Below are 226023 nucleotides of genomic sequence, written 5' to 3'. Positions count from 1 at the left end.
GGTAGCCGGTTGGCGTGCCAATCTCTACCGCGCAGCGAGCACCTCGACATCGCATTCGACATCTGACCAACACCCCGATGCCGGCACAGGTATCGCGGGTGAACCAGACTGCGAAATCGCTACAGCACAAGCCCGGAAGCCGACGCAGGTGTACGGCACAGCAAGGGGCACGTCTTCCCCTGCTCCTTACCAGTCGATCCCCTTGCGATCCCCCTTAGCCAGAAGGCGCTCACCGTTCACCGCAACGAACTTGCCGCAGACGAGCCCAAACGTCGCAGAAGCAGCGAAGGATTCACACAGCACCCGGATCCTCCGTCACATGCCCGATCGAGGTGGCGCCGGGAATCGGCAGAATTGCGCGGCCGTCGGGATCACTCCGCTGACGGCACCAAGGTGTTCTGCCGGGCCGCGGTCCACCACCGCCCGTCCTGCTTGACCAGGACGTAGAGCGCGACCATTGCCGGCTCGGGGTCGATCAGGCTGCCGTCGGCGGTGGTGGCGCGTGCCGTCTTGCGAGCGATAGCCACGTCTGGGCGCAAGAAAGTCACGTCGGCGATGTCGTATCGGACGTATTCATCCTTCAGGAATCCGGCCAACCCGCGCCTGTTCGCATCGAGCAGCGCGTCACGCCCGCTGATCAGCATGCCAACGGCATTGCCCACCACGGCATTCGCGGTGAACTGCGCGGTCATGAGTTCTGCGTCGTTGGTGTTGTACGCGGTCTGCGTGTCGGTGATGATCCGACGAATCGCGGCGATGTCGGCGGTGTGGTCCACGGTGTCGTCGTCGACGACCGGGGGCTGAATCATGTTCGTACTCATGAGAGAAACTCTCGACCCTCAACAATGGTTCAGGTCAAGAGCTGCGGTCAGGTCACTCCACGTCGAGGCCATCGAGTTGCTGTACTCCGATTTCGAGCACCCCACCGAAATGGAACCGTTCATCCCGTTCATGCCTGCACCAGCCGGTGCCACACCTGGCATGACGGGTCTCGAGGAGCGAGTATGTAAATACCTGACGCAGCGGTGGCAGTACTTCTGGGTCGATCGCGACCCGGAACGGCCGCGCGGGAACGAATAACCTGGTCGGACGGGTGGCTGCAGAGCTCCGCCAAAGTCGCGAGGGCACCACGCGATCGACGCTCAGCGGCTGTTCGTAATTCGCGTCCAGGCGGCTCGGACCGCGGACCGCGCTATCTCGGCGCTGATCGTCAGCCGAGTCTGGCCGGCCAGTTGTGCGTTCCAGTCGGCCTCGTCCGGTGCTCGATCGAACAACTGCGGGGCAGGCAGCCGGTTGGTCGGGCCGTGCCTGCGGTACAACACTCCCGCAGTGTCGTCGATCGCACCGATGCCGTTCAGCGCCCACAGGTCCCACAGGTCGCGTGATGCGCGCCGGTCATGCCATGTCACGGTCTTTCCCGCGACAAAAGCCGGCAGTGTGGGCACGAGAAGTTCGGACGGTGGCACGTCGGTGTAGCGCTGCTCGAGGTTGCGGAGCTCGGTCGGCCACACCGGTCTACCACGCGCCGACAGCAACTGGATCTTGACCGAAACACCGGACGCGGAGCGAAGGTGGGCGGCACCGGTATCCGGGACAGTGCTCAACGACGGCGCCCACTCCAGCCGACCATAGCTTCGCGCGACCGATCGCGGTAGAGCAGCGTCGAGTTCGGCTGCCAGCACTGTCCGGTTGTCCAAGGCAACCAGATCGATGTCTTCGCTGAGTCTGCCGCTTACCAGATGCGTACGGGCAAGGGCGGTTCCGCCGATGAAGTGCAGCCGCTCGCCGAACCTTCGACTGATTGCCGCCAGTAGATGGGAGATCAGATGGTCGCGTTCGACCTGCTCCGGCGAAACACCGAATTGAACTGCGACACTGTCGCGTTCGTCGATCCTCATGCCCCCACCCAGGTTTGCGCGCGCCGAAGGGCCGCACCCAGGCGCTGATCAGAAGCGAGCTCCGTGAGTCGTGCCGGATCGCTCCGACGGTAGAGGGTCTCGATCGCCGGACGAACCTCCGCCTCGGCATTGCCCAGCTCTGGACGTCGGGCCAGATCGAGCACGGTCTGTTCCGGCGTCGTGACCAGCGCAGGGCCCAGCGGCGTTTCGATACGCTCGGCGTCGAGTGCGTCTGTATCGCGACGAGTAAACCGGACTTGCGCCGAGCGATCGGTCAGTGCGATCGGCCGATGCTGGCGCGGAACAGCGACAATCGCGGTCGCCAGCGCACGCGGCACGGCTCCCAGTACGCGAGCCGCGCTGATTCCCATGACAATGGCCCGATCCGGCCCGTAAATCGAGGTCGCGATACCGGCGGCGACGGCCTCCAGGGCGGGCAGCCAGGTCCGGCCGACATGGTCCGGCGCGACGATCACGTAGTAGCCGTGAGCAACGCGATGCAGCACGCCCCGATCGACGAGCCGCGCCATCTCGGGGCGCGGCTGTGCGTAGATGTCGGCCAAATCCTGCGGCCGAAGGGTTCGAAGGGGCGCCCGCCAGAGTTCGCCGGGCAGCACGGTGCTGCGATGCTCCGCCATCAGCACCACACCTCCTGGTAATAGTATGCATTTAGTTGGCTATTACCCAACTAAATGCATACTACTGGATTGGTGACGGCCGCCCACTCCACCAGTGTCTATGCGTTGCTGTTGTACATGTTGCCGTGGTTCCGGGCTTTCCAGATGAGATGCGGCCTACCGACTGCTCAGTAGTGCTTTGCTGAGAACTGCTCGGATGTGGTCGGGGTCGGCCTCGTGGTCGTTGAGGAGGATGGCGGTGCACAGGCCGTCGGACAAAGCGACGACGGCTTCGATCAGATCGGGATCGTCAGTCTGTGTTCGGGCGAGTTCGGCGACGTTGTCGCGCCAGCGTCGCGCGACTGGTCGTAGGGCTGGTCGGCGTGCCGCGAGGGTCGACAGCTCCCGCTCGGCGAGAGCTCGCTCACGTCCAGGCCCGGCAGATTCGGCGATGAGCTCGGAGAGGCCGCCGAGTGGGTCGTCATCGGTGTCGATGAGCTGACGGATGCGGTGCGTGTATGCCTCCGTGACGCTGGTCAGGGCGGCTATCAACAGATCGTCCATGGTGGCGAAGTAGTAGAGGGTCAGGCTGGTGGTGATCCCGGCTTCCTTGGCGACGGTGCGGTGGGTGACGCCGGTCGCACCGTCGCGGCGGACGATCTCCAGCGTCGCCTCGATGATCTGAGCTCGTCGGCGTCGGCCGCGCAGTTTGCGCCCGTCGACAGTGTCTTGGTCAGTTGACATCGCTTTATCCGTCATCGCTTGCTCCCGGATGTCGAGGCTACCGGCTCGGCCTCATGATCTGCGGCGCCGAGGGGCTGGAGATGCCGCAGCATCACGAAGCAGGCCACAGAAGCGACCGAGATGGCAATACCTGCTGCGAGAGACGCGGCGTTGAGTCCGCTGGTGAACACGGTTCGCGCGTGGTCGAGAGCGTCGGCTGATATCTGGTTCTCCAGGGATGAGGCTCCGGAGAGGCTGTTGCCGTAGGCCTCGGCCGCCGGTGCCGATAGGCCGGAGGGAACCTCGATGCTTCTCCGGTATATCGCGGTGGTGAAGCTTCCCAGGAGCGCGACGCCGATGGCGATGCCGAGCTCTTGCACGGTCTCGGACAGTGCAGCCGCCGATCCTGCCCTTTCCGGTGGTGCCGCACCCACGACGATATCGGTGCCCAGCGCGGCGACGACCCCGAGCCCGAGGTAGACAAGGGTGAATCCAGCGACGACAGCATGCTTGCTGTCGGTTCCGGCCATCGCTAGCAGGGTGTATCCGGCCAGCGACAGCGCCAAAGTGGCCGCCATGACCACTCCCGGTGAGATGCGGCCGGCCACGAGCGGCGCCCCGATGGCCCCGATGAGCATGGCCACCGCGGGCGGGCCCATCCACAGCCCAGCCGTCGTTGGCGAGAGGTCTGCGACGAGCTGCAGGTACTGGGTGACCAGGAACATCACGCCACCGAACCCGACAAGGCCGATCAGCAATACGGACAATGCTGCGGAGAAGGCCCGACTGGTGAACAGCTTCATGTCGAGCAGCGGCTCGGCAAGGCGCAGCTGACGACGGACGAACACGACTGTGGCGCCGCCACCGACAAGGAAGACTCCCACAGCCTGGAGGTCCATGCCGTGGGCGGCGGCATGTTTGATCGCGTAGATGATCGACAGCATCGCCGCCAGCAACAGCCCGACACTGAGCAGGTCGAGCCGACCGGCACGCGTCCGGTGCTCCGGCAGGAGCACCGGTGCGCCGGCCAGCACCAGCAATGCGACCGGGACTGCGATGAGGAAGACCGCGCCCCACCAGAAGGCGGAGCTCAGGACCCCACCCACGACCGGGCCCGCGGCCATCCCCAAAGCGAACATTGTCGCCCAGATCCCGATGGCCAATGCCCGTTGCCGGACGTCGGTGAATGTGGTGCTGATCAGGGAAAGAGTCGAGGGCATCAGGGTTGCCCCGGCCACGCCGAGGAGCGAACGGGCCGCGATCAGCCACAGGGCCGTAGGAGCGAACGCCACCAAGACCGAGGCTGCGGCGAACGCCGTCACGCCGATCATCAGCAACCGGCGGCGTCCGATCCGGTCGCCCAACGTTCCCATCGTGATCAGTAGCCCGGCGATGAAGAAGCCGTAGGCATCCATGATCCACAGCGTCTCGGTCGCGGTCGGATCCAGGTCCACGGCCAAACCCGGGACAACCAGGTAAAGCGCCGTCACATCCAGCCCCAGCAGCATGGTTGGCAACGCCAACAGTGCCAGACCACCCCATTCTCTCCATCCAGCCGACTGTCCCGCGCTCATCTCGCCGCCTCCCAGCATAATTGAACTATCGTACTAGTTGTACCATCGTTCAAGAATAATGACCGCTGCGGTGCCGCCACTCCTCACTTCGCGGTACCAGCCTGATGGATATCGTTCGATTGGTTAACGAACGAGCGGAGCTTCCCCTATCAACCAACGGCCTGGTTTTCAGCCTGCATGGAGAGGAATACTGAAGGTGATGATGAGACGAGCGATAGCAGTTGCGGCAGCGGCAGTTCCGGCGACGTTCATGGTCCCGGCTATCAGTTCCGCACAGCTGCCGATCTGCTCGGCCGAGATGTTGACCGCGACCACCCAGCATGACCCGGCGCCCTCGACCCAGCAGAACTCGCTGCGGATCGTGCTCACCAACACGTCCCAGCAGAGTTGCCTGGTCCAGGGCTATCCGGGCGTCGACCTGGCCGGGCCAGACAACCCCACCTACGGGCCGATCTACTCACTGCCCCGCCAGGAAACCGGTTTCGCCCCCGTGACGGTCGCGCCGGGCGCCGCCGTGAGCAGCGAACTCACCTACCTCTCGGACGGAGCGCACGGGTGGACGCCGACCACGATCGTCCTGACACCGCCCGACACCACCACCCAGTTGCAGGTGCCGTGGCCGCAGGTCGGCAGCGTCTCCCGGCAGGACGGCGCCACCCACCCCGGCACCTTCATCGGTCCACTGCGATCGGCCTGATCACATGAAGAAGGGAACCCCTATGAATCGCCGAATCGGCTTCACCGTGCTGCTCGGTGCCGTGCCCGTCATGATGATGGCCGCGCCGAACGCCGCCGCGGCAGTGACCGGGCTGAGTGTGGAACAGCCGACCGAAGGTCTGCGGACCGGATGCGCCTACACGGTGACGGTCAACGTCGACGCTCCGGTTTCCGAGGCCGGTGAGGTGAGCATCGGCATCAGCGGTGGCTCGGTTCCCGGGAACGGCAAGCGGCTCGGGGTCGCTGTCTATCACCCGGAGAACAGCACCGCGACCTTCGACTGGACACCCGAGTACACCGGTCGGCAAAATCTCGTCGCCCAGCAGTTCAAGCCAGGGCAGTACACCTCCGCGCAGTACGTGACAGTCGACGTCGTCGGGCGCGGTGTGAACACCGGGAGCTCCTGCCTGCCGCTCCCGTAAGACCGCAGACCAGGCCGGCTTCGCCGAAATCCGACGCCTCGCGCGATTAGGCTCGCGACCGTGGGATTGGTGTTCGAGAGCCGGTTATCGGATTCGCCGTGGGTGGAGTCGGTCTGGAGCTGCCGGAGTGAGCAGGTCGCGGAGATGACTTCCGTGGCTACCGAGACCTGGGGATTGGTGTTCTGGGAGCAGCAGGGTGTGCCGCACGCGGCGGTCACCGGGCCGGAGGTCGCGACCGGCACCGCGCCGGTCCCTGAGGGCGCGGACTTCGTCGGCATCCAGTTCGCGGTCGGCACATCATTGCGGGCGGTGACCGCGACGAGCCTGGTCGACAGCGGGATCGTGCTGCCGGATGTGAGCACGCGGGGATTCTGGCTGGACGGCGAACGCTGGGAGACACCGGGCGCCGACGACGCGGAAGCGCTCGTCGAGCGGCTTGTCGGCCAGGGTGTCGTGGTCCGCGATGCCCTGGTCGCCGACACCCTGCGTGGTCTGACGCCCGCGATCACCGAGCGCACACTCGAACGTCGATTTCGGGCGGCAACCGGCCTCACCCAGGGCGCGGTCCGCCAGATCGAGCGTGCGCGTACCGCGGCGCTGTTGCTGAGCGCGGGGGAGGTGCCGGGCGATGTGATCGACAAGCTCGGCTACTACGACGAACCCCATCTCGCCCGCGCGCTGCGCCGGTTCGTCGGCCGGACGGCGCGGCAGCTGCGCGAGGGTAGCGAGGGCGCGATCGCACTGGATATCGGTCAGCGCACGACGTCGTAGACCATTTTCGCGATGCCGTTGGAGTAGGTCGCCGAGTCACGCAGGCGCAGTTGCTGTTTGGGGCGATCGGCCCGGCCGAACAGGCTCTTGCCCGCACCGAGCAGCACCGGGAACACCAGCAGGTTGTAGCGATCGATCAGGTCGACGTCCGAAAGTCGCTGGGCCAGTTCAGCACTGCCGTGGATGTAGATCGGGCCACCGTCGGTCTGCTTGAGCTTCTCGATGTCGGCGGTCGAGCGCAGGATGGTGATCTCGCCCCATCCGTCGATCAACGCATCATCGGTAAGTGTCTCGGAGACAACATATTTGGGCAGATCCTTGTAGGCGGCATGGTCCTCGGAATCACGCCAGATCGGAGCGAACGCCTCGTAGCTGCGACGGCCGAACATCAACGCGGTGGTGTCGGCGAGTTCCTCACCCTTGAGCGAATACGCCTCCGGCACGAACTCGGTCTCCATCACCCATCCGCCACTGCGGTGCCCCTCGGCCTTTCCGCCCGGTGAGTCCACCACGCCGTCGAGCGACATGAATCCCGTGTAAACCAGTTCGCGTGCCATCACAATCCTCCTGAATACGAGCGTCGAAAACTGCCTGCGGTCAGCCTAGGGAACTCGGTCCCACACTGTCTTGGACGAAACCGACACGTGCGATTCATCGGCGGCGGTCACATCAACAGCAAGGTCTTCCCGAGGGCGGTGCGGTTCTCGATCGCACGGTGCGCGTCCGCAGCGTGTTCCATCGGAAAGGTCTGTCCGATCACCGGCCGGACGACCCCGGCAACGGCATGGGCGAACATCTGCTCAGCCCATCGCACCGCATGCGGCCCGAACCCGAACAGCTGCTCGATGCCGAGCACTTCCACGCCTTCGCGCAGCGCTTCAGCGGGATCCACCACGGTGACATCGCCGCTGGAAGCACCGTGGATCGAGAACCGCCCGCCACGCGCTGTCACCCCGAACGCCGACCGCCCGATCCGGCCACCGACACCGTCGAACACCACATCCGCTCCCGCTCCACCGGTCACGTCGAGCACCTGCGCGGCCCAGCCCGGACGGGAGTAGTCGATGGCGGCGTCGGCCCCCAGCTCCCGAATCAGTTCGAGCTTGCGTTCGCCACGGGCGGCCCCGACGACCCGAGCACCCGCCAACCGGGCGAGCTGCACCAACAGGCTGCCGACACCACCGGCCGCCGCCTCGACGAGAACCCAGTCACCGGGGCGGATCCGAGCCTGCTCGACCAGCCCCTGCGCGGTGCTGCCATCACTGTGCAGCGCAATGGCATCCGATAGCTCCACACCGTCCGGCACCGCGAACAGGTCCTCAGCGTCGGCCACCGCGCGCTCGGCGAAGCCACCGGCCTCGGTTCCGGCGACAACCCGCCTCCCGAGCCAAGCCGGGTCCACTCCCGCCCCCACCGAACTCACCGTCCCGGCCACCAAACTGCCTGGCACATAGGGCAACGCGGGCTCGGCATGCCATTTGTCGACGCCCCGCCTGATCTGCGTTTCGACGAACGACATCCCCGCGACCGCCACATCGACCACAACCGAGCCCGCCTCCGCGCTCGGATCAGGCGCCTCCCCCAACACCATCACCTCGGGACCGCCGAACTCCACTACCCGAACGACTCGCATTACCGCCCACTCTCATCCGTGCTCCACTGATGAGACAGACGCTATTTCGTCAACCGTGGTTGAGGTAAAGCCGTCGCCGAGATGTTCGGTGTCAGCTCAGCGCTGACGCCAGCTCAGGGGGCCGGGGAGGTCGACGCTGTTCTTGCGGGTGCGGGAGTTCCAGGACCATGGGCCGATCTTGATGCCCCAGGACGACAGGCCCGATTGGGTGAAATTGAACTTCAGCGGTCCGAAGGATTTGCGCTGACGGAACTTGATGGGCATGAACAGCCTCCCTGATCACCACCAGGATAGCCGATCCGGTTATCTCCCACCGGTTTCCACAGGCGCCCCGGCCGCGCGGCCCGCGTCCGAGCTCCTGCGGTGGGCGATGGCGAACATGGTGAGGCCGGCGGTGGTCGCCAGGATTACGGCGAGGGTCAGCAGGATCAGGGGGACAGAGGCCATGGCGTCGGTTCGGCCCGCGCCGCTGCGACGGATCAGCAGGGCGGCGATCAGGGGACCGATCATTCCCAGTGCGACGGCGATCAACAGCAATCCGCCGGTGATCAATTCGACGGGACCGAGTCTGGCGTCGACCGACGACCGCACGGGCCTGACACTTACCGACATGACCTCCCCTTTCGCTGGTATCTGAAAGGTACCGCGCCGAGCGGAATAAACCGGCACCATGAGACCCGAACGTCGCGGAACCTGACATCAGCAAACGATTAGCGACCGAAAATGTCAGTCGGGTGCGATCGGCGGTGCTATTCGGCCGCGCGTCGCTCGGCGCGCGTGCGTGCCCGGTCGTGGGCCTCGCGCAGCAACTCGCGGACCGTCGCTTCGGTGGCGGCCCCCGGGTTCACCACCGCGAGCCAGTTCGCGGCAGCGTAGAGGGGGTGGGCGACGACGGTGTCCTCGATGCTCGCGTCGGTCGGGGCGGCCGCTTCGTCGAAAGTCGTTTTGCTCGCGGCGATGTTGACGCGGAAGCTGCCGGGGCGGTTCAGGTCGGATGTCTCGTCGCCGGGGTAATCCTTGATCACGATGGTGGCGAAGGGCTGACCTGCGGGGACGACGCCGTCGGGGGCGTAGTAGAAGAAGCTGTCACCCCAGCTGATCTCGGGAGCGTCGCTCCCTTCGGTCGGCCGCAGCACCAGCACGCCGCCGAGGGCGGTCACGTAGTCGGTGATTTCGTCGATCGTCATCCTTCGAGCGTCTCATCCCGAGACGACCGGCGCAGGCGCAGGGTCAGCGAGCGCCGACCAGTTCGCGGGCATCCAACGCGGCGATGGCATCGCTTGCCGAGGATGCCGGGTCCACCGTGTAGACCACCAGCAGCTGATCCTCGTCGCCGGGCAATGCCAATGTCTCGTAACCGAATTCGATCCGGCCGACCACGGGATGCTGAATCAGCCTGGTGCCGTGCGGATCGCCCGCCGGGGGCTGAATCGACCAAATGCGGTGGAACACCGGGTTACCCGCGGTGAGCTCGTCGATCAGGGCCGTCAGCCTGCGATCGCGCGGACAGCGGGTGACCTGGCGACGCAGGTAGGCGGCGGTTTCCGCGGCGACCGGTTCCCAGTCGGGATAGAAGACGCCCGCGTTTGGGTGCAGGACCGTGAAACGAGCCAGATTGCAGCCGGCAGTGAACCCGAACACCTTGTCGCCCATGGCATTCCAGGCCAGAACTTCCATGTGGCGGCCGAGCACGAACGCGGGCGTGGTGATCGAGTCGAGCAGTAGCCGGGTGCCGGGGCGAATCATCGGCGCGTAGTTGTAGTCGGGGTCGGCGGGGCGCACCAGCGTGTAGAAGTGGTCGCGTTCGGCGGCGTCGAGACGCAGGGCACGGGCGACGGAGTCGAGCACCGAATCGGGGAAGTTCTCACCACGCCCCCGCTCGAGGCGGGTATAGATATCCACACTCATCCCGGCCAGCTGGGCCACTTCCTCGCGGCGCAATCCGACCATCCTGCGACGACCGTATTCGCTCAGTCCGACGGCGGCGGGTTGGATGCGAGCGCGCCGGGTGCGAAGGAACTCGCCGAGAGCGGGTGACGACATGGCAGCCAGCGTAGAAGGTATAGCCCGCCCCCCTTGCATCGCACCGTGCGAAGGGTTCTGTTCGGCCGGTTAACAACGTGCGTCGGGGCGGCGAAATACCAGGTACAACACAGTCGAGGGAGGCGTCCTATGTTGCTTCGATCCACACTCACCGTCGCGTCCGGTGCCGCGCTGACCGCCGGGTTCCTGGCCGGGGGAACGGCCGCGGCCCAGTCGGGAATCGGCGATTACACGCCGGTCGACCCCTTCGACTACCACCTTCCCGACTACGAGAACCCCGGCAGCGTCTTCTTCACCACCCCCGACGGGCGGCACTGCGCCATCTACTGGAACAACGGCCCGGCCGGATGCGACGCCGTCTCGCTCGACGCGCCCGCGGGCACCGACCAGCTCCGGGTCGCGATCCTGGAAGCAGCGCATTTCGTCGACGCCGACCGCCCCGGCTTCACCCACCCGGCCGCGAAGGTGCTGCCCGAGGGGCACCGGGTCACCTCGGGGAACACCACCTGCGGCGTGGGCTACCAGGGCACGGTCAGCTGCGAGGTCGGGGCGCACGGCTTCACCCTGTCGGCCGTCTACAGCGTGCTGCGCTGACGCGTTGTCAACAGCTCGATCAGCGCGGTGATGCTCTGCGCGCCGCGTCCGTCGGCGACCGCACGGCTCAGCAGCTCGTGCATCGGCGCGTGCCAGGACAGGTCGACACCGGTTTCGGCGCCGAGCCGCTCGTCGTCTGTCACGGCGGCGTGGAAAAGCTCGACCGACGAACCCAGCCGGGTGTAGTCCCTGTCGTCGATCTCGCCCGCCAGGACCGGCAGCAGCGACTCGATCATCTGCAACCACTTCACCGAATGCGGCACCATCGACGATGCGGGCAGTCCGCGCGAGGCCAGGACCGCCGCGCCTTCCAGGAAACCGAGCAGCGCCGGGAGCAGGGTCGCGCCGACGGCGGATTCGTAGAGCGCGGCCAGGTCTGGCTCGGCACCGAGGAATTCGAGGTCCCCGCCGAGCACGCCCAGCGTGGCGGTGTGGGTGTCGAAGACATCGCGGTCACCACCGAAATACAACAGCGTGTCCGGATTGCCCACTGCCGCAGGCACATTCTTGATCGCACCACCCAGGAACCGCGCGCCCTCGCCGTTGGCGTACCGGGCGAATTCCCGTGCCTGGGCGGGTGTTCCGCTGTTGAGGGTGATGAGGTCCCGACCCGTCAGCCCCTCGGCGCCGCGCAGGCTGTCGCGGGTGGCGTCGAAGGTGGTGAGGCAGGAGATGATCACCGGGCTCGCGGTGATGGCATCGGCGATGTCGCGGTGCGCGGTCGCGCCCGCGGCCACCAGCGCGGCCGTTCGGTCGTGGCTGCGGTTCCAGATCTGGGTGCGGTAACCCGCGCCGAGAAAGGCGCCTGCCAGCGCGCTGCCCATCGACCCGGTGCCGAGCACCGTCACCGATTCCTTGATCATCCCGGCTCCTGTCCTCGTGGGCGATCCGACGATCGCTATGGACCGAGTGTCGGTTCGCCGCTCCGCCGCCGACAAGTACGCACTTTTGCCATCCCCTGCGCACGGGCGGGTAAGTGACCAGGTCACCGATATCGGGGCCGGGGTCGCTGTGCCAGGTGTCACCGTCGAGGCCGGCCGATTTATGACCCATGCCAAGGCGCGGACGAGGATGACCAACACTGGCGCGGCGCAGTCGTAGAGTTTGGGTATGTCGAAGGCCGAGATGACCGAGTTGGTGCAGCACAGCGTCGAGGAGGCGCTGCTCGGCGGGCCGCGGCGGTATACGCGCACGCAGGTGGCCGAGCAGTCGGGGGTGCCGGAGGCGCAGTCGCGGCGGTTGTGGACCGCGCTGGGGTTTCCGGCCAACGAGGACGCCGAGGTCGACTACACCCAGATCGATGTCACCGCCGTCACCAACTTTCGGAGCATGAAAGTCGTTGCCGCGTCCGATATTCGACAGCAGGCAGCGGCGGCACGGACGATCGGCCAGGGCATGGCGCGGCTGGCTGAGTGGCAGGCCGATCTGGTGCTGGCCGAGATCACGGCGCGCGTCGCGGCGGGCGACCCCGCTGTTGCCCTGGAGGAACGGGTCAGGGCCGCAACGGAATCCACCATGGCGAGCATCGATCAGTTGCAGTCGTATGTGTGGCGCAGGCATCTGGCGGCCGCGGTCGCTCGGTCCAGCGATGCCCAAGGCGGCGGTTCGATGCGAACGCTGGCGGTGGGATTCGCCGATATGGTCGGCTTCACCCGGCTCACCAGGCACCTGCACCCTGACGAATTGTCCACGCTGCTAGAGGCTTTCGAGTCCACCACCACCTCGGCGATCACCGACAACGGCGGCTGGGTGATCAAGAATGTCGGCGACGAGGTGATGTTCGCCGCCGAGACCGCCGAGGACGCCGCGTTCATCGCGCTGGCCATCCAGGAGTCGACCATGCTCGTCGGCGGCACCCCGGAGCTGCGCGTCGCCTTCGCCTACGGCGAGGTGTTGCAACGCTTCGGCGACCTCTACGGCTCGGTCGTCAATATCGCCGCCCGGCTCACCGGTGTGGCCAGGCCCGGCAATGTTCTCATCGACGACGCGGCCGCCGATGCCCTCGGCGAACATCCCGATTTCGCCATCCGCCATCTGCGCAGCGTCCGCGTCCGCGGGTTCAATCGCCTGCGCCCCCATCGCCTGCGGCAGGCATGAGCCGCCGGGTGACAACACCATTATCTAGGGTGTTGTAGTGGACTTGGATTGGCGCAGCGTGCGCGAGGATTACACCGTGTTCGCCGATGACGCGGTGCTCGCGTTGAACAAGCCGTCGGGAATCTCGGTGACCGGCGAGCGGCACGACACCGACCTGGTGGAGTTGGCGCAGGCGGCGGGGACGCAGTTGTATCCGGTGCACCGGATCGACAAGGTCACCTCCGGGCTGGTGCTGCTGGCTACCGATCTGGCCGCGCACGGACCGTTGACCAGGCAGTTCAACAATCAGACCGCGCGCAAGGTGTATCTGGCGATCGTGTCGGGCGCCGACCTGCCCGATCAAGGCGAGCTCGATCTGGCCTTGAGTGTGGGGCGCAAGAATCGGGTGCGCATCGCGGCGCCGCGGGAGGCGATCCAGCGCGAGGGCGATCGATGGTTCGTCGACGAGGCCGATCTGCTGCCCGCGAAGAACTATCCGTCGCGGACCTTGTTCAGCACCGTCGCCCGGCACGGCGAGCACGCGCTGCTCGCGCTGCGGCCGGTGACCGGGCGGCGTCATCAGATTCGCGTGCAGCTGGCCTGGATCGGCCACCCGATCCTGGGCGACCCACTGTTCGACCGCACCGCCGCGCTCCCCCGCACCCACCTGCACTCCTGGAAACTCGGCCTCAACGCCGCCTGGCTGACCCCACCGCGGCTCGACCTCGAGGCCACCCCAGGACCTGATTTCTGGGAACCGCTCACCCGTGACCCGGACGAAGGCGCGCGACTTCTGCACACCGCGGCACAGCTGATTTCCGGCTGACCGCGCTTACCTTCTCGGCATCCACTCGGGTGCGCGACCGAGAATTCGCAAGATGCGAGCCAGCGTCGCCGTCGTGTCCGTGACCTCGAGCGCGGGACCGAACGCGGCGCCGGGGCGAAGGCGAGCCGTGCCGGTGGGGACCGCTTCGGCGATCCGCAGGGCAGCGGGGGCCAGGTCGGCGTCCACTGCGATCGCACCGCCTACCGATCGGGCGACGTCCCAGGCATGAACGACGCTGTCGATGAGATGGAAGCCGAGCGCGGTCGCGGCGGGGAACTCGCCCGGTGGGATTTCGGGGAGCAGCACGGTGCGGGCCTCGCAGGTAGCGAAGGCTTCGACCACATCATGGGCGGACCGGACGTAGTCACCGATCGGATCGACGGCAGGGTGCACCGTCCACACCGCCGGGTCGTTCGCACCGCGAGCGGCGGCGGCGAAACCGCGATTCTGGGTACCCATATGGTCCAGCAGAGCGCGCAAATCCCAACCAGCACAGGGTGTTTCGATCGATAGCGAGGCATCGGAGGCCGCCTCGACAGCGTCGATACTCAGTCGCACCGCCCGCTCGTGCCTGGCCAGCTCTTCCGCCGCAATAGTACGCATACGCCGACCGTACGCTCATGCTTACAATCTGCCAAGGATTATCGACCGACCCGCCCGGCGGTAGATTTCGACCATGCCGAAAGCGACCCGCCCGGATCTCGCGGCCATGCTCGTCCCCCTCGGCCGTGCGCTCACCGAGGCGGAGCTGCCCGTCCTCGACCGGCACGGGCTCACCATGTGGGCCTACGTGGTGCTGCTCGGACTCGACGAACAGCCCGTCCATACCCAGGCCGCGCTCGCCAAGGCGATCCGGGCGGACAAGACCCGGATCATCCCCGTCCTCGACGATCTCCAGCAGCGCGGCCTGATCCTGCGCGAGCCCGATCCGGCCGACCGGCGCGTCAACCTGATCCGGCTCACCGCCGACGGCGCCGACCTACGCGACCGCGCCCAGCACGACATCCAGCAGCAGGAGCAGCGACTACTGGCCGACCTGCCCGCCGCCGATCGCCGCACCTTCCTCCGCGTACTACAACTGCTCGCCGACCGCACCGGATCCACGAGATCGCAGCGGTGACGAGTGACACAGACCACGGCTTGGGTTTCGGCCCGTGGTACGGCTCATGCAGACGAATAAACGCAGGTCATCTAGCCTGGAGAGGTGCCGATGAGTCATACCGGCGCACTCTGACGCAACGGAGCGATCCCAGAGAAGAAAGCGACTGCCGATGATCCTGGCGGCTCAGCTCAGCGATACCCACTTCGACCACAGCGCGCGCAACACCGAACGGGTGGAGGCGGTGATGGGCTATTTGGCGGAGCTGCCGCGCAGGCCCGACGTCATCCTCGTGACCGGCGACATCACCGATTCCGGCACGCCGGAACAGTACGCGCAAGCACGAACGGCCCTGCGGGCCGCGGAAATCCCCGTGTACCTACTGCCCGGCAACCATGACGACCGCGTGAACTTCCGTACCGCGCTGCTCGGCGAGCCCGCCGCGACGACTCCCATCAACAATGTCTACCGGGTCGGCGAGCTCACGGTCGTCATGCTCGATTCGAGTATCCCCGGCCAACCGGCGGGTCTGCTGGGCGAGGACACCTTCGACTGGCTGCGCGCCACGCTCGCCGAGGCGCCCGACGGGCCGATTCTGGTTGCCCTGCACCACCCACCCAAGCGGGTGTTCAGTCCCGTCGTCGATGTCATCGCGCTGGCCGACCCCGGCCGGCTGGCTGCCGTGGTCGCGGGCGACCCACGCATCGTCGGCATCCTCACCGGCCACGCCCACTCCCCCATCGCGACGACCTTCGCGGGCAAACCCATGATCAGCTGTCCCAGTACCGCTTCCGTTCTCGGCGGCGAATGGGAGGTGACGCCGCCGGACCGCGTCATGGACTACGCCCCCGACCCGGCCATCGCACTGCACGTGATCGACGAAAGCTTCGGGCTCACCACGCATTTCCGCTCGGTGGCGATGGGTGGCTGGCTGGCCCAGCCGCCCGTCTGATCGCCGGTGCCGCCGCGGCCCGCAGCAACTCCATCGTCCGGGTGACGACCGGGCTGTAGGACTCGGCGTCCTTGATGTGCGCGCAGATCGTGCGGCGCGGGGTCGGGTTGGTCAGCTCGAGCGCGCAGGCGCCGGGCGGCAGGTCCGTGGCGCCGAGACGCGGGACGACGGTGATGCCGACTCCCCGCGCCACGAATCGGAGCGCGGACGGGTAGTCGGTGGTTTCCACGACGAACCGCGGGGTGAAACCCGCTGCGGCGCAAGCGTTCAGCATGGCCTGCCGGCAGGGGCCGTGGCTGGTGTCGTTGTCGATCCAGCGGTACTGCTCCAGTTCGGCGACATCGACGGTGGTGCGTGCCGCGAGTTCGTGGTCGGCGGGGACCACCGCGACGTAGGGCTCGGTCATCAGGTCGTGGTGGGTGTAGCCGGCGACCTGGGCCGGTTTGCCGAGCCGGACCGTCAGGGCGATGTCGGGGCGGTTGTCCGACACCGCGGCCAGCTCGTCGACGATCCGCAGGCGAACCCTGGTGTCGGGGAACTCGTCGGTGAGGGTGGCGACCACGTCGGGCATCCAGTTGGTGCCCGCCGAGCTGAACGAGTTGATCGTGATCCGGGCGGCCTTGCCCGCGCGCAGGTCCGACACTGTCGACCCGAGCGCGGTCAACTCGTCGAGCACCTTCGCGGCCTCACCCGCGATCACTCGTCCCGCCGGGGTCGGCTCCACGCCACGGCCCACCCGCTCCAGTAGCCGCAAGCCGGTTTCGCGCTGGAGCGCGGCGAGGTGCTGGGAGATCGCCGACGGCGAGTAGCCGAGCGTCGATGCCGCCGCGGCCACCGAGCCCGTCGCGACCACGGCGCGGAAGATCATCAGGCGATGGGTGTCGATCATGCGAGTTCCTCAATTCAGTCTTACTGAATATTAGATGGCTGATAACCGCTTGTGCTTACTCCTCGACAGGGCCACCGTAGAGGAATGAAGTCACGCCTGCCCGCGCTCGCTCTCGTTGCCGTGATGCTGACCTGGGCATCGTCGTTCGTGATCATCCGCGGCATCGCGCCGTACGTCTCGCCCGCCGCGATGGCGTCGGGGCGGATCCTCGTCGGCGCGATCGTGTTGGGCGTGGTGCTCGCGGTCCGTGGTGGGCCGATGCCGCGCGGCCTGGCGCTGTGGCTGACGCTGGCGTACGGCGCGCTGTGGTTCGGGCTGTACACGGTGCTGGTGAACGCCGCCGAGCATCATCTCGACGCGGGCACCACGGCGCTGCTGGTGAATATCGCGCCCATCGTGGTGGCGGTGCTGGCCGGGTTGTTCCTGAACGAGGGCTTCCCGCCGCTGCTCGTCGTGGGGATCGCGGTCAGCTTCAGCGGTGCGGCGATCATCGCGTTCACCGGCCCCGGGCAGCGCGATCGCATCGGCGTACTGCTCGCGGTAGCCGCCGCGCTGCTCTACGGCGTGAGCGTGGTGGCACAGAAACTCGTGCTGCGCACGACCGATCCGGTGACCACGACGGCGTTGGGCGCGATCGCCGGAGCAGTCGTCCTGCTGCCGTGGGCGCCGCGGATGGCACACGAACTGGCCGAGGCGCCGCTGTCAGCCACCGTCGGCATCGTCTACATGGGCCTCGTCCCGACGGGCTTGGCCTTCCTCCTCTGGGCCTACGCCCTGTCGCACACCCCCGCAGGCGTCACCGCCTCCTCGAGCTACGCCGTCCCCGCCCTGGCCATCCTCATGTCCTGGATCTTCCTCGCGGAAATCCCGACGCCAACCGCCCTCCTCGGCGGCATCCTGTGCCTGACCGGCGTTGCCATAGCCCGCCTGAACCCGACCATGTTCCACCGCACACCCGTAAATCCCGAGCCCGCCATGACCGCACTCCCGACCCCCACCCGCGACCGATAGGGAGCGGCGGCCACCAACTGACCGGTCGCGGCCGGGTCGCCGGTACACAACCTCCACATCAGCCCCACACCCCCACTCCCAACCCCCTGGCAGACTGGACACGTGAGAGACAAGCCCGTGGACCTGCCCAGCGGTCCCCTGCGCCCGATCGAACTCGCAAGCGGCGCGGTGATGGCTGGGCTCACGGTCGGCCTCATCACCGTCGGCTCCCTGGTCCCCATGGCCGCCGCACTACAACTCGTCGCGGCAGTCCCGCTCGGCCTGCTCGCCCAGCGGTATCGAGCGCGCGCGCTGGTTACCGCCACTATCGCGGCGACGCTGGTCACCTTCGTAGCCGCGGGCGTCATGCCCGCGCTCGGCGTGATGGGCGCGGCCACCGTGGCGGGAATCATCGGAACGGTGAAACGCCGAGGCGGCGGGCTTCCCGCGGTGCTCGCCATCGGGATCGTCGCCTCGGCGGGCTGGGGTGTGTTCACCGTCGGCGGCCTCGTGGTCTTCGCGCGAACTCGTGAGCTGTTCTTCGAGGCGTTCCGAAATATCGCGAAGGGCATCGACGAACAGACCGCGAAAGTACCCGGGCTGGAACCAGTGGGCAGGATGGCCGCCGAGGCGGTCGAGGTGATCCTGCAGTGGTGGTGGATCTACATCGGCGCCACGGTGGCGCTCGGCGTGCTGGTCAGCACAGTGATCTCCTGGTTCGTGCTCGGCGCGGTACTCGATCGGCTGGCCTGGTTGCCGGGCAGCGACCGCCTCGACGCCCCGCTCGACGATCGCCCGGTCGGACCACTACCGGTATCCCTGCACGGCGTCGGCTACCGCTACGAGGGCACGAAGATCGACGCGCTCGCCGACATCGACCTCACCATCCGCCAGGGCGAATTCGTCGCCGTCGTCGGCCACAACGGCTCCGGCAAATCGACCCTGACCCGGGTCCTGGCAGGCAGACCACCGACCACGGGTGCGGTGGATCGTCCGGGTTCGGCGGGCTTGGGTGCCATCGGCGGAACCGCGCTGGTCCTGCAACGCCCCGAGAGCCAGACCCTCGGCGTCTCGGTCGCCGACGACGTGGTGTGGGGTCTGGCGGCGGAGTCGGCCGCCGAGGTCGACGTCGACGCCCTGCTCACCGAGGTCGGCCTGGCCGACATGGGCGCCCGCGAAACCGCCACCCTCTCCGGCGGCCAGCAACAGCGCCTCGCCGTGGCCGCCGCCCTCGCCCGCCGCCCGGCCTTGCTCATCGCCGACGAAGCCACCTCCATGATCGACCCCGACGGCCGCCGCGAACTCGTCGCCCTGCTGGCCGAACTCCCCCGCAGGCACGGCACCGCCGTCGTCCTCGTCACCCACCACGAAGCCGACGCGACCGCCGCCGACCGGGTGATCCACCTGGCCAACGGCCGCACCGTCGACCATCTCGCGAGCTGGCCGCACCCCGCCCGCGACCAGCGCCGCAGGCCGATGGGCGCCCCCGTCCTCGAACTCGCCGACGTGCGCCACACCTACAACCGCGGCACGCCGTGGGAGGCACCCGCCCTGCACGGCGTCGACCTCTCGGTCCGCAAGGGCGAGGCGCTGCTGATCGTCGGCGGCAACGGCTCCGGCAAATCGACGCTCGCCTGGATCATCGCGGGACTGATCGCGCCGAGCTCGGGCCGCTGCGAACTGCGCGGCACCGCGGTCGACAAGCAGGTCGGCGGAGTCGCGCTGGCTTTCCAGCATTCCCGGTTGCAACTACAGAAGCAGACCGTCGGCGCCGAGATCGCCGACTGGGGCGGGCGGGCGACCGGTTCCGGCGCGGTCGGGCAGGCGCTGGACGCGGTGGGGCTGGATCGCCGCCTCGCCGCCCGCTCGGTCGAGGAGCTCAGCGGCGGGCAGGCCAAGCGGGTAGTCCTCGCCGCCATGGTGGCCAGTCATCCGCAGGTGGTCGTCCTGGACGAACCGCTGGCGGGCCTCGATCCGCAGGGTCGCGCCGAGATCGTGGAACTGCTTGCCCGGCTGCGGGATTCGGGGCTGACGCTGATCATCATCTCCCACGATGTCGCCGAGATGTCCATGGTCTGCGACCGCACAGTGCACCTGGACGCGGGTGTGGTGGTCTCCGCGGACGGGCACGCGATCCCCCGCCCCGAGCACGCTCGCGAGAAGCCGTCGTTCGCACCGGGGCTCCCACTGGGGCGCCGGAGTGACGAGGGCGCGACGGCGAACCTACGCGTCGGCCCGGCGACCCATCCCAGCGCACCGAAAGGCACGACCCGATGAGCACCGTGCTGCTGCGTGAAGTACCGGTCGACAGCGTCGTGCACCGCCTGTGGGCCGGCACGAAGATGATCGCCGCGTTCCTGCTCAGCCTGCTGCTGATGTTCCTGCCGTCGTGGCCGGTCCTCGGCATCATCACGGCCTTCCTGGTCGCGATCTGGGTGCTCGCGCGGCTGCCGTTCGGCGCTGTCCCCCGGCTGCCGTGGTGGTTCTGGGGGCTTGTCGTGCTCGGCGGCCTGATCAACGCGCCGATCGGGATGAAAGCGGTGCTCGGCTACCTCCAGATCTTCGTGTTCGGACTGGTGTTGGTGGTGGCCTCGTTCCTGATCGCGTTCACCACCCCGATGGGCGAGATCGCCCCCGCTCTCGCGAAACTCGGTGCGCCGCTGCGCAAGTTGCGCCTTCCGGTCGACGAGTGGGCGGTCGTCGTCGCACTGACCCTGCGCGGGCTGCCGCTGCTGTTCGACGAGATCCGGGTGCTGCGCGCCGCGCGCAAACTGCGCCCGAAGGACGGCCTACTGCACCGTGCCGCCGACAATCCGCTCATCGACATCCTCACCGCGTGCATGGCGGTGTCGTCGCGACGCGCGGGCGAACTGGGCGAGGCGATCACCGCGCGTGGGGGCACCGGAATGCTGACGGCACACCCGAGCTCACCGCATCGTCGCGACGCGATCGCACTGGCGGTCGTGGTCGCGGTCTGCGCCGGCGCGGTGGTGCTGAGCAACGTCCTCGGCTGAATCCGGGCGCTCGACCTGTGCGGCGGGTCCGCGTGGGCACCGGCCACATCCTGAAGCAGATAGCAATACCCGGAATTCACTGTCCCGAAACCCTATGGCGGGCTATTGTTCGTCACAGAAATCGAGCTAGGCAGCTTCTCGCGCCGGTTACGAACTCTCGGGGGAAGTCACCACCACGGCGCATGTTCGGGCACGTCACACCTGATGAACTCCAGATGGGAAATGTTCATATGATCATCCGCAAAATCGCCGCGGCCGCCATTCCCGTGCTCGCGGCAGCACTGGTGGGTACCGGCGTGGCCGGCGCCGATCCGGTAACGCCGAATGTCGAGTATCGCACCGAGCTCGTCGGCAACACCGTCATCACCACCCTCACCCACGGCACCTTCGTGGTCACCGGCGGCGCCGTCGACATCCGCGACGAGGCGGGCGCGACCCTGGTCTCGCTGCCCCTCTCGGTCCGCGACGGCAGCTTCGAATACCCACTGCCGCACACCGTTCGCGAGGACAGCCGGGTGCTCGAGTTGACCGCGGTCAAGGATGTCGCGGCGGCACGGCCCAACCTGACGCCGGTCGCCTCGCCCGCGGAAAACTATGCGGCGCAAGCGAACTTCGCCTCCACCTTCGGCCTTGCCACCGCCGTCGGTAGCTTCGTCGGCATGGCCATCGGCGCCGTCATCGGGCTCGTGGTCGGCGCGGCGGCGGGTGGAGTTGGCGCGGTTCCCGGTCTCATCACCGGCGCCACCGTCGGCGGGATCATCGGCACCCTGGTCGCGGGCGGGCCGACGCTGATCATCGCGGGCATGGATCTGATCAACACGTGGAACGCGCCCGCGGGCACCACCCAGTGGGCCGCGAAATAGCCTGCGACACAGCGTGACCGACCGAGCCGCACCGGCACCTACGGGGATGCCGGTGCGGCTCGTCTCGACTGTCTGACCGCGAACCTCAGCGATGCGGCCGCACGCAGCCGCCCACGATGGTCGACACACCCGATCAGTTCGACGATACTGGCGCCGGTGCGACAAGGAAACGGACTCGACATACCCGATACCCTCGATGATCTGTGCGCGCCCGACCGGATGGCGCTGATCGTCTACGACATGCAAGTCGGTGTCCTCGGTCAATTGCCCGACGGGCAGGAGATCACCGAACGCGTCGTGCGGGTGGTCGAAGCGGCCCGCCGCGGCGGCTATCCGGTGATCTTCCTACGGCACTTCTTCCCGCCGCGGCGACTGACCGGCGTGTACGGGATGCGGCTGCTGATGAGCTGGCAGAACGCCGAATCCGTCGACGACGTGGCCTTCATCCTGCAACGCGATACGCCAGCGTTCGAGCTGGTACCGGAGCTGGTGCCGCGCGCGGACGAGCTGGTCTTCGACAAGATGTCGATGTCGGCGTTCGAGGGGACGCCACTGGCCACCCTGCTGCGCGATCTGCGGATCGGCTCCTACGCCATCGCCGGTGTCGCGCTCGAGATCGGGATCGCGCCGACCGTCAGCCATTCGACCGATCTGGGTTTCGTGCCCGTGGTGATCAGTGATGCCTGCGGCGGTCGCGACAAGGAAGCGATGGCGCGGGCCTACGCCGACTTCGCGTTCCAGGGCAACGCGCTGGTCACCGATGCCGACACGATCTCCGGCCTGATGACCGACAGCTGACAACCGGCAATCTTTCAGCACTGGATTTTCGGCCGCCTCGGATCCGAGGCACGAGACGGAACGCCGGATGCGCAGTACCGTGCCTCGGATTCGAGGCAATCAGAGCCGAAAATCCCGCGGCGCCAGCCGCAGAAAAGACTCAGCGCAGGGCGTTCTTGGCTGCGTCCTGTGCGGAGTCGACCTGGCCGCTGAACTTGCCGCCGGTCTTCTCGTCGACCACGTCACCGGCCTTGTCGATGACGCTGTCGACCTTGTCCGCATGCTGGGCAGCCAGGTCCATCGCCTTGCCCGCCAGGTTCTTGAAATCCACCGCGCACTCCTCGTTGATTCGACACCGGGTCTAGCGCGATTACCGTAGCAACATCGCAGCTTTCACGGTGCGCATCATCGTGGCTTACTCGTCACACCGTCCCATACGGGGTGCCAGAGCCGTCCGGTATCGGTCCACGCCTGGAAGCGGACCGTGCCGGTGAGTTCGGGGGTGACCCATTGCGCGTCGCGGCGTTCGTCGGCGGTTAGCTCATTGGTGAACGGTGACGTGTCGCGGTGGAGCTTCTGCAATTCGGCGGCGATCCGGCGGGACTGTTCCTCCCCGAAGCCGGTACCCACCCGGCCGACGTAGATGAGGCCGTCCTCGTGCGGCATCCCCAGCAGCAACGACTTGAACTGGCGTTTGTCGCTGCGCCGCCACCCGCCGACCACCACTTCACGCATTCGCCAATTGCGTTGTTTGAGCCAGGTCTGACTGCGCTTGCCCGGCTGATACACCGAACCAAGCCGCTTGGCGACCACCCCTTCCTGCCCCTGATCACGACTGACCTTCATCGCCTCGGCGCCCGAACCATCCAGCAGCGCACTGACATTCATCGACGGCGACAGCCTGCCCAGCGCTTCGAGCACCGTGCGGCGGTCGGTGTACTTCTTGCGCAGCAGGGAGGTGCCGTCGAGGTAGAGCACGTCGAAGGCGACGAAGACCGCGCGGGCCGAATCCGCTTGCAGCGCTGAGATATCCGAGAGTCCGGCGTCGTCGAGAACTACCGCCTCGCCGTCCAGTATCACCCGGTGCCCGGTCAGTTCCTCGCCGAGCACGGCCAGGCGCGGATATCGGTCGGTCACCGTGTTGCCCGCGCGGCTGCGGACCGTGACTGTGCCGTCATCGATCTCGACGATCACCCGGAAGCCGTCCCACTTGGTTTCGAAGGCCCAATCCGCGGCGGTCAGCGATTCGACCTCGCCCGCGGTGGCCAGCATGGGCGCGAGCCCGCGCGGGAAGCTGCTGTCCGCCATGGGCTCTCGGCGGGACTGGTCGCGCATGAAGTGCATCAGCCACTGGTCGCCCTTGGTCTGGATGAAGGCATAGCGGCCGGATACGCGCTCTCCCTCGAGTTCCACGATCACCTCGTCGGAGCGCCACTTCTCGGTGACATAGGTGCCCGAATCCCAGATCGTCATCTCCCCCGCGCCGTATTCGCCCTTCGGAATGCTGCCGTGGAAGTGCAGGTACTCGAGGGGGTGATCCTCGGTGCGCACCGCGAGGCGGTTGTGTTTCGGCTCGGTCGGTGGCCCCTTCGGCACCGCCCAGGAGGCCAGGACGCCGTCGTGCTCGAGGCGCACATCCCAGTGCAGGCGGCGGGCGTGATGCTCCTGGATGACGAATCGGTTGCCCGGGCCCGGTTCCGGCGTGGCCTCGGGGACGGGCTCGGGCGTGCGCTGCGGGTCGCGCATGCTGCGGTACTTGGTGAGGGAGTCAGGGCGGGCGGGCAGCGGCGGGTCGAGTTCGGCGAGCAGGTCGCCGTCGGCCTTCCAGCGAGCGAGCACCTCGTCGAAACGTAACTGGCGCAACGTATCCGAGTCTTCGATCTCGGACCAGGCGCGTGGGGCGGCCGCGTTCGGTTCGGCGCGACCGCGCAGCGAGTAGGGGGCGATGGTGGTCTTGGCGGCGTTGTTCTGGCTCCAGTCCAGGAACACCTTGCCTTTGCGGGCCGACTTCGCCATCGTCGCCGTCACCAGATCCGGGTGCAGCGCTTCGAGATTGGTGGCGACCTGCTTGGCGACGGTGGACGCGCCACGTGAACTCACCGGCCGATCCAGCGGTACGTAGACGTGAATCCCCTTGCTACCACTGGTAACCGGGAACGCCCGCATACCGATCTCGGCGACCAGCTCGCGCACGGCGAGTGCGACCCGGGCGCATTCGGCCAGTCCGGCACCGGGACCCGGGTCGAGATCGAACACGATCCTGGTGGCCGGGCCGCGCTCGGCACCGTCGAAACGCCATTGCGGCACATGGATTTCCAGCGCCGCCTGCTGCCCGAGCCAGGCCAGCCCGGCCTCGGAATCGATCACCGGGTACACCACACGGCGGCTGGAATGCTCGATCGCGGCGCGGTGGATCCACGCGGGCGCGTGCTCAGGGAGGTTCTTCTCGAAGAAGTCGGAGTGGTCGACCCCGTTCGGCCACCGTTTCCTGGTGACCGGCCGACCGACGAGGTGGGGCAGCGCGGCCTCGGTGATCGCCGAATAGTAGGCGATCACCTCGCCTTTCGTGGTGCCGGTCTGCGGGTACAGCACCTTGTCGAGGTTGCTGAGCTCAACCTCGATGTCCGGTTCACCCGGCGCGGCTCGAAATTCCCGGCGGACCATCGACGCGATCCGGCGGCGGGGACCGTCTGCCGGTCCCCGCGCACCGAATCAGGCCTTGGGTCCCGGATCTGTCGGAGCGGGGCCGCCGGGGGCAGTACCGGGACCTGCCTGCGGGGGCACGACCTTCTTGGCCGCGTCCTTGCCCTTCTCGATCTTGTCGCTGTACTTGCCCTTGGTCTTGTCATCGATGAAGGTGCCGGCCTTGTCGACCGCCTCATTGATCTTGTCGGCGTTCTGTTCGACCGTTTCCTTGCCCTTACCGAGCAAGCCCTTCAAGGTATCCACGAGACTCATCTGCCGATGTTCCTTTCGCGAGGAGGGTCACTCCACATCTTCCCACCACGAATCCCGTGGTGGGAGGTCATTCGGAACCACCCGCTGGCCCGGCTTGGGCACTACCACTGGAGTACCCGCGTCCCCGGCCGCCGACACCAGGCGCCGGACGGGTTCGGACCAGCCGTGGAAGGCCAGGTTGAAGGTGGCCCAGTGGATCGGGACCAGCAGGCCGTATCCGGCGTCGCCGAGGCACAGGTCGGCGTGGGCGCGCACCGCCTCTTCGGGATTCATGTGCACATCGGTCCAGCGCTCGTCGTAGGCGCCGATGGGCAGCAACGTGAGGTCGAAGGGGCCGAGCACCGCGCCCGCCTGGGCGAACGCCTTCGTGTAGCCGGTGTCGCCACCGAAGTAGACCCGCTTGGCCGGGCCCGACAGCGCCCACGACGCCCACAGCGTGGTGTTGCGGACCAGGCCGCGGCCGGAGAAGTGCCTGGCCTCGGCGCAGGTGATGGTGAGGCCGCGGTCGCCGGTGTCGTGGCCGAGCGAGACCGAGCCGCCCCAATCGAGTTCGATGATCCGGTACTCGGGCACACCCCACTGCCGCAGGTGCGCGCCGATGCCGGTGGGCACGACGAACGGCGCGAGCTGGGTGCGGACGAGCTCGTCGACGGTGGCTTTGTCGAGGTGGTCGTAGTGATCGTGGGAAATGATCACGGCGTCGACTTTGGGCACCTGCGACAGCTCGCCGGGGACCGGGTGCAGCCGGGCCGGACCGACGACCGGGGACGGGGAGACCCGTTCGCTCCACACCGGGTCGGCCAGCACTCGGTAGCCGTCGAGTTCCACCAGTGCGCTGGCGTGTCCGTACCAGGTGACCGCGAGGTCGGCGGCCTGCTCGGGAGCTGCCGGGGTAACCAGCGGGACGGGTTTGGCCGGGCGGCCGACGCGTCCTTTGGTGAGGCCCGACCAGAGCAGTGACGGCGCCGCACCGGCGGCGAGCATCGAGCTCGGCTCGGTGTTGTGGAACCGGCCGTCGCGGTAGGAGGACTTGCCGATCGCGGTCGGCGCGATGGCCGACGGGCCGGCGCCGATCGAGGTGGGCAGCCCCCACACCGCGCGCGCCATCCAGGCGAGACCGAGCGTGCTCGCCACCGAACCGGCCAGGCGTGTGATCCGCATCAGCGCCCCACGAACTTCGCTGGACGCTTCTCCTGCCGGGCCAGGCGGCCCTCTTTGGCGTCGTCGCTGCTCCACGCGGCGGCCAGCGCGGCCTCCTGCTGCGCGCTCGCCGGGGCGCCGGTGCCGTCGTCGTTGAGCATCAGTTTCATGGCCTGCAGCGACAGCGGCGCCAGCGCGGCGATGGTCTTGGCCCAGTCCTTCGCATCGGCGAGGGTGCCGAGCTTGTTGGCGAAGCCGTAGGCGTAAGCGTCTGCGGCGGAGACGGATTCGGCGCCGAGCAGGATGGTGCGCGCCGGGCCGCCGCCGATCAGGGCCGCCAGCCGCGACACCGTCCAGCGATCGACGGAGATCCCGAGCTTGGCCGCGGGCACCGCGATGTAGGCATCGGGCTCGATCACCCGCAAGTCCGAGGCCAGCGCCAGTTGCACACCCGCGCCGAGCGCGCCGCCGTTGATCGCCGAGATCACCGGCACCGGAACGGATTCGATGGTGTGCAGCATGTCGAGCAGGCCGTTCAGGAACGACTCGGAGTACACCCCCGACAGGTCGGCGCCCGCGCTGAAGATCGGCCCTCGGCCGGTGAGCACGATGGCGCGCGCACCTTGGGCCACCGCGTCGAGGACCGCGGCGCGCAATTGCCCGACCAGGTCCTCGTTGAGCGCGTTGCGCCGTTCCTCGCGCTGCAATTCGATGGTGATCACGTCACCATCGCGGGTCACGCCGAGCATGCGTCCTCCCCAGAATCGCCAGATTTCGTGGATGTTCACACTCTGCCACAGGCCGCCGACAACGCCACGGAAGGCGATAGCATCGACGACCGTGGCGACACACAACGCACCGCGTCCCGGCCCGATTCCGGCCGCCTGGTGACCGACTTCGACATTCTGGTGATCGGTGCGGGGCAGGCCGGGCTCTCCGCCGGTTACCACCTGCGCAAGCTCGGATTGGTGCCCGAACGTGATTTCCGGATCGTCGATCACGCGCCCGGTCCCGGTGGGGCCTGGCAGTTCCGGTGGCCCTCGCTGACGCTGACGACGGTGAACCGGGTGCACGATCTGCCGGGGATGTCCTTCGCCGAGACATTGCCGACGGGGTCGGAGTCAGCGCGCGCCGCCACTGCGGTGCCGCACTACTACGAGCTCTACGAAAAGCGCTTCGACCTGCAAGTTCAGCGGCAGGTGACGGTGAAAGTGGTGTGCGATCGGACGGCGGACGGCCAGAGCTGCGCGGGCCGCGGCGAGGTTTTGCAGGTCGAAACCGAGGGCGCTGGCACCATCCGCACGCGCGGTCTGATCAACGGCACCGGCACCTGGGAGCGCCCGTTCATCCCCCGGTATCCAGGTGCGGACACCTTCGCCGGCCGCCAACTGCACACTCGCGATTACCGCACCGCCGACGAGTTCGCCGGCAAACATGTGGTCGTCGTCGGTGGGGGTATCTCGGCGGTGCAGCTACTCGATGAAATCTCGCTCGTGACTTCCACCACATGGGTGACCAGATCGGAGCCGCGGTGGCGGGAGACGCCGTTCGCCGAGCAGGACGGGCGGGACGCGGTGGCCATGGTGGAAGACCGGGTGCGCGCCGGGCTGCCGCCAGGGTCGGTCGTGTCGGTGACCGGATTGCCGCTCGACGAGCGTCTGCGGGCCGCCCGCGAGCGGGGCGCGCTGCGTCGGTTGCCGATGTTCGAGCGGATCGAGCCCACCGGTGTGCGGTGGGCCGACGGGAGTTTCCAGGCCGCCGATGTCATCCTGTGGGCGACCGGTTTCCGCAGCTCACTGGACCATTTGGCACCACTGCGGCTGCGCGGACCCGGCGGCGGGATCACCATGACCGGGCGATTGGCGACCCAGGTGGCCGTCGACCCGCGCATCCATCTCATCGGCTACGGACCATCGGCCAGCACCATCGGCGCCAACCGGGCGGGCCGGGCCGCCGCCCGTGAACTGACCGACTACCTCGGGATCAGTCCAGACCGGCGCTGAACGTCGACGGATCGGCGCCGACCCGCTTGCCTGCGTCGAGGCGGCTGATCGACTCCATCGCCTCGGCGTCGAGTTCGAAGGTGAACACGTCGAAGTTCTCGGCGATCCGCGACGGCGTGACCGACTTCGGGATGACGATATTGCCCAGCTGCAGGTGCCACCGGATGATCACCTGCGCGGGGGTGCGGCCGAGATCCTTCGCGATGGCGGCGATGGTCGAGTTGTCGAGCAGCGTGCCCTGTCCCAGCGGACTCCACGCCTCGGTGGCGATCGCGTGATTGGCGCCGTATTGGCGCAGGTCACGTTGGGAAAGTGTGGGATGTAGCTCGATCTGGTTCACCGTGGGGATCTCGCCCGACTCGGCGATCAGGGTCTCCAGGTCGATCACCCGGAAGTTCGAGACACCGATCGAACCGATCCGGCCCTGCGACTTCAGCGCCTGGAACGCGCGGAAGGTGTCGACATAACGACCGGCCGACGGCACGGGCCAGTGGATCAGATACAGGTCGAGATAGTCCAAGCCGAGGCGCCCCATGCTGGTATCGAAGGCACGCAGGGTGCTGTCGTAGCCCTGATCGGAGTTCCACAGCTTGGTGGTGATGAACAGTTCGTCGCGGGGGATCCCCGATTCACGGATGGCGCGGCCTACGCCTTCCTCGTTTGCGTAGACCGCGGCCGTGTCGATACTGCGGTAGCCGACCTTCAACGCCTCGGCCACCACCCCGGTGACGTCTTCCGCGGGCACCTGGAACACACCGAAGCCGAGCTGTGGGATCACGTTCCCGTCATTGAGCACGATGCTGGGGACAGGGCTGCTCTCACTGCGGAAGGTCACCCTTCCGACCGTAGAAGCGGTTCGGGGTGCCGTCAACGACGGTGCGTCGCGTGTTTCCCCGGGCAGGCGAATGGGTACGAAGCGGGGCGCGAGTCAGGTGACGCGCCCAGATTCAGTACGCGGTGCCCGCAAGTCCGATTCGCCGGTATCTGGCCTGGCGCAGAATGCGCAGTGCGGCCGGATCGTGGGCACGCAGGTCGGCCAGTTCAGCGGCGATCGCCAGGACCGCGCGGCGGGCGAAGGCGACCGGTTCGTCGGCGGCGTCGGGGTACTCCTCGACGATCCGGTCCACCACACCGTCTTCGAGCAGGTCGGCCGATCTGATGCCTTGTGCCGCAGCCATTTCCGGCGCGTGGGCGGTATCGCGGAAGACGATCGCGCTCGCTCCTTCCGGTGGCAGCGGGGCCAGCCAGCCGTGCCTGGCGGCGAGCACGCGGTCGGCGGGCAGCAGCGCGAGCGCGCCGCCACCGGTCCCCTGACCGAGCAGCACGGAGACGGTCGGGGTGTCGAGGGTGACGAGATCAGCCAGGCAGCGGGCTATTTCGGGGGCGAGCCCGCGTTCCTCCGCCTCCTTGGACAGTGCCGCACCGACGGTGTCGATGACGAGCACCAGCGGCAACCGCAATTCCCGCGCCAGCACCATCGCGCGCCGTGCCTCGCGCAGGGCGGCCGGACCCATCGTGTGCTCGCCTTCCTGACCGGACCGGTCGTGGCCGAAGACGACGCACGGTTGACCGGCGAAGCGGGCGAGGGCGAGCAGGACAGTGCGATCCGAGTCGCCCCGGCCGGTGCCGCTGAGCGGAACTCGTTGTGTCGCATGGCGAAGCAGGTCCTGGATGCCAGGTCTGGCCGGCCGACGCGAGCTGCGCACCGAATCCCAAGCGCTCGCATCAGGATTCGCGGGCGTCGCCGGACTGCGGACGGGCACAGCCCAACCCGGTTCGGATGTCACCGGCTCGACCACGCCACTGGCGACACTCATCGCCCGGTGCGCGATCCGGCGAAACACCTCCACCGACACCACTCCGTCGATCACGCCGTTGCGATAGAGGTTCTCCGCGGTCTGCACGCCGGGCGGAAAAGGTCTGCCGTACAAGGCTTCGTACACCCGGGGCCCCAGGAACCCGATGAGCGCGCCCGGCGCGGCGAAGGTGATGTGCCCCAGCGAACCCCACGAGGCGAACACCCCACCCATCGTCGGATCGCGCAGGTACACCAGATACGGATGGCCCGCCGCCTTGTGCACGGCCACCGCTCCCGCGATCTTCACCATCTGCACGAAAGCGACTGTCCCCTCCTGCATTCGAGTGCCACCGGAGGTCGGCGAGGCGATCAACGGCAACCCGAGTTCGGTCGCGCGCTCGACCGCGCTCACAATCCGCTCGGCCGCGGCCACCCCGATCGACCCGGCCAGAAACGCGAACTCACAGGCGAGGACCGCGACTCGACGCCCGCGCAGCAACCCCTCCCCCGTCAACACGGCCTCATCGGTGCCCGCCCGATCGGCCGCCGCGATGAGGTCCTGGCGATAGCGCGGCGATACGGCAGGCTCGATCGGCGCCCGATCCCAGCTCACGAAAGAGCCGGCGTCGAGCAACTGGCCGAGCAAGTCATCCGCCGACATCCGCACGCTCCGAGCCTAGCCGGACAGGTTCGGCGACGGTGTCGAGATCACAACGGCACATTGGGACATCTTGACAATTCGTTGTGTTTTTACAACACTTCATTAGGTGAGCCCAGTCAGACGAGGGGAAACCCTACCGATCTTCAACCGCATCGCGGTGGTGCGCGCAGAGCATCGGATGAGCCGGGCGGCGCTTGCGGAGGCCGTCGACGTCAATGTCCAAACGATCGGCGCGCTCGAGCGTGGCGATCACTACCCGAGCCTCGATCTGGCGATGCGCATCTGCGATGTGTTCGCGCTACCGATCGAAGCCGTCTTCTCCCGCAAGGAATTCGGGCCGTTGTCGGCCGAGCTCTACCCACGCACGAAAGGCGAAGTGCCATGACCAGCACGCTCATCGACCGCTACCAGAACTATCGGGTCCGGCGCTGGCTCGTCCAGGAGCAACGGACAGCGGGGATGCTGAAGAGCTGGCGGCCGCTGCGTCGGCGACGGATTCTCGTCGTAGTCGTGACGATCGCGCTGGCCGGGATCGCGATCGCGGGAGTGATGCGCGCGCTCGATCTGTTCGGGGCGCCAGGGGTCGCGGTCGTCTCGGCACTGGTTTTCCTGCCGAGCTGGACGATGCTGCGGATCGTGTCGGGCGGCCAGGATCACGCACCCGACCAGATGCTCGACGAACTGGAGATCACCGAACGCAACAAGGCACGTTCGGCGGGACTCGCGCTCACCCAGTCGCTGACCATGGCGCCGTTGGCGTACTTGATCTTCGGCAGCGCGTTCTCACCGGAGGCCGACGCCTATCGCATCGCCTACGCGGGTGGATTGATGATGCTGGCCACGATCATGGCAGGCGGCTGTGCGCCTGCGATGATCCTCGGCTGGAACCGGCCCGATCCCGAACCCGAGTCCTGAACGAAGAGCGGGGCTGCGGCCTTCATCGCGACAGCCCCGTCCATCGTCACTCAGTAGCCCTGCATGACCTTGCGCAGTGCGTACTCGGTCAAGGCGACCAGGGCCTGCTTGGCCGGTTCCCGGCGACGGGCGTCGATCGACATGATCGGCACGTCGGCGGGAACCGCAAGGGCCTGGCGGATGTCCTCGAGCGGGTACTTGGGCGCGTCGTCGAACTCGTTGAGCGCCACCAGGAACGGCAGCCCGCGGGCCTCGAAGTAATCGACAGCGGCGAAGCTGTCTTCGAGCCTGCGGGTGTCGACCAGCACCACGGCGCCGATGGCACCGCGGATCAGGTCGTCCCACATGAACCAGAACCGGTACTGGCCCGGCGTACCGAACAGGTACAGGACCAGGTCGTCGGCGAGGCTGATACGGCCGAAGTCCATCGCCACCGTGGTGGTCGACTTCTGCGGAATACCGGTCAGGTTGTCGATTCCGGTACTGGCGTTGGTGACCAACGCCTCGGTGCGCAGCGGAACGATCTCCGACACCGCGCCGACCATCGTGGTCTTACCCACACCGAAGCCGCCGGCGACCACGATCTTCGCCGAAGTCGGCTTGGCCGTGCGGGTGTCGACCTGCGCCGTCGAATCAAATACGCCGGAGTCCACTGAGAACCCTTTCGATCAGCTCGCGACGTTCATCGTCGCTGGAATCGTCTTTCAAAGTTGCCGAGACCCGGACGTGGCCGGCCTCGATCAGATCGGCTACGAGTACCCGGGCCACCCCGATCGGGATGTACAGCTGGGCAGCTATCTCGGCAACGGACGGCGATTGCCTGCACAACTCCACGATGGACGTTTCGAGGTTGTTCAGTTCGTACTGCCGCTCCATGGCGACCGGATGCGATGCTACGAGTGCCTCCAGCGCCAACTCGACCGCCGGCCTGGTACGGCCGGCAGTCAAGGAGTACGGGCGGACGAGGCTGGGCTCGGCGCTCCCCATGCGGTGATCGTCTATGTCCATCCCACCATCAGGAACCCATCGTGACGCGAGGCGTGGCCTGGACTGTCTGGCCAACGCGCTCGACCAGAAGTGCCATTTCGTAGCCGACCTGACCGATGTCACACGAGGTGTTGGTCAGGACCGCGAGATACGAGCCGTCGCCGACTGCCATGAGCAGCAGGTAACCGTGCTCCATCTCGACGACGGACTGGAGTACCGTACCGCCTTCGAACAGATTCGACACGCCGACGGATAGGCTCGCCAGTCCGGCGGTCACGGCGGACAGCTGCTCGGCGCGGTCGACCGGGAGCTGAGCGCTCGCGGCCATCAGAAGTCCGTCAGCCGAGACCAGCACGGCATGGGCTACGCCAGGAACCTCGTTGGCGAAGTTCGAAACCAGCCAATCCAGCTGACGGTTCGTACCACCTAGATCGGGGTTCATCGGTCTCCTTTATCTCCGGTTAGGTTCATTGCCTTCATTGCGCGGCCATCCCGGACGCCCTGCTGGTGACGACTCAGGCTGTTGCGGATCGTGGCGGGATCGCGCGGGGGCGGGGTGCGATCGGCGGTGCCGCTCACACCACCCGGCACGAGCCTTCCGCCCGGACTGCGTTGTGGCAAGCCGGCGGCGGTACGCACCTCGGACTGGGCTTCGCTGGCCGCGCGAGCGGCCTGCCAACCCTCGTCACCGGGTGATTCGAAGGCGGCAGCCATCTGGTTCCGGTCGGAATTCTCGTCCGTGAGCCACGCCGACATCATCTCGGCGAAGATCGGCGTTCCGCCCATCACGGAATCACCCTCGGGTGCCGGCTGCAACCTGGTCTGGAAGAACGACGCAGCCTTGACCGGATTGGACCGGAAGCTGTGCCGACCCGGATCACGCCCTGCCGACGCAGCGTTATCCGGCCCCGCAGGGTCCCGATCCCGTTGCGGCAGAGCCACTCCTGGCCCGGCGTTCGCCTGCGGTACAACACTAGCCCCGGGATCGCGCTGCGGCAGCCCATTCGGCGCAGCCGCACGTCGAGGCAGTCCGTTGGGCGCGTCCTGCGGCGGTTGACCCGCGGCCGGGGCGCGCTGCGGCAGACCGTTGTCGGCCGAATCCTGCTGCGGCGCAGGGGTTGCGCGCTGCGGCAGGCCGTTGGCCGGACGGGCGGGCTGCGCACGCGGCGGAAGGCCGTTGGCCGGATCACGCTGGGGCAGACCACCGGTCTGCTCCCGCTGCGGCAGACCGTTCGCCGGATCACGCTGCGGCAGCCCACCGGACGGATCACGCTGCGGCAGCCCACCGGTCTGCTCACGTTGCGGGAGACCGCCGGTCGGATCGAGCCTGGGCAGGCCGCCCGACTGGTCCCGATGCGGCAGACGCGGCGTGGGTTCCCGCTGCGGCAGCCCACCGGCGGCGTTGCCGCGCTGCGGCAGACCGGTCGACGGATCACGCTGCACCGGTTCGGAATCGCGCTGCGGCGCGGGATCACGCTGCGGTGCGGCGCCGCCCGGCGCACGCTGCGGCAAGCCGGTCGACGGTGCCGAATCACGCGACGCGGCTTCACGCTGCGGCAGACCCGTTGCCGGGTCACGCTGCGGCAGGCCACCGGTCTGGTCACGCTGCGGTAGCCCGGTCGAGGGATCGCGCTGCGGGAGCCCGGCGGACGAATCGAGGCGGGGTAGCCCACCGGACTGATCACGCTGCGGTAGTCGCGGTGACGGGTCACGCTGGGGCAGACCGACGGACGGATCACGCTGCGGGGCACCGTTGGCGCCGGGCGAACGCTGGGGCAGACCACCGGGGGTGCTCGCCCGCTGCGCCGGTGGCGCCGAATCACGCTGGAGCGGTGCCGAATCACGCTGCGGCTGCGCAGGCGGCTGCGCGGAATCCCGCGACGGCGCGCCGTTGGCACCCGGCTGACGCTGCGGCAGCCCACCGGCCTGCGACGGCTGCTGCTCACCCGGACCCTGCGGCCCCGGCCCGGCGGGCGGACGCTGCGGCCCGCCCGGTGCCAGATTGCGCTTGGGCAGATTCGCCGCGGCGAGCTTGCCGCGCTGCGGCACGTTCGCCTGGCCCGGCGCGGGCGGACGCAACGACGGCGACGACTGCTCCGTCGCGTCCTGCGCCATCCCCGAAGCCATCGAGTTACCCGGCTGACGCTGCGGCAACCCGCCACCCGCACCCGCCGGAGCAGGCCCGCTGACGCCGGGATCCACGGTGACCATCATGTTGCCACCCGGGGTGCGGGTGATCGCGCGGGTCTGCATGGTGCTCGGCTGCTGCTGCGGGTTCGGCCGCTGCTGCTGTTCCGGCGCGGGCGCCTGCTGCTGCTTCTGCAGCTGATGCGGTGGCACCACCGCCCCACCGGCACCCGAGACGATCAGGCCGACCGGCACGTGCACGGTGACGGTGACGCCGGGATCGCGAGCGGTATCGAAGGTCGGGCGCAGGCGCACGGTGAGACCGTGCCGCTCGGCCAGTCGGCCGACCACGAACAGACCCATGTGGCGGGCGGTGTCGGGACCGGGCTCGGCGGTCTGCTCGAGCCGGTGGTTGATCTCCGACATCTCCACGGGCGGCATACCGATGCCGCGGTCGGCGACCTCGATCAGCAGACCCTGGTCGTGCGCCTGGGCGAAGGTGAACTTGACGTCGGTCTCCGGCGGGGAGGCGCGCAGCGCGTTGTCGAGCAGCTCTGCGAACAGGTGCGCCATATCGGAGGCGGCCGGTTCGACCAGCGAGCCACGCGGCGTGGCGCCGAGCTTGACCCGCTCGTAGTCCTCGACCTCGGAGATCGCGGCACGGAGGACGTCGGCGATCTCGACCGGTGCCGACTTGGTGCGGCGCTGCTTGGTACCCGCGAGAATCAGCAGGTTGTCACCGTTACGGCGCATGCGCGCGGCGAGGTGGTCGAGCCGGAAGAGGTTCTCGAGCAGGCGCGGGTCCTTCTCGTCGTACTCCATCGCCTCGATGAGGGTGAGCTGATGGTCGACGAGCGACTTGGACCGGCGGGCCAGGGTCTCGAACATGTCGTTGACCTGCGAACGCATCTGCGCCTGGTCGCTGGCCAGGCGCAGCGCCTGACCGTGGATATCGTCGACGGCGCGGGCGAGCTGGCCGATCTCCTCGTCGGAGCGCACCGGCATCGGCTCGAGCGGCACGTCCTCGGGCGCGGCGCCGTTGCGGAGCTGGGCGACCTCGTGCGGCAGATCGGACTCGGCGACGCGCAGCGCGGCCAGGCGAAGGCGGTGCAGCGGCACGATCATCGAGCGGGCGACGAACACCGCGAGCAACAGCGCGGCCAGGATCGTCGCGATCACGACCGCGGTGTAGGTCCAGGCGCCGGTGGCGGCCGAGCTGGTGAGCTCGTCCATCGAGACCTCGATGGCCTTGGTGGCCTCGTTCACGACGCCTTCATAGGTCTGCAGACTCGAGTAGAGCGAGGTTCGCAGATCGCCGACGGGCAGCTTGCCCGCAGCCACCTCGGGACCGTTGATCAGGTTCTGGCGGACGTCGGTCTGTGCCTTGAGGTCGGCGATCACTCGATCGCCGTCCGGGAAGCGGTTGGACAGTACGTCGAGCAGATGGCGCTCGGTCGCGACACCGGTGAGGAAGTTCTGCGTCCCCGTGTCGAGGCCACGCAGCAACTCGGACAGGCCCGCGAGCTCGTCGACGAGCACCGAACGCGTGTTGAGCGAGTCGACCAGGCGCAATTTGGCCGTGTCCATCACCGGATCGCTCACCTGAGCGATGGTGGCTTCCACAATGCTGACGCTGTCCTGCGTCAACTGCTCGACCCCGGCCAGCACCGGCTCGGCCGACGACGACAGCGCCTTGCCCTGCGCGCGCACATTCTTGGCCTGTTTGATCATCCGCTCGAGCGCGACATGCGCGGTCGGCAGCTCGGTCAGCCGCCCGAGCGACCCCTCGGCGACGCTGATCGCGGTGTCGAGATCGGTGAGGTCCTTGTCGGTGACCAGGGTGACCCCCGGACCGGCAGGCACCAATTGGCTGCCCGCCACCTTCGCCGTCGAAGCACTCAGCGAAGTGACCGTCGGAATCGTGTCTACCTGCTCGTTGATACTGGAGAGCCGGTTGGCCTCCGAGAACTCGGAGGTAATTCTCGACACGCCGAGCCCGACCGCGACCGCGAGGGGCACGGCAAGCACGGCCGTAACCTTCCAACGCAGGTCCCAGTTGCCGAGCGCCCAGCGTTTGCTGCCGGACCTAGCGGCGTCACGCATCTCCCACTCACTTTCCAAACTGGCCTCGTACCGTACGCCTGAGGCGAACCTCCACAGGCGCGATGGTGGCTCGCCAGTGGCTGCTGGCCGAGAACTACGGCTGGCCGAGAAATTGCGTCTACGACTGCCCGAATAAGTGACATCGGATTCTAACGGATCAATAACTTCTTGGCTGACTCCCGGTCGAGGTCCGCTCGATGACCAGCCTGTTGTAGGCAAAACCAAAGGTCGCGGCACCCCCTCGGGTGTCGCGTGAAGTCTGCCACAATCATCTGGATCTATCGAGCGGGCATCGAAGCGAGGCTAGGGAGTCACGGGGTTGGACACCGAACACGAGTACCGGCCGGTCTATCAGACCAGCCTGGTCGACCCAGCCGACTTCTGGTCCGCCGCAGCTCAGAGCATCGAGTGGGATGTCGAACCGCAGCAGATCGTGGATGCCGCCGACAAGCGGTCGGCCCGGTGGTTCCCGGACGCGCGCCTCAATACTTGTGTGAACGCACTGGACCGCCACGTTCGGGCGGGCACTGTCGACCAGGGTGGACACGCCGATCAACCCGCCCTCATATATGCCTCCGCTATGACGGACACCACCACGATTTACACCTACGCCGAATTGCTCGACATCGTGGCGGAGTTCGCCGGTGCCATGCGCGATCTCGGTGTGGTGGCCGGTGATCGGGTGGTGATCTATCTGCCGATGATCCCCGAAGCGGTGATCGCGATGCTGGCCTGTGCCCGCATCGGCGCGGTGCACTCGGTGGTGTTCGGCGGGTTCGCCGCGCCCGAACTGGCCGCCCGCATCGACGACGCCGAGCCGGTCCTGATCATCACCGCCTCGGGCGGGCTCGAACCCAACCGCCGCATCGAATACCCGCCGATCGTGATGGCCGCGCTCGATCTCGCCGAGACCGCGTCGGTGCGCACGGTGATCGTCAAGCAGCGACCCGAGTTCACGACGATCGAGTTCCCGGCCGCGCTGCCCGCCACCGACGTGCTGCCGTCCTCGGAACAGACCGTCGCGGCCCGCTGGGTCGACTGGGACGCCACGGTCGAGGGCACGGCGCCCGCCGATCCGGTCTCGGTCGCCGCCACCGATCCGCTCTATATCCTCTACACCTCCGGCACCACCGGGAAGCCGAAGGGCGTGGTGCGCGACAACGGCGGACACGCGGTGGCGCTGGCCTGGTCGATGCGCAATATCTACGACGTCGGCCCCGGTCAGGTGTTCTGGGCCGCCTCCGACGTGGGCTGGGTGGTCGGCCACTCCTATATCGTCTACGCGCCCTTGCTGGTCGGCGCGACGACGGTGCTCTACGAGGGCAAGCCCGTCGGCACCCCGGACGCCGGGGCGTTCTGGCGGATCGTCGACGAGCACAACGTGCGGGTGCTGTTCACCGCGCCGACGGCGTTGCGCGCGATCCGCCGCGCCGACCCCGAGGCCACCGCGGCCCATCGCTACGACCTGTCCCGCCTGCGCGCGCTGTTCTGCGCGGGCGAGCGCCTCGACCCGGCCACCTTCGACTGGGCCAGCGACATCCTGCTCGCCGACCACCCCGACACCCCGGTGGTCGATCACTGGTGGCAGACCGAGACCGGGTGGCCCATCTGCGCCGATCCGCTCGGCCTGCAGGAACTGCCGGTCAAGTCCGGTTCGGCGAGTGTGCCGGTGCCCGGTTACCGGCTGCGGGTGCTCGACGCGAACGGCAACGCGGTACCCGCGGGCACCGAGGGCAACATCGTCATCGGGCTACCACTGCCCCCCGGCTGCCTGACCGGGCTGTGGCGGGACCGGGACCGTTTCATCCGCTCGTACCTGTCGGCCTTCCCCGGCCACTACCTGACCGGCGACGCGGGCTACTTCGACGAGGACGGCTACCTCTACGTCCTCGGGCGCAGCGACGACGTGATCAACATCGCCGGGCACCGCCTGTCGGCGGGCAGCATCGAAGCCGCCATCGCCGGGCACGCCGCCGTCGCCGAATGTGCCGTGATCGGCATGCCCGACGAGCTCAAGGGCAGCCTCCCGCTGGCGTATGTGGTGCTCAAACAGGGTGTCGAGATCGACCAGCGGCAGTTGCGCGCCGAGCTCGACGAGCGGGTGCGCAGTCAGATCGGCGCGATCGCCACCCTGCACGACTCGATCATCGTCACCGGCCTGCCGAAGACCCGCTCCGGCAAGATCCTGCGCAAGACGATCCGCCAGCTCACCGCCGGTGAACACGTCGAAACCCCCGCCACCATCGAGGATCCCAACGTCCTCACCGCCCTCGCCGACCGCATCCTCGCCAACCCACCGCTCGGGAACCCGGCGCCGACCCCCGAGCCGAACGGCGACCCGGTCTCCCCTGCCCCGTGACCACCTAAGATCACCAGCGTGACTCCTTCTACCGTGCTCGTCGTCGATGACGACGAGGACGTTCTCGCCTCGGTCGAACGTGGCCTGCGACTGTCCGGGTTCCGCGTGCTCGTCGCGCGCGACGGTGGCGCCGCGCTGCGGGCCGTCGCCGAGCAGGCGCCCGACGCGGTGGTTCTCGACATGAACATGCCCGTCCTCGACGGCGCGGGCGTGGTCACCGCCTTGCGGGCGATGGGCAACGACGTGCCCATCTGCGTGCTGAGCGCCCGTGCCTCGGTAGACGACCGGATCGCGGGCCTGGAGTCGGGCGCCGACGACTATCTGGTGAAGCCGTTCGAGCTGGCCGAACTGGTGGCCAGGATCAAGGCCCTGCTGCGCCGCCGCACCGACACACCCGACCCGGTCGCCCCCGGCGCCCTGACCGTCGGGCCACTGCTTGTCGATGTCGCCGGCTATCGCGCACTACTGCACGGACGCGAAATCGAGCTCACCAAAAGGGAATTCGAATTGCTGTCCACTCTGGCCCGCAATGCCGGTGTGGTGTTGACGCGCGAACGGCTGCTGGAATTGGTGTGGGGTTACGATTTCATAGCCGACACGAATGTGGTGGATGTGTTCGTCGGATACCTGCGCCGGAAACTCGAAATAGATGACACGCCAAGGATTTTGCACACGATTCGCGGGGTGGGTTTCGTACTCCGGGAATCGAAATGATCTCCGCACCTTCCAAACGTCGTCGCAGACAATCGTTTTCGCTCCGGACAAGGGTGGCGGGGGCGGCCGCGGCGGGTGCCGTCATCATCGTCACGATCGCCGCTTTCGTGGGTTTCCAGGCAATCGAACGCAATAATGTCACCCAAACCGATCAGCAACTGGAAATCGCTTCGCGCATCGTGCTGATCGAGCCGGTGCTCGCCACCGGTTTCGTCAATCTGACCGGCCTGCAGAACACGATGGCACTCACGGTGCGCGACGACGGCCAGGTCACCGCGTCGAGCTCGACCCAGCTGCCGGATCTGCCGCCGGGATCGCAGACCGTCGTGCTGCACGACCAGCCCTACCGGGTGCTCACCACGACCGAGAACCAGCCGGCGGGTCGCACTGTCTCCCTGGCGATTCCGACCACCGAGGCGACCAAGGCGACCGACGACCAGCAGCGCTGGGTACTCGCGGGCGCGGCGATCGCGGTGGCGGCCGCGGCGGCGCTCGGCTGGTTGCTCGCCGGGCGCGCGGTCGGCCCGATCGTGAAGCTCACCAGGCAGGTGTCCGCGGTCGGCGAGCCGGGCGATCCCGCGCAACCGGTCGACGGTTCCGGTGTCGACGAGGCGGTGAAGCTGGCCGACGCGGTGAACACCATGCTGGCCCGTGTCGACCAGGCCCAGGCCGAGACCGCCGCCGCGCTCGAAACAGCCCGGGATTTCGCCGCCGTCTCCGCCCACGAACTACGCACGCCCCTCACCGCGCTTCGCACCGATCTCGAGGTCCTGCGCACCCTTGACCTCACCGACGATCAGCGCCGCGAGATCCTCGACGACCTCGCCCGCAACGAGACCAGGGTGGAGACCACCCTGTCCGCGCTGGAGCGCCTCGCCCGCGGCGATCTCACCGCCGAGGCCGACCACGTCCCCACCGATGTCGCCGACCTGTGCGACCAGGCCGCCCACGACGCCATGCGACACAACCCCGGCCTGTCGGTGCGCATCGACACCGACGCCGAACTGGTGACCCGCGGTCTGCCCGCAGGCCTGCGCCTCGCCGTCGACAACGCGCTCACCAATTCGGTCAGACACGGTGGCGCCACTACCGCGGTCGTCTCGGCGCACCGCACGCCGTACGGCCGGATCGTCATCGCCGTCGACGACAACGGCACCGGCGTCGCGCCCGAGGAACGCGAGGCCGTGTTCGCGCGGTTCGCGCGTGGCGCCAACGCCACCAAGGGCGGTTCGGGCCTCGGACTGGCGCTGGTCGCTCAGCAGGCCCAGCTGCACGGCGGGCTCGCGTACTTCGAACAGAGCCCGCTCGGTGGCGCCCGCCTGGTGATCGACCTACCGGTTCGGCCGCCCCGCCAGTAACACGAAAGCCCCGCACCCACGGTGATGGTGGGTGCGGGGCTGACCTCGCTACTACTTGTCGCTCTTGAATGCGTCCTTCACTCTGCCCGCCGCGCGCTCGGCAGCTTCCTTCACGTTGGCCGCTGCCTTCTTCGCTTCCGCCTCGATCTTCTCGGCCTCAGCTTTGGCCTTGGCTTTGACATCGTCGGTGTCAGACATCGAACCTCCACTCTCGTGAGTTCCGCGCCTGATCGGCACGGGGTGAAGACACTCGCGAGACTACCGCACAGTTAACGCCCAGCGACTGAAGCGGAAATCAGGGGAGAACCTGCGGGATCGACTCCGGGATGACCAGCCCGATCACCGCACCGAGCACCGCACCGGTGATCGCGAAGGACACGCCCGAGGTGAACGCGCACAGGAAGTAGCCGATGATGAACGCGGCCAGGCCCGGGATGCACAGGATCGCCGCGGTCAGGAAGCCGATGGTGGCACCGGCGGCCGCGCCGTTCTGGACGGGGTCGTGGTTGCCGGCCTCGGGGTTGGTGGCGATGCTCTTCAGCTCGGCGGTCGTGGCGGCGGAGAGCTGCGGCGCGATCTGCACCGTGCGACCGTCCTCGGAGATCACCGAGGCAAGCGCGATGTTGTTGCCGCCGACGGTGGCCATCGCCAGCGGGAACTCGCTGACCTTGGCGCCGGTGGCGGAGACGACATCGACCTTGGTGGAGTCGGGCGAGAGCACGAAGCGGCCGTTGTCGACGGTCGCGGAGATGGTGCGCAGGTCCGGCGAGACGACGGTCTTGTAGCCGATGCCGTCGGCGACGCCCTCGCCACCGAGCCCGGTCGCGATCTCGGCCTGACGTTCGGCGGTGACCTCGGCGGCCGCGGTGCCCGTGGTGACGAGCGAGGCGGCGACGACGAGCGGCAGTGCGGCGAAGACCGCCCGGCGACCCGCGCGAGTGATGTTGTGGCTGAACATGTTCGGTTCTCCCTCCCGATGCTTCCGAAGAATCCCCGAACCCCCCGGACGAATCGAAAAAATCTCGATGTCGATTGACTCGAGAGTTGTACCGAACCACCACGGGGTAGCGAAACATGTTGTGACACACGGCATAGTTTGAACTGCTAGCTATCAACCGGCGATCGTTCGCCTCCACCGGTCGGCATCCCTGCAGCTACCTGCGATCCGGCCTTCCTCAACGAACTCTCAGACATCTCCCACAGTCGGCGACCGAGTCTGCGGTTACCGTCGCCGATGTGATCGACAAACGCGCCCGTCTGCTCTGCCTTGCCACCGCCCTCGCGCTGGCGGGCGGTGCCGTCGCCTGCACGGGCAAGGATGCCGCACCGACCGGGATCGCGCTCGTCAACGCCGATTCCGGGCCCACCGGTGAACGGGTGGCCAAGGCGGTGCAGGACGCGGGCGGCTACGAATGGACGGTCGCGAAGCCCGGCGAGATCGAGGCGGGCGACTATGCCGCCGTGATCACCCTGCCCGCCGATCTCACCGCGTCGATGGCCACCCTGGCCACCCCGGAACCCAAGCGCGCCAAGGTCACCGTCACCACCCACGACGACGCCGATACGAACACGGTGAACGGCGCGGTCGACGCGGTGACCCACCGGATCGGCGCGTCCGGCGTCGACGCCGCACTCGCCGCCGTCTCGCAGGCGCGCAACCAGATGACCTCCGTCCAATTCACCGCCCAGCTACTCAGCGCGGGCGTGAACGCGGCAGCGGACGGCGCAGGCCAGTTCAGTGGCGGCGCACAGGAGATGCTCGGCTTCCTCGACTACGCGAAAGAGGGCGCGGGCCAACTCACTTCGGCCATCGAGCTGCTGAATCAGACGGTCGACGGCGCGGCCAAACAGGCCAACCAGCTGGCCGACGCGCTCGGCGCCACCGGCGTCACCATCGCGGGCGTGCAGAGCAGTGCGGCCGCCTTGGGCTCTGGCCTCGACCAGATCCTGCCGCTACTGCGAGCCCTCCCCTTCGCGGGCGACCCGCAGCTGGCCGACATCATCACCAAACTCGAAGCACTACGCGGGGTTTCGACTCAGGCAGGCACTCAACTCGACGGGCTCAGCGAATTGACCGGCGCCGCAGTCGATCCCAATACCGACCTCGGGACCCTCCTGCGCACCGTCGTCGCCCGCCTCAACAGCGCCCGCGACCAGCTCACGCAGGGCGCCGAACTGGCCAAGGGTCTGCCCACTCTCGCCGAAGAGGGTGGCGCCCAACTTGTTTCGGCCATCGAACAACTCACCGGTGGCGTAGGCGCTCTGCAGAACATCGTCGGCAACCTCAACACCCAAACCGCCAAGGCCCTCGAAGCCCTCCCCCCACGCGGCCAGTCGCAACAGTCCGCCCTCGCATTGGCACTCACCGACCCCGTGGAAGTCGTTCGGGAGTGAACGCACTGCGGCCCGGTCGATGCCGACCGGGCCGCAACGATTTTCGGAGATCAGGGCAGCACCTGCGGGATGATGTCCGGCGCGGCCACCCCGACCACCGCGCCGATCAACGCGCCGACCAACGCGTTCGGCAGACCCACCAAGCCGACGCACGGCAGGTAGAGGATCATCGTGGTGATCATCGGGATACACACGACGGCGGCGACGATCACGCCGATGCCCGCGCCGACGGCGGCGGCGTTCTGGACCGGGTCGGGGAATTGCGCGGTGGGCGAGGTCGCGATGCTCTTCAGTTCCTCGCTCGCCGCCGCGGTGGGCCGCGGGGTCACCGTCATGCTTCGCCCGTCGGCCGCGATCTCGGTCGCCATGGCGATCACATTGCCGCTGACCGTGGTGAACGAGGTGGGGATCTCGCCGATCGGATCGCCGGTCGCCGACTCGACGATCACCCGGCCCACATCGGGTGCGAGCAGGAACCTGCCCTCGTCGACCGACGCGGAAACGGTCCGCAGATCCGGGGCGACAGTGGTGCGGAACCCCTGCCCCGCGCTCGACAGTCCGGCCGCGTACTGCGTCTGCTGATCGGCCTCCGCCGAGCACACACCGGCCCCGGCGAGCCCCATCGCGACGGGTAGCGCCACCGCCAGCGCACGGCGAACAAGATGGTGTTGGAACATGATCGAGAATCTCCCTCCCGAAACTCCCGAAGAACCCGGCCCCGGGCGAATCGAACAAGTCACTGTCATGGACAACGCATTGGCAACGAATCACGCGGGAGCGCAAGCTCCGTCATACGCGGGGCACATTACCCCGCGCCGAGAGGCCGGGAGTCTTTACCCCTGAAACAGCGACGGCCCGTACCTCCGTGCGGAGGTACGGGCCGGGAAAGCTGAGATCAGCTCGCGTTGAGCAGGTCGATCACGAAGACCAGGGTCTTGCCCGACAGCGCGTGGCCCGAACCGGCGGAGCCGTAGGCGAGCTCCGGCGGGATGGTCAGCTGACGACGGCCGCCGACCTTCATGCCGGGAATGCCGTCCTGCCAGCCCTGGATCAGGCCGCGCAGCGGGAAGGTGATGGATTCGCCGCGATCCCAGGAGGAGTCGAACTGCTCACCGTTGTCGAACTCGACGCCGACGTAGTGCACCTCGACGGTGCCACCGGCCACCGCTTCCTTGCCTTCGCCCTCGATGAGGTCGGTGATGACGAGCTCGGTGGGCGCGGGGCCCTCCTGGAAATCGATCTCCGGCTTGGTCATGCGGGCTATCCCCTTCGATAGATTGCTTTACCCAACAAAAGTGTCCAACAACAGCCGATTGAAACTAGCGGTTGTCGATCGCACGATAGTCGCGTTCGCCGTAACCGGTGTAGATCTGGCGCGGGCGGCCGATCTTGAGCGGCTCGGAGTGCATCTCACGCCAGTGCGCGATCCAGCCCGGCAGCCGGCCCATCGCGAACAGCACGGTGAACATGCGGGTCGGGAAGCCCATGGCCCGGTAGATGACGCCGGTGTAGAAGTCGACGTTCGGGTACAGGCGACGCGACACGAAGTAGTCGTCGGTGAGGGCGGCCTCTTCGAGCTGCTTGGCGATGTCGAGCAGCTGGTCGTCGCCGCCGATCTTCGACAGGATCTTGTCGGCGGCCTGCTTGACCAGCGTCGCGCGCGGGTCGTAGTTGCGGTAGACGCGGTGCCCGAAGCCCATGAGCTTCACGCCGTCTTCCTTGTTCTTGACCTTGCGGATGAATTCCTTGACGTCGCCGCCGTTGGCCTTGATCTCGTCGAGCATCTCGAGCACGGCCTGGTTGGCGCCGCCGTGCAGCGGGCCCCACAGCGCGTTGATGCCACCGGATACCGAGGTGAACAGGTTGGCGTCGGAGGAGCCGACGAGGCGCACGGTCGAGGTGGAGCAGTTCTGCTCGTGGTCGGCGTGCAGGATCAGCAGCATGTCGAGCGCGGCGGCGACCTCGGGGTCGACCTCATACGGCTCGGCGGGGAACCCGAAGGTCATCCGCAGGAAGTTCTCGACCAGCGACAGCGAGTTGTCGGGGTAGAGGAACGGCTGGCCGACCGACTTCTTGTACGAGTAGGCCGCGATGGTCGGCAGCTTCGCCAGCAGGCGGATGGTCGACAGCTCGACCTGCTCGGGATCGCGCGGGTCCAGCGAGTCCTGGTAGTACGCCGACAGCGCGTTCACCGCGGACGACAGCACCGGCATGGGGTGCGCGTTGCGCGGGAAGCCGTCGAAGAACCGCTTCAGGTCCTCGTGCAGCAGGGTGTGGCGACGGATGCGATCGGTGAAATCGTCGAGCTGGGCCTGGGTCGGCAGCTCGCCGTAGATGAGCAGGTAGCTGACCTCGATGAAGGTCGAGCGGCCCGCCAGCTGGTCGATCGGGTAGCCGCGGTAGCGCAGGATGCCCGCTTCACCGTCGATGTAGGTGATCGCCGACTTGGTCGACGCGGTGTTCATGAAACCGGGGTCATAGGTGACGTAACCGGTGCTGGCCAGCAGCTTGCCCAAGTCGAGCCCGTCGTTACCCTCCGCGGCCTTGGTGACCGAGATCGGGAACTCGCCACCGGGGTACTGGAGTACCGCCTTGGCGTCTTCGGTGACGTTGGTGATGTTCTCAGCGGGCACGGAAGGATCCCTCTCAGGCTAGAACCGTAGGCACCGATGCGGTCGGCACAGGTGCACTTGCGCTAACGCTAGCTGTTGTTCGGACAGGGCAAGCAATCAGGGTTGTCCTGTCCGGTTCTCACACCGGCCGCGTGCGGCGGTGAGGTCGATGCGGGGCCGGGGACCTGCGCCGATCCCCTTTTCCGTACCTGTACCCAGCCTGCCCGCGACGGCGCTGTCGCGAACGGAATCGGTGCTCGAATCCGATTGCCGCACAACTCAATTCGCTGCCGGCGCGGAGTGTGCGCGAGCTACTCGGTAACGCACGAAGGCGGGGAAGGCCAGCGCGGCGAGCACCACGCCGAGCACCACCAGCACGCCGCCACCGGCGGCAGCTACAGCAGTACCCATGCTCGCCGCCGCGAAACCGTGGGCAACATCACCGATCCGCGGCCCACCTGCGACGACCACGATGAACACGCCCTGCAAACGCCCGCGCATCTCGTCGGTGGACACATTGAGCAACATAGCCGTGCGAAAGGCTGCCGAGACCATGTCGGCCGCGCCGCCGAGCGCCAGGAACACCACCGCGATCGCCAGCCACACGCCAAGCCCGAACCACCGCCCGGCCAACCCCACCGCCAGGCCGAACCCGACCATCGTCACGCCCCAGATCGCGATGCACACGAGCACCGCCAGCCCCTGCCTGCGCACGCGCGGAATCCACCCGGAGAACACCCCGCCCAGCACCGACCCGACCGCCATCGCCGCGAACAGCAGGCCGAGGGCCACGCCGCCTTCGGCCGGATCGTGGAAGGTCTCATGCGCGATCTGCGGATACAGCGCGCGGGCAAGGCCGAACACCATGGCGATCAGGTCGACGACGAACGAGGCGAGCAGGATGCGCTGCCCAGCGAGGTAGCGGAAGCCGTCGAGCACGGTGCGCAGCCCGGCCCGGCGCTGCGCACCGGTCGGCGGGAAGGCGGGCAACTGCCAGACCGCCCACAGCGTCGCGAGCAGGGCGATCGCGTCGATCAGATACAGCGTGGACAGCCCGATCACCGGAATGAGCAGCCCGGCCAGCACCGGTCCCGCGATCGCGCCGACGTGGAACACGGTCATGCTCAGCGAACTGGCCGAGGCCATCTGCTCCGGCGGCAGCAACCGGGCGACCAGGGCGCTACGGGTGGGCTGATTGACCGCGAAGAACGCCTGCTGAATCGCGAAAAGCCCGAGAACGACCCACACATTGTTCACCCCGAGCGCGGCCTGCACCCAGAACGCGACAGTGGTCAGACCCGTACCTGCCGTCGTGATGACGAGCAGGGTCCGCCGATCCATCACATCGGCGAGCGCGCCGCCCCACAGCCCGAACACCACCAGCGGAACCAGACCGAAGAGACCGGCCAAGCCGACGTAACCGGAACTGCCGGTGATCTGGAAGATCTGCTGCGGCACCGCGACCACCGAGAGCTGCGCGCCGATGACGGTGACGATATTGGTCGTCCAGAGTCTGCGATAGTCGCGATTGCGCAGTGGTTCGGTGTCGGCGAGCAGCTTCACTCACCGCAGATTAGCCACATCCGTGTGGTCATCCCATGTTTGGGCGCGGTGAGATAGCCCACCACCCGTTACGGCTGCAAGCGTTCGACCAGTGTGTTCGGCCCGTCGATCCGAACCACGATGCGGTTGTGCAGCCTGCCGTGCCTGCCCTGCCAGAACTCCACCTCGTCGGGGCGCAGCAAGTAGCCGCCCCAGAACGGGGGCACCGGAATGTCGTCGACATCGGCGAACCGGGCCGTCGTCTCGGCCAGCACGCGATCCAGTTCGGCCCGCGAGGCCACCGGCCGCGACTGCTGCGAAGCCCACGCGCCCAGCCGCGATTCCCGCGGCCGCGCCGCCCAGTAAGCCGCGGTCACGTCGGCGGACACCCGCTCGGTCACCCCGCGCACATGCACCTGTCTGGCGAGCGCGGGCCAGACGAAACTCGCCGCCGCGTACGGATCGGCGGCGAGCTGGGCGCCCTTGGCCGAGTCGTAGTTCGTATAGAAGGTGACGCCGTCGGGCGAGAGTCCCTTGCACAGGACCGTGCGCGCCACCGGTCGCGGCGCCGGGCCCGTGAGCGAGACGGTTGCCAGCACCATCGCGTTCGGTTCGGCGACTCCTCGGCTACGCGCGTGCTCGATCCAATTGCGCAGCAACGGTTCCCAGCCACCCGCCACCCAGGTCTCGTCGAGATCGGTTTCATCAGCGGGAACGGAGAGCGGATTGCCGTAATCGACGCGCATCGCGGCGAGGTCTGCCACGCGGTCTTGGTCACGCATAGGGCTGAGATTACCCGCTGGCAAGTTCGGGTCTAGGGTTGCGAAAGATCGCCATGCCCCTGCAAGGAGAGTCACCATGACTGCCAGCTCGGTACCACAGGATTTCGTCAGCGGATTGGAAGGCGTGGTGGCCTTCACCACCGACATCGCCGAGCCGGACAAGGACGGTGGCGCCCTGCGATATCGGGGCGTCGACATCCAGGATCTGGTCACCGACCAGGTGACTTTCGGCGACGTGTGGGCCCTGCTGGTCGACGGTGAGTTCGGTCGCGGGCTGCCACCGGCCGAGCCGTTCCCGCTGCCGGTGCACACCGGTGACGTGCGCGTCGACGTGCAGGCGGGCCTGGCCATGCTCGCCCCGATCTGGGGCTACGAGCCGCTGCTCGACATCGACGACGAGACCGCCCGCGAGAACCTCGCCCGCGCCTCGGTGATGGCGCTGTCGTACGTGGCGCAGTCCGCGCGCGGCATCTATCAGCCCGCCGTTCCACAGCGCAAGATCGACGAGTGCGACACCGTCACCGAGCGGTTCATGACCCGCTGGAAGGGTGACCCCGACCCGCGCCACACCGAGGCGATCGACGCCTACTGGGTGTCGGCGGCCGAGCACGGCATGAACGCCTCCACCTTCACCGCCCGCGTCATCGCCTCCACCGGCGCCGACGTGGCGGCCTCGCTGTCCGGCGCGATCGGCGCCATGTCCGGCCCGCTGCACGGTGGCGCGCCCGCCCGCGTGCTCCCGATGATCGAGGCCGTCGAAAAGTCCGGTGACGCACGGGCATTGGTCAAGGGCATCCTTGACCGCAAAGAGAAGCTGATGGGCTTCGGCCACCGCGTCTACCGCGCCGAGGACCCCCGCGCCCGCGTGCTCCGGGCCACCGCCCAGCGCCTCGACGCCCCCCGCTTCGAGGTGGCCGCCGCACTCGAGCAGGCCGCGCTGGCCGAGCTGCGCGAACGTCGTCCGGATCGCGCCATCGAGACCAACGTCGAGTTCTGGGCCGCGGTCATCCTCGACTTCGCCGAGGTCCCGGCCCACATGATGCCCGCGATGTTCACCTGCGGCCGGACCGCCGGTTGGTGTGCCCACATCCTCGAGCAGAAGCAGCTGGGCAAGCTCGTCCGCCCCGCCGCCATCTACACCGGCCCCGGCCCCCGTACACCGGCCGAGGTTCCGGGCTGGTCCACCATCACGCAGCACTGAGTCGTCGAACCGGGTGCCGGATCACCCGGCATCCGGTTCACTCTCAGCTAATTACCGCCTCTCATGATTGACCTGGTGGTACGCGTCCAGCGCGCTCATGGGCCGAATCCGCGATAGCATCCCAGCGAACATTTTCGCGAGGGGTGGCTTGTGGACAGCAATGGTTTGTCGCGGCGTCGTCTGCTCACTGTCGGTGCCGCTCTCACTGCCGGGCTGACAACGGGATGCGCTGTCGCACAAGGTGATTCGATCGGGACGGGTCACACCCTTGCGGAGCCCGTCGCCCCGGTGAACGCGCAGCCGCTCGCCACCGGGGAGGCGGTGTCGATACCGTTCCCCGCGCAGGTCGCTGCCCGGCACGCGGGCGCAGTGCCCCAGCAGTGGGGTGTCGATCTGGCGGGCATCACCAGCAGCTTCCCCGCCCATGGCAAACAGTTCGCGCTCACCTTCGACGCGTGCGGCGGGCACGGGAACAGCGCCATCGACCAGCCACTGATCGACTTCCTGATCGCCGAGCAGATCCCGGCCACCTTGTTCCTCAACAAGCGGTGGGTCGACGCCGATCCGGCTCGGGTGCAGCTACTCGGCGCGAATCCGCTGTTCGAGCTGGCCAACCACGGTTCCGCGCACAAGCCGCTCTCCGTATCCGGACGTTCCGCCTACCGGATCGCCGGCACGGGTTCGGCCGAGGAAGCCGCCTACGAGGTGTGGGACAACCATCAGCGCATCACCGAACTCACCGGCCGCGCACCGCGCTTCTTTCGTACCGGCACCGCCCACTACGACGAGGTGGCGGTCGCCATCGTCAACGAATTGGGCGAGACGCCACTGGGTTTCACCGTGAATGCCGACTTCGGCGCCACAGCTTCCCCGGGCCAGGTCCAGCGCGCGATGAGCGCCGCCGCCCCCGGTGGGATCGCCCTCGCGCACATGCACCGGCCCGGCTCCGGCACCGCCGCGGGCATGGCGGCCGCGCTGCCCGCGCTACGCGCCGCGGGCTACACCTTCGTTCACCTCTGACACCGGCCGACCGGGCAAGGACCTCGATCCGGCAGCAGCCGCTTCAGGACAGTGCGGCGAAATCGATCGCGACGGAATCTCCACGGTCGACGGTGAAGAAGGCTGCCGCGAGACGAGTGCCCAATTCGATCTGCCCGACCGCCGCCAACGGCACCGGCTGGATCAGGCGCACCCGCCACGGCGACGGCTCGTCCCAGGCCCGCAGTTCCAGGTCCAAGCGCAGCACCGGATCCTCGCGCCCCGTGTAATCGGCCGCGACCGGCGCCACCGCGAGGACCGTCGCCTCGGCCCGGCGCCCGTTGGCCAGGATCTTGGCGGCCGAGCGGCGGCCCGCTACCGGTGTCTCTGGCACGAATAATGCCACCCGTTCCCGATCTCCCGGATCGACACGACAGCCGACGAGGTCGCCGGGACACATGCATTCCAGATCCTGGCTACGCACCCGCTGCCGCACCCGCGCGTCATAGGCCAGCTCACCGGGCAGCTTCACCCGCACCGAGAACCGATATCCACCCTCTCCGCGCCGGGTTCGCACCGACAGCACGGTCGCGGTCGCGGACAACCCCCTGAGCAGCAATTCCCGCCGCCCACTTTCAGACAGCAATCCCGGCCGCCGCCCGAACGCCCACACCCACCGGTCGAGCATCGTCCGCCCGGTGTCGACCGCAACAAGGCTCATGGCGAGAGACTAATGCCAACCCTGTTCCCACAGGGGCAAATTCCCCGCACTCCGCGCCACACCCAGCCCACCCATCACCGCCGACCGTACAGATCCCACAACCCACCGACCGCTACCCAGCGCTGGTTCCCCATTTTCCCCACGCCACCACCGACCCCGAGTGTCCCGCCTCACACCGCCACCCACCCCGACGACCACGATCCCCGCACCACTAAACTCGCCCCCATGACCAGTGCGTTCCCGACCATTCCCGCCGACCTCTTGCCCGCCGACGGACGGTTCGGCTGCGGTCCGTCCAAGGTCCGTCCGGAGCAGCTGCAGTCCCTGGTGTCTGTCGGCGCCTCGGTCTTCGGCACCTCGCATCGCCAGAAGCCGGTCAAGGACGTGGTCGCCCGCGTTCGCAACGGCCTGCGTGCGCTGTTCTCCCTGCCCGACGGCTACGAGGTCGTGCTCGGCAACGGTGGCACTACCGCGTTCTGGGATGCCGCCGCCTTCGGCCTGATCCGCGAGCGTTCGCTGCACCTGACCAACGGCGAGTTCTCCTCGAAGTTCGCCTCGGTGGCCAAGGGCAACCCCTTCATCGGTGACCCGATCGTCGTCAAGGCCGAGCCGGGTAGCGCGCCCGAGCCCGTGTCGGACCCTTCGGTCGACCTCATCGGCTGGGCCCAGAACGAGACCTCCACCGGTGTGTCCATCCCCGTCTCGCGTCCGGTCGGTTCGGAGAACGCTCTCATCGCCATCGACGCCACCTCGGGTGCGGGCGGTCTGCCGGTGAACATCGCCGACTCCGACGTGTACTACTTCGCCCCGCAGAAGTGCTTCGCCGCCGACGGTGGCCTGTGGATCGCGATCATGAGCCCGGCCGCGCTGGCCCGTGTCGCCGAGATCAAGGAATCGGGTCGCTGGACCCCGGAGTTCCTTTCGCTGCCGATCGCGGTCGACAACTCCTCCAAGGACCAGACCTACAACACCCCGGCGCTGGCCACCCTGCTGCTGTTCGCCGACCAGATCGAGTGGATGAACGCCAACGGCGGCCTCGACTGGACCGTGAAGCGCACCCTGGATTCGTCCTCGCGGCTGTACTCGTGGGCCGAGTCGAGCTCCTTCGCCACCCCGTACGTCACCGATCCGGCGCACCGCTCGCAGGTCGTCGGCACCATCGACTTCGACGACGCGGTCGACGCGGCCCAGGTCGCCAAGATCCTGCGCGCCAACGGCATCGTCGACACCGAGCCCTACCGCAAGCTGGGCCGTAACCAGCTGCGTGTCGGCATGTTCCCGGCGATCGACCCGGAAGATGTTTCGCAGCTGACCCGTTCGATCGACTGGGTCGTCGGCCAGCTCTGAGATAAGACCGCGATAGGGCCGGTGCCCGGTGAACCCATTCGGTTCGCCGGGCACCGGCCCTTCTTGCTTTCAGTGCACACATTCGCAATATTCGCCGGGTTTCGGCAGATCTCGGTACCGAGATTTGATGTTGATCTATCACCAAAACGCCTGTACACAAGCGGAATTCGTGCGGTGAGCCGCTCAGATTAGCCCCCTGGGCAGCCCTGGCGTGCGATTTAAGTCGTGCGTGTCTGCTGCCGCGGCCAAGTAATGTGCACTACTGTCAAGGAAAGTGGGCGGTGTCGTAGCCGACGCGATAGGGAGGTAACGGTGCGTGAACTTCGAGTGATCGGGGTGACGCCCGACTCCACCCACATCGTGTGCAGCGACACCGAGTCCGGTACCAAGTTCCGGTTGCCCGCCGATGACAAGCTCCGCGCCGCGGCGCGCGGCGACCTCGCACGATTCGGCCAGATCGAGATCGAAACGGAGGCGACTATGCGTCCTCGCGATATCCAGGCCCGTATTCGCGCTGGAGCGTCCGTCGAGCAGGTCACGGCAGAGTCCGGTATGCCGGAATCCAAAGTCGAACGATTCGCCTATCCCGTCCTGCTCGAGCGTGCGCGCGCCGCCGAATTGGCGCAGAAGGCGCATCCGGTGCGCCCCGACGGCCCCTCGGTCGAAACGCTGCACGAGATCGTCACCGCGGCCTTCGCCGAGCGCGGACACACCATCGAGCAGGCCGAGTGGGACGCCTGGAAAGACGAAAAGGGTTTCTGGGTCGCCCAATTGCAGTGGCGGCACGGACACTCCGAGATCGCGGCGCACTGGCGCTACCAGCCCGACGCGCACGGCGGTTCGGTGTCTCCCCTCGACGATCCGGCCAACGACCTGATCGATCCCGACTTCGGCCGCGCGCTGCGTGGGCTGGCGACGATCCTGCCCACGCCGGTTCCGGCCGCCTCGCCGGTGCTCGAACCGCCGACCCCGGTGGAGCCGCGCCCGCGCGAGCAGATCGCCGCGCCCGCCGCCCGCCCGCAGAGCCGTCCGGCGCCCAATGTGGACGAGTACTACGAGCAGCGTCAGGTAGCGGCAGGCGGTGGGACGGCGGCGATTCCGGCCGCGCCCATCCCCGCGGCACCGATCCCCGCCGCCACTCCGAAGCCCGCTGCGCCGATTCCTGCTGCTCCCACTGCGCCTAGTCAGCCTGCGGCGCAACAAGAGAAGCCCGCTGAGGAGCCGGCGGTCGAGAAGCCCGCACCGAAACCAGCGCGCACGAAGCGCGGCAAGGCTCCCATGCCTTCGTGGGAAGACGTCCTGTTGGGCGTCCGCAGCTCCGGCAACTAGGCGCACCGAGATGGCGCGAGTACGCGGGTAACTCACCGGGTACGAGCTGGCACCTCGCCGCTGGAGACCGTCGGCCACCGACATGACGAAACTTCCGACTGGGCCTGGCCTTGATCCACGTAAGTGGCGGATCAGTTGCCCATGTTCTTGCGAGATCGGTTGATTCGGTCCGAATGGGAGGTGGTGACTCATGTCGGCAGCTTCAACGCTCTGGTATGTCGATACGGCCGATCCAGTTGCGGTGCTGCGGGGGAAGGTCGAGTCAGATCCCGTTGCGGCGGCCGCGCTGGCCGGGCAGTTGTACGAGGACCACGATGTTCGCCCGCACATGGTCGGGACGCTGGGTGGGTGCGCGGCGCCGGATCGGGATGAGGTCTATATCGGGTGTTATCCCGGGTTGACCGTGGTGTGCACGGCCGAGGCCGCGCTGGTCCACCCGACGAAGCTGCCCGATCTGCTGGTGCGCCCGCTCGCGTCCGAGCACACGTTTCTCGTGTCCTACGACCAGAAACCGCACTGGGGCGCGTTCGCGCATTGGGAGCGCGGCGAATTCCGGCGGTCGTTCAGTTCTACCCGGGCGGACATTCTCGAGAACGAGGGGCTCCCGATGGTGTGGGAGCGGACGTTCTGGGCCGGTGAACACCCCGTCCCGTGGCACGGCGAGGACCGTCCCGAACCGCAGTCGCTGCCGTTCGATCCTCCCGATTTCGCCGACGCCGCCAATGCCGAATGGCTCGGTTTCCGCTACCTGACTCCGGCCGGGCCCGGCCTGCTCGCCCCCGGTGATCTCGCGGTCTGCGGTTTCACGCTGTATCCGAAAGGCCAGGCGCCGGAACAGAAGCACGCGCTGATGGGGCGACCAGGTGCGGCGACGCGGCGCAAGCGTGGCCTCTTCGGCTGGCTGCGCGGCGCCGACCGGGTGCTGTGACCGCCTCAGCTGAGCACGTAGACGATCGCGGCGATCCAACCGAGCACCACCGCCGCGGCCGCACCCGCCAGCACCCACCGCACCACCGGCGTGAACCGCCAACGCCACGCCGTCGGGGCCACCCCGACCACGGCCACCACGTTCACCCCGATCGCGAGCAGCGGATTGACCGCGGCCAGCGCACATCCGAAGGCGAACACCGCGACCCCACCGAGCAGCGCGACCAGCACGACAACGGTGCCGCCCGCCGCCCACGGCACCGGATCCGCTTGCGCCCGATAGGGCCCCTCACATTCCTGACTCATGACATGCGCACACGTTCGTAGAAGGCCATCGCCGCGGCGGTCGCGACATTGAGCGAATCGGTTCCGGGTGACATCGGAATCCGCGCGCGAATATCGGTGGCGCGCATGGCTTCTTCGGTCAGGCCCGGCCCCTCGGCGCCGAGCAGCAGCGCCACCCGCTCCCCTGTCATCGCCGTCGCCAGATTCACCGCTTCGGGATTCGGCGTCAACGCGATGACCTGGAAACCCTTGTCCCGCAGACTATCCAGGCTGCGCGGCCAGTGCGGCAGTTGCGCGAACGGCACCCGCAGCACGTGGCCCATCGACACCCGCACGGCCCGCCGGTACAGCGGATCGGCACATCGGTCGCCGAACAGCACCGCGTCCGCGCCGAGCCCCGCGGCATTGCGGAACATCGAACCCAGGTTCTCGTGATCGTTGACGCCCTCGAGCACGGCCACCGTGCGCGCACCGTCGAGCACCTCGTCCACGGTGAGTTCAGCCGGGCGCGGCGCGACGGCGAGCACCCCGCGATTGAGATGGAAGCCGACCACCTCGGCCATCACCTCGGCGCTCGCGCGGTAGTACGGCAGCTCGTGATCGGCGAGGTCGCCGGCGAGGGTCTCGAAGCGTTTCCCGACACCGAGCAGGGCGCTCGGCACGAAACGCGAGTCGAGCATCCGCTGCACGACTACCACGCCCTCGGCGATGACCAGGCCTTTTCGCCCCGGCAGGTCCGGCCTGCGGTCGGCATTGGACAGGTCACGGAAGTCGTCGACGCGCGGGTCGGTGGGGTCGTCGATATCGATCACTTCGGCCACCGGCTAATCCTGGCATGCTGGAAGCATGAAGATTGTCCAGTTGATCTTGAACGTGCTCTGGGTGGTGCTCTGCGGGTTCTGGATGGCGCTGGGGTACCTGCTCGCGGCACTGATCTGTTTCATCCTGATCGTCACCATCCCGTTCGGGATCGCGTCACTACGGCTGGCCGGGTACGTGCTGTGGCCGTTCGGCCGCACGGTCGTCGACAAACCGAGCGCGGGCGCGGGCTCACTGATCGGCAATGTGATCTGGTTCGTCTTCGCGGGCTGGTGGCTGGCGCTCGGCCATGTGTTCACCAGCATCGCGCTGGCGGTGACGATCATCGGCCTGCCCTTCGCCTGGGCCAATCTCAAGCTGGTGCCGCTATCGCTGTTCCCGCTCGGCCACGACGTGGTCTCGGCCGACGACGCCAGGCAACCGCGCTGATCACTCCGATTCGGCGACGATCTGGTTCATGATGCCGACGGCTTCGCCGAGCACCGCGATCTGCTCGGAGCTCAGGCCGGCGAGCTGACCGGTCATCCACACCTCGCGGGCGTTGGTCTCGTCGGCGATCAGCGCGCGACCGGCGGACGAGAGCGAGACGATGATCTGTCTGCCGTCGGTCGGGTGCGGACGGCGCTGGACCAGGTCGAGGTCGGCGAGCGAGGCGATGACCCGGGTCATCGACGGCGGTTGCACACGTTCTTTGCCTGCCAGCGCGCCGGGCGTCATGGCGCCATCACGAGCCAGCGTCGCCAAAGCCGACAGCTGAGTGAGCGAGATCTGCGCGTCGGAACGGCGTCCGCGCAGGTGTCTCGTGAGCCGTACGACGGCCAGTGATAGGTCACCGGCCAGGGCACGGACGTCCGATGGCGTTGTCACAGTGCAGAACTCTACGGTAAGTCCGGCTGTGCTGATGGGTTTCACACGGCTACTGTTTGGGTATGGACGCCGGACCCGTCAGTCCCGAGATACCGCACCTGCCCCGATTCCTGGTCGATCCGCGCCCGGTCGTGCTGGGTGGCTTCGCCCTGTGGGCCATCGCGACGGTGGTCGTGTGGATGAACGCGAGCTGGGCCGATGCCCGCCCGGTGTGCCTGATGGGGCTCGTTGTGGGGGTGATGGGGTCCTCGATCTTCCTGGCGCAGCGACGTTCCGCCCGTCGCGGCGACAAGGGCGCGCAGGTGGGGCTCGACACCGACTAGGCGTATTTCAGGTCACCGCGAATTCGTCGCTGGTCCCGGTGACGGGGCGGAGCGTGCCGTCAGTGCCCAGCGCGTCGGCGTAGTGCACGAATCGGTGCACCCCGGGTTCGGCGGTCGCGGGGATGTCCCAGGTGAAGCGTGCGATCGACACCGCCGTGCCCTCTTTGCGCCAGTGGAAGCGAACGTCCCATTCGCCCTCGTTGGCTACCCGCGTCCAGCCCGCCGCGGTCTTTCGCTGCACGTCGAGGAAGGTGTCGCCGCGGCGTGGGTTGTGTTTCGGATGGGCCGAGACGAATTCGACGGCGACCTGTTCGCCGCGCCGACCGGGTGACGGCTGGATCAGCACATCACCGAAGCCGCGGCCCCGCGGTGTCTCGTCAGGCCCTGGCGCGGCGGCGAAGTTCGGTTGCAGCGCGGAGACATCACGCGGCGCCGGGCCGCGCCCGACCGGCTGCCCGGCGGCGAATGCCTCTGCCAGCCTGGTGAATTCCTGCACATACCCGCACAGCGTGTAGCGGCCGAACAGCGTCGAGGCGCCCTCGTACTGCTGTGAGTCGTATTCCTCAGGCGTGGTGACATATTCGTGGTAGCTGTTCGTATAGCCCTGTAGCAGCACTTGTTCCAGCTCGACGCCGAGCACCGCCGCCACCGCGCGTCGCACGCGCAGCCCGGCGACGATCGTGAATTCCGCGCCCGCGGCGGCCAGGTACAGGTCACCGAGGCGAATCAGCTGGATCGGCACCACATTCGGCACCCACGGCACCGGGGGCATCAGCCCGAGCGGGGCGAAGATCGCCTTGGGCGCCTGGGCGTCGGCGAGCCAGGCCGGGTGCGGATGGTCGATGCCGCCGAGGAAGTCGACCATCGGATTGCGCACGCCCTCGGGGATCGGGCCGCCGGGCAGGCCGGGGCCGTCCTCCACGCTGCCTGCCGCCAGGGACACGCCCGCCGCGGCCGGCGAGGTGCGTCGCGGGGCGCCGTCGGGGGTGAAGCGGCCGTCGATCGTCAGGGCGGCGAGGTCGATGTAGCAGAGGATCGAGGCGACTTCGGCCGGCTGCGTAGCGCCCTTGGCCGCGGCCGCTTTCGCCGCCGCGTGCTGGCGTTCGCCGAGAATCCTGGTGTTGTCGAATTCGTCGGTGGTCGGTCCGTTGCCGGGCGTGAGACCGAGGTTGGGCGACATGTCACCGGCGTTGGTCTGCGCGAAGGCGGCGATGAATTCGGCGCCGTCGAGGTGGCGAACACCGTGTTCGAGGTGTTCGGCGGCGTAGCTCGCGTAGCCCTTGTTGTCGGAGCTGATCAGGCGGTTCGCGTTGGTCATCGAGGTGTTGTGGGTAGCGAACCAGGTGAGCGAACCGACCGGACGGCCATTTCTGGCGAAGGTCAACGTGGTCACCGCCGGGTCGATCGCCTCGGGGAAGGCGGCGCGATCGGCGGCCGGATTGCGGTCGAAGGCCACGCGCGAGCGGTTCACGCTGGCATCGTGCAATTGCGCGCGGCCCAGGGTGATGGCGCCGGGCGCGAAATCCGCGTCGGCCGCGACGATCGCCTCGACGATGCCGTCGACCTCGGCGTCGAAGACCTGCCGCTGAAATCCCAGCGTCGCCAGCGTGTAGGCGTAGTCGTGTGCGGAACCGCCACAACTGGCGTGGGTGTGGGTGGAGGTGAGCACGACATTTCGCTCGGAATACCGGTCACCGAAACGGCGGGCGAGCGCGAGCAGCACCGCGCCGTGGACCGACCCGAACACCGCGCCGTTCTCCACCGCGACGAACGCGATCCGATTTCCACCCGCGCCGATCACGAACGCACGCGCACGGGGGCGCAGATGAATTCCCGCCGTGGTCTGTTCGAGTTGGGAGTAACCCATCATGCCGCATTCCGCGGCCGGGCCCGTGAGATCGGCGATGCCGAGCCCGAATTCGAATCCACCCGGATTTGCCTGTGCGACCGGCATTCCCAAGCTGGAGAGGACGGGCAGCGCAGTGGCACCCAGTGCCGAGGCGGCGAGAACGGTACGGCGGGACAGGGACATCGGGCGACTCCTTCGCAACTTCCATTTCGGAGACAACCACATCAACTGGTCAAATGTCCAGTATTTTCTGGCGGACCGGCGAATTGACTGTTCGTGGCGCGAGCGCTTAACTCGCACAGTGTCCTCCCGATTGAGTGTCGAAGAACGACGGGCCCACCTGATCGAGGCAGCGATCGGTCTCGCCGAGAAAAAGGGCGTGGCGGGCGTGACCACGCGTGATGTCGCCCAAGCGGCCGGCGTCTCGCTAGGTGTGGTGCATTACTGTTTCGAAAACAAGGACGCGCTGATGACCGAGCTGGTCAAAGCGCTCTCGATGGAATTGCGCGATTCCGTCGATGCCGATGAATCGGTATGGGAAGACGCCGGAACAGGAAAAGAAGCACTTCAGAAATTGGTGCGCCGCGGATTGGAACTGATGTGGCGCAACATCGAAGCCACTCCCGAACGGCAGTTGCTCACCTACGAGACCACCACCTACGCGCTGCGCGAGGGTGAGTCGACGCCGGCCAAACTGGCGATCGCCCGCGAACAGTACGGGTTCAACGACAACACCGTCGCCGATGTGATCGACCATTGCCGGGAAGCGACCGAAACGCAATGGAACACCCCGGTGACGACGCTGAGCCGGTTCATTCTCAACGTGATCGACGGGATCGTGCTGCGGTGGCTGGTCGATGACGACAGCGAGTCGGTGCAGGTTCAGCTCGATCTGCTCGCCGAGATGATCACCGCCCACGCCGGTTCTGCTAGCCGCGCGGCACCTGGACGTGCGTGACGTCGCCCTCGCACCACCACGGGACGCGGACGGTGCCCGAGAGCGCGCCGCGCAGGTGCACTTCGAGGGTTTCGTGCAGGACCAACTCGCCGGTGGTGTCCTGGGGCGACCACAGCTGACGCAACACTACGCCCAAAGGTGCTGCGGCCCACGTACTTCGGCTACCCGTGCCGAGCACCTCGGCGCTGACCTCCTCGGAGACCAGGGGTAGGTCGAGGAGGGTGGCCAGCGCTTCGGCGTGTTCGGTGTCGCCGACGACCAAGCGTTCCGGGGGAACGACGAGGCCGAAGCAGGGCTGGTCGAGGACCATGGCGGTGCTCGCGTCGACGACGTCACCGGACAGGGCCCGGATCTGTTCGGGGAGATCGAGTTCGCGCGGGTCGAGGGCGCCTGACGCGACCGCGGCGGCTAAGCGGGCGTTGGTGCGGGCGATCACCTCGGGCGCTGGGGATTTCGACGGATCGGCCAGTGCGTCGAGGAGTTCCTCGGCCAGCGCGGCTGACATCACATCGGGGCGGACCAGCACCGGGCGCAAAGTGTCGAGGTCGGTTCCCTCGATCCCCGCCACCGCGAAAGTCGGTAGGAGTCCGCCGAATTCGTTGTCGTCGGGGTGGTGCAGGCGGCCCAGCGGGATGCCGCCGATGTGGGCGTGGCGGTGCAGCCACCAGGTGGTGTAGCCGTCGCGATCGGCGAGCAGTGCGCGGGTGCGCGGCTCGGAGAGCAAGTGGCGCAGGGCTTCCGGCCAGCGGTCCTCGTCGACCAGGTCGAGGTCGCGGACCGCCGTGAGCGTGCGCGGGTCTTCGGAAAGACTGTTCCACCAGGACTGTTCGTCGTCGAGGTCGTGATCGGGGCCGATCGGCTCGGGGTCGGTGAGGACCGCGAAACCCCAGCCGACACCGATCGCCCGCAAGGCTTGCTCGCCGTACTCGGCGACGACCGCGTCGGCGATGGTGGCGAAGGGCGCGTCGTCGGCCAGGACATCGGCCAGCGGGGCTCCGGGGAGCAGTAGCTCGTCGGCCGGACGGAGTTCGCCTGTGTCGTCGGGTAATTCGAGGAGGCCGAGCCAGTCGGGCAACGCGTCCGGCGAGGCGAACGGCGCCAGCTGGAGTACCGCGGTGACGGTGTCCGGGTCGGCCGGATCCTGCTCGAGCAGATCGTGTAGGCCGGGGTCGGTGAGTAGGTCGTCCGCGTTCGCGCTGCGGGCGCCGAGGCGGCCGAGCAGCGGATGCGTGGCGTCCGGGTGGACCAGTCGAGCCCAGTGCACCGGCACGGCCACGGTGAGCTGATCATCGAGCACCACGGTCCTCGGCCCGGTGACCAAACGGCCGTCGGCCAGCGGCACTGCGAGCGCGCCGAACTCCTCGGCGGTCCTGGTATCGACGACGAACGGTTCCAGCGCGGCGTAAAACCGCCGCCACCACCGTGGTTCGCGTTCCAGTCCACTCGACAGCTCGGCCAGCGCGGCCGGGCCGAGCCGATGGACATCGAGGACCGCCAGCTTGTCCTGACCGGCGCGGCCGGACAGTTCCGGAATCACCAGCGGGCCGGTGATCTCGGCCAGCAGCGCAGCCGATTCCGGTGTGAGATCAGGGAATACGCTCGCGCGGGTCGGCATGGCGGACGGGTAGTCGACTCCGCTCGGGGCGGAACCATCAGCGGCGAACGGGTCAGGGAGGTTGTCACCTCCTGGCTCGGACTCAGCGGCCATGAGCAGGGCATCGAAGTCGGGAAGATAGCTACCCGAAGGGGTTTCGGTGAGGTCGACTTCCGGAGACGTGAAGGTCTGCGGTTCGAGCTCGCCGGGTTCCAGTGGATCCCAGGAGCTCGCTTGCGCGGTGTCGCGCGTCGCGCACACGGGCAGCCAAGGATTGGCGCGAAGTTCGGCGATGAGGGCTTCGCGGAGAATCGCGTCTGCCTCACTGCGCGCGAAACCGGGCGTGGGGACCAGGACGAGGCGGTCCTGAGGCGGGAGCGCGCGGGCGAAGTCGGCGTAACCCGTGGCCAATTCGGTGAGGCGGGCGCCGGGGAGGAGGCGGCGGCGGTCGGGTTGCATCGGGATGTCCGCGACCAGGACCGCGGGGAGCGAGAGTTCCTCGTCGGAGCGGGTGGGGGCGCGCAGGACATCCGGGGCGGTCGCGACGGGGCGGCCATGACGGAGCGGGAGAAGCCAGCGGGCTCTGGGCGTGCGGTATTGCCACCACGCTCGGCGGGTGCCGGACGGGAGGGTGATTGTCAGCTGGGAGAGCGTCCCGGGCGCGTCGACGTCGGCTCCAGCAGCGTGGGCGACATCGGCGGCAGCGGCAGCGTTAGTCGCGGCAGCTGCAGCGACATCGGCGGCAGCGGCGGTGGCGCCCGGCTGCGTGGCGTCCGCTCGAGGGGCATCCACAGGGTCAGCGCTGGTGGTGAGAACGCTGACCGTACTGGTGAATTCGTCGGATTCTATTCGGATGCGCTGGAGGGCCGGGAGTTCCAGGAGGAGGTCGGGGGCCTCGGCTCGCATGGCGTCGAGGAGGGCTTCGTGGTCGATGTCGTCGCGCAGGTGTACGACGATCTCGGTATCGGTGCCCGCGAGCGGGGTGGTCGGGACCGGCCAGGCCAGGCGCAGGACAGGGGGTGCGATCGACGCGAGGTCGTCGGGGATGGTGATGCCGATGTCGTGCAGGTCGTTCAGCGTCGCCGTGCGCGAGAAGCGGATGGAGCCGGTGGTCGAGCGGACCTCGATCTCGTCGCCGACCGACCGCACCGCGGTGAAGCCGACGCCGAAGCGGCCGACCTCGGTGGTGTCGGATTTGCCGGAGGCACGCAGTGCCGTCAGTGCGTGTACGCCGGAAACGCTCAGTGGCGCACCGGTATTCGCGACGTGCAACCGGCCGTCGAGCACCCGCACGATCAACTCACCCGCGACACCGGCTTTCGCCGCGGCGTCGGCCGCGTTCTGCGCGAGCTCGGTGAGCAGCCGATCCCGGTAGCCCGCGGCCACCAGATCCGCCTCACTGGCACTGTCCTCACGCAGCCTCGTCGGCGAATCCCGCCACGCCGCGAGCACTCCGGCCCGCAGCTGCGCGGTACCGAACGGATCCGGCACTCCGTTCAGCGCGACACCGACGATCCGTGCTCACTCAGGTCAGCCGATTCCGCCGTTTCGCCGGATCCCGCACCACCCGACGCCGCGGCATCGCCTTCCGCGGGCACATCGGCACTTACCTCTGCGGTCTCGGCGGGAGCTTCCGCGTCCGACGTGGCGTCGACGGCAGGTGCGGCTTCGGTCTTCGCGTCGCCTTCGGCCTCGACGGGCCGCACATCGCCGGCGGCGGGTTCGGCAGAGTCGGTGGATTCAGTAGCGACGGCAGGTTCGGCCAGGGCAGCAACCGTGGCGTCCGAAGCGATCTCGGCGGTGACGACCTCGTCGGCCGACTCCGGCAGCGTGCCCTCGGCGAGCGCCGCACGCTCGGCGTCGGCAGCGGCGACTGCTTCGGCCTCCGCGGTCTCCTGCTGGTCGCCCGCCCGCTCCGCCGCGGCCTCGCCGACCTCGGTCAACGAGTCAGCGGGATCAGCCACGGCCTCGACGTCCGAAGGTGCGGGCTCGGCGGCGATCGTTCCAGCCGCGACCTCCACGACCTCGATCGCGGGGTCGGAGGTCGTCTCGGCGACAACCTCCACAACCACCGTTGCGTGGTCGACGTCATCGGACACGGCCGCGACGTCGACCGCCGCCGGGGCGTCGGCTGCCTGCACGTCGGCCGATGCCGAAGCGTCAGCCGCAGCCTCACCGACTGGTACCGAAGCGTCGGGTGTGGCCTCATCGACCACTGCCGAAGCATCAGCCACGGCCTCGTCGACCGTTGCCGGTGCGGCGGCCTCGTCGATCGCGTTCTCGACCGCCGGTCGGACGATGTCGACGAAGTCAACCGCGTGGTCGTCGAAGGCCTCGTACAGGGGCGACCCGTTGCCGCTGGGGGCGACTACGTCGGAGTGGGCGCCGCAGCCGTATTCGCTGTGGACGACGTGGCCGTCGGCGCCCATCGCGTTGCCGCAGACGCCGAAGGATTCGCGCAGGGCGCCGGCGAGTGGCAGGTAGAAGCCGCACATGCCGCAGGTACCGGGGGCGGCCTTGGCCATCTCGGTGTCGGGGCCGAATTCGGTGAACCAGCGCTGGGCGGCGTCGGCGCGGCCTTCGACGCTGAGCACCTGGACGCGGCCGAGGCCGACCTCGCGGGCCACCTCGTCGATCACCGGGTCACCGGTGGCGACGTAGCCGGGGACAAGGCGGGGGTCGTCGGCGGGGGCGGCGAGCAGGTCGCCGGGGCCGAGGTCGCCGGGGCGGACTCGCTGGTCCCACGGGATGAAATCGGGGGCGATCAGGGCGTCGAGGGCAGGCAGCAACGCCGACTCGCTCACCGTCGCGTGGTCGGCGCCGGGGGGCGCGGCGACCACGACGGCCCACTGCCAGCCGCGGTAGCCGGGCAGGGTCGCCTCGAACCGGTGGGTGGCCGCGGTGTCGTCCTCGGCGCTCACCCCCAGATGGACTCCTACCCCGTCGGGTTCCAACGCGACGAGCGCACGACGTGCGACCTCGGCCGCGTCGGCCAGAACAGGACGCACGCCGGACTCCGAAACAGATACTGCGCTCACGACATACATTTTGCCGTATGAAGTGCAATCGCAGTTCGTTGGCCGTCGCAGTGCTGGTCAGTGTGCTCGGCGCGGGGGCCTGTAGCGGACCGGAGGAGCCAGGGCCGCCGCGGTTACGAGTGGAGGTGATCGGCTCGTCACCGCACGATCCGCAGGCCTTCACCCAGGGCCTGGAGGTGGTCGACGGCGTCCGCTACGAGAGCACCGGAATGTGGGGCGTGTCGACCGCGCGGGCCGCCGACCAGCGCACGGGCGCCGAAACGGCCCGCGTCGACCTACCCGGCCGGATCTTCGGCGAGGGGATGACCAAGGCGGGCGCGATCGTCTGGCAGCTGACGTGGCAGGACGGCTTCGCCATCGCCCGCGACCCGGTGACCCTCGCCGAAACCGGTCGCGCCGACTATCAGGGTGAGGGCTGGGGATTGTGCGCACAGCCACACCGGCTGGTGATGAGCGACGGCACCGGCACCCTCACCTTCCGCGACCCGGTGACGTTCGCGCAGACCGGTTCGGTGACCCTGTCCGGCTACCGCGATCCGAAGCCGAACGAACTCGACTGCGCCGAGGACGGCACCGTGTACGCCAACAACTACCCGTCGGACGAGATACTCCACATCGATCCACAGACCGGCCGGGTGCTCGCCGTCATCGAGGCGGGCGGCCTGCTCACCCCCGCCGAACGACAAGGCACCGACGTGCTCAACGGCATCGCGCACCTGCCCGGCACCGACCGGTTCCTGCTGACCGGAAAATATTGGCCGCGCATGTTCGAAGTGCGATTCGTCGGAAAATAACCGCCGGTGGCCGACATTGCTCCGGCGCGGGTGAACACGCACAGCCCGAGTGCGACAGAATTGGACCTGTGACTACGCCCCGCGATCCATCCGGTCCCGACCGTGGTCGCCGGGACGGTACTGCCGCCGACCCGCACCCCGGCTACGGGCAGTACCCGCCGCGCGCACCGCGCAAGGTCTTCCCCCGGCCCGAACGGCCGCTCCCCGCCGAGCCACCGACGGTCCGGTCGAGAAGCCTGTTCCATCGCAAACGCCCCGTCGACCCCGCCGCTCCGACCACTCCGGTCCCGAACGCGGACGAGCGGTCGAAGAGCCGGCAGGTTCCGCCGTTCGACGATCGGGGCCGTCCGCGCAGTGAACACGCCCGTGCCGAGCATCCGCAGAACCGCCCGATTCCGTCCACCGGTGATCGCCACGCGCCACGCGACGATCACCGGCACGGCGGGCTGTCGCGCGAGGAGCAATGGCGCGACGAGCCCGCACGGTCGAGCCCACCTCGTGACGACACCGGCCCGGATGGCACCCGCCCCTTCCCCCGCGGCGAAGATCCGTTCGACGATCAGATCCACCAGCGCGTCCCCCGCAAGCTCACCGTCACCCGGGTGGCCGCCATGCGCAGCCGCGAACTCACCGAACGCGGCATCGCCACCTTCCAGCGCGCCGCCAAGGCCGACGGCGCCGACCAGTCCGGCCTGACCGCGCTCACCTACGCCACGATGGCGAACTTCGCGCTCGACGCCGCGATCGCCGTCGCCCTGGCCAACACCCTGTTCTTCGCCAGCGCCACCGCCGAATCCAAAACCAAGGTGGCGCTGTACCTGCTGATCACCATCGCCCCGTTCGCGCTGATCGCGCCGCTGATCGGCCCGCTGCTCGACCGCCTGCAACGCGGTCGCAGGCTGGCACTGGCGACGACCTTCGGGCTGCGCGCGGGTTTCGCGCTGCTGTTGATCTTCAACATCGACACCTGGGGCCTGTATCCGCTGGCCCTGTGCATGATGGTCGGCTCGAAATCCTTCGCGGTGCTCAAGAGCGCGGTGACTCCGCGCGTGCTGCCACCGGATATCGACCTGGTTCGCACCAATTCCCGGCTGACCGTCTTCGGCCTGGTCGGCGGCACCATCGGCGCGGGCGCGCTGGCCGCGCTCGCCGCTCTGATCGCCGGTTCCACCGGCGCGTTGATCTTCGCGACCGGCATCGCCGTCGCCGGCGTGTTCCTCAGCTTGCGGATTCCGCGCTGGGTCGAGGTCACCGAAGGCGAGGTCCCCGCGACCCTCACCTATCACGGCCCTGACGCCCACACCGAGGTCATCCACCGCGGCCAGGAATCCTCAGTGCCGCCGCGGAAACGACGGCAGCCATTGGGCCGAGCCGTGGTCACCGGCCTGTGGGGCAACAGCGCGATCCGCGTGCTCACCGGCTTTCTCACCTTCTACATCGCCTTCGTCGCCAAGGGCTCGGGTGGCAGTCCCACCGAACAGGCGGCGATGCTCGGCCTGGTCGGCGCCGCGGCGGCCATCGGCAACTTCGGCGGCAACGCCACCGGTGCCCGGCTGCAATTGGGCAGGCCGTCGCCGGTGGTGCTCGGCTGCACCAGCGCGTGCGCGGTGGTCGCGCTGTTCGCGGCGTTCACCGGGAACCTGTTCGGCGCCGCCGTGGCCGCGCTGGTGGCCTCGGCGGCCAGCGCGCTCGCGAAGGTCTCGCTGGACGCCGCCATCCAGGACGACCTGCCGCCGGAGTCGATCGCGTCGGGCTTCGGCCGCTCGGAGACCGTGCTGCAATTGAGCTGGGTCGTCGGCGGGGCGGCCGGTGTGCTGATGCCGACCGACTACTGGAAGGGTTTCGCGTTGATCAGCGTGATCCTGCTGGTCGGTCTGCTCCAGACGTTCGTCAGCTACACCGGGCACTCGCTGCTACCGGGTATCGGCGGCAATCGCCCCCAGCATGTGGAGCAGGAAGTGCCCCACACCCACTCGAGAGGGACAGGAGACCCCACCTGGTGAGCAAGCTCAACGCTCGAACGATCGTCGCGCTGGTCGCGGCCGGACTGTTCGCGGTCGTCGCGGTGACCGCGGTGTGGGTGGGGGTGGCGGTATCGAAGGCGCCCGCGCACAGTCCGCAGCTCACCGCGTACGCGAACGGCACGGCCATCACCGTCGACCCGTTCATGTACTGCACGGTGCGGATGGAGGAATGCCGGTACGGCGAGACAGCGCCGCTGGAGGTCCCCGCCGGTGCACCCGTGCAGCTGTCGCTGCCCGACGCGGTCTCGCAGTCCCCCTGGCTCATCCAGCTGATCTACCAGCGCCCCAGCGGCGAACAGCTGGACCGGGTCCTCAGCTTCGCCGACTACCCGGACCGTGCGAGGGCACTCACCATCGAGTCGAAGCCGGAACCGGACCTGCGCCTGATCGGCATCGAAGTGCAGCTCCCGATCCTGGCCCGTGACATCGCCACCGGGCAGGAGAGCTACATCCCGCACGCCGCCTGGTCGATCGTCACGCCCGAGCCCGAGCCGCGCGAGTCCTGAGCCATAAACGAGACCGCCCCCGAACGAATGTTCGTTCGGGGGCCGGCTCAGCGTCCTTCCCCGCAAACCTCGAACACCTGAGCGCCGCTGTGTAAGTCCCTTTAGGGGCCCGCCCTGATCTGGACTGACCGAAGGGTGCGACGAAGGAGTGCCCGTAGGGAGGGAAGATCAGGGGCCCGAAGGGCCCCGCTCGAGCGCGCCAGCGCTCCAATAACTCAGTGATCGAGTTCGCGGGCCACGGCCCGCACGACCTCGGAAATACGCTGGGACATCTTGCGATCCGGGTACTTGCCCCGTCGCAGGTCCGGCTGCACGGTGCTCTCCAGCAGCGTGATCATGTCCTCGACCAGGCCGTGCAGCTCGTCAGGCGTCTTGCGCGGCCCGGCGTCCTTGCGCGCGGGCGCCTGCCCACGGTCACGATCGCGCACGACGGTCGGCGGCGCCTCGAGCACCGTCACGCTGAGCGCCTGCGGCCCTCGACGCCCGGCCGCCATGCCGAATTCGACGCGTTGTCCGGGCTTGAGCCCCTCGACACCGTCGGGCAGCGCGGACGAGCGCACATAGACGTCCTCGCCCTCGTCTTGAGACAGGAAGCCGAAGCCCTTCTCGACGTCGTACCACTTCACCCGGCCGGTCGGCACTGCGCTCACCCGTTCATCATTCGGCACCCGCGCCCTTGTGGCCCGGGTTACACAATCGTGCTTGTCGCGAAAAGAACGCGCCCCCCAACAAGGCGGGACGCGATGTGGTGCGAGTCTACCCCGGTGGCTATACCGCGAGCACATCAGTTTTACGGTTCACCCGTGACGAACTCATCCGAGCCGGCCTCGCCCGGTCCTCGACGCTCCGGCGATCGCCTCCTGCACGCGGCCCTGATCCTGTTCGGGATCGGGATTCTGGGGGTGATCGGAATCTTCGTGACGCCGATCGTGTCCGACAGCGATCCCGGGCTGTGGCTGTACGGCCTGGCGATGCTCGCGCCCGTCGGCTTCCTGCTCGCGCTGATATTCGCGCTGTGGTCGGGCCGACGCGCACGTTGATGCGTCAACCGATTACCCCTCGAAATCATCATCCCGCTAAACATGTGATCCTCATCACATAACAGCACGGTCACGAAGTGAGCGCACAGCCGTAGCGCACATTCGCCACGGCGACTACCTGCGCGGACACATCAGGGATCACCCTGAGACGACCCCGAGACCCACCGGGACCCGCCGGTTACCAAATAGTGACATTCGCCGCTGACCGTCGTACCGTTTCTCTCAGCCGGGGTAACCCCCGGAACCACCGGCCCGCCGCACCGAACCTCACCCCGCGGGTACCGGACCCCGATTGGAATCAAGGGATGAGGGCGGACCGGGAGACCTCTCAGTCCGGGCCACATGCAGGTGCGAACGAGAGGAAGAAACCCGATATGAGTGGACGCCACCGCAAGCCGACTTCCACCGGGCGCGCTGCTGCCAAGGTCGCCGTCACCGGCGCGATCTTCGGCACCGCAGCCGCAGCCCTCGCAGGAAACGCCAGCGCGGCCCCTGACTCCGACTGGGATCGCCTCGCACAGTGTGAAGCCGGCGGCAACTGGGGCATCAACACCGGCAACGGCTACCAGGGTGGGCTGCAGTTCTCGCCCTCCACCTGGACCGCACACGGTGGTGGCGAGTACGCCGCCTCCGCCAACCAGGCCACCCGCGAACAGCAGATCGTGGTCGCCGAAAAGGTTCTCGCTTCCCAGGGTTGGGGCGCTTGGCCCTCGTGCTCGTCCCAGCTGGGGCTGAGCAGTGGACCGTCCGAGCGTGTCGCCCCGTCGGCCCCGAGCTGGGCCCCGCAGGTCAACGTGCCGCAGGTGCAGGACCCGAGCGCCGAAGTGTTCTCGGCCGTCGACCGCGCACTCACCGTCGTGCAGCAGCAGGGCATCGCCGTGCCGCAGCAGGCTCTCGACTTCGTCAACTCCGCCAAGGGCGCTCCGCTCGACCCTGCCGTGATCGACTTCTTCCAGGCGAACAAGGGCCTCCTGCCCTCCTGATTCGCCCTCTGAATACAACAAGAGCCCGCATCCTCGAGGATGCGGGCTCTTGTCTTTCTCGTCCGAATTACACCCGGTTGATGGTGGTCTGGGGGTGCACGTACGGCAACGTTGCGGCCGGGACGGGAAACTCGGTGTCCTCACCGAAAGGCGAGAGATTACCGGCGCGGGTCGACGACAGTTCGGTCACGGCGTGCTCGCCGTCGGCCACCTCGGGCCAGCCGTTGTCGACGTAGGGTTTCTTCGATTTGTTCACCACGCGCTCATTCTGGCATATCGCGTTTATCGGCGGCTGGTGCCGCAAGTTCGAGGCGGCCGAGAACTGTAGGCTCGATCGGTGATCGCGACAGACTCTCTCGCCGATTGGCTCGGTGCGCGCACCGATGCCCAGCTGGTGAAATTGCTGCAGTTGCGGCCCGACCTGGCGGTGCCACTGCCCGCGTCGATGTCGGTGCTCGCGGTGCGCGCTCAGCAGCGCGCCTCGGTGTTGCGGGCCGCCGACGATCTGGACACGCTCGAGTTCGCGATCATCGAGGCGCTTACGGCCAATGAGGACGCCCGCACGATCGGCGCCGAACTCACGCCGCTGACTCGCAGCACCCTGCACGCGCAGCTCAAGGATCGCGTGACCAAGACCGCGTTCACCGCCGCGCTCACCCGTCTGCTCGATCGCGCCCTCGTCTGGCAGGTCGGCGACGACCTCGACCTGACACCCAGCGCCGCCGAGGCCCTGCCCTGGCCGCTCGGCGCGACGACAGCGCTCCCCGACGCCCTCACCGAGCCCGAAGTCACCGCCGCGCTGGCCACGGCGAGCCCGCCCGAACGCGCGCTGCTGGACAAACTCGCCACCACCGGCCCACGCGGTCGCACCAGGGACGCCGCGCCCGGCACCGACCCCGATCGGCCGGTACCGCGTCTGCTCGCCGCCCGGCTGCTGCACCGGATCGACGACGAGACGGTGGAATTGCCGGTCACCGTCGGCCAGATCCTGCGCGGCGAACCCGTCACCGACCCGCACGCCCTCGCCCCGCCCAAACCCGCGCTGGCGAAGAACTCCGCCACCGAGGTGAATGCCGTCGGCGCGGGCGAAGTCGGCGAGCTGCTGCGCGACGCGGGCGATCTGATCGACGCACTCGGCGCCCTGCCCGCCCCAGCCCTGCGCGCGGGCGGACTCGGCGTGCGCGAATTGCGCAGGCTGACCAAACAGACCGGCATCGACGAGCAGCGCACCGGCCTGCTGCTCGAATTGCTGGCCGCCGCGAAACTCGTCGAAAAGGGCCTGCCCGAACCGACACCCGACCTCGACTCCACCGACGACTTCTGGGCCCCGACGCCCGCCGCCGACGCCTGGCTCGACGCCCCGCCCGCTACCCGCTGGGTCACGCTCGCGCAGGCATGGCTGGAGCTGGACCGGATGCCGTGGATGATCGGGATGCGCGACGCCGCAGACAAGCCGATCGCGGCACTGTCGGCGGAGCTGCGCGTGCCGCACGCGGTGCGCGACCGCGCGTCGATCCTCGGCATGCTCGCCGAGTACCCGACCGGCACCGCGCTCACGCCAAGCGACATCGGCAAATTGCTCGCGTGGCGAATGCCGCGCCGCCGCAGGCACTTCCGCCTCGAAGCTGTCACCTCGACACTCGCCGAAGCCGCGGTCGTCGGCCTGCTCGGCCGTGGCGCGCTCGACTCCGCCGCCAGGGCCCTGCTGCACGGTTCCATCGCCGACGCCGAATCGGAAATGGCTGCGGCACTGCCGAAACCGGTCGACCACGTGCTGGTCCAGGCCGACCTGACCGTGATCGCCCCCGGCCCGCTGATCCCGGAACTGCGCGGCAAGATCGCCCTGGTGGCCGACGTCGAATCAGCGGGCGCCGCGACGGTGTACCGAGTCAGCGATGCCACCGTCCGCCGTGCGTTGGATGCCGGTCTCACCGCCGCCGAACTCCACGCCCTGTTCGCCACCCACTCGCGCACCCCCGTGCCGCAGTCGCTGACCTACCTGATCGACGACGTCGCCCGCCGCCACGGCCAACTCCGGGTAGGCATGGCCCAGTCCTTCCTCCGCAGCGACGACCCTGCCCTGCTGGCACAAGTCCTGGCCGCCCCCGTCGCCGAAACCCTGGCCCTGCGCGCCATCGCCCCCACCGTGGCGATCGCCCTCGCTCCGCTTGCCGAAATGCTCGACCAACTCCGCAAGGCAGGCTTCGCCCCCGCGGGCGAGGACTCCGGCGGCACGATCGTCGACCTGCGCCCCCGAGGCGCGCGGATCTCGGTCCGCCCCCTCGCCCGCAGGCCCTACCGCCCCACACCCCCGAACGACGACCAACTCTCCCAACTGGTCACCGAACTCCGCGCCGGCGAACGAGCCGCGGGCGCCCGCACCGGCCGCTCGGTCCGCACCGACGGCACCCGCACCGGCACCGCGGCCACCCTCGCCCTACTCCAACTGGCAGCGAGAGTAGGCCGCCCGGTGAACATCGGCTACGTAGACGCCCAGGGCGTAGCCACCCAACGGGTCGTGGAACCGCTGCGGGTGGGCAACGGCCAACTCGACGCCGTAGACCCGGTCAGCGGCGCGACCCGCCACTTCACCCTCCACCGAATCGCCTCGGTAGCCCTCCTCGATTAGGGCTTTGCCATGCAGAAGGTCGTCTTCGGATCGGGAACGGTCCGGAACTGCGTCGCGTCCGCCCCGCACAGCAGCTCGTCGGTCTCCCCGTCGATCCGCTTGACCACCTTGAACGAAGCCTCCGGCGCAGTGCAGGCAACAGACTCCGCGGGCCGCTTCCCCGCATCCGCGTAACAGCTGCCCTCGGCGAAGTTCGGAGCCAAGCACAGCGTGTTCTTCGCGTCCCCCACAGTCCCGGTGAACGCGGCATTGTCGGCAGCGCAGTCCGCGCCCAGCTTCACGATCCGGTAGTTCGACTTCGCCGACGAGCAGTCGCCCACCGTCGCCTTCATCGCGTCGGCAGCGTTGTCACTGACCTCCACACACGACCCCACCGCGACAGCATCGGCCGACGTCGCATCCGCCGACGAGCACGAAACCACCGCACCGACCAGCGCCATCGCGGCCACCGGCCCGAGCACGATCCGCGCCAACAGTCGCTTCTCTGGGAAAATCACTGAAAACCTCACTCACCGAACGGTTCAGGGCGAATACAACCGCCGGTGACGATACCCAAGTGCCCCGCGTCCGCGCTCCCCCGTTACGCAACCTGTCTACCATCACAAAGATGACCCTCGACGACGTCGCAGGCGAGCTGTACGCACTCGACCCCGGCGACTTCGTGTCGACCCGCGCCGAGCGCGCCGCCCAGGCCCGCGCCGACGGCGATCGCGACCTGGCCAAGGCCATCACGGCCCTGCGCAAACCCACGGTCGCCGCCTGGACGGTGAACCTCTTGTCCCGCCACGCACCGCAGGAGATCGCCGCCCTGCTCGATCTCGGCGACGCGCTGCGGTCGGCCCAGCGCCAGCTCTCCGGCGACAAGTTGCGCGCCCTCGGCACCCAGCGTCAGCAGGTCGTGAACGCGATGACCAAGCGCGCCGCCGAACTGGCCGCCGAACACGAGCGCCCGGCGAGCGAGCAGGTGCTCCGCGAGGTCGGGCAGACCCTGACCGCGGCGCTGGCCGACCCCGATGTCGCCGACCTTGTCCGCGCCGGAGTGCTGCCGACCACCGTCACCTATGACGGCTTCGGCCCGGCCGGCCTGGTCGCGATCACCGGTGGAAAGGCCATCCCCAAGCGCCCGAGCAAACCCCGGCCGTCCTCGAAAGACACCGAAGCCGAGCGCCGCGCCGCGGCTCGACAGGAACTCGACGACGCCGAATCCGGCCTGGCGGCAGCCACTACCGATCGCGATGAAGCCGAAGCCGCTGCCGCACAGGCCAAGTCGGAACTCGATGCGATCGAGAACCGGATCGCCGACCTGCGCACCGAACTCGAACACGCCGAACAGCAACGTCACTTCGCGCACACCGCAGAACACCGAGCGCGCGGCGAATTCACCGCAGCGCGTAGTCAATTCGATCGCATGCAGCGCTGGGTCGAGCGGGCGCGCGCTCGGCTCACCGACGATTAGGGGTGCAGCGTGCCCGGGTAGAGGAACGCGTCGCGCGGCGGCCTTGTCCCATCGAGCCATTCGGCCAGGAACTCGGTGAGCGGCATCGAGGTCCGGCTCTGCAAGAACGTCCGGAACTCCGGCATCGACGCGTGCCCGTCGCGGTGGGCGTTCACGAAATCCCTGATCGCCGTGAAGAACACATCCTCACCGATCAACTTGCGCAGCGCGTGCAGAAACAGCGGGCCGCGGTAGTAGACGGACGTGAACTCGTCGCCCACACCGGGGGCGGCCAGCGCGATCTTCCAGAACTTGGGCTCATCAAGGTATTTCGCGACGGTTTCGCGGTATTCGGCATCCACATCGGCGTGGTCGATCCGCTCGGGCCACAGGTAGTCGGCGGTGTAGCTGGCGAAGCACTCGTTGAGGCAGATGTCGGACCACTGGCGCACCGACATCGTGTCACCCCACCACTGGTGAGCCAGCTCGTGCACCACGGTGTTCAGATCGGCCCACGGCGCGTAGATCGGCCGGGTCTGGGTCTCCAGCGAGAACGGCAGCTTAGTGTCCACGTAGATCCCGCCCGCCACATCGAAGGGATAAGGGCCGTACAGGTTCTCGAGGAAGTCGAGGATCTCGGGCAGCCGCTGCTCGTCTTCGCGATTCTCGTCGGATTCCGGCGCGAACGCGCTCAGCACCGCGGTCCCGTTCGCGCGCCGCTGCTCGAGGAAGGTGAAGTGGTCCACGGCGACTGTGGTCAGGTAGCCGATCGTGGGCTGACGCGTTTCCCAGGTGGTGTGCAGCCGGCCGTCGCGCACCACGTGCTCGGTGCGATCACCGGTCGACATGACTTCCCAGTCGGCGGGGACCGTGGCGTGCAGCGTGAAGGTCGCCTTGTCCAAGGGGGTGTCGTTGAGCGGATACCAGGTGCTGGCGCTGTGCGGCTCGCCGACAGCGAACGCGCCACCGCTTGGCGCGTGGGTCCAGCCCTCGCCCTCGGTATCGGCGGCCTCGCCCGCGTAGTCGACGATGATCCGCATCGGCAGGCCGGGCGGCAGGGGTAGCAGCGGCGTGACGACCAGCTCGTGCTCGGCGTCGCGCGCGAACCCCGCAGGCAGGCCGTTCACCGTCACCATCAGCACCTCGGGACCGCTGTAGTCGAGGTTGAACCGGGCCAGCGGCTGGGTTACCCGGCCGTCGATGCGGGCGGTGCCGCGCAGGTGGTGATCGCCTGGTTCGTAGTCGATCGACACGTCGTAGTGGGTGACGTCGTAGCCACCGTTGCCATCGAGCGGATAGTACGGATCCCACAGCCCCGGAGCCCCGATCAACGCCGAATCCGCCGCTACCGGACGCACTCCCACCGCCAGCAACGCCACCACCACACACAACCCGGCCGACCATCGCATGTCGAAGACACCTTTCGCCGACCGGATCGCGCGGACCTGACCATCGTCGCAGGCGTATGCCGCGGACCCTAACAGGCCGAGCACGGCAAGCCTGTCCACCCGGTCGGCGCGACAGAGGTACGCCTAGCCCAGATCGGAGGGCAGGTGCTGTGGGTCGAGCAGAAGTCGTTTGGTCGCCGTGCGTTTCACCCGGGAAGCCAGCGCCAGATTCTCCGCGAGCAGCCGCCATTCGACCTCGTTGATGGCAGCACACGCCGCCTCGATCACCGCGTCGTCGCGGGTACCCCAGGCGATCGGCATGGCGGTGACCAGTTGCCAGCGTTCGCCGACCTGCCTAGGGGCGCTGTCGGTGCGCACCGCGACGGCGGGCACGCGCTCGCCCGGGCGCGGCGCGTGTCCCGGCAGCGTGCGGACCTTGCGGGTGATCAGCGCCCAACTTCGTACCGGCGCAGCGGGTTCGGCGATATCGACCAGGGCGAGCAAGACGATGGCGCCCGGCTCGGCATCGCTGACGACGGCGGGGATCAGCACGCCGTCGTGATAGAGCTTTTCGATACTGGAGCGGTGCGGGGTCCACAACGCCACCCACAGCGCGATGCCCGCGACCAGCACGCACACCACCGCGAGCAGAAACCCCCACGCCTGCCCACTCCACACCAGCGCCACCGTGGCCGCGACGGCGAGCCCGGCGACCAACAGTGCCACCAGGCGCAGCCTGCGCAACCCGGTGAACGTCTCGTTCACCGCATGAGCGTGTTCTCGGTCGACCACGAATTCGAAGCGGCGCACGCCTTCCTTCCTAGCACAAGTTGCGGAGGAGTTGCCTCCACTTATCTGCCGAGAGGTTCACACATCGCACGCTACCCCCCTTTGACCTGGCGAACAGTGCTACACGCCGTCTCCGATGGGCGGACCGAGCAGGTCGTCGGCGTCGACGATGCGGTAGGCATAGCCCTGCTCGGCGAGGAAGCGCTGGCGGTGCGCGGCGTATTCGGCGTCGAGGGTGTCGCGCGCGACCACCGAGTAGAAGTGCGCCTGTCCCCCATCCTGTTTCGGCCGCAGCAGGCGGCCGAGGCGCTGAGCCTCTTCCTGACGCGAACCGAAGGTGCCCGAAACCTGCACCGCCACAGACGCTTCCGGCAGGTCGATGGAGAAGTTGGCGACCTTGCTCACCACCAGCACCGGAATCTCGCCGGCCCGGAAGGCGTCGAACAGTGCCTCGCGCTCCCGGTTCTTGGTGGCGCCGGTGATGACCGGGGCGTTCAGGTCGGCGCCGAGTTCGTCGAGCTGGTCCAGGTAGGCGCCGATCACCAGGGTGGGGGCGCCCTCGTGGCGGGCAAGAATGGACTCGACCACCGGGATCTTGGTGCGCGCGGTGGAGCACAGCTTGTAGCGCTCCTCCGGCTCGGCGGTGGCGTAGGCCATCCGCTCGGCGTCGGTGAGCGTCACCCGCACCTCGACGCAGTCGGCGGGGGCGATCCAGCCCTGCGCCTCGATGTCCTTCCACGGCGCGTCGTAGCGCTTCGGGCCGATCAGCGAGAACACGTCGCCCTCGCGGCCGTCCTCACGGACGAGGGTGGCGGTGAGGCCGAGCCTGCGCCGCGACTGCAGGTCGGCGGTCATCCGGAAGACCGGCGCGGGCAGCAGGTGCACCTCGTCGTAGATCACCAGGCCCCAATCGCGGCTGTCGAACAGCTCGAGGTGCTTGTACTCGCCCTTCGTTTTCCGGGTGATCACCTGGTAGGTGGCGATGGTGACCGGACGGATCTCCTTGCGCTCGCCGGAGTATTCGCCGATCTCCTCCTCGGTGAGCGTGGTCCGCGCCAGCAACTCGCGCCGCCACTGCCTGCCCGCCACGGTATTCGTGACCAGGATCAGCGTCGTCGCCTTCGCCTTGGCCATCGCGGCCGCGCCGACCATCGTCTTGCCCGCGCCACACGGCAGCACGACCACCCCGGAACCGCCCGCCCAGAACGAGTCGGCGGCCATCTCCTGGTAGTCGCGCAGGTGCCATTTGCCCTCGGTGTAGTCGAGGCCGATGTCGTGCGCCTCGCCGTCGACATAGCCGGCGAGATCCTCCGCGGGCCAGCCGATCTTCAGCAGCATCTGCTTGATGTGGCCGCGCTCGGACGGATGCACGATCACGGTGTCGTCGTCGATGCGAGCGCCAAGCATCGGCGCGATCTTCTTGTGCCGCAGCACCTCCGCGAGCACCGCGCGGTCCAGGCTCACCAAGCAGAGGCCGTGCGCGGGATGTTTCACCAACTGCAATCGGCCGTAGCGGCCCATCGTGTCGACGATGTCGACGAGCAGCGGCTGCGGCACGGCATAGCGCGAGAAGTTCACCAGCGCGTCGACGACCTGCTCGGCATCGTGGCCCGCCGCGCGGGCATTCCAGAGCGCAAGCGGGGTGATCCGATAGGTGTGCATGTGCTCGGGCGCCCGCTCCAGCTCCGCGAACGGGGCAATGGCCTGGCGCGCGTTGCCTGCCAGCTCGTGGTCGATCTCGAGCAGCAGGGTCTTGTCGCTCTGCACGATCAAAGGACCGTCGGTCACACGTTGCTCCTGTGTTTGTCGGCGGCTGGCGCCGCGGGTTTTCGGCCTCGTCACCCCGGATCCGAGGGGCGATACTTCGGCTTCGCCGTTACGTCTCGCCCCTCGGATCCGGGGCGGCCGAAAACGTGGGGGTTGGGCTGGGAGTCCGTAGGTGGACTCGTCAGGTGCGACGTTTCACTCGCGACAGTTGGTTCTTTGTGGTCGGCGGCCCGGGATTCGGCCTCGTTGTCCCGTGCGGGGACGTGGGTCGTGGTGGGGGCCCTTGTCGATTGTACGGACCGATACCGACAGGGTCGGGGTGGTCTTCCCGGGTCCAGCGGGTGCTGACTGGACCGCGACAATCTTCTCCTGCCCGGGGAAACTCAGTGCATGCTTCAGACGACGGCGGTTCTCGGGGTCGCGGCGGCGGCGCTCGGCATGGTGCTGACGCCGGGGCCGAACATGATGTATCTGGTCTCGCGCACCGTCGCACAGGGGCGCCGGGCGGGGATGATCTCGCTGCTGGGGGTCGCGGCGGGGTTCGGGGTGTATCTGATGGCGGCCGCGGCGGGAATCACAGCGGTGTTCGCGGTCGTACCCGGTTTGTACATGGCGGTGAAGCTGGCGGGGGCGGCGTATCTGCTGTGGCTGGCGTGGCAGGCGATCCGCCCGGGCGGGGTCTCGGTGTTCGCACCCGCCGACCTACCGCACGATCCCGCGCGGCGCCTGTTCACGATGGGGTTGGCCACCAACCTGCTCAATCCGAAGATCGCGATCATGTACATGGCACTGATCCCCCAGTTCGTCGACCCTGATCGCGGTGCGCTCTGGTTGCAGAGCCTGTCGCTCGGCGCGGTCCAGATCTCCGTCGCCCTCACCGTCAACGCACTGATCGTGCTCGGCGCCGCGGGCCTGGCCACCTTCCTCGCCGCCCGCCCCCGGTGGCTGCGCATCCAGCGCTACCTCATGGGCACCGCACTGGGCACCATCGCCGTCCTCCTCGCCACCGACAAGGCCCGCCCCACCCCAGCCTGACGCCGCCGCCCGCTCACTTCCGGGGGCACGTGTCTTTCCCGCCCCAGATCACCGACCCCCGCACCCGCACATGTCACGCTGCTCCGGACAGTCGGAGCGAAAGGAGCGTGCCGTGAGCATGGGGATGCTGATAGAGGTCGTGGCGGCGGGCCCCTTGGCCACAGAGCTCGATTCAGCGGTGACAGCGGTGCACCGCAGCGGCGAGATGATGGGTGTGATCTCCTTCGCGGCCTCGGGCGCACTGGTCGCCGTGCGCAAACGCCTCGATCTGTTCGGGATGGTCGTCCTTGCGTGCGCGACCGCGCTCGGTGGCGGCATCGTGCGTGACCTGCTGATCGGGCGAACTCCCCCGGCCGCGTTCACCGACCTCACGTATCTGTCCGCATCGATGCTGACCGCGCTGGTCCTCTACTTCATCGCACCATCGCGCCGACTCACCAAAGGTCCCCTCGAAATCGCCGACGCGATCGGACTCGGGCTGTTCTGCGTCACCGGGACCGTGATCGCCGACTCGGCGGGGCTCGGAGCACCCACCGCCGCCCTGCTCGGCATGACGACCGCCATCGGTGGCGGGGTGATTCGCGATGTCCTCAGCGGCGAGGTACCCAGCGTCCTGCGCCCGGACCAGGACCTCTACGCGATCCCGGCCCTGTTCGGCGCGGCCGCGACCGCCGCACTGCTGTCGTTCGACCTGTACCAAGCGTGGACGGGACTGCTCGCCGCCGCGGGGGCGGTGGGGTTCCGGCTGCTGGCGCGGCATTATCAGTGGCACGCTCCGCTGGCCCGGCACGCGCGTGACTGATCGGCGGGCATGTCCCGCCCCATCGGATGTCACCGCACCGGGATACCGACCCGTAGGCGACGCACTCCTTCGTCGATCGTCTCGTCGCGTTTGCTGAAGGTGAAGCGCACCAGGTGTTTCCAGTCGCCGGGATGGTCGGCGAAGACGCTGACCGGCACTGCCACCACGCCGAGGCGCGCGGGGAGCTCGCGGCAGAACGTCAGCCCGTCCTCGGCGCCGAGCGGCCGGATATCGGCGCAGACGAAATAGCCGCCGTCACTGGATGACACCGTGAACCCGGTGTCGCGCAACGCCTGCGAGAGACGTACCCGCTTGGCCGCGAGTTCGTCGCGCTGCGCGTGCACCCAGTCGAGTTCTTCGTTGATCGCGTGGGCGACCGCGGGCTGGAACGGCCCGCCGCCGACGAAGGTGAGGAACTGCTTGGCCGCGAGCACACCGTCGAGCAGCGGCGCGGGCGCGCAGGCCCAGCCGATCTTCCAGCCGGTGACATTGAAAGTCTTCGCGGCACTGGACACCACGATGGTCCGCTCGCGCATTCCCGGGAGCGTGGCGAGGCTGATGTGTTCGGTGCCGTCGTAGACGAGGTGCTCGTAGACCTCGTCGGTCAGCACCAGCAGATCGTGCTCGACAGCCAACTCGGCGATCGCGGTGAGGTCGGCACGGTCGAGCACCGACCCGGTGGGGTTGTGTGGCGAATTGATCAGCAGCATGCGGGTTTTCGGTGTGATCGCGGCTCGAAGGCTGTCCAGGTCGAGCACGAATCGGTCGCCGTCGGGCACCAGGCGGGCCGTCCGCCGCCGCGCGCCGGCGAGGGCGATCGCGGCGGGGTAGGAGTCGTAGTACGGCTCGATCAGCACTACCTCCTGGCCCGGCTCCACCAGGCCGAGCACGGCGGCGCTGATCGCTTCGGTCGCGCCGACGGTCACCAGGATCTCGGTGGCCGGGTCGTAGGCGGTGCCGTAGCGGCGGGCCCGGTCGTCGGCGATCGCCTGGCGTAGCACCGGCATCCCGCGGCCGGGCGGGTACTGGTTCAGCCCGTCGGCGATGGCCGCGCGCGCCACCTCGAGCATGCCGGCGGGCCCGTCGGTATCGGGAAAGCCTTGGCCCAGATTCACGGCGTCGTGGCGGACGGCCAGCTCGGTCATCTCGGCGAAGATGGTCGATCCGAACGGGCGCAAACGGGCGACGGTGGGCGGCACAGGCGGCATCTTCGCAGCGTAGCCCACTGTTCAACGGCGTTGCCGAACGATAGCGAACACGCATGTTTCACAAACGTTTTCCCTTGTTGACCTGGGCTATTGTGCGTTTCCCCAACCTCAGCTAGCCTCGCCGTGTTCTACCTCACACACCACAGCGTGGTGGTATATCGAAAGGGGCTCACATGGCCTCACCTCTGCTCGACTTCATCCTGCAACCGGCTGCGTCGGAGGTAGCCGGTTCGGCCCTGCGATTCATCCGCGAACAGCTGTTCGCCGGCCAGATCGTCGACATGTTCACCGGTTCGGCGACGCCGGACAACAACATGGGTTCCTCGACCGGCGACCACAACCTCGGTTCGTCGACCGGCGATCACAACTGGGGATCCACCTACCCGTAAACCAGCGAACCGCTGACCCTCCGCGCGGGGGTCAGCGGCGGCGGGCGCCGGACAGTTTCGCTACGTTGGCGAAATCGTAAGTGGCCCAGATCTTTCCGTCTCGCACCACGAAGGCGAGGACCCGCACCGGTCGGCCGAACGGCGAGTTCGGGTCGATGATCACCAGTCCCGATTGCCCGTTCACCGTTGCGGCGCCCAATTCCAGGCCGGGTTCCTCCTGATGCTTGCGCCACAGACCGAGCGCCAAGCGGGCGACCTTGTCTTGTCCGGCAACAACGTTCAACGCCGTCTTGGTGGTACCGCCCGCATCGGCGGTGAATGTCGTGTCCGGGTGCAGTGTCGCGGCCACCGCGGCGACATCGCCGGTAGCGAGGGCAGCGAGAAATCTCCGCACGGCCAGATCGTGCACATCGTCGGCGACCGGTTCCGGCGCCCGAGCGGCCGCCCGGCGCGCACGCACCGCCAATTGCCTTGCCGCATCGGCGGAAACACCGAGGATGTCGGCGATCTCGTCGAACGGCACCCCCAGCCCTTCGTGCAGCACCAGTGCCACTCGCTGCTGCGGCGTCAACGCGTCGAGCACCACCATCGCCGCCAGCCGGCTGTCCTGATCGCGCACCACCACGTCCAAGGGATCCGGGGTGCGCGAGGACGACCCCACCGACACGATGGGTTCCGGAAGCCACTGCCCCACATAGGTTTCGCGGCGCACGGCGGCACTTCGCAAGTGATCGAGGCAGATTCGGGTGACCACCGTCGTCAGCCAGGCGCGCAGATCGTCGATCTCGGACTGGTGCACCCCGGCCATCCGCAGCCAGCTCTCCTGCACCGCGTCCTCGGCGTCGCCGACGCTGCCGGTGAGCCGGTAGGCGACCGAAAGTAAATGCGTTCGATGCGATTCGAACAAGTCGGCGAGAAACGGGGAGACCATCGATCCAGATCCTACGGAAGGCCCCGCCCGGCTCCGCCCCACGGGTCGGCACCGGTGATTCTCCGCACGCCACCTCGTCTGTACTACTACTGCCAACATCACGAAGGACGGCGTCACGTGAGTACATCCGAGGTTGTGCTGAAAGGAATCGTGTTCGGCGAGTCACCGCGCTGGCACGACGGTCGACTGTGGTTCGCGGACTGGGGCGCGAACCAGGTGATCGTCGTCGACGGCCACGATGCCGAGGTCGTCGCCCAGGTCCCGTCGTTTCCGATGTGCATCGACTTTCTGCCCGACGGGCGGTTGGTGATCGTCGACTCCGCGGCCCGGCGCCTGCTGCGTCGCGAACCCGACGGGTCGCTGGTGGCCTACGCCGACCTTTCGCCGGTGTCGGACAAGCCGTGGAACGACATCGTCATCGACGAGGGCGGCAACGCCTACGTCAACAGCATCGGCTTCGATTTCCCCGGTGGGGAGTTCGTCCCCGGATTCATCGTGCGGATCACCCCGGAAGGTGCGGTGCGCCGGGTCGCGGACGGGCTCGCCTTTCCCAACGGCATGGCGATCACCCCCGACGGTGCGACGCTGATCGTGGCCGAGTCGTACGCGAATCAACTCACCGCCTACGACATCGCGGCCGACGGCGAGCTGAGCAATCGGCGCGTGTGGGCGGCGACTCCCGGCGATCACCCCGACGGGATCTGCCTCGATACCGACGGTCAGGTCTGGTACGCGGATGTGGGCAATCAGCATTGTGTCCGGGTCCGTGCGGGCGGCGAGGTGACGGAGCGGGTCGAGCTCGACCGTGGAGCGTTCGCATGCACGCTCAGCCGGGACGGGGATCCGCGGTTGTATGTCGTCGGACAGAGCTGGGGCGAGGCCGAAGCCGCCGGACCGACCGGACAGGTCGTGGTCTTCCCCGCGCCCGCATCAGGTGCGGGAAGGCCGTGAAAATGCGGCGAGATTTTCGGCGCCGACTGTCAAGATGACCGGATGTACGAGCACACGCTCACCGACGGCACGGTCTGGCTCACCCGCCCGACCGCGGCCGATATCGACCGCATCGTCGAGTGCTGTCAGGACCCCGAAGTGCAGCGCTGGACCACGATCCCCGTCCCGTATCACCGCGGCGACGCCGAGGAATTCCTCGACCGTCTAGTCGCCCCCGGCTGGGCGGACAACGCGCCGGTCTGGGCGGTCCGCACCGCCGAGGACGGCCGGGTCGAGGGCATGATCGGCCTGCATACCCGCGGGCCAGGAGCGTGTGAGGTCGGCTTCTGGCTCACTGCCGGTCACCGCGGTCGCGGCCTGATGTCGCGCGCCATCACCCTGGTCTGCGAGTTCGGTTTCGCACCGGACGGCCTCGCGCTGGACCGGATCATGTGGCGCGCGATCGTCGGCAACATCCCCTCGGCCGCCGCCGCGCGCCGCAACGGCTTTCACTTCGAGGGCGTGGCCCGCTCGGGCGGGGTCCAGCGCGGCACCCGTGTCGACGAATGGGTCGCGGCGCGGCTGCCCGCCGATCCCGCCGGCGTCGGCGACGGTTGGCCGGCACTGGCCGGGCGCGCGCATGGCCGATGACGCGCGGTTCGACTGGTTCGCCGACACCATGGGGGTGCGGGCGGGTGAGCGTGTACTCGAGCTGGGGCCCGGGTCCGGTGCGTCGCTGACGCGGCTCGCGGCCCGGCTGGGGAACGGGCGGATCGTCGGGGTCGACCGCTCGGCGACCGCGCTCGCGCAAGCCGAACGCCGCTGCGCAGCGGAGATCGCCGCCGGACAGGTTCGCCTGGTCGAAGGCGAGATCGGCACGGTGCGGGCCGACCGATTGCTCGACGAACTCGAGCCTGGGCAGCGCTTCGACCTGGTCTTCGCGGTCAACGTCAACCTGTTCTGGACCGGCCCCGCCACAGCCGCCTGGTCGACGATCCGCGAATGCCTCGCCCCCGACGGCCGCATCTGGCTCTGCTACGGCTACGGCACGCCCAACAGCCCCACCCCGCGCACCGCGCAACTCGCCGACCGCTGCGCCGCCGCCGGCTACCACTGCTCAACAGTCACCACCGACAACCTCGTGGCCGCCCGAGCGACGCCGGTCACCTGACGATCGAGACCGTGTGGTGGGCAGTCAGTTCGGGCGGTTGGCGGCTCGGCGAGCTGTTCCCCGGTGGGCGGGGACAGTGGTGGGGTCCTCGGGCCAGGCGTGTTTGGGATAGCGGCCGCGGAGGTCGGCACGGACTTGGGGCCAGCCGGTTTTCCAGAAGGAGGCCAGGTCGGCGGTGACGGCGACAGGGCGTTGGGCCGGGGAGAGCAGGTGCAGCAGGATCCGGGCGCGGCCGTCGGCGAGGGTGGGTGGCTCGGTCCAGCCGAAGATCTCCTGGACCTTGACCGCGAGGATCGGCTGATCGGCGGAGTAGTCGAGGCGAACGCGACTACCGGAGGGGACTTCCAGCCGTTCCGGAGCCAGCTCGTCCAGGCGTGTGGCGGTGGGCCACGGGAGCAGCCGGCGCAGGGCCGCCCCTGCGTCGATGCGGGTGAGGTCGGAGCGGCGGCGGGCAGTGGACAGTTCGGGGCCGAGCCAGGTGCCGAGGTCGCCGAGGAGTGCCTCGTCGTCGACAGCGGGCCAAGGATCGCCCAGGGTGCGGTGCAGGAAGTCGAGACGTTGACGCAGGCCGCGAGCGTCATCGTTCCACCGCAGCAGATCCAGCCCCTCGTCTCGAAGGCCTTGTCGCACGGCCTGTTCCACCAGAGCCTGGTCGGGATGACGTAATGCCTTCTCCGACAAGATGATCGCGCCCAATCGTGCCACCCGTCGCGCCACCACATCACCCCCGTCCCACCGCACCTCGTCCGCCACGACCACCAACCCTGGCGCGGCTTCGCGAGCGAGATCCTCATCAGCGATGGCCGCCAACCGAATTCGCCCCTCGGCCCGGCCCGGATCACGATCAGCGACCGCCACCGCGAGCCATTCCGCCGCGGCCAGGCCCGACCCGGCAGGCAAGGTCACCGCGGTACCGCCCGCCATGAGATACGTGGACGACCCGCTCGACCGCCGTCGAGCCAACCGCTCCGGCTGCGCCAGCGCGATCAACAGCGCCGCGACATCCGTTCCACCGTCACCACTCGCGTTCCCGACCTCGCCGACGACACGATCCCGGCGACCCGGCCTGCCTGCCACCGAGCCGGTGATCGCCGAGTCCGGCAGGTCCGGCGAGACATCAGCCTTCGGGCCATCGACGCTCGACCGGTCGCGTCGCCCCACCCGCGACGGCGTATCAGCCTGCGCGCCGTCGACGGACTGGCGGTCGGGGTTGTCGCCGGTTGTCGTGCTGGTGACGAGTCGCGTCAGGCGTTGGACTTCGCGGGACCAGCGGGGTGGGCGTTCGGAACGGAGGGCGCGCAGGGCCGCGGTCGCGTCGACGGTGCCGGCGAGGGAGTCGTCGTCCATCAGGACCACCATTTCGGCGGCGGCTTTCGCGCCGACTCGGGCGGTGCCGTCGAGCAGCGCGCGGGCGAGGCGAGGGTGGAGGCCGAGGGCGGCCATGGCCTTGCCGCGCGGGGTGATGCGGTCGGCTTCGTCGAGGGCGCCGAGGGCTCGCAGGACGGTTCGGGCCGCGGCGAGGCCGCCCGCCGGTGGAGCGTCCCACCAGGCGAGGCCGGTGCCGTCGGGGGTGCCCCAACAGGCCAATTCCAGTGCGAGACGGGTGAGTTCGGCGGTGCGGATTTCGGGTTCGGGGTAGGCGGGCAGGGTTTGGTGTTCGTATTCGGGCCAGCAGCGCCAGGCGTGGCCGGGGGCTTCGCGGCCCGCGCGGCCTGCGCGCTGCTCGGCTACCGCGGCCGAAACACGCACTGTCGCAAGGCCGGACAGTCCGCGTCGGTGATCGACGCGGGAAACCCGGGACAGGCCGGAGTCGACCACCGCGCGCACACCGGGGACGGTGAGGCTGGATTCGGCTACGGCAGTGGACAATACGACTCGCCGTCGCGTTCCCGGCCGGAGCGCGAGATCCTGGGCCGCACCGGCGAGTCTGCCGTGCAACGGCACCACATCGACATCGAGGTCGCGCAGCAACCCGGCCGTGCGGTTGATCTCGCCGACACCGGGCAGGAAGACGAGCACATCACCGTCGATGGTGGCCAGCGCACTGCGAGTAGCCCGCGCGACCTGTGCTTCGATCCGTTCGCGGGGCTGGGCGGGCACGTAGTCGACCTCGACCGGATACGTCCGCCCGCGCACCTCCAGAACCGGTGCACGCGACCTGTCGACCAATAGCACCCGCTGCGCCGAACTCTCGTCAGCCCGGTCGGCTTCGGCACCGAGGACACCCGGCCCAGCCGGAGTTCCGGCTCCGTCCCCATCGATGACACCCTGCCCGGTCCCTCCGGTGCCGAGCAGGTGGGCCAGTCGATCCGCGGCCACTGTCGCCGAGGTCGCCAGCACCCGCAGGTCCGGCCGCAACCCCGACCGCGCGTCGAGCAACAGCGCCAGCAGCAGATCAGCGTCCAGGTGCCGCTCGTGGCATTCGTCGAGTATCACCGTGCCGACCCCGGCCAACTCCGGATCGCTCTGCAACCGCCGCACCAGCAACCCCGAGGTCACCACCTCGATCCGCGTCCCCGGCCCCACCTTCCGATCCCCCCGCACCGCATAGCCCACGGTCTCCCCGACCCGCTCCCCCAGCAACGCCGCCATCCGCGCCGCCGCCGCCCGCGCCGCCAACCGCCGAGGCTCAGCCACCACGATGCGCCCCGCCGACCCGGCCGCCAGCGCCAACGGCACCAACGTGGTCTTGCCGGTGCCCGGCGGCGCGACCAGCACCGCGACACCATGCTCGGCCAGCGTCGCGGTGATCCGCGCCAGCGCCGGTCGCACGGGAAGATCGGGAAGTTCGGGAAGCTTCATCGTCGACCAGTCTGCCGCGCCGTGGCCAGAACCCAGCTACCGGCCGAAGACCGTCGCACCCAAACTTCGTAGTTGACCTGCGCAAGAAGTATCTCTAGCATGTAGCTACCAACCCAGTCCTCACGTAGGGCTGGGTCTTTTTTTGCCCGATTGGCAGCCGGTCGGGCAGCGGAGCGCTCGTTCACACTGCAACTTCAGTGGGGGAATTATGCGGGTCGGCGTGTACATCGATGCTTTCAACTTGTACTACGGCATGCGGGGAATCTGCGGTCGTGGAACTTCTGGCTGGCGCTGGCTCGATGTGCGCGCCGTTGCAGAATCACTGTGCGGTTGGCAGGGGTCGACCGTTCACCGCGTGGTCTACTGCACGGCGCGAGTCGATCCGAAAGACAACCCGGACGCGCATCGCGATCAGAGTGTGTACCTGAACGCGATACAGGCCAACGGCTCCATCGACGTCCTCGAGTTGGGGCGCTATGTGGCGTGGCCGAAGTCAGCGCCACTCGCACGCGCGAACAAGTCCGGCCAGGCCGAGCTTGTCGTCGCGGACGGAAAGCAACAGTGGTCGTCAGATCTGCCGATCCGCCTCGCCACCAACCCGAATGGCGACGATGTGCTGATGGCGACGGTGCGAATGCGGGAAGAGAAGGGCTCCGACGTCAACGTGGCCACCCACTTGCTCACCGATGTGTTCTGCGGGCAGGTAGACGCTGCGATCGTGATCTCCAATGATTCCGATCTCGCATTGCCATTGCACACCGCTCGACAGCGGGTGCCGGTCGGGACTGTGAATCCCAGCTCACGGCAACTCGCTGGCGCATTGCGCGGCACCGCGACGGAAGGCGCAGGCAGGCACTGGTGGGCACGGCTGTCCGCCCAGCACTATTACGCGTCTCAGCTCGCAAATCCCGTCGATGGCCACTGGCGAAAACCGACTGGCTGGTAGTTGTGCGGGCCCCGGAATCCGGGGCCCGCACTGTCGATCGAACGAACTACCCGCGGCGTGCGGCCACGGCGTCGGCCAAACGGTCGAGCTGGGTGGCGGTGGTGTTCCAGTCGATGCACGCGTCGGTGATGGACTGGCCGTAGGTCAGGTCGTCGGCCTTGCCGAGGGTCAGGTCCTGGCGGCCCGCGACGAGGAACGACTCCAGCATCACGCCGACCACGCCCTGCTCGCCGGCGGCGATGCGGTCGGCGATGTCGGTGACGACGTCGACCTGCTTGTTGTGGTCCTTGTTGCTGTTGCCGTGGCTGGCGTCGACGACCAGGCGCTGGGCCAGCGACGACTTCTCCAGGCGCAGCTTGGCCTCGGCGCAGGACGCGGCGTCGAAATTGGTGCCGTTGCTGCCGCCGCGCAGGATGACGTGGCAGTCGGGGTTGCCCGAGGTGCGGATCAGCGCGGAGCGACCGTCGAGGTCGGTGCCGGGGAAGACGTGGCTGGCCGCCGCGGCGCGCACACCGTCGACCGCGACCTGCACGTCACCGTCGGTGCCGTTCTTGATGCCCACCGGCATCGACAGCGCCGAGGACAGCTGCCGGTGCACCTGGCTGGCGGCGGTGCGGGCACCGATCGCGCCGTAGGAGACCAGGTCGGCGATGTACTGCGGGGTGATGGGGTCGAGGAACTCGCACGCGACCGGCAGGCCGAGGGCGGTGATGTCGACGAGCACCTTGCGGCCGATGCCGAGGCCGGTGTTCACGTCGAACGAGCCGTCCAGGTGCGGATCGTTGATCAGACCCTTCCAGCCCAACGTGGTGCGCGGCTTCTCGAAGTACACGCGCATCACGATGTGCAGCCGGTCGCTCAGCTCGGCGGCCTTCTCGGCCAGCTTGCGGGCGTATTCCAGCGCGGCGGCTGGGTCGTGCACCGAGCACGGGCCGACGATCACCATGAGGCGGTCGTCGTCGCCGTTGAGCACGTCGACGGTGGCCTTGCGGCCCGAACGAACGGTGTCGGCGAGGGCGTCGGTGATCTGGTGGACCATGCGGACCTCGGCGGGCGAGCGCAGGGGGCTCACGCTGAGGGTGCGCTGGTCGTCGAGATCAGAATGCCGCGAGTCGACATCGGCTGCGGTGGTCATGATGTGGGTCCTTTGCGTTAAGAGGCCGACCCACGGAAATCGCTACCGTCGAGCCGGGCGTTATCCGGCTCGAGGTGGAGGAAGTCAGCGCGCAGGGTCGCAGACCGGCCCACCCAGGGCCGGATAGCTAAACCAGAAATATGCGCGCTGCATGCCGTGGACTGTACCACCGGTAAAACGCCGAAAGGTGAGCCATGGTTGCCCGAAGTGTGGACCGTCACATCCAGACGGCTCGAACCGAGGCCTTGACCTCAACCTTGCTCGAGCTCCTAGCGTCGGTGGTCGAGGAAAGGAAATCGACTGTGACAACACTTGTTTCGGGCGCGACCGCCGACTACGTGATCGGCTGGTACGCGGAGTCGAGTCCCGAGTCGTACACCGTCGACCCGACGGTGGAACAGGTGCTCGGCCGACCCGCGCGCACCTTCGCGCAGTGGGCGGCCGAGCACGGACACCGGTTCGGTTGATCAGCTCCACTGACCGGGAACGTAGTCGCCGGCGGGCGTGTGGGCGATGGCGTTGAGGCGGTTCCAGGCATTGATGATCGCGATGGCGCCGATCAGGGCCGCGATCTGGTCGTCGTCGTAGTGCTTGCGGACCTGGTCGAAGGTGTCGTCGGAGACGTGGCCGCCGTCGGCGGTGCGGGTCGCTTCCTCGGTGAGGGCGAGGGCGGCCCGTTCCGCCTCGGTGAAGACGTTCGCCTCTCGCCAGGCGGCGACCAGGTTGATCCGCACCGAGGTTTCGCCCGCGTGGGCGGCGTCCTTGGTGTGCATGTCGACGCAGTAGCTGCAGCCGTTGATCTGCGAAGCCCGGATCTTCACCAGTTCATGGGTGGCCTTGGGCAGTGGCGAATCGTCGATGACCTTGCCCACCATGATCATTCGCTTGCTGAAGCTCGCGGCGATGGCGTTGCCGTAGAGGTTGAAGCGCGCTTCCATGATGACTCCTTCGTCGTGGGTTCCACTCAGACGACGAGACAGCCGGGCACGGTGTGACATCGGCGCGTGTGACGCCGATCACCGAATCAGATCAGCCCGCAGAGCTTCTCGGAGAGCTCCCACAGTTCGGCGGCGACCTTGCGATCCTTCGCCGCGGGCGCACTGCCCGCGCGGGCCGGGTTGCCGCGCAGGCCGAGGAAACCGTCGGGGCCGTAGAACGCGCCGGGCACCACATCGGCGGTGGCGGCGAACAGCGTGGGCAACGCGCCCGCTTCGGCGGTGGGGGCGAGCAGGCGATTGCCCAGCCACATGATCGCGTCCTGGATGGACTCGGTGTGCGACATGAGCTCGGTCGCGGCGTAGCCCGGATGCGCGGCCACCGAGATCACCGCGGCGCCCTCACCCGCCAGGCGACGCTGGAGTTCATCGGCGAACATCAGGTTGGCCAGCTTGGACTGGCCGTAGGCGAGCCAGCGGTCGTAGCGGCGCTGCTCCCAGTTGGGGTCGGCCAGATCGATCTTGCCGATGCGGTGCGCGACGCTCGACACCGTCACCACGCGATCGGTGATGCGGTCCAGCAGCAGGTTGGTGAGCGCGAAGTGGCCGAGATGATTTGTGCCGAACTGCATTTCGAAACCATCGGCGGTGCGGTGCAGCGGTAGCGCCATCACACCGGCGTTGTTGATCAGCACGTCGACGCGCTCGATCGAGTCGGTGAAAGTCCGCACCGAATTCAGGTTCGCCAGATCGAGTTCGCGAACCTCGGTCTCGCCACGCATCCCCGCGGCCACCCGCTCGGCCTTGGCGATATCGCGACAGGCCAGGATCACCCGCGCCCCCGCCTCCGCCAGCGCACGCGCGGTGGCGGCGCCGATACCGCTGTTGGCACCGGTCACGATGACGGTGCGGCCGGTCTGGTCGGGCAGGTCAGCGATAGTCCACTTGCTCACTGCCGGAAGTGTAGCGACGCCGCGGCAAAGCGCGAATTGGCAAGAGCTGGTGCGTAGTTCGCCCGCGACACCCGATGCGAGCGGCGGCGTGTCGTCATTACGACTGCGCGAGAACCTCGTCGTCTGTCATCGCGGCCACCTCCAAGTACATCGTGGCGACCAGCTCCAGCCTGCCGGTATCGCCCGAGTCCCTTTCCCGATCGAGCATTCGGGCCGCCAGCGCGGCGACACTGCGGGCGGTGAACAGGTCGGCGACGACGGTGTCGGGGGCGTCGAGCCATTCGCGGATGCGGGCGACGGCGGTGGTGGCGAGGACCGAATCGCCGCCGAGGGCGAAGAAGTCGTCGGTGACGCCGATCCGCTCGGCCGCGAGCACCTCGGCGATGACCGCGGCGAGTGCGCGTTCCAGATCGGTGCTCGGCTCGACGAATTCCGCTGTGCTCTCGCCCTTTTCGAGGACGGCGCGGATGGCTTTGCGGTCCGGCTTGGCGTTCGGGGTGAGTGGGAGTTCGGGTAGCAGTTCCAGGCGGGTCGGCACCATGTAGGACGGGACCAGGTCGGCGGTCGCGGCGAGCACGGCGTCGACGTGCAGGGTGGCGTCGGGGGTCGGCACCACCAGGGCGACCAGCTTCGGCGCGGCCTTTCCGATCACCGCGGCTACCGCGTGGCGGACACCGGGGACGGCGCGCAGGGCACTCTCCACCTCGCCGAGTTCGACCCGGTAGCCCCGGATCTTGACCTGGTGATCGGCGCGGCCGAGGAATTCCAGGCCACCGTCGGGCAGGTAGCGGGCCAGGTCACCGGTGCGATACCAGCGCAGACCCTCGTGGGTGACGAAGCGGTCGGCGGTGCGCTCCGGGTCGTTGCGGTAGCCGGCGGCCACACCATCCCCACCGATCCACAGCTCGCCGCTGACCCAGTCTGGGCAGTCGTTGCCCGCCGGGCCGACGACGCGGCACCGCACATTGCGCAGCGGGGTGCCGTAGGGCACGGCGGTCCACTCGGCGGGGACCTGCGCGTCGACGACCTCGCAGATGGTGGAGTGGATCGCGGTTTCGGTGGCGCCACCGAGCCCGGCGAAGCGGCTGTTCGGGGCTACCGCGGCGAGGCGTGCGGGGAGCGCGATGTCGACCCAGTCGCCGCCGAGGATCACGGTGCGAAGTGAGGTCAGCGGCTCCGGCGGCGACGCCGGGTGGGAGTCGTCGGCGATGGCTTCGAGCTGCGCCGATCGAACGGCCGTGTGGGCGCTCGGCGCGGCGGTGAGCAACATGTCGAGCAGGCTCGGGACGCAGTTCAGCAGCGAGATCTGGTGGCGGCGAATGAGTTCCACCCAGGCGGCGGGGTCAGCGCGCTGAGCGTCGTCGACGGTGACCACCGCGCCACCCGCGGCGAGCAGGCCGAAGATGTCGTAGACGGAGAGGTCGAACTCGAGGGCCGAGAGGGCGAGCGCTCGGTCAGCGGGGCCGAGGCCGAAGCGTTCGTTGAGGTCGTCGATGGTGTTCATGGCGGCGCGGTGCGGCACCTCGACACCCTTGGGCTTGCCGGTGGAGCCGGAGGTGAACAGCACATAGGCGATGTTCTCCGGGTCGCCGAAGAGGGGGCGCGCCAACGGTTCCGCGTGGGTGCGAGCCTCGGCGAGGTCGATCGCGCGCACGTCGGGGATCTGCGCGCCGCCGACCGTGAGTACCGCGACCGCACCTGCGGTGCTGAGGATTTCGGCGCGACGAGCGTTGGGCTGATCGAACCCGATCGGCACATAGACCGCACCCGCCGCGAGCACACCGAGCACCGCGACGATCTGGTCGGGACCCTTCGGAAGCTGAACAGCCACCGAATCACCCGGCGCCACACCGGCTTCCCGCAACGCACCGGCCACCGCCAGCGCATCGGCGGCGAGCTCGCCGTAGGTCAGCTGCCCCGCGGGCTCCCACAGCACCGCGGGCGCAGCAGGATTCGTGGCGGCGTTCGCGAAGAACCCCGTATGCAGCAGCCCGCCGCTCACCGGCCCCGCGGTCGCATTGACCCGAGCCCGAGTGGCCGCCTGCTCCACCGGAATTCGCACGCCTGCCTCGGCCTGCCAGCCCGCGCCGCCGACCACGGCACGAGCGCGATCGTCGCCCGCCCGTGTTCGGGTCGCGCTGTCGAGGACCTCGACGGGCGCGCCATCGACGGTGACCTCGGCCTCGGTGCTGGTCTGCCCACCCAGGCGTTCGATCGCTTCGATGTAGCGGGCGAACATGGCGTCGACCATGCCTGCGGGGAAGGCGCTTTCGCGGATGTCCCAGTTCAGCAGCAGCCCGCCGCGGACCTCGGTGATCTGCGCGTCGAGCAGGACCTGGGGGCCCTGGGAGATGATCCAGACGGGGTCGCCGAAGGTGTCGGTGACGGTGCTGGGGAAGAGTTCGCCGAGGTTGAGGGCGCTGGTGTAGACGATGGGGGCCAGGACCGGTTCGCCGCGGTGGCGGCCGAGGTCGCGCAGGACTTCCAGGCCGGAATAGGCGGAGTGGGCGCCTGCTTCGTGGAGGCGTTGCTGGAGCGCACGCGCGCGGTCGGCGACGGTGGCGGGCTCGGTGACGTCGACTTCGAGCAGGACCGAGGAGGTGAAGTCGCCGACGACACCGTCGACCTGCGGGTGCACCGGCTCACGGTGGAACAGCGGCAGATTCAGCAGGAAGCGGCGCTGGGCCGACCAGCCGCCGATGGTCTCGGCGAACACCGAGGCCAGCGCCATCGCCGGGGTGATGCCACGCGCGTGGGCGGCGTCGAACACCTGCGCCTTGGCCTGCGGGGAGAGCCAGCGGTGCAGGCGGATCGTGCGATTCGGGTCCGAGATGTGCTGGGCCAGCGGCAGTTCCGGCGCGCCGGGCAGATCGCCGAGCCGGTCCTGCCACCAGGCGCGATCACGAGCCCGCTCGTCGCCGAGGGCGGCAATCGCACCTTGCTGAGGGCCGGCGGCCGTCTCGGGCCGTGGCGCGCCGGCGTTGTCCGAGCCGTGGCTGTTGCGCTGGTGCTCGGCCAGGTACTGGCGGAAGGTGTAGTCCTGGGGTGGAAGCTGTTGGCCGTGGTAGAGGCGGGCGAGGTCGGTGATGAGGATGCGGTAGCTCATCGCGTCGGCGGCGAGCATGTCGACGTCGAGGTGCAGGCGGGTGCGGCCGTCGGCGAGGCGGGTGAGGGCGATCTCGATCACCTGGCCGTCTTCCACCGCCATGCGCTGATGGGTGCGCGCATACCGCAATTCCTCGAGCCGCTGCTCGGCCTCCGCGGCGGAGGCCTCGCGCAGGTCGGTTACACCGAACACCGCTCGGCCCGGCCGGTCGAGGGTCTGCTGGGTGCCGTCGGGCAGGAACCGGGTGCGCAGCATGGGGTGGCGCGACAGCAGCTGTTCGACGGCCCGCTCGAGCCGCTCGGGATAGACGTCGGCCCCGTCGAATTCGACGTAGAGGTGGGCGGCCACACCACCGAGCTCCTGCGCATCGGAGCGTCCGATCCAGTACGCGTGCTGCATGGGCGCGAGCGCGAAGGGGCTGCCGTCATCGAGGACGATCGGGTATTCGCCTGCGGCATCACCGAACTCGCGATCCGGAGCTTCGACCGCGGCATCGGCACCCGGGCCGGTACCGGCCACGTCCGCGACAACCGGGTCAGCGGCCGCAGTCGGTGCGATGGCGCTCGGCGCGAGATCTTCGGGATCGGCGCCGTTGAGGAGGGCGTGCCAGGCGTCGACGGTGGGGTGGGCGGCCAAGAGGGCGAAGTTCACGGCGATGCCGCGTTTGCGCCAGGCGCCCGCGAGCTTCATCGTGCGGATGGAGTCGAGGCCGAGCTGGATCAGGTCGTCGGCGTCGGCGACGGCTTCGGCGGTGATGTCGAGGTGGCGGGCGATCGCGGCGCGGATCTCGGCGCGGTCGATCCCGGCGCCACCTGCGGGTGCTGTCTCCATCTGCCGATCACTCCTTGCTCGCCGCCCAATTCCCGGACGGATTCGGTACTGCCCGGCGGCAGCCTACTCCATTGAGATAGGGTTGCCTAACCTTTGCAAGAGTCTATGCGGTCCAGTAGCCATCGAGGTCGATAGGCCGAGAACCCGCGGCACCAGCCGCCGAAAATACAGTGAGGCAGTACGTGACGTCGACATCGGCAACCGGCCACCGCGAGGGCTACGTCCCGTTCCCCGAAGCCGCCGCGCAGCGATACCGGGCCGCGGGCTACTGGACCGGACGCACACTCGGCGACCTGCTGCGCGACACCGCGCGCACCCAGCCGCAGCGCCCGGCCGTGCTCAGTGCCACCGGTGCGCAGTCCTACGCCGAGCTCGATGCGGCGGCCGACCGGATGGCGCACGGCCTGCTCGCGCTCGGCATCAATCCCGGCGACCGCGTGATCATGCAATTGCCGAACATTCCCGAATTCGCGACGGCCCTGTTCGGCGTGCTGCGCGCGGGCATCATCCCCGTACTCACCCTGCCCGCGCACCGTCGCGCCGAGATCGAGCACCTGGCCGCGCTGTCCGAAGCGGTCGCCTACCTCATTCCCGACCGCCTCGGCGACTTCGACTATCGCGAGCTGGCCGCGACGGTGCGGCGTGCGGTGCCGAGCCTGCGCCACGTGCTGGTCGCCGGCGATCCGCGCATGGCGGCAGCGCAGCCGGTGGCGATTTCCCAGCACACGACGGCCGATGCCGACCTGGGCGGCGATGGTGCCGAGGCCACCACCGGGTTCGTCGCCCTTGATTCGATCTCCCGCGAAGGTGATTCGCTGCCCGCGATCGACCCCGCCGAGATCGCGGTAATGCTGGTCTCCGGTGGCACCACCGGACTGCCGAAGCTGATCGCCCGCACCCACGACGACTACGTCTACAACGCGACCGCCAGCGCGCGGGTCTGCGAACTCACCCCCGACGACGTCTACCTCACGACGCTGCCCGCGGCACACAACTTCCCGCTGGCCTGCCCCGGCATCCTGGGCACCGTCGCGACCGGCGGCGCCATCGCCTTCACACTCGACCCGAGCCCCGAAGCCGCGTTCGCCGCGATCGAGAAGCACCGGGTGACCGTCACCGGCGTCGTCCCGCCGCTGGCTCAATTGTGGAGCGCGGCAGTGGATTGGGAGGACGCCGACCTGAGTTCGTTGCGCTTGCTCCAGGTCGGTGGCGCGCGACTGGCCGAGGTGAACGCCCGCGATGTCGAGCCCGCGTTGCAGTGCACCTTGCAGCAGGTGTTCGGCATGGCCGAGGGGCTGCTCAACTACACCCGGCTCGACGATGACAAAGAACTCGTCTGCACCACCCAGGGCAGGCCGCTCTCCCCCGCCGACGAACTGCGCGTCGTCGACGCCGACGGCAACGACGTACCCCCGGGCGAGGAAGGCGAACTGCTCACCCGCGGCCCCTACACCCTGCGCGGATATTACCGTGCGCCCGAACACAATGCGCGCGCCTTCACCCCCGACGGCTTCTACCGCAGCGGCGACCTCGTTCGCCAGTTGCCCAGCGGCCACCTGATCGTGAGCGGCCGGATCAAGGACGTGATCAACCGCGGTGGCGAGAACATCTCCTGCGACGAACTCGAGGAGCACCTGCTCGCGCACCCCGCCGTCCGCCACGCCGCCGCCCTCGGCCTACCCGATGCCTCGCTCGGCGAAAAGGTCTGTGTCGTCCTGGTTGTCACCGGCGAGCTACCCACCCTCGGCGAGCTCAAGACCTTCCTCACCGAACGCGGCCTGGCCACCTACAAGCTCCCAGACCTTGTCCGACAGGCGGATTCACTGCCGATCACCGCCGTCGGCAAGATCGACAAGAAAGCCTTGCGTGCTCTCAACGGTTGACCGGCGGATCTTTCCGGGACAAGCGGTCACGGAGCGGCGGTAAAAGCCTTGACTACGTAAGGCGCTACGCTGCCGAGCTTTTCGCACGTCTCCTCGAACTCACGTTCCGGCCGCGACTGCCCGACGATCCCCGCGCCCGCGCGCAACCACGCACCCTCGCCGGTCTGATAGATCGCCCGCAACACCAGCGTCGCCTCGAGCGCGCCGGTCGGCGAAACGCACACCACCGCACCGGAATACAGTCCACGCGGCTCGTGGTCATTGCGGAACACTGAGTCGACCCCCTCGCGCTTGGGGATACCGGACGCGGTCACCGACGGGAACAGCACCTCGAGCGCGTCCCACGCGGTGCGGTCGGGAGCCAGCGTGCCACGCACCGTGGACGCGAGATGCTGGACACTGCCGCGCTCGCGCACCGCCATGAAATCGGAGACCGCGGGCGTGCCTGGCACAGCCACCGCGGCGATCTCGGCGAAGGATGTCTGCACCGAAATCGCGTGCTCCACGATCTCTTTCGGGTCGGCGAGTAGTTCGGCGCGGGCGGCGTCGTCGGCCTCGGCACCGAGTCCGAACGCGCGCGTACCCGCCAGCGGTTCGGTGGTGACGACGCGATCGTCGTCGACCGAGGCCACCAGCTCCGGACTGAACCCGGCCGCTTCGAGCCCGCCCAGCCGGAGCAGGAACGAGCGCGCGGGTGTGTTGTTAGCCCGGCCGAGGCGATAGGTCGCCGGCACGTCCACCGCGAACGGCAGCTCCACCTTGCGCGACAGAATCACCTTCTGGTACTTGCCGGAACGAATCTCGGCGACCGCGGCGGCGACGCGATCCTCATAACCGGTCGGGTCGGGCCGCACATCGACCGGCGCCGCGACCGGCAGCTCGACGCCCTGCGAACCGGCGATCAGATCGTGGATGTCACACGCCTCACTCGGGGTGGCGCCGCTGATCCGCACGCCCGTGGCGTCGACACGCACCTCGATCCGCGGAATCATCAGGTGCGCCAGCGAGGTCAGCGGATTGAGATAGCGGGTCGCCGCGAGCGAGTAGGCGCAGAATTCGAAGCCGATCCAGCCGTAGGCATTGCGGCCGTCGAGCGGCAGGCTCGCCAGGGCCGCGTCGATGACGGCGGCCGGACTGCCGGTCCACGCGCTGGTGCTGGTCTCCCCGCCCCAGACGGTGCGCAGCTCACCGGCATCGAGTTCCACGCTGCCGAGCGGATCGGCGGCGAACACCCAGACACCGGGCTGCTCGTACATCACGTACTCACCGAACCGGTCGGAGACGGCCAGACGTGACATCGCTGCCGCCGGGTCGGTCACATACTCCACCCGCACGGGCTGTTCCGTCGACGACAACGATCCTCCAAGGTAAAGCTGACCTAACTTAGCTTGGTTAGGTTAGCATTACCTCGCCGTTTAGCCAGAGCGCTGCTGGGTATTCTTCGCCACTCCCTGGCCGCGGCGACGCGCTGTAGCCGAAGTTCGGTGCGCCGAACCATAACTGCGGCTTCAATGGAGGAATGATCGACACAGGTGGGCGGCGCGGCCCGCAGGCAGACTCGGTGGTCGCCCTCGTCGACGCGGCCTCCGGCGTCGAACGTGCGGTGATCGGCGACTGGATCGCCCGGGGTGGGCTCAGCGACGAGATCGACTCCACGGCCCCGGTGACCCAGCTCGACCTCGACGCGAAAGCCATCACCAAACGACTGGTGGCCCGGCACGACGACCCGCTGGTCGTCCCGGTCCGGGTGCTGTGGCTGCCGCCCGAACGCGACGGCGTGCGCCGGGTGACCTTCGCCGACCTGGCGATGCTCACCAATCCGCGCAAACCCAACCGGCTCGTCCAGCGCAGGCTACTGCGCACCGAACCCGACCGGCACCGCGTCCTCGTCGGCGCACCCGCCCGGCTCAGCGCGCTGCGCACCAACAATCCCGAGGCCGCGGCGCTGCTGCGCGCGGGTTCGGCCGACCCGTTCGCGCGCGCGGTCGTGCGCGCCGCGGTGGTCGCGCTCGAACGCGCCGAACGCACCGTGATCGGCGACCGATACAAGGTGCCGCAGCTGGTGGCCGAGGAAATCCTGGATTCCCCCGAATTCCAGCGCAAACTCGACTACATCGCCGACGAGATCGGCTCCGAACCCGACCAGGTGTATCGCAACGCGGAGAAGGCGCTGCGCGAATTGGTCGCCGCGCAGAGCCGGTTGGTCTCGGACCTGTTCACCCAGGCGATGCGCCCGGTGCACGCCTCGACCTGGAAGGTCGACACCGATCTGCGCGGCCTCGACGCATTGCGCACGCTCAATCGCAAACACCCGCTGGTGTTCCTGCCCTCGCACCGCTCCTACGTCGACGCCTTCGTCCTCGGTGACGTGCTGGCGCGCAACGACTTTCCGCCCAATCACGTGATCGGCGGCGCGAACCTGAACTTCTGGCCGATGGGACCGATCGCCCGGCGCACGGGCACGGTGTTCATCCGGCGCAGCTTCGGCGACGACGAGGTCTACAAGGCGGTCGTCGAGGAGTACTTCGCCTACCTGCTGGCCAAGCGCTTCAATATGGAGTGGTATTTCGAGGGCGGGCGCACCAGGACCGGCAAGCTTCGGCCGCCCCGCTACGGACTGCTCAATTACCTTGCCGCCGCGGTCCGTTCGCGTCGGGTCGACGATGTGATGCTGGTGCCGGTCTCGATCACCTATGAGCGGCTCAACGAGCTCGGCGCGATCGCCAGCGAGCAGGCAGGCGGTACGAAGAAGGCCGAGGGCATCGGCTGGCTCGCGAAATACGTTCGGCTGCAGCAGCACTCGGCGGGGCGCGTGTATGTGCGCTTCGGCGAGGCCATTTCGGCGCGCGAGCGCCTCGGCGTGCACGGCGACCCCCTCGACCAGCGCCCGGTGACCATCCCGCTGCGCGATACCGAGACCGGCTCCGCCAGCGTTCCCGATGAGACGGCCGTCGCCGACGCCGAATACAAAGCGGTGCAGCGCTTGGCCTTCGACGTAGCGGTCGGCATCAACGCGGTCACCCCGATCACCGTCAACGCGCTGGTCACCCTGGCCCTGCTCGGCGTACACGAACGCGCGCTCACCCTCGGACAGGTGCGCACGGTGCTCGATCCGGTGCTCGGCTACATCACGGTACGCGGGCTGCCGAGCGGCGAATTGTCCACGCTGCGTGACGAACAGGGCCTGCGGGTGGTGCTCGAGCAACTCGCGCTCGCGGGTGTGGTCACCGTGTATCGCGGCGGGCTGGAGCCGGTGTACGCGATCGAACCCGGCGTGCACCTCGAGGCGGCGTTCTACCGCAACAGCGCGGTGCACTGGTTCGTCAACCGGGCCATTCTCGAATTGGCGGCGCTCACCGCGGTGGAACAGCCCGGTGACGATCCACTGCGGGCGGCGTGGAAGGCGGCGTTCGCGCTGCGCGACCTACTCAAGTTCGAGTTCTTCTTCCCCGAGCGGCAGGAGTTCGCCGAGCAGATCATCGAGGAAGTGCGTCTGATCGTGCCCGAGTGGGACGAGCACACCCCCGACGACCGGCTGGATCGCCAATTCCTCGGCGCTGTCACCGAATCCGGGTTCGTGATGGCCCATCGCGTGCTGCGTTCGTTCTTCGACGCCCAGTTGGTGGTAGCCGAGCGGCTGGTCGCCCGGCCCGCCGACGCGCCGATCGATCGCAAGGAATTCATCGACGAATGCGTGGCGGTCGGCAAGCAGATGCTGCTGCAGCAGCGGTTGCACAGCCCGGAATCGGTATCATCGGAATTGTTCACCAGCGCCTGGAAACTGGCCGACAACCACGCGCTGATCGCGCCCGCCGCGGTCGGCGCCGAAGCCGAATTGCGCGAGAAGCGACAGGAATTCGCTGATCAGCTGCGCGATCTCGGCGACCGCATCGCGCGGGCGGCCTCGCTCGATCCGTCGAACAGGAACACGAACTGATGAGCAGTCTCGCCGAAGCCGTTGCCGCGATCCGGTCCGGCCCGCAAGGTGCGCAGGTCGTCGCGGTCTTCGACTTCGGCGGCACGGTGGTCGACGGCCTGCCGCGACGTGGGCTGGCACGCAAGATATTCCGGCGTGGTGACGATCGCCTGGCCACCCTCCTCGGCGGCATTCAACGCGGCGGTGACGACGGCGACTACGGGCGGTTCCTGCACGCCGTCGAGCGCACCTGGGCGGGCGCCTCGGAATCCGAACTGGAACAGCTGGGCCGCAAGGCTTTCAGCAAGGAGATCTACGGGCGGCTGTTTCCTGAGGCATGGCAGCTCGTGCGCGCGCACCAATTGGCCGGTCACACAATCGTATTGGTCAGCGAGCTCACCCGATTCCAGGTGCGGCCCGCTGCCGAGCGACTCGGGATCGACACTGTGCTGTGCACCGAACTCGCCGTCCAGGACGACGTCCTGACCGGCCACCCGGCTGGCGCGCCCCGGTGGCGCACCGGAAAGTCCACCGCGGTCACCGAATTCGCCGCGGGCCGCGAGATCGGCTACGTGTACGCCGACAGTGTGACCGACCTGCCCCTGCTCGAACTGGCCGCGCGGCCCACCGTGATCGACCCAGACCCGGCGCTGGCCGAGATCGCCGCCGCCAATGACTGGCCCACACTGACTTTCCGGCTCCGCCGCGCCCCACGCCCCCTCGACTACCTGCGCACCATCGCCGGATTCACCGGCCTCATCGGCGGCGCGCTGGTCGGCGTCGCCCGCAAGTCCTACACCGGCAAGCGCCAGGCGATGGCCGACGCGCTCATGCACGACGCCACCACCGCCACCCTGCGCGCCATCGACGTGCGGCTACGCGTGGTCGGCGCCGAAAACGCCCGCGCGCCGAGGCCCGCGGTGTTCCTGTTCAATCACCAGAGCCAGTTCGACGTGATCATCGTCCCGAAGGTCCTCGACGGCGCGGTGACCGGCATCGGCAAGAAGGAACTCGCCAACCACCCCCTGTTCGGTCCACTGATGCGCTTCGTCGGCGTCACCTTCATCGACCGCACCGATACCGAGCGCGCGAAAGCCGCACTCGCCCCGGTGGTTTCGACCCTGCGCGACGGTCTCTCGATCGCGGTCGCACCCGAGGGCACGCGCTCGTTCACCCCGGGCGTCGGCCCGTTCAAGAAGGGCGCCTTCCACATCGCCATCCAGGCGGGCGTGCCGGTGATCCCGGTGGTGATCCGCAATGCGGGCGAGATCGCTTGGCGTGATTCGCCGATCGCCCGCCCCGGCATCGTCGACGTCGCGGCGCTGGCGCCGATCGACGTCTCCGGCTGGGACCCGGCCGATATGGACGCCGAGGTCGAGAGCGTTCGGCAGCTGTTCGACACCACCCTGCGGAACTGGCCGGACCCCGACTGAGGTCCGGCCGGGCGCGCTGGGGCGCCAGGCCGGACTCCCTCAGCTCTCGAACAACTGCTGCCCGAGATAGTTCCCGGGCCCGGGGACGCCGGGCGGAATCGCGAACACGGCCGAGCCGACCGGTGTCGTCCATTCGTTCAGCGCGTCGAACTCCGCCAGCCGCTGCTGCACCGGCAGGAACTGGGTGTCGACGTCGCGCTGGTAGGCGACGAACAGCAGTCCCGAATTCGACAGCTGCCCCGGGGCTGGCGCCTCGTCGTAGTTGAAGCCACGCCGCAGGAACCGTTCGCCGTCGTGGGTGTGCCTGGCGCGGGCGACATGCGAGGACGGCGGGATGATCGGGATGCCGTTGCGGTCGACCGCCGTCAGATCGGGTTCGTCGTGCTCGGCGGTGCCGGTGAGCGGGGCACCGGTGGTGACCTTTCTGCCGACGGTCAGTTCGCGACCGTCGGCGTCGAGTTCGTCCCAGCTGTCGAGGTTCATGGCGATCCGGCGCAGCACCAGCGAGGTGCCGCCCGCCAGCCACGGCGTCGACGCGCCGTCGTCCCACACCAGCCGATCGAAGTCGACCGTGCGCGGGGCGATATTGACGGTGCCGTCGACCTGGCCCATCAGGTTGCGCATGGTCTGGCCATGCGGCGCGTCCCGGAAGCCGCGCTGCACCCACCGCACTGTCACCAGCGATTTCACATGCTTGGACAGCACCCGAACCGCGTGTGCGACCGTGGTCGCCTCCTCCGCGCAGACCTGGAGTACCAGGTCGGCGCCGGTGTAGGCGGGTTCGAGCCGGTCGACCGGAAACGCCGGCAGCTGCCGCAACCAGCTCGGCCGTCGCGCGGTGAGACCGGCGACGGTGAACAGCTCGGGGCCGAACCCGACCGTGACCGTGAGACGGGCGGGCCTGGCCGCGAGTTCGGGTTCGGTGTCGGCCAGCGCGGGCAGACCCTGGGTGAGCCGCGACGCGTCGTCGGTCCAGATCCGGAGCAGCCCGATGACGTCCTCGCGGCCGACGCCGGGTGCGAGGTCGAAACCGGCGAAGGCCACGTGGCCGGGTGGTGTCGTCTCGATGCCTGCCTGGTGCGTGCCGTAGAACGGAACGACGTCGAGCGCGTCGTCCCGATCTCTTTCCCGGAGACCGGCTGCGCCCCAGCCGATTCCAGCCGCACCGACGACACCCGCTGCCGCCGCTCCCCCGCCGAGCAACCGGCGGCGGGAGAGCCCGGCGTGCGGATCAGCCACCGTGCGTGGGGTTCTCGGCACCCGGCGCGTAGTTCTCCTTGCCGCCGGCGAAATCGCGCACCTGGGCGCGGACGACGGTGCTCGAGCCGTCGGAGAAGGTGAGGGTGAGCGAGGTTTCCGCGCCGGTGCGCAGTGGCCGCAACAGGTCCATGAACATCAGATGCTCGGCGCCGGGCTTCAGCGTCACTTCGCCGTGCGCCGGGATGGTGATGCCGCCTTCCTTGGGGCGCATGGTCTTTGCCCCGGTGCCGTCGGGCACGACCTCGTGGATTTCGACCCGGTCCGATGCCGGGCTGGTCGCGGCGACCAGGGTCACCGGTGCGTCACCGGTGTTGCGCAGGATGCCGAAGGCGGCGGACATGCCGGAGTCGGCGGCCTTGATCCACTGGTCGCTCATGGTGATCCGGTCACCCGCCGACGCGGGGGCCGCGGGTTCGGAACCCGAGCAGGCGGTGGCGAAGAAGGCCAGGACGGACAGTGCGGTCGCGGCGCCGAGACGGCGGGCGGCACGGGGTGAACGCAAATGGGTACGCGCGTACGCGGACATGGAGAACTCCGATCATCGGGTGAGGTGAACCGAGGACCGGCCGGTCGGCACAGCGAATCATCCACCGGGGCGGCGGAATTCGGTGGCGTTGACCTACGCCGGTGCTTGGGTGAGTACGGTCGCGCCCACTCGGGGCGGACCTCGAAGCCCGATATCCGGTCGCAGGAGGAGTTGCCGCAGCACCGCGCGCTCGTCGGCGGCGGGTGGCCGGACCACCCGCGCGGGCGGGCACCCGACCCCGGCCAGCACGACGACCAGCTGTCGCACGCTGGTGATCGCCCGGCGCATCCCGACCTCGGCGGCGCGAATCGCGATCGTACCGACGGGGATCGCCACCAGGTGAGCGAGCACCATCGCGGCCGAAACGGTGTGGTGCTGAACATGTCCCAGCGACAGCGCGGTGTGCCCGACGCACTGGCCGACAGCCAGCACCGCCATGGTCGACACCGGGCCGTTCCCGCGTGGCAGCGCGGTGGCCACGACACCGATCAGAGCGCAGGCGGCGAACAACAGGGCCATCGACGATCCGGTGGGGAGTGCGGTGGCGCCACCGAGCCCGTGCGCGAGCACTGCGACCGCACCGGACGCGGCACCCACCGCGGCGCCGCGTAAGCGCGCGGTGTGATCCGTCGGTGAACGCACGCCGCCATGCTACGACCGCATGTCGTAGATGCCGGGATCGGCAGGTGTGACCGGCATCTCATCGACTCCGCGCGCGAATCCTGAACTAAGGCTTGACCTCAACTATCGTTTGGGTTTGATGATGGTCTCACCACCGAATGAGGGAGAACATCATGACCACCACCACCACCACCACCGCCCCCGCCACCTACACCGTCCCCGCACTGAACCGGCCCGTCGCCGTACTGGGCGCCGCTGCCGCCGCCCTGGTGCTGAATCTGATCGTCTGGGCCATCGGCGCCGCCGCGGGCGGGTCGTTCATGGTCACGATGGAAGGCAAGACCGAATCCGTCGCACCCGGCGGCGTGATCATGATGTCGACCGTGCCGCTGCTGATCGGACTGACTGTCGCCGTGCTGCTGTCCTACCTGTGGACCGGCGTGCTGCGGACCGCCGCTGTGGTCGGCTCGCTGCTGTCGCTCGCGACCATCGCAATGACGGTCGACGCCGACTTCGACACCGCCTCGACCGTCGCCCTGTCGGTGATGCACGTGGTGCTGGTGCCGGTCATGGTGATCGCGCTGGAAGGTGTGCGACGCAGCATCACCGCCAAGTGACAGACAGCGAAAGGCCCCGCCGAATTCATCGGCGGGGCCTTCTTCGCGTCAAAAATTACACCGAGCGGCCGAAAAGCAGCTTCCACGGCATCATCGCCGACTCGAGCTGGATCTTGAGGCTCATCTTCGACGCGCCGATGGTGCGCTCCTCGAAACGGATCGGCACCTCCGCGATCGTGTGACCCTTCTTGATCGCGCGGTAGTTCATCTCCACCTGGAACGAGTAACCGTTGCTACGGATCGACGCCACGTCGATGTCGCGCAGGGTTCCGGCTTTCCATGCCTTGAAACCGGCGGTCGCGTCCTTCACGCCGAGGCGCAGGATCAGGTTCACGTAGAAATTCGCCCACGCCGACAGCGCCTTGCGATACCACTTCCACTCCGCGGCGACCTCGCCACCGGGAACGTAGCGCGAGCCGAGCACGACGCCGACCTCAGGCGTTGCCAGCTTCTCCAACATCGACGGGATGACCTCGGCGGGGTGCGACAGATCGGCGTCCATCTGGATCACCACGTCGGCGCCCTCGTCGAGCGCGGCGGTGATGCCCGCGATGTAGGCGCGGCCGAGGCCGTCCTTCTCGGTGCGGTGCAGCACGCTCACCACGTTCGGCAGCTCAGCGGCCAATTTGTCAGCGACGTCACCCGTGCCGTCGGGTGAATTATCGTCTACGACCAGCACGTGCAGATCGGACACCGGCAGAGCCGTCAGCCGCTCCACCGCCACCGGCAGATTTTCCCGCTCGTTGTAGGTCGGCACAACAACGGTAACCCTCAAGGGTCGCCCTCCCTGCTCACCTGGATAGCCCCGCAGCCCAACATCCGGGCACGGAGCATGTCATCGATTCGTTATGACGGTACTCGATGGCCCTGACACTTTCCTGAGTGGCCGGGCCGGGCGCTCACCACAGCCGACCAGCGTGGACCAGCGCGTCGACGACCAATCCGATGCCGAACACGACGAAGAGCACGCGGATCGCGGGCGGTCCGTAGCGGGTGATGGCCCGCACGAGCAGGCGATATATCCGACGCGTGCGCGGCGTCCTTCGCATGGCCAATGCCAGCACGACCAGGGGCAGAACCAGCGCGATCGCGCAATAGGCCGCCACGATCAGCGGCCAGCCGACCGGCAGCGGGCGCTGTGCGGACAGCATCGCCAGCGCCGCGAGGTACGGCACCGAGGTCGGCACCTTCGCCAAGCCCAGAGTGAATCCGATCACGCCCATCAGCCACGGGTACTTGCGCACCGGCCCGACCCAGCGACCGCCGGTCGAGGCCGTGGTGTCGACCGGGAGCGCGGCGACCGCGATCAGCACCAGGCCGATCACCAGTTCGCCCCAGTAGCGCAGGGTCGGCGTCAGCTCGAAGTCGAGGAGCCGGACCAGGAAGTCGATGCCGAGCACCGTGCACACACCGAAGGCCACCGAGACCGCGAAGACACCGCCGAGAAAGCTGAGCACCCCCGTCATCGGCGAGCGCCGGGTGAGCCGGGCGTCGGCGACCACGGCCGTGGTGATCGCCACCAGCAGCACGTCGAGCGCGTCGAGCAGGGCGAATCCGAGTAGGGCGAACAGCAGGACAGACATGACGTGGCTGACCCTACTCGCCGGTCATGTTGGGATCGCCGACCCGTCAGTCACACCAGCACCACCCCGGCTTCGCGGCGAAAGTGCTTGACCTGCGCGGTCTCGAGATCGATCCCTCCATCTGGACTGGACTCCCCCGCAAACGGCGCGCGGTGGTTACGCTTTTCAGCACCGGCCGTGCCGGGATCCGCGATCGTGAAGGGGCAGACATCGTGGCAGAAATGTCATTCGACCCGTCAGCGCTCGACGCTTATCAGCGTGCGGCAGCTCGGGTTTCCGAACTTCTTGGCACAGCGGCCACCGATACGACGACCGCGGCCGGGGTCGACCTGTCCGGGCTCGGCGTGCTCGGACGTGAATTCGCCGCCGCCTGGTCACAGGCCGCGGGCGATCACGCGTCGACGTTGAGCACGGCGGGCAATCTGGTCACCGCCTATCAGGACATCCTGAATCGCTTCGGCGCCACCGTGACCGGGATCGATACCGGGCTGGCAGGCGATCTGCGCACAGCCGAGGGCGAGGTGGCGTGATGCGTTCCAAGTCGCTGGTCACCGAGACCACCGTGAGCACGATCACCCCCGCCGAGGCCGAGGCGAAGATCGCGCCGGTGATCGCGCTGCTGGAGGTGCCGTTGCTCGAGTTGCGTAATTCGCTGGGCAGTAATACTTCCGCCGATCCCGATGCCTCGGTGGTCGCCGCGCTGACCTCGGCCTCCGCCGCGACCACGGCGACCGAGGACCCGCATCGGCTCGGGTTGTACGCGCTCGAGTCGACCGAGACCGCGGCACCGGCGACACCCGCGCTGCGGCAGACCGCCACCGAGGTGTCGGCCGCGGCCGATCGCGGGACCAGGTTGAGCGCACTACTCGGCCAGGCGCATTCGACGCAGTCGACCGCCGCCGCCAAGGTCGACGCGATCATCGCGGACTTCCGGGCCAAGGCGAAGAAGGCCGCGCCCGCGGTGAACGAGAACAACCTGGACGCGATCGTCGCGCTCGCCGAAGAGGCGATTTCCGAAGCGGTCGGGGTGGTGGGTAACGCCAGCACCGAGATGGATCAGTACACCCGGGACACCAAGGGGCTCACCAGCGATCTCGGCGGGACCAACGGGGTGACCGTGCCCACCGGCGCCACGGAGGTGGCGCCCGGGGTCTATGTGCTCGGCACCGGCGGGTCCGATACGTCCTCGTGGAATAACGGCACCTCCTCATGGAATGACGACGATGACGAAGACCTTGACCCGGCGACAGCGGCGCAGATCGCGTTACAAGAGGCGCTGATCGACGGTGGGGTGTCGCTGGGGACGGCCGCGATCGATGCCGGTGTCACCTTCGGTACGCATCTGATCGACAAGATCGCCGAGGTCGCGATGCACGGGATCGACAAGGGTTCCGAACTGGCGACCACCGGGATCGACACACTCGCCGCGAACGCCACCGGAACCGAGGGCGGCACGTCGACGGCACCCGCGGGCACCACGCCCACCTCGCCGTCGACCAATGGTGGTGGGACTGGCACGAACACCTTGTTCGGCGGCCTTGGTGGCGGCACCAGCGGCGGCGGGACCACCGGTGGCGGAACCACTGGGGGCGGCGCGAACGACAACGGCGCATCGGCGAAGCCGGATACACCGGCCCCGGCCGCCCCGTTCCAGTCGAACCAAGCGCCGAAAACCGAACAGCCCCAACAGGCTCCGAGCACACCCGCGCCCGCCCAGCAGCCGATGCAAGGCGGGGTGGTTCCACCAGGCAGTCGTCCGCAGCAGGATCAGGAGACCGAAAAACCCTCTGCCGCACCCAAACACGGTCAACCGGGAGTCGTCCCGGCGCCGGCTTAGGACACCCGCATGGACAATCCGTTCGGCGCCTACTTCGCCTCGCCGGACGCCACACCGCCCGGCGGCCGTCGCCCGCAGGGCAAACGGCGGCGCAGGCGGCGGCGTGAGGCCGAGCCGCAAACGATCGGTACCAACCCGGAGACCTGGCCGCCGCCCGATCCGGAACCGTTCGACGACAACCCTTTCCATCCCCCGGCCGTCGAACCGGTGTACCGAAATCTGGCCGATGACGACGGCTTCACGGGTGACTGGAACGACTGGAACGACGGCGACGCGCCCGCCCAGACCCCACGCGGTGACGATGTGGACTGGAACGACTGGGCCACCACCACCGCCACCGAACAGAGCGGCGACCACGTCGAGATGCCGGTATTGCCACGCCTCAAGGACTTCGGCGGCGGCGGCCAGATCGCGCGGCGCCCCCGTAAGAACTTCGACGACGAACGCTACGACGAGAGCGGCGGCCGGGCGAAAGCCGCGGCCGCGATCAAGGGCGTCGTCGGCGCCCTCGCCTTCGTCGTCATCCTCGGCTTGGCCGCCACCATCTTCCTCGGCCCCGCCGACACACCGAAAACCACCACCCAAGCCGCCGTCTCCGGCACGCGCGCCACAGCGTCCACCCCGGTCCCCCCGCTGCCCGCCCATGCCCTGTCGGGCTGCGAATCCTTTCGCACGCCCTCGATCACCATCAGCGCCGAACGCGGCGACACCGCCACCCCCGAGGGCGCCATCCTCGGCTTCGAATACAGCTACTACGTCGACCGCGACGCCGCCAAGGCCCGCTCCTTCGTCACCGACAACGCCCACGTGGGCGACGCCTCCGCCCTGGCCGCCGGCATCGGCTCGCTGCCCCTCGACGTCAAATACTGCGTCCACATCACCAAGGCCGACGCCGCCGACCCCACCCTCTGGAACGTCACCATCCACCAGAAATGGCCGGGCGACGCCACCACCGAGAAAATCGACCAGGTCATGCGCACCACCGAGGTGGCCCCCGGCCGCCACCGCATCACCAGCATCGACCACCGCGCCTGAGGAGCAGCCCGCGTAGATTGAGCTCGTGTCGATCCAGATGAACAGCCCTCGGCTGTTCGGGCACGGCGCGCAGCCGGCGCTGGCCGTGGTCATGGCAGCGATGCTGCTGCCCGCGAGTCTGCAATCGGTGCGGGTGAGCGGTGTCTCGGCCCCGTGGGTGCTCGCTTTGACCATCGCGCTGCTCGCGCTGCACGTCTGCGTCGCGACGGCCCGCCGCTGGCCGATTCCGTCGTTCGCGATCGGCATCGGTGGATGTGCGGCGCTGCTGGTCGCGCCCGATATCGATGGGGTCACCGACTTCTCGGAGTCGAGCCGCTACAGCCCGATCCTGTTGCCGAGCATTCTGTGCTTCTTCGCCCTGTTGTACGCGGTGAGCGCGCACACGACGCCACCGTGGCCCACCGCCGCGCTCGGCGTCGGGCTGACGGGCAGCCTGCTGACCTTGGCCAGACTGTGGGAATTCACCGCGGCGCCCATCGAGGCATGGGCATGGTGGCTGTTGTTGTCCACCACGGCATTCGGTGGGACGACCGCCGCGTGGGCGCTCGGCCGCTACCGCGCGACCCGGGCCGCGTGGACGTCGCAACTGGCCGAACGGGCCGCGGCCGACGAACGCCGCCGGATCGCGCGCGAGATGCACGATGTCGTCGCGCATTCCTTGGCCGTGATGGTCAGCCATGCCGAGGCCGGTCGGCTGATCGTGCCGAACGCACCCGAACGCGCCACCGAAATCCTCACCACCATCGCCGATGCGGGTCGCGAGGCGCTCACCGAGATGCGCGGCCTGCTCGATGTGCTCCGCGACGAATCGGCGTCGACCGAGCCGCAGCCAGGCCTGCAGGATCTGCCCGCGCTCGTCGACCGTGTGCGGGAGTCGGGCGTCGACGTCGAACTGGCGATGGACCACCACCTGCGTGTGACCCCCGCCGTCGGCCTCACGCTGTACCGGGTCGTCCAGGAATCGCTCACCAATGTGACCCGCCACGCCGGCGACCGTCCGCGCGCTCGGGTCAGCCTGACGACGGTCGATGCCGCGATCGCGGTGCGGGTGACCAACACCGGGCCATCGACGGAGCCGGCCGGGCACGGAAAGGGGCTGGTCGGTATGCGGGAACGCGTCGACGCTGTCGGTGGCACGCTGTCCGCCGGGCCGACCGACGGTGGCTGGCTGGTGCAGGTGCGGGTGCCGTGCTGAGCGACACAACGCGCGTCCGGGTGCTGATCGCCGACGACCAAGAGCTGATGCGATCGGCCCTTCGGATGATGGTGCACAGCCAGGCCGATCTGGAACTGGTCGGCGAGGCGGCGAACGGCGACGAAGCGGTGGCGGCCGTGCGCACCCGTCCGGTCGATGTCGTGCTCATGGATCTGCGCATGCCCGAGCTCGACGGCATCGAGGCGACCGCGATCATCACCGCCGAACAACCGCGCTGCCGCGTGATCGCCCTGACTACCTTCGACCTCGATGACTACGTCTTCCCGGCCATCCGCGCCGGCGCGAGCGGCTTCCTGCTCAAGGACGCGCGCGGCGAGGAGATCGTCGACGCCATTCGCATGGTCCACGCCGGGCACGGGGTCGTCGCACCGTCGACAACGCGCCGCCTGATCTCGCATGTCGCCGCGACGCCGACCGCGAATACCGAAGCGGCGCTACGTATTCGGGCCACTCTCACGCCGCGCGAATTCGGCACCTTGCTCGAGATCGCCACCGGCGACACCAATCGCGACATCGCCGCGCGCCTGCACCTGTCCGAAGCCACCGTGAAGACCCATGTCGGCCACGTACTCGCCAAATTGGGTCTGCGCGACCGGGTTGAGGCCGTGGTGCTCGCCTACGAGACCGGCCTGGTCGGACCGTCCCGGCGCTGAACCGTCCTCATCCTGGAGGACGAGAACATCGAGACCAGCGGCCGACGAGCATCGCCGAGTCAACCGCGATCGTTGAAGCATGAACGCGATCGCGGGCACCACCGCCGCACTGCTGACCGGAGTCGGCCTGCTCCACGCCGTGTGGACCGTCTCACCGTGGCCATGGAAAACCCAGCTCGACCTCGCCCACGCCGCCATGGGCTGGACGAAAGACGAACCGCCGCCGGGCCGCTGGTTCATCCCCGCCTGTCTCGCCGTCACCGCCGCGCTCACCGCCGCGGGCTACGCGCTGCTGCTCCGCGCCGGAATCTGGACCTCGCCGTTCCCCGGCTGGATGGTCACCACCGCCACCTGGACGGTCGCGGGCGTGCTGCTCGCCCGGGCCGCGTGGGGCTTCGTCGACCCGAGCAGCGGTTCGGCGGATACCCCGGCGGTCTATCGGCGTCTCAACAGGCGCGTCTACGCGCCGCTGTGCCTGGTCCTGGGCGGCCTCACCACCGTGGTGGCGGCTTCATGATGCCCGGGACGGCGCTGCGGGCGGATCGCGTCGGGACGGGCCTAGACCACCGCGCCTGAACAGGTCGTCGAACACGAAAGTCCCCCGCACCGGAATCGGTGTGGGGGACTTTCGGTGTTGCGACCCTGACGGGACTCGAACCCGCGACCTCCGCCGTGACAGGGCGGCGCGCTAACCAACTGCGCTACAGGGCCTTGCTTCGTTACGTCGGGGGATATTACCCGGTGGGTGCCGGATTCGGTAACCGGACAGGTCAGGGGACAGAATGCGCATTGACATTGACGTCAACGTCAACAACACTTGTGACGGTGACCACAAGTGAGGCGCAGGAGCGGGCTCGGTCTGCCCGGAAGGACAGTGCGGGCCCGCGACGGGGTGAGCTGCTCGATGCGGCGGCGGGGTGTTTCGCCGAGTGGGGGTACGACCAGACGTCGGTGGAGACGATCACGACGCGGGCGCGAGTTTCGCGGGCGACGTTCTACGCGTACTTCTCGTCGAAGGACGAGGTATTCGGGGCGATCACCGAGCGGGTCTGCGCCCAGTTTCTCGACGCGCAGCTCGTGGTGGACGTCGAGGTCACCGAACCGGTGGCGGTCATCGGGGCCACGACGCGGGCGTTCGCGGAGGCGGTGTTCGCCAACGGCGCGCTGGTGGCGCTGATCGAGCACAGGGCCGGCATCGATCCCGCCATCGGCGCCAAGTGGTCGCAGGTGCGTACTCGCCTGCGCAAGCGGTTCACCGCGTTTCTCGAACGCGACGAGGTGCGCGGCGGGATCGATCCGTGCGCGCCGCCCGCGCGGATCGTCGAGACCCTCGCCGACGCGCTGCTCATCGGCGCCTCCCGGCTCGCGGGCGCGGGCCACGACCGGCACGAACAGTTCATCACCGACCACATCGCCATCGCCGAACGACTGATCGGCTTCACCCGCTAGACCCGCACCGGAACGGATGTGCCCATGACCGTCGAACCAACCATCGCCCCGTCCACGTTCAGCACCGCGCTCGCGGAGATCCAGGCGCGCCAGACCGCGGCCTGGCCCGCCCAGGTCCCGCGCGCGGTGGCGTATCCGATCGAGTCGATGGCCGTGGTCGACTACCTGCGCCACTGGGCGGCACTTAGGCCCGACGCCACCGCGATCGCGTACTACGGCCGTGACGTCAGCTACGCCGAATACGACGAGCTCTCCGACCGTTTCGCCGGCTGGCTGCTCGCGAACGGCGCCGAGAAGGGCGACCGGGTCGGGGTGTATCTGAGCAACTGTCCGCAGTTCCTCGTCGCCATGCTCGGCATCCTGAAGATCGGCGCGGTGCACGTGCCGATCAACCCACTGTTCCGCGCACACGAACTGCGCCACGAACTCACCGACGCGGGCGTGACAATCCTGCTCGCCCAGGACAATCTGGCCCCGCTGGTCGACGAGGTACGCGCGGACACCCCGCTGCGACTCCTCGCGTACACCGCGCTGTCGGACATGTTCGCCGCCGCACCCGCCGTCGCCGCGCCCTTCGAGACAACCACCGCCGACACCGACTGGCACCGGATCATCGAAAGCCCGCGCGCCCCAGCGCAACCCGCTGATCCCGACGCGCTGGCAGCCCTGAACTACACCGGCGGCACCACCGGCATGCCCAAGGGCTGTGAGCACACCCAGCGCCACATGGTCTACACCGCCGCGACCGCCACCGTCGCCAACGGCTTCCCGGTAGGCGAACGCGCGATCGTCGCGCTGAACTTCCTGCCGGTGTTCTGGATCGCGGGCGAGGACTTCGGCATCCTGTTGCCGCTCGTGAACGGCGGCACCGCGGTGCTGATGAACCGCTGGGACGCCGGGACCGCACTGAGCCTGCTCGACCGCTACCGGGTCACCTCGATGGTCGCCATGATCGACAACTACGTGGAAATGCTGGACCACCCCGCGTTCGACCCCGCCGGCCTCATCGCGCTGGAGAACACCACCGGCATCTCGTTCGTGGTGAAACTGAACGCCGAGATCCGGGCCCGGTGGCGCGCGGCAACGGGACTCACCCTGCGCGAGACCAGCTATGGGATGACCGAGACGCACACCGCCGATACCTTCACCCTCGGCCTCCAGGACGACGACTACGACCTGCGCAGCGAGCCGGTGTTCTGCGGCCTGCCGGTCCCCGGCACCGACATCCTGATCGTCGACGACGACGGCGTACCGGTTCCGATCGGCACCGAAGGCCAGATCATCGTGCGCAGCCCCTCGATCCTCACCCGGTACTACGGCAATCCCGAAGCCACCGCGGCGACCGTGCGCGCGGGCTGGTTGCAGACCGGCGACGTCGGCAAGCTGAACGAATTCGGCGCCCTGCACTATCTGGCCAGGAACAAGGAGATGATCAAGGTCAACGGGATGAGCGTCTTCCCGTCCGAGGTCGAATCGCTGCTGATGCTGCACCCGCAGATTCAGACGGTCGGTGTGGTGCCCAAGCCCGATCCACAGCGTGGGCAGGTGCCCCTCGCCTTCGTTCAGCTGATTCCCGAATCCTCGGTCGCGCCGGCCGAATTGCGGAGCTGGGCCAAACAGAACATGGCCGGTTACAAGGTTCCCGAGATCCAGATTCTCGACGAATTGCCGATGACGGCGACCGGCAAGATCCGCAAGGGCGAGCTGTTCACCATGACCGAGCGCATCGCCGCCACCGAATCCGAGGACATCCAGTGAAGCTGCTGATCGCCAACCGCGGCGAGATCGCCCTGCGCATCATCCGCACCGCCACCGAGATCGGCATCGACGCCGTGGCGGTCTACGCCGAGGACGACGCCGACAATACCGACGTGCACGCCGCGGGCGAGGCGATCGGCTTGGCGGGCACCGGCGCCGCGACCTATCTCGACCAGGCCGCGATCCTGGCCGCCGCCAAGGAATCCGGCGCCTCCGCTATCCATCCCGGCTACGGATTCCTCAGCGAGAACGCCGAATTCGCGCGTGCCTGCGCGGCCGACGGGATCACCTTCGTCGGACCGGATCCCGCCGTACTCGACCTGTTCGGCGACAAGTCCACGGCCCGGGCGACCGCCGTGGCCGCGGGGGTGCCCGTGCTGCCCGCGACCGAGGGATCGGCCACCGCCGAGCAGGTCCACGCGTTCTTCGCCGGCCGACCGGGCGCGATCATGATCAAAGCGCTGGCCGGTGGCGGCGGTCGTGGCATGCGGGTGGTGCGGACCGCCGAGGAGATCGACGACGCCTACCGCCAGTGCGCCGCGGAGGCACAGCTCGGCTTCGGCAATCCCGCCGTCTTCGCCGAGACGCTGTTCGAGAACGCCCGGCACATCGAAGTGCAGATCGTCGCTACCGACGGCACGGCGCTGGCACTGGGCGATCGCGATTGCAGCGTGCAGCGCAGGCATCAGAAACTACTCGAAATCGCTCCGGCCCAAGGACTTTCGGATACGGTGCGGCGCCAGCTCCATTCGGCGGCGGCTCGGCTGTGCGCCCATGTGGGCTATCGCGGGCTGGCCACCGTCGAATTCCTGGTATCCGGCACCGAATTCGTGTTCCTCGAGGTCAATCCACGAATCCAGGTGGAGCACACCGTCACCGAAGAAGTGACCGGCGTCGATCTTGTTGCCGTACAACTCGCGATCGCCGAGGGCACCCCGTTCGACGACCTGCGCTTGCCTAGTGGAATCCGCGCCGACGGAACAGCATCCACCGGTGATCCGGCGATCGCGGACGGGATCGCGATCCAGGCCAGGGTCAACATGGAGACGATGACGGCCGACGGTGCGGCGATACCGACCACCGGCACACTGACCACCTTCGCTCCCCCGACCGGCCCCGGCGTGCGGGTCGACACCTTCGGCCGCCCCGGGCTCACCCCGAGCCCGCGCTACGACTCACTGCTGGCCAAGGTGATCACCCGCACCCGCGGACCGTTCCCCGCCGCCGCCCGCAAATCCGCGACCGCGCTCGGCGAGTTCACCGTGACCGGCATCGGCACCAATATCTCGTTCCTGCGAGAGATACTGGCCGACAGCACCTTCCAGACCGGCCTGGCCACCACCGGCTTTCTCACCGAGCGACTGCCCGACCTGGTCGCGGCGGCACAGACCGATCAGCCCGAGCCGGCGATCACCGCGGTCGAGCTGTATCCGGGCCAGGAGGCCGTGCGCGCCCAACTCGCGGGCACAGTGGTCGAGGTGACGGCCGAGGGAGCCGACATCGCCGCCGGTGGCCAGCTCGCCGTGCTAGAGGCGATGAAGATGCAGCACGTACTCACCGCGCCGGACGCGGCCAGGACCGTGCGGGTCCTCGTCCGCCCCGGCCAAGTCGTCGCGCCCGGCGACCCACTGGTCATCATCACCCGCACCGGCGCCGACGAAACCGGCAGCGCGCAGACCGAACTCGACCCCGACCGTTCCCGCGCCGATGTCGACGAGATTCGCGCGAGACACCAGGTGACCCTGGACGAATCCCGCCCGGCCGCCGTGGCCAAGAGACACAAGCTCGGGCGCCGCACCGCCAGGGCGAACATCGCCGACCTGGTCGACGAGGGCAGCTTCGTCGAATACGGCGCCCTCGCCTTCGCCGCCCAACGAACCCGGCGCACCGAGGAAGACCTCATCGCCAACACCCCCGCCGACGGCCTGGTCACCGGTTTGGCGACAATCGGCGCCGACCGCTTCGACAACGCCGAAGCGGTGGTGATCTCCTACGACTACACCGTGCTCGCGGGCACCCAGGGCAAGAACAACCACGCCAAAACCGATCGCGCCTTCGAACTCGCCGAACGTAAGCGGATCCCGGTGGTCCTGTTCGCCGAGGGCGGGGGCGGCAGGCCGGGCGACACCGACACGACCGGCATGGGCCTGGACGTGACGACCTTCCGCGCACTCGGCGCCCTGCGCGGCAAGGTCCCGCTGGTGACGATCGTGTCGGGCCGGTGCTTCGCGGGCAACGCCGCCCTGGCCGGCACCTGCGACGTGATCATCGCGACGCCCGACGCCAATATCGGCATGGGCGGCCCGGCCATGATCGAAGGCGGCGGGCTCGGTGCCTACCGCCCCACCGACATCGGCCCGATCGAGGTGCAGCGGCGCAACGGCGTGGTCGACCTGGTGGCTCGCGACGAGGCGCACGCGGTGGCACTGGCCAAGCAGTATCTGAGCTACTTCCAGGGCCGCACCGCCGATTTCGAAGCACCCGATCCTCGGCTGGCTCGACATGTGGTGCCGGAGAACCGGTTACGCGCCTACGACATCCATCGGGCCATCGACGCGATCGTCGATGTCGGCTCGGCGCTCGAGCTGCGACCGGACTACGGCGTCGGCATCGTCACCGCGCTGGTCCGGGTGCACGGCGAACCGTTCGGCCTGATCGCCAACAGCAGCCACCACCTGGGCGGTGCCATCGACGCCGAGGCGGCCGACAAGATGGGCGAGTTCCTCACCCTGTGCCAATTCTTCGGGCTACCGGTCGTCTCCCTGTGTGACACACCGGGTTTCATGGTCGGGCCGGAGGCGGAGAAGACCGCGACGGTGCGCCGGTTCAGCAAGCTGTTCGTACTCGGCGCGCAACTGAGCGTCCCGTTCGGCACGATCATCCTGCGCAAGGGCTACGGCCTCGGTGCGATGGCCATGACAGCGGGCCACTTCCACGCACCGAACTTCACCGTCGCCTGGCCCACCGGCGAGATCGGCCCGATGGGCCTCGAGGGTGCCGTTCGCCTCGGCTTCAGCAAAGAGCTTGCCGCCGTGGCGGATCCCGGCGAACGCGAGACACTGTTCCAGCAGTTGCTCACCCTGGCCTACCAGCAGGGCAAGGCACTCACCGCCGCCACCGGTTTCGAACTCGACGACGTGATCGACCCCGCCGACACCCGCACCTGGATCGCCACCCTCGTCAATAGCCGGGGGCGCGCAGGATCCTGAGCACCAGATCGGCGTTGATGTCGCCGAGTTCCTCCGGGGTGAACTCACCGCCGGGCCGGTACCACCGGCAGATGTCGATCCCCAGCGACATCATCGCCAGCACGGCGACGCGGGGGTCGGCGACGGTGAACACGCCGCGCTCGATCCCCGCCCGCACCTCCGCGACCGCGGCCTGCCGAATCCGGCGGCGAATCGCGGCGACGATCTCGTGGTGCCCCGGGGCGAGATGCCTGCTCTCGTACTGGGCGATCCGCGCCCGCCGATAGCTGCGCGCGTGCAGGATGCTGAACGCGGTGACCAGGGCCCTGATCCGGTCCACCGGCTCGTGGTGGGGCGCGACGGCGGCTTCGATGATGGTCAAGGTGTTGGCGACCGCGTGCTCGACCAACCGGAAGAGCACATCCTCCTTCGAGGCGAAGTGCACATACATCGCCGCCGGGCTCAACCCCGCCTGTGCGGTGATGTCCCTGGTGCGCGTGGCCTCGAAACCCTTGTCGGAGAACAGCACTACCGCGGCGTCCAGGAGGCGCTGGGTGGTGTCGCCGAGGCCGGTCGCCGGGTCGGCCAGTGGGTCGTCGTCGAGCAGCTCGGCCACCTGATACCCCTTCGCTATGCCTGTGATTGACATTACATGTTCAGTGAATCACACTGAGCAAGCGCTCACTCACTTGAAGTTGACGTCAAGTTCCAATAGTTTCATCCCTGCGGATTCACCGAGGAGTTCACGATGATCGAACCCGGCCTGCGGACAGGCATCGAAACACCGCCGACCTTGCCCGACACAGCACCGTCGCCGGCCGCGACCAAACGCGCGCATCGCAAGTTGCTCGCCGCGGGCCTGGTCGGCAGTTCGATCGAGTGGTACGACTTCTTCCTCTACGGCACCGCCGCCGCGCTGGTGTTCCCGCACGTGTTCTTCCCCGACGCCTCGGCGCTGATGGGCACCCTGCTCTCGTTCAGCACCTTCTGGGCGGGCTTCGTCGCCCGCCCGCTCGGTGGCCTGCTGGCCGGGCACTTCGGCGACCGGTACGGCCGCAAGCCCGTGGTCGTCGTCTGCCTGCTTGCCATGGGCCTGGCCACCTTCGCGATCGGCTGTCTGCCGAGCACCGGCACGATCGGGGTGCTCGCGCCCGTGCTGCTGGTGACGCTGCGCTTCGTGCAGGGCATCGCCTGCGGCGGCCAGTGGGGCGGGATCGTGCTGCTGCTCACCGAATCGGCGGGCCCGAAGAAGCGCGGGTTCGCCGGCACCTTCGGGCAGATGGGCGTGCCGCTCGGCTTGATCATGGGCAACCTGGTGTTCCTGGCCGCCACCGCGGCGCTGTCGACCGACGCCTTCCTCAGCTGGGGCTGGCGCGTGCCGTTCCTGGCCAGCGCGCTGCTGTTCCCCGTGGTGCTCTACATCCACACCAAGGTCGAGGACTCCCCCGAATTCCGCGAGTTGCAGGCCGCGACCGCGAAAAAGCAGAAGACTCCCGCCGTCGCCCAGGCCCCACTGGCCGAGGCGGTCAAGGGGCACTGGCGCACCATCCTGCTCGGCTGCGGTCTGCTGGCGGGCACCAACTCGCTGTTCTACGTGAGCATCGCGGGTCTGCTCAGCTACGGCACCGCCGAACTCGGTATGAATCGCAATGCGCTGCTGGCGATCTCGCTGGTCTCCTCCGGCCTGCTCACCGGGGTGATCCTGTGGGCGGGCGCCCTTTCGGACCGGGTCGGCAGGCGACCACTGATCCTGATCGGCGGCGCCGGGATGGCGCTGTGGGCGTTCCCGTTCTTCGGGCTGGTCAATACCGCCAGCGTGCTCGCCGTCTTCGTGGCGGTGGCGGTCGGCGCGGCCATGCAGGCGCTCACCTACGGCCCGCTCGCGGCCTTCATGGGTGAGCTGTTCGCCCCTCGGGTGCGGTACTCGGGCGCCTCGCTGGCCTACCAGCTGGCCGCGATCACCATCAGCGGCGGCACCCCGTTCATCATGACCGCGATCATCGCCGAAACCGGTTCCACCACCGGGGTTTCGCTGTTCCTGATGGCCATGGGGCTGATCACCGTGTTCAGCGCGTGGAAGCTGCGCGAGACCAACACCCCCGCGGTCCGCGACGACCCGGAGGCGGTGCCCGGCACCCAGCTGTACTGACAGATCCCCTTCGATTCGACTGTTGCTCGGGCTGGAAACAGCCCGAGCGAAAGGACTTCTCGTGAACATTGCCGACAAGGTGGCCATCGTGACCGGTGGCGGTGCGGGCATCGGCGCCGCGCTGGCCGCCGCCCTCGCCGCAGCCGGAGCGAAGGTGGTGGTGTCGGACCTCGACGAACCCGCCGCGCTCGCGGTGGCGGAGCGGATCAACGCCGAGCACCCCGGTGCCACCGTCGGTGTCGGCGCGGATGCCGCCGTCACCGAGGAGATCAAGGGCCTGATCGCGGTGGCGCAGCGGCACTTCGGGCCGGTGGACCTGTACTTCGCCAACGCGGGCATCGTCGGCGCCCCCGGCCTCGACGTCACCGACGACGATTGGGACCGTGCCCTCGACGTGAACCTGCGCGCCCACATCCGCGCCGCGCGGTTGCTGGTACCGGAGTGGGCCGAACGCGGTGAGGGCTACTTCATCAGCACCGCCTCCGCCGCAGGCCTGCTCACCCAGATCGGTTCGGCCACCTACTCGGTGAGCAAGCACGCGGCCGTCGGGTTCGCCGAGTGGCTCAGTGTCACTTACGGCGACAAGGGTATTCGCGTCAGCTGCCTCTGCCCGATGGGCGTCAACACGAAACTGCTGTACGCGGGCCGGGATTCGGGCGAGGAACTCGGCGCCACCGCGACCCGCGCCGTCGTCGCGGCGGGCACTGTCCTCGAACCCGCCGAGGTGGCCGCCATCGTGCTCGCGGCCGTCGCCGCCGAGGAATTCCTGATCCTGCCGCACCCCGAAGTACTGGAGATGTACCGCCACAAAGGCGCCGATTACGACCGCTGGCTGCGCGGCATGCGGCGCTACCAGGCGTCACTGCTGGCCGAAACCCACTGAACGAGAGAGAAATCCATGTCACTGTTCGATCTCAGCGATCGCGCGAAGAAGTACTCCGAAGACCTGCTCGACTTCATGGACGCGCACGTCTACCCGGCCGAAGCCGTCTACGACGAGCAGATGCGCGAATCCGGTGACCCGCACTTCCAGCCACCGATCGTGGAAGAACTCAAAGCCGAGGCCAAGCGGCGCGGACTCTGGAACCTCTTCCACCCGCACCCCGGCCGCGGCCCCGGCCTGACCAACCTCGAATACGCGCCGCTGGCCGAGATCATGGGCCGCAGCCACCTCGCGTCGGAGGCCTGCAACTGCAACGCCCCCGACACCGGCAACATGGAAGTGCTCGAACTGTTCGGCACCGAAGAGCACAAAGAGAAGTACCTGAAGCCGCTACTCGACGGCACCATGGCCTCGGCCTTCGCGATGACCGAACCGCGGGTGGCCAGCTCCGATGCCACCAACATCGAACTGTCGATGGTGCGCGACGGCGAAGACTACGTGCTCAACGGCCGAAAGTGGTTCGCCAGCAACGCCTTGCACCGCAACTGTCGCGTGATGATCGTGATGGGCAAGACCGATCCCACCGCGGCACCGCACCGCCAGCAGACCATGATGGTGGTCCCGATCGACGCACCGGGCGTGACGATCCTGCGCGGGCTGCCGGTGTTCGGCTACCAGGACCGCGAAGGCCACGCCGAGATCGACTTCGCCGACGTGCGGGTGCCGGCCACCGATGTGCTCAAAGGTGAGGGCGAGGGGTTCGCGATCAGCCAGGCCCGGCTCGGGCCCGGCCGCATCCACCACTGCATGCGCAGCATCGGCATGGCCGAGCGCGCGCTGGAGATGATGTGCAAGCGCGCGCAGCAGCGGGTCACCTTCGGTAAGCCGGTGGCCGAGAACGCCAATATCGGGGACTGGATCGCGGAGTCGCGCATCGATATCGAGATGGTCCGGCTGCTCACGCTCAAGGCCGCGCATCTGATGGACACCGTCGGTAACAAGGCCGCGCGCACCGAGATCGCCGCCATCAAGGTGGCCGCGCCGAAGATCGCGCTGCAGGTCGTCGACCGGGCCATCCAGGTATACGGCGCGGGTGGTGTCACCGACGACTACCCGCTCGCCATGGCCTGGGCGCACCTGCGCACGCTGCGCCTGGCCGACGGACCCGACGAAGTGCACAAGCGGGCCATCGCCCGCCAGGAACTCGGCAAGTACAAGGAGAGCAACTGAGATGACCGGACTTGATCTGACCGGCCGCACCGCCATCGTCACCGGTGCCTCGCGCGGTATCGGACTGGCGATCGCCCAGGAACTGGCCGCGGCGGGCGCGAATGTCGTAGTGACCGCGCGGACGCAGGAATCCGCTGACGCGGCCGCCGCCCAGGTCGTCGGCACCGCGATCGGCGTCGGCGCCCACGTGGTGGACGAAGACGCCGCGCGGCGCTGCGTGGAGCTGACCATGGAACGGTTCGGCAGCGTCGACATCCTGGTCAACAACGCGGGCACCAACCCCGCGTTCGGGCCGACGATCGACCAGGATCACGCCCGCTTCGCCAAGATCTTCGATGTGAATCTGTGGGCTCCCGTGCTGTGGACGTCGCTGGTCACCCGGGCGTGGATGGGCGAGCACGGCGGCGCCGTCGTCAACACCACCTCCATCGGCGGACTGAGCATGGAGCCGAACATCGGGCTGTACAACGCGTCAAAGGCCGCGCTGATCCACCTCACCGAGCAGTTGGCGCTGGAGCTGTCGCCGAAGGTGCGCGTCAACTCCGTCGCACCGGGCGTGGTGCGGACCAAACTGGCCGAGGCTCTGTGGCGCGAGCACGAGCAGGCCCTCACGGCCTCGACCGCGCTCGACCGGATCGGCGAACCCGCCGACATCGCAGCCGCGGTGGCCTTCCTGGTCTCCGACGCGGCGAGCTGGATCACCGGCGAGACCCTGGTGATCGACGGCGGCCAGCGGCTCGGTGATGCCGCGCCGTTCCGGCGCGCAGCCGTGGTCAATGTCTGAGGTGCGCGAGGTGGTCGGTGTCGACCCGGTCGCGGTCGCCGGTTGGTTCGCCACGCTCGGCATCGAGCACACGGCGCCACTGCGTTTCGACCGGATCGGCCTCGGCCAATCGAATCTGACCTACCTGGTGCGCGATGACGCGGACCACCGGTGGGTGCTGCGCAGGCCGCCGCTTGGTCACCTGCTCGCCTCCGCGCACGACGTGGTGCGCGAGGCCAGGATCATGGCGGCGCTGGAATCCACCGCGGTGCCGTGCCCGCGGATTCTCGGCGTCGTCGACGATCCGGCGGTGGCCGAGGTCCCGATGGTGCTGATGGAATACGTCGACGGGCAGGTGGTCGACACCATGGACATCGTGGAATCGCTGACGCCGCACCGTCGTCGGGCCATCGCCGAATCGCTGCCGCGCACACTGGCCGAGATCCACGCCGTCGACCTGGACGCCGTCGGCCTCACGGATCTGGCCAGCCACAAGCCCTACGCGCAGCGTCAGCTCAAGCGGTGGGGTGGCCAGTGGGAACAGTCCAAAACCCGCGAACTTCCCGAGCTCGACGAACTCACCCGCAGACTCGTCGCGACGGCACCGGAGCAGCGTGAGATCACCCTGGTGCACGGCGATTTCCATCTGCGCAATGTCATCACCGCACGGACCACCGGCGAAGTGGTTGCCGCGCTGGACTGGGAACTGTCCACCCTCGGCGACCCGCTGGCCGACATGGGCAGCCTGCTCGCCTACTGGCCCGAACCGGGCGAGGACACCGGTGGCGACTTCCCCGCGTCCACGCTGCCCGGATTCCCGAACCGCGCCGAGATGGCCACCGCCTACCTCGCGCTGACCGGGCGCGACCCGGCCGCCCTCCGGTACTGGCACGCCTTCGGGCTGTGGAAGCTCGCCGTCATCGCCGAGGGCGTGCTCCGCCGAGCGCTGGACACACCGCAGAACAGGGCAGCCGCGGGCACGCCGACCATCGAACGCATCGACGCGATCGTGCACAAGGCACTCGACGTCACCGAAGAAAGCTAGACAGGAGCAGACATGACCCGCACCGCCATCGTGACCGGCGCCGCCCGCGGCATCGGCGCCGCCATCGCGACCCGGTTGGCCGCCGACGGTATGGCCGTCGCCGTGCTCGACCTCGACGAATCAGCCGGTAAGACAACGGTCGACGCCATCGAGACGGCGGGCGGCACCGCACTCGCGGTCGGCGCCGATGTCGCCGACGAGGCCTCCGTCGCCGCGGCCGTCGAGCGGGTGTCCGCCGAACTGGGCGCGCCGACCGTGCTCGTGAACAACGCGGGCATCCTCCGCGACAACCTGCTGTTCAAGATGACCGTCGACGACTGGGACGCGGTCATGAACGTGCACCTGCGCGGCGCCTTCCTGATGACCCGCGCGGTGCAGCAGCACATGGTGGCGGCGAAGTTCGGCCGCGTCGTCAACCTGTCGAGCACTTCGGCACTCGGCAACCGCGGCCAGGCCAACTACTCCGCTGCCAAGGCGGGCATGCAGGGCTTCACCAAGACCCTCGCCTTCGAACTCGGCAAGTTCGGCGTCACCGCCAACGCGATCGCCCCCGGCTTCATCGAGACCGAGATGACCGCCGCGACGGCCGCGCGGATCGGCATGGACTTCGACGAGTTCAAGCGGGCGGCCGCCGCGCAGATTCCGGTCAACCGGACCGGCACGCCGGACGACATCGCGCACACCGCGGCGTTCCTGGCGAGCGAGGGCGCGGGGTTCGTCTCCGGGCAGGTCATTTACGTCGCCGGCGGACCGAAGGACTGATCACGATGAAGGCATGGCAGGTCGCCGAGCTCGGCGAACCACGAGACGTATTGCAGTTCAACGACATCGACGACCCGGTAGCCGGACCGGGGCAGTTGCTGGTGCGCGTGCTCGCGGCGCCGGCCAACTTCCCCGACGTGTTGCTGTGTCGTGGGCAGTATCAGATCAAGCCACCGCTGCCGTTCACGCCCGGTGTCGAACTGTGCGGTGAGGTGCTGGCGATCGGTGCCGGGGTCGACCGGTTCGCGATCGGTGACCGGATCGTCGGCACCGCGAATCTACCCGGCGGCGCGTTCGCCGAGCTGGCGGTGCTCGATGCCGAGAGTGCTTTTCCCGCACCGGATTCCCTCGACGACGCCGAGGCGTCCGCGCTGGTCATCGGCTATCAGACGAGCTGGTTCGCACTGCACCGCCGGACTCGGCTGCTGCGCGGCGAGACGCTGCTCGTGCACGCCGCGGCAGGCGGTGTCGGCAGTAGCGCCGTGCAGTTGGGCAAGGCCGTGGGGGCACGGGTGATCGGTGTCGTCGGCGGGCAGGCGAAGGCCGACTACTGCCGCGAGCTCGGTGCCGACCTCGTGATCGACCGGCACACATCGGATTTCGTGCCGATCGTCAAGGAGTTCACCGACGGGCGCGGCGCCGACGTGGTCTACGACCCGGTCGGCGGCGACGCCTACGCCAAGTCGACCAAATGCATCGCCTTCGAAGGTCGCATCCTGGTGATCGGCTTCGCGGGCGGCACCATCCCCCAGCCCGCGCTCAATCACGCGCTGATCAAGAACTATTCGATCATCGGCCTGCACTGGGGTCTGTACAAGCAGTACAACCAGCGGGCGATCCACGACTGCCACGCCGAGCTGACCCGGCTCGCCGCGGCCGGGCAGGTCAAGCCGCTGATCAGCGAACGCCTTTCGCTCGGCGAGGTCCCCGACGGCCTCGGCCGTCTCGGCGACGGCGACACCGTCGGCAGGCTCGTCTTCCACCCGTGAACACCACATCGAGCATGCGAAAGGAGATCGTGGACCGATGCCGCCGACCCGGCGACGGCTCGCCGAACAGTTCGGCATCGGCACCACGCTATAAATAGGACATGGAACGACGCGCGGAGACCGCAGGCGACAGCTCGCCGCCATCGATGGCGCGCACCTCGCTGCTGCGCGAGCTGCCTGCGACTCCGCGCGGCCTGCGCACCAGGACCGCACTGATCGACGCGGGCCGGAAGGTGTTCGAGCGCATGGGGTATCTCGATGCCCGGCTCCTGGACATCACCCAGGAAGCCAACTGCTCCTCGGGCACCTTCTACACCTATTTCGCCAGCAAAGAGGAGATCTTCGCGGCCATCCTGGAGCACGCCCAGGAAGACATGATGCATCCGGGAATGGAGCATGTGGCCGGCGACAACGATCCCGTGTCGATCGTCGAAGCCAGCAATCTGGCCTACTTCGAGGCCTACAAGCGCAACGCGAAGTTGATGGGGCTGCTCGAGCAGGTCGCCAATATCGACCCCGAGTTCAGCAAGCTCCGCCAGGAACGAGCCGACGCGTTCATCCACCGCAACGCCCGCAGCATCGCCGATCTCCAGCGGCGCGGCCTCGCCGATCCCGAGCTGGATCCGATGCTGTCGTCGCGGGCGTTGTCAGGGATGGTCAGCAGGCTGGCCTTCAACTATTTCGTCACCGGTGACGGGGTCCTCGACGGCAAGGCGCGCCCGGTCGAGGAGATCGTCTACACGGTCACCCGGCTGTGGGTGAACGCACTGCGGATGCCGGTCACGAGCTGACCGGGCCGATACGCGAAAAAATCCCCCCACCACGTCAATGGTGAGGGGATCGAAGGTGGCCAGAGCCGGGATCGAACCGGCGACCTACCGCTTTTCAGGCGGTCGCTCGTACCAACTGAGCTACCTGGCCGGAAGTACCGGATTGCTCTGGTACTACGTGCGACCCTGACGGGACTCGAACCCGCGACCTCCGCCGTGACAGGGCGGCGCGCTAACCAACTGCGCTACAGGGCCATGCTTCTGCAGTACTGCTAGACACAGTCCGAAGACTGTACCCCCTACGGGATTCGAACCCGCGCTACCGCCTTGAAAGGGCGGCGTCCTAGGCCGCTAGACGAAGGGGGCTCGTTCCGAATCTCTCCGGGGCGGCTTCAACGTTTCCGTTGGGAGCTCGCATAGCTTATGACAGGTGAGTGCGGACTTCCAAATCGCCTGGTCAGGCGCCCAAACCGAGGTCATCCAGGCGTGCTTGCTCGCGCCAGCCCTCGGTGCGGAAGTTCTGGATCCACACCGGGGTGGCCATCGCCTCCACGATAACCTCCAGCACCTCGGCGAAGCGGGCGCGCAGGTCGGCCGCGGAACCGTTGGCGATCGGGTCGACCAGATAGCGCTGGCCCGCCAGTGCCGCGGACAGGGTCCGGGTGAAGCGGTCCGGGTCGGCGTCGGCGCGCAGCTGACCGTCGTCGATGGCGCGGACCGCGAGCACGCGGGTGGCGCGGCCGACGATGCGGCTGCCGCCGTTACCGGTATCGCGATGGAAGTCGGGTTCGATCACCAGGCGGTACTCGGCTTGCACGATGGTGTCGTGCTCGAGTCGAAGCGCGATCTCGTCGACCATGCCGTGGAGCACGTCGAGTGGGCCGAGGTCGGCGCGCGCGAGCCAGCGCTCCGCGCAGATCCGGTAGCGCTCGACCGCGGTCTCCAGTACCGCGCGCGCCAGGTCTTCCTTGGAGTCGAAGTGGAAGTACATCGCCCCTTTGGTAGCGCGCGAACCTTCCAGAATGCGGTTGAGCGATGCCGCCGCATATCCGCTCTTCCCGAACTCGACGGCCGCGGACTTGATTATCGCCGCGCGTGTCCGGCGCGCCCGCTCTTGCTGCCGTGCCATGCTCGAAACGCCTCCGAACCTTCTCGACGCCGACGGCCAATACAGACCGTTGGCGCGAATTGTGGTTTTAATTCAAACTTTCGGTATGAAAGACTCGCGGTGCCTCGCACAGCGGCCCCGCCACCTGTGAGAACCGCCTCCTCCTGCGGTAGCGACTACCCCTTTGCCGGGAGTTCGCGCACCCATCGCGATCACCTCGGCCTGCAATCGGTCGATGAATTCCGAAACGCCGCACCCTGCACCGGAGCCACGGAAAACGCGGCACCGGTGATTGTTTCGAAATTCACCAGACGATCACCGTACCCGTATTCCCGAGTCGACACGCGGCGATTCGAGTACCCATCCGAACATCCGGTTCGGTTATCCAGATCAGCAAACGAAGCGCAACCGGAATGGTTACATCGGGTACGAATTCCATAGGCGCGCAGCCCGGTTGACCGGCTCACCGGCACCGCCGAAGTTCGCCGAACGGTCGCGAGACCGGCGCCCACCTTGGACCTCTCCATCGCTGCTGCACCCCTGCTCGTCGAAAGATGTTGCGATACAACAGTATTCGACGACCATACGCAACCCCCAGCGTGAACGCCGCTGGGCACCAGGTGTTTACCACCGAATCGTCGGCGGCGTCCGCGTTGTTACCGGCTGCCACCAGCGGCGACCAGGCGCCCCCGACCCGACCCGGGACCACTATTCGGCCCTTCGGCACAGCGTCCGCTAGACTCCGCTGCGCGCCCCTTTAGCTCAGTTGGTAGAGCTGGTGACTTTTAATCACTAGGTCGTAGGTTCGAGTCCTACAGGGGGCACCACGCACCACCACACGTGACCATCGTCACGTGTCGGCGACGTACGCTGAGCTGGACCCGGGCTACCGGGCGCCCACAACCTCAGGCGGAGCCGATGACTTCCTTCGATGATTTGCTCTCCCAAGTTCCCATCGCCCAGATCGCCGACCAGCTCGGTGTCGACCAGGCGACCGCGACAACGGCCGTGCAGGCCGCGCTGCCCACGCTGCTCGGCGGACTCCAGGCCAACGCCGCCCAGCCACAGGGCGCGGCATCACTGCTCGGCGCGCTCGACAACCACGGCGGCCTCGTCGAAGGCGAAGGCGCGGTGGATCTGCGGCAGGTGGATGTCGGTGACGGCGAGAAGATCGTCGACAATGTCTTCGGCGACGAAAAGAACACTGTCATCAGCGCACTCGGCGCGGGCGGCGGAACCGGTGGCAACGATCTGATCGGCAAGCTGCTGCCCATCCTGGCCCCGATCGTGCTCGCCTACATGGCCAAACAGCTCACCGGCGGTGGTGCCGCGGCACCACAGCAGACGCAGGCCTCCGGCGGCGGTCTCGGCGATCTGCTCGGCGGGCTGCTCGGCGGGAGCAGTAACACCGGCGGGCTCGGCGGCATGATCGGCGAGGCGCTGTCGAAGAACGGCAGCGGTGGCCTCGGCGGCCTGCTCGGCGGGAAGCGCTGACACTGTTCATCTACCTGTAGCTAACGTCGCGAGGCCCGCAGCGATAGTCCCTATGCTGCGGGCCGAACGCCTAGACTCGTCAGCACGACCATCGGGCCGATCCGCGAGTTGTGGCGTTGCTCAATATCGCCGGAAAATGGCTCTGTTGCGTTTCGCATCACACCTACGGTGCCGTAAGGTATGGCCGCATCGCGACGTTCGACCGCAAGCACGACAGCGAAGGGTTTTTACATGGCAAGGGATCTGACTCAACTCGAACTGCTCACGGAGTTGGAGCCGGTTGCCGAGGAAAACGTCAACCGCCACATGTCGCTCGCCAAAGAATGGCATCCGCACGACTACGTCCCGTGGGACGAGGGCCGCAACTTCGCCGCCATGGGCGGCATCGATTGGGATCCTGAGCAGTCCAAGCTCAGCGAGGTCGCCAAGGCGGCCATGATCACCAACCTGCTCACCGAGGACAATCTGCCGTCCTACCACCGTGAGATCGCCGAGAACTTCTCCCAGGACGGCGCCTGGGGCACCTGGGTCGGTCGCTGGACCGCCGAGGAGAACCGGCACGGCATCGTGATGCGCGATTACCTGGTCGTCACCCGTGGCGTGGATCCGGTCGCCCTCGAAGAGGCGCGGATGATCCACATGACCAACGGCTTCGCCTCCCCCGCAGAGGTCGACGCGGGCTTCCTGCACTCGGTCGCCTACGTGACCTTCCAGGAACTGGCCACCCGGGTGAGCCACCGCAACACCGGCAAGGTCTGTGACGACCCGATCGCCGACCGCATGCTGCAGCGCGTCGCCGCCGACGAGAACCTGCACATGATCTTCTACCGCAACCTCTGCGGCGCGGCGATGGACCTGAGCCCCGACCAGACCATCGAAGCGATCTCGATGATCGTCGAGAACTTCCAGATGCCCGGTGCGGGCATGCCGAACTTCCGTCGCAACGGCGTACTCATGGCCAAGCACGGCATCTACGACCTGCGCCAGCACCTCGAAGAGGTCGTGCAGCCGGTGCTCAAGAAGTGGAATGTCTTCGACCGCACCGATTTCACCGCCCGCGGCGAGGCCACTCGTGAGCGGCTGGCCGGCTTCCTGGAGAAGCTGGGCGAGGACGTGCTGAAGTTCGAGGAGCAGCGCGACCGGATGCTCGCCCGCGAAGCCAAGAAGCGCGAGATGATCAGCGTCTAGGTCTGCCCAAGTAAAAGCGCCGCCCACCTTCGCAGGTGGGCGGCGCTTTTTGTGCGAGCTACTTGATCGGAAGGGCGCCGTCGGCGCTGCCGACATCGGTGATCTTCCAGGCCTGGCCCGCGTCGACGGTGATGTTGTAGGTGACGGTGTTGCGCAGGCCGTCGGGGTTCTGGGCGTTGGTGGTGCTCACGTCCACGAAGGCGGCGACCTTGTAGACCTCGCCCTCCTGCGAGAGCACCTTCGCGGTGATCGGCGTCGCGGTGGAGGTCCACTTCAGCGGGATGATGATCTGCTCGAGCTTGGCGCCGGTGGCGTCGAACTTCTTCGACAGCTCGGGCGAAGTGCCTGCCTTGAGCTTGGCGACCCAGGCGTTGACGTCCTGATAGTTCAGGCTCGCCGAGCCGACGGAGTAGTCGAGGGCGATCTGCTCGGCCTTCGCGTTGTCGGCGGCCTGGTCCTTCGTGTCGGAGATCTCCGAGCGGGCCGAGCCGAGCAGCACGCCGAGCACGAGCGCGATGATCGCGAGGACGGCGATCACACCGCCGCCGACCAGCGAGGAAACGCGCACGGCGACGGTGCCCTTCGCGGGCTCGGCGGGGGTTTTCGTGAGGTCGGTGGCGCCTTCGTTGCTTTCGGCCATGGGGGTCTTCTTCTCCGATTACGTGGGGACAGCGCACCGCCGGAGGCGACGATGCCAGCTTGTCCAGGCTACTGAGTCGCGAACAATGCTCGTACTGCGAGTAACAGGTAAACCGAGGTGCGCGGTCGTGATGGCGGTCATGACCCGGGCAAAGTCCTCGATGCGCGAGATCGATCACATCGAGCCGGATGAGAGAATGGCAGCCGTGACTACCACGATGCCCCAGGCGCCGACGGCGCTGCGGATCGGGCCCTACCCGGTCGATCCGCCGGTCGTGCTCGCGCCCATGGCGGGCATCACCAACCGCGCCTTCCGCAGACTGTGCCGGGAGTTCGGCAGCGCGACCTCGATCTACGTGTGCGAGATGATCACCGCACGCGCGGTGGTCGAGCGCAACGAGAAGACGCTGCACATGATGTCGTTCGACGCCGACGAGCATCCGCGCTCGATGCAGCTCTACGGGGTGGATCCCAAGACGCTGGGTGAAGCGGTGCGGATCATCGTGGGCGAGGGCTGGGCCGATCACATCGACCTCAATCTGGGCTGCCCGGTCCGCAAGGTGACCAAGCTCGGTGGTGGCTCGGCGCTGCCGTACAAGCGCAGGCTGTTCGCCAATATCGTCCGCGAGATGGTGGCCGCGGCCGAACCCGCCGGCGTGCCGGTGACCTTCAAGTTCCGCGTCGGCATCGATGACGACCACCACACCTACCTCGACACCGGCCGCATCGCCGAGGCCGAGGGCGCTGCCGCCGTGGCGCTGCACGCGCGCACCGCGGCCCAGCTGTACTCGGGCGCGGCCGACTGGTCGGCCATCGCCCGGCTCAAGGAAGCCGTCACCTCCATCCCGGTGCTCGGCAACGGCGATATCTTCACCGCCGACGACGCGCTGCGGATGATGCACGAAACCGGCTGCGACGGCGTGGTTGTCGGCCGCGGCTGCCTGGGCAGGCCGTGGCTGTTCGCCGAACTCAGCGCGGCCCTGCGCGGCGAACCGATCCCCGAGGGGCCGACGCTCGGCCGCGTCGGCGAGATCCTGGTGCGCCACGCCACCCTGCTCACCGAACACGACGGTGAGGACAAGGCCATGCGCGATATCCGCAAGCACATGGCCTGGTACCTGATGGGGTTCCCGGTCGGCTCACAGCTGCGGCGCAGCTTCGCCACGGTGTCGAAGCTGTCGCAGATCGAGGAGCTCGTCGGACAGCTCGACCCGACGGTGCCGTTCCCCACGGACGCGCTCGGTCCGCGCGGTCGGCAGGGTTCGCCGCAGACCAAGGTCGTGCTCCCCGAGGGCTGGCTCGACGATCCCGAGGACGACACCGTCCCCGCGGCGGCCGATGTGATGCACAGCGGCGGTTGAGGACGCGCGGGGGCGCGATCCGGCGCCGATAACAAGCTGACATCAATTCGTAAGCCATCGCTATTTCGGGCCACAGCACGCGCTCGAGCAGGGCTTTCCGTCCGGTCTTCGAGTGTCGCGATCACATCGTCAGCGATTCCGGTGTGCACTGGAGTGGCCACTCGTGGCGGAATCGTTATCATTGCGGGATCGTTCGACTTCGGTTCGAATCGGGGCCGGGCGATGACGCGCAGGCTGCGCCAGATAGAGAAGTGAGGTTCGTTGGTGGGTGACGATCGGCGCGGGCGTACGCCCCGGCCCGGAAATCGCGCCCCCTGGGAGCGCTACCCGACGGCCGAACCCACCGAGCAACCGGAAACCGGCTCGCGACGGTCCCGGCACGCGGACGCGGCGCAGGACGCCGCCCCGCTGACCGTCGCCGACCTCGTCAACCGGGTCGACAGCGAACGCACCCGACGCGGCAGACGCGTGCCCCCCACCGAAAGCGCCGACCCCGACTCGCGTGCGGGCCGCCGCGCCCGCGAACAGGCGCCGCGCCCCACCCCGCGCCCCGATATCGCCCCACGCACCGACGGCTCCCCCGTCGTCGACGACATCGCGGGTACGCCGTCGCATCGCGCCGAATCCCCCGCCGACCGCACCGCAACCACCGCGCTGCCCGCCCAGCCGAACCAGCAGCCGCGCACCGCCGCCCCAGCGCGGCGGGTGGGTCCCGTCGACCCCCCCACCGACATCCTGCCCACGGTCGCCCCCGCCCCTGAGCCCGAGCGGGCAAGGCCGGTCAAAACCGCGTCCGCCGCACCGCCACGTCGGCCGGGCAGTCGCGCGGGTACGAACGACCGCCGGAGCAAGCAGGCACGGTATGCCGGACGGGTCGCGCTGACGGTCGTCGCGGTACTCGCGCTGGTGATCACCGGCGGCGGCTGGAGCTATCTCCAGGCCACCGGCAACAGCCTCAATCAAATCGACGCCCTCGGTGGCGGCGCCTCCGGTGACGTGCTCGACGGCGATATGCAGCTCGGCGACGAGAACTACCTCATCGTCGGCACCGATACCAGAGCCGGCGTCAACGCCGACATGGGCGCGGGCTCGGCCACCGACACCGAAGGCGCCCGCGCCGACACGGCGATGCTGGTGCACATCCCGAAGAACCGTTCGCGCGTGGTGGTCGTGTCGTTCCCGCGTGACCTCGACGTCACCCGCCCGGTGTGCGCGGGCTGGGACAACGAGAAGGCCGCCTACACCGACCAGAAGTTCCCCTCGGCCATGGGCGACAAGCTCAACGCCGTGTACGCCCTCGGTGGCCCCAAATGCCTCGTCGACGTGGTGCGCAAGATGTCGGGCCTGACCATCGGCCACTTCATCGGCATCGACTTCGCCGGTTTCGAGGCCATGGTCGACCAGGTCGACGGTGTCGAGGTGTGCTCGACCAAGCCGATCATCGATGGTGTGCTCGGCCCGGTGCTCGAGACCTCCGGCAAGCAGCGGGTCAACGGCGAGACCGCGCTCAACTACGTGCGCGCCAGGCACGTGATCGGCGAGGAACGCAGCGACTACGACCGGATCAACCGGCAGCAGCGCTTCCTCGCGTCGCTGTTGCGTGGGGCGTTGTCGAGCAAGGTCCTCTTCGATCCTGGCAAGCTCAACGGGTTCATCCAGGAGTTCTCCAACCACACCTTCGTCGACAAGGTGACCCCGCAGGACCTGCTGCTGCTCGGCCGTTCGCTGCAGAAGATGGACGCGGGCGCGGTGACCTTCCTGACCATCCCGACCGCGGGCACCACCGCATACGGCAACGAGATTCCGCGCGAATCCGACATCAAGGCGATCTTCCGCGCCGTCATCGACGATCAGCCGCTGCCGGGCGAGACCAAGGCGCCCGAAGTCGAGAGCTCGGCGCCGTCACCGGCCCCGGTCGCGCCGAAGCAGTACGCGGTGGCCCCCGGCACGATGTCGCTGCTGGTATCCAACGGTTCGGGCACGGCGGGCGCGGCCAAGACCGTCGCCTCCAAGCTCGGCTATCAGGGCTTCGGGATCTACAGCACCGGCAACTACTCCGGCGGCCAGTCGCAGACCTCCAAGATCCGTTTCGCCGCTGGGCTGGAGGCCGAGGCGGCCACCGTCGCGAGCACCATCCCCGGCGCGGTCCTGGAACAGGCCAACGAGCTGGGCAGCATCATCGAAGTGGTGGTCGGTGCCGATTTCGGCGGCACGGTCCGCACTGCTACCGCGGTCGGCGCGGAACTGCCGAACGTGCCGATCGGTGAGCCGCACAGCGCGGGTCCGGTCGCGCTGCCGTCCGATCTCGAGCACATGAACGCCGCCGACGACACCTGCAAGTAGGCGTTACCTCCGCTGACCTGCCATGACACTGCCACGCGGCATTAACCCGGTGTTGGGTGACAGGGGTCCGGGTACCCACTAGGGTTTGCAATCATGCGTGTCATCTACAACGAGCAAATGGCCGACCTCGCCAACCTCCTTGGTGAGATGGCCGGTCTCGCTGGCCAGGCCATGGAACAGGCCACCCAGTCGCTGCTCCAGGCCGACCTGGGTCTGGCCGAGCAGGTCATCGGTGAGCAGGATCAGATCTCGGTGATGATCACCGAGGCCGAGGAGAAGGCCTTCGCGCTGCTCGCCCTGCAGGCCCCCGTCGCGGGCGACCTGCGTCAGGTCGTCAGCGCGATCCAGATCGTCGCCGATGTCAACCGGATGGGCGCGCTCGCGCTGCACGTCGCCAAGGTGACCCGCCGCCGCCACCCCGCCCACGCCCTGCCCGAGTCGGTCAACGGCTACTTCGCGGAGATGGGCCGCATCGCGGTCAACATGGGCGCGGGCGCCAAAGAGGTGCTCGAGACCCGCGACCCCGAGCGCGCCGCCCAGCTCAACCAGGACGACGAGGCGATGGACGACCTCCACCGCCACCTGTTCACCCTCCTGATGGACCGTGACTGGAAGTACGGTGTGGCCGCCGCTGTGGACGTCACCCTGCTCGGCCGCTACTACGAGCGCTTCGCCGACCACGCCGTGGAGATCGGCCGCCGCGTGATCTTCCTGGTCACCGGTGTCCTCCCAGGTGACGAGGACCTCGAAACCAGCTGAGAGCTGTCCCGGCTCCCCGCGTATTCAGGCCAGACCTGAGTCGCGGGGAGTTTGCGTCGGCGGCCGGACTGTTGTCGCGGGTCAGGTCCGCCTGCACCCGGCGAGTTACCGATGTGCGGACGAAATCTCTTGTCCTGCAACGCGAAAGGCCCGTGCAGTCGCTGCACGGGCCTTTCGCGTATTCACTTCTTACCCGAAGCGGCCGGAGATGTAGTCCTCCGTGGCGCGCTGGGTGGGGTTGGAGAAGATCTTCTCGGTGTCGTCGATCTCGATCAGACGGCCGGGCTTGCCCTGCGCCTCGAGGTTGAAGAAACCGGTCTGGTCACTCACGCGGGCGGCCTGCTGCATGTTGTGCGTGACGATGACGATCGTGAACTCTTTCTTGAGCTCGGTGATCAGGTCCTCGATCGCCAGGGTGGAGATCGGGTCCAGGGCCGAACACGGCTCGTCCATCAGCAGGACGTCGGGCGAGACCGCGATGGCGCGGGCGATGCACAGACGCTGCTGCTGACCACCGGAGAGGCTGCCACCGGGCTTGTCGAGCCGGTCCTTGACCTCGTTCCAGAGGTTGGCGCCCTTGAGCGAGCGCTCGGCGACCTCGTCGAGTTCCTTCTTGTTGCGCACGCCCTGCAGCTTGAGCCCGGCCACCACATTGTCGCGAATCGACATGGTGGGGAACGGGTTCGGGCGCTGGAACACCATGCCGATGGTGCGGCGCACGCCGACCGGGTCGATCGAGGAGCTGTAGATGTCCTCGCCGTCGAGCAGCACGGCACCTTCGACGCGAGCGTTCGGGGTCACCTCGTGCATGCGGTTGAGCGAGCGCAGCACGGTGGACTTGCCACAGCCGGAGGGACCGATGAAGGCGGTGACGCTGCGCGGCAGCACGGTCAGTTCCACATTCGCCACGGCGTGGAAGCTGCCGTAATAGATGTTGAGATCTTTGACGTCGATCCGCTTGGCCATGAGAAGTATTCCGTTCGCTTCTATCGGTTCCGGGTGAGCAGCTTGTTGACGCCGGCGGCAGCCAGGTACAGCAGGGCGATCATGAGGATCAGCGTGAACGCCGCACCCCAGACACGTTCGCGGCCGGCGGCCTCCGGGTTGGCCAGCTCTTGGTAGATCAGCAGCGGCAGCGAAGCCATGTTGCCGTCGAAGATGTTCTGGTTGATCGACTTGCTGTAGCCGACCAGCACGAGCACCGGCGCGGTCTCACCCATGACGCGGGCCACGGAGAGCAGGATGCCGGAGATCATGCCGGGCGCGGCCGTGGGAATGACGATCCGCAGGATGGTCTTCCACTTCGGCACACCGAGCGCGTAGGACGCCTCACGCAACTCGTCGGGCACCAGCTTCAACATTTCCTCGGTGCTGCGCACCACGACCGGCAGCATCAGCAGCACCAGCGCGAGCGAGACGGCGAAGGAGCTCTGCGGCATGCCGAAAGTGGCGATCCAGAGCGCGAAGATGAACAGTGCGGCGACGATCGAGGGCACACCGGCCAGAATGTCAACCATGAAGGTGGTGACCTTCGCGAGTCGACCGCGACCGTATTCGACCAGGTAGACCGCGCCCATGATGCCCAGCGGCACCGCGATCACGGAGGCGACCGTCGCCTGGACGATGGTGCCGTAGATGGCGTGGTAGACACCGCCACCGGTCTGGTCGGGCAGGATGCCCTTCTGCGAATTGAACCACCAGTCCGACGAGATGACCGCGGTGAAACCCTTGCTGATCACCAGGCCGAGCACCCACACCAGGGGGATCAGCGCGATGAGGAAGCAGAGGGTCACCAGGCCGGTGGCGATGTTGTTCTTGATCCGCCTGCCGGTACTGACGTGCCGGAAGGTCGGCGCCTTGAGCGGCTTGTCGAGCGTCGTCGTGGTGGTCATCAGCCGTTCACCTTTCCACCGGAGGCCAGGCGGGCCAGCGCGTTGACGACGAAGGTCAGCGCGAACAGAACGAAGCCGGCCGCGATATAGGCGCCGGTGGGCAGCGGTGAACTGAACTCCGAGGCCGCCGAGGCGATCTTGGAGGCGAAGGTGTAGCCGCCGTCGAACAGCGACCAGGTACCCGCGTTGCTCGCGGTACGCAGCACGACAAGGACGGCGATCGTCTCACCGAGGGCGCGGCCGAGGCCGAGCATGGAACCCGCGATCACACCGCTGCGGCCGTAGGGCAGCACGGTCATCCGCACGACTTCCCACTTGGTGGCGCCGAGCGCCTGCGCGGCTTCGATGTGCGCGCGGGGCGTGAGCGCGAACACCTCGCGGGCCACCGAGGTGATGATCGGCAGGATCATCACCGCGAGCACGACGCCCGCGGTGAAGATGGTGCCGCCGCCCGCGATCGAGACATTGCCGTCGGAGAACAGGAAGAACCAGCCAAGGTTCTCGTTCAGGAATTCCTGCACCGGCGCGATCTGCGGCGCCAGCACGAGGAAGCCCCACAGACCGAACACGATCGAGGGCACCGCGGCGAGCAGGTCGATCAGCATCGTGAACGGCCTGCCGAGTCGCGACGGCGCGTAGTGCGTCAGGAACAGCGCGATACCGACACCGATCGGCACCGCGACGATGAGCGCGAACACCGAGCTCAAGACCGTGACCATGAACAGGTCGCGGATACCGAAGCGGAGATTGTTGGCGTCACCGGTCGAGAACTCGGTGCTGGTGAAGAAGTTGGCGTTGTCGGCCATGAGCGAGGGGACCGCGCGGATCAGCAGGAACAGCGCGATCAACGCGATGGCGGCGACGATCGTCGCGCCCGCCGCGGTGGCCGTCCACCGGAAGATCGTCTCGGCGTTCAGGCGGCCGGTACGACCCCCGTCAGGGGCCTTGTCGATTTTCGGTTCGGTCGGCATATTCGCAGTATCTCCGGCCGCCCGTGGGCCCGTCGAATTCGACGAGCCCACCGCGGTCACCTCAGGGTGCATGGTCATGGCCAGAAAGCGATCAGGAAATGGCGTTGATCGCGGTGGTCAGCTTGGTCTTGAACGCGTCGGGCAGCGGCACGTAGCCTGCCTCGGTCAGACCGGACTGGCCGTTGGTGACGGCCGAGGTCAGGAACGCCTTGACGGCCTTGCTGGTCTCGGCGTCGGCGTACTTGGAGCACACGACCTCGTAGGTGGCCATGACGATCGGGTACGAGCCGGCGACGGTCGGCTTGTAGAACGAGCTGGTGTCGAGGACCAGGTCGTTGCCCTCGCCCTTGACCTTCACGCCGTCGATGGCCTTGGCGGCGGTCTCGGCCGACAGCTTCACCGGGTCCTTGCTCGCGGAGGTGATGATCTGCGAGATGGACAGGTTCTGCGCCTTGGCGAAGGACCACTCGTTGTAGGTGATCGAGTTCTTGGTGTTCTTGATCGCGGCCGAGGTGCCCTCGTTGCCCTTGGCGCCTTCACCGACGCCACCGTTGAAGGTCTTGCCGCCGCCCTTGCCCCACGCGCCGTCCGAGGCCGCGTCGAGGTAGAGCTGGAAGTTGTCGGTGGTGCCCGACTCGTCGGAGCGGAAGATCACGGCGATCTTCTCCGAGGGGAGCTTGGCGTTGGGGTTGAGCGCCTTGATCTCGGGGGCATCCCAGGTGGCGACGGAGCCGTTGAACACCTTGGCGGCGGTCGGGCCGTCGAGCACCAGGTCGGTGACGCCGTCGACGTTGTAGGTGATGGCGATCGGGCCGAAGACGGTCGGCAGGTTCCACGCGGGGGCGCCGCAACGCTCCGCGGCCTTGGCCGGCTCTTCCTTCTTGGAGCTCAGCGCCGAGTCGGAGCCACCGAAATCGGTCTGGCCGCCGAGGAACTCGTTGACGCCCGCGCCCGAGCCACTGGAGGTGTAGTTGAGGGTGAAGCCGTCGCAGTTGGCCTCGTACGCGGCGACGAAACGCTCCATGGCGTTCTTCTGCGACGAAGCACCCGACGCCTTGAGCGCCTTCTTGCCACCGCAAGCGACGCTGGTGTTGGCCGCGTTGCTCGGATCGCCACCGGTGTTGTCGTCACTGCCACAGGCGGCCAGGGTCATGGCGCCCACGGCGAAGACGCCGACCAGGGCACTGGTGCGCTTGAAGTTCACTTTTCCTCCGACAATGCTGGGTGTCTCACTCGGTCCCTCACCGGCCCGAGTGAGGCTGGCTGGCGCTCGCTGTCCCGGAGGAATGCGCGCACCAGGCGACGACGGTGCCGCCCAGAAGTAACCTAAGGTCGTCCGGTTGACAGTTGGCCCGATGTGGGTTAACGGAGAATGAACAGCCCGGCGCGATCAGTGCCCTGTATGTGACGTTAGCCCCAGTTTTACTCGCGCTTACCCGGTCATCCTCGCAATATTCTCCTGGCGCCCGAGAATTCATCTCGCATGTGAGGTGTCTCGCATCAGGGCAGCGAGTACGCGACATCGACGTGGGCGGTGGCGAATCCGAGCTTGGTATAGGTGTGCACGGCGGCGGTGTTGTCGGCCTCGGTGTAGAGCAGGACTTCGGTGGATCCAGCCGCGCGCAGGTGCCGCAGACCGGCCAGCGTGAGCAGTCGGCCGAGGCCACGCCCCTGCGCCGACGGGTCGATGCCGACCACGTACACCTCACCGGCGGGCGCGGCGTCGGGAGCCTGTTTGGTCCAGTGGAAACCGAGCAGGCGGTCGGGGTCGGCGGCGTCGAAAGCCAGAAACAGACCGGCCGGTTCGAACCAGGATTCCGCGCGGCGGGCGGCGATATCGCGCTCGGCCCAGCCGCCCTGCTCGGGATGCCAGGCGAACGCCGCGTTGTTCACGCGCAGGAGCTCGAGGTCGTCCACGGGGCCCGCGTAGGTGCGCACGATGAGGTCTTCGGGGATCTCGAGTTCCGGTAGCTCCGGAGTTGCCAGCGAGCGGCGCATCTGCCACAGCTCACGGGCCGTTTTCAGGCCGAGGCCGGTTGCCAGCGCCCTGGCCGCGGGCAGGTCACCGTGTGCCCACACTCGCGCGCCCGGTCCACCCTCGGTCAGCGCGGCGCGGACCAGATCCGCGCCGATGCCTGCCCCCCGCGCGGCCGGGGCGACGGCGACCTCGGCCATCGCGGGGTGTTCGTCATGTGCCGCAACAAGATTCGCGTAGCCGACCACCTCGCCCGCGCGTTTCGCGAGCACATGCCTTGTCGACGGGTCAGCCTCGGCCAGCGACAGCACAGCTTGCTCGGAGACCGGGGCGACACCGTCGATGCCGGCGGCGCGTTCGAGCAGTTCGCGCACCTTTTTCGCGGTGCCGGGCTCGACCCGATCGGTCCAAGTCAAGGTTGCTGTGTCCGGCATCGCCATCCTCCTCGGTGTGCGGCCGGGTCCACCGCGCGGTCGGCCCGAGCGCTGGTGCTGCACCCCGACCACCGTATTGCGACGCGCCGACCGGCGCCACCACACGGTGTCGACCTGCTACCGCGCAGCGCCGACCGTGTTACTGCGCGGTGCCGTTGACCGGGACGTAGGAGTCGTCGCCGTCGATGTCCTCGTCGACGAAGGTCACCGCGGGCTCGCCCTTGGCTGTCGCAGTCCGGGCCGGGCGCACGGCCTTGTAGCCGACATTGCGCACGGTGCCGATCAGCGACTCGTACTCGGTGCCGAGCTTGGCGCGCAGGCGTCGCACGTGCACGTCGACGGTGCGGGTGCCTCCGAAGAAGTCGTAGCCCCAGACCTCCTGCAGCAGCTGCGCGCGGGTGAACACCCGGCCCGCGTGCTGTGCGAGGTACTTGAGCAGCTCGAATTCCTTGTAGGTGAGGTCGAGCGGGCGACCACGCAGGCGCGCGGTGTAGGTGCCCTCGTCGATCACCAGCTCACCCAGGGTGATCTTGCCGGTGTTCTCCGGGCTGGCGACCCCACCGTTGCGCCCGACCAGCAGCCGCAAGCGCGCGTCGAGCTCGGCGGGCCCGGTGCCGGGCAGCAGGATGTCGTCCAGGCCCCAGTCCGCGTTGACGGCCACCAGGCCGCCCTCGGTGAGGACCGCGACCACCGGCACCGAGGACCCGGTGCTCCCGAGCAGCCGGCACAGACCGCGCGCGGCGGCCAGGTCGGTGCGGGCGTCGACCAGCGCGACATCCGCGCTGCTCGCCTCCAGCAGGGACGACACCTCGGTCGGCGCGGGCCGGACGTTGTGCGCCAGAAGCGTCAACGACGGCAGGACCGCATCCGGGTTGGGGTCGGAGGTCAGTAGGAGCAGCTCCATGGGGCTCTCCTCCTATCTCGTTGCTCCGCGGACGACAGCAGCCGCGTAGCTACGTCGCCGAAACACAGGTTAAGTCGTGTGCAACATTAGCGCCTACACAGCCACTACCTCGCAACACGGCGTCCATTTTGTGTCGTTCGCTCCGGTCCCGGTCGCGGGCCGTCCCGCTTCTGGACTGAGTGGAGGGTGCGACGAAGGAGTACCCGGGGGGAGGGAAGAAGTGGGACCAGGGGCCCGCGACCCGCGGCGCCAGCCGCTAGTGTCACGGCATGCGCAAGCTGATCATCGGGCTTCTCTGCCTGGCCGGTTTGGCGGTGGTCATCGATTTCGGCACCGCCGCCTACACCGAGTACCACGTCTCCCGGCAACTGCGGACAGGCGCGGATCTGTCCGCCGATCCGGAAGTCACGTTCCACGGGTTCCCGTTCATCGCCCAGGCGATGAACGGCCGCTACGACGACGTGACGATCCGCGCCCGTGGCGTGCGCCCCGACATCCCCGGCGAGGTCGGCATCGAGGCGAAGCTGCAGGGCTTGCACGCCCCCGCGGGTGAGTTGCTCGACGGCGCGGCGCGCAATGTGCAGGTCGACCGGATCGACGCGTTGATGCGTTTCGAGCCGACCGAGCTCGGCAAACTGTTCGGCATCCCGGACCTGCAGGTCCACACCCCGCCCGCCGACAAGTCCGACGGCACGGGCGGCTCCGGCGGCTCCGGGATGACCACCGCGGGCGTGCTCGTTCTCAAGGGCACCTTGCCGACCGCGGCGAACGGTCGTGTTCTCCCCGCGGGCGTCACCCCGTCCAGTTCCGCGACGCGCGTCCCGGTGCAGATCCAGGCCGACCTGCTGCTCGAGGGCGACACGGTTCGCATCCAGGCGACCGGTTTCTACACCGACACCACCGGCCCCGTCGACACCACCGCCGCCGTGACCACCGATTCGAAGATCCCCGAGACCGATCACGCCGCGGTCCTCGCCCGGTTCAGCCGTACGATCGATATCAAGGAGTTGCCGTTCGGCGTCGCACCGAATGAGGTGTCGGCGCTCGGCGGCCAGATCGTTGTCGAGGGTGTCGGCCGCAATGTCACCATCGACCTGGACCGATTGCAGCAACCATGATCGAGTTAGCCATTCTGGCCGTCGTCATCGCGGCCGCTGTCGCGGTCGGCGTGTACCTCTCGCGCAGGCAGGGACAGGTTCGTCCCGCCACCCTCGACCCCGAGACCGAGCAGCGCGCACGCTTGCTCGGCGCCGCGGGCGTGACCGGCGAGGCCCCTGCGGTACTGCACTTCTCGGCCGACTGGTGCGGCCCGTGTGACGCTGTCCGCCGGGTCGTCGCCGGCGTCACCGCCGAGCTGTCCGAATCCCCGAATGCCCCGCGCGACATCGAGGTCGATATCGACGCCGACCCCGCGCTGGCCCGCGAACTCAACGTCCTGTCGCTGCCGACCACCTTCGTCTTCGACGCCGAAGGCAAGGAACGCTTCCGCATCTCCGGCGTCCCGAAAGCCGGCGACCTCCGCACCGCCCTCGAACCCCTGACGGTGTAGTTTGGCGGCTGGCGCCGCGGGTTTGCGGCCTCTGGTCCCGGTTCTTCCCTCCCTCCGGGCACTCCTTCGTCGCACCCTCCACTCAGTCCAGAACCGGGACGGCCGCAAACCAGGGCGACGGCTGGCGCCGGTACTGAGCCCAGGACGGTCGACAACTGTGATCCAGCCCCCTATTCAGGGGGCCCGAGACATTCCCCGGGGAGACCGGGTAAACTACTTCTCGTGCAAACCGACCACGAGCTGATGCTCACCCGACGCCGCACAGTTGACCTGTGTCGCCTCGGTGGTTGTTGCTGCCTGTGCTGCTGACCGATCGGCTTTTTCTCTCCCGAGATTTCTGACGTCGATCTATGCCCGCCGTGCGAGTGATCCCTCGGATCCCCCGGTGACCAGGCAGATCCTTGACTTACTGACAAGCCCAGGAGTTCGCACAATGACCAATTCCTCGCAATCCCCACCTCGCGTCGACGTTCGCGGGCCGCGTTTCGTGGCCTGGATCACCACCGGCGTGCTCGTACTCGTGCTCGCAGTCAGTGCCTTCTCGCCCGCCGCGGCCGCGATCCTGATCGGCCTGCAGGCCGTCGTCTTCGCGATCGGCGCGGTCGCGGGCCCTGCCAAGCACCCCTACGGCCGGATCTACGCCGCGCTCGTCGCGCCGCGAAACGGTCCGCCCACCGAGACCGAGCCCGTGCCCCCGCTGCGTTTCGCGCAAGCGCTCGGCTTCGTGTTCGCCGGTCTCTCCCTGCTGGGCTTCGCGCTCGGCTCCTCGATCGTCGGCGCGGTGTTCGCCGGCTTCGCCCTGTTCGCGGCGTTCTTGAACGCGGCGTTCGGGGTCTGCCTGGGTTGCCAGATCTACCCACTGGTCGCCCGCTTCCGCCGGTCACCAGCCCCGGCACCGAACTGACCCCCTTGCACGTCATCTCTGAAAGGAACAACATGGCTCGCTCCGATGTCCTGGTCTCCGTTGACTGGGCCGAAGAGAACCTCAACGCCCCCGGCGTCGTCTTCGTCGAGGTCGACGAGGACACCTCCGCCTACGAGGGTGGCCACATCGAAGGCGCCATCCGCCTTGACTGGAAGACCGACCTGCAGGATCAGGTTCGTCGCGACTTCGTGAACCAGGAGCAGTTCTCCGACCTGCTCTCGGCGCGCGGCATCAGCAACGACGACACCGTCGTGCTGTACGGCGGCAACAACAACTGGTTCGCGGCCTACGCCTACTGGTACTTCAAGCTGTACGGCCACAACGACGTCAAGCTCCTCGACGGCGGCCGTAAGAAGTGGGAACTCGACGGTCGTCCGCTTTCGCGTGACGCGGTCTCGCGCCCGGCCACCCAGTACAAGGCCGCCGCGCCCGACCTGAGCATCCGCGCCTTCCGTGACGAGGTCATCGCGGCCATCGGCACCAAGAACCTGGTCGACGTGCGCAGCCCCGACGAGTTCTCGGGCAAGATCCTCGCCCCCGCGCACCTGCCGCAGGAGCAGAGCCAGCGTCCCGGCCACATCCCGGGCGCGATCAACGTGCCGTGGAGCAAGGCCGCGAACGAGGACGGCACCTTCCGCAGCGACGCCGACCTGGCCGAGCTGTACAAGGATGCGGGCCTGGACGGCGAGAAGGAGACCATCGCCTACTGCCGCATCGGCGAGCGTTCCTCGCACACCTGGTTCGTGCTGCAGGAGCTGCTCGGCCACCAGAACGTCAAGAACTACGACGGCAGCTGGACCGAATACGGTTCGCTCGTCGGTGCGCCTATCGAGTTGGGAGCGTAATCAATATGTGTGCAGCACCTACCCAGGGTCAGGCCATTCCGGCCGGCGTCGACGTGGAGAAGGAAACGGTCATCTCCGGCCGTGTCCTGAGCACCGACGGCCAGCCCGTCGGCGGCGCGTTCGTGCGCCTGCTCGACGGCAACGGTGATTTCACCGCCGAGGTCGTCGCCTCGGGCACCGGTGACTTCCGCTTCTTCGCCGCGCCGGGTTCGTGGACCCTGCGCGCGCTGAGCTCGTCGGGCAACGGCTCGGCCGAGGTCAGCCCCGAGGGCGCGGGCATCCACTCCGTGGACGTCGCGGTCGCCAAGTAAGACCTCACAACGGCCCTGGTAGTTCCTGTGCGGGAACTACCAGGGCCGTTTTCGTATCTGTCGCGCGCAGTAGCTAGACTCCGAATGTGGTCATCTTCTTCGAGGTACTCCTTGTCGCCGTGTCGATTCTCATCGGCTGGTTCGGCCTGTACGTCTTCTACCGGCTCTTCACCGAGTCATGAGCGGGCTCGCCGGCGAAGGTAACGACAAGGCCGAGCGAGCGAGCACAGAGCAAGACGCTCCGGCCGAGCGTCGTAGCGGCGACGAAGCAGTCAACGTCGCCGCCGAACGAGCGAAAGAAACCGGCGCCCGAAACATTTCGGTGCTGCCCGGTCTCCCCCTGCCCGAGGACACGGCCAATCTGCGCCTCGGCCCGGATCTGAATCACGCCATGCTGGCCCTGCTGCCGCTGGTCGGTGTGTGGCGCGGCGAGGGCGAAGGCCACCACCCCACCGAGGGCGGCTACCACTTCGGCCAGCAGATCATCGTCTCCCATGACGGCGGCGACTACCTGGCCTGGGAATCACAGACCTGGCGACTCGACACCGACGGCAAGTACACCGGCCCCGACCTGCGCGAGAGCGGCTACTGGCGGGTCGGCGGTGAGGGCACCGACGAGCTGCTCGAACTCCTGCTCACCCACAGCAACGGCGTCATCGAGCTCTACTACGGCAAGGCCCGCAACCAGGCCTCCTGGGAACTCGCCACCGACGTCTCCATCCGCAGCACCTCCGGCGCGGTGGTCGGCGGTGCGAAACGCCTCTACGGCATCGTCGACAACGGCGACCTCGCCTACGTCGAAGAGCGCGTAGACCCCGACGGCGCACTGGTCCCCCGCCTGTCGGCGCGGCTGGCCCGCTACATCGGCTGAGATTTTCGCGAACTCCCCCATCCGGATCGCTCTGGGCGGGGGAGTTCGCGTCTGGAAATGGAGCGACCCCCGAGCCGTTCCACTGCGTTCGGTGAACACGATGGTCCCGGTCGGATCGTCCGGGGGCTCGGGGGTCGGGTACCTGCTTGGGATTCGCTCTCAGCACCGCTGGGGGGATCCCACAGTGGTGCTGCTAGCGAGCAGCCACCTCACGCATCCGTTGAACATACATTCTTCAGACCACCTCCTCTCTTGTGTACTGATGAATCTAGCCCCACCCCCCAACCTCGGCAATCGAATTAATTGCCGTTCTGACCTGGCAATCTGAGACCTAACCCGACCAGTCTGCTCCGCGACCACGCGCGTGAAGTAGACCAAGCCGCTCAGCGAAGGAAGTCGATAACCACGACACATTCGCCGTCGTACCTATCGAGGTCGTCGACTAGCCAGCTTTCGTCGGGCCGGATCCGATGAAACCTGAACGTGCCGTTGGTTTCGTTGGTCGCGATGATGCATCGCAGCGGAATCGGCGTGCTCAGTTCACCGGCCAGTCGCCCGACTCCTCGAGCCAGTGCGATCCCTTGTCTCAGCAGAGTTCGCTGCGCGCCGAAGCCGATGATCGGCCCGTCCGCAGAGGTAGTCGCCACCGGCACAAAATCTTCCAGATGCATGCTGGTATGAAGGCATTCCCACCCGGTGAGATCTTGATGGCGTCTCGCCGCGTCATCAGCCTGCGCAGGCACCGGGGCCCAGCACACCACCTCGCCGCGGCATCCGATCCCGGCATCAACCCGTGCCCGCAACCCAGATGCCAAGCCCTCGTTCGGATCCAGCCCCACGAAGCCGCCCTGCACATCGAGCAGTCTCGCTGCTCGATCGTTCATCGTCACTGTCAGCACGTGCAAAGCTATCGCGCGACCGAGGTCGAGCAGACTACGCGAACACTTCCGACAAGGAACCAGCTGTCAGAACCCGCCTGGCCCACAGGTGGAGTTGCTCTGCATCAGCCAGCTGAACCCGCTCGGTCACGGCACCCGGCAACGGACCGAACTTGACCGTCAACTGCTCGACCAGCATCTCGACACGACCCGCCGCGCGCCCACGCGCCTCCCCGCGCGCTTCCAGCCGTTCCGCTGTGGTCATCACAACTTCCTTCGCTCGGGGACCGAGACGATCGGTCAAGGGCTGCAGATCAGCGACGCTCACATCACCGACGATGAACAGATACGTCACCAAAATGTCGAACTCCCGGGCACCCGAAGGACCATCCAACAGCGCCCGCAGCTCGTCAACCACCTCCATGATATCCGAGCCGAGGTGCGGATTACCTGGTCCGATCTTGTGCATGATCAGCATCAGCCGCGCCGCCGGAGTCAACTCGCGTGCCCGCAACGCCGCGACATCCAGTGGGGCGACGTCATCGAGAAGGAACTCGAACCGAGGCAGATACCGATCCAGCAGGCCGCGCGCGGAGCCATCGAGGTCGATCAGATCACCGAGCTGGGTGGGAGCCGTCCAGCGCAGACCCGTATGGGTGCTGTGCACCACAAGCGGGACAACAACGGGAAGCACCTGCGGCGTCGGGTTCTCGTCCAGATGCCGACGCCAGATATTGACCACATAGCTGAGCATCCGGAAGGCCATCAGTTGGTCACTGCACGACTGATGCTCGATCAATATGTAGAGGTAGGCGCCGCGGTCGTCGATCGTGGTCCGGTAGAGGACATCGCTGTACTGCGAACGGAGGTCCTCGGTGATGAAACTGCCCGGCACCAACACCATCCCGTCGAAATCGATGCGAGCGGCGAGCTCGGCATCGATGTTGACCCGGATCTCACTGGCCGCGTCGGCCGCACGACTGAGGACCTGACGAGCGTAGGCATCGTGCGGGTTCGACGGCTTCTTGGTCATAGCGAAACGCTACCTCTCCCGTCCGGCGCGCCGCCAATTAGATCATGTTGCGCAGCACCGCTATTCGACTGAGCACAGGCTTCGTCAGGTCGGACCTGAGCGGTGTCGACTAACAGCGCATCACTGTTCTCCACTACTCACGTCTCATGAAGACAGTGATAGAACCCTCCACAGCAGGCAACGGAATCGGCGAGTCGATCCTCGACGGTAACCTCCTCGATTCGAGGATCCGGAAAGTCCGCAATTACCTCAGCGCCTACACAGCTCACCGAGTCCGCATCCTCGTCTGAAATCGCGCCAAAGACCTCTCCCCATAGGGCGCGGTTGACGGAAAGAACGAGACTGGCTGCGGGTATTGAATTGACCGGTTGCACTACGACGCCGACCTTGATTCGAGGACTTGGTTCAACGTATCGAAACTTGCCATTGGAAACGGCATACCCCACCGCTCGAGGTAACCCGCCTCCCCCCAGGTATCGAGCACGATGCTGCCCACGAGCTGGACCGAGTTGACGAAGTCGATGAGCGACACCACCCCGCTCCATTTCACCCCGCCCTCCTCCCAGGTCGTATCGTCGGTAGCGCCAAAACGTACCAACTGAAGGTATACGCGATCATTTTGAAATGATGCACCGGAGAGAAATGCTCACGTACACCCACCACCGAGGTCGAACGTACAGGTCGCCCAGCCACGTCCGTCCAACTCCCATCCCAACGCAAACGATTTCACTTGGCTCACACCGATATTCCCTACTTCGCTTCCAACCTCGATTTACTGTAGGCGACGCTGAATACCTGCAGTTACGTCAGAATTTCGAAATTCCGTCTCACGGGATTTAATCCGATATGGCGTCAGTGCCACTCGGGCTGCCATGACGCGTGACCATCTATGGTCACAGCGCCGGTGGCGTCGACAGTGACAATCGTGTCGGCGCGGTGGTCGGTGGGGAGTTGGTGGGTGACGACTACGACTGTGCGGTCGGGGTCGACGAGGCCGCTGTTCGCGTCGAGTAGGTCGCGTAGGAGGTGGTCGCCTTCGGTGGCGGACAGGTGCTCGGTTGGTTCGTCGAGGAGCAGGGTGTGGGCGGGGGCGACGAGGGCGCGGGCGAGCAGGATTCGGCGGCGTTGACCGCCCGAGACGGCGGCGGCGCCTGCGATGAGCGAGGTATGGATCCCGTCGGGTAGTGAATCCAGCCAGAGTCCGAGACCGACTGTGCGCAAGGCACTTTCGGCCTCTTCGGTGGTGAGGCTGCCGCGGGCCACGCGCAGGTTCTCCAGGATCGAGGTGCCGAACAGGTGGGCGTCCTCGGCGAAGAAGATGACACCTGCCCGAGGAGTGTCGAAGAGCCCGGCCCAGGCCATGAGCAGCGTCGTTTTCCCCGCGCCGCTGGGCCCGACGACAACTACCCGACGTCCCTCGGGCATCGGCACGGCCAGCGCGCCAGCCATCGTGGCAGATCCACGCACAGCCGCCGTGGCGAGTTCGGCCGCCGCCTGTCGCGCCGGTTCGTCGTCCGGCATCGCGACAGAGCCGGGTTCACCCGCTTCGACGCCGTCCATGACCGGGTTCAACATACTGCGTAAGCGATGGAGCGCGGCCCGGGAAGTGGTGAGGGTGGTCGCGGCGGCGGGGAGGGCGCCGACGGCCTCGAAGGCGGAGAGCGGGACCAGGACGAGCATGGTGAGGGCCATCGGGGTCATGCCGCCGGGTTGCCCTCCGGTCGGCCCGTAGACGGCGATACCGACCAGCAGCGCACCGAACGCGCTGATCCCGATCGAGAGCGGAGTCGCGGCGGCCGCCCACGCGCTCCGCGAGGCAGCCGAATCCTCGGCGACCACCGCTCGGCGGGAAGCCTTGTCCGCCACCGTGATCGCCGCGTCCAATCGCCCCGCGACCCGCAGTTCGGCCGCGTGATCGAGCACGGTGAGCGCTTCGGCGGTGAACTCCGCGCGATCGGCCCGCACCGCCCGCTCGGCCTGCCGCGCGGCCAATGCCGACAACCAAGGCGCGAGCATCCCCGAAACCCCCAGAGCCACGGCCAGAATCACCGCCGCCAACGGTGAGATGATCGCGATCAGCCCGACCGCTGCGATCGACAACACCACAGCCACGGCCACCGGTACCAGTACCCGGACGACCATGGCCCCGAGATCGTCGATATCGACCCCGATGCGCACCAGCACATCCCCACGCCGCATCTCCCGACCCGAATCCGCCGCCCCGTCACGACCGACGACCGACGACCCGGCCCGAGGCGATGTCCGCTCGGCGCTGATCAACGGAGCCGACCCGCTCCGGTCTCGCCACCACCACACGTCGGACTGCGCCAGGGTGCGATACACCGAGGTCCGTGCGGTCGTCATCGCCCGCAACGCCACATCGTGGGTGGCCAGCCGCTCCAGGTACCGGCACAATCCCCGCGAGATACCCAGCGCCCGCACCGCGACCACCGCGACACTCAGATCCAGCACCGGCGGCATCTGCCAGGCCCGCGCGATCAACCACGCGGCCAGCGCCGCCAACCCGAGCCCACTCCCCAACGCCGCGACACCCCACGCGATCGCCACCGCGACCCGCGCGGGCGACAACGTGAGTAGCCGCCACATCTCCCGCACGTCCCGCACGAGGCCGGTGCCTGCTGATCGGTCCTGCCCGTAGGGGGCGCGACCACCCGGTCGCCCGACACCTTCGACCTGGTTCACCCGCCGACCGCGAACATCCTGAACGGCACTCACGAGACCTGCACCTCCTGGCCGGTTCGTTCGGTGGACACCGCTTCGCCCGCGACCACCTGGACGACAACGTCAGCGGCAGCGAGAACCGTTGGGCGATGGGCGATGACGATCACCGTGGCGCCGCGGTCGGCGAGGGTGCGCAGGGTGCCGAGTACGCGTCGCTCACTCTCGGAGTCGAGGTGGGCGGTGGGTTCGTCGAGTAGCAGAATCGGGCGATCCGCGGCGAGGACTCGGGTCAGGGCCAGGCGCTGACGTTGACCGAGGGAGAGGCCGGTGCCGTTCTGCCCGACGATGGTGTTCCAGCCATCGGGAAGTTCGCCCAGCACACTCTCGAATCCTGTCGCGGTACTGACGGCTCGAAGATCAGCCGTCTGGTCCGACACCGCCCCGAGTAACTCGACGTTCTCGCGCAACGTCCCGGGAACCAGCACCGGCCGCTGCGGCAACCAGGCGATGCGACTCCACCAGCTGTCGAGGTCGAGTTCACGAACATCGGTCCCGTCCACGAGGACAGCACCTTCGTCAGGTTCGATCAGCCCCAGAATCGCCTGCACCGTAGTCGATTTCCCGCACCCGTTCGGCCCGGTCAAGACGGTCACCACACCGGGTTCGAGCACGGCCGACAATTGATCGGGCGCGGTGCCCGCCCTGGCGGCGACGGACAATCCGCGCAACGTAATCCGTGCCGGTCCTACACCTGCTCCGGTACGTGCGCGCGACGTGCGGCTGCCGCCCACCCGCGACCCCGATTCCTCATGGCCAACGTTGCCCACCTCAGGCAGGCCGGATCCCAAGGCGGCGTGAGCAGGCGCGGATCGCCGGTGCGCATCCCTCGGTTCGAGCACGGCGAAAGCCCGGTCAGCGGCGGCCATTCCGTCCTGCGCCGCATGGAACTTCTCCCCCACCTGCCGCAGCGGCCAATACACCTCGGGAGCGAGAATCAACGCCACCAGCCCGCTGTACAACGCCATATCCCCATACACCAACCGCAGCCCGATCGCGACCGCGATCAACGCGACACTCAGCGTCGCGAGGCTTTCCAGCACCATCGAGGACAGGAACGCGATCCGCAGCGCGCGCATGGTCCGCTGCCGCAGCGAATCGCCAAGAGCCTGCACCTGATTCATCATCGAAGGACCGTCCGCACCTTCACGACCGAGCGCGCGCAAGGTGGGCATTCCCGCGAAGAGATCCAGGATCTGGTCCGATAAGCGAGTGGTCGCGGTCAGCGTCGCTTCGGCACGGCCCTGGGTGAGCAGCCCGATCAGCACCATGAACACCGGAATCAACGGCACGGTGATCACCGCGATCAGCGCCGAGGTCCGATCGTGAAAGGCGATGACCACCAACACAACCGGCGGCACCAGGCAGGCCAGTAGGAGCGCGGGCAGATAACCCGTGAACCATCCACGCAACCCGCTGAGCCCATTACCGACGACGACTGCGATCTCCGTCCGCCGCACGTCGAGCTCGCGTGGCGGCAGTTCGGCGCCCGCCCGCAGCACCGCCGTCTCGAGCTCCGCGACCACCGTGCTCCCGGCCCGATGCGCCAACCGCGCCTGCCACCAACTCGCCACCCCGCGCACCGCGACAGCACCGGCGAGCACAATCAATTCCGTGGTCCAGGCACCGAATTCACGCTTGGTGGGATCGGTGATGACCCCGGCGAGCACCCGCCCCAGCACGATGGCCATCACCACGATCGTCGCTGTGATCACCAGCGCCAGCGCGACGGCGATCACCAGATGCGGCCGCGCCGACCGCGCATACCGCCACAATCGCGGATCCACGGGTCCGCGCCTGGACCGTGTCGCGCCCGGCCCCGGTCCATCCTGCGACAAGCTCTCCGACACCACAGCGTCCGACCTTTCGCGAGCTACCACGTCCCGAGACAAGGCCGACGCCATCGCCTCAGCCCTTACCGCTCAGCGGCAAACCCACCGGCGGCGGAATCTGTTCGACCCGAATCCGCTGCCGGAAGACCCAATAGGTCCACCCCTGATAAATCAGCACCACCGGCGTAGCGATCAACGCCGCCCAGCTCATCACCTTCAACGTATACGGCGTCGATGACGCGTTGTAGATGGTGAGGTCGTAGAGCGGGTCGATTGTCGACGGCAGCACATTCGGAAACATCGATCCGACGATCAGCACCGTCGCCGAGACAACAGTGAACGTCGTCCCCACAAAGGCCCAGCCATCACGCCCCGCGACATTCGCGACCGCGGCGAGGACAAGCCCGAGCACCGCGGTCGCCAGCGCAATCCAGGTCCACCCGGCGCCATAGGCGAGCTGTGTCCACAATCCGAACCCGCCAACGACAAGCGCAGCGGGAATCAGCAGCAACCTGGCGATCCGCAAGGCGTCGACCCGAACCTCGCCGGCCGTCTTGAGCACCAGGAACACCGCACCGTGCAGCGCGAACAACACCGCGGTCGCCAGCCCACCGAGCAGCGCGTACGGGCTGAGCAGATCCCCCACCGACCCGACGACCTGCTTCTCCGCGTTCAACGGCACACCCCGCACCATATTCGCGAACACCCATCCCCAAGCCAGCGCCGGAATCCACGATCCGATCCCGATGCCGATATCGCACCAGGCCCGCCATTTCGGGTCATTGATCTTGCCGCGGTATTCGATCGCGCAGACCCGCAGAATCAACGCGACCAGCAGGAGCAGCAGGGCCAGATAGAATCCCGAGAACATGCTGGCGTACCACTCGGGAAACGCCGCGAACAGCGCACCGGCGGCGGTGATCAGCCACACCTCGTTGCCGTCCCATACCGGCCCGATCGTGTTGAGCACCACGCGGCGGCGGGTATCCGAACCCTTTCCGAGAATCGGCATCAACATGCCCACGCCGAAGTCGAATCCCTCGAGCACGAAGTAGCCGGTGAACAGCACGCCGATCAAGATGAACCAGAACTGTTGCAGACCCATCGTCGGCTCCTAGTACGCGAAGGAAAGTTGGGGAGTGTCAGGGCCGTCCGAACTCACGGCGTGCACCTGGGTGTCGGGCCCCGCGACGACATACCGTCGCATCAGGTAGAACCACACCACCGCGAGCGCGCCGTAGAGCAGCGTGAACACCGCCAGCGAGAACATCACGGTCCCGGCGGAGTGTTCGGACACCGCCTGCTGCACCGTCATTCGAATATTCGGATCACCGGTCGGATTGGGCACCACCGCCCACGGCTGACGTCCCATCTCGGTGAACACCCACCCCGCGGCATTGGCCAGGAACGGCGTGGGAATCGCGAGCAGACTCAGCCAGGCGAACCACCGCTGATTCGGCACCCGGCCACCGCGCGTCACCCAGAACCCGGCCAGCAACAGCAGCACCGACCCGCCAGCCAACCCGATCATGGCACGGAAGGACCAGTAGGTGACGAACAGATTCGGGCGGTAATCGCCAGGACCGTAGGCGACGTTGTAGGTCTTCTGCAGATCGACGACACCGTCGAGCGTCACCCCGCTGAACTCGCCCTCCGCGAGATAGGGCAGCACATACGGCACTTCGAGCACGTGGATCACGCCATCGCAGTTGTTGTGCGTACCCACGGTGAGAATGGAGAAGTCTGGATCAGTTTCGGTGTGGCACAACGATTCCGCCGAAGCCATCTTCATCGGCTGCTGTTCGAACATCAGCTTGCCCTGGATATCGCCGGTGAAAATCAAGGCGCCACCCGAGAGCGCGACCACCACGAGCGCGAAGCGTCCCGCGGGCCGCCACATTGTTCGCGCCTCTTCGAGTTTCGCCGAATCACCGCTGCGCGCGTTACGCACCATCCACCAACCGGCGATGCCCGCGACGAAGGTACCCGCCGTGAGAAACGCACCGGCGACGACGTGGGGGAACGCGGCCAGCGTCGTGTTGTTGGTCAGCAGCGCCGAAATGCTCTCCAGCTCAGCACGTCCGGTCTCGGGGTTGTACCGAGCACCCACCGGATGCTGCATGAACGAATTGGCAGCCACGATGAAATACGCCGAAGCATTCACCCCGATGGCAACGATCCAGATCGTCGCCAAATGCACCAGCCGGGGCAACCGGGTCCACCCGAATATCCACAATCCGATGAACGTCGACTCCATGAAGAAGGCGATCAGCGCTTCCAAAGCCAGTGGCGCACCGAAGACGTCGCCGATGAAGCGCGAGTACTCACTCCAGTTCATCCCGAACTGGAATTCCTGCACGATGCCCGTCGCCACGCCGAGGGCGAAGTTGATCAGGAACAGCTTGCCGAAGAATTTGGTGAGCCGATACCAGCGCTCGTTACCCGTGACCACCCAGGCGGTCTGCATCACCGCGATCAGCGGCGCAAGTCCGATGGTCAGCGGAACGAACAGAAAGTGGTAGACGGTCGTGATCCCGAACTGCCACCGGGAGACATCAAGGGTGTCCATCCGACCTCCACCGATCTACTACGACGACTTGTAGTAGATCGTACGCCCGGAATCACCCAGCTAGAGCGTGACAACCGCCACGGCGCGCGGAAGTCCTTCCCGCAGGGGCACGCCCACCCGTGCCCCACACGCGGATCACCAGTCTCCGATGGTCCCCGGCCGTTCGATGCCGAGGTCGACCATGTCGATGATCTCCTGGGCATTGTCGGGCGCCGACAAACGGATGCCGTCGAGCTGGTTCACTCGCGCGGCGAGGGTGATGCTCGACAGCAGCCAGATGCTGTCACAGTCGAAAAGGTCCGCGGTGAACAGTGTCTGGTACTTGCACGCCCACCCCGACTTCTCGGCCACGTTGAACAGCGCACGCTGCGTGACACCGGGCAGCACACCGCTCTTGGCGGGCACGGTGATCAGCTCCTTGCCCCGCGCGATCACCACCGACGAGCGCGGACCCTCCAGAACCTTGTGTTCGGTGCTGTGGAAGATCACGTCCTCGGCGCCCATCCGCCGGGCGAACCGCAGCGCGGCCATGTTGGTCGCGTACGACAGCGTCTTCGCGCCGAGCAGCTGCCACGGCGCCGCCTGCGCGAGGTCGACGGAGATGCCGCGCGCCAGCGACATCACCTTCACGCCCTCGGCACGCGCCGTCGCGACCCGCGCGGGTACCGGGGAGACGAGCACATACGCGGTGGGTTGCGGATCCTCCGGTGCCAGCTCCGAGCGCGGCGCGTCGAATTCCGAGTCGCGGCCGCGCGTGTAGATCAGCCGCAACATTCCTTCCTCTTCCGATCCCCATTCCTTCACGGCCAGTTCCACCGCGGTGCGCCACCTCGACAGCCCCGGCTCCGGAAGTTCCAGCGCCTGCGCCGAACGACGCAGCCGCGCCAGGTGGAATTCCAGCGCGGTGGCCGTGCCGCCGCGCACCAAAATCGTTTCGAATACGCCATCGCCGCGAAGTGCGCCGATGTCGTCGGCATAAAGCGACGGCACGTTCGCGTCAGCGACCGTCCCGTCGAGTGTCACAAGAACCCGTTCTCCCATGCGCCGAGCGTAGGCGTTATCGGTCCGTTACGCCTATGGCTGGATCGAATCAAGGGTTGCGACGCGCGTCGCCGGCAAGCCCGCGTGCGGCGCGTATCGGCAGACGCGCCTACAGTGGGTGTCGTGTCACAGGTCGTCGTCCCCAGTCCTGTTCTCCATACGCCGGGTGCCGTCGCGGGTGCTCCCGACACTCCGGACGCCGCGGTCGCCTGGCATTACGGTGATCCGTTCGGTGAGCAGAAGGCCGCCGCGGAGCGGGTCGCGGTCGTGGATCGCTCCCATCGCCACGTCGCGACAATCACCGGTGCCGAGCGTCTGAGCTGGCTGCACACCATCACCAGTCAGCACATCGCGTCGCTGGCCGACGCGCACAGCGCCGAGACGCTCGACCTCGATCTCAACGGTCGCGTCCTGAATCACTTCGTCCTCACCGACCTCGACGGCACCCTGTGGCTCGATACCGAGGCCGACCGCGGTGCCGAGCTGCTGGCGTTCCTGAAGAAGATGGTGTTCTGGGCCGATGCCAAGCCCGAGGACGCGCCCGATCACGCCGTGCTGAGCCTGCTGGGCCCGCAAGTGGGCACGCTGCTCGACACGCTCGGCATCGCACAACTGCCAGAGACCTACATCGCCGCCGCGCTGCCCGGTGGTGGCTTCCTGCGGCGGATGCCGGACTCCTTCGACCTCGTGGTGCCCCGCACCGAGCTCTCGGCCTGGTGGACCGAGCTCACAGCGGCCGGGGCCGCGCCCGCGGGCATGTGGGCCTACGAGGCACTGCGCGTGGCCGCGCTGCGGCCCCGCATCGGTGTCGACACCGACGAACGCACCATCCCGCACGAGGCCCGCTGGATCGGCGGCATCGACGAGCGGGGAGCCGTCCACCTCGACAAGGGCTGCTACCGCGGGCAGGAAACCGTCGCCCGGGTCCACAATCTCGGCAAGCCGCCGCGCAATCTCGTGCTGCTGCACCTGGACGGCTCGGCCGACGAGCGCCCCACCACCGGCGACGACGTGACCGCGGGCGGCCGCACCGTCGGCCGCCTCGGCACCGTCATCGACCACTACGAACTCGGCCCGATCGCCCTGGCCCTGGTCAAGCGCTCTGTTCCGGCGGGCACCGAGCTGGTGGTCGGCAGCATGGCCGCCGCCATCGACCCGGATTCGATTCCGGCCGACAACACCGAGCAGGCGGGCCGCGCCGCCGTCAACCGGTTGCGCGGGCGATGAACCACCCGATCACGCGCGTCGGCGATACCGGCCGCGTCGAGGCGGTGTGCGTCGTCCACGCCGAGATCGAGGTGCGTACGCGCGTCGGCCGCACGGCCATCGACAAGCGTCCGGTCGACGGTCGCGTCGCCGTCGCCGCACTCGGCCTGGCCGGTGACCACGTCTGCGATACCGAGCACCACGGCGGCATCGATCAGGCCGTCTACGCCTACGCCGAGCAAGACGCCCACCGCTGGGCCGCCGAGCTCGGCCGCGACCTCCCCGCGGGCTGGTTCGGTGAGAACCTGCGCCTGACCGGCCTCCCGGTCAGCGACGCGGTGATCGGCGCGCACTGGGCGATCGGCGACACCCTTCTCGAAGTGAGCGCACCTCGCGTCCCGTGCGCGACCTTTCAGCAGTGGTCCGGCGAACCGCGCTGGGTGAAACGCTTCGCCCTGCAGTCCGACACCGGCGCCTACTTCCGCGTGCGCACCGAGGGCACGATCGGCGCGGGCGACGAAGTGCGGGTCGTCCACGTTCCCGCACACGGCATCACCGTGCGCGATCTGTTCACCGGCGCCGACCCCGCCCGTCTCGAACGTCTGCGCGCGGAGGAACCGACGATCTCCGCCGATGTCCACATGCAGATCGACCGCCACACCAGAACCCGCACCGGCGTCTCCCTCGGGGCCCGGGCATGAGTGGTCACCGCGCGCGGACGCACTACGCAGGGCACGCACCGAGCGGTCCGCGCGCGATCGCGGCGGCTCGCCTCACCACGGAGGTCAGCGTATGAGCGTCGAACTGGTCGAAGTCGTCCGTTCCGGCTTCCGTGAGTGCGTGCACCGCGGTTCGGTGGTCATCCTCGACGCCTTCGGCACCCCCACCCTCGAACTCGGCGAGACCCACGGCCCGATCTTCCCCCGCTCCACCAACAAGCCGATGCAGGCGCTGGCCTTGCTGCGCAACGGTTTCGACCCCGTCGACGACAACGAACTCGCCATCGCCACCGCCTCCCACTTCGGCGAACCCGACCACATCGCCCTGGTCCGCCGCCTGCTCGATCGATACGGTTTCGCCGCCGACGACCTCGCCTGTCCCCCCGACCTCCCCTTCGAGGAAAACGCCCGCGCCGCCGCGATCACCGGTGACGGCCGGAGCCCGCTGTACATGAACTGCTCCGGCAAACACGCCGCGATGCTGGCGACGTGCGCGATCAACGACTGGCCGCGCACCGGATACCTCGAGATCGAGCACCCCCTGCAGCAAGCGGTCCTGGCCACCATCGCCGACGTCACCGGCGAACCGGAGACCGATCTGGGCATCGACGGCTGCGGCCTGCCGATCGTGCCCGTGTCGCTGATCAACCTCGCGCGCGCCTTCGCCGGCTTCACCACGGCCGAGTCCGGCACCGCGCCGCGCCGGATCGCCGACGCCGTTCGGGCGAATCCACGAGTGATTTCCGGCACGAGCGGCCCGGATCTGCTAGCCATGTCGGCGACCCCTGGACTGTTCTGCAAGATCGGCGCCGACGGCGTGCACGCGGGTGCGCTCCCCGACGGAAGGGCCTTCGCGTACAAGATCGAAGACGGTCACGATCGGGCCCGGATGCCGCTGACGCTGGCGATTCTGCGCGAACTCGGCGTCGAGTGGACCGATGAGCACACCCGGCTCGCGGCCACCGCGGTGCTCGGCGGCGATGCCAGAGTCGGGGTCATCCGCGCGATTCCGGGAGTCTTCTGAGACCGGCCGGTCTGGGCGAAGACGGGGCAAACCGGGGCGCTTCGACAGGTCTTCACCCACTCCTGGGAGCGCGACGCTCTGACACACGCTAAAGTGTCTGTCAGGAAGAGTATTAATTCGAACGGGGCCGCCAACAAACCCCAGGCCGCCCCGCAGTGACGCGAGGGGGTCAGCCATGGGCCGTGGCCGGGCTAAGGCAAAGCAGACCAAAGTCGCACGTGAGCTCAAGTACAGCTCCGCGCCGACCGACTTCGCGAGCCTTCAGCGCGAGCTGTCGGATAGCGATGCTCCGCCCTACTCCCAACCAAGGAGTAGTGCAGTGCTGTCCGATGAGCACGATGCGGATGAGTCGCCGTCTCGTTGGAACGACGAGGACGACGGCTACGACAGCTGGCGCCGCTGACCGAACAGCGACAAAGGGGGAGGCCACCAGGCGTCCCCCTTCCAGCCGTTCTCAGGTGAGCGACGACAGGCTCGCAGTAGTAGTAGCGAATATCTGAATACACGACGAGCGTCCTGTGCACACACAGGACGCTCGTCGTGTTCGCCGCCTCGAGGCCCCGACCACCGCGAGCCGACGGGCACCTACCCTCCGAGTACTGGATTAACCACTCGTGGCTCCAGCAAACCCCCGAACGCACCTGAGCCGGATCGCGAACATCCGCGACCCGGCTCAGTGACTGCGCAGAATCAGAACCTGGGGTGGTCACCCAGCAGCACCGCACGCGGCGCTTCGACGTCGGCCGCCTTCTTGACCTGACCCAGCGTCCAGCAGTCGATGTGGCGGGCGGTGAGCACCGCCAGCGCACGATCAGCATCCTCGGGCGCCACGATCGCGACCATGCCGACGCCCATGTTGAACGTCTTCTCCATCTCGATCCGCTCGACGCGGCCGCGCTGGGCGATCATCTTGAACACCGGCGCCGGGTTCCAGGTGCCACGATCCAGCTCTGCCACCAGACCCGCGGGCAGCACGCGCGCCAGGTTGGCGGCCAGGCCACCACCGGTGACGTGCGAGAAGGTGCGCACATCGGTTTCGGCGATCAGCGCGAGGCAGTCCTTGGCGTAGATCCGGGTCGGCTCGAGCAGTTCCTCACCGAGGGTGCGGCCGAACTCCTCGACGTAGCCGGTGAGCGACATCCGGTCGATGTCGAGCAACACCTTGCGGGCCAGGCTGTAGCCGTTGGAGTGCAGGCCCGACGAGCCCATGGCGATGACGACATCGCCGGGACGCACCCGGTCGGGGCCGAGCACCGCGTCGGCCTCGACGACGCCGACGCCGGTGGCGGACAGGTCGTAGTCATCGGGATCCATCAGGCCCGGGTGCTCGGCGGTCTCGCCACCGAGCAGTGCGCAACCGGCCTTGATGCAGCCCTCGGCGATGCCGGAGACCAGCTCGGCGACCTTCTCCGGGATGACCTTGCCGATGGCGATGTAGTCCTGCAGGAACAGCGGCTCGGCGCCACACACCACCAGGTCGTCGACGACCATGGCGACCAGGTCGAGCCCGACGGTGTCGTGCTTGTCGAGTGCCTGGGCGACGGCGATCTTGGTGCCGACGCCGTCGGTGGAGGCGGCGAGCAGCGGTTCCTTGTATCCGCCCTTGAGCGCGAACAGCCCGGCGAAGCCGCCGATGCCACCCTGCACCTCGGGTCGGCTGGCCTTCCTGGCCAATGGTCCGAACAATTCGACGGCGCGGTCACCGGCTTCGATGCTCACGCCCGCCGCAGCGTAGGAAGCGCCTGCACCGCTGGGTGTCTGTTCAGTCATTGTGGGGGAAAGCTCCAAACCGAATCGGCGGATAGATGCCTAGTAACTCTAAGCGATCCGCCAGTTCAGCTGTCGTGCGGCTCCTAACTCATTGTTCCGTTTCGGTGGCGAATGTGGCGGCGATCTCGGCGCGACGGCGGCGCTGTTCGACCGGGTCGGGGACCGGAACGGCGGCGACGAGGCGGCGGGTGTACTCGTGCTGTGGGTTGCGCAGGATCTGCTCGTTGTCGCCTTCCTCGACACAGGTTCCCTCGCGTAGCACCATGATCCGGTCGGCGAGCTGGTCGACGACGGCGAGGTCGTGGCTGATGAACAGACAGGCCCACCCGCACCCGCGCTGCAGTTCGGCGAACAGTTCGAGTACCGCCGCCTGCACCGAGACATCGAGCGCGCTGGTCGGCTCATCGGCCACGAGCAGATCCGGGTCGAGCACGAGTGCTCGCGCCAGACTGGCCCGCTGACGCTGCCCGCCGGACAGTTCGTGCGGATACCGATTCTCGGTGCCCGCGGGCAGCTGCACGTCGTCGAGCATGTGCCTGACCCGCTCGCGGATGCTCGCCTTGTCGCCGATGCCGTGCACGACCAGGGGTTCGGCCACGCACTCGCCGACCGTCAGGCGTGGGTTCAACGATCCCGCCGGGTCCTGGAACACGAACCCGAACCGCCGCCGGATCGGCCGCAGCTTGCGCTGGGACAGATCCGCGATGTCCTGCCCGCGAATCAGCACGTGCCCCTCGGAGGGCCGTTGCAGCGCGGCCACACAGCGCCCGATGGTCGACTTGCCCGACCCCGACTCGCCGACCAGACCCAGGGTCTCCCCCGGCCGGATCTGCAAGCTGACGCCGTCGACCGCACGGAAAGCGGGCCGCCCGAACGGCCCGGGGAAGGTGACGACCAGATCCTGCACATCGAGCACCGGCTCGACGGTCCGGTCGATCGCAGGCCGTTCGGTGGTCGCCGCGCCGAGATGTGGCACGGCATCGAGCAGCGCCCTGGTGTAGTCGGCCTTCGGACTGGCGAACAGCTCGTGCACGGGCGCCTGTTCGACCACCTCGCCCGCGCGCATCACCACCACCCGGTCGGCCAGGTCCGCCACCACACCCATGTTGTGGGTGATCAGCACGATCGCACTGCCGAGCCGATCACGCAGATCCCGCAGCAGTTCCAGGATCTCGGCCTGCACGGTGACATCGAGCGCGGTGGTCGGCTCGTCGGCGATGATCACCTTCGGCTCACACGAGATGGCGATCGCGATCATCACGCGCTGCTTCTGCCCGCCGGAGAGCTGATGCGGGTAGTAGTCGACGCGATGCTCGGGATCGGGCAGACCGACCGTGCGCAGCAGCTCGATCGCCTTGGCCTTGGCGGCTTTCCGGCCCATCCCGCTGTGCGCGCGCAGCGCCTCACTGATCTGGAAGCCGACGGTGAACAGCGGGTCCAGCGCACGTGCCGGCTCCTGGAATACCATCGACACCTCGCCACCGCGCAGTGCGGTGAGCTGACGTTCGGTCATCGAGGTGACCGGCCGATCACCGATGGTGACGAGCCCGCGCACCGAAGCGGAATGCGGCAGCAGCCCGATCGCGGTGCGCGAACTCACCGATTTGCCCGACCCCGACTCGCCGACGATGGCGAGCACCTCACCCGGGAACACCTCGTAAGACACATTGCGCACCGCGTTCACGGGTCCGGCGTCAGTCGAAAAGGTGACCGATAGGCCCGAAACAGCCAGTGCGGCAGTCTTGTCACTCATCGACGGTTTCCTTGTCTGCCGAGGTGACCGCACGCCGGGTGCGCAGCAGCGGATTCAGCGTTTCGTCGAGGCTCTCGCCGACCAGCGTCATCCCGAGCACGACCAGCACGATCGCGGTTCCGGGGAAGATCGAGGTCCACCAGATGCCGTTGGAGACATCGTTGAGCGCCTTGTTCAGGTCGTAGCCCCACTCGGCGGCCTGGGTCGGCTCGATGCCGAACCCGAGGAAGCCCAGCGCGGCGAGGGTGAGGATGGCGTCGGCGGCATTGATCGTGACGATCACCGGCAGCGAGCCGGTGACGTTGGACAGGATGTGGCGGAACATGATTCGCGTCGTCGACGCGCCGGTCACCCGGGCCGCATCCACGTACGGCTCGGTCTTCACCGCCACCGTCGCGTTGCGCACTACCCGGAAGTACTGCGGCACATAGACAACCGTGATCGCGATGGCCGCCGACAGCATGCCGCCGAGACTGCTCGACGTACCACCGGCGACGACGATCGACACCACGATGGCCAGCAGCAGCGACGGGAACGCGTAGATGGCGTCCATGATCAGCACCAGGGTCTTGTCGACCCAGCGCCCCACATACCCCGACAGCAGGCCCAGCGGCACCCCGACCAGCAGCGACAGCGTCACCGAGATCGCGATCACCAGCAGCGCGGTGCGCGCGCCGAACAGCACTCGCGAGAGCACGTCCTCGCTCCGCACCGAGGTACCGAACCAGTGCTCGGCCGATGGCCCCTGCTGCGGCACGAAAGCCACACCGTCAGCGGTGTTCTGGGCCAACCCGTACGGCGCCAGCAGCGGCGCGAACACCGCCACCAGCACGAACCCCGCCACCAACACGAGTCCGGTGATCAACGTAACCCGCTGCAAACCAACGGTTTTCGACAACAACTCGGCGCCGGGCAGGCGCCGCCGTTTCACCGAAGCGGTAGTCATCTAGAACCTCACCCTCGGGTCGATCAGCGCGACGATGGCGTCCACGACGAAGCTCATCACCGCGACGACCAGCGCGATGAACGCCACGATGCCCTGCACTGCGATGAAGTCGCGCGCCCGCAGATACTCGGCGAGCTGATAGCCGAGGCCTTTCCATTCGAAGGTGGTCTCGGTGAGCACCGCACCGCCGAGCATCATCGCGATGCACATGCCCATCACCGTGATGATCGGGATCAGCGCGTTGCGCACCGCGTGCCTGCCGGTGACCACCCGTGAGGACAGCCCGCGCGCGCGTGCCGCCTCGACGAAATCGCTTCTCAGCGTTTGGATCAGGTTCACCCGCACCAGCCGAAGGAAGATGCCGCCGGTGAGCAACCCGAGCGCCAGTGCGGGCAGCACCGCGTGCTCGAGCACGTCGAGAATGTAGGACGGTTCGCCGTACAGGAACGAATCGATGATCAGGATGTTCGTCTTCGGCGAGACATGTTGCAGCGCGAGCTCCACGTCCGTACTGGCCCGCCCGCCGACCGGGAACCAGCCCAGCCACACCGAGAAGATCAGCTTGAACAGCATGCCGACGAAGAACACCGGCGCCGCGTACGCCAGCACGGCGGAGAACCGCAGGAACGCATCCGAGGCCGTATCCCGGTGTGTCGCAGCGTATCTGCCCAGCGGAATGCCAACGGCGAACGCGACCACCAGACCCCAGAAGACGAGTTCGAAAGTAGCGGCACCGTAGGTGATCACCACATCGCTGATCGCCTGGTTGTCCTGCGTCCGGCCGAAATCACCGCGCAGAAAGCCAGTGATGTACTCCCAATACTGCGTCAGGATAGGGCGATTGAGCCCCGCGGCTTCCTTGCGTTCCTCGATCTGATCCTGGGTCAGCCGGCCACCCATGGCCGCGCTGATCGGGTCACCGATCACCCGCATCAGGAAGAACACCACTGTCACCAGCAACCACGCGGTCGGCAGAATCAGCAACAGCCGAATCAGCAGGTACCGCAGCAAAGCCACCTGGCGGGAACCCCCGCCGCGCATCCACCCGAAACGTTGCGCCCGGACCGGTGATCCGGGCGCAACGGGAACGTCACTCACTTGCTCAGGACCGTGAACCGGAACTTGAAGGAGCCGTCGAGGGTCTGATCAACGCCGTTGACGCCCGGCGTCGACACCGCGACCTGCTTACCCGAGAGCAGCGGCAGGGTCGGCAGGAAGTTCTGCGCCAGATCGGTCTGGACCTTCTTCAGCAGCTCGGTCCGCTTCGCCGGATCGGATTCGGTGGCCTCGGCGGTCAGCTGCGCGTTGATGCCGGGGTTCTCGAAGTGCGACTGCAGGAAGTTGTTCGGGCCGAAGAACGGCGTCAGGTAGTTGTCGGCGTCCGGGAAGTCCGGGAACCAGCCGAACTGGTACATCGGGTAACCGTCGGAGGCGCGCTCCTTCTGGTAGGTCACCCACTCGGTGGACTGCAGGTTCACCTTGAACAGACCCGAGGCCTCGAGCTGCGACTTGACCGCCGCGTACTCCTCCGAGGAGCTGGAGCCGTAGTGGTCGGGGTTGTATTGCAGGTTCAGTGTCACCGGGGTGGTGACGCCCGCGTCGGCGAGGAACTTCGCGGCCGCGACCTTGTCGGGCTTGGCGCCGTAGAGATCCTTGAGCGGCTCGGCCGAACCGGCCATGCCCTGCGGCACATAGCCGTAGGCGGGCTGGTAGGTGCCCTTGTAGACACCGGCGGCAAGCGCCTCACGGTCGATCGAGGACGCGAATGCCTTACGCACGGCCAGCTTCTGCTCCGGGGTGTTGCCCGGCATGGTGTTCATGTTGAACACCACGTAGCGCAGCTCGCCGCCGGGACCATCGGTGACCTTCACCTTGGAATCGGCCCGGAGGGAATCGATATCGGTGGGGGTGAACGAGCGGTAGCCGACGTCGATGGCGCCGTTCTGCAGGTCCAGCTTCAGGTTGTCGGAGGTGGCGTAGTACTTGGTCGACACCGTGCTGTTCTTCGGCGTACCGAGAATGCCGTTGTAGTCCGGGTTGGCCTGGTACTCGACGAGCTTGTTCTTGTCGTAGCTCGAGATCGTGTACGGACCGGAGTAGCCCTTGGCCTTGACGACCTCGTCGTCGGTGGCGACCTTGTCTGCGGGCAGCGACTTCTCGTCGACGATCGGACCGGCCTGGGTCGGCAGGATCGTCGGGAAGGTCTGATCGTTGGCGACCTTGAGCGTGAACGCGACGGTGAGATCGTCGACCAGATCGGTCTTGTCGAGGTTGCCGAGCAGCGAGGCGGGACCGTGCGGATCGTTGATCTTCACCATCCGGTCGAAGGAGAACTTCACGCTCTTGGCGGTCAGCGGGTTGCCGTTGGCGAATTTGAGCCCGGGTTTGATCTTGCAGGTATAGACAGTGGGGCTGGTGAATTCGCACTTTTCCGCCGCATCGGGCTTTGGCGTGGTATCGCCCGGCGCGAAGTTCAGCAGATACGAATAGATCTGGTTCTCCACCAGCAGCGACCCGTTGTCGTATGCCGCGGCCGGGTCGAGCGAGAAGATCTTGTCGGTGGTGCCGACGACCAGGCCCGCACCGGAGCCCGCCTCATCGGTGCGGCCGGAGCCACAGCCCGCCAGCGCGGCCACGACCAAAGCGGCAGCACCTACTGCGCCAACTTGTTTCGCACGATTGTTCAACATCAGGTCCCATTCTCGAACGCTGCGCGGCCGCCCGAACCCGGGTCTCGAGAGCGGCGGCCGCGCGTTTGAGCTAGCGATATAACGGGGGACCGTACCTGTGAACCATTACCGGCCAGTTTCAAATGAGCCGAAATATTGCCTTCATGTTATGAACTAATCTTACGATATTACTGCTTACCGGAATTACTCTCGTACACAACACAAAAGGGGCCGTCCAGGTTTATCCTGTCCGGCCCCTCTGCGGGCGTGCGCTGACGATCCTTACGGGCGGCTGAGCGCGTCCGCGTTCACGTTCTCGCTGAGCAGCTTCGACTCGGCCTTGCCCGAGAGCATCCCCTCGAGCACGTTCTTGCCGATCGCGGCCTCCGGCGGCAGTTCGATCGGGTAGTCGCCGGTGAAGCAGGCGGTGCACAGGCGCGAGCGCGGCTGTTCGGTGGCGGCGATCATGCCCTCGGTGGAGACATAGCCGAGGGTGTCGGCGCCGATCGAACGACGCACATTCTCGACCATGTCGGCGTAGCTGTCGTCGGCGCCCGCGCCGTTGGCGATCAGCTCCGCGCGCGAGGCGAAGTCGATGCCGTAGAAGCAGGGCCACTTCACCGGCGGCGACGCGATGCGTACGTGGATCTCGAGCGCACCGGCCTCGCGCAGCATGCGGATCAGCGCGCGCTGGGTGTTGCCGCGCACGATGGAGTCGTCGACGACGATCAGCCGCTTGCCGCGGATCACTTCCTTCAACGGGTTGAGCTTGAGCCGGATGCCGAGCTGGCGGATCGTCTGGCTGGGCTGGATGAAGGTACGGCCCACATAGGCGTTCTTCATCAGGCCCTGGCCGTACGGAATGCCGGAGCCCTGGGCGTAACCGACCGCGGCGGGGGTGCCCGACTCGGGCACCGGGATCACCAGATCGGCCTCGACCGGCGACTCCTTGGCCAGCTTGCGGCCGATCTCCACGCGGGTGGAGTGCACCGAGCGCCCGGCGATCGTGGTGTCGGGACGAGCCAGGTACACGTACTCGAAGACGCAACCCTTGGGTTCCGGATTGGCGAAGCGCATCGAGCGCACACCGTCGGAGTCGATGGCCAGCAGCTCGCCCGGCTCGATCTCGCGGACGAACGCGGCGCCGACGATGTCGAGCGCGGCGGTCTCGGACGCGACGACCCAGCCACGGTCGAGCCTGCCGAGCACCAGCGGGCGCACGCCGTGCGGGTCACGCGCGGCGTAGAGGGTGTGCTCGTCCATGAAGGTGAGGCAGAACGCGCCACGCAGCTGCGGCAGCAGCTCCATCGCGGCGGCCTCGATGCTGGAGTCCGCCGAGGCGTGCGCCAGCAGGGCGGTGACGATGTCGGAGTCGGAGGTGGCGCCGGTCATCTGCGGGCGGCCGTCGATCACACCGGTGCCGATCAGGCCGAGTTCGCGTGCGCGACCGGCCAATTCGGCGGTGTTCACCAGGTTGCCGTTGTGGCCGAGCGCCAGGCCGGAACCGACGGAGGTGGTGCGGAAGATCGGCTGCGCGTTCTCCCAGGTGACGCCACCGGTGGTGGAGTAGCGACAGTGGCCGATGGCGATATGCCCCGGCATGGCCGCGAGGGTCTGCTCGTCGAAGACCTGGGAGACCAGGCCGAGATCCTTGAAGACCAGGATCTGCGAACCGTCGGAAACGGCGATTCCAGCCGCTTCCTGCCCGCGATGCTGCAGGGCGTACAGGCCGTAGTAGGTGAGCTTGGCCACGTCTTCGTCGGGAGCCCAGACGCCGAAGACGCCACACTCCTCGCGAGGGTCGTGTTCGATCTCGTCGGGGGTCATGGGCGTTGGCACGATCGTGGGTTCGGCGTCGGTCACCGTTTGCTCCCTGTTCGGGCGGGCTGGGGGCAATAGTCAGTCTACGGGTCATCGGCAGCGGGTAGTACGCCCGCTCGCATCCGGGCGGTTAACACCTGCAAATTGTCGCTGATTCATTGCTGATCGCTGTTACCGTCCCGGTTGTGACCACGGACGAGGGCGCCAGCGAACAGGCCGGTCGGACCGGTTCGGACAGTTCCAACGCCGAACCGGAGCCCGCGAATTCCCGTCGCGCGAAGGGACCGAGAGCGAGATCTGCCACACGTGAGCTCCGGCGCGGTGAGTTCTTGCGCATGGTCGCGCGTCCGACGGTGGTGCTCGCGATCCTCACCGCCCTACTCGGCGTGATGTACCTCGATTACGTGGCCGATCCGGAGGGGAATCTGCACGATTTCCCGATCGCGGTGGTCAACCTCGACGTCGGCGATGTGACGGCCACCGGCACCAAGGTCGACTTCGGCAAGCAGGTCACCGACGCCCTGGTTGCCGGGGTGCCGCAGGACAAGGTCGATCTGCGGGTGATCGGGGTCACAGAATCCGAGCGGCAACTGCGCAATGGTGAGATCTACGGTGCGATCGTCATCCCCGGCGATTTCAGCAAACGTCTCGGCATCCTCGGCACCGGGTCGATCGTGGCGGGCGAGATGGAACGTCCGGTGATCACCTTGCAGACCAATCCGCGCCTCGGTGCCTTCGGCGCGCAGATCACCAAGCGCATCGGCGACCAGGCGCTCACCGAGGTCGACAAGCAGGTCGGCGTCCAGCTCACCGATCAGGTGAAGGCGGCGCTGGCAGCCACCCCCGAAGGCGCCCCGGCACCGCAGGTCTCCGGCGCGGCGATGCTGACGCTGCAGCACCCGATCGACATCGTCGAGTCCGAGTTCCGCCCGCTGCCCGACGGCACCGGCGAGGGCCTGACGGCCTTCTTCTACGCACTGTTGCTGCTGCTGGCCGGCATGATCGGCGCGATGGTCGTGCACACGATGACCGACGCGCATCTCGGTTTCGTGCCCAACGAGTACGGGCCGTTCTATCTGCACCACGAGCCGGTGAAGATCTCCCGCTTCGGCACCTTGCTGGTCAAATGGGCTGTGATGGTGGTGGTTTCGCTCGTTGTCGCGCTGGTGTACATCCTGGTCGCCGAGGCACTGAACATGCCCGTCAGCAACCCCTTCGGCCTCTACCTGTTCTCGGTGCTGTGCCTGATCGCCTGCGGCTGGACCGGTCTGACCATGCTCGCCGTCTTCGGCACCCCCGGCCTGCTGATCAACATGGTCCTGTTCGTCATCCTGGGCCTGCCGTCCTCGGGCGGCACGGTCCCCATCGAGGCCACTCCCAAATACCTCACCTGGCTGGCCGAGTTCGAGCCGATGCACCAGGTGTACCTGGGCGTCCGCTCGATCCTCTACTTCGATTCCAACTACGACGCAGGCCTCGGCCGCGGCACCTTCATGGCCTTCCTCGGCATCGCCATCGCCGTGGTCCTCGGCGCCGCCGTAACCAGGTTCTACGACGTCAAGGGCCTGCACCGCGAGAACCTGCTCGCCCGCGAGGCAACCGACCCGTCCTGATGGGCGCGGCCGCCGGCGACCGCGGCCGTACGCCTAGCCGACCGCGGGCAGCGGCACGATCGGCAGCCACCCCGCGATCTCCCCGGCCCTGGTCCCCGACGCACTCACCACCCCCGTCCGCACCGCCTCCTCGAACCCGAGCAGCCCGGTAGCCAGCAACAACCAGGTCCGAGCATCCGTCTCCACCACATTCGGCGGATTCCCCCGAGTATGCCGAGGCCCCTCGATACATTGCACCGCCACGAACGGCGGCACCCGCACCTCCACCGAATGCCCCGGCGCACTCCCCGCCAACGCCCGCGCAGTCCCCTTCACCGCCGCCCCCAACTCCCCCCGCCCCGGCACCGGCAACCCCGGATCCCGCAGCCACTCCCCCACCCCCAACACAGCCGCCCGCACCTCAGCAGCATCAACCTTCTGTCGCGCCATTACCGAGACGCTACCGACCGCCACCGACACACAGAGGACACCCATGACCGCCTACCACCTCGAAGTCTTCCGAGACGACCAGTGGTGGATGATCCGAATCCCCCAACTCGACGGCCTCGACGGCAACATCGAAGGCCTCACCCAAGCGCGACGCCACGCCGACATCGCCACGGAGGCAACCGACTACATCTGCACCGTTGCCGGCGTCGCGGCCGCCACCGTCGAACTCGTGTACGCGCTAGCGTGACAGTCGATGAGACGTGCGACAGCCTTGATCTCGATACCGGCCGCGGTGCTGATCGCCGCCTGCCAGACGCCCGACGACACCACCCCGCCCGATCCGCCACAAACCGTCCTCGCGTGCCAGGGCAAATTCGTGACCGGCCCACAAACGATCGCTGGGTTGGACCTCTCGAAGTTCATGCAGCGCACCCGCCTCCCACCGGGTGTCAGCGTGGCCGCGGGTAGATCTGCCTTGTCGCCCGAGCATCCGGGCCTGGTCGACTTGTACCTCGACCTCTGTCTGCCGGACACCGCCTCGATGAACGACCTCCTCCCGGTCGCCACCGCTCTGGCCAACGACCTCAAAGCCGACGAACTCGGTTCCCGCACAGCGTCATTGGCCATTGCCTGTGTCTGTGCCCATCTCCCCGGCCGCACCGAAGTACGCGACGAGGATTTCCAGCAACACCCGTGGAACGGCACACCGTCCCGCGACGCGGAGTACCTGATCTGGACCAGGTCCGACAGCTGAACCCGGAGCCGATGGCGTCGAACGCCGCGCGTCCCGACCAGCGATCTATTGCCCGGCAGCACGGGCGGAGGTGACTCGTCGTACATTCGTCCTATGAGTTTCATCGATCCACTGGAGCCGACCGTGCTGCGTTTGCGCGCTGCCGACGGCCTCACCCTGGTGGCCGACAACTTCGGCGCGGAGGACGGCCCGCTGGTCGTGATGCTGCACGGTGGTGGGCAGACCCGGCATTCGTGGAAGCGGACGGGGCGGGCGCTGGCGGCGGCGGGAATGCGGGTCGTCGCCGTTGACGCGCGCGGGCACGGGGACAGTGATTGGTCGCCGACGGCGGACTACTCCAGGACCGCGATGGTCAGCGACCTGCACGCCGTGCTCGAGCAGCTCGGCGCGACGCAGGAGGCGGGCGCGGTGGTGGTCGGGGCCAGCATGGGTGGGATCACCGGGCTGCTCGCCACCGCGACACCGGGTGGGAGCGCGATTCGCGCGCTCGTCCTGGTCGACATCGTGCCCCGCTCGGAATCGGCGGGCGTGGAGCGCGTCATGGATTTCCTCGGCAGGCATCGCGACGGCTTCGACACCCTCGATCAGGTGGCCGACGCGGTCGCCGCGTACATGCCGCACCGGCCGCGCCCCGACAACGCCGACGGCTTGCTGCGCAACCTGCGTCAGCGGGACGGGCGCTGGTACTGGCACTGGGACCCCGACCTGATCAGCGACGTCAACGACGACCCGGAAGCCCGCATCATCGAGATGGAAGCCGCCGCCGAAGCCTTGACCATCCCGGTCCTGCTGGTCCGCGGCGGCAAGTCCGATGTGGTCAGCGACGAAGGCGCCGCGGCATTCCTGGCGCTGGCACCGCACGCCCGACTGGCCGAGATCGGCGCCGCGGCCCACACCGCGGCGGGCGACGACAACGACGCCTTCACCGAGGCCGTCGCCGGTTTCGTCGCCACGGCCTGAGCCCGGTCACCCAGCCTGCCCGCCGCAGGCTCCCTGCCGCATCCGAAAGCCGGCAGCGCTACCGCGTGCGCCCATCGACCCACCGGGCAGCGACAGGCGCGAGCGCTCCCCCCGCATTGATCGCCAGATGCAGGAGCGCGGGCGCGGTCGCACTCCCCGATCGACGGCGAAGCACGCTGAAAACAAGGCCGGCGAGAGTGGTGGCCAAGACGGTCGGGAGCACGGGATCCTGTGCGGCTCTTGCCGGTTGGATGTGCCAGAGGCCGAAATCCACCGCGCTGATCGCGGGCGCCGTGGCACCGGCACTCGCGGCCAGCAGTGGATCGAGGGTGCCCCGGAAGATCGCCTCCTCGGCCAGGACCGTGCCGACGGGGATGTGCAAGGCGATCCATTCGAGGGTCGAGGTCTCCGGTGCGCGGACAGCGATTTCGAGCGGAAGACGCCGCAGCGACGGAACAGCAAGGGCTACCGCGTAACCGGCGAGAACTACCACCGCACTGCCCAGTCCCCATCGAAACCCACTGGGCGACGACCAGTTCGGCCGGCCTCGAAAGACCTTCGTGTATCCCGCGGCGAAGGCGGCGTTCGCTACGGTGCGGCCACGAAGCCCAAGGCCGAGGGCGGGCAGGACCCGGTTGCTCCAGAGGAGCGGAAGCGCCAGCGCAGCAACATTTTCCAGCCTTCTCACTTCACCACCCGCTCGATTCGCTCCGCCGATTCCAGTGCCACCCGAATTCGCTCGACGACCTCGACACTCACCCCACCGGGCGCACCCACCGCCAACCACCCGTCCAGCACCAAACTCCCGTACCGGTGCCCGTGCCCGTCCGAAACCCCCTGCGCATTGGTGAGATCAGCCGTGACCTGCCAGAACGTCACAAAAGGCGCCCACCGCATCTGCGTCGACACATCGGGCCCACGCGGCTCACTCAACCAGTCCGGCCGCGTGAAGATCAGATCGGCCGACCACCACACGATCGGATCGGACGGGTGTTGCAGGTAGGCGATGCGGGGTGCGCGCCACGGCTCCGAACCGGCGAAATCCGTTGCGTCATCGGCGAATCGGACGACAAGCCCATCCGCGTACACCGGCGCTACCGCGGGCGTCCCAGGATCGCGCCGATCGACGAACTGCCGCCACAACCGATTCGAATTAGGCGGCCCCACCCACAGCGCGCCATCGACCTCCTCGCGAAGATCGGCCAGCCCGTCGAAAGCCTCCTCTGAGCCCTGCGAACCCAAACTCTCCCCATAGACGAACAACTTCGGCCGATGCCCCTCCGGCTGGGCCGACCACCTTTCGTATACCGCGTCGAACAACTCCCGGCTGGCCGCCGCCGCCTTCTCCCGGTCCGAGAGAAACGACAGCACGCTGGGCAGATACGAGAACTGCGTCGCCACGATCGCCGTATCCCCGCCGTAGAGATACTCCACGGCCCCCGCCGCCATCCCGTTGACCCAGCCGGTACCGGTAGTCGTGACCACCACCATCGCCTCGCGTTCGAAGGCTTTGGTCCGCTCCAGTTCGGCCACAGCCAGCTGCGCCGCGGTCTGCTCCCGCCGCACCGACTCCAACCCCACATACGCCCGAATAGGTTCGCGCGCCGCCTTTCCCGTCACCTCGCCGATCGCGGCGGCACTCGGCCCATTGGACACGAACCACCGCCCCTCGAACCCCAGCGTCTCCCACGGCGCGAGCGACCCGGCGCTCCCCGAACGCTCCGGCGCCACCGGCTGCACCGCATACGGCGTGGTCCGATCGTTGCGCACACTGAACGCCGAGTTGGCCACCGCGAAGAACGCCCGCGACGCGACCCCGTTGAAGATCGTCACCGTGAGCACGACCAGCACCAGCAACCCGGCGGCCGGCGCCACCTCACGCGGCACCCGTACCCACCGATTGAGCTGGCGTGCCAGCCCCAGCACCATCACCCGCACCGTCCGATACGCGGCCACCACCGCCACTCCGACCGCCACACTGAGCAGCCCGGTGCGCAGATACGCGGGCGTGGTCGTGCCCGCCATCCCCATCAGCGAGGTGATCTCGCGCTGCCACTTCGCCGACTGCACCAGCATCAGCGCCGCGACCAGCGCACACCCCACCAGCACGCTCGCCTTGATCGCGTACCGCACCCGATCGGAAGGACTCGGAATCGGCAGCCGCGACCGCACCCACTGCCGGAACACCCACTCGAGCACACACCCGAGCCCGTACCCGATCGCCGCGTTGATCCCACTGATCAGTCCCTGGAAGAGCCAGTCGCGCGGCACCAGCGAAGGTGTCACCGACAGCCCGAAAAACAGCGTGGCCAGCACCAATCCGACATAGTTCAGGTCGATCATCTGCTCCACGCGCCGCGCGAGAACACCGCCGCGCGCACGCAGCATCGCGGAAGTCGAAGCGCGCTCGGTCACCGCCCCAGTATGGCGTCCGCCACCGACAATCTCGAAGATTTACGCCTGCGGAGCCGCTCACAAAATACGTAGCGCACTCGAGTAGTTGTACGCGCGATCGCGACGCCGCGGGTCAGCACACTGAGAACCATGAGCACAAACCACAAGCCGAAGAACACCTCGGCCTACATGGCCCAGGCCGCGATCGCGTTCGCTGTCAGTCTGTTCGGGACCGGCGCCGGAATCGCGTATCTGCCGCTGGACGGCTGGCAGCGCGCGTTCCTCGCGATGTCGGGGCTGTTCCTGGTGACCAGCTGCTTCACCCTCGCCAAGGTCGTGCGCGACCAGCAGGAGACCCAATCACTGTTGAGCCGGGTCGATGAGGCGCGGCTGGAACAGCTGATCGCCGAACACAATCCGTTCAAATCGGTGTCGTGAGTGCGCCGGGGCTGCGCCGATCGAGGGGTTCGGCGCTGCCCCGGTTTCGTCACTTCAACTGCCGCTCGGTGGCCGCGGCCTCGAGCACGAACGTCTCGATGCGCGCCGCCAATTCCGGTGTGTAATCCGGTGGTTGGGCTACCGCCGCCCAAGCCTCGGGGACGACATTGCCGTAGTTGTGACCGTGCCCGTCCGAAACCGTCTGCGCGCGCGGCAGATCCGCGGCCACCTGCCAGAACGTCACGATGGGATACCACGACATCGCCGGCGACACATCCGGACCGCGCTTCTCCCGCAACCAATCCGGCTGACTGAACAACAGATCCGGCGACCACCACACCACCGGGTCGGAAGCGTGCTGCAGGTAGACGATGCGCGGATCGTTCCAGACCGGCGTCGGCTGAGCGAGCTGATCAGCGCTCGCGGCGAACCGCACCGACATCCCGTCGGCGTAGATCGGGGTGATCTCGTCGGTGCCGGGGTCACGTCTTGTCACGAATTCCGACCACAGCCGGTTGGAGTTGGGCGGCCCCACCCACAGCACCCCGTCGGCGCGATTGCGGATATCGGCCAGCCCGGAGAACGCGCCCTCCGACCCCTGCGAACCGAGGCTCTCGCCGTAGACCAGCAGCTTGGGCCTGGCGTCTTCGGGCAGCGCCGACCAGCGGTCGTACACCTTGTCGAACAGCGTGCGCCCCATGGTCATCGACTTGTCCCGGTCCGACAGGAACGACAACGCGCTGGGCAGATACGAGTACTGCGTCGCCACCAGCGCGGTGTCCCCGCCGTACATCAATTCGACCGCCACGGCACTGGTCGTGTCGACCCAGCCGGTGCCGGTGGTGCTGATCACCACCAGCGCCTCGCGTTCGAAGGCCTTGGTGCGTTCGAGTTCGGCGACGGCCACGTCGGTCTGCGCCTCGACACCGTCGGCGGATTCCAGCCCGGCGTAGACCCGAATCGGTTCGCGCGCGGGCGTTCCGGTGACCTGACCGATCGCGAGGGCGTTCGGCGCGTTCGAGACGAACCACCGGCCTTCGGATCCCAGTGTCTCCCATTTGGCCAACGAGTCAGGGCTACCGGAACGTTCGGGCAGCGTCGGCTGGACCGCGTGCGCCGAGGTGTGACTGTTGCGCGCGCTGAACGCCGAATTGGCCACGGCGAAAAAGCCTTTCGCCAACACGCCGTTGAACAACAGCACCGCCGCCACCACGACCACGATCACCCCGAGCGGCCGCGCGAACGCGGCCGGAATCCGCACCCACTGATTCAGCGCCCGCGTCACCGTACGCACCAGCCGCACCACCAGTCGCGAGATCCAGATCAGCAGCCCGACCACCACCGCGCCGATCAGCACCGTCCGCGGATACCCCGCGTCGGAGACCGGCGCCATCCCCATCAGATCGGTGATCTGCCGCTGCCACTTCGAGGACTGAATGCTCATCAGCACCGCGAAGATCAGGCACGCCACCACGATCGCGCTCTTGCCCGCCACCAGCGACCAGCCCGGTCGCCGAGCCCACGCCGTGCGCACCTGCTCGGGCCAGGTGATCCGCGGCGCGACCCACTTGCGCCACGCCAGGGCCAGCGCACAGCCGAGCCCGTAGCCGATCGTCGCGTTGATCCCGCTGAGCAGACCCTGGAAGAACCAGTCACGGGGCAGCAGCGAGGGGGTCAGCGACAGTCCGAAGAACATCGTCGCCACCACAAGGCCGGTGTAATTGGGATGAAAAAACCTCTCCACCAGGTGAATTCCCCTGATGAAGAGGTTGTCGTGCGCAGCGTCTTCGCGCGCGACCGGCCGAGGAGTCGAGCTCGTATCCGCTGTAGTCAAGCTCGACTCCTCATCGGTCAATTCACGCGGTATGGGCTCCGAACAGCTTAGGCAGCGTGCCTTCGAACGCCTCACGCAATTCGGTGAGTGTCACGGAGAACTGCCCCTGCACCTCGACCGAATCCGAGCCCTGATCGGCCACGCCGATGCGCACCCACGGCAGCTGCCGCGCATCACACATCTTGGTGAACCTGGTCTCCTCCGAGCGCGGCACCGCGACGAGCACGCGCCCGGCCGACTCGGAGAACAGCTGCACGAACGGATCCGAGCCCTCGGGAAGCACGATGCGGCAACCGGTCTCGCCCGCCAGCGCCGCCTCTATCACGGTCTGCGCCAGCCCACCCTCGGACAGGTCGTGCGCGGCGGAGATCATGCCGTCGCGCGAACCCGAGGTGAGCACCTCCGAGAGCAACTGCTCGCGAGCGAAGTCGACCTTCGGCGGCACGCCACCGAGGTGATCGTGGGTCACCTGCGACCAGATCGAGCCGTCCAGCTCGTCGTGGGTCTCGCCGAGCAGGATCAGCGATTCGCCCACTTCGATGCCGAGGCCGGTCGGGATGCGGCGGTGCACATCGTCGATCACGCCGAGCACCCCGACCACCGGGGTGGGCAGGATGGCGTCCTTGCCGGTCTGGTTGTAGAAGCTCACGTTGCCGCCGGTGACCGGAATGCCAAGGGCCGCACAGCCATCCGCGAGACCGCGCACGGCCTGCTGGAACTGCCACATCACGCCAGGATCCTCCGGCGAACCGAAGTTCAGGCAGTTGGTGACGGCCTTGGGGGTGGCGCCGGTGGTGGCGACATTGCGGAACGCCTCGGCCAGTGCCAGCTGCGCGCCGGTGTACGGGTCGAGCTTGGTGTAGCGGCCCGACGCGTCGGTGGCCAGCGCGATACCGCGGCCGGAGGACTCGTCGATGCGGACGACGCCCGCGTCGGCGTGCTCGGCCAGCACGGTGTTGCCACGCACGTAGCGGTCGTACTGCTCGGTGATCCACTTGCGGCTGCACAGCTGCGGGCTGGCGATCATCGTGAGCAGGGTCTCGCGCAGCTCGTCGCCGGTCTTGGGCCGGGTCAGGGTGGCGGTGGTGTCGGCGATCAGCGCGTCCTGGGTGTCGGGACGCTGCACCGGGCGCTCGTAGACCGGGCCCTCGTGGGCGACCGTGCGCGGCGGCACGTCCACCACGGTCTCGCCGTGCCAGGTGATGACGAGGTGGTCGCCGTCGGTGACCTCACCGATGTCGGTGGCCAGCACGTCCCACTTCTTGCAGACGGCCATGAAGGCTTCCACGTTCGCCGGCGTGACGACCGCGCACATGCGCTCCTGCGATTCGCTCGACAGGATCTCCGCGGGGGTCATGTGCGCCGCGCGCAGCGGGACCTTGGTCAGGTCGATGTGCATGCCACCGTCGCCCGCCGCGGCGAGTTCGGACGTGGCACAGGACAGTCCGGCGCCGCCGAGGTCCTGGATGCCGACGACCAGCCCGGCCGCGTACAGGTCGAGACAGCACTCGATGAGCACCTTCTCGGTGAACGGGTCGCCCACCTGCACGGCGGGCAGCTTCTTGCGGCCGGTACCCGACTCGTCACCGGAGAAGGAATCCGAGGCGAGCACGGACACGCCGCCGATGCCGTCGAGGCCGGTGCGCGCGCCGAACAGGATGATCCGGTTGCCGTTGCCCGAGGCGAACGCCAGGTGCAGGTCTTCCACGCGCATCGCGCCCGCGCACAGCGCGTTCACGAGGGGGTTGCCCTGGTAGGAGGCGTCGAACACGGTCTCGCCGCCGACATTGGGCAGGCCGAGCGAGTTGCCGTAACCGCCGACGCCGCGCACCACACCGTCGACAACGCGACGGGTGTCGGGGGCATCAGCGGCGCCGAAACGCAGCTGGTCCATCACCGCGATCGGACGGGCGCCCATGGCCATGATGTCGCGCACGATGCCGCCGACACCGGTGGCCGCGCCCTGGTACGGCTCCACATAGGACGGGTGGTTGTGGCTCTCCACCTTGAAGGTGACGGCCCAGCCGTCGCCGATGTCGACCACGCCGGCGTTCTCGCCGATCCCGGCCAGCATCGAGGCCTTCATCTCGTCGGTGGTGGTCTCACCGAAGTAACGCAGATGAACTTTGGAGGACTTGTAGGAGCAGTGTTCGCTCCACATCACCGAGTACATCGCCAGCTCGGCATCGGTGGGCCGACGGCCCAGAATCTCCTTGATGCGGGCGTACTCGTCGTCTTTGAGACCGAGTTCCTTGTACGGCTGCGGAGCATCCGGGGTGGCTGCGGCGGTAGCGACGGTGTCGACCTGCAGTGTCACGGGAGACCAGGGTCCTTTCGGCCGGGGGGAACTTGATCTGCAGAGTCTAATGGTTGCGAGCTAGCCGCCTGCCGCCCGTACTGCCCTCATGCTGGGGAGGTAACCGGATTCGGTCTGGTCACACTTGCGACTGGGGCATTGGAGTACCCATTACTCTGGCGCTGTGAACGAAAGTCCGGGGGTTGCCGAGCAGGTCGAGCCGCCTGTTCCCGCGCGAAGTGCGGAACCGAGCTCCATCTCTTTCGAACAGAATTCCGACCGACAACGACGCTGGCTCACCGCCGCGATCGCGTTGTTCGTGTTCTCCGCCGCCGTCGCGCTGTTCGCGCACTGGTGGCACGGCTTCATCGACCTGCAGGTGTACCGCAACGGCGCGCGCGTGTGGCTCGACGGCGGCGACCTCTACGGTCCGATGCCGCCGGTCCACGGGCTGGGTCTGCCGTTCACCTATCCCCCGCTGGCCGCGATGTTCTTCGTGCCACTGGCGTTGATGCCGTTGGTGGCGGCCGAGGTCGTGGTGCTGGTGACCTCACTGGCGAGCCTGGGGATCGCGCTGTGGCTGGTGCTGGTTCGCGTGCGTCCCGAGCTCGACCGGATCGCGGTACTCACCGTGTTGATCGCCGGGCTCGGCCTCGCGCAGTACCTCGAGCCGATCCGCCAGACCGTCAATTTCGGCCAGATCAACCTGATCCTGATGGCCGCGGTCACCCTCGACATTCTCGTGCGCAAGCCGTTCTGGCCGCGCGGGATGCTGATCGGCATCGCGGTGTCGATCAAGCTGATTCCGGCCGGGTACCTGCTGTATTTCCTGCTCCGCCGGGATTGGAAGGCCGCGGCCACCATGGTCGTCTCGGCCGCGGGCGCGATCGGCGTCGGGTTCCTGCTGTTCCCGAAGGACTCGGTCGAATACTGGTTCCACACCGTCTCCGACACCGACCGCATCGGCACGCCCTACTTCGCCGGCAACCAGTCGATCAAGGGCACGCTGTTCCGTCTCGGCCTGGACGAATCACTGGCGACGGGCCTGTGGATCGGCCTGTCGGCGCTGACGATCGCGCTGGCCGCGGTGTGGATGTACCGCCTGATCGGCGCGGGTAACGACGTCGGCGCGCTACTGGTGAACGCGGCCGCGGTGCTGTTGGTCTCGCCGGTGTCGTGGTCGCATCACTGGGTCTGGGTGGCGCCCGCCCTGGTCGTGGCCGTCAGCCTCGCCGATCGCCGCCGCTCGCGCGCCTTCACCACCCTCGTCGCCCTGTTCACGGTGATGTTCATCATCGGCCCGCAGTGGGTGCTGCCCCATTCGGGCGACAAGGAACTCGCCTGGGCCTGGTGGCAGCAGATCATCGGCAGTAGCTACGTGTGGGCCACCTTCGCCGTGATCGCCTACGCGGCGATCACCTATCGCCCCGTCCGGAAGCCCTCGGCGGCAACCGAACTCGCGACTGCCTGATCGCCGCGACCGACGGCGAGCGCGCTGCGTACCGCGCCCGACCCGCCGCGACGAGCGCGCTGAGTGCCGCGCGCTCGACCCGCAGCCAAGTCCTCCGAGCGCAGGCCCAGCCGAGCTGATTCCGGGTTGGAGCGCGGCTCGTCGTACCGGGGTCAGTCCGTCGCTTCGGGCGTCAGGAAGGCGGCGAGAGCGGAGGCGTAAGCGGGGACATCGGCGGCCCCCATGAGTTCGCGGCACGAGTGCATGGCGAGCTGAGGTGCGCCGACGTCGACGGTCGACATGCCCGTGCGGGCGGCCGTCATCGGGCCGATGGTCGAGCCGCACGGCAGATCGGCGCGGTGGACGTAGCGCTGCAGCGGCACCTCCGCCTGCGCGCAGGCGAGCGCGAACGCACCCGCACCCGCCGCGTCAGTGGCGTAGCGCAGGTTCTGGTTCACCTTGAGTACCGGCCCACCGCCGACCTCGATGCGATGCGCAGGCTCGTGCCGGTCCGGGTAGTTCGGATGTGTCGCGTGCGCCATATCGCCGGAGGCGACCACCGAACCCGCAAGCGCGGCAAGGTAATCCGCACGCCCACCACCGCGTGCCAGCACGATCCGCTCCAGCACCGCGGGCAGCAGATCCGATTGCGCCCCACGATCGGACTGGCTCCCGACCTCCTCGTGGTCGAACATCACCAGTACCGCCGTCGCCGCACCCGGCTCGTCGGCGGCCGCGAGAAACGCCTGCAATCCGGCGTAGCAAGTCCCCTGATTGTCGAGCCGCGGCGCGCTCACCAGATCGAGATCGCGACCGACGATCGTGCTCGACGCGAGGTCGTGCGTCATGAGTTCCCAGCCGAGCACGTCGGCACCGTCGACCTCGGCTCGCTCGGCCACGAAGTCCAGGAACGAGGCGGGTGCGTCGCCGATCCCCCAGATCGCGTTCACGTGCCGCTGCGGGTCGAGGGTGACCCCGCGCCGATCCTCGGACAGGTGGATCGCCAGTTGCGGCACCCGCAGGATCGGCTCGTCGATCCGCACCAGCACGTCGCGCATTCGCGCGCCCTCGCGCACACTGAGCCGCCCCGAGAGCCCAAGTTCCCGATCGAGCCAGGAGTTCAGCCAGGCCCCGCCGTACGGCTCGAGTCCGACGAGCTGCCAGCCTGCGCCCGCCAGATCGGGATGCTGCTTCACCCGCAGGTTGGGACTGTCGGTGTGCGCGCCGACCACCCGGAACGGGGCCGCGGGTACCGCGTCGTAATCGGCCCACGCGATCAGCGAACCACCGCGCACCACATAGTGTTTCCCGCCCGCGTCGTCCCACGCCGACGCCTCGGTCAACGGCGTGAACCCGTTGCCGTCCAGCTCGGCCGCCACCGTCGCACACACATGGAACGGCGAGGGTGACGCATCGATGAAGGCACAGAGTCCGCTGGCCGTGGCCGCTGTCAAGGAAACGGGCATCCTGCGATCCTAGGCACGACACCGCGTACCGGCACCCCGCACCGGAATACCGGCGTGCGGATCAGTCGTCGCGTTCGGCGATCACCGCGAGCGCGGCCAGCAATTCGCCGTACCGGCGATTCCCTAATCGGGACCGCAGTTCTTCCTCGGCGAGCTTTTCCTGCGCGCGGATCCTGGCGACCAGCCTCGCGCCGAGACTGCTCAGTCCGATCAGGATCCGGCGCCGGTCGTCGGTGGCGGCGACCCGGAAGATCAGACCGCGTTCGGCCAGGTTGTCCGCGTGCCGGGTGGCCGAGGAGGGAGCCAGGCGCGCCTGGGCGGCCAGTTCCGACATCGTCATCCCGTCGTCGGTGGACAGCTGCGACAGGATCGCCCAATGGTCGGCGGTGAGGTTGTCAGCCGTCAGCGCCGCTTCGAGCCGACACACCCAGTTGCGCTCCGCGGAGCGCAGGGCGCCGTGCAGCGTGGAATACCCACTCGTGACCAACACTGATCGCATTCTCCACCTGCCGAGAAATTCATTCGAACAAACCCTGTTCGCGCTAGGCGATAGAGTACAGAGTGCCTAATTTCGGTCCTGGTCGGGATGAAACGATCGAGATTCTCTCGATCGTCCCCACGCAGGGCCCCGGTGGCATCATCGCGCCGTCGTGCACCGCCGCCATTTCCCTGGCTGTAGACGAGATCAATAGCGGCACAGGAATTCTCGGCCGCGAAATCCACCTCACCACCATCGACGGCGGCCGCGAACCACACGAGGTAGCCGCCGAGGTGGAGGCCTTTCTCGCCACCGGAATGGTCGGCGCGATCACCGGCTGGCACACCTCGGCGGTGCGCCGAGCAGTCGCCGACGCCGTCGACGCCCGCGTCCCCTATCTCTACGCCACCGATCACGAGGGCCTGCCCGACGAACGCCCCGGCGTCCTGCTGGTGGGTGAACATCCCGACCACCAAACAGTCCCCGCCGCCGCCTGGATGGCTCGCGAACTCGGCGTGCGCCGCTGGGCGGTCATCGGCAACGACTACATCTGGCCCCGGCGAACAGCTCGCGCGCTCCGTCGGTCCCTGCCGAACCCCTACGACATCATCGTCGAGCAGTACGTCCCACTCGGCACCACCGATTTCGGCGATTTCCTCGGCAACCCCACTCTCCTGCTGGCCGACGCAGTCCTGATCCTCATGGTCGGCGCCGACACCGCCCGCTTCAACCGCCAGTTCACCGCCACCGGACTCCCCACCGTCATGCCCCGCCTCAGCCCCGCGGTCGACGAGAACGTCCTACTCAGCGCGGGCCCATCGGCCAACACCAACCTCTACGTGGCCTCGAGCTTCTTCATCGACAACCACACCCCCGAGGGCCGCTCCCGCCAGGCCCGCTACCACCGCCACCATGGCCAATTCGCCCCCGCCCTGACAACTTTCAGCAACTCCACCTACGAAGCGATCCACCTGCTGAACACCCTGGCCGACACGACCGGCACCCTCGACGTGAACAAGATCACCGCCGCGGTGGAAACCGGCCTGGTGCTCGACGGACCAGCCACCCGCCGAGGTTTCCTCGGCAATCAAGCAGTCGGCCCCGCCCACATAGCCCAGGCGAACGGCATCGACTTCGACATCATCGACACCCTCCCCTGACCCCGCACCCCAAACCACACCTTCACCCCAGCCCGACCCCGCCATCCACAACCCACCCCACAACCACCCGCGCACCCAGCGCGTCCCCGTCTTCCACAACCCACCCAACCCAGCCACCGCACTCCCGACCCTTAGGTGTGTTGACCACGCAGGTTGGTAACGGCGTGGCGAGCTGACATGGCGAAGACCTCCGAGTGAGATGCGAGCTGTCTAAGGAACGCGTCTCTCAACGGAGGTCTTCAATGACACACCGTAATGCACCCCTGACCGAACTCGGCCGTCTACGACTAGCCCGCTGTGTCATCGACGACGGCTGGCCACTACGACGGGCAGCCGAACGATTCCAAGTCTCACCCACCACCGCCGCCCGCTGGGCCAACCGCTACCGCCACCACGGCATCGCGGCCATGTCCGACCGATCCTCACGCCCGCACCACTGCCCGAACCGGACCCCGACCCGCACCGAACGCCGCATCATCAAAATCCGTGTCCTACGCCGGTGGGGACCAGCACGGATCGCCTACCTACTCGGTTTGCATCCCTCCACCGTGCACCGGGTGTTGACACGCTACAAACTGGCCCGCCTGGCCTGGCTCGACCGCACCACCGGCACCCCGATCCGCCGCTACGAACACGACCACCCCGGCGACCTGGTCCATGTCGATATCAAAAAGCTGGGCAACATCCCCGACGGCGGCGGGGCCCGCGCGGTCGGGCAAAAACTCGGGCGCACCAACCGCACCCGGACCGCGGGCAAGACTCTCGACAGCCGTGGTCGCAGCCATCTGGGCTACAGCTATCTCCACAACGCCATCGATGACCATTCCCGCCTCGCCTACACCGAGATCCTGCCCAACGAACGCAAGGAAACCGCTGCCGGGTTCTGGCAACGAGCCCAGAAGTTCTTCTCCACCAACGGGATCACCGTCAAACGAGTCCTGACCGACAACGGTCCCTGCTACCGGTCCCGGCTCTGGGCCCAGACGATGACCGCGGCCTCGATCACCCATAAACGGACCCGCCCTTACCGGCCACAAACCAACGGCAAGGTCGAACGGTTCAACCGCACCCTTGTCGATGAATGGGCCTATGCCCGCGCTTACCGGTCAGAGACCGAACGCCGAGCCGCGTTCACCGAGTGGCTCCATACCTACAATCACCACCGAGCCCACACCGCACTCGGAGGACGTCCGCCAGCCAGCCGCGTCCCTAACCTCTCAGGTCAACACACTTAGGGAGGGACGGCCACGAAGTGGCCGGTCGCGGCCGGGTCGCCGGTTAGGCGCCGGTGCGTAGGCGACGAAGGAGCAAGCACCGGCGCCTAACCGGCGGCCCCTCGGGGCCGCGACTCGAGCGCGCCAGCGCTCCAATAAACACAGCCAGCGCCTCCAGGACTACTAAAACCCCAGTTCTCAGGCCCCGACAAAACTATCGATAACCGAGAAAAACATCCCCAACCCATCATCACTAGGCCCAGTCAAAGCCTCAGTAGCGTGCTCAGGATGCGGCATCAACCCAACAACCCGGCCGTTAGCCGACGAGATCCCAGCAATCCCACGCTGCGACCCATTCGGATTGCCACCCGAATACCGAAAAACCACCCGACCTTCGCCCTCGAGCTCATCCAGCACCTTCTCCGAAGCCTGGAACCGCCCCTCACCCGACTTCAACGGAACAAGGATCTGCGCACCCGACTCATACCGCGAACTCCACGCGGTATCGGTCGCCTCGACCGTCAACCACTCGTCCCGGCAGATGAAGTGCAGCCCCTCGTTCCGAGTCAGCGCACCCGGCAGCAGCCCGGCCTCACACAGCACCTGGAATCCATTACAGATGCCGAGCACCGGCAGACCCTGCCCGGCCGCGCGAACGACCTCGCCCATCACCGGCGCGAACCGCGCGATAGCGCCGCACCGCAGGTAGTCCCCGTAGGAGAACCCACCGGGCACGATCACCGCGTCGACACCCTTGATATCGGCGTCGGCATGCCACAGGCTCACAGCCTCGGCGCCGGCCAGCCGCACCGCGCGAGCCGCATCGACATCGTCGAGCGTGCCCGGGAAGGTAATTACGCCAATACGCGCGCTCACGAGACCCGAACGACCTTCCAGTCCTCGATCACCGTGTTCGCCAGCAGCGCCTCGGCGATCTGCTCGAGCTGAGCGTCCGACACACTGTCGTCCACCTCGAGCTCGAATCGCTTGCCCTGCCGCACATCCGAGATTCCGGCGAATCCCAGACGCGGGAGCGCGCCGACCACGGCCTGTCCCTGGGGGTCCAGAATCTCGGCCTTCGGCATGACCTCGACCACGACTCGTGCCACGCGTTGCTCCTCAAGTGGTGTGGGGGGTTACCTCGGAAATCTTAGTTGACCGGGCCGTCGTGCCCGCGTTCCGGGGTCGCGGCGGCTTAGCATCGGGTATGCGCATCGCCCACTTCGGTCATTCCTGCATCCTCGTGGAACTGCACGGCGTGAAAGTACTGTTCGACCCCGGCACCTTCGCGCACGGGTTCGAGGGCATCACCGGCTTGGACGCGATCGCGGTGACCCACCAGCATCCCGACCACATCGACCCGAACCGGATCGGTGACCTCATCGAGAACAATCCCACCGCCCGCCTGCTGTCCGACCCGCAGACCGCGCAGCAGCGCAGCGAGGGCTGGGAGCCGGTGTCGGCCGGCCAGGTGCTCGATATCGGCGACTTGCAGATCACCGGCGGCGGTGGCAGGCACGCGGTGATCCACCCGGAGATCCCGGTGGTCGACAACACCGTCTTCCAGCTCGGCACCGAGGCCGACCCCGCCCAGCTGGTCCACCCCGGTGACTCGCTATGGGTGCCGCCGGTCCCGGTGGGCGTGCTCGCGATCCCCGCCGTCGCCCCGTGGATGCGCATCGCGGAGGCCGTCGACTACCTGCGCGCCGTCAATCCGCGCACCGCGGTACCCATCCACCACGGCATCATCACCCCGTCGGCCCAGGGCATCTACTTCGGCAGGCTGACCGAAATGGCCCCGGCAGGCACCGAGTTCCGCGTCATCGAACCCGAGGACCAGGGCCAGTTCTGATCAGCGATAGCTGTTCAAGAACAATGCCTCGGCCAGGGCCATGTGCTCGATCTCGCTGGGGTCGACGCTCTCGTTGGGCGCGTGGATCAGGCATTTCGGCTCTTCGACGCCGATCAGCATGATCTCGGCGTTCGGATAGGTGTCGGCGAAGACATTGCACAGCGGGATCGACCCGCCCTGGCCCTCGGTGGTCACCTCGCGGCCGTAGGAGGCCGCCATCGCCTGCTCCATCGCCGCTCGAGCAGGCCCCTGCGTGGACGCGACGAACGGTTCGCCGAGCGCCTCGACCTCGATATCGATCTCGGCGTTCCACGGCACGTGCGCGCGCAGGTGCTTTTCCAGCAGGTCATAGGCCTGTTTGGGCTCGGTGCCCGGCGGGATGCGCAGGTTGAGCCTGGCCCTGGTGCTCGGCTGGATCGCCGCCGACGAGCCGACCACAGCGGGCACATCCATCCCGAGCACCGTGAGCGCGGGCCGCGCCCACACCATGTCGGAGACGGTGCCGCTGCCGAGCAGATCGACGCCGTCGAGCACACTCGCGTCGGCGCGGAAGTCCGCGACCGGATACTGCACACCGGTCCACTTCTGGTCGCCGGTGAGCCCGTCGATGGTGGTGTTGCCGTCTTTGTCCCGCAGCGACGACAACAGCTGGATCATCGCGGCGAGCGCGTCGGGCGCCGGTCCGCCGAACATGCCCGAGTGCATCGGACCCGCCATCGTCTTCACGGTGACGACGACATTCACGTTCCCGCGCAGCGTCTGGGTGAACGTGGGCACGCCGACCGCGAAATTGCCGCAGTCGGCGACCAGGATCACGTCGGCGCTCAGCAGATCGGGATTGGCGACGACGAACTTCTCCAACCCGCCCGTGCCCTGCTCCTCCGAACCCTCCGACACCACTTTGATGCCGATCGGGAAGTCCGGTCCGATCGCCCGCAGCGCCGTCAGATGGGTGACGATATTGCCCTTGCAGTCCGCCGATCCGCGCCCGAACCAGCGGCCGTCCTTGTCGGTCAGCGTCCACACCGGGGTCTCCCACGCGGCGTCGTCGAGCGGGGGCTGCACGTCGTAGTGGCAGTACAGCAGCACCGTCGGCGTTCCGGGCGGCCCCGGCTTGTGCCCGACCACCGCGTTGCTGCCGTCGGGAGTCTCGTGCAGTCCGACCTCGGTCAGCCCGGCCGCTTCGAAGGCGTCTGCCACCCACTGCGCGGTCTGCGCACACCCTTCCGGCGGGAACTGGCGCGGGTCGGCGACGGATTTCATCGAAACGAGCTGGGCCAGATCCTTTTTCGCCTGGCCCATCAGCCCGGAGACCTTGCCGCGCAGCGCCGTCACATCTTCGGTCATCTCTTCGCGCCTCACTTCGTGGTGTCGTCGAGCTTCAGGGTGTCGAGATGAGAAAGGTAGTCCTGCAATCGATCTGGGCAATAGGTGGCGATCGTGAGCGCCACCGCGTGGGTGGTGTCGCGCGGGCCGATCACCGGTCGCTGTCCTGGACCGGCCGCACCGTTGGTGATCGAGGCCTGATATTTCGCCTTGATCATCGGCGAACTCGGGTCCTGGCAGACCGACCCACCGTCGTCGCCGAGCGCGTTGGCGATCACGCTGGGCTCGGGCGCGGGCAGTCCGGCGGCCACCAGATTGTTGTGCAGCTCTTGGGCTTTCGCGTTCGCCTGCGTGTTCTCGCGGATCGCGGAGAAGGTGAACAGCCCGATCAGCGCGAACACCACGAGCAGCACACCTGCGGTGAGATAGATCCACCGCCGCTTGTGGTCGGGAGCGTCTCCGGTGGTCATGCCTGCGCCCCTTCCGGTACGTCGAGTTTCCAGCTGTCCCTGCGATTTCGGTAGAACAGATACGGAATCAGCAGACCGACGATGCCCATGCCGCCACCCACGATGAGCACATACACCCACGGGCTGCCCGCGCCGAATTGGGACGGCGGCACGAAGCCGATCGTGAACGCGGCGATCGAGGACAGGGCGCCGAGCGCGCACAGCGCCATCAAGGCGGGCGCCCGGTAACCGCGCGGATGGTCCGGATCGTCCCTGCGCAGCTTCGCGGCCGCGGCGAACATCAGCACGTACATGATCAGGTACACCTGTGTGGTGATCACCGACAGAATCCAGTACGCGCTGGAGACATTGGGGATGAACGCGTAGAGCAGCGCGATCAGCGTGGTGAACACACCTTGCGCCACCAGCATGTTCTGCTGCACGCCGTGCTTGTTGAGCCGGGTCAGGATCGGCGGCAGATACCCTTCGCTGCGCCCGATCAGCAACAGGCCCTTGGACGGTCCGGCCAGCCAGGTGAGCATGCCGCCGAGCGCGGCGGCCACCAGTGCGATGCCGATGATCGGGGTGAGGAAACCGATTCCGAAGTGGCCGAAGAAGGCATCGAAGGCCTGCATCACCCCCGCGGTAAGACTCAGGCTGGCCGACGGAACCACCCAGCTGATCGCCAGCGCGGGCAGGACGAAGATCACCAGCACCAGCGCCATCGCGAGAAACATCGCCTTGGGGAATTCCTTGGCAGGGTTCTTCAGCGACGACACATGCACCGCGTTCATCTCCATGCCCGCATAGGAGAGGAAATTGTTCACGATCAGCACCAGGCTCGCCAAGCCGGCCCATGCGGGCAGCAGATGCGACGAATCCATCGGAGCCGCAGACGGATTGCCCTGCGCGAGAAACACCAGGCCGAGCACGACCAGCAGAGTGCCGGGAATCAACGTGCCGATGACCAAACCCATACTCGACAGTCCCGCAACAGTTTTAGTGCCCTGCGAGGATACGTACACTCCCGCCCAATAGACGGTGATGATCACGATCGCCACATACAGGCCATTGGAAGCCAGCGACGGATGAATGATGTACGCGAAAGTGCTTGCCACATAAGCGAGCAGGCTCGGATAGTAGAAGATCGTCATGGCGAACTGGCACCAGACGGCAAGGAATCCGAGCGGCTTACTCAATCCCTCACTCACCCATTGATACACCCCGCCCTGCCATCCCGACGCGAGTTCCGCGGCGACCAGCGAGGTCGGCATCAGGAACAGTATCGCGGGAATGACATAGAGGAATACACAGGCCAACCCGTACACGGCCATCGTCGGCGCCGATCGCAGACTGGCCACCGAACTCGTTGTCATCAACGCCAATGTCACCCAGGACATATATTTCGTCGTTGTCGCGACTTTCGTCGCCGTGCCCGTCATCAGCGCTGCCTCCTGCTGCGTTTACACAACTAGCGGAAACCACTCGATCAACTGATGAATGATAAATCGCGCAGGGAGGTATCGAGGCCACCGCCGCGCGCCGATCGCCAGTACGCGCGGCGGCGGTGGCCGGGTCAGGCAGCTCTGGCCTCGGTATGAGGCTCCCAGCGGTACACGTCGCTGCGGGCACCGTGGTAGAGCGCCAGGTCGACCGCGTCGAGCATGGCCTGGCGCGGACCCGACCGCTGCAACTGCGCCGCCGACACCGCCAACCGCAGCACCCCGCCGCGCCGGGCGGTGCGCGCGGCGCCCATCACCAGCGCCCGGCACCACCACGGCTCGGCCCGGAATCCCTCGCCGATCCCGTACACCCGAGCGCGCTGGGCCACATCACGTTCCAGGTCGAGCATGCTGGTGAGCCCGAACGCCATCCGGAAACCCACGTCGGGCAACGCGGCCAGCGCACCGGCGGAGGCATCCCAGCGCGGCGCGGCGAACAGCCGGGTGCGCAACTCCACCCGTTCCATCACCCGATCAGCGGCCTTGAGCCGCAGTGTCGCCTCGTGCCGCGGCAGATCCGCGAACTCGGCGCGCCGCGCCTTGGTGGCGGCCTGGTCGTAGCCGTGCAGCACGATCGCGTCACCTTCGTGGCGCCGCCCGCGCAGCCACGATTGCGTCGCCGGATCGTCGACCAGCCGGTATTTGCCCTTCAACCGAGGCGCCACCAGCAACGACAGCCGCACGGCCCGCGCGTCCATCTCCGCGGCGAACTCGATCGCGGCGTCGCGAGTCGTATCCCGGATCCCCGACACCGAAACGATCAACTCAGCGTTCATGCACCTAACAGTGACAGCCGCAGGTGACACCCGAGTGCTACACCGATGACACCCGAACGAATTCGCATCTTCCGGCGGCCGGCGCCGCGGGTTCTACTCCTACGCGTCGGCGAGGCCCACTCGGTCCAGGACCCAGGCGTACTCGAAGCCGACTTCCTTCCACTTCTCGTAGCGGCCACTCACGCCGCCGTGGCCTGCGGTCATCTCCGTTTTGAGCAGCACCTCGTTGGCACCGGTCTTGGTGGCGCGCAGTTTGGCGACCCACTTGGCCGGTTCCACGTAGAGCACGCGGGTGTCGTTGAGGCTGGTGATCGCCAGGATGGCCGGGTAGTCCTTGGCTTCGACGTTCTCGTAGGGCGAGTACGACTTCATGTACTCGTAGACTTCCTTGTCCGCCAAGGGGTTTCCCCACTCGTCCCACTCGATCACCGTCAGCGGCAGCGACGGGTCGAGGATGGAGGTGAGGGGGTCGACGAAGGGGACGTTGGCGAGGATGCCGGTGAACAGCTCGGGCGCCAGATTGGCGACGGCGCCCATCAGGAGGCCGCCCGCGCTGCCGCCGTCGGCGATCAGGCGGTCCGGGGCGGTGGCGCCGCTGTCGATGAGATGTCTTGCGCAGGAGACGAAGTCGGTGAAGGTGTTCTTCTTAAGTAGCGTCTTGCCGTGCTCGTACCAGAGCCTGCCCATCTCGCCGCCACCGCGCACATGCGCCACCGCGAACACCATGCCGCGATCGAGCAGCGACAGCCGCGAGACCGAGAACGACGGATCGATGCTGGCCTCGTAGGAGCCGTACCCGTACAGCAGCACGGGTTTCGGCCCCTCGGGCAGCCCGCTGCGCTTGATGATCGAGATCGGAATCCGGGTGCCGTCGGCGGCGACCGCCCAATCACGATGCTGCTCATAGTCATTGGCGTCGTACCCGCCGAGCACCGGTTGCTCTTTGCGCAGCAGCAGCTCGCCGGTGGCAGGCACGTAGTCGAACACCTGCATCGGCGTGATGAACGAGGTGACCCCGACGCGCAGCGTCGGCTGCTCCCACTCCGGGCTCGAACCCGCGCCCGCGGAGAACAATTCGAGGCCGAAGTCGAGTTCGGTCAGCTCGCCGAAGCCCGCCGGCGTGAGCGGCCACACCGACAGGCGGGGCAGCGCGTCGCGCCGGTAGCTGAGCACCAGGTGGTTGGCGAAGGCGTCGATGTCCTCGAGCCGCACGTCCTCGCGATGCCCGATCAGCGTCGTCATGTCGGAGGGATCGGTGGCGGGCGCGACGGCGAGCACGAAGTTCTCCGCCTTCGCCCCGTCGACCACATCGTTGTGCAGGATCAGGAACTTGTCCTCGCCCGCGATCACCGCGTGCTCGGCCGAGTACTCCACGCCTTCGCGGCGCGGCAGCAGCACCCGGAACTCGCCCTCGGGGTTCTCCGATTCCAGGACCCAGCCCTCGGTGGTGATCTTGGAACCGAGCCAGATCATCAGGTACTTCTCGGAGCGGGTCGCGCCGACGCTCACCCAGTAGCGCTCGTCGTCCTCGTGGAACACGGTCACGTCGGCGTCGGAGCCGGTGCCGACGCGGTGGCGCCACACGGTGTCGGGCCGCCAGGACTCGTCGACGGTCTGATAGAAGATGTGCGTGCCGTCCAGCGACCAGGTCGCCCCCGGCGCCGCGCCCGCGACCTCGTCGGGCAGCAGCTCACCGGTGCGCAGGTCCTTGATCCGCAACGTATAGCGCTCGTCGCCGGAACTGTCGACCGAGTAGGCCAGCAGGTTGCCGTCGTGGCTCAGCGAGAACGCGCCGAGTGCGAAGAAGTCCAGGCCCTCGGCGAGGATGTTGCTGTCGAGCAGCACCTGCTCACCCTCGATCGCCGAGCCCACCTCCAGCTGCGGCGGCGTCCACGCGTCGATGCCCTCGGCGTTCGCGTCGACGGGACAGCGGCAGTGCACGCCGTACTGTTTGCCCTCGAAACTGCGCGAGTAATACCAGTAGTCGCCCAGCCGCGTCGGCACCGAAAGGTCGGTTTCCTGCGTCCTGGCTTTGATCTCGTCGAAGATCTTGTCCCGGAGGGGCTGCAACTGGTCGGTCTGCGCCGCTGTGAAGGCGTTCTCGGCCTCCAAATAGGCGATGACCTCGGGATCTTCCTTATCCCGCAGCCACTCGTAGTCGTCGACGAACGTATCGCCGTGATGCGCCCGCGCGAAGGGCACCTTCTTCGCGATCGGCGCCGACACCGTCTCATTCTCGCCAGGCATGGGTCCACCGTAGCCGGACCTCTCCGGCCGGGCCCGCCAACTCGGCTGCGAGCCGACTTGGCGAATCATTCGACATCTGGTCAGCCCGCGCCGCGCCGCGCCATCGAGGCCCCGACTCAATTCAACGGGCACCGACCCCGTCGATGCCTACAATTGCCTTCCTGGATACCAGTCGACCAGCGGAAAGGCACATTGTGACCGATCTGAACGGAAAGACAGTGGTTATCACCGGCGCGGCACGCGGCATCGGAGCCGAGACGGCCCGCCAGGCCGTCGCCGCAGGCGCCAACGTCGTAATCGCCGATGTGCTGGCGGAAGAGGGCGCAGCGACGGCAGCAGACCTCGGAGACCGGGCCCGGTTCACCGAGCTCGACGTCACCTCCGAAGAACAGTGGGGCGCCGCGATCGCGTTGGCGAAGCGCGAATTCGGCACCGTCACCGGACTGGTCAACAACGCGGGCATTTCCACCGGACAGCCCTTTGATACCGAAACACTCGAGCATTTCCGAAAAGTGGTGGAGATCAATCTAGTCGGCGTTTTTCTCGGCATGCGAGCGGTGGTGCCCGAGCTGAAATCGGCCGGCGGGGGTTCGATTGTCAATATCTCTTCCGCTGCGGGTCTCATGGGCCTCGCGTTCACCGGGAGCTACGGCGCGACGAAGTGGGGCGTCCGGGGACTGACCAAGGTCGCCGCGGTCGAAAACGGGACCGAGAACATCCGAGTGAACTCCGTTCACCCCGGTATGACCTTCACCCCGATGACCTCCGGAACCGGAATCCGAGAAGGCGGGGGCAACTACCCGAACACCCCGATGGGCAGGGTCGGGGAACCTGCCGAGATCGCCGGGGCGGTCGTGTTCCTGCTGTCCGACGCCGCCTCCTACATCACGGGCGCGGAGCTGGCGGTGGACGGCGGGTGGACCGCCGGTCCGACCGTCAAGTACGTCATGGGCCAATAGCTGCCGGCTCAGGCCCCCAGAGCCGGACCGATAGTCGGCCACGAGGCGTGCAGTGCGTCCTGCCAGTAGGACCAGGAGTGCGTGCCCACCGGGTGGTAGTCGATCTTGGCGCCGATGCCCGCGGCGCGCAGCCGCTGGTCGAACGCCACCATGCAGGTGTTGACGCCCAATTCGATGGGTCCGCCGAGGAAGATGTTCTCGGCCAGTGTCGGCTTGAGTTCGGCCTCGTGCGGGCCGGGGATCCCGGTGCCGGTGGACATGTACAGCGCCTTGCCGCGCAGTCCGTCGAGCATCAGTGCCGGATCGTGCGCGGCCCACTCGGGACTGCCGGGCGCACCCCACATATTGCCGGGATTGCCACCCCGGTTGACGATCGAGAACATCATCGCGCCCGCGGCCATCGCGATGTCCGGGCACGCGCTGTAACCGGCGACGGCGCGGTAGAGGCCGGGGTGGCGCACGGCCAGGATGTAGGCCGCGTTGCCGCCCATCGACAGCCCGCCGATGCCGTTCACGCCGTTGCCGTTGAAGTGCCCGTCGATCAAGCCGGGCAGCTCCTGGGTGAGGAACGTTTCCCACTTGTACCGGCCGAAACGCGGATCATCGGCGATCCAGTCGGTGTAGTAGCTGGCCTGGCCGCCCATCGGCAGCACCACGTTCACATTCTTGCCGCGGAAGAAGGCCTCGGCGTCGGTGGCGTTGGTCCAGGTGCTCTGGCCGATGCCGGGGTCGAGCCCGTCGAGCAGGTAGTACGTGCCGCGCGAGCCGCCGCCCGCCGGGTGCAGGACCTGCAGATCGATATTGCGGCCCATCGCGGGCGAGGTGACCGTGATCGCGGTCCGGTGCGGAGTCATCTCACGCACCCCGACGATCTCGGCGGCCGACGCCGTCGCCGGGTGCACCACCGCCGGTCCGATCAACGCGAGAGCAATAGCCAGCACTGAAGCAGCAACACCTGTACGACGCACGATCTACCCTCCATAACCGCATGCCAATGACAGTCCAAAGTAACCCACAGGTGAACAAACTGGAAGCATTCGGCGTTTCGGGCGTTTCTCCAGCAAACTCCACGGTTTGCAATGCCCGCTTCGCCCGGAAATTCAGCGGGTGAGCGCGCCCCGGATCGAACCGGCCAGGTAATCGAGGTCCGCTCGGGCGGGCGAGGTGGGCCGCGCGCGCAGGCCGAAGCCGTCACCGGGCGTGCGCGGGATCACGTGCAGGTGCACATGGAACACCTCCTGCCCGGCCGTCACCCCGTCGGCGAGAAAGAAATTCACCCCATCGGCCGCCACTTCACTGCTGCGCAGCGCGGCCGCGATCTGCTGCCCGACCTGAAAGAGCTTGCCGCCCAACGCGGGATCGAGATCGGCCAGACTCGGCGCGGGCACCTTGGGCACCACCAGGACGTGCCCCGGCGTCACAGGACGAATATCCATGAAGGCCAGCACTTCGTCGTCCTCGTAAACCTTCGAGGCGGGGGCGAGCCCGGCGATGATGTCGGCGAAGATCGTGTACGGATTCACCCGCACACGGTATCGGCCTCGACGCACAAAAGCCCGCCACCTGCGCCGGAAAAGCGGCAGGGGCGGGCTGATTCGCACGGGTCTACAGGATCGGCGACGGCGAGTAGCGCGCGGCTTCCGGATTCGCCTCGACCAGCTTCTGCACCTGCGCGACCACCTCGGACACCTGATCCGAAGCCGCCCCGATGAACGCGGCCTTGTCGGCGAGCGCCGCGTCAAGGCCGGCGCGGTCGAGCGGCATCCGATCGTCGGCAGCGAGACGATCCAGCAGATCGGGTTCGCGGCCCTGCTCGCGCATGGCCAGCGCCACCGCCACCGCGTGCTCCTTGATGACCTCGTGCGCGGTCTCGCGGCCGACGCCCGCACGCACCGCCGCCATCAGGATGCGGGTGGTCGCCAGGAACGGCAGGTACCGGTCGAGCTCACGCGAGACCACCGCCGGGTAGGCGCCGAACTCGGCGAGCACCGTCAGGAAGGTCTCCATCTGCCCGTCGATGGCGAAGAACGCGTCCGGCAGCGCGACGCGGCGCACCACCGAGCAGAACACGTCGCCCTCGTTCCACTGCGCCCCCGCCAGCTCGGCCGCCATCGAGCCGTAGCCGCGCAAGATCACCTGCAGGCCGTTCACCCGCTCGCACGAGCGCGTGTTCATCTTGTGCGGCATCGCCGACGACCCGACCTGGCCCGGCTGGAAACCCTCGGTGACCAGCTCGTGCCCGGCCATCAGCCGAATCGTGTGCGCGAACGACGACGGCCCGGCACCCAGCTGCACCAGCGCGGACAGCACATCGTGATCGAGCGAGCGCGGGTACACCTGGCCCACGCTCGTGAACACGTTCGCGAAGCCGAGGTGTGTGGCCACCTGCTGCTCGAGGGCCGCGAGCTTGTTCGCGTCACCGTCGAGCAGGTCGAGCATGTCCTGGGCGGTGCCCATCGGGCCCTTGATCCCGCGCAGCGGGTAGCGGTCGATCAGGTCGCGCATCCGCGCGAGACCGACCAGCATCTCGTCGGCGGCGGAGGCGAAGCGTTTGCCCAGTGTGGTGGCCTGCGCGGCGACATTGTGCGAGCGCCCGGCCATCACCAGGGTCTGGTACTCGGCGGCCCGCTCGGCCAGCCGCGCCGCGATCGCGATGCCGTGCTTGTAGACGTGCTCGAGGGAGAGCCGGATCTGCAGCTGCTCGACGTTCTCGGTGAGGTCGCGGCTGGTCATGCCCTTGTGCACGTGCTCGTGCCCGGCGAGGGCGTTGAACTCCTCGATGCGCGCCTTCACGTCATGGCGGGTGACCCGCTCACGCTCGGCGATCGAGGCCAGGTCCACCTGGTCGATGACGCGTTCATAATCCTCGACAACCCCTGCGGGGACATCGATTCCGAGTTCGGCCTGCGCGCGCAGCACCTCCAGCCACAGCCTGCGCTCGAGCACGATCTTGTTCTCGGGCGACCAGAGCGCGACGAGCTCCGGGCTGGCGTATCGGGTGGCGAGGACATTCGGGACGAGGCTCACGAGCACTCAGTCTAATTGCCGCACCCGTTCGGCCTGGGAGGGCATCACGTTCGGGACCACGGGCGGGGCGACGATATCGATCATTTCGAGCAGACCGGCCCTGGCGGGTCGACGTGGTTCGGGGTGGCCTTCGATCAGCGCGGCGACCACCGCACCGTCGACGACGGCAACCATCCTGCGTAACTGCTCGGGGCGCACCACTCGGTCGGAGCGGCGCAGCACGTCGGCGAGCAGTTCTTCGAGCTGCGTGCGTAGTCGGAGCTGGACCTCACGTAACTCGGGATGACGGGCCGACGCCACGGAACGCTCGTAGCGGGCGATGAGCTGGCCGCGGGCGTCGAGGTCGCCGTCGTCGGGGCCGACGAGCACGTCGAGCACGAGCTCGACCGTCGCCTCGGTGCCGCGCCTGCGATGGCTGACCTCGCCGACCCGGCGGCGCATCGCGTCGAGTTCGATCGCGCCGCTGAACTCGACGGCGCGGGCGATCAGATCTTCCAGTGATGCGAAGTAGTAGGTGGTCGACGCGAGCGGAAGATCGGCTCGCGAGGCCACCGAACGATGTCGTACGGCGTCGAATCCGCCCTCGAGCAACAGCTCGGCCGCCGCCGCCACCAGAGCCTGACGACGTCGTTCGCCTTTCGGAGTCGTTGCGGTGGTCACCGTGCAGGAGTGCCAGTCATCATCAGTTCAACCGTGCGCAATCGTCATCGGGGAAACACTGGGAATTCGGGATAACTGAGTTTTACCGTATCCCGGCACAGATGTGTTCGTACTAGGCAAAGTTGTTGTCGCACATCACTGTTGACACGACATCGGATCACCCCTTCAAGAACCGCCCCAGACGCTCCAGAGCTGCGGCGATGTCGTCTGTGGCACCTGCGAAGGAAAAACGGACCGTGTGGTTTCCATTCGTGGTGTCGAAATCGAGTCCGGGAGCCAGTGCGACGCCGGTTTCGGTGAGTACCTCGGCGCACCAGGCCCGAGAATTATCGGTCAAATGACCAATATCGGCGTAGGCGTAGAAGGCGCCGTCGGCCGGCGCGAGATCGGTGATTCCGATCGCGGGCAAACCCTCCGATAGCAACGACCGGTTGCGCGCGTACCGGCGGACATGCCCGTCCAGTTCATCCTTGGCTTCCGGCCCGAACGCGTGCACGGCCGCGTACTGCGAGATCGCGGGCGGGCACACCGTCATATTCGACGCCAGCCGTTGCAGCGCCGGGCGCAGGTCGGCCGGTGCCAGCATCCAGCCGAGCCGCCAGCCGGTCATCGAGAAGTATTTCGACACCGAACCGATCACCACCGATTCGCGGGAGAACTCCCACGCCGAGGAGGTCGGCGTGCTCGCGCCCGCGTAGGTGATGCCGTGGTAGATCTCGTCGGAGATCAGCAGCGTGCCGTGCCGCTCACACCAGCGGGCCAGCGCGGCGAGTTCGGTGGGGTCGATCATCGTGCCGGTCGGGTTGGCCGGACTGGCCACCACCAGGCCCTTCGGTGGCTCGGGCATGGCCTCGAGCATCGCGACGGTCGGCTGGAATCTGGTCTGCGGGCCGCAGTCCAGTTCGACGACCTCGCAGCCGAGCGCGGACAGCGTGTTGCGGTAGGCGGGATAGCCGGGGCGCGCCACCACCACGGTGTCACCCGCGTCGAAGGCGGCGAGGAAGATCAGCGTGAACGCACCCGACGACCCGGTCGTCACCACCACCTCGTCCGGGTGCACGTCGTAGCCGTAGGTCTCGCTGTGATGGCCCGCGATCGCCTCGCGCAGCGGCAGAATGCCGAATGTCTCGGTGTAGCCGAGCAATTCGTGATCGATAGCCGCCCTGGTCGCCCGCAGGACCGGCGCGGGCGCCTGCGTCGAGGGCTGCCCCGCCGCGAGTACCAGCACATCCCCGTGCGACCTGGCGCGTTCAGCTGCCGCCTTCCACACATCCATGACGTAGAAAGGGGCAATGGCCGACCGGCGCGATTCTCTGGACACCCGAGAGACGGTAGAGCACCCGATTGTGGGTGTTCACAGATATGGTCGGCACAATGGCTCCGACAGCGAATACGCAGCCACCGACGCGACCACTGTGGGTGCGTCGGGGCAGGGGCGCGGGGGCGGGATGAAGCGGACACGGACGGCGCGGGATGTGCGGGTGGGCACCCCCGAGCGCAGCGTTGACACCGAATCGGTGACGGCCGGACAGCACCCGATCGACACCTCGCGACAAGACCCCGTCGAATCGGCGCGATCCGGTGACACCGAGAAACGCCGGGCCGTCAGCGTGAACGGCCGGATCCTGCAGGCGAATTGGCGGGAGCAGTTGCCGTCGAAGGTCGCGACGCGCGATCGGATGGCCGAGTGGGCGGCGCGGTATCCGGTGGTCGGGGAGATCGCCGGTGAGCTGCGCAGTGGTGAGGTGCGCAAGGTTTTCTGGCGGCGGCCCAAGGCGCAGGCAGAGGGGCTGTGGGCGCGGCGGCCGAGTCGCGAGCGGGTGCGTCAGGTGCTGGTCGAGCGGCGGGTACTCATCGCCGGAATGGTCGCGGTGGCGGTGTTCGTCGCTGCCGACGGACAGTTCGGCGGCGTCGTCGACGGGCCCCCACTCGCACCCGGCGAAGCGATCCACGTGGCGATCGCCTATCCCCCGCAACTGCTCCCCAACCCGCAATCGGCGACCCGCATGCTCAATGCCATCGACGCGGGTGAGAAGCGTCGCGAGGCACACGTGGTCGCCGCGGCGGCCCGCGCCACCCTCGAACGCGCGAAAGCGGAGGCAGCGGCCGCGGCCTCGGGTGAATGGCAGGACTGGATGGGCCAGCGCGCCCCGGTGGTTCCCGGTGCGATGGTCCCCGGATCGACTCCCTCGGTCGGCGGGTTCAGCCTGCCCGCGAAGGGCGCGTTCACGTCCGGTTTCGGCTCCCGCTGGGGCACCATGCACCGCGGCATCGACATCGCGGGCCCCATCGGCAGCCCCATCTACGCCGTGGCCGACGGGACCGTGGTCGAGGCGGGCCCGGCCCAGGGCTTCGGCCTGTGGGTCCGTATCCGCCACGACGACGGCACCATCAGCATCTACGGCCACATGTACGACTTCTTCGTCTCCCAGGGCGAGCGCGTCCCCGCCGGAATGCAGATCGCCCGCATCGGCAATCGCGGCGATTCGACCGGCCCGCACCTGCACTTCGAGATCGTGCAGAACGGTCAGCATGTGGACCCACAGGCCTGGTTGGCCGTGCACGGGCTACAACTGACATAGCCCGGCGCGGGAACGCGAACTACTTCGCGACGGTATTCCGTTCCGGCACAACAACTTCGGTCGCACCGATGTCGGTACGGAAGTGGCTGCCCGCCAACTTGATTCCGGCCAGCCGGGCGTAGGCGCGCTCCCTGGCCTGCGCGAGATCCGCACCGACACCGACCACATTCAGCACGCGACCACCCGCCGACACCAGCGCCTTGTCTTCGCGCTGCCCCGTACCGGCATGCAGCACAAGGGTTTCGCCCTCGAGCGCACTGTCTTCGGCACCGGTGATCACGTCGCCGGTGCGGGGGCGGGCCGGGTAGTTCTCGGCGGCCAGCACGACGGTGATCGCCGAACCGTCCTTCCAGCGCGGTGCGGCTACCTCGGCGAGCCGCCCGGTCGCGGTGGCGTGCAGGAGTTCGGCGAACGGGCTGTCGAGCAGTGCCAGCACCGCCTGGGTCTCGGGATCGCCGAAGCGGCAATTGAATTCGACGACTGCCGGGCCGTTCGTGCCGATCGCCAGCCCCGCGTACAGCAGGCCGGAGAACGAGCTGCCCCGCGCGACGAGTTCGGCGGCGACCGGCTTCACCACGTCTTCGACGATCTCGTTCAGCGTCTCCGCGGGCAGCCACGGCAGCGGAGTGTAGGCGCCCATGCCGCCGGTGTTCGGGCCCGCGTCGCCGTCGCCGACGCGCTTGTGGTCCTGCGCGGGCAGCAGCGGGATCACGGTTTCGCCGTCGACCAGGCAGAACAGCGAGACCTCTGGGCCATCCAGGAATGACTCGAGCAGCACCGGGTGACCTTGTTCGAGCAGTTCGGCGCCGTGGTCGCGGGCCGCGTGCCGGTCGGCGGTCACCACCACACCCTTGCCCGCGGCGAGCCCGTCGTCCTTGACGACCCAGGTCGGGCCGAAGCGATCCAGCGCCGCGTCCAGCTCGGCCGGGCTGTCGACGATCTCGCTGTGCGCGGTGCGCACCCCGGCCACCGACATCACATCTTTGGCGAACGCCTTCGACCCTTCGATCCGCGCCGCGTCGGCCGACGGGCCGAACACCGGGAACCCCGCCGCGCGCACGACATCGGCGACACCGAGCACGAGCGGCACCTCGGGACCGATCACCACCAGGTCAGCGGCCGTTTCGGCAGCGAGAGCGGCGACGTCTTCGCCGGAGCAGGGGTCGACCGGGCGTAGCTCGGCGTGCTGGCCGATGCCGGGGTTGCCCGGAGCGGCGATCACCGCCGTCACGGACGGATCCCGGCGCAGCGCCAGGACGAGGGCATGTTCACGGGCTCCGGAACCGATGACGAGTACGCGCACGGCCTCAGATTAGTCGCGCACTGCGCGCACCTTGCGCACGCCCCTGACCGCGCACTTCGCACATCGCGAACCGATACACCGTTGCGCTACCTCGGGAGCAACCATCAGCCGGAGCCCTCGCACCCCGGGTTCGATTGCGCCACAATGGAACCAGGTGCGGCACGGCAGCCGCCACCGAAACGGGGAGCACATCATGGGCCTGCTCGACGGGATGATGGGCAATGCCGGTCGCATAGATCCGGCCGCCGCTCAGCAGGAGTACGCGAAGCTGTTCGGCCAGGGCGAGCAGGTGTACGCCGCGTTCATCCTGGTGCGCGACGCCATGCTGTTCACCAACCGCCGCCTGATCATGGTCGACAAACAGGGCGTCACGGGCCGCAAAGTGAGCTACCACAGCATCCCCTACCGTTCGATCAGCCACTTCGCCGTCGAAACCGCGGGCACCTTCGACCTCGACGCCGAGCTCTACATCTGGATCGGCAGCGGCGACGAGCCGGTCAAGCAGCGTTTCAACCGTCAGGTCGACATCTACGAGGTGCAGGGCATCCTGTCGCATTTCGTGTCGATCTAGCTACGCTCAGCGGTATGGCATCCGTCTTCAGCGCGATCATCGCAGGTCAGATCCCCGGTCGCTTCGTCTGGGAAGACGACGAGTTCGTCGCCTTCCTCACCATCGCCCCCGTCACCCAGGGTCACACCCTCGTCGTCCCGCGCGCGGAGATCGACCAGTGGCAAGACGTTGATCCCGCCACGACGGCCACGATGATGGGCGTCGCCCAGAAGATCGGCCAGGCCGTCCGCGTCGCCTTCGACGCGCCACGCGCCGGCCTGCTGATCGCCGGCCTCGAGGTCCCCCACTTGCACACCCACGTCTTCCCCGCCTACTCGATGGGCGATTTCGACATCTCCGGCGCCAACACCGACCCCACCCCCGAATCCCTCGACGAGGCCCAGACCAAGATCAAGTCCGCCCTGCGCGACCTCGGCTACGGAGCCAACGTCCCCGCCTGATTACCTGCCGATGGAACCGGAGCGGCCCGGGGACGCCCGCGGCCGCAGTCGGTGAGCGTCATTCACCCCGGCGAGCGAGTCGGGCGGCGACCACCGGGATGACGATCGCGGCGGCGACGAGGTGGGTGAGCATCAGGGTGAGCTTGGTTTCGACCGCGGCGTTCACGAATACATCGGGGACCAGCGACAAAGCGGTCAGTGCGATCGTGGTTCGGACGAAGACGGTGCGGGGATTTCCGGCCCACTTGCGCAGGGCGGCGGCCAAGAGGATGCCGATCGCGGCGAAGATCAGGGTGAGCTGGGCGAATCCGGCGAGTGGGATCTGCTGACCTTCGATGGCGAGGGAAACGCCGGCTGCGTGAGCTACAGCGGCGACGGCCGTGGTCGCCGCCGCGGCTACGACGGCTGCCGCGGCGGCGGGACGCCAGAACGCGGAACTGCTACGGACGGTGGATGCGGCGTAAGTAGTCATGTCGGACTCCTGTGTGGTGTGGCGGCCTGTTGCCGCCGCTCATCAGTTCCACGAACAGGACCGGCCGAATACGACAGGTCGCGGCGAAGTTCTTTCAACCCCACGGACACGGTTCGGCGCCGGTATCGACGAGCTCCCTTGTTCTTTCGCCCAGGAAACGATGTACTGGGCTCCGGTTCGTTCCTATCGGAAGGTTTCGCCCATGCGTTCGACCGTCGGACTCATCACCATCGTCGCCATTTCGCTACTCGGTGCGGGAACAGCGTCGGCGGAGGTGCGCGAGGCGAAAGTTCAGTGCCTCGGTTCGAACGCGAACTTCCACCTGTACCCGTTCTACCTGTCCCTCGTGGCAACCTCGTCGGACGACCGACCGGGCACCATCTCGATCCAGCCGCGCGCGGAGTCGATGTTCGGCCCGTTCGGCTACCACGCCACCGTCAACTGGACCAACCTCGACACCGGCGAATCCGGCGTCGCCGCCCAGAACGGCACCGTCGGCGGCAATATGCCCAGCTTCGACGTACACACCGGGTGGGGCACGGTCCGCCTGACCGGTGCGGTCGGCACCTCCGGTCTTTCCGCGGGCCAGACCATGAACTGCTCCGGCGCGGACCTCTACGTACCGTAGCGCTCGTCAGCCGATGAACACTCCGCTTCTGCACCAACGCTTTCCACACCTGCGCGAAACCCTGCCGCATATCGGACTCGGCTCCGGCCCGACACCGGTGCGCCGACTCGATGCGCTGCCTGCCGGTGGCGCGCCGGTCTGGCTCAAAGACGACTGCGCATTCGGTGACGGCGGGTGGGGTGGCAACAAAGTCCGCAAGCTGGAATGGATTCTCCCCGACGCACATCGGCGCGGCTCCCGGACCATCCTGACCGTCGGCGGATTGGGGACGAACTGGGGCCTGGCCGTCGCCCTGTACGCACGCGACCACGGACTCCGCACCGCTCTCGCTCTCGTCGACCAGCCTGTGGATGAGCACGTCCGCGCACAGCTGAGCCGACTCGAGAACAGCGGCGCCGCGATACATTTCACGCATTCGAAGACGCGGACCATCCTCGCCGCGCCGATGCTGTTCGCCCGGCACACCAGCGGTAGGCATCTGCCCTACTACCTGCCACCCGGCGGATCCTCGCCGATCGGGGTCCTCGGATACCTCGAGGCCGCGCTCGAACTGGCCGGACAGGTACACCGCGGGGAGCTGCCCGAGCCCACCCACCTCGTGACCGCCGTCGGATCCGGCGGGACGATCGCGGGGCTGCAACTCGGTTTGCGGATGGCAGGCTTGACGACCCGAGCAGTGGGTGTCGTAGTCAACGACACGCTGCGGCTTGACTCAGCGACGATTACCCGGCTCGCCCACCGCACCGTGCGACTGCTATGTCAGCGAGGCGCGGACCTGTCCGATCTCGAACCGCGAGTCGAGGACATCGACATCGTCATCGACTGGCTCGGCAGCGGCTACGGCCACCCCATGCCGGAAGGCGAACGCGCCCAGACTTTGTCGGCCGAGCGCGAGGGCCTACACCTCGAACCCGTCTACACCGCCAAGGCCATGGCGGCGCTGCTGGCGATGAACGAGCAGGGCACGTTCGGCGACGGCCCCGTCCTCTTCCTCAACACGAACGGACCGCGCTGACCGAGCTTCCGCCCGCCGACGACGCCCACAGTGCGCCATCCCCGCAGGACATAGCAGCTCTACACGAGATGCTCGCGCCTCCTGGCCAGGTACGCGCGTTCCGCCGGGTTCTGCGTGGCGGCGATCGCGGCGTCGTAGGCGGACCTCGCCTCGGCGCCGCGTCCCAACCTGCGCAGTAGCTCGGCGCGGGCGGCGTGCCAGGCGTGATACCCGTCGAGCGGGAGTGAATCTATCTGCGCCAGAGCCACATTGGGGCCGTCGAGTTCGGCGATGGCGACGGCTCGGTTGAGGGCGACGATCGGGGTGGGGGTCACAGCGTAGAGCTGGTCGTAGAGGGCGACGATCTGGCTCCAGTCGGTGTCGCGGTAGTCGGTCGCGTCGGTGTGGACGGCGTTGATCGCCGCCATGAGCTGGTAGCGGCCGGGGCGAGGTCCGCCTGCCGCGACTCGGCTCAGGCATTCGCGGACGAGCGTGTGGCCTTCGGCGATGAGGGCGTGGTCCCAGCCGCCACGGTCCTGCTCGTCGAGGGTCACCAGCTCACCGCCTGCGAACCGCGCGGCACTGCGCGCATCGATGAGCAACATCAGCGCGAGCAAGCCGGCAACCTCGCCGTCATCGGGCAGCAGGTCGCGCATGATGCGGCCGAGCCGGATCGCCTCGGCCATGAGATCGGCCCGAATCGATTGCGCGCCAGCTAGATACCCCTCATTGAAGATGAGATAGACGACCTCGAGCACTCCGCCCAGCCGATCGGTGACGTCATCGCGATCGGGCACGCGGAACGGGATGCGCGCGGCTTTGATCTTGGCTTTGGCGCGGGTGATGCGTTGCGCCATAGTCGTTTCGGCAACAAGGTACGCACTGGCGATCTCGCCGACCGTGAGCCCGCCGAGCAGGCGTAGGGTCAGCGCGACTCGCGCCTCCGGCGCCAATGCCGGATGGCAACAAGTGAATACGAGCCGGAGACGATCGTCGTTGACCGGTCCGGTCGCGTCGTGCGGTGCGTGATCTTCGATGATCATGGCTGCCTGGTGTTTCGAGTCGCGCAGTGATTCCCGGCGAATCCGGTCGATGGCGCGGTTGCCCGCGGTCTTGGTGAGCCAGCCGCCCGGGTTGGGCGGGATGCCGTCGACCGGCCACCGTTCGATGGCGGTGAGCAGGGCCTCGCCCGCGGCGTCTTCGGCGATATCGAGATCGCCGAACCGTCGCGCGAGCGAGGCGACCACCCGGCCGTACTCCTCGCGATAGATCCGATCGATCCGCGCGCGAGTGTCCTCGCTCATGCGCCGTCGAACGTCCTGATCTCGATCCGCTGCTCACAGACCTTCGACGCCCTGGCGGCGATCTTCAGCACGGCATCGAGGTCGGGAGCCTCCACGACCCAGAACCCGCCGAGGCATTCCTTGGTCTCGGCATACGGCCCGTCTTTGACCACCACGTCAGCGCCGGTGTTGTCGACCGTGGTCGCCTCGTCGATCCGCCCGAGCCCGCCCGCGAACACCCACGCCCCTTCGGCCTTGAGTTCGTCGTTGAACCTCCCGGTCGCGTCGTACTGCGGCTGCGCCTCCTCCTGCGGAATGTCGTACGCACTCGGATCGACAACTACGGAAAGCAGGTACTGCGTCATGGCGATTTCCCTTCGTCGGTGGCCGCCGATCGGCTGCCTCTACCAACACCACGAACGACCGAACACGAATACGACAACTCTCACCGAGATTCCTCGAATCTTCCACGAAACGCGCCTCGGCTTGCACTTCCCTTCCGCCACCGCCGCCATGACCGGACAGCTAGCCTTGCAGGGTGACCGCAGATCTCGGCTGTGCCGGTGAACTCCCCGAAACGCTCACCTGGGAGGAATACCTGGCACTGCCCGATGCCATCGCGCAGTGCGTGGAAGGACTCGACCGTGGTCATGTCATCTGGGCACGCACAGGACCTCGCCGTAATCAGCGGGCGGCCGTGCGCCTGCGCAACGCGTTGGAGTCCGCCTGGTCAGTAGTGCAGGCAGAGCGCGATGAATGCTTCGAAGCCGACGTCGAGCAGCCGGTCTTCTTCAGTGCCAAGAACGACTTCCTCAAACCTGACTTCATCTTGTACAGCTGCTTACCGGACCAGGATCAGGATGTTCCGGCGTCAGCTGTGGTCATCGCCGGTGAGGTCTTGTCACCGGCGAACTCCGTTCAGGATATGAACCGAAAGACCACCCGCTACACCGAGGCGGGCATCCCTTGGTACTGGGAGGTCGATGCCGGGGAGCAGTCAGTAACGATTCGGATCAACGCCCTGCTGCCCGCTCCAGAACACCGCCCGATCGGCGTCACGCCACTGCGTGCGTTCCACTACGAGCCGGTCGCGCAGTGGGCAGGCGACGGCGATTTCGCCTACCACCTCCCGTTCCCCTTCACGATCCCGCCGGAAAGCCTCGCCTACTAGACGCAACGCACGAAAAAACGCCCCGGACGGATCCGGGGCGCTTGTCGAGCCCCCTGTCAGGATTGAACTCACGGGTCAGCCCAGGCAGGGGGCCTTTTCGTGTCCCGACCAGTGGAAACAATGTCAGTGGTGATCAGTGGTGATCACCGGTAATCAGTAGAGATTGCGTCCAAAATGAGGCCAGGGTGAGGCCACCGGAATCACTGCCTGACCTGGGCGGCGCAGCGCCTCACACAGCCATCTCCGGCGCGACGGCAGCGACCTTGGCGACCGCCTTGCGGGTGCGGTCGGAATCCACCCCGGCCACGACCTGCAGCGCCGACCGCCACAACTGGGCCGCGTCTTCATGCCGTCCGAGTTTCCAGCGCAGCAGTCGGGTCTCGATTTCCGTCAGTGCCCGAATCCGGGTGTGCGTCTCCGGGTTCCAGGCCGCCACGCTCATGTCCAACTGCCGTTCTGCCTCATTCAGATCACCGAGCGCGGCGAACGCCTTCGACGCCTGTCGGCTGACGCCCGCATCAAGACTTCGATCCCAGGCCCCAGGTCGGAAGTGACCAGGCCGCTCAGATCATCGGGAGCAGAGGTATCTCCTGAGTCGTCGTTCTCGTGAGTCGTCGTTCTCGCCGGTACTCATCTTGCCGATTCTCGGCGGAACCGCCCAGGATCTGAGGTTTCCACACCGCGCTCGCTTGTCTCTAAAACGATCGATTGATGAACATGTTGAGCCGGCCCGGCCGCAACGGCGGAAGTTGCTGTACCGCAAGACGCTCCTCGGCCGGAGGCGGGCAGTCCGTACCTCACGGTGCACGGTTGCTACGACTCGGATGCTTTCGGGTTTGACTTCCGAGGACAAGGTCGAGTTGTTGGTCGACGAGTTCGATTGCCCGCTGGGATGTCCCGTGGCCTTGGATCATGCCCTGGGCGATTCCGGCGATGGATGCCGTGATGAGTTCGGCGATGAGGTCGATTCGATTCACCGAGGGTTCGAGATGGTCGGCTCGCCCGAGCTGGTCGGAAACGATGGAGACCAGCAGCCGCGATGCTGTGAGCGTTTCTTCGGGTGTGATGCCTTGACCGGTGACCGAGCCCGTGCCGAACGCTCCGAGAACGATGGTCTCCTCCCGGCGCTGTTCGTCGAGTGGAAGTAGTTCGGTCAGCACTGCGCGAATGGCTTCGCGGGGCATTACGTCCTCGCCCAAGGCGGCCCAGCGCTGCGCGAATCGTGTACCGACGTTTTCCATCACCGATCGGTAGGTGGCGAGGAGGAGATCCTTCTTCGTGCCGCAGTAGTACTGCACCAGGCTCACCGAAAAGCCCGCTTCGGCGGCGACCGATTGGAAGGTGACCGCGTCCAGGCCGCCGCGGACGATGAGTCGCCGTACGGCGCCGGTGATCTGCCGTCGCCTCAGTTCGTGGTCGACCAATCGTGGCACGCGCGCTCCTTCTCTCTGACCATGGACGACTCTACTTCATAGTATGTCTGTACTATCTAAGATAGTATGGACATACTATAAACATCGAGGAGGAGCTCATGCCGAAGATCGGGCGGTTCACCAGCGACGAGGCGAAGGCCGACTATCTGCGCATCTACGACGCGTGGGCGGAGCGGTGGCCGATTCCCTCGACCGTCGTAGACGTCGAAACGTCGTTCGGAACTACACGTGTGCGTAAGTCCGGAAGTGGGACGGGTGCCCCGGTCCTGCTGCTGCCCGGGACCTCGGGCAACGGCTTGGTGTGGCAGCGATTCATCGAGGATTTCGCGAGCGAGCGTGTGGTGTACACACCGGACGTCATCGGATGGCCGGGACGCTGTGTGCAGACCGCGCCCGTGCGCGACGGCGCCGACGTAGCGAAGTGGGTGGTCGAGACCCTCGACGGACTCGGTGAGGATCGAGTCCACCTGGCCGGGAATTCGCTGGGCGCCTGGATGGCCGGCATGGTCGGGGTCTACTACTCCGACCGTCTGGCGAGCCTCACCATGTTCGAACCCGGTGGGGCCACCTTCGCCAAACCGAAATGGAGCCTGCTGCTCAAATTCCTCGCCGCCGGCCTGCGGCCGACACCCGAACGGATGCGCAAGCTCAACGCCTGGCTGACCCCTCGCGCGCAGCTCACAGACGAGGAATTCGCGATGGTGATGGCGAGCCTGAAATTTCGGCCAGGCATGCCATGGGACCGAGTGCTCACCGACGAAGAACTGGCAGCCATCACCGCGCCGACGCTGGTGCTCTTCGGCGCCGAGACCGTCGTCAACGATCCCGAGTTGGGGGCAGCTCGCGCCCGGCAACACATCCCGTCGGTCGACGTGCAGATCTACCCGGGTATCGGACACGACCTGCTGTGGGCGAACCAGGAAGTGGTGATCCCCCGCTTCCTGGACTTCGCCGACAACCACGATCAAGTCCGGAACTGAGCACCAGACGTTTTGAGGTGACGCTGTTGTCCGCGCCCGAGAGGAGGCGCGGAACGGCACCGAGCCAGTTCCCCGAAGGCTGCTAGCGCGCAAAAAAGGCTCTAACCTGGGCCAGAGCCTTTCTTACGAGATGAGCCCCCTGTCAGGATTGAACTGACGACCTTCGCTTTACAAGAGCGGTGCTCTACCACTGAGCTAAGGAGGCGGGTGGTGCGCGACTATCTTAGCCGCGCACGCCAACCGCGTGGCACCGGATGGGTGTCACGCGGTGGCGGAGGAGATCAGGACTGGGCGCGGGCCGCGTCGTCGGCAGCCATCGCGTCACGCAGGCTCTTGGGCCGCATGTCGGTCCAGTTCTTCTCGACGTACTCGACGCACGCTGCCCGGCTTTCTTCGCCGAACACGACACGCCAGCCCGCCGGGACCTCCGCGAACGCGGGCCACAGGGAGTGCTGCTCTTCATCGTTGACCAGAACGAAGAAGCGGCCGTCCTCGTCGTCGAAGGGGTTGGTGCTCATTTCACCTCACTGGATACTGGCGCTGTGTACAGGATCACTGCGCGGCCGCTAAGCCACGAGCGTTAGGTCGACCCTAGCAAGGCATACGTTACTGGTAGGCAGTTACCCGATGCTGTATGCCGGGTCGATCAGGCGGCGAAGAAGTCGAGCAGGATCTTGTTGACCGCCTCTGGGCGCTCCAGGTAGCCGTAGTGGCCCGTATCGGGGACCTCCTGGTAGCGGGCGCCGGGAATGGCCTCGGCGACCTCACGGGACAGGTACGGCGGAATCATCCGATCGTCGGCGAATCCAATTGCCAAGCAGGGCACCGTAATCCCCCGATACGCGGCGACCCGATCGAACTCGTGATCCATCGCCCGCTGAGCACGGATACCGGGCGACGGGGTCCCCACGGTGAACTCGAACAGGTCGAGCCAGTCGCGCGCGGCATTGGTGTCGGCCATCGTCGCGGGCGACAGGTTCATCACCGCGGCCAGCGCCGCCTCGAACTTCGCGGGCAGCTTCACCGCGGAGGCGTCGAGGTCCTGCTCACCGATCGAGAGCGTCTTCTGGAACTGGTCGAGCCTGCCGTGGCCGGCCATGAACACGGCCTTGCGCACGAGATCGGGGCGGGCAAGCGCCAGCTCCTGAGCCACCCGCGCACCCATCGACGTCCCCGCGATCAGCGCGGGTCCTTCGTCGAGGAACTCGATCAGCGCGGCGGTATCGGCGACCAGTTCCTCGATCCGCATCCCACTCGCGGCCTCGAACGACGGCGCGATCCCGCGATTGTCGAACACGCAGACCCGATAACCCGCCGCGACCAGCGCGGGGACCTGGTGCAACTCCCACACCCGCCCCGGCGACCCGGTCCCCATGATCAACACCACCAGCGGACCACCGCCCTTGACGTCGGTGCCCTTGGTACGGTCGCCCTTGACCTGATAATTCAGTGCGATGCCGTTCACCGTGGCCAGTGGCATGAAACAAACCTCTCTGCGGGGGTCGATCGTGTACTGCCTCCACGGTAACGGGACCGCCACGACACGGCACCGGGGCGGGGTGTCGCGCGTCGCTAGTTCATCGGCCGTGCGCCGGCGCCCGATAGTATTGATCACTCGCAGGTAGAGCGCAGGGAAAACCGGGAGGACGAACCCATATGGCCGCGAAGAGCACCGCCAACGACATCGCCGACGACGAACTCGAGCCGCTTGCCGACGAGACCGCCCGCCAGGCACAGAAGGTCGTCGCGGCACACGCCGAAGACGCCGACGAGTGCCGCATGCTGCTGTCCATGCTCGGCATCGCTCCCGCCTGACACAGCGCACCCCTGCGACGCATAAGGATGCGTGAGTGGACCAAATGATCGATCAACCGTCCAACGACCGTCCGTCCGAAGAACCTCTCGCGCCCAGCGGATCGGGTTCGGGATTCGTAGTCGTCGCCAACCGGCTCCCGGTCGACCTCGAGCGCCTGCCCGACGGCACCACCAGGTGGAAGCGCAGCCCCGGTGGGCTGGTGACCGCGCTGGAACCGGTGCTGCGCACCAACAAGGGCGCCTGGGTCGGCTGGTGCGGCGTGCCCGACGTCGAGGTCGAACCGATCATCGAGGACGGGCTGGAGCTGTATCCGGTGCCGCTGACGGCGCAGGAGGTGGAGGACTACTACGAGGGGTTCTCCAACGGCACCCTCTGGCCGCTGTATCACGACGTGATCGTGCGCCCGGTGTACGACAGGGACTGGTGGGCAGCCTATGTCGAGGTCAACCGGCGGTTCGCCGAGGAGACCGCGAAGGTGGCCGCCGAGGGCGCGACGGTGTGGGTGCAGGATTACCAGCTGCAGCTGGTGCCCAAGATGTTGCGCATGCTTCGGCCCGATCTGACCATCGGCTTCTTCCTGCACATCCCGTTCCCGCCGGTCGAGCTGTTCATGCAGATGCCGTGGCGCACCGAGATCGTCGAGGGCCTGCTCGGCGCCGACCTGATCGGTTTCCACCTGCCCGGCGGCGCGCAGAACTTCCTCTATCTGGCCCGCAGACTGGCCGGTCAGCCCACCTCGCGCGGCACGATCGGGGTTCGCTCGAAGCTGGGTGTGGTGCAGGTCGGTTTCCGGACGGTGCGCGTGGGCGCGTTCCCGATCTCGATCGATTCCGCCGAACTCGACGAGCACTCCCGTCGCCGCTGGGTGCGCGAGCGGGCCGCGAAAATCCGTGCTGAGCTGGGCAATCCCAAGAACATCATGCTCGGCGTCGACCGCCTCGACTACACCAAGGGCATCGACATCCGGCTCAACGCGCTGCAGGAACTCCTCGAGGAGGGCCGCATCGACCCGTCCGAGACGGTGATGGTGCAGCTGGCAACGCCCAGCCGCGAACGCGTGCAGAGCTACATCAAGATGCGTGGCGACATCGAACGCCAGGTGGGCCGGATCAACGGTGAGTTCGCGCGCGTCGGCTATCCGGTCGTGCACTATCTGCACCGCCCGATCCCCCGCGACGAACTGATCGCCTTCTTCATCGCCGCCGACGCGATGCTGGTCACGCCTCTGCGCGACGGCATGAACCTGGTCGCGAAGGAGTACGTGGCCTGCCACAGCGACCTCAACGGCGCCCTGGTGCTGAGCGAGTTCACCGGTGCCGCGGCCGAGCTGCGCCAGTCCTACCTGTGCAATCCGCACGACCTGGACAGCGTGAAGGACGCGATCATCGGCGCACTCGACGACGATCGCGACACCAAGCGCCGCCGGATGCGGTCGCTGCGCCGCCAGGTACTCACCCACGATGTCGAACGGTGGGCCCGGGCGTTCCTCGATGCCCTCTCACACGGCAATGTGGCGGGTTCGGCACTGATGAGCGACGAGGAGCAGACCTACCCCGCCGACGCGCGCTGAGGCGCACAGCGACCTCACAGCGAGGGTCCAGCCACTTCCCAGCGGGGTGGTGGAGCATAGGGGCATGAGTGGTGTGCCGGAAGCGCGGGTGCTGGTCGTCGACGATGAGCCGATGATCGTCGAACTGCTCGCGGTGAGCCTGGGCTACCAGGGCTTCGAGGTGGCGACGGCGGCCGATGGTGCCGAGGCGCTGGATCGGGCACGCGTGTTTCGGCCGCAGGCGCTGATCGTCGACGTGATGATGCCCGGCATGGACGGCTTCGGGCTGCTGCGCCGGTTGCGCGCCGACGGGATCGACGCGCCGGTGCTGTTCCTGACCGCGCGCGACGACGTGGACGACAAGATCACCGGGCTCACCCTCGGCGCCGACGACTACGTCACCAAGCCGTTCAGCCTGGAGGAAGTGGTGGCCCGGCTACGGGTGATCCTGCGTCGCGCCGGGCACGCCGAGCCCGAGCACGCGAGCACCCGATTGCGCTTCGCCGATATCGAACTCGACGACGACACGCACGAGGTGTGGAAGGCAGGCGAGCCGGTTGCGTTGTCCCCCACCGAGTTCACGCTGCTGCGCTATTTCGTGGTGAACGCGGGGAGTGTGCTCAGCAAGCCTCGCATCCTGGATCACGTGTGGCGCTACGACTTCGGTGGCGAAGTCGGCGTCGTGGAGACCTACGTGTCCTACCTGCGCAAGAAGGTCGATACCGGCGAGCAGCGGTTGATCCACACGCTGCGTGGGGTCGGCTATGTGATGCGTGAGCCGAAGCGGTGAGCAGACTCCCCCTGCGGGTGACGCTGGTACTGATCCTGGTCGCGCTGGCCGGATTCGGTTTGGTCGCTTCGAGTTTCGTGGTGACCAAGGCGATGGAGAACTCGCTGCGAAACCGCACCGATCAGCAGCTGCAGGACGCGGCGATGGAGTGGGAGCGGCGAGTGGGGCTACCAGCACCCAACCTGCCCCCGCCGTCCTCGGTGTCCGGGCAGCCGCCCGGTCGCTACTTCGTGACAGCGGAGAGCGCGGATGGCACACGAAAAGTACGCCTGGACAACGTCTTCGGCACTACCTCCCAGCCCGATCTCCCCGACTCGCCCGCACTGCAACCAGTCACGGTCGGTTCGCTGGACGACTCGGGCGATCAGTGGCGGGTACTGACGGTCGACGGTCGTCATGCGACGGCGACGGTCGCGTGGCCGCTGGCCGAGAACATCGAGACGGTACGCAATCTCGTTGTGCTGCAATTGATCGTCGGCGCGATCGTGCTGCTCGCGCTGGCCATCGCGGCCTATTTCGTGGTGCGTGGCAGTCTGCGACCGCTGCACCGGGTCGAAGCGACCGCGGCGGCGATCGCGGGCGGCGAACTCCATCATCGAATCCCCGTGCACGGCAACGTCACCGAGGTCGATCGACTGTCACAGTCGCTCAACAGCATGCTGACCCAGATCCAGCAGGCCTTCGCCGCCACCGAGGCCTCCGAGACCGCCGCGCGCGATTCCGAGGCGAAGATGCGCCGTTTCGTCGCCGACGCCAGCCACGAACTGCGTACGCCGCTCACCACGATCCGCGGCTTCGCCGAGCTCTACCGCCAGGGCGCGACCGCCGACCCGGCGATGTTCATGAATCGCATCGAACAGCAAGCCCAGCGCATGGGCCTGCTGGTGGAGGACCTGCTCATGCTGGCTCGCCTCGACGCCCAACGCCCCGTCGAACTGGGCCAGGTGGACCTGCTGGCAGTGGCGGGCGACGCCGTGCACAGCGCGCGGGCCGTCGAGGCCGCCGAAGGTCAGCACCGCCCGATCACCCTGGCCGTCGCCGAGGGCCCTGGCACCCTGGAAATCCTCGGCGATGAGCACCGCCTGCGCCAGGTACTCACCAACCTGCTCGACAACGCCCGCACCCACACCCCCGACGGCACCTCGATCACCGTCCGCCTGACCCCCGCACCCGATGCGGTCCAGCTCGAGGTCGTCGACACCGGTCCCGGACTCACCGGCGAAGACGCAGACCACGTCTTCGAACGCTTCTACCGCGCGGATATCTCGCGCACCCGCCGCGGCGGCACCACCGAACCCGGCGCTGTCACCAGCGGCAGCGGACTCGGTCTTTCGATCGTGGCGGCACTCGTCGCGGCCCACGGCGGCATGGTTCGAGTCGAGACCACGCCGGGTGGCGGCGCGACCTTCGTCGTACGACTACCGCGCGGCGGCGAAGTCAGGTCCGTGTGAGCCGAGGGTGCGGCGATCAGACCGGCGTGACCTGGGCGACCAGCCAGCGGTCGTCGGACTTGTCCAGTGAGACGCGCACCCGGCTGCCGGAGGTCGCGCCGTCCGGGGTGTCCTTGCTGGTGGTCAGCTGGTTCAGGTAGAGCAGCACCACGGCGTGCTCGGGCTCGGCGGAGACGACGCCCTCGGCCTGGGTGGTGGCCTTGACGGTGAGCTGCTTCTCCTTGGCGCCCGGCGCGATGGCTTCCTTGATGAGCTCGAGGTAGTCGTTGCGGAAGGACTCGGTCAGGCCGTCGGCCGCCTTCGGCAGTTCGGTGTCGACGGTGGCCGGCTCGTAGGTGAACATGGCGCTGACCGTGCGGCTGGCCGTGCTCATCGCGTCGGTGCGGGCCTGCTCGGTCCGGTCGTGCTGCCAGAGCTGATAACCGCTCACACCGAGCACGATCGCGGCGATCAGGCCGAGGGCGCCGAGGCTGCCGAAGACGATCTTCATACGCTGGCTCATCCCACGAACTCCACCTTCGACACGGTCATTCCGGTGTCGCCGTTCGACACCGTGACCCGGAACCGGTACTGCCGCGACTGCGGTTCGGGCGAGCCGTTGTTGCTCACCATCTGCTTGGCGGCGACGAGCACCTGTGCGGATTCGCCGTCCGCGGTGACGATGCCCGACTCGACCACCTCGCCGGTGGAGACCACGTTCGCCTGCTTGACGACATCCATGAATGGATCGACGCGACCGTCGAACTCGGTCTTGAAGTCGCCGGAGGCCACCGACAGGATCCGGTCGATGTCCTCCTTGGCGGACTCGGCGCGGATCGTGGTGAGGTTCAGCACGGCCTGGCGGGCGGTCTCGGTGTACTGGGCCCGTAGGTCCTCGTCCTTGTTCACCGAGTAGGCGGTGAAGGCGGCGAAACCGGCGCCGACGACCAGGGCGAGCACGAGCACTATCGCCGCGGCGAGCGCGAAGATGCGCCCGCCCGAGCCGGGCGCCTTTTCGTCGGCGGTCTTGCTCAGGTCGACCGGCTCGCTCGGCGCGACCTTCCCGGTGACGTCCTCGGACACCGCGGCGGTCTCGGCGAGCTTCACCGTGGCGGCCTCGGACACCGCCGTGGTCTCGGCGAGCTTCACCGTGACCTCGGCATCCACCGTCGCCGCCGACGATGCGGTTTCGCTCTTACTGACGGTGACCGTCTCGGCCGCCGTCCCCTCGACCGGCGGACCGGCCGTGCGCGCGGCCCGCCTACGCGGACGGCGGTTGTCGTTGTCGTTCATCGTTGCTGCTCCTCCAACATCGCCTGCCAACTGGCCGGTACGGTGCCCGACCCGTCCTCGGCGATGTCACCTTGGCGGTACGTGCGTCCGTCCGTGCCCAGATAGCTGCCCGTTGACGGATCATAGGGGCGCGCTGCGGCGGGCGTCACAGCGCCCGTCGATGCGCCTGCCGGTGCCGACGCCGGAGCGACCGGCTCGACCGGTCCGTACGTCGGGTTGTTGCCTTCCGGCACGTACCCGGTCCGGCACAGTTCGGGCGTGGGTGCCCGGACGCCGGGGAACTCCATGCACGGCGTGTTGCGGATGCCGCGTACCGCGATATTCGAGTCCTGCGGCACCTTGCAGTACAGCCCGGGTGGCGTGTCCACCTGGCTCAGCTCGCTCGGCTGCCGCCACTGCTCCGACGGCAGGAACCCGGTGGTACAGGCGGGCGGGTCGTGCACGGCGGTCATGAAGTCGACCATCAGGCCGTACTTCGTCGGCCCACGGATGCCGGTTCGCAGCGCCGCGATCAGCGGTGGGAAGACGACCATGAGCTGTTCCAGGCTCGCGTTGTAGGTCACGCCGACCTGTCCGAGGCTCACCAGATTGGTGGCGAGCAGCGGCAGTGTTGGACGCAGATCCTGGAACTGCTTGTTCACCGTCTCCATCGCGGAAGGGCTGTTGTTCAACAGGTTTCGCAGAGCCGGATCGTGCTCACGGAGTTGATCGGTGAGCGTGGCCAGATCCGCTGTCCAGGAACGGATATCGTCGGCGGAGCGGGTCTGGGTGTCCAGCAGCGGACCGATCTGGTCGAGCAGCTTCTTGGTCGGCTCGATATCGGTCTCGGCCTGCTGCACCAGCAGCGCCGCCGAATCGATGAACCGCTGCAGATCGGGCCCGGCGCCGTTGAACGCGTAGAACGCCTCGTCGATCACCTGCTTCAGGCGGGTGTCGGCGACGGTCGCGAGCAGCTTGTCGGCCTGGTCGAGCATCGCGCCGACATCCTGGGGCAGGTGGGTGCGCTGCACGGGGATCACCGAGCCGTCGCGCAGATTCCCGTCGGCCGGTTGCTCGGTGGGCACAAAGTCCACGTACTGCTCGCCGATGGCCGAGACGCTGCGCACCCAGGCGCTCGAATCGGCGGGCACCTTGTAGTCGCTGTCGATCGACAGATCGGCTTCGACCCCGGCCTGCGTCAGGCGCACCGCCTCGACCTTGCCGATGTTCTGCCCGCGGTAGGAGACATTGGCGGTGGGATAGAGCCCACCGGTGGCAGCCAGCTGCACGGTCACCGCGTACCGGCCGATCCCGAACATCGCGGGCACCTGCACGTAGGCGCCGCCCATCACGACGAGACCGATCACGGTGAGCACCGCGAAGATCGCGAGCTGGGCTCGCACGAACCGGGTGAGTTTCATCGACCCGCCCCTTCCTGGCCGGGCAGCGGCGCGGTGATGCCGGGTATGGCGGGCAGACCGGGAATGGACGGCAGCCCCGGAATGGTGGGCATGGGTCCTGGGGCGGGCGGCGCCGCGAACGGGGCGGTGGCCGGGTCGGCGGCATCGGTGGCGGTCGACGGCGCGAATGATCCGACGACACCCTCGACACCACCGAAGCGACCGCCGAGTGGCGTTCCGGTGAGCCAGTTGCTGTCGAGACGACTACCGGTCAGGTCGAACGTGATGAACAAGTTCATGTAGTCGCCCTTGATCGCGTTGTCGATGTTCCTGATCGGGAACGGGAACGTCGGCAGGATGCCCATCGCCTGGATCAGGTTGTTGCCGGTGTCGGCCAGCGTCTGGAGCACGGGTCCGAGGCTGCGCAGATTGGCCACCAGATCGTCACCGCTGGTCTTGATCAGCCGCTCGCTGACGTCACCGAGCTCGCCGAGCGCGGTGATGGCCCGGGTGATCTCCGCCGAGCGGTCGGCCAGCACGGTGAGCGCGGGATGGATCTGTTCGATCGCCTCGGCGATCACGTCCTTCTGACCGGCCAGCTTGACCGCGAGATGGTCCAGCCCCTCCATCGCGCTGATGATGCTGCCGGTCTGCCGTTCCAAGCCGGTGGTCAGCTCGTTGAGCTGCGGCAGCAGGTCGGCGATCTCGTCCTCGCGACCGCTCAGCATCGCGTTCAGTTCGGTGGTGATCGTCTCGAGCTGCGCGATACCGCCGCCATTGAGCACCACCGACAGCGAGGACAGCACCTGCTCGGTGGTCGGGTAGGCGCCTGCCCGCTCGAGCGGGATGACGTCGCCGTCACGCAGCTGACCGCTCGGCGCGGTCGTCGGCGGGGACAACTCGACATGGTTGCTGCCGAGCAGACTGGTCTGGCCGATCTTGGCGACCGCGTTGGCGGGCAGGCGCACATCGGGGTTGAGCGAGACCGTCACCAGCGCGTGCCATCCCTCGACGTCGATCCCGGTGACATTGCCGACCGCGACGTCGTCGACCCGCACCGGCGAATTCCGGGTCAGGGTGGTGACATTGGGCATCTGGATCCGCACCGTGTAGGAGCCGGCCATGCGCCCCTCGGAGCCGGGCATGGGTAGGGAGTTGAGCCCGTCGAACTGACAGCCGGTGGTGCCGAGCGCGACGGCGACGCCGACGGCCAGCCCGGCGAGTGTGCGTTGCCGCCTCATCGCTGTCCTCCTGGAACGGCAAGCCCGGCAAGACCTTCGGGCACGGTGATCGGAGCGGCGGCAGGCGCCTCGTTCGGTTGCCCCGCGCCGGCCAGGCTCGGGTCGCTGTACACCAGCTGCTCGGGGAACGCGGTCACGCCGGTGGCCGGGTTGGTCATGATCGGCACGTAGTTCATCGCCAGCGAGCTGATCACCGGTGCCAGGAACTCCGCGCACAGATCCGCGGACTTGTCCGAGTTGTTGTGCTCGAGCGCCCGGATCGAACCACACAGGAAGCTGAGTGGATTGGCCGTGTTGTTCAGCGAGACCGAGCCGGTGAACGAGCCCTGCGCGGGCTTGTAGAGCTGGTAGAAGTTCACCATCGCGGTGGGAGCCGAGTGCAGCACCCGTTCGATCTGGGGCCGCTTGTCGACCAGGGTCTGGGTGACATCGGCGAGTTTCTCTACGCCCTCGGTCAATTCACCCCCGGTGCCGTCGAGGAACCTCTTCACATCGGCCAGCGCCACATCGAGGCTGTCCAGTCCGGCGCCGAGATCTTCCGACGCGCCGGCCAGCACCGAGGACACCGAAGCCAGCCGACCGCTGAACTGCACGATCTGCTCGTTGCTCGCCGAGAGCACCTCGACGAACTTCTGCAGGTTGCGGATGGTGCCGAACAGGTCGGTTCGCCCGTCGGACAGGGTCGTCAGAGTCGCGGACAGCTCACGCAGGGTGTCCCGGAACTTCTGGCCGTTGCCGTCGAGGTTCTCGGCCGCGGTGTCGACGAAGCGGCCGAAGGAACCCTGCTCGTCGTCACCGACCGGACCGAGTGCCGCCGACAGTTTGGTCAGTTCGGCCTTGATCTCGTCCCACTCCACCGGCACCGCGGTGCGGTCGAGCGGAATCTGCGCGCCGTCGGCCAGCTTCGGTCCGCCGCGGTAGGCGGGCGCGATCTGCACGAAGCGGGCCGAGACCAGCGACGGCGCGACAATCACCGCGCGTGCGTCCGCGGGCAGGTCGACGCTGCTGTCGATGCTCATCTTCACCCGTGCCTGGCCCTGGCCCGCGTCGATCGAATCGATGCTGCCGACGGTGACGCCGAGTACCCGGACCTCATCGCCTTCGTACAGGCCGGTGGTGGAGGTGAACGCGGCGGTCACGGTGTTCTTTCCGCCGCCGGTGACGAAGTAGACAGCCACGACGACCAACGCCGCGACAACTACCACCGCCACGGCGACAGTCCAGCGCGGCAACCCGCGTACCTGCTGAGTCAAGCTCATCGCGGGGGATCCTCCTCAGTAGGAGCGATGTACGGCGCCCTCGGATTGGTGAAGATATCGATCAGGTCCTGTGGCACCTGTTCCGGCCAGACCAGCGCGTCGACGAGCGGGCGCAATTCGGTACTGGTCGCGTTCACCACGTAGGCGTTGAACCAGGGACCGTTGCCGACCTGCTCACCGAGCGCGGCGGCGTAGGGGCCGAGGCCGTCGAGGGCTTCGTTGAGGTTCTGTTCGTTGCGCTGAAGCAGCGCGAGTACCGAATTCAGCCGGTCCAGCGTCGGCCGCATCTGGGGCTCGTTGTCGGCGACCAGGCCCGAGAGCTGCCTGGCCACATCGTCGATGTAGACGACGAGCTGGTTGATCGCGGCCCGGCGCCGGTCGAGCTCGCCGAGCAGCTCGTTGCCGTCGAGGAGCAACGTATTGAGCTGGGTGCTGCGGTCGGCCAGGATCTTGGTGACATTCTGCGCCCTGGCCAGCAGGTCGGTCAGCGCCTGATCGCGCACATTGATGCTGCGCGACAGGGCGGTGACACCGTCGAGGGCGTTGCGCAGCGGGCCCGGCGTGTCGGCGAAGGCCGCCGACAGGGTGTCGAGGGTCTGGTCGACCTGATCCAGATCGAGATCGCGCACGGTCCCACCGAGATCGCTCAGCGCTTCGTTGAGCGAGTAGGGCGAGGTGGTGCGGTCGAGGGGGATGGTGTCACCGGTGCCGATCTCGCCGGTGCCGGTCGGCACCACGTCCAGCGACTTGCGGCCGAGGACCGTGTTGGTCTTGATCGCGGCGGTGGTCTTCTCCCCCAGCACGATCGACTCGTCGAGGTCGAACTTCACCAGCACCTTGTCACCGTCGAGGCTGACTTCGCGCACCTCGCCGGATCGCACTCCGGCCACATGCACCGGGTCGCCCTGTACGAGCCCGCCCGCGTCGAGGAAGTTCGCGGTGAAGGTCGCGCCGGAGCGAATGAAGGGCAGCTCGGTGAATTGCAGCGTCGCGAGCGAGATCGTCACCACCAGCACCAAGCCGACGATGCCGATCGTCGCCGACGACGACTTGTTCTCATTCATTGGGCGCGCACCTTCCAGTCGCCTGCAGACCCGGCAGGTGAACTTCCATCGGCTTGCCGTCGGGGCCGGAGACCAGGATGTTGGTACCGCAGATATACAGCTGCAGGAAGGAGCCGTAGGCACCGATCCTGATGAGCTTCTTGTATGTCTCCGGCAGTTTTCCGAGCACCCATTCGATATGGTCGGAACCCTCGTCCAGGTTCGTGGCGAGCCTGCCGGTCTGTTCGATGGTGTTGCGCAGGTCGGGACGGGCCTGCACCAGCAGGTCGTTGATTTCCTTGGTAGCGCCCGCGATTCGCGGCAACGCGTTGCCGATCGGGTCGCGCTGTGCGGACAGGTCGCTGACCAGGCGCTGCAGTTCGTCGATGGTGGTGGCGAACTGGTCACCGCGATCGTCGATGGTGGCGAGCACGGTGTTCAGGTTGTCGATCACGCTGCCGATCAGCGCGTCGCGGTCGGCCAGGGTCTTGGCGAAGCTCCCGCCGCTGTTCAGCAGCGAGACCAGGGTGCCGCCCTGTCCCTGGAAGATCTGCAACAGCGCCGCGGTGAGGTCGTTGACCTGCGCGGGATCGAGCCCGCGCAGCAGCGGCTTGAATCCGCCGAGCAGCAGATCCAGATCCAGGGCGGGTTCGGTCTGCTCGCGGCCGATGGTGTCACCGTCGGAGAGCCGCCGAGCCGAGCCGGGACCCTCCAGCAGTTCCATGTAGCGGTCGCCGACCAGGTTCTCGTACTTGATCCCCGCACGGGTACTGGCCAGCACCGCGTACTTGCTGTCGACATCGAACGCGACGTGGGCGAGGTTGTCCTCGCCCACCTTCACCGAGGTCACCGAACCCACCGGCACACCGGCGATGCGTACCTTGGAACCCGGCAGCATGCCCGATGAGCTGGTGAACACCGCGTGATAGCCGGTCTCACTGGAGAACCGTGCCTGGCTCAAGACGATCGCCAGGCCGGCGAACACCAGCGTCATCACCACGGTGAAGATCGCCAGTTTGATCGTCGTTCCCGTGTTCCTCACCGTGTCACTCCCGGCAGTCCGTCCATCAGCAGCTGGAATACCTTTGGCACACCGTTGAATTCGTGGCGGGTACTCGGGGTGTACGGCGCGCCCTGGCTGGTATCGGTCACCAAGTAGTCCGAATGGCTTTCCGGTACCCGCTCCACCACACCCTCGCAGCGGGGGCCACCCGTGGCGTTCACCTTGGGCAGATCGTTCGGGTAGGAGTAGGGCTGGGAACCGAGCATGAAGCTCGCGTTCATACCGACACCCGGCAGCAGCCCGCCCATCATCTCCTCGGCGATCGGCACCAGCGGGCCGAGGCCGTTGATGACGCAACTCAGTGCGGGCGCGTAGTCGAACAGCAGGGCGGTCGTCGGTCGCAACAGGTCGAGCGCGGTCACCAGATCGTGCTCGTTCTCGCGCAGTACCGATCCCACCGTGTCGGACAGCCCGGTCACATTGACCAGCACATTGTCGAGCTGGCCCGGCATCTCGGCGATGGTCTGCGAGGTGCCGGTCGCGTTGTCGACGGTGCGCAACAGCGGGTCGGCGACCTCGGCGTAGAGGTCGGTCACCGCGGCGGTCTTGTCCAGATCCGCTTCCAGCGTCGGCAGGTATGGGTTGAGTTCGCGCAGATACCGATCCGAGCGCACCAGCAGATCGCCGAACTTGTCGCCACGACCTTCCAGTGCGGTGCCCAGCGCGGTCAGCGTGGCGTTGAGCTTCTCCGGTTCCACCTGGGCGAGCACATCGGACAGATGCTGGAACAGCGTGTTGAACTCCACTGTCACCGCGCTGGCCGCCACCGTGCTGCCCGCCTTCAGCGAGTTCGACGAAGGCTGTTCGGGGACAATGAAATTCACATACTTGGCGCCAAACACCGTGGTCGAGCGAATATCGACACCCGCGTTCGACGGCACCAGCTTCAGCTGTTCCGGGTCGACCTCGAGCAGGATCTGCGCGCCGTCGTCGCGCAGGTTGATCTCGGCGACCCGGCCGATCTCGACGCCGCGCACCTTCACCTTGGCGTCGGGGTCGAGCACAAGGCCTGCGCGGGGGGCGTCGACCAGCACCTGCGCGGTGGTGGTGAACGCGCCTTGGAACAGGGCGAACGCGAAGGCCACGAGCCCGACGAGCAAGCCGACCATCGTGAGCGCGGCGAGCTTGCGCCCGAGCCCGCCCTGCAATGCGGCAACGAATCGTGAAGTATCCATCACGCTATCCCGAGAGGTGGAAGTTGCCGGAGGTGCCGTAGATGGCCAGCGAGATCAGCAGCGTCACTGTGACGACCGCGATCAGCGACGACCGCACCGCGTTACCCACCGCGATGCCGACGCCGACCGGACCACCCGCGGCGTGGAAGCCGTAGTAGGTGTGGATCAGCATCACGGCCAGTGCCATCACGATCGCCTGCGCGAACGACCAGAGAATGTCGCTCGGGATGAGGAAGGTCGAGAAGTAGTGGTCGTAGACGCCGCCGGACTGTCCGTAGATCACCACGGTCGCGAAGCGGCTGGCGATGAACGAGGCGATCACCGCCAGTGCGTAGAGCGGCACGATCGCGATCATGCCGGCCAGCACTCTGGTGCCGACCAGGAACGGGATCGGCCGAATCGCCATCGATTCCAGCGCGTCGATCTCCTCGGCCACGCGCATCGCGCCCAGCTGCGCTGTCGCGCCCGCGCCGATGGTGGCGGCCAGGCCGATGCCGGAGATCACCGGTGCCGCGATGCGCACATTGATGAGCGCGGCGAAGAAGCCGGTCAGCGCCTCGACACCGATATTGCCGAGCGAGCTGTAGCCCTGCACCGCGATGGTGCCGCCCGCCATGAGCGTGAGGAAACCGACGATCACCACGGTGCCGCCGATCACGGCCAATGCGCCACTGCCCATGCTGATCTCGGCGATGAGGCGGATGGTCTCGGTGCGGTAGTGCACCAGCGCGCGCGGCACCGAGCCGAGCGCCTTGATAAAGAAGATCGCCTGATCTCCCAGGGAATCCACCGATTTCGACATTCGCTCGAAACGGCGGACCGTGCGCGGAAACTTGCTGCGAACTATGAATGCCATCGTGGTCACCGCACCGTGAATTTCAGGCCGATCGCGGTGACGACGACATTCACCACGAACAGCGCCATGAAGGCGAAGACCACTGTTTGGTTCACCGCGTCACCGACGCTCTTGGGTCCGCCTTTGACCTGGAGCCCGAGATAACACGCCACCATTCCGGCGATCAGGCCGAACAAGCCCGCCTTGATTTCGGAGATGATCAGCTCGGACAGATTCGTCAGCAGCGGAATCCCGTTGACGAACGCGCCGGGGTTCACACCCTGCAGGAAGACCGAGAACACGAAGCCGCCGGCGATGCCGATGGTGCACACCAGGCTGTTGAGCATCAGCGCCACGAACATCGAGGCGAACACGCGCGGCACGACCAGCCGGCTGATCGGGTCGATGCCGAGCACCTTCATCGCGTCGATCTCTTCGCGAATCGTGCGTGCGCCCAGGTCGGCGCAGATCGCGGTGGCGCCTGCGCCAGCCACGATCAGCACCGTGACGATCGGGCCCACCTGGGTGACGGCGCCGAACGCGGCGGCCGCGCCACTGAGGTCGGCGGCGCCGATCTCGCGCAGCAGGATGTTGAGCGTGAAGACGACCAGCACCGTGAACGGGATCGCGACCAACAGCGTCGGCACGATCGAGACCCGTGCGACGAACCAGGCCTGGTCGACGAATTCGCGCCATTGGAATGGTTTGCGGACGGTGGCGCGTGCCACTTCCGCGCCGAGTTCGAAGAATCCGCCGACCGCCCGCAACGGGACAGCAAGGAGGTTGCTCATACCGAATCCTCCTCTTTCGACGGGCGGACTGATTTGTCCGCGTACCCGTACTTCACCGCCACCCCGATCTGAAGACTGCCCAAAGACTAGAACATGTTCCTGCTAATGTCTGCCATTTTGGTAGACCCGGAGCAGGACTTTTTCTCGTTATTCGCTGTCAAAACTGAAACGGATACTTATTCAATTCGGCGGCCCTCCTGTGAGGCGTCACACACCCCGACGGTCATGTCTACCAATACCTGGACTGGTGATCAACACGACAGGCAAGACAAAACCGGCGGGGTGCGCGGCGAGCCAACATCGGGCAAACCGCGGACTGGACTACTCAGCCCAGATCGCGGAGGTCGCGCGCCGAAAAGGTGTGATCGGCGGGGCGCTCTGCGAAAT

The 226023-nt window shown here is 67.6% G+C and carries 220 protein-coding genes, 6 tRNA genes and 1 pseudogene (2 of these 227 cut by a window edge); 104 read left to right on the top strand and 123 right to left on the bottom strand.

Annotated elements, in window-relative coordinates:
* On the top strand, positions 1–66 hold the 3' end of the coding sequence (locus tag ACQHI0_RS32070) for a 2Fe-2S iron-sulfur cluster-binding protein (RefSeq protein WP_427905457.1). It extends 990 nt beyond the left edge of the window; the window shows 66 of its 1056 coding nt (coding positions 991–1056); its start codon lies beyond the left edge, outside the window; it ends in the stop codon at positions 64–66.
* Positions 67–371: 305 nt separating this feature from the next.
* Here the strand turns inward: ACQHI0_RS32070 and ACQHI0_RS32065 are convergent, their stop codons facing one another.
* Entirely contained in the window at positions 372–821 is a 450-nt protein-coding gene (locus ACQHI0_RS32065) for an SgcJ/EcaC family oxidoreductase (RefSeq protein WP_427905456.1), read from the bottom strand.
* Between ACQHI0_RS32065 and ACQHI0_RS32060 the strand changes: the two genes are divergently transcribed.
* On the top strand, positions 808–1080 hold the full coding sequence (locus ACQHI0_RS32060; RefSeq protein ID WP_427905455.1) for a DUF2247 family protein: 273 nt from the start codon (positions 808–810) through the stop codon (positions 1078–1080). The genes ACQHI0_RS32065 and ACQHI0_RS32060 overlap by 14 nt on opposite strands.
* A 62-nt stretch (positions 1081–1142) precedes the next feature.
* On the opposite strand, the gene ACQHI0_RS32055 is transcribed toward ACQHI0_RS32060, so the two are convergent.
* The 4 genes from ACQHI0_RS32055 to ACQHI0_RS32040 all read right to left on the bottom strand — a co-directional run bounded on the left by ACQHI0_RS32055 (position 1143) and on the right by ACQHI0_RS32040 (position 4812).
* Positions 1143–1898: a nucleotidyl transferase AbiEii/AbiGii toxin family protein gene (locus ACQHI0_RS32055; RefSeq protein ID WP_427905454.1), complete on the bottom strand. Its 756-nt coding sequence runs from the start codon at positions 1896–1898 to the stop codon at positions 1143–1145.
* Positions 1895–2536 carry a type IV toxin-antitoxin system AbiEi family antitoxin domain-containing protein gene (locus tag ACQHI0_RS32050; RefSeq protein ID WP_427909369.1) on the bottom strand — a complete coding sequence of 214 codons (642 nt, stop codon included), beginning with the start codon at positions 2534–2536 and terminating at the stop codon, positions 1895–1897. The genes ACQHI0_RS32055 and ACQHI0_RS32050 overlap by 4 nt, the downstream gene beginning before the upstream one ends.
* A 156-nt stretch (positions 2537–2692) precedes the next feature.
* Positions 2693–3259, bottom strand: coding sequence for a TetR/AcrR family transcriptional regulator (locus tag ACQHI0_RS32045; protein ID WP_427905453.1), 567 nt, complete (start codon positions 3257–3259; stop codon positions 2693–2695).
* Positions 3260–3270: 11 nt separating this feature from the next.
* Positions 3271–4812 (bottom strand): MFS transporter, encoded by a 1542-nt coding sequence (locus ACQHI0_RS32040; RefSeq protein ID WP_427905452.1) that lies wholly within the window; start codon positions 4810–4812, stop codon positions 3271–3273.
* A gap of 199 nt (positions 4813–5011) precedes the next feature.
* Between ACQHI0_RS32040 and ACQHI0_RS32035 the strand changes: the two genes are divergently transcribed.
* The 3 genes from ACQHI0_RS32035 to ACQHI0_RS32025 all read left to right on the top strand — a co-directional run bounded on the left by ACQHI0_RS32035 (position 5012) and on the right by ACQHI0_RS32025 (position 6722).
* Positions 5012–5509, top strand: a complete 498-nt coding sequence (locus ACQHI0_RS32035) for a DUF4232 domain-containing protein (protein WP_427905451.1) — start codon at positions 5012–5014, stop codon at positions 5507–5509.
* Between the two features lie 22 nt (positions 5510–5531).
* Entirely contained in the window at positions 5532–5951 is a 420-nt protein-coding gene (locus ACQHI0_RS32030) for a hypothetical protein (protein ID WP_427905450.1), read from the top strand.
* 144 nt (positions 5952–6095) lie between these two features.
* Positions 6096–6722, top strand: coding sequence for a helix-turn-helix domain-containing protein (locus ACQHI0_RS32025; RefSeq protein WP_427905449.1), 627 nt, complete (start codon positions 6096–6098; stop codon positions 6720–6722).
* On the opposite strand, the gene ACQHI0_RS32020 is transcribed toward ACQHI0_RS32025, so the two are convergent.
* The 6 genes from ACQHI0_RS32020 to ACQHI0_RS31995 all read right to left on the bottom strand — a co-directional run bounded on the left by ACQHI0_RS32020 (position 6704) and on the right by ACQHI0_RS31995 (position 10398).
* Complete coding sequence (locus tag ACQHI0_RS32020; protein WP_427905448.1) at positions 6704–7279, bottom strand: dihydrofolate reductase family protein; 576 nt, start codon at positions 7277–7279, stop codon at positions 6704–6706. The two genes, ACQHI0_RS32025 and ACQHI0_RS32020, sit on opposite strands and share 19 nt — an antisense overlap.
* 107 nt (positions 7280–7386) lie before the next feature.
* Positions 7387–8355 (bottom strand): zinc-binding dehydrogenase, encoded by a 969-nt coding sequence (locus tag ACQHI0_RS32015; protein WP_427905447.1) that lies wholly within the window; start codon positions 8353–8355, stop codon positions 7387–7389.
* Positions 8356–8451: 96 nt separating this feature from the next.
* Positions 8452–8619 (bottom strand): DUF4236 domain-containing protein, encoded by a 168-nt coding sequence (locus ACQHI0_RS32010; protein WP_084472559.1) that lies wholly within the window; start codon positions 8617–8619, stop codon positions 8452–8454.
* 39 nt (positions 8620–8658) lie between these two features.
* The gene (locus tag ACQHI0_RS32005) at positions 8659–8967 is read right to left on the bottom strand and encodes a hypothetical protein (protein WP_427905446.1); all 309 of its coding nucleotides are present in this window, start codon (positions 8965–8967) and stop codon (positions 8659–8661) included.
* 137 nt (positions 8968–9104) lie between these two features.
* On the bottom strand, positions 9105–9542 hold the full coding sequence (locus ACQHI0_RS32000) for a DUF6194 family protein (RefSeq protein WP_427905445.1): 438 nt from the start codon (positions 9540–9542) through the stop codon (positions 9105–9107).
* A gap of 43 nt (positions 9543–9585) precedes the next feature.
* The gene (locus tag ACQHI0_RS31995; RefSeq protein ID WP_427905444.1) at positions 9586–10398 is read right to left on the bottom strand and encodes a helix-turn-helix transcriptional regulator; all 813 of its coding nucleotides are present in this window, start codon (positions 10396–10398) and stop codon (positions 9586–9588) included.
* A 129-nt stretch (positions 10399–10527) separates the two neighbouring features.
* Here ACQHI0_RS31995 and ACQHI0_RS31990 point away from each other — a divergent pair, with 129 nt between their 5' ends.
* A complete protein-coding gene (locus ACQHI0_RS31990; protein WP_427905443.1) occupies positions 10528–10992 on the top strand; it encodes a hypothetical protein in 465 nt (154 codons plus the stop codon).
* On the opposite strand, the gene ACQHI0_RS31985 is transcribed toward ACQHI0_RS31990, so the two are convergent.
* Positions 10974–11855 carry an NAD(P)-dependent oxidoreductase gene (locus ACQHI0_RS31985; protein ID WP_427905442.1) on the bottom strand — a complete coding sequence of 294 codons (882 nt, stop codon included), beginning with the start codon at positions 11853–11855 and terminating at the stop codon, positions 10974–10976. The genes ACQHI0_RS31990 and ACQHI0_RS31985 overlap by 19 nt on opposite strands.
* Before the next feature lie 247 nt (positions 11856–12102).
* On the opposite strand from ACQHI0_RS31985, the gene ACQHI0_RS31980 reads away from it, so the two are divergent.
* Positions 12103–13089 (top strand): adenylate/guanylate cyclase domain-containing protein, encoded by a 987-nt coding sequence (locus ACQHI0_RS31980; protein ID WP_427905441.1) that lies wholly within the window; start codon positions 12103–12105, stop codon positions 13087–13089.
* A gap of 37 nt (positions 13090–13126) precedes the next feature.
* Positions 13127–13894 carry an RluA family pseudouridine synthase gene (locus ACQHI0_RS31975; RefSeq protein WP_427905440.1) on the top strand — a complete coding sequence of 256 codons (768 nt, stop codon included), beginning with the start codon at positions 13127–13129 and terminating at the stop codon, positions 13892–13894.
* Positions 13895–13900: 6 nt separating this feature from the next.
* Here ACQHI0_RS31975 and ACQHI0_RS31970 read toward each other — a convergent pair whose 3' ends face one another.
* Positions 13901–14497, bottom strand: a complete 597-nt coding sequence (locus ACQHI0_RS31970; RefSeq protein ID WP_427905439.1) for a TIGR03086 family metal-binding protein — start codon at positions 14495–14497, stop codon at positions 13901–13903.
* A gap of 73 nt (positions 14498–14570) precedes the next feature.
* On the opposite strand from ACQHI0_RS31970, the gene ACQHI0_RS31965 reads away from it, so the two are divergent.
* Both ACQHI0_RS31965 and ACQHI0_RS31960 read left to right on the top strand, forming a co-directional pair.
* Complete coding sequence (locus ACQHI0_RS31965; RefSeq protein WP_427905438.1) at positions 14571–15014, top strand: MarR family winged helix-turn-helix transcriptional regulator; 444 nt, start codon at positions 14571–14573, stop codon at positions 15012–15014.
* 151 nt (positions 15015–15165) lie between these two features.
* Entirely contained in the window at positions 15166–15945 is a 780-nt protein-coding gene (locus tag ACQHI0_RS31960) for a phosphodiesterase (RefSeq protein ID WP_427905437.1), read from the top strand.
* On the opposite strand, the gene ACQHI0_RS31955 is transcribed toward ACQHI0_RS31960, so the two are convergent.
* Positions 15887–16834 carry a LysR family transcriptional regulator gene (locus ACQHI0_RS31955; RefSeq protein ID WP_427905436.1) on the bottom strand — a complete coding sequence of 316 codons (948 nt, stop codon included), beginning with the start codon at positions 16832–16834 and terminating at the stop codon, positions 15887–15889. The two genes, ACQHI0_RS31960 and ACQHI0_RS31955, sit on opposite strands and share 59 nt — an antisense overlap.
* A gap of 84 nt (positions 16835–16918) precedes the next feature.
* On the opposite strand from ACQHI0_RS31955, the gene ACQHI0_RS31950 reads away from it, so the two are divergent.
* The 5 genes from ACQHI0_RS31950 (at position 16919) to ACQHI0_RS31930 (ending at position 22499) form a co-directional block, all read left to right on the top strand.
* Positions 16919–17845: a DMT family transporter gene (locus ACQHI0_RS31950; protein ID WP_427905435.1), complete on the top strand. Its 927-nt coding sequence runs from the start codon at positions 16919–16921 to the stop codon at positions 17843–17845.
* A gap of 102 nt (positions 17846–17947) precedes the next feature.
* Positions 17948–20101, top strand: a complete 2154-nt coding sequence (locus tag ACQHI0_RS31945) for an ABC transporter ATP-binding protein (RefSeq protein ID WP_427905434.1) — start codon at positions 17948–17950, stop codon at positions 20099–20101.
* Positions 20098–20838: an energy-coupling factor transporter transmembrane component T family protein gene (locus ACQHI0_RS31940; RefSeq protein ID WP_427905433.1), complete on the top strand. Its 741-nt coding sequence runs from the start codon at positions 20098–20100 to the stop codon at positions 20836–20838. The genes ACQHI0_RS31945 and ACQHI0_RS31940 overlap by 4 nt, the downstream gene beginning before the upstream one ends.
* A gap of 215 nt (positions 20839–21053) precedes the next feature.
* On the top strand, positions 21054–21701 hold the full coding sequence (locus tag ACQHI0_RS31935) for an ammonium transporter (RefSeq protein ID WP_427905432.1): 648 nt from the start codon (positions 21054–21056) through the stop codon (positions 21699–21701).
* Positions 21702–21857: 156 nt separating this feature from the next.
* Positions 21858–22499, top strand: coding sequence for a cysteine hydrolase family protein (locus ACQHI0_RS31930; RefSeq protein ID WP_427905431.1), 642 nt, complete (start codon positions 21858–21860; stop codon positions 22497–22499).
* 139 nt (positions 22500–22638) lie between these two features.
* Here ACQHI0_RS31930 and ACQHI0_RS31925 read toward each other — a convergent pair whose 3' ends face one another.
* From ACQHI0_RS31925 to ACQHI0_RS31905, 5 genes are all read right to left on the bottom strand, one after another.
* Positions 22639–22809, bottom strand: a complete 171-nt coding sequence (locus ACQHI0_RS31925) for an antitoxin (protein ID WP_427905430.1) — start codon at positions 22807–22809, stop codon at positions 22639–22641.
* 74 nt (positions 22810–22883) lie between these two features.
* Positions 22884–25142, bottom strand: a complete 2259-nt coding sequence (locus ACQHI0_RS31920) for an ATP-dependent DNA ligase (RefSeq protein WP_427905429.1) — start codon at positions 25140–25142, stop codon at positions 22884–22886.
* Positions 25143–25190: 48 nt separating this feature from the next.
* The gene (locus ACQHI0_RS31915) at positions 25191–25436 is read right to left on the bottom strand and encodes an antitoxin (RefSeq protein ID WP_427905428.1); all 246 of its coding nucleotides are present in this window, start codon (positions 25434–25436) and stop codon (positions 25191–25193) included.
* A gap of 27 nt (positions 25437–25463) precedes the next feature.
* Positions 25464–26597, bottom strand: a complete 1134-nt coding sequence (locus tag ACQHI0_RS31910) for an MBL fold metallo-hydrolase (protein ID WP_427905427.1) — start codon at positions 26595–26597, stop codon at positions 25464–25466.
* Complete coding sequence (locus ACQHI0_RS31905; RefSeq protein ID WP_427905426.1) at positions 26597–27325, bottom strand: enoyl-CoA hydratase; 729 nt, start codon at positions 27323–27325, stop codon at positions 26597–26599. Before ACQHI0_RS31905 ends, ACQHI0_RS31910 begins: the two co-directional genes overlap by 1 nt.
* A gap of 135 nt (positions 27326–27460) precedes the next feature.
* On the opposite strand from ACQHI0_RS31905, the gene ACQHI0_RS31900 reads away from it, so the two are divergent.
* Positions 27461–28579 (top strand): NAD(P)-binding domain-containing protein, encoded by a 1119-nt coding sequence (locus tag ACQHI0_RS31900; protein WP_427909368.1) that lies wholly within the window; start codon positions 27461–27463, stop codon positions 28577–28579.
* On the opposite strand, the gene ACQHI0_RS31895 is transcribed toward ACQHI0_RS31900, so the two are convergent.
* Both ACQHI0_RS31895 and ACQHI0_RS31890 read right to left on the bottom strand, forming a co-directional pair.
* Positions 28560–29414 carry an aldo/keto reductase gene (locus ACQHI0_RS31895; protein ID WP_427905425.1) on the bottom strand — a complete coding sequence of 285 codons (855 nt, stop codon included), beginning with the start codon at positions 29412–29414 and terminating at the stop codon, positions 28560–28562. The genes ACQHI0_RS31900 and ACQHI0_RS31895 overlap by 20 nt on opposite strands.
* 112 nt (positions 29415–29526) lie before the next feature.
* Complete coding sequence (locus ACQHI0_RS31890) at positions 29527–31038, bottom strand: carboxyl transferase domain-containing protein (RefSeq protein ID WP_427905424.1); 1512 nt, start codon at positions 31036–31038, stop codon at positions 29527–29529.
* A gap of 106 nt (positions 31039–31144) precedes the next feature.
* Here ACQHI0_RS31890 and ACQHI0_RS31885 point away from each other — a divergent pair, with 106 nt between their 5' ends.
* Together ACQHI0_RS31885 and ACQHI0_RS31880 are read left to right on the top strand one after the other, a co-directional pair.
* On the top strand, positions 31145–31423 hold the full coding sequence (locus tag ACQHI0_RS31885) for a helix-turn-helix transcriptional regulator (RefSeq protein ID WP_427905423.1): 279 nt from the start codon (positions 31145–31147) through the stop codon (positions 31421–31423).
* Entirely contained in the window at positions 31420–31953 is a 534-nt protein-coding gene (locus tag ACQHI0_RS31880; protein WP_427905422.1) for a hypothetical protein, read from the top strand. The genes ACQHI0_RS31885 and ACQHI0_RS31880 overlap by 4 nt, the downstream gene beginning before the upstream one ends.
* A gap of 50 nt (positions 31954–32003) precedes the next feature.
* On the opposite strand, the gene ACQHI0_RS31875 is transcribed toward ACQHI0_RS31880, so the two are convergent.
* From ACQHI0_RS31875 to ACQHI0_RS31860, 4 genes are read right to left on the bottom strand one after another with little or no spacing between them, the layout of a single operon-like run.
* Positions 32004–32606 carry a GTP-binding protein gene (locus ACQHI0_RS31875; RefSeq protein ID WP_174551063.1) on the bottom strand — a complete coding sequence of 201 codons (603 nt, stop codon included), beginning with the start codon at positions 32604–32606 and terminating at the stop codon, positions 32004–32006.
* Complete coding sequence (locus ACQHI0_RS31870; protein ID WP_056818578.1) at positions 32587–32961, bottom strand: DUF742 domain-containing protein; 375 nt, start codon at positions 32959–32961, stop codon at positions 32587–32589. Before ACQHI0_RS31870 ends, ACQHI0_RS31875 begins: the two co-directional genes overlap by 20 nt.
* Before the next feature lie 7 nt (positions 32962–32968).
* Positions 32969–33382: a roadblock/LC7 domain-containing protein gene (locus tag ACQHI0_RS31865; RefSeq protein WP_011207200.1), complete on the bottom strand. Its 414-nt coding sequence runs from the start codon at positions 33380–33382 to the stop codon at positions 32969–32971.
* Positions 33379–37170 (bottom strand): ATP-binding protein, encoded by a 3792-nt coding sequence (locus ACQHI0_RS31860; protein WP_427905421.1) that lies wholly within the window; start codon positions 37168–37170, stop codon positions 33379–33381. The genes ACQHI0_RS31865 and ACQHI0_RS31860 overlap by 4 nt, the downstream gene beginning before the upstream one ends.
* A gap of 319 nt (positions 37171–37489) precedes the next feature.
* Here ACQHI0_RS31860 and ACQHI0_RS31855 point away from each other — a divergent pair, with 319 nt between their 5' ends.
* Genes ACQHI0_RS31855 through ACQHI0_RS31845 form a run of 3 tightly spaced genes read left to right on the top strand, consistent with a single transcriptional unit; the run spans position 37490 to position 41601 of the window.
* On the top strand, positions 37490–39529 hold the full coding sequence (locus tag ACQHI0_RS31855) for an AMP-binding protein (protein WP_427905420.1): 2040 nt from the start codon (positions 37490–37492) through the stop codon (positions 39527–39529).
* Between the two features lie 9 nt (positions 39530–39538).
* Entirely contained in the window at positions 39539–40243 is a 705-nt protein-coding gene (locus tag ACQHI0_RS31850) for a response regulator transcription factor (protein WP_427909367.1), read from the top strand.
* Positions 40240–41601, top strand: coding sequence for a HAMP domain-containing sensor histidine kinase (locus ACQHI0_RS31845; RefSeq protein ID WP_427905419.1), 1362 nt, complete (start codon positions 40240–40242; stop codon positions 41599–41601). Before ACQHI0_RS31850 ends, ACQHI0_RS31845 begins: the two co-directional genes overlap by 4 nt.
* 51 nt (positions 41602–41652) lie before the next feature.
* Here the strand turns inward: ACQHI0_RS31845 and ACQHI0_RS31840 are convergent, their stop codons facing one another.
* Together ACQHI0_RS31840 and ACQHI0_RS31835 are read right to left on the bottom strand one after the other, a co-directional pair.
* A complete protein-coding gene (locus ACQHI0_RS31840) occupies positions 41653–41799 on the bottom strand; it encodes a hypothetical protein (RefSeq protein WP_427905418.1) in 147 nt (48 codons plus the stop codon).
* A gap of 97 nt (positions 41800–41896) precedes the next feature.
* Positions 41897–42559, bottom strand: coding sequence for a hypothetical protein (locus tag ACQHI0_RS31835; protein ID WP_427905417.1), 663 nt, complete (start codon positions 42557–42559; stop codon positions 41897–41899).
* Between the two features lie 278 nt (positions 42560–42837).
* On the opposite strand from ACQHI0_RS31835, the gene ACQHI0_RS31830 reads away from it, so the two are divergent.
* Positions 42838–43995: a YhgE/Pip domain-containing protein gene (locus ACQHI0_RS31830; RefSeq protein ID WP_427905416.1), complete on the top strand. Its 1158-nt coding sequence runs from the start codon at positions 42838–42840 to the stop codon at positions 43993–43995.
* Positions 43996–44045: 50 nt separating this feature from the next.
* Here ACQHI0_RS31830 and ACQHI0_RS31825 read toward each other — a convergent pair whose 3' ends face one another.
* From ACQHI0_RS31825 to pdxH, 5 genes are all read right to left on the bottom strand, one after another.
* Positions 44046–44672, bottom strand: coding sequence for a hypothetical protein (locus ACQHI0_RS31825; RefSeq protein WP_427905415.1), 627 nt, complete (start codon positions 44670–44672; stop codon positions 44046–44048).
* Between the two features lie 218 nt (positions 44673–44890).
* Complete coding sequence (locus ACQHI0_RS31820) at positions 44891–45250, bottom strand: FKBP-type peptidyl-prolyl cis-trans isomerase (RefSeq protein WP_427905414.1); 360 nt, start codon at positions 45248–45250, stop codon at positions 44891–44893.
* Positions 45251–45314: 64 nt separating this feature from the next.
* Entirely contained in the window at positions 45315–46628 is a 1314-nt protein-coding gene (locus tag ACQHI0_RS31815; RefSeq protein ID WP_101464504.1) for a citrate synthase, read from the bottom strand.
* Between the two features lie 258 nt (positions 46629–46886).
* On the bottom strand, positions 46887–48170 hold the full coding sequence (locus ACQHI0_RS31810) for an MFS transporter (protein ID WP_427905413.1): 1284 nt from the start codon (positions 48168–48170) through the stop codon (positions 46887–46889).
* A 68-nt stretch (positions 48171–48238) separates the two neighbouring features.
* Positions 48239–48931 (bottom strand): pyridoxamine 5'-phosphate oxidase, encoded by a 693-nt coding sequence (pdxH, locus tag ACQHI0_RS31805; protein ID WP_427905412.1) that lies wholly within the window; start codon positions 48929–48931, stop codon positions 48239–48241.
* Positions 48932–49007: 76 nt separating this feature from the next.
* On the opposite strand from pdxH, the gene ACQHI0_RS31800 reads away from it, so the two are divergent.
* Both ACQHI0_RS31800 and ACQHI0_RS31795 read left to right on the top strand, forming a co-directional pair.
* Positions 49008–50132: a citrate synthase 2 gene (locus tag ACQHI0_RS31800; RefSeq protein WP_427905411.1), complete on the top strand. Its 1125-nt coding sequence runs from the start codon at positions 49008–49010 to the stop codon at positions 50130–50132.
* A gap of 150 nt (positions 50133–50282) precedes the next feature.
* Positions 50283–51152, top strand: a complete 870-nt coding sequence (locus ACQHI0_RS31795; protein ID WP_427905410.1) for a polysaccharide deacetylase family protein — start codon at positions 50283–50285, stop codon at positions 51150–51152.
* A gap of 43 nt (positions 51153–51195) precedes the next feature.
* On the opposite strand, the gene ACQHI0_RS31790 is transcribed toward ACQHI0_RS31795, so the two are convergent.
* Positions 51196–51831 carry a hypothetical protein gene (locus ACQHI0_RS31790; protein WP_427905409.1) on the bottom strand — a complete coding sequence of 212 codons (636 nt, stop codon included), beginning with the start codon at positions 51829–51831 and terminating at the stop codon, positions 51196–51198.
* A gap of 225 nt (positions 51832–52056) precedes the next feature.
* On the opposite strand from ACQHI0_RS31790, the gene serC reads away from it, so the two are divergent.
* From serC to ACQHI0_RS31775, 3 genes are all read left to right on the top strand, one after another.
* Positions 52057–53178, top strand: a complete 1122-nt coding sequence (gene serC / locus ACQHI0_RS31785) for a phosphoserine transaminase (protein WP_427905408.1) — start codon at positions 52057–52059, stop codon at positions 53176–53178.
* 312 nt (positions 53179–53490) lie between these two features.
* Positions 53491–54507, top strand: a complete 1017-nt coding sequence (gene sepH, locus ACQHI0_RS31780; RefSeq protein WP_427905407.1) for a septation protein SepH — start codon at positions 53491–53493, stop codon at positions 54505–54507.
* Between the two features lie 190 nt (positions 54508–54697).
* Entirely contained in the window at positions 54698–55435 is a 738-nt protein-coding gene (locus ACQHI0_RS31775) for a DUF6928 family protein (RefSeq protein ID WP_427905406.1), read from the top strand.
* A gap of 5 nt (positions 55436–55440) precedes the next feature.
* Here ACQHI0_RS31775 and ACQHI0_RS31770 read toward each other — a convergent pair whose 3' ends face one another.
* Together ACQHI0_RS31770 and ACQHI0_RS31765 are read right to left on the bottom strand one after the other, a co-directional pair.
* Positions 55441–55740, bottom strand: coding sequence for a DUF2537 domain-containing protein (locus tag ACQHI0_RS31770; RefSeq protein WP_427905405.1), 300 nt, complete (start codon positions 55738–55740; stop codon positions 55441–55443).
* Entirely contained in the window at positions 55737–56540 is an 804-nt protein-coding gene (locus ACQHI0_RS31765; protein ID WP_427905404.1) for a TrmH family RNA methyltransferase, read from the bottom strand. The genes ACQHI0_RS31770 and ACQHI0_RS31765 overlap by 4 nt, the downstream gene beginning before the upstream one ends.
* Positions 56541–56565: 25 nt before the next feature.
* Between ACQHI0_RS31765 and ACQHI0_RS31760 the strand changes: the two genes are divergently transcribed.
* Positions 56566–56967, top strand: a complete 402-nt coding sequence (locus ACQHI0_RS31760; RefSeq protein WP_427905403.1) for a YccF domain-containing protein — start codon at positions 56566–56568, stop codon at positions 56965–56967.
* Here ACQHI0_RS31760 and ACQHI0_RS31755 read toward each other — a convergent pair whose 3' ends face one another.
* On the bottom strand, positions 56968–57405 hold the full coding sequence (locus tag ACQHI0_RS31755; RefSeq protein WP_427905402.1) for a MarR family winged helix-turn-helix transcriptional regulator: 438 nt from the start codon (positions 57403–57405) through the stop codon (positions 56968–56970). It lies immediately after the preceding gene.
* A gap of 62 nt (positions 57406–57467) precedes the next feature.
* Between ACQHI0_RS31755 and ACQHI0_RS31750 the strand changes: the two genes are divergently transcribed.
* Positions 57468–57728, top strand: coding sequence for a DUF2530 domain-containing protein (locus ACQHI0_RS31750; RefSeq protein ID WP_427905401.1), 261 nt, complete (start codon positions 57468–57470; stop codon positions 57726–57728).
* A 7-nt stretch (positions 57729–57735) separates the two neighbouring features.
* On the opposite strand, the gene ACQHI0_RS31745 is transcribed toward ACQHI0_RS31750, so the two are convergent.
* Positions 57736–59760 carry a neutral/alkaline ceramidase gene (locus ACQHI0_RS31745; protein ID WP_427905400.1) on the bottom strand — a complete coding sequence of 675 codons (2025 nt, stop codon included), beginning with the start codon at positions 59758–59760 and terminating at the stop codon, positions 57736–57738.
* On the opposite strand from ACQHI0_RS31745, the gene ACQHI0_RS31740 reads away from it, so the two are divergent.
* A complete protein-coding gene (locus tag ACQHI0_RS31740; RefSeq protein ID WP_427905399.1) occupies positions 59711–60535 on the top strand; it encodes a TetR/AcrR family transcriptional regulator in 825 nt (274 codons plus the stop codon). The two genes, ACQHI0_RS31745 and ACQHI0_RS31740, sit on opposite strands and share 50 nt — an antisense overlap.
* Here ACQHI0_RS31740 and ACQHI0_RS31735 read toward each other — a convergent pair.
* Both ACQHI0_RS31735 and ACQHI0_RS31730 read right to left on the bottom strand, forming a co-directional pair.
* Positions 60507–63620, bottom strand: a complete 3114-nt coding sequence (locus tag ACQHI0_RS31735) for a sacsin N-terminal ATP-binding-like domain-containing protein (protein WP_427905398.1) — start codon at positions 63618–63620, stop codon at positions 60507–60509. The genes ACQHI0_RS31740 and ACQHI0_RS31735 overlap by 29 nt on opposite strands.
* 728 nt (positions 63621–64348) lie before the next feature.
* A pseudogene (locus tag ACQHI0_RS31730) lies at positions 64349–65176 on the bottom strand (DUF3027 domain-containing protein); the annotation flags it as partial.
* A gap of 8 nt (positions 65177–65184) precedes the next feature.
* Between ACQHI0_RS31730 and ACQHI0_RS31725 the strand changes: the two are divergent.
* The 3 genes from ACQHI0_RS31725 to ACQHI0_RS31715 all read left to right on the top strand — a co-directional run bounded on the left by ACQHI0_RS31725 (position 65185) and on the right by ACQHI0_RS31715 (position 68491).
* Positions 65185–65961, top strand: coding sequence for a glutaminyl-peptide cyclotransferase (locus ACQHI0_RS31725; RefSeq protein ID WP_427905397.1), 777 nt, complete (start codon positions 65185–65187; stop codon positions 65959–65961).
* A gap of 68 nt (positions 65962–66029) precedes the next feature.
* Complete coding sequence (locus ACQHI0_RS31720; protein ID WP_427905396.1) at positions 66030–67964, top strand: MFS transporter; 1935 nt, start codon at positions 66030–66032, stop codon at positions 67962–67964.
* On the top strand, positions 67961–68491 hold the full coding sequence (locus tag ACQHI0_RS31715) for a DUF2771 domain-containing protein (RefSeq protein ID WP_427905395.1): 531 nt from the start codon (positions 67961–67963) through the stop codon (positions 68489–68491). The genes ACQHI0_RS31720 and ACQHI0_RS31715 overlap by 4 nt, the downstream gene beginning before the upstream one ends.
* Before the next feature lie 215 nt (positions 68492–68706).
* On the opposite strand, the gene ACQHI0_RS31710 is transcribed toward ACQHI0_RS31715, so the two are convergent.
* The gene (locus ACQHI0_RS31710) at positions 68707–69132 is read right to left on the bottom strand and encodes a cold-shock protein (RefSeq protein ID WP_410874538.1); all 426 of its coding nucleotides are present in this window, start codon (positions 69130–69132) and stop codon (positions 68707–68709) included.
* 162 nt (positions 69133–69294) lie between these two features.
* On the opposite strand from ACQHI0_RS31710, the gene ACQHI0_RS31705 reads away from it, so the two are divergent.
* Together ACQHI0_RS31705 and ACQHI0_RS31700 are read left to right on the top strand one after the other, a co-directional pair.
* Positions 69295–69531, top strand: a complete 237-nt coding sequence (locus ACQHI0_RS31705) for a hypothetical protein (RefSeq protein ID WP_427905394.1) — start codon at positions 69295–69297, stop codon at positions 69529–69531.
* Between the two features lie 374 nt (positions 69532–69905).
* Positions 69906–70514 carry a transglycosylase family protein gene (locus tag ACQHI0_RS31700; protein ID WP_427905393.1) on the top strand — a complete coding sequence of 203 codons (609 nt, stop codon included), beginning with the start codon at positions 69906–69908 and terminating at the stop codon, positions 70512–70514.
* Positions 70515–70581: 67 nt separating this feature from the next.
* Here the strand turns inward: ACQHI0_RS31700 and ACQHI0_RS31695 are convergent, their stop codons facing one another.
* A complete protein-coding gene (locus ACQHI0_RS31695; RefSeq protein WP_056818634.1) occupies positions 70582–70773 on the bottom strand; it encodes a hypothetical protein in 192 nt (63 codons plus the stop codon).
* Between the two features lie 78 nt (positions 70774–70851).
* On the opposite strand from ACQHI0_RS31695, the gene ACQHI0_RS31690 reads away from it, so the two are divergent.
* Entirely contained in the window at positions 70852–73143 is a 2292-nt protein-coding gene (locus ACQHI0_RS31690; RefSeq protein ID WP_427905392.1) for a helicase-associated domain-containing protein, read from the top strand.
* Here ACQHI0_RS31690 and ACQHI0_RS31685 read toward each other — a convergent pair.
* The gene (locus ACQHI0_RS31685) at positions 73140–73640 is read right to left on the bottom strand and encodes an LppU/SCO3897 family protein (protein WP_427905391.1); all 501 of its coding nucleotides are present in this window, start codon (positions 73638–73640) and stop codon (positions 73140–73142) included. The two genes, ACQHI0_RS31690 and ACQHI0_RS31685, sit on opposite strands and share 4 nt — an antisense overlap.
* Positions 73641–73750: 110 nt before the next feature.
* Between ACQHI0_RS31685 and ACQHI0_RS31680 the strand changes: the two genes are divergently transcribed.
* A complete protein-coding gene (locus tag ACQHI0_RS31680) occupies positions 73751–74599 on the top strand; it encodes a hypothetical protein (protein WP_427905390.1) in 849 nt (282 codons plus the stop codon).
* Here ACQHI0_RS31680 and ACQHI0_RS31675 read toward each other — a convergent pair.
* The 3 genes from ACQHI0_RS31675 to ACQHI0_RS31665 all read right to left on the bottom strand — a co-directional run bounded on the left by ACQHI0_RS31675 (position 74596) and on the right by ACQHI0_RS31665 (position 78543).
* On the bottom strand, positions 74596–75987 hold the full coding sequence (locus tag ACQHI0_RS31675) for a M1 family metallopeptidase (protein WP_427905389.1): 1392 nt from the start codon (positions 75985–75987) through the stop codon (positions 74596–74598). The genes ACQHI0_RS31680 and ACQHI0_RS31675 overlap by 4 nt on opposite strands.
* 123 nt (positions 75988–76110) lie before the next feature.
* Positions 76111–76776, bottom strand: coding sequence for a DUF3239 domain-containing protein (locus ACQHI0_RS31670; protein ID WP_427905388.1), 666 nt, complete (start codon positions 76774–76776; stop codon positions 76111–76113).
* Positions 76777–76875: 99 nt separating this feature from the next.
* Positions 76876–78543: a DNA repair helicase XPB gene (locus tag ACQHI0_RS31665; RefSeq protein WP_427905387.1), complete on the bottom strand. Its 1668-nt coding sequence runs from the start codon at positions 78541–78543 to the stop codon at positions 76876–76878.
* A 369-nt stretch (positions 78544–78912) separates the two neighbouring features.
* Here ACQHI0_RS31665 and ACQHI0_RS31660 point away from each other — a divergent pair, with 369 nt between their 5' ends.
* Positions 78913–79557, top strand: a complete 645-nt coding sequence (locus tag ACQHI0_RS31660; protein WP_427905386.1) for a LysE family translocator — start codon at positions 78913–78915, stop codon at positions 79555–79557.
* Between the two features lie 118 nt (positions 79558–79675).
* Positions 79676–80359 (top strand): trimeric intracellular cation channel family protein, encoded by a 684-nt coding sequence (locus ACQHI0_RS31655; RefSeq protein WP_427909366.1) that lies wholly within the window; start codon positions 79676–79678, stop codon positions 80357–80359.
* A gap of 29 nt (positions 80360–80388) precedes the next feature.
* On the opposite strand, the gene ACQHI0_RS31650 is transcribed toward ACQHI0_RS31655, so the two are convergent.
* Positions 80389–81567 (bottom strand): pyridoxal phosphate-dependent aminotransferase, encoded by a 1179-nt coding sequence (locus tag ACQHI0_RS31650; RefSeq protein ID WP_427905385.1) that lies wholly within the window; start codon positions 81565–81567, stop codon positions 80389–80391.
* Positions 81568–81740: 173 nt separating this feature from the next.
* Here ACQHI0_RS31650 and ACQHI0_RS31645 point away from each other — a divergent pair, with 173 nt between their 5' ends.
* Positions 81741–81956 carry a hypothetical protein gene (locus ACQHI0_RS31645; protein ID WP_427905384.1) on the top strand — a complete coding sequence of 72 codons (216 nt, stop codon included), beginning with the start codon at positions 81741–81743 and terminating at the stop codon, positions 81954–81956.
* Positions 81957–81987: 31 nt separating this feature from the next.
* On the opposite strand, the gene sigJ is transcribed toward ACQHI0_RS31645, so the two are convergent.
* Complete coding sequence (gene sigJ, locus ACQHI0_RS31640; protein WP_427905383.1) at positions 81988–82887, bottom strand: RNA polymerase sigma factor SigJ; 900 nt, start codon at positions 82885–82887, stop codon at positions 81988–81990.
* 117 nt (positions 82888–83004) lie between these two features.
* Here sigJ and ACQHI0_RS31635 point away from each other — a divergent pair, with 117 nt between their 5' ends.
* The 3 genes from ACQHI0_RS31635 to ACQHI0_RS31625 are packed head-to-tail and all read left to right on the top strand — an operon-like array spanning position 83005 to position 84988.
* Positions 83005–83838, top strand: coding sequence for an SMP-30/gluconolactonase/LRE family protein (locus ACQHI0_RS31635; protein ID WP_427905382.1), 834 nt, complete (start codon positions 83005–83007; stop codon positions 83836–83838).
* A 42-nt stretch (positions 83839–83880) separates the two neighbouring features.
* Complete coding sequence (locus ACQHI0_RS31630; RefSeq protein WP_427905381.1) at positions 83881–84468, top strand: GNAT family N-acetyltransferase; 588 nt, start codon at positions 83881–83883, stop codon at positions 84466–84468.
* Positions 84458–84988: an SAM-dependent methyltransferase gene (locus ACQHI0_RS31625; protein WP_427905380.1), complete on the top strand. Its 531-nt coding sequence runs from the start codon at positions 84458–84460 to the stop codon at positions 84986–84988. Before ACQHI0_RS31630 ends, ACQHI0_RS31625 begins: the two co-directional genes overlap by 11 nt.
* A gap of 24 nt (positions 84989–85012) precedes the next feature.
* Here ACQHI0_RS31625 and ACQHI0_RS31620 read toward each other — a convergent pair whose 3' ends face one another.
* A complete protein-coding gene (locus ACQHI0_RS31620; protein WP_427905379.1) occupies positions 85013–87790 on the bottom strand; it encodes an ATP-dependent RNA helicase in 2778 nt (925 codons plus the stop codon).
* A gap of 355 nt (positions 87791–88145) precedes the next feature.
* On the opposite strand from ACQHI0_RS31620, the gene ACQHI0_RS31615 reads away from it, so the two are divergent.
* Positions 88146–88736 (top strand): NYN domain-containing protein, encoded by a 591-nt coding sequence (locus ACQHI0_RS31615; RefSeq protein WP_427905378.1) that lies wholly within the window; start codon positions 88146–88148, stop codon positions 88734–88736.
* 46 nt (positions 88737–88782) lie between these two features.
* Here ACQHI0_RS31615 and ACQHI0_RS31610 read toward each other — a convergent pair whose 3' ends face one another.
* Positions 88783–89871 carry a 3-deoxy-7-phosphoheptulonate synthase gene (locus ACQHI0_RS31610; RefSeq protein WP_056818663.1) on the bottom strand — a complete coding sequence of 363 codons (1089 nt, stop codon included), beginning with the start codon at positions 89869–89871 and terminating at the stop codon, positions 88783–88785.
* A gap of 302 nt (positions 89872–90173) precedes the next feature.
* Between ACQHI0_RS31610 and ACQHI0_RS31605 the strand changes: the two genes are divergently transcribed.
* The gene (locus ACQHI0_RS31605; protein WP_427905377.1) at positions 90174–90338 is read left to right on the top strand and encodes a hypothetical protein; all 165 of its coding nucleotides are present in this window, start codon (positions 90174–90176) and stop codon (positions 90336–90338) included.
* On the opposite strand, the gene ACQHI0_RS31600 is transcribed toward ACQHI0_RS31605, so the two are convergent.
* The 3 genes from ACQHI0_RS31600 to ACQHI0_RS31590 all read right to left on the bottom strand — a co-directional run bounded on the left by ACQHI0_RS31600 (position 90339) and on the right by ACQHI0_RS31590 (position 95696).
* Positions 90339–90809, bottom strand: coding sequence for a carboxymuconolactone decarboxylase family protein (locus ACQHI0_RS31600; RefSeq protein ID WP_427905376.1), 471 nt, complete (start codon positions 90807–90809; stop codon positions 90339–90341).
* Positions 90810–90895: 86 nt separating this feature from the next.
* Complete coding sequence (locus ACQHI0_RS31595; protein ID WP_427905375.1) at positions 90896–91759, bottom strand: oxidoreductase; 864 nt, start codon at positions 91757–91759, stop codon at positions 90896–90898.
* Positions 91760–91856: 97 nt separating this feature from the next.
* Positions 91857–95696 (bottom strand): amino acid adenylation domain-containing protein, encoded by a 3840-nt coding sequence (locus ACQHI0_RS31590; protein WP_427905374.1) that lies wholly within the window; start codon positions 95694–95696, stop codon positions 91857–91859.
* A 182-nt stretch (positions 95697–95878) separates the two neighbouring features.
* On the opposite strand from ACQHI0_RS31590, the gene ACQHI0_RS31585 reads away from it, so the two are divergent.
* A complete protein-coding gene (locus ACQHI0_RS31585; RefSeq protein ID WP_427905373.1) occupies positions 95879–97579 on the top strand; it encodes a (2,3-dihydroxybenzoyl)adenylate synthase in 1701 nt (566 codons plus the stop codon).
* A gap of 26 nt (positions 97580–97605) precedes the next feature.
* On the opposite strand, the gene ACQHI0_RS31580 is transcribed toward ACQHI0_RS31585, so the two are convergent.
* On the bottom strand, positions 97606–98907 hold the full coding sequence (locus tag ACQHI0_RS31580) for a salicylate synthase (protein WP_427909365.1): 1302 nt from the start codon (positions 98905–98907) through the stop codon (positions 97606–97608).
* Between the two features lie 191 nt (positions 98908–99098).
* Between ACQHI0_RS31580 and ACQHI0_RS31575 the strand changes: the two genes are divergently transcribed.
* Complete coding sequence (locus ACQHI0_RS31575; protein WP_427905372.1) at positions 99099–101516, top strand: glycerol-3-phosphate 1-O-acyltransferase; 2418 nt, start codon at positions 99099–99101, stop codon at positions 101514–101516.
* A complete protein-coding gene (locus ACQHI0_RS31570) occupies positions 101516–102928 on the top strand; it encodes a 1-acylglycerol-3-phosphate O-acyltransferase (protein WP_427905371.1) in 1413 nt (470 codons plus the stop codon). Before ACQHI0_RS31575 ends, ACQHI0_RS31570 begins: the two co-directional genes overlap by 1 nt.
* Positions 102929–102967: 39 nt before the next feature.
* Here ACQHI0_RS31570 and ACQHI0_RS31565 read toward each other — a convergent pair whose 3' ends face one another.
* The 3 genes from ACQHI0_RS31565 to ACQHI0_RS31555 all read right to left on the bottom strand — a co-directional run bounded on the left by ACQHI0_RS31565 (position 102968) and on the right by ACQHI0_RS31555 (position 105356).
* The gene (locus ACQHI0_RS31565; protein WP_427905370.1) at positions 102968–104188 is read right to left on the bottom strand and encodes a Dyp-type peroxidase; all 1221 of its coding nucleotides are present in this window, start codon (positions 104186–104188) and stop codon (positions 102968–102970) included.
* On the bottom strand, positions 104160–104714 hold the full coding sequence (locus ACQHI0_RS31560; RefSeq protein ID WP_427905369.1) for a copper chaperone PCu(A)C: 555 nt from the start codon (positions 104712–104714) through the stop codon (positions 104160–104162). The genes ACQHI0_RS31565 and ACQHI0_RS31560 overlap by 29 nt, the downstream gene beginning before the upstream one ends.
* A gap of 93 nt (positions 104715–104807) precedes the next feature.
* Positions 104808–105356 (bottom strand): hypothetical protein, encoded by a 549-nt coding sequence (locus tag ACQHI0_RS31555; RefSeq protein ID WP_427905368.1) that lies wholly within the window; start codon positions 105354–105356, stop codon positions 104808–104810.
* Between the two features lie 152 nt (positions 105357–105508).
* Here ACQHI0_RS31555 and ACQHI0_RS31550 point away from each other — a divergent pair, with 152 nt between their 5' ends.
* Positions 105509–105952 carry a DUF6069 family protein gene (locus ACQHI0_RS31550; protein WP_427905367.1) on the top strand — a complete coding sequence of 148 codons (444 nt, stop codon included), beginning with the start codon at positions 105509–105511 and terminating at the stop codon, positions 105950–105952.
* A gap of 55 nt (positions 105953–106007) precedes the next feature.
* Here the strand turns inward: ACQHI0_RS31550 and ACQHI0_RS31545 are convergent, their stop codons facing one another.
* Both ACQHI0_RS31545 and ACQHI0_RS31540 read right to left on the bottom strand, forming a co-directional pair.
* Positions 106008–106727, bottom strand: a complete 720-nt coding sequence (locus ACQHI0_RS31545; RefSeq protein ID WP_427905366.1) for a polyprenol monophosphomannose synthase — start codon at positions 106725–106727, stop codon at positions 106008–106010.
* 124 nt (positions 106728–106851) lie between these two features.
* Entirely contained in the window at positions 106852–107535 is a 684-nt protein-coding gene (locus tag ACQHI0_RS31540) for a GAP family protein (protein WP_427905365.1), read from the bottom strand.
* Positions 107536–107747: 212 nt separating this feature from the next.
* On the opposite strand from ACQHI0_RS31540, the gene ACQHI0_RS31535 reads away from it, so the two are divergent.
* The 6 genes from ACQHI0_RS31535 to ACQHI0_RS31510 all read left to right on the top strand — a co-directional run bounded on the left by ACQHI0_RS31535 (position 107748) and on the right by ACQHI0_RS31510 (position 112793).
* Positions 107748–108065, top strand: a complete 318-nt coding sequence (locus tag ACQHI0_RS31535) for a hypothetical protein (RefSeq protein WP_427905364.1) — start codon at positions 107748–107750, stop codon at positions 108063–108065.
* Positions 108065–109372 carry a hypothetical protein gene (locus tag ACQHI0_RS31530; protein ID WP_427905363.1) on the top strand — a complete coding sequence of 436 codons (1308 nt, stop codon included), beginning with the start codon at positions 108065–108067 and terminating at the stop codon, positions 109370–109372. Before ACQHI0_RS31535 ends, ACQHI0_RS31530 begins: the two co-directional genes overlap by 1 nt.
* A gap of 9 nt (positions 109373–109381) precedes the next feature.
* Complete coding sequence (locus ACQHI0_RS31525) at positions 109382–110407, top strand: hypothetical protein (RefSeq protein WP_427905362.1); 1026 nt, start codon at positions 109382–109384, stop codon at positions 110405–110407.
* 25 nt (positions 110408–110432) lie between these two features.
* Positions 110433–111602, top strand: a complete 1170-nt coding sequence (locus tag ACQHI0_RS31520; RefSeq protein ID WP_427905361.1) for a sensor histidine kinase — start codon at positions 110433–110435, stop codon at positions 111600–111602.
* Positions 111596–112276 carry a response regulator transcription factor gene (locus tag ACQHI0_RS31515; protein ID WP_427905360.1) on the top strand — a complete coding sequence of 227 codons (681 nt, stop codon included), beginning with the start codon at positions 111596–111598 and terminating at the stop codon, positions 112274–112276. The genes ACQHI0_RS31520 and ACQHI0_RS31515 overlap by 7 nt, the downstream gene beginning before the upstream one ends.
* A 79-nt stretch (positions 112277–112355) precedes the next feature.
* The gene (locus ACQHI0_RS31510) at positions 112356–112793 is read left to right on the top strand and encodes a DUF3995 domain-containing protein (RefSeq protein ID WP_427905359.1); all 438 of its coding nucleotides are present in this window, start codon (positions 112356–112358) and stop codon (positions 112791–112793) included.
* Positions 112794–112913: 120 nt separating this feature from the next.
* On the opposite strand, the gene ACQHI0_RS31505 is transcribed toward ACQHI0_RS31510, so the two are convergent.
* A tRNA-Asp gene (locus ACQHI0_RS31505) sits at positions 112914–112987 on the bottom strand.
* A 114-nt stretch (positions 112988–113101) separates the two neighbouring features.
* On the opposite strand from ACQHI0_RS31505, the gene ACQHI0_RS31500 reads away from it, so the two are divergent.
* Genes ACQHI0_RS31500 through ACQHI0_RS31490 form a run of 3 tightly spaced genes read left to right on the top strand, consistent with a single transcriptional unit; the run spans position 113102 to position 118692 of the window.
* Positions 113102–113725, top strand: coding sequence for a TetR/AcrR family transcriptional regulator (locus ACQHI0_RS31500; RefSeq protein ID WP_427905358.1), 624 nt, complete (start codon positions 113102–113104; stop codon positions 113723–113725).
* A gap of 24 nt (positions 113726–113749) precedes the next feature.
* Positions 113750–115483: an AMP-binding protein gene (locus ACQHI0_RS31495; protein ID WP_427905357.1), complete on the top strand. Its 1734-nt coding sequence runs from the start codon at positions 113750–113752 to the stop codon at positions 115481–115483.
* Positions 115480–118692, top strand: a complete 3213-nt coding sequence (locus ACQHI0_RS31490; RefSeq protein WP_427905356.1) for a carboxyl transferase domain-containing protein — start codon at positions 115480–115482, stop codon at positions 118690–118692. Before ACQHI0_RS31495 ends, ACQHI0_RS31490 begins: the two co-directional genes overlap by 4 nt.
* Here ACQHI0_RS31490 and ACQHI0_RS31485 read toward each other — a convergent pair.
* Positions 118664–119287: a TetR/AcrR family transcriptional regulator gene (locus ACQHI0_RS31485; RefSeq protein ID WP_427905355.1), complete on the bottom strand. Its 624-nt coding sequence runs from the start codon at positions 119285–119287 to the stop codon at positions 118664–118666. The two genes, ACQHI0_RS31490 and ACQHI0_RS31485, sit on opposite strands and share 29 nt — an antisense overlap.
* A gap of 132 nt (positions 119288–119419) precedes the next feature.
* On the opposite strand from ACQHI0_RS31485, the gene ACQHI0_RS31480 reads away from it, so the two are divergent.
* The 8 genes from ACQHI0_RS31480 to ACQHI0_RS31445 all read left to right on the top strand — a co-directional run bounded on the left by ACQHI0_RS31480 (position 119420) and on the right by ACQHI0_RS31445 (position 127283).
* Positions 119420–120820, top strand: a complete 1401-nt coding sequence (locus tag ACQHI0_RS31480; protein WP_427905354.1) for an MFS transporter — start codon at positions 119420–119422, stop codon at positions 120818–120820.
* Between the two features lie 61 nt (positions 120821–120881).
* Positions 120882–121703, top strand: coding sequence for an SDR family NAD(P)-dependent oxidoreductase (locus tag ACQHI0_RS31475; RefSeq protein WP_427905353.1), 822 nt, complete (start codon positions 120882–120884; stop codon positions 121701–121703).
* A 15-nt stretch (positions 121704–121718) separates the two neighbouring features.
* A complete protein-coding gene (locus tag ACQHI0_RS31470; RefSeq protein WP_427905352.1) occupies positions 121719–122933 on the top strand; it encodes an acyl-CoA dehydrogenase family protein in 1215 nt (404 codons plus the stop codon).
* 1 nt (position 122934) lies between these two features.
* Complete coding sequence (locus tag ACQHI0_RS31465; RefSeq protein ID WP_427905351.1) at positions 122935–123717, top strand: SDR family oxidoreductase; 783 nt, start codon at positions 122935–122937, stop codon at positions 123715–123717.
* On the top strand, positions 123710–124741 hold the full coding sequence (locus ACQHI0_RS31460) for a phosphotransferase family protein (protein ID WP_427905350.1): 1032 nt from the start codon (positions 123710–123712) through the stop codon (positions 124739–124741). Before ACQHI0_RS31465 ends, ACQHI0_RS31460 begins: the two co-directional genes overlap by 8 nt.
* A 12-nt stretch (positions 124742–124753) precedes the next feature.
* A complete protein-coding gene (gene fabG, locus ACQHI0_RS31455) occupies positions 124754–125503 on the top strand; it encodes a 3-oxoacyl-ACP reductase FabG (RefSeq protein WP_427905349.1) in 750 nt (249 codons plus the stop codon).
* Positions 125504–125508: 5 nt separating this feature from the next.
* Positions 125509–126492, top strand: coding sequence for an NADPH:quinone oxidoreductase family protein (locus tag ACQHI0_RS31450; protein ID WP_427905348.1), 984 nt, complete (start codon positions 125509–125511; stop codon positions 126490–126492).
* Positions 126493–126593: 101 nt separating this feature from the next.
* Positions 126594–127283 carry a TetR/AcrR family transcriptional regulator gene (locus tag ACQHI0_RS31445; protein WP_427905347.1) on the top strand — a complete coding sequence of 230 codons (690 nt, stop codon included), beginning with the start codon at positions 126594–126596 and terminating at the stop codon, positions 127281–127283.
* A gap of 56 nt (positions 127284–127339) precedes the next feature.
* On the opposite strand, the gene ACQHI0_RS31440 is transcribed toward ACQHI0_RS31445, so the two are convergent.
* From ACQHI0_RS31440 to ACQHI0_RS31425, 4 genes are all read right to left on the bottom strand, one after another.
* Positions 127340–127413: transfer RNA gene (locus ACQHI0_RS31440), tRNA-Phe, on the bottom strand.
* Between the two features lie 30 nt (positions 127414–127443).
* Positions 127444–127517 (bottom strand) — tRNA-Asp (locus ACQHI0_RS31435).
* Between the two features lie 38 nt (positions 127518–127555).
* A tRNA-Glu gene (locus tag ACQHI0_RS31430) sits at positions 127556–127628 on the bottom strand.
* 91 nt (positions 127629–127719) lie between these two features.
* Positions 127720–128391, bottom strand: a complete 672-nt coding sequence (locus tag ACQHI0_RS31425; RefSeq protein ID WP_427905346.1) for a TetR family transcriptional regulator — start codon at positions 128389–128391, stop codon at positions 127720–127722.
* A gap of 730 nt (positions 128392–129121) precedes the next feature.
* On the opposite strand from ACQHI0_RS31425, the gene ACQHI0_RS31420 reads away from it, so the two are divergent.
* The 3 genes from ACQHI0_RS31420 to ACQHI0_RS31410 all read left to right on the top strand — a co-directional run bounded on the left by ACQHI0_RS31420 (position 129122) and on the right by ACQHI0_RS31410 (position 131052).
* Positions 129122–129197 (top strand) — tRNA-Lys (locus ACQHI0_RS31420).
* Between the two features lie 91 nt (positions 129198–129288).
* Positions 129289–129864 (top strand): DUF937 domain-containing protein, encoded by a 576-nt coding sequence (locus tag ACQHI0_RS31415; protein ID WP_427905345.1) that lies wholly within the window; start codon positions 129289–129291, stop codon positions 129862–129864.
* A gap of 231 nt (positions 129865–130095) precedes the next feature.
* Positions 130096–131052, top strand: a complete 957-nt coding sequence (locus tag ACQHI0_RS31410; protein ID WP_427905344.1) for an acyl-ACP desaturase — start codon at positions 130096–130098, stop codon at positions 131050–131052.
* Positions 131053–131110: 58 nt separating this feature from the next.
* Here the strand turns inward: ACQHI0_RS31410 and ACQHI0_RS31405 are convergent, their stop codons facing one another.
* Complete coding sequence (locus ACQHI0_RS31405; RefSeq protein WP_427905343.1) at positions 131111–131692, bottom strand: hypothetical protein; 582 nt, start codon at positions 131690–131692, stop codon at positions 131111–131113.
* A gap of 196 nt (positions 131693–131888) precedes the next feature.
* On the opposite strand from ACQHI0_RS31405, the gene dusB reads away from it, so the two are divergent.
* The 3 genes from dusB (at position 131889) to phoU (ending at position 136154) form a co-directional block, all read left to right on the top strand.
* Complete coding sequence (gene dusB / locus ACQHI0_RS31400) at positions 131889–133052, top strand: tRNA dihydrouridine synthase DusB (RefSeq protein ID WP_427905342.1); 1164 nt, start codon at positions 131889–131891, stop codon at positions 133050–133052.
* Between the two features lie 264 nt (positions 133053–133316).
* Positions 133317–135395 carry an LCP family protein gene (locus tag ACQHI0_RS31395; RefSeq protein WP_427905341.1) on the top strand — a complete coding sequence of 693 codons (2079 nt, stop codon included), beginning with the start codon at positions 133317–133319 and terminating at the stop codon, positions 135393–135395.
* A 93-nt stretch (positions 135396–135488) separates the two neighbouring features.
* Positions 135489–136154, top strand: a complete 666-nt coding sequence (gene phoU, locus ACQHI0_RS31390; protein WP_427905340.1) for a phosphate signaling complex protein PhoU — start codon at positions 135489–135491, stop codon at positions 136152–136154.
* Between the two features lie 189 nt (positions 136155–136343).
* Here the strand turns inward: phoU and pstB are convergent, their stop codons facing one another.
* From pstB to ACQHI0_RS31360, 6 genes are all read right to left on the bottom strand, one after another.
* Positions 136344–137120 (bottom strand): phosphate ABC transporter ATP-binding protein PstB, encoded by a 777-nt coding sequence (gene pstB, locus ACQHI0_RS31385; RefSeq protein WP_056818713.1) that lies wholly within the window; start codon positions 137118–137120, stop codon positions 136344–136346.
* Between the two features lie 20 nt (positions 137121–137140).
* Complete coding sequence (pstA, locus tag ACQHI0_RS31380) at positions 137141–138046, bottom strand: phosphate ABC transporter permease PstA (protein ID WP_427905339.1); 906 nt, start codon at positions 138044–138046, stop codon at positions 137141–137143.
* Complete coding sequence (gene pstC, locus ACQHI0_RS31375; protein ID WP_427905338.1) at positions 138046–139017, bottom strand: phosphate ABC transporter permease subunit PstC; 972 nt, start codon at positions 139015–139017, stop codon at positions 138046–138048. The genes pstA and pstC overlap by 1 nt, the downstream gene beginning before the upstream one ends.
* A 91-nt stretch (positions 139018–139108) precedes the next feature.
* Positions 139109–140221, bottom strand: a complete 1113-nt coding sequence (pstS, locus tag ACQHI0_RS31370) for a phosphate ABC transporter substrate-binding protein PstS (protein WP_427905337.1) — start codon at positions 140219–140221, stop codon at positions 139109–139111.
* Positions 140222–140517: 296 nt separating this feature from the next.
* A complete protein-coding gene (gene mshD, locus ACQHI0_RS31365; protein WP_427905336.1) occupies positions 140518–141426 on the bottom strand; it encodes a mycothiol synthase in 909 nt (302 codons plus the stop codon).
* A gap of 139 nt (positions 141427–141565) precedes the next feature.
* Positions 141566–142330, bottom strand: coding sequence for a winged helix-turn-helix transcriptional regulator (locus ACQHI0_RS31360; protein ID WP_427905335.1), 765 nt, complete (start codon positions 142328–142330; stop codon positions 141566–141568).
* Positions 142331–142599: 269 nt separating this feature from the next.
* On the opposite strand from ACQHI0_RS31360, the gene ACQHI0_RS31355 reads away from it, so the two are divergent.
* The 6 genes from ACQHI0_RS31355 (at position 142600) to ACQHI0_RS31330 (ending at position 146831) form a co-directional block, all read left to right on the top strand.
* Positions 142600–143448: an LmeA family phospholipid-binding protein gene (locus tag ACQHI0_RS31355; protein ID WP_427905334.1), complete on the top strand. Its 849-nt coding sequence runs from the start codon at positions 142600–142602 to the stop codon at positions 143446–143448.
* Positions 143445–143879 carry a thioredoxin family protein gene (locus ACQHI0_RS31350; RefSeq protein ID WP_427905333.1) on the top strand — a complete coding sequence of 145 codons (435 nt, stop codon included), beginning with the start codon at positions 143445–143447 and terminating at the stop codon, positions 143877–143879. The genes ACQHI0_RS31355 and ACQHI0_RS31350 overlap by 4 nt, the downstream gene beginning before the upstream one ends.
* Before the next feature lie 433 nt (positions 143880–144312).
* A complete protein-coding gene (locus tag ACQHI0_RS31345; RefSeq protein ID WP_427905332.1) occupies positions 144313–144783 on the top strand; it encodes a DUF4395 domain-containing protein in 471 nt (156 codons plus the stop codon).
* Positions 144784–144815: 32 nt separating this feature from the next.
* Positions 144816–145649, top strand: coding sequence for a sulfurtransferase (locus ACQHI0_RS31340; protein ID WP_427905331.1), 834 nt, complete (start codon positions 144816–144818; stop codon positions 145647–145649).
* A 5-nt stretch (positions 145650–145654) separates the two neighbouring features.
* Positions 145655–145960 (top strand): DUF1416 domain-containing protein, encoded by a 306-nt coding sequence (locus ACQHI0_RS31335; RefSeq protein WP_266297200.1) that lies wholly within the window; start codon positions 145655–145657, stop codon positions 145958–145960.
* Between the two features lie 178 nt (positions 145961–146138).
* The gene (locus ACQHI0_RS31330) at positions 146139–146831 is read left to right on the top strand and encodes an FABP family protein (protein ID WP_427905330.1); all 693 of its coding nucleotides are present in this window, start codon (positions 146139–146141) and stop codon (positions 146829–146831) included.
* Between the two features lie 383 nt (positions 146832–147214).
* On the opposite strand, the gene ACQHI0_RS31325 is transcribed toward ACQHI0_RS31330, so the two are convergent.
* Both ACQHI0_RS31325 and ACQHI0_RS31320 read right to left on the bottom strand, forming a co-directional pair.
* Positions 147215–147721, bottom strand: a complete 507-nt coding sequence (locus ACQHI0_RS31325; RefSeq protein WP_427905329.1) for a hypothetical protein — start codon at positions 147719–147721, stop codon at positions 147215–147217.
* A gap of 43 nt (positions 147722–147764) precedes the next feature.
* On the bottom strand, positions 147765–148742 hold the full coding sequence (locus ACQHI0_RS31320) for an Rpn family recombination-promoting nuclease/putative transposase (RefSeq protein ID WP_427905328.1): 978 nt from the start codon (positions 148740–148742) through the stop codon (positions 147765–147767).
* Between the two features lie 146 nt (positions 148743–148888).
* Here ACQHI0_RS31320 and ACQHI0_RS31315 point away from each other — a divergent pair, with 146 nt between their 5' ends.
* Positions 148889–149032 carry a hypothetical protein gene (locus ACQHI0_RS31315; protein ID WP_427905327.1) on the top strand — a complete coding sequence of 48 codons (144 nt, stop codon included), beginning with the start codon at positions 148889–148891 and terminating at the stop codon, positions 149030–149032.
* Positions 149033–149594: 562 nt separating this feature from the next.
* On the opposite strand, the gene cydC is transcribed toward ACQHI0_RS31315, so the two are convergent.
* From cydC to ACQHI0_RS31290, 5 genes are all read right to left on the bottom strand, one after another.
* Complete coding sequence (gene cydC / locus ACQHI0_RS31310) at positions 149595–151349, bottom strand: thiol reductant ABC exporter subunit CydC (protein WP_427909364.1); 1755 nt, start codon at positions 151347–151349, stop codon at positions 149595–149597.
* Positions 151350–151474: 125 nt separating this feature from the next.
* Complete coding sequence (cydD, locus tag ACQHI0_RS31305) at positions 151475–153385, bottom strand: thiol reductant ABC exporter subunit CydD (RefSeq protein WP_427905326.1); 1911 nt, start codon at positions 153383–153385, stop codon at positions 151475–151477.
* A gap of 4 nt (positions 153386–153389) precedes the next feature.
* Complete coding sequence (gene cydB / locus ACQHI0_RS31300) at positions 153390–154418, bottom strand: cytochrome d ubiquinol oxidase subunit II (RefSeq protein WP_427905325.1); 1029 nt, start codon at positions 154416–154418, stop codon at positions 153390–153392.
* A gap of 9 nt (positions 154419–154427) precedes the next feature.
* A complete protein-coding gene (locus ACQHI0_RS31295) occupies positions 154428–155882 on the bottom strand; it encodes a cytochrome ubiquinol oxidase subunit I (protein ID WP_427905324.1) in 1455 nt (484 codons plus the stop codon).
* A 135-nt stretch (positions 155883–156017) separates the two neighbouring features.
* Positions 156018–156923 (bottom strand): aminodeoxychorismate lyase, encoded by a 906-nt coding sequence (locus ACQHI0_RS31290; RefSeq protein WP_427905323.1) that lies wholly within the window; start codon positions 156921–156923, stop codon positions 156018–156020.
* Positions 156924–157046: 123 nt separating this feature from the next.
* Here ACQHI0_RS31290 and ACQHI0_RS31285 point away from each other — a divergent pair, with 123 nt between their 5' ends.
* The 4 genes from ACQHI0_RS31285 to ACQHI0_RS31270 all read left to right on the top strand — a co-directional run bounded on the left by ACQHI0_RS31285 (position 157047) and on the right by ACQHI0_RS31270 (position 160275).
* Positions 157047–158150 carry a YgfZ/GcvT domain-containing protein gene (locus tag ACQHI0_RS31285; protein ID WP_427905322.1) on the top strand — a complete coding sequence of 368 codons (1104 nt, stop codon included), beginning with the start codon at positions 157047–157049 and terminating at the stop codon, positions 158148–158150.
* Positions 158147–158830 (top strand): MOSC domain-containing protein, encoded by a 684-nt coding sequence (locus ACQHI0_RS31280; RefSeq protein WP_427905321.1) that lies wholly within the window; start codon positions 158147–158149, stop codon positions 158828–158830. The genes ACQHI0_RS31285 and ACQHI0_RS31280 overlap by 4 nt, the downstream gene beginning before the upstream one ends.
* 91 nt (positions 158831–158921) lie before the next feature.
* Positions 158922–159872: an asparaginase gene (locus tag ACQHI0_RS31275; RefSeq protein WP_427905320.1), complete on the top strand. Its 951-nt coding sequence runs from the start codon at positions 158922–158924 to the stop codon at positions 159870–159872.
* Between the two features lie 175 nt (positions 159873–160047).
* Positions 160048–160275 (top strand): DUF3073 domain-containing protein, encoded by a 228-nt coding sequence (locus ACQHI0_RS31270; RefSeq protein WP_301904780.1) that lies wholly within the window; start codon positions 160048–160050, stop codon positions 160273–160275.
* A 287-nt stretch (positions 160276–160562) separates the two neighbouring features.
* On the opposite strand, the gene purM is transcribed toward ACQHI0_RS31270, so the two are convergent.
* The 6 genes from purM to purF all read right to left on the bottom strand — a co-directional run bounded on the left by purM (position 160563) and on the right by purF (position 168837).
* Positions 160563–161642 carry a phosphoribosylformylglycinamidine cyclo-ligase gene (gene purM / locus ACQHI0_RS31265; RefSeq protein ID WP_427905319.1) on the bottom strand — a complete coding sequence of 360 codons (1080 nt, stop codon included), beginning with the start codon at positions 161640–161642 and terminating at the stop codon, positions 160563–160565.
* Positions 161643–161730: 88 nt separating this feature from the next.
* Positions 161731–163395, bottom strand: coding sequence for an ABC transporter ATP-binding protein (locus tag ACQHI0_RS31260; protein WP_427905318.1), 1665 nt, complete (start codon positions 163393–163395; stop codon positions 161731–161733).
* Positions 163388–164341: an ABC transporter permease gene (locus ACQHI0_RS31255; protein ID WP_266297221.1), complete on the bottom strand. Its 954-nt coding sequence runs from the start codon at positions 164339–164341 to the stop codon at positions 163388–163390. The genes ACQHI0_RS31260 and ACQHI0_RS31255 overlap by 8 nt, the downstream gene beginning before the upstream one ends.
* The gene (locus tag ACQHI0_RS31250; protein WP_427909363.1) at positions 164342–165382 is read right to left on the bottom strand and encodes an ABC transporter permease; all 1041 of its coding nucleotides are present in this window, start codon (positions 165380–165382) and stop codon (positions 164342–164344) included. It lies immediately after the preceding gene.
* Between the two features lie 53 nt (positions 165383–165435).
* Positions 165436–167031 carry an ABC transporter substrate-binding protein gene (locus ACQHI0_RS31245; protein ID WP_427905317.1) on the bottom strand — a complete coding sequence of 532 codons (1596 nt, stop codon included), beginning with the start codon at positions 167029–167031 and terminating at the stop codon, positions 165436–165438.
* 261 nt (positions 167032–167292) lie between these two features.
* The gene (gene purF, locus ACQHI0_RS31240) at positions 167293–168837 is read right to left on the bottom strand and encodes an amidophosphoribosyltransferase (protein WP_427909362.1); all 1545 of its coding nucleotides are present in this window, start codon (positions 168835–168837) and stop codon (positions 167293–167295) included.
* Between the two features lie 179 nt (positions 168838–169016).
* On the opposite strand from purF, the gene ACQHI0_RS31235 reads away from it, so the two are divergent.
* Complete coding sequence (locus ACQHI0_RS31235) at positions 169017–170444, top strand: YhgE/Pip domain-containing protein (protein WP_427905316.1); 1428 nt, start codon at positions 169017–169019, stop codon at positions 170442–170444.
* 33 nt (positions 170445–170477) lie between these two features.
* Here ACQHI0_RS31235 and ACQHI0_RS31230 read toward each other — a convergent pair whose 3' ends face one another.
* The gene (locus ACQHI0_RS31230) at positions 170478–170873 is read right to left on the bottom strand and encodes a sterol carrier family protein (protein ID WP_427905315.1); all 396 of its coding nucleotides are present in this window, start codon (positions 170871–170873) and stop codon (positions 170478–170480) included.
* Between the two features lie 43 nt (positions 170874–170916).
* Between ACQHI0_RS31230 and ACQHI0_RS31225 the strand changes: the two genes are divergently transcribed.
* The 3 genes from ACQHI0_RS31225 to ACQHI0_RS31215 all read left to right on the top strand — a co-directional run bounded on the left by ACQHI0_RS31225 (position 170917) and on the right by ACQHI0_RS31215 (position 172587).
* Complete coding sequence (locus ACQHI0_RS31225) at positions 170917–171120, top strand: hypothetical protein (RefSeq protein WP_427905314.1); 204 nt, start codon at positions 170917–170919, stop codon at positions 171118–171120.
* A 6-nt stretch (positions 171121–171126) separates the two neighbouring features.
* A complete protein-coding gene (locus ACQHI0_RS31220) occupies positions 171127–171627 on the top strand; it encodes a hypothetical protein (RefSeq protein WP_427905313.1) in 501 nt (166 codons plus the stop codon).
* Positions 171628–171720: 93 nt separating this feature from the next.
* Positions 171721–172587 (top strand): alpha/beta fold hydrolase, encoded by an 867-nt coding sequence (locus tag ACQHI0_RS31215; protein ID WP_427905312.1) that lies wholly within the window; start codon positions 171721–171723, stop codon positions 172585–172587.
* Between the two features lie 58 nt (positions 172588–172645).
* On the opposite strand, the gene ACQHI0_RS31210 is transcribed toward ACQHI0_RS31215, so the two are convergent.
* Entirely contained in the window at positions 172646–173080 is a 435-nt protein-coding gene (locus tag ACQHI0_RS31210; RefSeq protein ID WP_427905311.1) for a CPBP family intramembrane glutamic endopeptidase, read from the bottom strand.
* Positions 173081–173271: 191 nt separating this feature from the next.
* The gene (locus ACQHI0_RS31205) at positions 173272–175002 is read right to left on the bottom strand and encodes an alpha/beta hydrolase (protein WP_427905310.1); all 1731 of its coding nucleotides are present in this window, start codon (positions 175000–175002) and stop codon (positions 173272–173274) included.
* A 129-nt stretch (positions 175003–175131) separates the two neighbouring features.
* Between ACQHI0_RS31205 and ACQHI0_RS31200 the strand changes: the two genes are divergently transcribed.
* Positions 175132–175419, top strand: coding sequence for a YiaA/YiaB family inner membrane protein (locus ACQHI0_RS31200; protein ID WP_379233830.1), 288 nt, complete (start codon positions 175132–175134; stop codon positions 175417–175419).
* 49 nt (positions 175420–175468) lie between these two features.
* Here the strand turns inward: ACQHI0_RS31200 and ACQHI0_RS31195 are convergent, their stop codons facing one another.
* Both ACQHI0_RS31195 and purL read right to left on the bottom strand, forming a co-directional pair.
* The gene (locus ACQHI0_RS31195) at positions 175469–177253 is read right to left on the bottom strand and encodes an alpha/beta hydrolase (protein ID WP_427905309.1); all 1785 of its coding nucleotides are present in this window, start codon (positions 177251–177253) and stop codon (positions 175469–175471) included.
* Between the two features lie 22 nt (positions 177254–177275).
* A complete protein-coding gene (purL, locus tag ACQHI0_RS31190; protein WP_427905308.1) occupies positions 177276–179570 on the bottom strand; it encodes a phosphoribosylformylglycinamidine synthase subunit PurL in 2295 nt (764 codons plus the stop codon).
* A gap of 163 nt (positions 179571–179733) precedes the next feature.
* Between purL and ACQHI0_RS31185 the strand changes: the two genes are divergently transcribed.
* Entirely contained in the window at positions 179734–181020 is a 1287-nt protein-coding gene (locus tag ACQHI0_RS31185; RefSeq protein WP_427905307.1) for a glycosyltransferase 87 family protein, read from the top strand.
* A gap of 152 nt (positions 181021–181172) precedes the next feature.
* Here ACQHI0_RS31185 and ACQHI0_RS31180 read toward each other — a convergent pair whose 3' ends face one another.
* Both ACQHI0_RS31180 and ACQHI0_RS31175 read right to left on the bottom strand, forming a co-directional pair.
* Positions 181173–182465 carry a M18 family aminopeptidase gene (locus tag ACQHI0_RS31180; RefSeq protein ID WP_427905306.1) on the bottom strand — a complete coding sequence of 431 codons (1293 nt, stop codon included), beginning with the start codon at positions 182463–182465 and terminating at the stop codon, positions 181173–181175.
* A gap of 61 nt (positions 182466–182526) precedes the next feature.
* Positions 182527–182955, bottom strand: a complete 429-nt coding sequence (locus tag ACQHI0_RS31175) for a MarR family winged helix-turn-helix transcriptional regulator (protein WP_427905305.1) — start codon at positions 182953–182955, stop codon at positions 182527–182529.
* A 71-nt stretch (positions 182956–183026) separates the two neighbouring features.
* On the opposite strand from ACQHI0_RS31175, the gene ACQHI0_RS31170 reads away from it, so the two are divergent.
* The gene (locus tag ACQHI0_RS31170; RefSeq protein ID WP_427905304.1) at positions 183027–184103 is read left to right on the top strand and encodes a substrate-binding domain-containing protein; all 1077 of its coding nucleotides are present in this window, start codon (positions 183027–183029) and stop codon (positions 184101–184103) included.
* Between the two features lie 242 nt (positions 184104–184345).
* The gene (locus tag ACQHI0_RS31165) at positions 184346–185338 is read left to right on the top strand and encodes an IS481 family transposase (RefSeq protein ID WP_427903337.1); all 993 of its coding nucleotides are present in this window, start codon (positions 184346–184348) and stop codon (positions 185336–185338) included.
* Between the two features lie 177 nt (positions 185339–185515).
* Here ACQHI0_RS31165 and purQ read toward each other — a convergent pair whose 3' ends face one another.
* The gene (purQ, locus tag ACQHI0_RS31160) at positions 185516–186193 is read right to left on the bottom strand and encodes a phosphoribosylformylglycinamidine synthase subunit PurQ (protein WP_427905303.1); all 678 of its coding nucleotides are present in this window, start codon (positions 186191–186193) and stop codon (positions 185516–185518) included.
* Positions 186190–186426 carry a phosphoribosylformylglycinamidine synthase subunit PurS gene (gene purS / locus ACQHI0_RS31155; protein ID WP_056818769.1) on the bottom strand — a complete coding sequence of 79 codons (237 nt, stop codon included), beginning with the start codon at positions 186424–186426 and terminating at the stop codon, positions 186190–186192. Before purS ends, purQ begins: the two co-directional genes overlap by 4 nt.
* A 98-nt stretch (positions 186427–186524) precedes the next feature.
* On the opposite strand from purS, the gene ACQHI0_RS31150 reads away from it, so the two are divergent.
* Positions 186525–187169, top strand: coding sequence for an MBL fold metallo-hydrolase (locus ACQHI0_RS31150; protein WP_427905302.1), 645 nt, complete (start codon positions 186525–186527; stop codon positions 187167–187169).
* Here the strand turns inward: ACQHI0_RS31150 and ACQHI0_RS31145 are convergent, their stop codons facing one another.
* From ACQHI0_RS31145 to ACQHI0_RS31125, 5 genes are all read right to left on the bottom strand, one after another.
* Positions 187170–188516: a dipeptidase gene (locus tag ACQHI0_RS31145; RefSeq protein WP_427905301.1), complete on the bottom strand. Its 1347-nt coding sequence runs from the start codon at positions 188514–188516 to the stop codon at positions 187170–187172.
* Between the two features lie 11 nt (positions 188517–188527).
* A complete protein-coding gene (locus ACQHI0_RS31140) occupies positions 188528–188965 on the bottom strand; it encodes a hypothetical protein (protein WP_427905300.1) in 438 nt (145 codons plus the stop codon).
* Complete coding sequence (locus ACQHI0_RS31135) at positions 188962–190386, bottom strand: APC family permease (RefSeq protein WP_427905299.1); 1425 nt, start codon at positions 190384–190386, stop codon at positions 188962–188964. Before ACQHI0_RS31135 ends, ACQHI0_RS31140 begins: the two co-directional genes overlap by 4 nt.
* Before the next feature lie 134 nt (positions 190387–190520).
* A complete protein-coding gene (locus ACQHI0_RS31130; protein ID WP_427905298.1) occupies positions 190521–191222 on the bottom strand; it encodes a DUF2334 domain-containing protein in 702 nt (233 codons plus the stop codon).
* 99 nt (positions 191223–191321) lie between these two features.
* Complete coding sequence (locus ACQHI0_RS31125) at positions 191322–193469, bottom strand: S9 family peptidase (protein ID WP_427905297.1); 2148 nt, start codon at positions 193467–193469, stop codon at positions 191322–191324.
* A gap of 143 nt (positions 193470–193612) precedes the next feature.
* On the opposite strand from ACQHI0_RS31125, the gene ACQHI0_RS31120 reads away from it, so the two are divergent.
* Positions 193613–194428, top strand: a complete 816-nt coding sequence (locus ACQHI0_RS31120; RefSeq protein WP_427905296.1) for a glucose 1-dehydrogenase — start codon at positions 193613–193615, stop codon at positions 194426–194428.
* A gap of 8 nt (positions 194429–194436) precedes the next feature.
* Here the strand turns inward: ACQHI0_RS31120 and ACQHI0_RS31115 are convergent, their stop codons facing one another.
* The 5 genes from ACQHI0_RS31115 to ACQHI0_RS31095 form a co-directional block, all read right to left on the bottom strand.
* On the bottom strand, positions 194437–195369 hold the full coding sequence (locus ACQHI0_RS31115) for an alpha/beta hydrolase (RefSeq protein WP_427905295.1): 933 nt from the start codon (positions 195367–195369) through the stop codon (positions 194437–194439).
* A 159-nt stretch (positions 195370–195528) separates the two neighbouring features.
* Positions 195529–195951, bottom strand: coding sequence for an HIT family protein (locus tag ACQHI0_RS31110; protein ID WP_427905294.1), 423 nt, complete (start codon positions 195949–195951; stop codon positions 195529–195531).
* Positions 195952–196033: 82 nt separating this feature from the next.
* Positions 196034–197455, bottom strand: coding sequence for an adenylosuccinate lyase (gene purB / locus ACQHI0_RS31105; RefSeq protein ID WP_427905293.1), 1422 nt, complete (start codon positions 197453–197455; stop codon positions 196034–196036).
* A 6-nt stretch (positions 197456–197461) separates the two neighbouring features.
* Complete coding sequence (locus tag ACQHI0_RS31100) at positions 197462–198115, bottom strand: TetR/AcrR family transcriptional regulator (RefSeq protein WP_427905292.1); 654 nt, start codon at positions 198113–198115, stop codon at positions 197462–197464.
* Positions 198116–198272: 157 nt separating this feature from the next.
* Entirely contained in the window at positions 198273–199436 is a 1164-nt protein-coding gene (locus ACQHI0_RS31095; RefSeq protein WP_427905291.1) for a pyridoxal phosphate-dependent aminotransferase, read from the bottom strand.
* Between the two features lie 127 nt (positions 199437–199563).
* Here ACQHI0_RS31095 and ACQHI0_RS31090 point away from each other — a divergent pair, with 127 nt between their 5' ends.
* On the top strand, positions 199564–200697 hold the full coding sequence (locus ACQHI0_RS31090; protein ID WP_427905290.1) for a M23 family metallopeptidase: 1134 nt from the start codon (positions 199564–199566) through the stop codon (positions 200695–200697).
* 19 nt (positions 200698–200716) lie between these two features.
* Here the strand turns inward: ACQHI0_RS31090 and purD are convergent, their stop codons facing one another.
* Positions 200717–202000: a phosphoribosylamine--glycine ligase gene (purD, locus tag ACQHI0_RS31085; RefSeq protein ID WP_427905289.1), complete on the bottom strand. Its 1284-nt coding sequence runs from the start codon at positions 201998–202000 to the stop codon at positions 200717–200719.
* A gap of 193 nt (positions 202001–202193) precedes the next feature.
* On the opposite strand from purD, the gene ACQHI0_RS31080 reads away from it, so the two are divergent.
* Both ACQHI0_RS31080 and ACQHI0_RS31075 read left to right on the top strand, forming a co-directional pair.
* Positions 202194–202571: a PH domain-containing protein gene (locus ACQHI0_RS31080; protein WP_378966914.1), complete on the top strand. Its 378-nt coding sequence runs from the start codon at positions 202194–202196 to the stop codon at positions 202569–202571.
* A gap of 14 nt (positions 202572–202585) precedes the next feature.
* Complete coding sequence (locus tag ACQHI0_RS31075) at positions 202586–203011, top strand: HIT family protein (RefSeq protein ID WP_427905288.1); 426 nt, start codon at positions 202586–202588, stop codon at positions 203009–203011.
* A gap of 58 nt (positions 203012–203069) precedes the next feature.
* Here the strand turns inward: ACQHI0_RS31075 and ACQHI0_RS31070 are convergent, their stop codons facing one another.
* Complete coding sequence (locus ACQHI0_RS31070) at positions 203070–203483, bottom strand: DUF6069 family protein (RefSeq protein WP_427905287.1); 414 nt, start codon at positions 203481–203483, stop codon at positions 203070–203072.
* A gap of 202 nt (positions 203484–203685) precedes the next feature.
* On the opposite strand from ACQHI0_RS31070, the gene ACQHI0_RS31065 reads away from it, so the two are divergent.
* Entirely contained in the window at positions 203686–204111 is a 426-nt protein-coding gene (locus ACQHI0_RS31065) for a hypothetical protein (protein WP_427905286.1), read from the top strand.
* 13 nt (positions 204112–204124) lie between these two features.
* Entirely contained in the window at positions 204125–205126 is a 1002-nt protein-coding gene (locus ACQHI0_RS31060) for a 1-aminocyclopropane-1-carboxylate deaminase/D-cysteine desulfhydrase (RefSeq protein WP_427905285.1), read from the top strand.
* A gap of 59 nt (positions 205127–205185) precedes the next feature.
* Here the strand turns inward: ACQHI0_RS31060 and ACQHI0_RS31055 are convergent, their stop codons facing one another.
* A complete protein-coding gene (locus tag ACQHI0_RS31055; protein WP_427905284.1) occupies positions 205186–206409 on the bottom strand; it encodes an RNA polymerase sigma factor in 1224 nt (407 codons plus the stop codon).
* Entirely contained in the window at positions 206406–206753 is a 348-nt protein-coding gene (locus ACQHI0_RS31050; protein WP_427905283.1) for a YciI family protein, read from the bottom strand. Before ACQHI0_RS31050 ends, ACQHI0_RS31055 begins: the two co-directional genes overlap by 4 nt.
* Positions 206754–206926: 173 nt before the next feature.
* Between ACQHI0_RS31050 and ACQHI0_RS31045 the strand changes: the two genes are divergently transcribed.
* On the top strand, positions 206927–207559 hold the full coding sequence (locus tag ACQHI0_RS31045; RefSeq protein ID WP_427905282.1) for a Uma2 family endonuclease: 633 nt from the start codon (positions 206927–206929) through the stop codon (positions 207557–207559).
* Between the two features lie 229 nt (positions 207560–207788).
* Here ACQHI0_RS31045 and ACQHI0_RS31040 read toward each other — a convergent pair whose 3' ends face one another.
* The gene (locus tag ACQHI0_RS31040) at positions 207789–208001 is read right to left on the bottom strand and encodes a hypothetical protein (protein ID WP_427905281.1); all 213 of its coding nucleotides are present in this window, start codon (positions 207999–208001) and stop codon (positions 207789–207791) included.
* 355 nt (positions 208002–208356) lie between these two features.
* Positions 208357–208992, bottom strand: a complete 636-nt coding sequence (locus ACQHI0_RS31035; protein WP_427905280.1) for a TetR/AcrR family transcriptional regulator — start codon at positions 208990–208992, stop codon at positions 208357–208359.
* Positions 208993–209090: 98 nt separating this feature from the next.
* Between ACQHI0_RS31035 and ACQHI0_RS31030 the strand changes: the two genes are divergently transcribed.
* Entirely contained in the window at positions 209091–209972 is an 882-nt protein-coding gene (locus ACQHI0_RS31030; RefSeq protein ID WP_427905279.1) for an alpha/beta fold hydrolase, read from the top strand.
* A gap of 133 nt (positions 209973–210105) precedes the next feature.
* Here ACQHI0_RS31030 and ACQHI0_RS31025 read toward each other — a convergent pair.
* From ACQHI0_RS31025 to ACQHI0_RS31015, 3 genes are all read right to left on the bottom strand, one after another.
* Positions 210106–210177: transfer RNA gene (locus ACQHI0_RS31025), tRNA-Thr, on the bottom strand.
* Between the two features lie 76 nt (positions 210178–210253).
* Positions 210254–210490, bottom strand: coding sequence for an MbtH family protein (locus ACQHI0_RS31020; protein WP_022565839.1), 237 nt, complete (start codon positions 210488–210490; stop codon positions 210254–210256).
* A 128-nt stretch (positions 210491–210618) separates the two neighbouring features.
* Positions 210619–211452, bottom strand: a complete 834-nt coding sequence (locus ACQHI0_RS31015; RefSeq protein ID WP_427905278.1) for an alpha/beta fold hydrolase — start codon at positions 211450–211452, stop codon at positions 210619–210621.
* A gap of 176 nt (positions 211453–211628) precedes the next feature.
* Here ACQHI0_RS31015 and ACQHI0_RS31010 point away from each other — a divergent pair, with 176 nt between their 5' ends.
* From ACQHI0_RS31010 to ACQHI0_RS30995, 4 genes are all read left to right on the top strand, one after another.
* Positions 211629–211787: a hypothetical protein gene (locus tag ACQHI0_RS31010; protein ID WP_165610244.1), complete on the top strand. Its 159-nt coding sequence runs from the start codon at positions 211629–211631 to the stop codon at positions 211785–211787.
* A gap of 44 nt (positions 211788–211831) precedes the next feature.
* Entirely contained in the window at positions 211832–213358 is a 1527-nt protein-coding gene (locus tag ACQHI0_RS31005; RefSeq protein WP_427909361.1) for an alpha,alpha-trehalose-phosphate synthase (UDP-forming), read from the top strand.
* A gap of 64 nt (positions 213359–213422) precedes the next feature.
* Positions 213423–214127 (top strand): response regulator transcription factor, encoded by a 705-nt coding sequence (locus ACQHI0_RS31000; protein ID WP_427905277.1) that lies wholly within the window; start codon positions 213423–213425, stop codon positions 214125–214127.
* Positions 214124–215578, top strand: coding sequence for an ATP-binding protein (locus ACQHI0_RS30995; RefSeq protein WP_427905276.1), 1455 nt, complete (start codon positions 214124–214126; stop codon positions 215576–215578). Before ACQHI0_RS31000 ends, ACQHI0_RS30995 begins: the two co-directional genes overlap by 4 nt.
* Before the next feature lie 16 nt (positions 215579–215594).
* Here ACQHI0_RS30995 and ACQHI0_RS30990 read toward each other — a convergent pair whose 3' ends face one another.
* The 11 genes from ACQHI0_RS30990 to ACQHI0_RS30940 form a co-directional block, all read right to left on the bottom strand.
* The gene (locus tag ACQHI0_RS30990; protein WP_427905275.1) at positions 215595–216080 is read right to left on the bottom strand and encodes a h domain protein; all 486 of its coding nucleotides are present in this window, start codon (positions 216078–216080) and stop codon (positions 215595–215597) included.
* Positions 216077–216850 (bottom strand): hypothetical protein, encoded by a 774-nt coding sequence (locus ACQHI0_RS30985; RefSeq protein ID WP_427905274.1) that lies wholly within the window; start codon positions 216848–216850, stop codon positions 216077–216079. Before ACQHI0_RS30985 ends, ACQHI0_RS30990 begins: the two co-directional genes overlap by 4 nt.
* The gene (locus ACQHI0_RS30980) at positions 216847–218250 is read right to left on the bottom strand and encodes an MCE family protein (RefSeq protein ID WP_427905273.1); all 1404 of its coding nucleotides are present in this window, start codon (positions 218248–218250) and stop codon (positions 216847–216849) included. Before ACQHI0_RS30980 ends, ACQHI0_RS30985 begins: the two co-directional genes overlap by 4 nt.
* Positions 218247–219470, bottom strand: a complete 1224-nt coding sequence (locus ACQHI0_RS30975) for an MCE family protein (protein ID WP_427905272.1) — start codon at positions 219468–219470, stop codon at positions 218247–218249. Before ACQHI0_RS30975 ends, ACQHI0_RS30980 begins: the two co-directional genes overlap by 4 nt.
* Positions 219467–220729 (bottom strand): MCE family protein, encoded by a 1263-nt coding sequence (locus ACQHI0_RS30970; protein ID WP_427905271.1) that lies wholly within the window; start codon positions 220727–220729, stop codon positions 219467–219469. The genes ACQHI0_RS30975 and ACQHI0_RS30970 overlap by 4 nt, the downstream gene beginning before the upstream one ends.
* Complete coding sequence (locus tag ACQHI0_RS30965) at positions 220726–221793, bottom strand: MCE family protein (RefSeq protein WP_427905270.1); 1068 nt, start codon at positions 221791–221793, stop codon at positions 220726–220728. The genes ACQHI0_RS30970 and ACQHI0_RS30965 overlap by 4 nt, the downstream gene beginning before the upstream one ends.
* On the bottom strand, positions 221786–222814 hold the full coding sequence (locus ACQHI0_RS30960; RefSeq protein WP_427905269.1) for an MCE family protein: 1029 nt from the start codon (positions 222812–222814) through the stop codon (positions 221786–221788). The genes ACQHI0_RS30965 and ACQHI0_RS30960 overlap by 8 nt, the downstream gene beginning before the upstream one ends.
* Positions 222811–224010, bottom strand: coding sequence for an MCE family protein (locus ACQHI0_RS30955; protein ID WP_427905268.1), 1200 nt, complete (start codon positions 224008–224010; stop codon positions 222811–222813). The genes ACQHI0_RS30960 and ACQHI0_RS30955 overlap by 4 nt, the downstream gene beginning before the upstream one ends.
* Before the next feature lie 4 nt (positions 224011–224014).
* Complete coding sequence (locus tag ACQHI0_RS30950) at positions 224015–224866, bottom strand: MlaE family ABC transporter permease (protein WP_427905267.1); 852 nt, start codon at positions 224864–224866, stop codon at positions 224015–224017.
* Between the two features lie 5 nt (positions 224867–224871).
* The gene (locus ACQHI0_RS30945; protein ID WP_427905266.1) at positions 224872–225636 is read right to left on the bottom strand and encodes an MlaE family ABC transporter permease; all 765 of its coding nucleotides are present in this window, start codon (positions 225634–225636) and stop codon (positions 224872–224874) included.
* Positions 225637–225961: 325 nt separating this feature from the next.
* Positions 225962–226023, bottom strand: partial view of a 3-oxoacyl-ACP reductase gene (locus ACQHI0_RS30940; protein ID WP_427905265.1) — the 3' end only. 841 nt of this gene lie beyond the right edge of the window; 62 of the gene's 903 nt are visible here — the last part of the coding sequence; its start codon lies off the right edge, out of view; its stop codon occupies positions 225962–225964.

The organism is Nocardia sp. FBN12 (assembly GCF_050320175.1).
Classification (GTDB): Bacteria; Actinomycetota; Actinomycetes; order Mycobacteriales; family Mycobacteriaceae; genus Nocardia.
Note: the sequence above shows the minus strand (reverse complement) of the source record. Positions and strands in the feature narration are given on the sequence as shown.

Coding starts and splice junctions, on each gene's coding strand:
- ACQHI0_RS31345 (WP_427905332.1), top strand. CDS start 144,313: ATGACCAATTCCTCGCAATCCCCACCTCGCGTCGACGTTCGCGGGCCG.
- ACQHI0_RS32035 (WP_427905451.1), top strand. CDS start 5,012: ATGATGAGACGAGCGATAGCAGTTGCGGCAGCGGCAGTTCCGGCGACG.
- ACQHI0_RS31840 (WP_427905418.1), bottom strand. CDS start 41,799: ATGTCTGACACCGACGATGTCAAAGCCAAGGCCAAAGCTGAGGCCGAG.
- ACQHI0_RS30970 (WP_427905271.1), bottom strand. CDS start 220,729: ATGAGCTTGACTCAGCAGGTACGCGGGTTGCCGCGCTGGACTGTCGCC.
- ACQHI0_RS31775 (WP_427905406.1), top strand. CDS start 54,698: ATGTCGGCAGCTTCAACGCTCTGGTATGTCGATACGGCCGATCCAGTT.
- ACQHI0_RS30955 (WP_427905268.1), bottom strand. CDS start 224,010: ATGGATACTTCACGATTCGTTGCCGCATTGCAGGGCGGGCTCGGGCGC.
- ACQHI0_RS31725 (WP_427905397.1), top strand. CDS start 65,185: ATGAAGTGCAATCGCAGTTCGTTGGCCGTCGCAGTGCTGGTCAGTGTG.
- ACQHI0_RS32030 (WP_427905450.1), top strand. CDS start 5,532: ATGAATCGCCGAATCGGCTTCACCGTGCTGCTCGGTGCCGTGCCCGTC.
- ACQHI0_RS31620 (WP_427905379.1), bottom strand. CDS start 87,790: ATGAAGCTTCCCGAACTTCCCGATCTTCCCGTGCGACCGGCGCTGGCG.
- ACQHI0_RS31295 (WP_427905324.1), bottom strand. CDS start 155,882: ATGGACACCCTTGATGTCTCCCGGTGGCAGTTCGGGATCACGACCGTC.
- ACQHI0_RS32060 (WP_427905455.1), top strand. CDS start 808: ATGTTCGTACTCATGAGAGAAACTCTCGACCCTCAACAATGGTTCAGG.
- ACQHI0_RS31530 (WP_427905363.1), top strand. CDS start 108,065: ATGCGTTCCAAGTCGCTGGTCACCGAGACCACCGTGAGCACGATCACC.
- ACQHI0_RS31570 (WP_427905371.1), top strand. CDS start 101,516: ATGAGCAGTCTCGCCGAAGCCGTTGCCGCGATCCGGTCCGGCCCGCAA.
- ACQHI0_RS32010 (WP_084472559.1), bottom strand. CDS start 8,619: ATGCCCATCAAGTTCCGTCAGCGCAAATCCTTCGGACCGCTGAAGTTC.
- ACQHI0_RS31660 (WP_427905386.1), top strand. CDS start 78,913: ATGCTTCAGACGACGGCGGTTCTCGGGGTCGCGGCGGCGGCGCTCGGC.
- dusB (WP_427905342.1), top strand. CDS start 131,889: ATGGCAGCCGTGACTACCACGATGCCCCAGGCGCCGACGGCGCTGCGG.
- ACQHI0_RS31655 (WP_427909366.1), top strand. CDS start 79,676: ATGGGGATGCTGATAGAGGTCGTGGCGGCGGGCCCCTTGGCCACAGAG.
- ACQHI0_RS31645 (WP_427905384.1), top strand. CDS start 81,741: ATGGCCTCACCTCTGCTCGACTTCATCCTGCAACCGGCTGCGTCGGAG.
- ACQHI0_RS31470 (WP_427905352.1), top strand. CDS start 121,719: ATGTCACTGTTCGATCTCAGCGATCGCGCGAAGAAGTACTCCGAAGAC.
- ACQHI0_RS31070 (WP_427905287.1), bottom strand. CDS start 203,483: ATGACTACTTACGCCGCATCCACCGTCCGTAGCAGTTCCGCGTTCTGG.
- ACQHI0_RS31075 (WP_427905288.1), top strand. CDS start 202,586: ATGGCATCCGTCTTCAGCGCGATCATCGCAGGTCAGATCCCCGGTCGC.
- ACQHI0_RS31625 (WP_427905380.1), top strand. CDS start 84,458: ATGGCCGATGACGCGCGGTTCGACTGGTTCGCCGACACCATGGGGGTG.
- cydD (WP_427905326.1), bottom strand. CDS start 153,385: ATGGCGTCGGCCTTGTCTCGGGACGTGGTAGCTCGCGAAAGGTCGGAC.
- ACQHI0_RS31350 (WP_427905333.1), top strand. CDS start 143,445: ATGATCGAGTTAGCCATTCTGGCCGTCGTCATCGCGGCCGCTGTCGCG.
- ACQHI0_RS31760 (WP_427905403.1), top strand. CDS start 56,566: ATGAAGATTGTCCAGTTGATCTTGAACGTGCTCTGGGTGGTGCTCTGC.
- ACQHI0_RS31355 (WP_427905334.1), top strand. CDS start 142,600: ATGCGCAAGCTGATCATCGGGCTTCTCTGCCTGGCCGGTTTGGCGGTG.
- ACQHI0_RS31450 (WP_427905348.1), top strand. CDS start 125,509: ATGAAGGCATGGCAGGTCGCCGAGCTCGGCGAACCACGAGACGTATTG.
- ACQHI0_RS31890 (WP_427905424.1), bottom strand. CDS start 31,038: ATGTCGGCGGATGACTTGCTCGGCCAGTTGCTCGACGCCGGCTCTTTC.
- ACQHI0_RS32000 (WP_427905445.1), bottom strand. CDS start 9,542: ATGACGATCGACGAAATCACCGACTACGTGACCGCCCTCGGCGGCGTG.
- ACQHI0_RS31835 (WP_427905417.1), bottom strand. CDS start 42,559: ATGTTCAGCCACAACATCACTCGCGCGGGTCGCCGGGCGGTCTTCGCC.
- ACQHI0_RS31550 (WP_427905367.1), top strand. CDS start 105,509: ATGACCACCACCACCACCACCACCGCCCCCGCCACCTACACCGTCCCC.
- ACQHI0_RS31005 (WP_427909361.1), top strand. CDS start 211,832: ATGATCGATCAACCGTCCAACGACCGTCCGTCCGAAGAACCTCTCGCG.
- ACQHI0_RS31145 (WP_427905301.1), bottom strand. CDS start 188,516: ATGACCGAAGATGTGACGGCGCTGCGCGGCAAGGTCTCCGGGCTGATG.
- ACQHI0_RS31140 (WP_427905300.1), bottom strand. CDS start 188,965: ATGACCACCGGAGACGCTCCCGACCACAAGCGGCGGTGGATCTATCTC.
- ACQHI0_RS32045 (WP_427905453.1), bottom strand. CDS start 3,259: ATGTCAACTGACCAAGACACTGTCGACGGGCGCAAACTGCGCGGCCGA.
- purF (WP_427909362.1), bottom strand. CDS start 168,837: ATGACCCCCGACGAGATCGAACACGACCCTCGCGAGGAGTGTGGCGTC.
- ACQHI0_RS31340 (WP_427905331.1), top strand. CDS start 144,816: ATGGCTCGCTCCGATGTCCTGGTCTCCGTTGACTGGGCCGAAGAGAAC.
- ACQHI0_RS31865 (WP_011207200.1), bottom strand. CDS start 33,382: ATGAACCCCGATCTAGGTGGTACGAACCGTCAGCTGGATTGGCTGGTT.
- ACQHI0_RS32050 (WP_427909369.1), bottom strand. CDS start 2,536: ATGGCGGAGCATCGCAGCACCGTGCTGCCCGGCGAACTCTGGCGGGCG.
- ACQHI0_RS31055 (WP_427905284.1), bottom strand. CDS start 206,409: ATGAGCGAGGACACTCGCGCGCGGATCGATCGGATCTATCGCGAGGAG.
- ACQHI0_RS31800 (WP_427905411.1), top strand. CDS start 49,008: ATGACTGCCAGCTCGGTACCACAGGATTTCGTCAGCGGATTGGAAGGC.
- ACQHI0_RS31280 (WP_427905321.1), top strand. CDS start 158,147: ATGAACCACCCGATCACGCGCGTCGGCGATACCGGCCGCGTCGAGGCG.
- serC (WP_427905408.1), top strand. CDS start 52,057: ATGACCAGTGCGTTCCCGACCATTCCCGCCGACCTCTTGCCCGCCGAC.
- ACQHI0_RS32065 (WP_427905456.1), bottom strand. CDS start 821: ATGAGTACGAACATGATTCAGCCCCCGGTCGTCGACGACGACACCGTG.
- ACQHI0_RS31630 (WP_427905381.1), top strand. CDS start 83,881: ATGTACGAGCACACGCTCACCGACGGCACGGTCTGGCTCACCCGCCCG.
- ACQHI0_RS31335 (WP_266297200.1), top strand. CDS start 145,655: ATGTGTGCAGCACCTACCCAGGGTCAGGCCATTCCGGCCGGCGTCGAC.
- ACQHI0_RS31870 (WP_056818578.1), bottom strand. CDS start 32,961: ATGGACATAGACGATCACCGCATGGGGAGCGCCGAGCCCAGCCTCGTC.
- ACQHI0_RS31880 (WP_427905422.1), top strand. CDS start 31,420: ATGACCAGCACGCTCATCGACCGCTACCAGAACTATCGGGTCCGGCGC.
- ACQHI0_RS31135 (WP_427905299.1), bottom strand. CDS start 190,386: ATGACGGGCACGGCGACGAAAGTCGCGACAACGACGAAATATATGTCC.
- ACQHI0_RS31845 (WP_427905419.1), top strand. CDS start 40,240: ATGATCTCCGCACCTTCCAAACGTCGTCGCAGACAATCGTTTTCGCTC.
- phoU (WP_427905340.1), top strand. CDS start 135,489: ATGCGTGTCATCTACAACGAGCAAATGGCCGACCTCGCCAACCTCCTT.
- sigJ (WP_427905383.1), bottom strand. CDS start 82,887: ATGGTCTCCCCGTTTCTCGCCGACTTGTTCGAATCGCATCGAACGCAT.
- ACQHI0_RS31510 (WP_427905359.1), top strand. CDS start 112,356: ATGAACGCGATCGCGGGCACCACCGCCGCACTGCTGACCGGAGTCGGC.
- ACQHI0_RS31935 (WP_427905432.1), top strand. CDS start 21,054: ATGGGAAATGTTCATATGATCATCCGCAAAATCGCCGCGGCCGCCATT.
- ACQHI0_RS31560 (WP_427905369.1), bottom strand. CDS start 104,714: ATGTCCGCGTACGCGCGTACCCATTTGCGTTCACCCCGTGCCGCCCGC.
- ACQHI0_RS31230 (WP_427905315.1), bottom strand. CDS start 170,873: ATGGCGCGACAGAAGGTTGATGCTGCTGAGGTGCGGGCGGCTGTGTTG.
- ACQHI0_RS31965 (WP_427905438.1), top strand. CDS start 14,571: ATGCCGAAAGCGACCCGCCCGGATCTCGCGGCCATGCTCGTCCCCCTC.
- ACQHI0_RS31905 (WP_427905426.1), bottom strand. CDS start 27,325: ATGCTCGGCGTGACCCGCGATGGTGACGTGATCACCATCGAATTGCAG.
- fabG (WP_427905349.1), top strand. CDS start 124,754: ATGACCCGCACCGCCATCGTGACCGGCGCCGCCCGCGGCATCGGCGCC.
- ACQHI0_RS31020 (WP_022565839.1), bottom strand. CDS start 210,490: ATGAGCACCAACCCCTTCGACGACGAGGACGGCCGCTTCTTCGTTCTG.
- ACQHI0_RS31015 (WP_427905278.1), bottom strand. CDS start 211,452: ATGCCACTGGCCACGGTGAACGGCATCGCACTGAATTATCAGGTCAAG.
- ACQHI0_RS32015 (WP_427905447.1), bottom strand. CDS start 8,355: ATGCGAGTCGTTCGGGTAGTGGAGTTCGGCGGTCCCGAGGTGATGGTG.
- ACQHI0_RS30965 (WP_427905270.1), bottom strand. CDS start 221,793: ATGAATGAGAACAAGTCGTCGTCGGCGACGATCGGCATCGTCGGCTTG.
- ACQHI0_RS31610 (WP_056818663.1), bottom strand. CDS start 89,871: ATGACCACCGCAGCCGATGTCGACTCGCGGCATTCTGATCTCGACGAC.
- ACQHI0_RS31040 (WP_427905281.1), bottom strand. CDS start 208,001: ATGAGCGTGGCGGCCTGGAACCCGGAGACGCACACCCGGATTCGGGCA.
- ACQHI0_RS30985 (WP_427905274.1), bottom strand. CDS start 216,850: ATGAACGACAACGACAACCGCCGTCCGCGTAGGCGGGCCGCGCGCACG.
- ACQHI0_RS31410 (WP_427905344.1), top strand. CDS start 130,096: ATGGCAAGGGATCTGACTCAACTCGAACTGCTCACGGAGTTGGAGCCG.
- ACQHI0_RS31030 (WP_427905279.1), top strand. CDS start 209,091: ATGCCGAAGATCGGGCGGTTCACCAGCGACGAGGCGAAGGCCGACTAT.
- ACQHI0_RS31600 (WP_427905376.1), bottom strand. CDS start 90,809: ATGGAAGCGCGCTTCAACCTCTACGGCAACGCCATCGCCGCGAGCTTC.
- ACQHI0_RS31940 (WP_427905433.1), top strand. CDS start 20,098: ATGAGCACCGTGCTGCTGCGTGAAGTACCGGTCGACAGCGTCGTGCAC.
- ACQHI0_RS32005 (WP_427905446.1), bottom strand. CDS start 8,967: ATGTCGGTAAGTGTCAGGCCCGTGCGGTCGTCGGTCGACGCCAGACTC.
- cydB (WP_427905325.1), bottom strand. CDS start 154,418: ATGGGTCTGCAACAGTTCTGGTTCATCTTGATCGGCGTGCTGTTCACC.
- ACQHI0_RS31125 (WP_427905297.1), bottom strand. CDS start 193,469: ATGCCTGGCGAGAATGAGACGGTGTCGGCGCCGATCGCGAAGAAGGTG.
- ACQHI0_RS31860 (WP_427905421.1), bottom strand. CDS start 37,170: ATGCGTGACGCCGCTAGGTCCGGCAGCAAACGCTGGGCGCTCGGCAAC.
- ACQHI0_RS31675 (WP_427905389.1), bottom strand. CDS start 75,987: ATGCGATGGTCGGCCGGGTTGTGTGTGGTGGTGGCGTTGCTGGCGGTG.
- ACQHI0_RS31220 (WP_427905313.1), top strand. CDS start 171,127: ATGAGACGTGCGACAGCCTTGATCTCGATACCGGCCGCGGTGCTGATC.
- ACQHI0_RS31650 (WP_427905385.1), bottom strand. CDS start 81,567: ATGCCGCCTGTGCCGCCCACCGTCGCCCGTTTGCGCCCGTTCGGATCG.
- ACQHI0_RS31525 (WP_427905362.1), top strand. CDS start 109,382: ATGGACAATCCGTTCGGCGCCTACTTCGCCTCGCCGGACGCCACACCG.
- ACQHI0_RS31010 (WP_165610244.1), top strand. CDS start 211,629: ATGGCCGCGAAGAGCACCGCCAACGACATCGCCGACGACGAACTCGAG.
- ACQHI0_RS31130 (WP_427905298.1), bottom strand. CDS start 191,222: ATGAACGCTGAGTTGATCGTTTCGGTGTCGGGGATCCGGGATACGACT.
- ACQHI0_RS31825 (WP_427905415.1), bottom strand. CDS start 44,672: ATGTTCCAACACCATCTTGTTCGCCGTGCGCTGGCGGTGGCGCTACCC.
- ACQHI0_RS32040 (WP_427905452.1), bottom strand. CDS start 4,812: ATGAGCGCGGGACAGTCGGCTGGATGGAGAGAATGGGGTGGTCTGGCA.
- ACQHI0_RS31050 (WP_427905283.1), bottom strand. CDS start 206,753: ATGACGCAGTACCTGCTTTCCGTAGTTGTCGATCCGAGTGCGTACGAC.
- ACQHI0_RS31315 (WP_427905327.1), top strand. CDS start 148,889: ATGAAGACAGTGATAGAACCCTCCACAGCAGGCAACGGAATCGGCGAG.
- ACQHI0_RS32025 (WP_427905449.1), top strand. CDS start 6,096: ATGACTTCCGTGGCTACCGAGACCTGGGGATTGGTGTTCTGGGAGCAG.
- ACQHI0_RS31980 (WP_427905441.1), top strand. CDS start 12,103: ATGTCGAAGGCCGAGATGACCGAGTTGGTGCAGCACAGCGTCGAGGAG.
- ACQHI0_RS31680 (WP_427905390.1), top strand. CDS start 73,751: ATGACCCTCGACGACGTCGCAGGCGAGCTGTACGCACTCGACCCCGGC.
- ACQHI0_RS31960 (WP_427905437.1), top strand. CDS start 15,166: ATGATCCTGGCGGCTCAGCTCAGCGATACCCACTTCGACCACAGCGCG.
- ACQHI0_RS31590 (WP_427905374.1), bottom strand. CDS start 95,696: ATGGAGACAGCACCCGCAGGTGGCGCCGGGATCGACCGCGCCGAGATC.
- ACQHI0_RS31950 (WP_427905435.1), top strand. CDS start 16,919: ATGAAGTCACGCCTGCCCGCGCTCGCTCTCGTTGCCGTGATGCTGACC.
- ACQHI0_RS31920 (WP_427905429.1), bottom strand. CDS start 25,142: ATGGTCCGCCGGGAATTTCGAGCCGCGCCGGGTGAACCGGACATCGAG.
- ACQHI0_RS31165 (WP_427903337.1), top strand. CDS start 184,346: ATGACACACCGTAATGCACCCCTGACCGAACTCGGCCGTCTACGACTA.
- ACQHI0_RS31120 (WP_427905296.1), top strand. CDS start 193,613: ATGCCTACAATTGCCTTCCTGGATACCAGTCGACCAGCGGAAAGGCAC.
- ACQHI0_RS30990 (WP_427905275.1), bottom strand. CDS start 216,080: ATGAGCCAGCGTATGAAGATCGTCTTCGGCAGCCTCGGCGCCCTCGGC.
- ACQHI0_RS31150 (WP_427905302.1), top strand. CDS start 186,525: ATGCGCATCGCCCACTTCGGTCATTCCTGCATCCTCGTGGAACTGCAC.
- ACQHI0_RS31245 (WP_427905317.1), bottom strand. CDS start 167,031: ATGTTGAACAATCGTGCGAAACAAGTTGGCGCAGTAGGTGCTGCCGCT.
- pstC (WP_427905338.1), bottom strand. CDS start 139,017: ATGCCGACCGAACCGAAAATCGACAAGGCCCCTGACGGGGGTCGTACC.
- ACQHI0_RS31970 (WP_427905439.1), bottom strand. CDS start 14,497: ATGCGTACTATTGCGGCGGAAGAGCTGGCCAGGCACGAGCGGGCGGTG.
- ACQHI0_RS31915 (WP_427905428.1), bottom strand. CDS start 25,436: ATGAGTCTCGTGGATACCTTGAAGGGCTTGCTCGGTAAGGGCAAGGAA.
- ACQHI0_RS31465 (WP_427905351.1), top strand. CDS start 122,935: ATGACCGGACTTGATCTGACCGGCCGCACCGCCATCGTCACCGGTGCC.
- mshD (WP_427905336.1), bottom strand. CDS start 141,426: ATGCCGGACACAGCAACCTTGACTTGGACCGATCGGGTCGAGCCCGGC.
- ACQHI0_RS31090 (WP_427905290.1), top strand. CDS start 199,564: ATGAAGCGGACACGGACGGCGCGGGATGTGCGGGTGGGCACCCCCGAG.
- ACQHI0_RS30975 (WP_427905272.1), bottom strand. CDS start 219,470: ATGAGGCGGCAACGCACACTCGCCGGGCTGGCCGTCGGCGTCGCCGTC.
- ACQHI0_RS31225 (WP_427905314.1), top strand. CDS start 170,917: ATGACCGCCTACCACCTCGAAGTCTTCCGAGACGACCAGTGGTGGATG.
- ACQHI0_RS31360 (WP_427905335.1), bottom strand. CDS start 142,330: ATGGAGCTGCTCCTACTGACCTCCGACCCCAACCCGGATGCGGTCCTG.
- ACQHI0_RS31065 (WP_427905286.1), top strand. CDS start 203,686: ATGCGTTCGACCGTCGGACTCATCACCATCGTCGCCATTTCGCTACTC.
- ACQHI0_RS31495 (WP_427905357.1), top strand. CDS start 113,750: ATGACCGTCGAACCAACCATCGCCCCGTCCACGTTCAGCACCGCGCTC.
- ACQHI0_RS31250 (WP_427909363.1), bottom strand. CDS start 165,382: ATGCGCGGCGGGGGTTCCCGCCAGGTGGCTTTGCTGCGGTACCTGCTG.
- ACQHI0_RS31320 (WP_427905328.1), bottom strand. CDS start 148,742: ATGACCAAGAAGCCGTCGAACCCGCACGATGCCTACGCTCGTCAGGTC.
- ACQHI0_RS31985 (WP_427905442.1), bottom strand. CDS start 11,855: ATGATCAAGGAATCGGTGACGGTGCTCGGCACCGGGTCGATGGGCAGC.
- ACQHI0_RS31000 (WP_427905277.1), top strand. CDS start 213,423: ATGAGTGGTGTGCCGGAAGCGCGGGTGCTGGTCGTCGACGATGAGCCG.
- ACQHI0_RS31575 (WP_427905372.1), top strand. CDS start 99,099: ATGATCGACACAGGTGGGCGGCGCGGCCCGCAGGCAGACTCGGTGGTC.
- purM (WP_427905319.1), bottom strand. CDS start 161,642: ATGACTGAACAGACACCCAGCGGTGCAGGCGCTTCCTACGCTGCGGCG.
- ACQHI0_RS31415 (WP_427905345.1), top strand. CDS start 129,289: ATGACTTCCTTCGATGATTTGCTCTCCCAAGTTCCCATCGCCCAGATC.
- cydC (WP_427909364.1), bottom strand. CDS start 151,349: ATGTGGCGGCTACTCACGTTGTCGCCCGCGCGGGTCGCGGTGGCGATC.
- ACQHI0_RS31060 (WP_427905285.1), top strand. CDS start 204,125: ATGAACACTCCGCTTCTGCACCAACGCTTTCCACACCTGCGCGAAACC.
- pstB (WP_056818713.1), bottom strand. CDS start 137,120: ATGGCCAAGCGGATCGACGTCAAAGATCTCAACATCTATTACGGCAGC.
- pstA (WP_427905339.1), bottom strand. CDS start 138,046: ATGACCACCACGACGACGCTCGACAAGCCGCTCAAGGCGCCGACCTTC.
- ACQHI0_RS32020 (WP_427905448.1), bottom strand. CDS start 7,279: ATGGCACGCGAACTGGTTTACACGGGATTCATGTCGCTCGACGGCGTG.
- ACQHI0_RS30980 (WP_427905273.1), bottom strand. CDS start 218,250: ATGAAACTCACCCGGTTCGTGCGAGCCCAGCTCGCGATCTTCGCGGTG.
- ACQHI0_RS31275 (WP_427905320.1), top strand. CDS start 158,922: ATGAGCGTCGAACTGGTCGAAGTCGTCCGTTCCGGCTTCCGTGAGTGC.
- ACQHI0_RS31405 (WP_427905343.1), bottom strand. CDS start 131,692: ATGGCCGAAAGCAACGAAGGCGCCACCGACCTCACGAAAACCCCCGCC.
- ACQHI0_RS32055 (WP_427905454.1), bottom strand. CDS start 1,898: ATGAGGATCGACGAACGCGACAGTGTCGCAGTTCAATTCGGTGTTTCG.
- ACQHI0_RS31080 (WP_378966914.1), top strand. CDS start 202,194: ATGGGCCTGCTCGACGGGATGATGGGCAATGCCGGTCGCATAGATCCG.
- ACQHI0_RS30950 (WP_427905267.1), bottom strand. CDS start 224,866: ATGGCATTCATAGTTCGCAGCAAGTTTCCGCGCACGGTCCGCCGTTTC.
- ACQHI0_RS31540 (WP_427905365.1), bottom strand. CDS start 107,535: ATGTCTGTCCTGCTGTTCGCCCTACTCGGATTCGCCCTGCTCGACGCG.
- ACQHI0_RS30945 (WP_427905266.1), bottom strand. CDS start 225,636: ATGAGCAACCTCCTTGCTGTCCCGTTGCGGGCGGTCGGCGGATTCTTC.
- ACQHI0_RS31425 (WP_427905346.1), bottom strand. CDS start 128,391: ATGGCACGGCAGCAAGAGCGGGCGCGCCGGACACGCGCGGCGATAATC.
- ACQHI0_RS31770 (WP_427905405.1), bottom strand. CDS start 55,740: ATGAGTCAGGAATGTGAGGGGCCCTATCGGGCGCAAGCGGATCCGGTG.
- ACQHI0_RS31330 (WP_427905330.1), top strand. CDS start 146,139: ATGAGCGGGCTCGCCGGCGAAGGTAACGACAAGGCCGAGCGAGCGAGC.
- ACQHI0_RS31290 (WP_427905323.1), bottom strand. CDS start 156,923: ATGGGAGAACGGGTTCTTGTGACACTCGACGGGACGGTCGCTGACGCG.
- pdxH (WP_427905412.1), bottom strand. CDS start 48,931: ATGCGTGACCAAGACCGCGTGGCAGACCTCGCCGCGATGCGCGTCGAT.
- ACQHI0_RS31745 (WP_427905400.1), bottom strand. CDS start 59,760: ATGTCCCTGTCCCGCCGTACCGTTCTCGCCGCCTCGGCACTGGGTGCC.
- ACQHI0_RS31750 (WP_427905401.1), top strand. CDS start 57,468: ATGGACGCCGGACCCGTCAGTCCCGAGATACCGCACCTGCCCCGATTC.
- ACQHI0_RS31995 (WP_427905444.1), bottom strand. CDS start 10,398: ATGTCGTCACCCGCTCTCGGCGAGTTCCTTCGCACCCGGCGCGCTCGC.
- ACQHI0_RS31180 (WP_427905306.1), bottom strand. CDS start 182,465: ATGCCCGTTTCCTTGACAGCGGCCACGGCCAGCGGACTCTGTGCCTTC.
- ACQHI0_RS31460 (WP_427905350.1), top strand. CDS start 123,710: ATGTCTGAGGTGCGCGAGGTGGTCGGTGTCGACCCGGTCGCGGTCGCC.
- ACQHI0_RS31990 (WP_427905443.1), top strand. CDS start 10,528: ATGTTGCTTCGATCCACACTCACCGTCGCGTCCGGTGCCGCGCTGACC.
- ACQHI0_RS31910 (WP_427905427.1), bottom strand. CDS start 26,597: ATGCGGATCACACGCCTGGCCGGTTCGGTGGCGAGCACGCTCGGTCTC.
- ACQHI0_RS31445 (WP_427905347.1), top strand. CDS start 126,594: ATGGAACGACGCGCGGAGACCGCAGGCGACAGCTCGCCGCCATCGATG.
- ACQHI0_RS31955 (WP_427905436.1), bottom strand. CDS start 16,834: ATGATCGACACCCATCGCCTGATGATCTTCCGCGCCGTGGTCGCGACG.
- ACQHI0_RS31255 (WP_266297221.1), bottom strand. CDS start 164,341: ATGACTACCGCTTCGGTGAAACGGCGGCGCCTGCCCGGCGCCGAGTTG.
- ACQHI0_RS31790 (WP_427905409.1), bottom strand. CDS start 51,831: ATGAGCCTTGTTGCGGTCGACACCGGGCGGACGATGCTCGACCGGTGG.
- ACQHI0_RS31200 (WP_379233830.1), top strand. CDS start 175,132: ATGAGCACAAACCACAAGCCGAAGAACACCTCGGCCTACATGGCCCAG.
- ACQHI0_RS31260 (WP_427905318.1), bottom strand. CDS start 163,395: ATGAGTGACAAGACTGCCGCACTGGCTGTTTCGGGCCTATCGGTCACC.
- ACQHI0_RS31820 (WP_427905414.1), bottom strand. CDS start 45,250: ATGACCAAGCCGGAGATCGATTTCCAGGAGGGCCCCGCGCCCACCGAG.
- ACQHI0_RS31215 (WP_427905312.1), top strand. CDS start 171,721: ATGAGTTTCATCGATCCACTGGAGCCGACCGTGCTGCGTTTGCGCGCT.
- ACQHI0_RS31270 (WP_301904780.1), top strand. CDS start 160,048: ATGGGCCGTGGCCGGGCTAAGGCAAAGCAGACCAAAGTCGCACGTGAG.
- ACQHI0_RS31480 (WP_427905354.1), top strand. CDS start 119,420: ATGATCGAACCCGGCCTGCGGACAGGCATCGAAACACCGCCGACCTTG.
- ACQHI0_RS31700 (WP_427905393.1), top strand. CDS start 69,906: ATGAGTGGACGCCACCGCAAGCCGACTTCCACCGGGCGCGCTGCTGCC.